The sequence below is a fragment of the Myroides sp. TSA_177.3 genome, from assembly GCF_052691955.1.
This window is the reverse complement of record NZ_JBQZGD010000007.1, coordinates 1-168,838: the sequence shown is the minus strand read 5'-3', so window position 1 is coordinate 168,838 and position 168,838 is coordinate 1. Positions and strand designations below refer to the sequence as shown.

At 35.2% G+C, this 168,838-nt stretch carries 160 protein-coding genes and 1 pseudogene; 53 read left to right on the top strand and 108 right to left on the bottom strand.

The features are described 5' to 3' along the window. From ACUTSE_RS09290 to ACUTSE_RS09280, 3 genes and pseudogenes are all read right to left on the bottom strand, one after another. Window positions 1-687: pseudogene (locus ACUTSE_RS09290) on the bottom strand (hypothetical protein); the annotation flags it as partial. Window positions 688-2,099: 1,412 nt separating this feature from the next. Beyond that, window positions 2,100-4,061, bottom strand: coding sequence for an OmpA family protein (locus tag ACUTSE_RS09285; RefSeq protein WP_445640024.1), 1,962 nt, complete (start codon window positions 4,059-4,061; stop codon window positions 2,100-2,102). 777 nt (window positions 4,062-4,838) lie between these two features. Continuing rightward, window positions 4,839-6,020, bottom strand: coding sequence for a helix-turn-helix domain-containing protein (locus ACUTSE_RS09280; RefSeq protein ID WP_445640023.1), 1,182 nt, complete (start codon window positions 6,018-6,020; stop codon window positions 4,839-4,841). A 289-nt stretch (window positions 6,021-6,309) separates the two neighbouring features. Between ACUTSE_RS09280 and ACUTSE_RS09275 the strand changes: the two genes are divergently transcribed. Next, entirely contained in the window at window positions 6,310-7,116 is an 807-nt protein-coding gene (locus tag ACUTSE_RS09275; RefSeq protein WP_445640022.1) for a helix-turn-helix domain-containing protein, read from the top strand. Between the two features lie 359 nt (window positions 7,117-7,475). Continuing rightward, the gene (locus tag ACUTSE_RS09270; protein WP_445640021.1) at window positions 7,476-7,709 is read left to right on the top strand and encodes a hypothetical protein; all 234 of its coding nucleotides are present in this window, start codon (window positions 7,476-7,478) and stop codon (window positions 7,707-7,709) included. 241 nt (window positions 7,710-7,950) lie between these two features. On the opposite strand, the gene ACUTSE_RS09265 is transcribed toward ACUTSE_RS09270, so the two are convergent. Next, window positions 7,951-8,919, bottom strand: coding sequence for a helix-turn-helix transcriptional regulator (locus ACUTSE_RS09265; protein ID WP_445640020.1), 969 nt, complete (start codon window positions 8,917-8,919; stop codon window positions 7,951-7,953). Between the two features lie 98 nt (window positions 8,920-9,017). Here ACUTSE_RS09265 and ACUTSE_RS09260 point away from each other — a divergent pair, with 98 nt between their 5' ends. Together ACUTSE_RS09260 and ACUTSE_RS09255 are read left to right on the top strand one after the other, a co-directional pair. Further along, window positions 9,018-10,199, top strand: coding sequence for an MFS transporter (locus tag ACUTSE_RS09260; protein ID WP_445640019.1), 1,182 nt, complete (start codon window positions 9,018-9,020; stop codon window positions 10,197-10,199). Window positions 10,200-10,322: 123 nt separating this feature from the next. Continuing rightward, the gene (locus ACUTSE_RS09255) at window positions 10,323-10,823 is read left to right on the top strand and encodes a GNAT family N-acetyltransferase (protein WP_445640018.1); all 501 of its coding nucleotides are present in this window, start codon (window positions 10,323-10,325) and stop codon (window positions 10,821-10,823) included. 58 nt (window positions 10,824-10,881) lie between these two features. Here the strand turns inward: ACUTSE_RS09255 and ACUTSE_RS09250 are convergent, their stop codons facing one another. Next, window positions 10,882-11,790 carry an NAD(P)/FAD-dependent oxidoreductase gene (locus tag ACUTSE_RS09250; protein WP_445640017.1) on the bottom strand — a complete coding sequence of 303 codons (909 nt, stop codon included), beginning with the start codon at window positions 11,788-11,790 and terminating at the stop codon, window positions 10,882-10,884. Between the two features lie 86 nt (window positions 11,791-11,876). Between ACUTSE_RS09250 and ACUTSE_RS09245 the strand changes: the two genes are divergently transcribed. Beyond that, entirely contained in the window at window positions 11,877-12,257 is a 381-nt protein-coding gene (locus tag ACUTSE_RS09245) for a Fur family transcriptional regulator (RefSeq protein WP_445640016.1), read from the top strand. A gap of 29 nt (window positions 12,258-12,286) precedes the next feature. Here the strand turns inward: ACUTSE_RS09245 and ACUTSE_RS09240 are convergent, their stop codons facing one another. Beyond that, window positions 12,287-12,637, bottom strand: coding sequence for a winged helix-turn-helix transcriptional regulator (locus ACUTSE_RS09240; RefSeq protein ID WP_445640015.1), 351 nt, complete (start codon window positions 12,635-12,637; stop codon window positions 12,287-12,289). A gap of 85 nt (window positions 12,638-12,722) precedes the next feature. Here ACUTSE_RS09240 and ACUTSE_RS09235 point away from each other — a divergent pair, with 85 nt between their 5' ends. Further along, window positions 12,723-13,235 carry a dihydrofolate reductase family protein gene (locus ACUTSE_RS09235; protein WP_445640014.1) on the top strand — a complete coding sequence of 171 codons (513 nt, stop codon included), beginning with the start codon at window positions 12,723-12,725 and terminating at the stop codon, window positions 13,233-13,235. A 139-nt stretch (window positions 13,236-13,374) separates the two neighbouring features. Here ACUTSE_RS09235 and ACUTSE_RS09230 read toward each other — a convergent pair whose 3' ends face one another. The 3 genes from ACUTSE_RS09230 to ACUTSE_RS09220 are packed head-to-tail and all read right to left on the bottom strand — an operon-like array spanning window position 13,375 to window position 17,370. After that, window positions 13,375-14,970, bottom strand: coding sequence for an MFS transporter (locus ACUTSE_RS09230; protein ID WP_445640013.1), 1,596 nt, complete (start codon window positions 14,968-14,970; stop codon window positions 13,375-13,377). After that, complete coding sequence (locus ACUTSE_RS09225; protein WP_445640012.1) at window positions 14,960-16,033, bottom strand: HlyD family secretion protein; 1,074 nt, start codon at window positions 16,031-16,033, stop codon at window positions 14,960-14,962. The genes ACUTSE_RS09230 and ACUTSE_RS09225 overlap by 11 nt, the downstream gene beginning before the upstream one ends. Beyond that, window positions 16,033-17,370, bottom strand: coding sequence for a TolC family protein (locus tag ACUTSE_RS09220; protein ID WP_445640011.1), 1,338 nt, complete (start codon window positions 17,368-17,370; stop codon window positions 16,033-16,035). The genes ACUTSE_RS09225 and ACUTSE_RS09220 overlap by 1 nt, the downstream gene beginning before the upstream one ends. A 129-nt stretch (window positions 17,371-17,499) precedes the next feature. On the opposite strand from ACUTSE_RS09220, the gene ACUTSE_RS09215 reads away from it, so the two are divergent. After that, window positions 17,500-18,288, top strand: coding sequence for a helix-turn-helix domain-containing protein (locus tag ACUTSE_RS09215; protein WP_445640010.1), 789 nt, complete (start codon window positions 17,500-17,502; stop codon window positions 18,286-18,288). Window positions 18,289-18,483: 195 nt separating this feature from the next. Continuing rightward, a complete protein-coding gene (locus tag ACUTSE_RS09210) occupies window positions 18,484-18,816 on the top strand; it encodes a hypothetical protein (protein WP_445640009.1) in 333 nt (110 codons plus the stop codon). A 154-nt stretch (window positions 18,817-18,970) separates the two neighbouring features. Here the strand turns inward: ACUTSE_RS09210 and ACUTSE_RS09205 are convergent, their stop codons facing one another. After that, window positions 18,971-19,222 carry a hypothetical protein gene (locus ACUTSE_RS09205; RefSeq protein WP_445640008.1) on the bottom strand — a complete coding sequence of 84 codons (252 nt, stop codon included), beginning with the start codon at window positions 19,220-19,222 and terminating at the stop codon, window positions 18,971-18,973. Window positions 19,223-19,839: 617 nt separating this feature from the next. Here ACUTSE_RS09205 and ACUTSE_RS09200 point away from each other — a divergent pair. Both ACUTSE_RS09200 and ACUTSE_RS09195 read left to right on the top strand, forming a co-directional pair. Then, complete coding sequence (locus ACUTSE_RS09200) at window positions 19,840-20,373, top strand: DUF4334 domain-containing protein (protein WP_445640007.1); 534 nt, start codon at window positions 19,840-19,842, stop codon at window positions 20,371-20,373. 36 nt (window positions 20,374-20,409) lie between these two features. Continuing rightward, window positions 20,410-21,516, top strand: a complete 1,107-nt coding sequence (locus ACUTSE_RS09195; RefSeq protein ID WP_445640006.1) for an NAD(P)-dependent alcohol dehydrogenase — start codon at window positions 20,410-20,412, stop codon at window positions 21,514-21,516. A 144-nt stretch (window positions 21,517-21,660) separates the two neighbouring features. Here the strand turns inward: ACUTSE_RS09195 and ACUTSE_RS09190 are convergent, their stop codons facing one another. Beyond that, complete coding sequence (locus tag ACUTSE_RS09190; protein ID WP_445640005.1) at window positions 21,661-22,707, bottom strand: alpha/beta hydrolase family protein; 1,047 nt, start codon at window positions 22,705-22,707, stop codon at window positions 21,661-21,663. Window positions 22,708-23,009: 302 nt separating this feature from the next. Here ACUTSE_RS09190 and ACUTSE_RS09185 point away from each other — a divergent pair, with 302 nt between their 5' ends. Beyond that, a complete protein-coding gene (locus ACUTSE_RS09185; protein WP_445640004.1) occupies window positions 23,010-24,290 on the top strand; it encodes a chloride channel protein in 1,281 nt (426 codons plus the stop codon). A 7-nt stretch (window positions 24,291-24,297) separates the two neighbouring features. Here ACUTSE_RS09185 and ACUTSE_RS09180 read toward each other — a convergent pair whose 3' ends face one another. Then, window positions 24,298-24,864 (bottom strand): HPP family protein, encoded by a 567-nt coding sequence (locus tag ACUTSE_RS09180; protein ID WP_445640003.1) that lies wholly within the window; start codon window positions 24,862-24,864, stop codon window positions 24,298-24,300. Between the two features lie 762 nt (window positions 24,865-25,626). Between ACUTSE_RS09180 and ACUTSE_RS09175 the strand changes: the two genes are divergently transcribed. Further along, a complete protein-coding gene (locus ACUTSE_RS09175) occupies window positions 25,627-27,567 on the top strand; it encodes an oleate hydratase (protein ID WP_445640002.1) in 1,941 nt (646 codons plus the stop codon). A 138-nt stretch (window positions 27,568-27,705) separates the two neighbouring features. Next, the gene (locus tag ACUTSE_RS09170; RefSeq protein ID WP_445640001.1) at window positions 27,706-28,653 is read left to right on the top strand and encodes a Dyp-type peroxidase; all 948 of its coding nucleotides are present in this window, start codon (window positions 27,706-27,708) and stop codon (window positions 28,651-28,653) included. Window positions 28,654-28,752: 99 nt separating this feature from the next. On the opposite strand, the gene ACUTSE_RS09165 is transcribed toward ACUTSE_RS09170, so the two are convergent. Continuing rightward, window positions 28,753-29,352 carry a rhomboid family intramembrane serine protease gene (locus tag ACUTSE_RS09165; protein WP_445640000.1) on the bottom strand — a complete coding sequence of 200 codons (600 nt, stop codon included), beginning with the start codon at window positions 29,350-29,352 and terminating at the stop codon, window positions 28,753-28,755. A 376-nt stretch (window positions 29,353-29,728) separates the two neighbouring features. Between ACUTSE_RS09165 and ACUTSE_RS09160 the strand changes: the two genes are divergently transcribed. Genes ACUTSE_RS09160 through ACUTSE_RS09145 form a run of 4 tightly spaced genes read left to right on the top strand, consistent with a single transcriptional unit; the run spans window position 29,729 to window position 34,396 of the window. Next, window positions 29,729-30,361: a TetR/AcrR family transcriptional regulator gene (locus tag ACUTSE_RS09160; RefSeq protein WP_445639999.1), complete on the top strand. Its 633-nt coding sequence runs from the start codon at window positions 29,729-29,731 to the stop codon at window positions 30,359-30,361. Next, on the top strand, window positions 30,348-31,664 hold the full coding sequence (locus tag ACUTSE_RS09155) for a TolC family protein (RefSeq protein WP_445639998.1): 1,317 nt from the start codon (window positions 30,348-30,350) through the stop codon (window positions 31,662-31,664). The genes ACUTSE_RS09160 and ACUTSE_RS09155 overlap by 14 nt, the downstream gene beginning before the upstream one ends. Next, window positions 31,665-32,810 carry an HlyD family secretion protein gene (locus ACUTSE_RS09150; protein WP_445639997.1) on the top strand — a complete coding sequence of 382 codons (1,146 nt, stop codon included), beginning with the start codon at window positions 31,665-31,667 and terminating at the stop codon, window positions 32,808-32,810. Window positions 32,811-32,821: 11 nt separating this feature from the next. Next, window positions 32,822-34,396, top strand: a complete 1,575-nt coding sequence (locus ACUTSE_RS09145) for a DHA2 family efflux MFS transporter permease subunit (protein ID WP_445639996.1) — start codon at window positions 32,822-32,824, stop codon at window positions 34,394-34,396. Window positions 34,397-34,477: 81 nt separating this feature from the next. On the opposite strand, the gene ACUTSE_RS09140 is transcribed toward ACUTSE_RS09145, so the two are convergent. Continuing rightward, complete coding sequence (locus ACUTSE_RS09140; RefSeq protein WP_445639995.1) at window positions 34,478-35,011, bottom strand: hypothetical protein; 534 nt, start codon at window positions 35,009-35,011, stop codon at window positions 34,478-34,480. A gap of 318 nt (window positions 35,012-35,329) precedes the next feature. Between ACUTSE_RS09140 and ACUTSE_RS09135 the strand changes: the two genes are divergently transcribed. The 7 genes from ACUTSE_RS09135 (at window position 35,330) to ACUTSE_RS09105 (ending at window position 41,497) form a co-directional block, all read left to right on the top strand. Beyond that, window positions 35,330-35,629 (top strand): hypothetical protein, encoded by a 300-nt coding sequence (locus ACUTSE_RS09135; protein WP_445639994.1) that lies wholly within the window; start codon window positions 35,330-35,332, stop codon window positions 35,627-35,629. Between the two features lie 885 nt (window positions 35,630-36,514). After that, window positions 36,515-37,393 carry a pirin family protein gene (locus ACUTSE_RS09130; protein ID WP_445639993.1) on the top strand — a complete coding sequence of 293 codons (879 nt, stop codon included), beginning with the start codon at window positions 36,515-36,517 and terminating at the stop codon, window positions 37,391-37,393. A gap of 43 nt (window positions 37,394-37,436) precedes the next feature. Next, window positions 37,437-37,967, top strand: a complete 531-nt coding sequence (locus ACUTSE_RS09125) for a YceI family protein (protein ID WP_115090360.1) — start codon at window positions 37,437-37,439, stop codon at window positions 37,965-37,967. 27 nt (window positions 37,968-37,994) lie between these two features. Continuing rightward, entirely contained in the window at window positions 37,995-38,684 is a 690-nt protein-coding gene (locus tag ACUTSE_RS09120) for a hydrolase (protein ID WP_115090359.1), read from the top strand. A 57-nt stretch (window positions 38,685-38,741) separates the two neighbouring features. After that, on the top strand, window positions 38,742-40,514 hold the full coding sequence (locus ACUTSE_RS09115; RefSeq protein ID WP_445639992.1) for an amidohydrolase: 1,773 nt from the start codon (window positions 38,742-38,744) through the stop codon (window positions 40,512-40,514). A gap of 78 nt (window positions 40,515-40,592) precedes the next feature. After that, the gene (locus ACUTSE_RS09110; protein ID WP_445639991.1) at window positions 40,593-40,913 is read left to right on the top strand and encodes a hypothetical protein; all 321 of its coding nucleotides are present in this window, start codon (window positions 40,593-40,595) and stop codon (window positions 40,911-40,913) included. Window positions 40,914-40,918: 5 nt separating this feature from the next. After that, window positions 40,919-41,497 (top strand): Crp/Fnr family transcriptional regulator, encoded by a 579-nt coding sequence (locus ACUTSE_RS09105; RefSeq protein WP_445639990.1) that lies wholly within the window; start codon window positions 40,919-40,921, stop codon window positions 41,495-41,497. 138 nt (window positions 41,498-41,635) lie between these two features. On the opposite strand, the gene ACUTSE_RS09100 is transcribed toward ACUTSE_RS09105, so the two are convergent. The 25 genes from ACUTSE_RS09100 to ACUTSE_RS08980 all read right to left on the bottom strand — a co-directional run bounded on the left by ACUTSE_RS09100 (window position 41,636) and on the right by ACUTSE_RS08980 (window position 61,647). Continuing rightward, the gene (locus tag ACUTSE_RS09100; RefSeq protein ID WP_445639989.1) at window positions 41,636-42,067 is read right to left on the bottom strand and encodes a VOC family protein; all 432 of its coding nucleotides are present in this window, start codon (window positions 42,065-42,067) and stop codon (window positions 41,636-41,638) included. 60 nt (window positions 42,068-42,127) lie between these two features. Then, on the bottom strand, window positions 42,128-42,574 hold the full coding sequence (locus ACUTSE_RS09095) for an SRPBCC family protein (protein ID WP_445639988.1): 447 nt from the start codon (window positions 42,572-42,574) through the stop codon (window positions 42,128-42,130). A gap of 16 nt (window positions 42,575-42,590) precedes the next feature. Continuing rightward, on the bottom strand, window positions 42,591-43,046 hold the full coding sequence (locus ACUTSE_RS09090; RefSeq protein WP_445639987.1) for a DUF1801 domain-containing protein: 456 nt from the start codon (window positions 43,044-43,046) through the stop codon (window positions 42,591-42,593). A 60-nt stretch (window positions 43,047-43,106) separates the two neighbouring features. Continuing rightward, window positions 43,107-43,466 carry a DUF2200 domain-containing protein gene (locus ACUTSE_RS09085; protein WP_445639986.1) on the bottom strand — a complete coding sequence of 120 codons (360 nt, stop codon included), beginning with the start codon at window positions 43,464-43,466 and terminating at the stop codon, window positions 43,107-43,109. Between the two features lie 306 nt (window positions 43,467-43,772). Then, window positions 43,773-44,264, bottom strand: a complete 492-nt coding sequence (locus ACUTSE_RS09080; protein ID WP_445639985.1) for a hypothetical protein — start codon at window positions 44,262-44,264, stop codon at window positions 43,773-43,775. Window positions 44,265-44,508: 244 nt separating this feature from the next. Further along, window positions 44,509-45,396: a helix-turn-helix domain-containing protein gene (locus ACUTSE_RS09075; protein ID WP_445639984.1), complete on the bottom strand. Its 888-nt coding sequence runs from the start codon at window positions 45,394-45,396 to the stop codon at window positions 44,509-44,511. A 72-nt stretch (window positions 45,397-45,468) separates the two neighbouring features. Then, window positions 45,469-46,386 carry an urea transporter gene (locus tag ACUTSE_RS09070; protein WP_445639983.1) on the bottom strand — a complete coding sequence of 306 codons (918 nt, stop codon included), beginning with the start codon at window positions 46,384-46,386 and terminating at the stop codon, window positions 45,469-45,471. A 40-nt stretch (window positions 46,387-46,426) separates the two neighbouring features. Then, window positions 46,427-47,218: an urease accessory protein UreD gene (locus ACUTSE_RS09065; protein WP_445639982.1), complete on the bottom strand. Its 792-nt coding sequence runs from the start codon at window positions 47,216-47,218 to the stop codon at window positions 46,427-46,429. Between the two features lies 1 nt (window position 47,219). Then, a complete protein-coding gene (gene ureG, locus ACUTSE_RS09060) occupies window positions 47,220-47,858 on the bottom strand; it encodes an urease accessory protein UreG (protein ID WP_002992420.1) in 639 nt (212 codons plus the stop codon). 27 nt (window positions 47,859-47,885) lie between these two features. Further along, complete coding sequence (locus tag ACUTSE_RS09055) at window positions 47,886-48,578, bottom strand: urease accessory protein UreF (RefSeq protein ID WP_115090347.1); 693 nt, start codon at window positions 48,576-48,578, stop codon at window positions 47,886-47,888. Between the two features lie 3 nt (window positions 48,579-48,581). Further along, window positions 48,582-49,079, bottom strand: coding sequence for an urease accessory protein UreE (locus tag ACUTSE_RS09050; protein WP_445639981.1), 498 nt, complete (start codon window positions 49,077-49,079; stop codon window positions 48,582-48,584). Between the two features lie 90 nt (window positions 49,080-49,169). Beyond that, on the bottom strand, window positions 49,170-50,891 hold the full coding sequence (gene ureC, locus ACUTSE_RS09045; RefSeq protein WP_002992414.1) for an urease subunit alpha: 1,722 nt from the start codon (window positions 50,889-50,891) through the stop codon (window positions 49,170-49,172). Next, entirely contained in the window at window positions 50,888-51,262 is a 375-nt protein-coding gene (locus tag ACUTSE_RS09040; RefSeq protein WP_002992412.1) for an urease subunit beta, read from the bottom strand. The genes ureC and ACUTSE_RS09040 overlap by 4 nt, the downstream gene beginning before the upstream one ends. A 16-nt stretch (window positions 51,263-51,278) precedes the next feature. Further along, entirely contained in the window at window positions 51,279-51,581 is a 303-nt protein-coding gene (gene ureA, locus ACUTSE_RS09035) for an urease subunit gamma (RefSeq protein WP_002992410.1), read from the bottom strand. 135 nt (window positions 51,582-51,716) lie between these two features. Beyond that, window positions 51,717-52,103, bottom strand: a complete 387-nt coding sequence (locus tag ACUTSE_RS09030; RefSeq protein WP_445639980.1) for a hypothetical protein — start codon at window positions 52,101-52,103, stop codon at window positions 51,717-51,719. A 273-nt stretch (window positions 52,104-52,376) separates the two neighbouring features. Then, complete coding sequence (locus ACUTSE_RS09025; protein ID WP_445639979.1) at window positions 52,377-53,447, bottom strand: SMI1/KNR4 family protein; 1,071 nt, start codon at window positions 53,445-53,447, stop codon at window positions 52,377-52,379. Between the two features lie 97 nt (window positions 53,448-53,544). Then, a complete protein-coding gene (locus tag ACUTSE_RS09020) occupies window positions 53,545-54,132 on the bottom strand; it encodes a hypothetical protein (RefSeq protein WP_445639978.1) in 588 nt (195 codons plus the stop codon). 243 nt (window positions 54,133-54,375) lie between these two features. After that, entirely contained in the window at window positions 54,376-56,799 is a 2,424-nt protein-coding gene (locus ACUTSE_RS09015; RefSeq protein ID WP_445639977.1) for a TonB-dependent siderophore receptor, read from the bottom strand. Between the two features lie 34 nt (window positions 56,800-56,833). Beyond that, window positions 56,834-57,340, bottom strand: coding sequence for a GNAT family N-acetyltransferase (locus ACUTSE_RS09010; RefSeq protein WP_445639976.1), 507 nt, complete (start codon window positions 57,338-57,340; stop codon window positions 56,834-56,836). A gap of 1 nt (window position 57,341) precedes the next feature. Then, complete coding sequence (locus ACUTSE_RS09005) at window positions 57,342-58,103, bottom strand: ABC transporter ATP-binding protein (RefSeq protein WP_445639975.1); 762 nt, start codon at window positions 58,101-58,103, stop codon at window positions 57,342-57,344. Further along, the gene (locus ACUTSE_RS09000; protein ID WP_445639974.1) at window positions 58,100-59,098 is read right to left on the bottom strand and encodes a FecCD family ABC transporter permease; all 999 of its coding nucleotides are present in this window, start codon (window positions 59,096-59,098) and stop codon (window positions 58,100-58,102) included. Before ACUTSE_RS09000 ends, ACUTSE_RS09005 begins: the two co-directional genes overlap by 4 nt. A 15-nt stretch (window positions 59,099-59,113) precedes the next feature. Then, entirely contained in the window at window positions 59,114-60,112 is a 999-nt protein-coding gene (locus ACUTSE_RS08995; RefSeq protein WP_445639973.1) for an ABC transporter substrate-binding protein, read from the bottom strand. Window positions 60,113-60,116: 4 nt separating this feature from the next. Next, on the bottom strand, window positions 60,117-60,575 hold the full coding sequence (locus ACUTSE_RS08990; RefSeq protein WP_445639972.1) for an urease accessory protein UreE: 459 nt from the start codon (window positions 60,573-60,575) through the stop codon (window positions 60,117-60,119). Window positions 60,576-60,582: 7 nt separating this feature from the next. After that, window positions 60,583-61,290 (bottom strand): hydrogenase nickel incorporation protein HypB, encoded by a 708-nt coding sequence (gene hypB / locus ACUTSE_RS08985; RefSeq protein ID WP_445639971.1) that lies wholly within the window; start codon window positions 61,288-61,290, stop codon window positions 60,583-60,585. 12 nt (window positions 61,291-61,302) lie between these two features. Next, on the bottom strand, window positions 61,303-61,647 hold the full coding sequence (locus ACUTSE_RS08980; RefSeq protein ID WP_445639970.1) for a hydrogenase maturation nickel metallochaperone HypA/HybF: 345 nt from the start codon (window positions 61,645-61,647) through the stop codon (window positions 61,303-61,305). A 645-nt stretch (window positions 61,648-62,292) separates the two neighbouring features. On the opposite strand from ACUTSE_RS08980, the gene ACUTSE_RS08975 reads away from it, so the two are divergent. Beyond that, a complete protein-coding gene (locus ACUTSE_RS08975) occupies window positions 62,293-62,535 on the top strand; it encodes a hypothetical protein (RefSeq protein WP_445639969.1) in 243 nt (80 codons plus the stop codon). Window positions 62,536-62,739: 204 nt separating this feature from the next. After that, a complete protein-coding gene (locus ACUTSE_RS08970) occupies window positions 62,740-63,288 on the top strand; it encodes a GNAT family N-acetyltransferase (RefSeq protein ID WP_445639968.1) in 549 nt (182 codons plus the stop codon). Between the two features lie 81 nt (window positions 63,289-63,369). Here ACUTSE_RS08970 and ACUTSE_RS08965 read toward each other — a convergent pair whose 3' ends face one another. Beyond that, the gene (locus ACUTSE_RS08965; RefSeq protein WP_445639967.1) at window positions 63,370-64,353 is read right to left on the bottom strand and encodes a quinone oxidoreductase family protein; all 984 of its coding nucleotides are present in this window, start codon (window positions 64,351-64,353) and stop codon (window positions 63,370-63,372) included. Between the two features lie 70 nt (window positions 64,354-64,423). Then, the gene (locus ACUTSE_RS08960) at window positions 64,424-64,996 is read right to left on the bottom strand and encodes a Crp/Fnr family transcriptional regulator (protein WP_353099780.1); all 573 of its coding nucleotides are present in this window, start codon (window positions 64,994-64,996) and stop codon (window positions 64,424-64,426) included. 314 nt (window positions 64,997-65,310) lie between these two features. Between ACUTSE_RS08960 and ACUTSE_RS08955 the strand changes: the two genes are divergently transcribed. Together ACUTSE_RS08955 and ACUTSE_RS08950 are read left to right on the top strand one after the other, a co-directional pair. Then, the gene (locus ACUTSE_RS08955; protein ID WP_445639966.1) at window positions 65,311-65,547 is read left to right on the top strand and encodes a hypothetical protein; all 237 of its coding nucleotides are present in this window, start codon (window positions 65,311-65,313) and stop codon (window positions 65,545-65,547) included. 508 nt (window positions 65,548-66,055) lie between these two features. Continuing rightward, window positions 66,056-66,373 carry a hypothetical protein gene (locus tag ACUTSE_RS08950; protein WP_445639965.1) on the top strand — a complete coding sequence of 106 codons (318 nt, stop codon included), beginning with the start codon at window positions 66,056-66,058 and terminating at the stop codon, window positions 66,371-66,373. Between the two features lie 60 nt (window positions 66,374-66,433). Here the strand turns inward: ACUTSE_RS08950 and ACUTSE_RS08945 are convergent, their stop codons facing one another. The 6 genes from ACUTSE_RS08945 to ACUTSE_RS08920 all read right to left on the bottom strand — a co-directional run bounded on the left by ACUTSE_RS08945 (window position 66,434) and on the right by ACUTSE_RS08920 (window position 75,141). Next, window positions 66,434-67,084 (bottom strand): NAD(P)-dependent oxidoreductase, encoded by a 651-nt coding sequence (locus ACUTSE_RS08945; RefSeq protein WP_445639964.1) that lies wholly within the window; start codon window positions 67,082-67,084, stop codon window positions 66,434-66,436. Window positions 67,085-67,169: 85 nt separating this feature from the next. Beyond that, window positions 67,170-68,030, bottom strand: coding sequence for a helix-turn-helix domain-containing protein (locus tag ACUTSE_RS08940; RefSeq protein ID WP_445639963.1), 861 nt, complete (start codon window positions 68,028-68,030; stop codon window positions 67,170-67,172). Between the two features lie 96 nt (window positions 68,031-68,126). Next, the gene (locus ACUTSE_RS08935; RefSeq protein ID WP_445639962.1) at window positions 68,127-68,606 is read right to left on the bottom strand and encodes a lipocalin family protein; all 480 of its coding nucleotides are present in this window, start codon (window positions 68,604-68,606) and stop codon (window positions 68,127-68,129) included. A 194-nt stretch (window positions 68,607-68,800) separates the two neighbouring features. Then, window positions 68,801-69,271, bottom strand: coding sequence for a lipocalin family protein (locus tag ACUTSE_RS08930; RefSeq protein WP_445639961.1), 471 nt, complete (start codon window positions 69,269-69,271; stop codon window positions 68,801-68,803). A gap of 161 nt (window positions 69,272-69,432) precedes the next feature. After that, window positions 69,433-69,912, bottom strand: coding sequence for a lipocalin family protein (locus tag ACUTSE_RS08925; protein WP_445639960.1), 480 nt, complete (start codon window positions 69,910-69,912; stop codon window positions 69,433-69,435). Window positions 69,913-70,008: 96 nt separating this feature from the next. Continuing rightward, window positions 70,009-75,141, bottom strand: coding sequence for an MBG domain-containing protein (locus ACUTSE_RS08920; protein WP_445639959.1), 5,133 nt, complete (start codon window positions 75,139-75,141; stop codon window positions 70,009-70,011). A gap of 394 nt (window positions 75,142-75,535) precedes the next feature. Here ACUTSE_RS08920 and ACUTSE_RS08915 point away from each other — a divergent pair, with 394 nt between their 5' ends. After that, window positions 75,536-76,258, top strand: a complete 723-nt coding sequence (locus ACUTSE_RS08915) for an FAD-binding oxidoreductase (RefSeq protein ID WP_445639958.1) — start codon at window positions 75,536-75,538, stop codon at window positions 76,256-76,258. Between the two features lie 43 nt (window positions 76,259-76,301). Here the strand turns inward: ACUTSE_RS08915 and ACUTSE_RS08910 are convergent, their stop codons facing one another. Both ACUTSE_RS08910 and ACUTSE_RS08905 read right to left on the bottom strand, forming a co-directional pair. Then, entirely contained in the window at window positions 76,302-76,730 is a 429-nt protein-coding gene (locus ACUTSE_RS08910) for an acetyltransferase (protein ID WP_445639957.1), read from the bottom strand. A gap of 60 nt (window positions 76,731-76,790) precedes the next feature. Further along, entirely contained in the window at window positions 76,791-77,369 is a 579-nt protein-coding gene (locus ACUTSE_RS08905) for a Crp/Fnr family transcriptional regulator (RefSeq protein ID WP_445639956.1), read from the bottom strand. A 144-nt stretch (window positions 77,370-77,513) separates the two neighbouring features. Here ACUTSE_RS08905 and ACUTSE_RS08900 point away from each other — a divergent pair, with 144 nt between their 5' ends. Then, a complete protein-coding gene (locus tag ACUTSE_RS08900) occupies window positions 77,514-78,263 on the top strand; it encodes a class I SAM-dependent DNA methyltransferase (protein ID WP_445639955.1) in 750 nt (249 codons plus the stop codon). 38 nt (window positions 78,264-78,301) lie between these two features. On the opposite strand, the gene ACUTSE_RS08895 is transcribed toward ACUTSE_RS08900, so the two are convergent. Both ACUTSE_RS08895 and ACUTSE_RS08890 read right to left on the bottom strand, forming a co-directional pair. Further along, the gene (locus tag ACUTSE_RS08895) at window positions 78,302-80,194 is read right to left on the bottom strand and encodes an endonuclease MutS2 (protein WP_445639954.1); all 1,893 of its coding nucleotides are present in this window, start codon (window positions 80,192-80,194) and stop codon (window positions 78,302-78,304) included. Between the two features lie 109 nt (window positions 80,195-80,303). Continuing rightward, window positions 80,304-80,846, bottom strand: a complete 543-nt coding sequence (locus ACUTSE_RS08890; RefSeq protein WP_445639953.1) for a GNAT family N-acetyltransferase — start codon at window positions 80,844-80,846, stop codon at window positions 80,304-80,306. Window positions 80,847-80,995: 149 nt separating this feature from the next. On the opposite strand from ACUTSE_RS08890, the gene ACUTSE_RS08885 reads away from it, so the two are divergent. Beyond that, window positions 80,996-81,817, top strand: a complete 822-nt coding sequence (locus ACUTSE_RS08885) for a helix-turn-helix domain-containing protein (RefSeq protein ID WP_445639952.1) — start codon at window positions 80,996-80,998, stop codon at window positions 81,815-81,817. A gap of 78 nt (window positions 81,818-81,895) precedes the next feature. On the opposite strand, the gene ACUTSE_RS08880 is transcribed toward ACUTSE_RS08885, so the two are convergent. Continuing rightward, window positions 81,896-83,119: an NADH:flavin oxidoreductase gene (locus ACUTSE_RS08880; RefSeq protein ID WP_445639951.1), complete on the bottom strand. Its 1,224-nt coding sequence runs from the start codon at window positions 83,117-83,119 to the stop codon at window positions 81,896-81,898. 365 nt (window positions 83,120-83,484) lie between these two features. Between ACUTSE_RS08880 and ACUTSE_RS08875 the strand changes: the two genes are divergently transcribed. Then, window positions 83,485-84,684 (top strand): MFS transporter, encoded by a 1,200-nt coding sequence (locus tag ACUTSE_RS08875; RefSeq protein WP_445639950.1) that lies wholly within the window; start codon window positions 83,485-83,487, stop codon window positions 84,682-84,684. Between the two features lie 44 nt (window positions 84,685-84,728). Here the strand turns inward: ACUTSE_RS08875 and ACUTSE_RS08870 are convergent, their stop codons facing one another. The 3 genes from ACUTSE_RS08870 to ACUTSE_RS08860 form a co-directional block, all read right to left on the bottom strand. Next, window positions 84,729-85,277 carry a chromate transporter gene (locus ACUTSE_RS08870; RefSeq protein WP_445639949.1) on the bottom strand — a complete coding sequence of 183 codons (549 nt, stop codon included), beginning with the start codon at window positions 85,275-85,277 and terminating at the stop codon, window positions 84,729-84,731. After that, complete coding sequence (locus tag ACUTSE_RS08865) at window positions 85,274-85,816, bottom strand: chromate transporter (RefSeq protein WP_445639948.1); 543 nt, start codon at window positions 85,814-85,816, stop codon at window positions 85,274-85,276. The genes ACUTSE_RS08870 and ACUTSE_RS08865 overlap by 4 nt, the downstream gene beginning before the upstream one ends. A gap of 142 nt (window positions 85,817-85,958) precedes the next feature. Then, a complete protein-coding gene (locus ACUTSE_RS08860; RefSeq protein ID WP_445639947.1) occupies window positions 85,959-86,606 on the bottom strand; it encodes a LuxR C-terminal-related transcriptional regulator in 648 nt (215 codons plus the stop codon). Between the two features lie 458 nt (window positions 86,607-87,064). On the opposite strand from ACUTSE_RS08860, the gene ACUTSE_RS08855 reads away from it, so the two are divergent. Genes ACUTSE_RS08855 through ACUTSE_RS08835 form a run of 5 tightly spaced genes read left to right on the top strand, consistent with a single transcriptional unit; the run spans window position 87,065 to window position 89,883 of the window. Further along, the gene (locus ACUTSE_RS08855; RefSeq protein ID WP_445639946.1) at window positions 87,065-87,691 is read left to right on the top strand and encodes a DUF2589 domain-containing protein; all 627 of its coding nucleotides are present in this window, start codon (window positions 87,065-87,067) and stop codon (window positions 87,689-87,691) included. Between the two features lie 38 nt (window positions 87,692-87,729). After that, window positions 87,730-88,371: a DUF2589 domain-containing protein gene (locus tag ACUTSE_RS08850; protein ID WP_445639945.1), complete on the top strand. Its 642-nt coding sequence runs from the start codon at window positions 87,730-87,732 to the stop codon at window positions 88,369-88,371. A 2-nt stretch (window positions 88,372-88,373) separates the two neighbouring features. Next, the gene (locus ACUTSE_RS08845; RefSeq protein WP_445639944.1) at window positions 88,374-88,571 is read left to right on the top strand and encodes a hypothetical protein; all 198 of its coding nucleotides are present in this window, start codon (window positions 88,374-88,376) and stop codon (window positions 88,569-88,571) included. Between the two features lie 3 nt (window positions 88,572-88,574). Beyond that, entirely contained in the window at window positions 88,575-89,093 is a 519-nt protein-coding gene (locus tag ACUTSE_RS08840) for a DUF2589 domain-containing protein (RefSeq protein ID WP_445639943.1), read from the top strand. Window positions 89,094-89,112: 19 nt separating this feature from the next. After that, window positions 89,113-89,883: a M15 family metallopeptidase gene (locus ACUTSE_RS08835; RefSeq protein WP_445639942.1), complete on the top strand. Its 771-nt coding sequence runs from the start codon at window positions 89,113-89,115 to the stop codon at window positions 89,881-89,883. Between the two features lie 64 nt (window positions 89,884-89,947). Here ACUTSE_RS08835 and ACUTSE_RS08830 read toward each other — a convergent pair whose 3' ends face one another. The 3 genes from ACUTSE_RS08830 to ACUTSE_RS08820 form a co-directional block, all read right to left on the bottom strand. Continuing rightward, window positions 89,948-90,520, bottom strand: coding sequence for an NAD(P)H-dependent oxidoreductase (locus ACUTSE_RS08830; protein ID WP_445639941.1), 573 nt, complete (start codon window positions 90,518-90,520; stop codon window positions 89,948-89,950). Window positions 90,521-90,615: 95 nt separating this feature from the next. Continuing rightward, the gene (locus tag ACUTSE_RS08825) at window positions 90,616-91,182 is read right to left on the bottom strand and encodes a Crp/Fnr family transcriptional regulator (protein WP_445639940.1); all 567 of its coding nucleotides are present in this window, start codon (window positions 91,180-91,182) and stop codon (window positions 90,616-90,618) included. Window positions 91,183-91,293: 111 nt separating this feature from the next. Then, the gene (locus ACUTSE_RS08820; RefSeq protein WP_445639939.1) at window positions 91,294-92,754 is read right to left on the bottom strand and encodes a S41 family peptidase; all 1,461 of its coding nucleotides are present in this window, start codon (window positions 92,752-92,754) and stop codon (window positions 91,294-91,296) included. 300 nt (window positions 92,755-93,054) lie between these two features. Between ACUTSE_RS08820 and ACUTSE_RS08815 the strand changes: the two genes are divergently transcribed. Beyond that, window positions 93,055-93,462, top strand: a complete 408-nt coding sequence (locus tag ACUTSE_RS08815) for a hypothetical protein (protein WP_445639938.1) — start codon at window positions 93,055-93,057, stop codon at window positions 93,460-93,462. A gap of 139 nt (window positions 93,463-93,601) precedes the next feature. Further along, entirely contained in the window at window positions 93,602-94,588 is a 987-nt protein-coding gene (locus ACUTSE_RS08810) for a diaminopimelate dehydrogenase (protein WP_445639937.1), read from the top strand. 70 nt (window positions 94,589-94,658) lie between these two features. Here ACUTSE_RS08810 and ACUTSE_RS08805 read toward each other — a convergent pair whose 3' ends face one another. From ACUTSE_RS08805 to ACUTSE_RS08750, 12 genes are all read right to left on the bottom strand, one after another. Continuing rightward, on the bottom strand, window positions 94,659-95,441 hold the full coding sequence (locus tag ACUTSE_RS08805; protein WP_002992354.1) for an enoyl-CoA hydratase/isomerase family protein: 783 nt from the start codon (window positions 95,439-95,441) through the stop codon (window positions 94,659-94,661). 2 nt (window positions 95,442-95,443) lie between these two features. Beyond that, the gene (gene mmsB / locus ACUTSE_RS08800; protein WP_445639936.1) at window positions 95,444-96,325 is read right to left on the bottom strand and encodes a 3-hydroxyisobutyrate dehydrogenase; all 882 of its coding nucleotides are present in this window, start codon (window positions 96,323-96,325) and stop codon (window positions 95,444-95,446) included. An 11-nt stretch (window positions 96,326-96,336) separates the two neighbouring features. Continuing rightward, window positions 96,337-97,443 (bottom strand): enoyl-CoA hydratase/isomerase family protein, encoded by a 1,107-nt coding sequence (locus ACUTSE_RS08795; RefSeq protein ID WP_445639935.1) that lies wholly within the window; start codon window positions 97,441-97,443, stop codon window positions 96,337-96,339. 6 nt (window positions 97,444-97,449) lie between these two features. Then, complete coding sequence (locus ACUTSE_RS08790; protein WP_445639934.1) at window positions 97,450-98,610, bottom strand: acyl-CoA dehydrogenase family protein; 1,161 nt, start codon at window positions 98,608-98,610, stop codon at window positions 97,450-97,452. Window positions 98,611-98,625: 15 nt separating this feature from the next. Further along, window positions 98,626-100,122 (bottom strand): CoA-acylating methylmalonate-semialdehyde dehydrogenase, encoded by a 1,497-nt coding sequence (locus tag ACUTSE_RS08785; RefSeq protein WP_002992350.1) that lies wholly within the window; start codon window positions 100,120-100,122, stop codon window positions 98,626-98,628. An 85-nt stretch (window positions 100,123-100,207) separates the two neighbouring features. Next, window positions 100,208-101,659, bottom strand: a complete 1,452-nt coding sequence (locus ACUTSE_RS08780) for a bifunctional 2-methylcitrate dehydratase/aconitate hydratase (protein WP_002992348.1) — start codon at window positions 101,657-101,659, stop codon at window positions 100,208-100,210. Between the two features lie 28 nt (window positions 101,660-101,687). Next, the gene (gene prpC / locus ACUTSE_RS08775; protein WP_002992346.1) at window positions 101,688-102,839 is read right to left on the bottom strand and encodes a bifunctional 2-methylcitrate synthase/citrate synthase; all 1,152 of its coding nucleotides are present in this window, start codon (window positions 102,837-102,839) and stop codon (window positions 101,688-101,690) included. Between the two features lie 2 nt (window positions 102,840-102,841). Beyond that, a complete protein-coding gene (gene prpB / locus ACUTSE_RS08770; protein ID WP_002992344.1) occupies window positions 102,842-103,735 on the bottom strand; it encodes a methylisocitrate lyase in 894 nt (297 codons plus the stop codon). 696 nt (window positions 103,736-104,431) lie between these two features. Continuing rightward, entirely contained in the window at window positions 104,432-105,265 is an 834-nt protein-coding gene (locus ACUTSE_RS08765; protein ID WP_445639933.1) for a CvfB family protein, read from the bottom strand. 15 nt (window positions 105,266-105,280) lie between these two features. Then, window positions 105,281-106,147, bottom strand: coding sequence for a hypothetical protein (locus ACUTSE_RS08760; protein ID WP_445639932.1), 867 nt, complete (start codon window positions 106,145-106,147; stop codon window positions 105,281-105,283). After that, window positions 106,084-107,169, bottom strand: a complete 1,086-nt coding sequence (dnaX, locus tag ACUTSE_RS08755) for a DNA polymerase III subunit gamma/tau (RefSeq protein WP_002992341.1) — start codon at window positions 107,167-107,169, stop codon at window positions 106,084-106,086. Before dnaX ends, ACUTSE_RS08760 begins: the two co-directional genes overlap by 64 nt. A 47-nt stretch (window positions 107,170-107,216) precedes the next feature. Next, window positions 107,217-107,912: a DUF4294 domain-containing protein gene (locus ACUTSE_RS08750; RefSeq protein WP_002992340.1), complete on the bottom strand. Its 696-nt coding sequence runs from the start codon at window positions 107,910-107,912 to the stop codon at window positions 107,217-107,219. A gap of 79 nt (window positions 107,913-107,991) precedes the next feature. Between ACUTSE_RS08750 and ACUTSE_RS08745 the strand changes: the two genes are divergently transcribed. Continuing rightward, entirely contained in the window at window positions 107,992-109,083 is a 1,092-nt protein-coding gene (locus ACUTSE_RS08745) for a M42 family metallopeptidase (protein WP_445639931.1), read from the top strand. Window positions 109,084-109,284: 201 nt separating this feature from the next. Then, complete coding sequence (punC, locus tag ACUTSE_RS08740) at window positions 109,285-110,472, top strand: purine nucleoside transporter PunC (protein ID WP_445639930.1); 1,188 nt, start codon at window positions 109,285-109,287, stop codon at window positions 110,470-110,472. Window positions 110,473-110,651: 179 nt separating this feature from the next. Here the strand turns inward: punC and ACUTSE_RS08735 are convergent, their stop codons facing one another. Continuing rightward, window positions 110,652-111,140, bottom strand: a complete 489-nt coding sequence (locus tag ACUTSE_RS08735) for a hypothetical protein (RefSeq protein ID WP_445639929.1) — start codon at window positions 111,138-111,140, stop codon at window positions 110,652-110,654. Window positions 111,141-111,437: 297 nt separating this feature from the next. Between ACUTSE_RS08735 and ACUTSE_RS08730 the strand changes: the two genes are divergently transcribed. Next, complete coding sequence (locus tag ACUTSE_RS08730) at window positions 111,438-111,974, top strand: hypothetical protein (RefSeq protein WP_445639928.1); 537 nt, start codon at window positions 111,438-111,440, stop codon at window positions 111,972-111,974. Between the two features lie 614 nt (window positions 111,975-112,588). Here ACUTSE_RS08730 and ACUTSE_RS08725 read toward each other — a convergent pair. The 5 genes from ACUTSE_RS08725 to ACUTSE_RS08705 all read right to left on the bottom strand — a co-directional run bounded on the left by ACUTSE_RS08725 (window position 112,589) and on the right by ACUTSE_RS08705 (window position 120,346). Beyond that, the gene (locus tag ACUTSE_RS08725) at window positions 112,589-113,854 is read right to left on the bottom strand and encodes an aminotransferase class I/II-fold pyridoxal phosphate-dependent enzyme (RefSeq protein ID WP_002992334.1); all 1,266 of its coding nucleotides are present in this window, start codon (window positions 113,852-113,854) and stop codon (window positions 112,589-112,591) included. A 233-nt stretch (window positions 113,855-114,087) separates the two neighbouring features. After that, the gene (locus ACUTSE_RS08720) at window positions 114,088-116,493 is read right to left on the bottom strand and encodes an alpha-ketoacid dehydrogenase subunit alpha/beta (protein ID WP_445639927.1); all 2,406 of its coding nucleotides are present in this window, start codon (window positions 116,491-116,493) and stop codon (window positions 114,088-114,090) included. Window positions 116,494-116,730: 237 nt separating this feature from the next. Then, window positions 116,731-117,366 (bottom strand): nitroreductase family protein, encoded by a 636-nt coding sequence (locus tag ACUTSE_RS08715; protein WP_445639926.1) that lies wholly within the window; start codon window positions 117,364-117,366, stop codon window positions 116,731-116,733. 13 nt (window positions 117,367-117,379) lie between these two features. After that, entirely contained in the window at window positions 117,380-118,333 is a 954-nt protein-coding gene (locus tag ACUTSE_RS08710) for a phosphoribosylaminoimidazolesuccinocarboxamide synthase (RefSeq protein WP_445639925.1), read from the bottom strand. 27 nt (window positions 118,334-118,360) lie between these two features. Further along, on the bottom strand, window positions 118,361-120,346 hold the full coding sequence (locus tag ACUTSE_RS08705; RefSeq protein ID WP_002992328.1) for an alpha-ketoacid dehydrogenase subunit alpha/beta: 1,986 nt from the start codon (window positions 120,344-120,346) through the stop codon (window positions 118,361-118,363). Window positions 120,347-120,602: 256 nt separating this feature from the next. On the opposite strand from ACUTSE_RS08705, the gene ACUTSE_RS08700 reads away from it, so the two are divergent. Continuing rightward, on the top strand, window positions 120,603-120,707 hold the full coding sequence (locus ACUTSE_RS08700) for a 30S ribosomal protein THX (RefSeq protein ID WP_081474128.1): 105 nt from the start codon (window positions 120,603-120,605) through the stop codon (window positions 120,705-120,707). Between the two features lie 51 nt (window positions 120,708-120,758). Here ACUTSE_RS08700 and ACUTSE_RS08695 read toward each other — a convergent pair whose 3' ends face one another. The 10 genes from ACUTSE_RS08695 to ACUTSE_RS08650 all read right to left on the bottom strand — a co-directional run bounded on the left by ACUTSE_RS08695 (window position 120,759) and on the right by ACUTSE_RS08650 (window position 132,058). Beyond that, complete coding sequence (locus tag ACUTSE_RS08695; protein WP_445639924.1) at window positions 120,759-121,244, bottom strand: LapA family protein; 486 nt, start codon at window positions 121,242-121,244, stop codon at window positions 120,759-120,761. Window positions 121,245-121,470: 226 nt separating this feature from the next. Continuing rightward, the gene (locus ACUTSE_RS08690; RefSeq protein ID WP_445639923.1) at window positions 121,471-122,931 is read right to left on the bottom strand and encodes a hypothetical protein; all 1,461 of its coding nucleotides are present in this window, start codon (window positions 122,929-122,931) and stop codon (window positions 121,471-121,473) included. A 384-nt stretch (window positions 122,932-123,315) separates the two neighbouring features. Beyond that, on the bottom strand, window positions 123,316-124,386 hold the full coding sequence (locus ACUTSE_RS08685; protein WP_445639922.1) for a hypothetical protein: 1,071 nt from the start codon (window positions 124,384-124,386) through the stop codon (window positions 123,316-123,318). Between the two features lie 249 nt (window positions 124,387-124,635). Continuing rightward, a complete protein-coding gene (locus ACUTSE_RS08680; RefSeq protein WP_445639921.1) occupies window positions 124,636-125,439 on the bottom strand; it encodes a hypothetical protein in 804 nt (267 codons plus the stop codon). Window positions 125,440-125,791: 352 nt separating this feature from the next. Beyond that, window positions 125,792-127,222, bottom strand: a complete 1,431-nt coding sequence (locus ACUTSE_RS08675; protein WP_445639920.1) for a DUF3887 domain-containing protein — start codon at window positions 127,220-127,222, stop codon at window positions 125,792-125,794. 198 nt (window positions 127,223-127,420) lie between these two features. Beyond that, window positions 127,421-128,287 carry a helix-turn-helix domain-containing protein gene (locus tag ACUTSE_RS08670; RefSeq protein ID WP_445639919.1) on the bottom strand — a complete coding sequence of 289 codons (867 nt, stop codon included), beginning with the start codon at window positions 128,285-128,287 and terminating at the stop codon, window positions 127,421-127,423. A gap of 123 nt (window positions 128,288-128,410) precedes the next feature. Then, a complete protein-coding gene (locus tag ACUTSE_RS08665; protein WP_445639918.1) occupies window positions 128,411-128,788 on the bottom strand; it encodes a hypothetical protein in 378 nt (125 codons plus the stop codon). A 4-nt stretch (window positions 128,789-128,792) separates the two neighbouring features. Further along, window positions 128,793-129,395 (bottom strand): SCO family protein, encoded by a 603-nt coding sequence (locus ACUTSE_RS08660; RefSeq protein ID WP_445639917.1) that lies wholly within the window; start codon window positions 129,393-129,395, stop codon window positions 128,793-128,795. Window positions 129,396-129,593: 198 nt separating this feature from the next. Further along, the gene (locus ACUTSE_RS08655) at window positions 129,594-130,934 is read right to left on the bottom strand and encodes a peptide-N-glycosidase F-related protein (RefSeq protein ID WP_445639916.1); all 1,341 of its coding nucleotides are present in this window, start codon (window positions 130,932-130,934) and stop codon (window positions 129,594-129,596) included. A 350-nt stretch (window positions 130,935-131,284) separates the two neighbouring features. Next, the gene (locus ACUTSE_RS08650; protein WP_445639915.1) at window positions 131,285-132,058 is read right to left on the bottom strand and encodes an N-acetyltransferase; all 774 of its coding nucleotides are present in this window, start codon (window positions 132,056-132,058) and stop codon (window positions 131,285-131,287) included. 305 nt (window positions 132,059-132,363) lie between these two features. Between ACUTSE_RS08650 and ACUTSE_RS08645 the strand changes: the two genes are divergently transcribed. The 5 genes from ACUTSE_RS08645 (at window position 132,364) to ACUTSE_RS08625 (ending at window position 139,404) form a co-directional block, all read left to right on the top strand. Further along, window positions 132,364-132,804: a MarR family winged helix-turn-helix transcriptional regulator gene (locus tag ACUTSE_RS08645; protein WP_172462224.1), complete on the top strand. Its 441-nt coding sequence runs from the start codon at window positions 132,364-132,366 to the stop codon at window positions 132,802-132,804. Between the two features lie 49 nt (window positions 132,805-132,853). Then, window positions 132,854-135,259, top strand: coding sequence for a 3-hydroxyacyl-CoA dehydrogenase/enoyl-CoA hydratase family protein (locus tag ACUTSE_RS08640; protein WP_445639914.1), 2,406 nt, complete (start codon window positions 132,854-132,856; stop codon window positions 135,257-135,259). 22 nt (window positions 135,260-135,281) lie between these two features. After that, window positions 135,282-136,463, top strand: coding sequence for an acetyl-CoA C-acyltransferase (locus ACUTSE_RS08635; protein WP_002992301.1), 1,182 nt, complete (start codon window positions 135,282-135,284; stop codon window positions 136,461-136,463). Between the two features lie 28 nt (window positions 136,464-136,491). After that, a complete protein-coding gene (locus ACUTSE_RS08630; protein ID WP_002992299.1) occupies window positions 136,492-138,285 on the top strand; it encodes an acyl-CoA dehydrogenase family protein in 1,794 nt (597 codons plus the stop codon). Between the two features lie 249 nt (window positions 138,286-138,534). Next, complete coding sequence (locus ACUTSE_RS08625; protein ID WP_445639913.1) at window positions 138,535-139,404, top strand: helix-turn-helix domain-containing protein; 870 nt, start codon at window positions 138,535-138,537, stop codon at window positions 139,402-139,404. Between the two features lie 249 nt (window positions 139,405-139,653). Here ACUTSE_RS08625 and ACUTSE_RS08620 read toward each other — a convergent pair whose 3' ends face one another. From ACUTSE_RS08620 to bcp, 8 genes are all read right to left on the bottom strand, one after another. Further along, window positions 139,654-140,685, bottom strand: a complete 1,032-nt coding sequence (locus ACUTSE_RS08620) for an o-succinylbenzoate synthase (protein ID WP_445639912.1) — start codon at window positions 140,683-140,685, stop codon at window positions 139,654-139,656. Window positions 140,686-140,690: 5 nt separating this feature from the next. Further along, window positions 140,691-141,377, bottom strand: coding sequence for a metal-dependent hydrolase (locus tag ACUTSE_RS08615; RefSeq protein ID WP_445639911.1), 687 nt, complete (start codon window positions 141,375-141,377; stop codon window positions 140,691-140,693). Window positions 141,378-141,387: 10 nt separating this feature from the next. Then, on the bottom strand, window positions 141,388-142,299 hold the full coding sequence (gene menA, locus ACUTSE_RS08610) for a 1,4-dihydroxy-2-naphthoate octaprenyltransferase (protein ID WP_445639910.1): 912 nt from the start codon (window positions 142,297-142,299) through the stop codon (window positions 141,388-141,390). Between the two features lie 943 nt (window positions 142,300-143,242). Further along, complete coding sequence (locus ACUTSE_RS08605) at window positions 143,243-143,704, bottom strand: copper resistance protein NlpE (RefSeq protein ID WP_259188529.1); 462 nt, start codon at window positions 143,702-143,704, stop codon at window positions 143,243-143,245. Between the two features lie 258 nt (window positions 143,705-143,962). Continuing rightward, on the bottom strand, window positions 143,963-144,472 hold the full coding sequence (locus ACUTSE_RS08600; protein ID WP_445639909.1) for a GDYXXLXY domain-containing protein: 510 nt from the start codon (window positions 144,470-144,472) through the stop codon (window positions 143,963-143,965). Continuing rightward, window positions 144,462-145,565, bottom strand: a complete 1,104-nt coding sequence (locus tag ACUTSE_RS08595; protein WP_445639908.1) for a DUF4401 domain-containing protein — start codon at window positions 145,563-145,565, stop codon at window positions 144,462-144,464. Before ACUTSE_RS08595 ends, ACUTSE_RS08600 begins: the two co-directional genes overlap by 11 nt. After that, a complete protein-coding gene (locus tag ACUTSE_RS08590) occupies window positions 145,555-146,544 on the bottom strand; it encodes a DUF2157 domain-containing protein (protein ID WP_445639907.1) in 990 nt (329 codons plus the stop codon). Before ACUTSE_RS08590 ends, ACUTSE_RS08595 begins: the two co-directional genes overlap by 11 nt. A gap of 45 nt (window positions 146,545-146,589) precedes the next feature. Further along, the gene (bcp, locus tag ACUTSE_RS08585) at window positions 146,590-147,045 is read right to left on the bottom strand and encodes a thioredoxin-dependent thiol peroxidase (protein WP_002992284.1); all 456 of its coding nucleotides are present in this window, start codon (window positions 147,043-147,045) and stop codon (window positions 146,590-146,592) included. A 287-nt stretch (window positions 147,046-147,332) separates the two neighbouring features. On the opposite strand from bcp, the gene ACUTSE_RS08580 reads away from it, so the two are divergent. Then, entirely contained in the window at window positions 147,333-149,447 is a 2,115-nt protein-coding gene (locus ACUTSE_RS08580) for a TonB-dependent receptor domain-containing protein (RefSeq protein WP_445639906.1), read from the top strand. 353 nt (window positions 149,448-149,800) lie between these two features. On the opposite strand, the gene ACUTSE_RS08575 is transcribed toward ACUTSE_RS08580, so the two are convergent. The 8 genes from ACUTSE_RS08575 to ACUTSE_RS08540 all read right to left on the bottom strand — a co-directional run bounded on the left by ACUTSE_RS08575 (window position 149,801) and on the right by ACUTSE_RS08540 (window position 156,736). Further along, a complete protein-coding gene (locus ACUTSE_RS08575; RefSeq protein WP_445639905.1) occupies window positions 149,801-150,460 on the bottom strand; it encodes a hypothetical protein in 660 nt (219 codons plus the stop codon). 11 nt (window positions 150,461-150,471) lie between these two features. Beyond that, a complete protein-coding gene (gene mazG, locus ACUTSE_RS08570; protein ID WP_445639904.1) occupies window positions 150,472-151,254 on the bottom strand; it encodes a nucleoside triphosphate pyrophosphohydrolase in 783 nt (260 codons plus the stop codon). A 74-nt stretch (window positions 151,255-151,328) separates the two neighbouring features. After that, window positions 151,329-151,742 carry a DUF5606 family protein gene (locus ACUTSE_RS08565; RefSeq protein WP_002992276.1) on the bottom strand — a complete coding sequence of 138 codons (414 nt, stop codon included), beginning with the start codon at window positions 151,740-151,742 and terminating at the stop codon, window positions 151,329-151,331. 57 nt (window positions 151,743-151,799) lie between these two features. Continuing rightward, window positions 151,800-152,387, bottom strand: a complete 588-nt coding sequence (def, locus tag ACUTSE_RS08560; protein ID WP_002992275.1) for a peptide deformylase — start codon at window positions 152,385-152,387, stop codon at window positions 151,800-151,802. A gap of 348 nt (window positions 152,388-152,735) precedes the next feature. Further along, window positions 152,736-153,317 (bottom strand): non-canonical purine NTP diphosphatase, encoded by a 582-nt coding sequence (locus tag ACUTSE_RS08555; protein ID WP_002992273.1) that lies wholly within the window; start codon window positions 153,315-153,317, stop codon window positions 152,736-152,738. Between the two features lie 740 nt (window positions 153,318-154,057). Then, complete coding sequence (locus tag ACUTSE_RS08550) at window positions 154,058-155,044, bottom strand: fumarylacetoacetate hydrolase family protein (RefSeq protein ID WP_445639903.1); 987 nt, start codon at window positions 155,042-155,044, stop codon at window positions 154,058-154,060. A 141-nt stretch (window positions 155,045-155,185) separates the two neighbouring features. Further along, complete coding sequence (locus tag ACUTSE_RS08545; RefSeq protein ID WP_445639902.1) at window positions 155,186-155,707, bottom strand: HAD family hydrolase; 522 nt, start codon at window positions 155,705-155,707, stop codon at window positions 155,186-155,188. Between the two features lie 6 nt (window positions 155,708-155,713). Next, window positions 155,714-156,736 carry a threonine aldolase family protein gene (locus ACUTSE_RS08540; RefSeq protein ID WP_445639901.1) on the bottom strand — a complete coding sequence of 341 codons (1,023 nt, stop codon included), beginning with the start codon at window positions 156,734-156,736 and terminating at the stop codon, window positions 155,714-155,716. Window positions 156,737-156,874: 138 nt separating this feature from the next. Between ACUTSE_RS08540 and ACUTSE_RS08535 the strand changes: the two genes are divergently transcribed. Next, window positions 156,875-157,093, top strand: coding sequence for a putative signal transducing protein (locus ACUTSE_RS08535; RefSeq protein ID WP_002992263.1), 219 nt, complete (start codon window positions 156,875-156,877; stop codon window positions 157,091-157,093). Between the two features lie 375 nt (window positions 157,094-157,468). On the opposite strand, the gene ACUTSE_RS08530 is transcribed toward ACUTSE_RS08535, so the two are convergent. From ACUTSE_RS08530 to ACUTSE_RS08515, 4 genes are all read right to left on the bottom strand, one after another. After that, window positions 157,469-158,032, bottom strand: a complete 564-nt coding sequence (locus ACUTSE_RS08530) for a Crp/Fnr family transcriptional regulator (RefSeq protein ID WP_002992259.1) — start codon at window positions 158,030-158,032, stop codon at window positions 157,469-157,471. Between the two features lie 5 nt (window positions 158,033-158,037). Next, entirely contained in the window at window positions 158,038-158,685 is a 648-nt protein-coding gene (gene ribB, locus ACUTSE_RS08525) for a 3,4-dihydroxy-2-butanone-4-phosphate synthase (protein ID WP_445639900.1), read from the bottom strand. Between the two features lies 1 nt (window position 158,686). After that, the gene (locus ACUTSE_RS08520) at window positions 158,687-158,908 is read right to left on the bottom strand and encodes a DUF2798 domain-containing protein (RefSeq protein WP_115090261.1); all 222 of its coding nucleotides are present in this window, start codon (window positions 158,906-158,908) and stop codon (window positions 158,687-158,689) included. A 1,553-nt stretch (window positions 158,909-160,461) separates the two neighbouring features. Next, window positions 160,462-162,249, bottom strand: a complete 1,788-nt coding sequence (locus ACUTSE_RS08515) for an ABC transporter ATP-binding protein (protein ID WP_445639899.1) — start codon at window positions 162,247-162,249, stop codon at window positions 160,462-160,464. Between the two features lie 115 nt (window positions 162,250-162,364). Between ACUTSE_RS08515 and ACUTSE_RS08510 the strand changes: the two genes are divergently transcribed. Continuing rightward, window positions 162,365-162,829 carry a GNAT family N-acetyltransferase gene (locus tag ACUTSE_RS08510; protein ID WP_445639898.1) on the top strand — a complete coding sequence of 155 codons (465 nt, stop codon included), beginning with the start codon at window positions 162,365-162,367 and terminating at the stop codon, window positions 162,827-162,829. Window positions 162,830-162,901: 72 nt separating this feature from the next. After that, entirely contained in the window at window positions 162,902-163,987 is a 1,086-nt protein-coding gene (locus tag ACUTSE_RS08505) for an alpha/beta hydrolase (RefSeq protein ID WP_445639897.1), read from the top strand. Between the two features lie 205 nt (window positions 163,988-164,192). On the opposite strand, the gene ytxJ is transcribed toward ACUTSE_RS08505, so the two are convergent. Beyond that, window positions 164,193-164,531, bottom strand: coding sequence for a bacillithiol system redox-active protein YtxJ (gene ytxJ, locus ACUTSE_RS08500; RefSeq protein WP_445639896.1), 339 nt, complete (start codon window positions 164,529-164,531; stop codon window positions 164,193-164,195). Window positions 164,532-164,689: 158 nt separating this feature from the next. Here ytxJ and clpB point away from each other — a divergent pair, with 158 nt between their 5' ends. Next, on the top strand, window positions 164,690-167,275 hold the full coding sequence (gene clpB, locus ACUTSE_RS08495; protein WP_445639895.1) for an ATP-dependent chaperone ClpB: 2,586 nt from the start codon (window positions 164,690-164,692) through the stop codon (window positions 167,273-167,275). 182 nt (window positions 167,276-167,457) lie between these two features. Here the strand turns inward: clpB and ACUTSE_RS08490 are convergent. Further along, window positions 167,458-168,838: RHS repeat-associated core domain-containing protein (locus ACUTSE_RS08490; RefSeq protein WP_445639894.1), on the bottom strand; the 1,381-nt coding region annotated here is incomplete at its 5' end.

The following is a 168,838-nucleotide window of genomic DNA, read 5'->3' as shown; positions in this document are numbered from 1 at the left end:
TCCGTCTTTATATACCAATTCTGTTCCGTTGTACGTCACATTGCCTTCAACGTCTTTGGCAACTTTTTCGATAATCTCTTTTACTTTCTCTGGATTGTTGTTTACAATCGTTTCGAAGTTGTTCGCTACCGAAGCAGGAATATCGATAATAGTTTCTGTCCCATTTTCGGATTTATAGGTATAGGTTCCATCGGTATTGGCAAGTAAAGTCGTTACCGTTTCATTGGCTTTTACTATAGTGGATAAAAGCAATTCGATTCTTGAACCTGAGCGATCGAGGTATTCAAATCGTGTACCATCATAAAATACATTTCCTCCTGTTTTATTTATAAGATTTTGAACCGTCTCATTTTTGACAATTTCTTCAAAATTCTTAATTACTAAATCACTAATATCCACATCGGATACGATTCGTACCCATTTTGTGGCGTTCCAATAATAAAAACCAGGAAGAATATCTCCTTGTTTTTTACTGGCATACACTACTAGACTCTCTACATTTCCATTGGAAATTGTTTGGGTATCACCTGTACTTTCTAATGTTATACTTGGAATAAGTAAACCTTTATCTTTAGAAATAATCGTAAGCTCTGCAGATTTGTTTGGTGTTTTTGTACCAATACCTACTTGAGCTTTTAGGGACAACACAAATAAAAAAGCTGCCACACAAAGTAATTGTCTTTTCATAATTCGTTGATTTATACAAACGAATGTCATCACAATTACCTCAAAAAGAGTTTACATTTGTTATTCTTTAGCGCAAGTTAACAAAATTAAAACACTTTGTTAATGCCTTCATTTAGCACGCTAACAATTCAATACCCTCTCGATTAGCCCCCTATTTATAAGGGATGAGAAAAGGAACAATTCTATTTTTGCATTTATCGTTTCCTTCAATTTTTTTGTCTTAGTTATTTTGTTCTGGAATAAGAGAAACGAACAGAATAATATCAAATGGGGTAGTTTATGTTGGGAGAAGTAAATGAAAATAGAACGATAAGAAACGATAGAAATAAAAAAAGAGAGAACTTTATGGGTTCTCTCTCTTTCCTCAAGCAGTTAAACTGTATTTTACATCTTACAGCAGGATGGTGAAAAAAAATATTTCAATAGCTAACCTAAACATTCTTTTTTTAAATGAAGGGACTTGGCTGAACGAAGTCCCTTTCATAAACAACATCTGACTTTAGATAAGTCAAGATTCAAATCAATGTAATGTATGTAATACTAAAAATGACTATTATGGGTTGTAAATTAAAGAGGGAAACTAATGAATGTTCCCTCTTTTTTGGCTACCTGTAAATTTTAGATCCTACAGCAGGATCGTAGGAAAAAAATAGTTGTTTTGAAATTTATTATTTTAATAAAACAAAGGATTTACACGCTGTTTTATAGTAAGTTTCTTACAAAATGTATTCAAAAAATGGTTTTGCTTTCCAGTCATTACCTGGTGTGCGAATTTTTAATTCAACTTCCTTTGCTATCAAAAAAAGAATTTGTCAAACCGAATAGCTCTTCTTTTTTTTAAAACGACACAATACCTTACTAGTTTATCCAGAAGCTCTTTATTTAAAAGAGACAACACCAGCTAAATAAAGCCCTTTTAGCCTCCAAAAACTTCAAGGTATTGTTGTCGTTACAGTAATCCCCATACAAATTTGACGTAATTTGTCTTTTTCTATTACTCCCTCGATAAAAATCGAAGCCAGTAAAATTATATCCCCGATGTCCTAGATGAAATTTATTTAAGTTAAACAATACCTCTTTGGCTTATCGAAAGTTCTTACTAAAAGGAACAACACGATCTGCAAAAAAATCCTTTTCCTTTCAACACCTCAAGGTATTGTTTTCACCATTTCAACTATGACCTTATTTTTCAATTTTTTAACCGTTAGATTACTAGTTTAATTAGATAAAGCAAAACAGAACAATACTTTGATTGTTGTTTAGAAAGCCCTTTTTTATCAGGGCGCAACACAAAATTTAAGCCCATTTATTTCAACTTACTTCAAAGTATTGCTGTTTTACTTTCATTCAACATTCATTTTATTTATGTAATCTAGTAGTTTACTGTAAATCAATAGAATTTTGAGCTCTATTTATCTATTTAGAATGATAAATTCACTGCGTCTATTTACTTGGTGTTCTTTTGCTGAACAAGGGACTCCATTGCTACATGAATTGAGCAATTGAGTTTCACCATATCCTTTTCCGGTGATGCGTTTAGCCTCTATTCCTTGGTTAATTATCCAACGGACAGTTGCTTTTGCTCTACGGTCCGACAAACTTAAATTATACGCATCTTTTCCTCTACTATCTGTGTGAGCGCGTACCTCTACTTTTAGGGTTGGATGCGCTTTCATCACTTCCACTATTTTCATTAATTCAATTTGTGCATCAGGGCGAATGGCTGACTGATCGAAATCAAAATAAATAGGGTTTAGTTTTAAACTTTTAACTAAATCATCCGTTGGATTCATTGTTTCTTGGATAGGTACTAATCCAATATTATGTTTAGAACGTTCTTGATGTTTGGCCTCTAACACAAGTACTTCCTCTGAGGTATTATACTGTGCTGCTTCTGCTTTAATGCGATACTTTTTATGACAGAGCAAATCCGCTATTTTATACTCCCCTTTTTCATTTGAAACTTGGGTAGCAATCACGTGATATTCATTATCGTAAATGGTGATTTTAACTTGATTTAGTACATTTTTAGTTTCTGAATTAAAAACAATTCCTTCTAAAGTAGTCTGACATATTTTTTCGATGAAAGAATAGATATCGTCTCCCCCACTACCTCCAGCTCGATTCGAGCTTATGAAACCTTTATTTACCTGAGGATCAAGATAAAAACTAAAATCATCAAATGGACTATTAAACGGAGTTCCCATATTGCTGACAGGTCCTACCTGGCCATCATCCATAAGTTTAGCAACGAATATATCAAGCCCTCCTAATCCCGGATGACCATCAGAAGCAAAAAATAAATACTGATCATTTGAAATGAAGGGAAATGATTCTCTCCCTGCGGTATTAATTTTATCGCCCAAATTTTCAATTACTCCATATTCACCCTTTGAAGAAATGGATACTCTGAAAATATCTGATTGTCCAAGTGTGCCCTGGCGATCGGAAGAAAAATAAAGCCATTTATCATCAGGAGTTAAACTAGGATGAGCTGTATTAAAATTATCTGAGTTAAAAGGCAATTCGATTACTTCTCCCCATACGCCATCCTTGTTTTTGGTTGCTTTATATAATTTCAACAAGGAAGATTGATTCGTATTATTTTTTTGTTTTCCTTTTTTATTGGAATTGTTACGCGTAAAATACATCGTATTGCCATCCTTTGTAAAAACAGCCGTCGCATCATTTACTTTGGAATTGATTTCTTTTGCAAATAGTTTTGGCGTCGAGAAAGCACCATCAGCTTTTATTTCTGCAGCATACAAACTAGTGAAGTGTTCATCTGTCCATTCGTGAACAGGCTTCGTTGTCTGTTCAGTTCGGGCTGATGTAAAAATCAGTTGTTGATTCAATACCGTTGCTCCATAGTCAGAATAAATGGAATTCAAAGCCAAAGGCTTCATTTCATATCGCTCTTCTTTATGCTCAATCTCAGATAAGAAATTCTTATGTAAATTAAAGAGCTTAGCTCTTGAATCAGCTGCTTCCAAACGGGTGAACGCTTCCATCATTTTGCTCGATTTTTCATAGTTCCCGACTGATTTTAAAGTTTGTGCATAGCGATAGAAATATTCTGATGGAATATCTTCTTTCCCTTTATCTTCATACTCCCCTTCAAAAAGTTCTTGGTACCATGTATTAGCTTCAGCTAATTTCCCATTAAAATAATAGGAATTAGCTAGTTTTTGTAACAAGTCCGCATTGCTATATCCTTTTGTAGTAAGGCGTTCATAGCTTTTAATGGCCTCACTATAAGCTTGGATATTATATTCTTTATCCGCTTTTTTTTCCGTTATTCGTTGGGCATGCATATTGACCCCAGCCAAAAAAAATAGGCTTAATACACTTATTCTTAGTAGTTGTTTTTTCATAATCTGTCCATTTATACCAACGAATTTCAAAGTATTTGCTTTAAATTGAGTCTATTTTTGTTATTCCTACGAACAACTTAACAAAACTAAAATAGCCGCTGTTGTTTTGTTTTTATCGGCTAACAATTAAATACTGCCTAGCATCCTTTTGGAATACTTCTTTAAAATATGCATTCATTTTAATTCAATTGTAGATTCTCTTTTCTTTCATGTTCTCCTTGTGGACTTAAAATTTCATCGTTAAGCCTTTTTCTTTACGAAATAAAAGAAAGGATAGAATGTGTTTTTGACTTGTCTTTTTCACTCTTCCTTTTTCCAACAATTAAAAAAATGAACCTACTTATTTTACCGTTTAATACTAGTTGTTTTACTATCTGTCTTATGCTTAAATCAAAACTCATCATAAAGTCAAAAGGATAGGTATTATTTTGTTATAATCGAGTACGTTTAAGCTAAGAAGACAAAAAAATAAAAGTATCCTAACAAAAATGAACTTGTAAAGTACTGAAAAATAGTGTGTTTTGTGTTTTTTATTTTTTCTCTAATTGATGAAATATTTTAAAAATATTATGTTGTGCAATTATAAAAATGAAACAAAAACCTATTTTTACTTGTGCTATTTTGATTTAAGAGGGTTGGAATTACTACTAGAAGTTCTCTCTTCGCTTTTTTGCATCTAAGAAAAGTGCTAGAGCTAAATTATACTATTAAAAAAGCCACTAACAGTTAAACTGTAGTGGCTTTTACTAATAGTAGTAAAGTTGTATGTAAAACAAACTAGATTAGCTTGATGTATTCGAAGGGAGTCATCCCTGTAACTTGTTTAAAACTCTTAAAGAAAGAAGCTTTGGAGTTAAAGGCACTTTGATAAAATAATTCATTTGCTGTAAATTGCTTTTTATCTTCATGACTGTTGATCGTTTCCAATATTACATTAATTCTAAGTGAATTGATATACTCTCTAAAACTCATTTGGTGAATATAGGTAAAGTACTGAGCTAAATAATAACGTGAAATTTTGGTTTTATGTGCTAATTCACTAATCTTGAAATCTGCATTTAAATACGCTTTTTCCTTTAAGATTACTTGTCTTACCTTAATATCAATTTGAGCTAATGTTTCATCGCTTAATTTGACTTTCTCATATTTTCCATCATATGGATCTTTATTCTCCTCTTCTGGCTTATTTGCTTCTTCAGCTTTTACTAAATGGAGTGCAAGTTCAACTTCATTGTAATCCAATCCCCTATTGTTTGCTTCATATTGGAAAAAAAACGAAGTTGAAATGCGATAGCGAAGTAAAAGAACTGTAAAATAAAAGCAGATTAAACTAAGTAGTATAGCGATGAAAAATACAATAGGATCATTATTATACACGAGTGAAATAACAGTGATACTAGAAAAAATAATCAGAAAACTAATTAAATATGATAGAAATTTAATCAGTTTAAAATTATCCAAAGGAGTTTGATTCAAGAGATTGTTTTCCTCCTTGAGGATAAAAAAGCTTTTGATTGCATAAAATAAGAGGTAGACAATAATGAATACGTACAAAAAATAATGTAGCATATTTTGATCAATTGCGATATTTCCCTCTGATAGAAAAAAGATGCAGAAAAAGACCGTAAAAAATGAAATAGCGAGATAATAGTAATCTTTAAAATAATTTCTAAACAGTGGTTGTTTTTCCTTATATCGATAATAAGAGAGTAATAAAAATACATGTGGCCCATAGAAAATGAAGATAGAGATCCATAGCGGATGAACTTCAAAATTCTTAACCATTAAAAATTGTCCCAGTACGAATAAGATCTGAATAAAAATCAAATAACTTAATATACTTAAAAGTCGAAAAGCATCATAATCAATAAGCGAATGTTTCGCTTTTGTATAACGTCTATATTCTTGAATTCCAGCTAGTAGAATAAGAATACCAAGAAAAGTGATTAGAATATACATATCTATAATTTGTAAAGAATTAAACATAAATTAAGCAAAGACAAGATGTTTAACACTAAAATTATATTAATACAATATCAAATTTAATAAATTTTCGGACTTATTCAATAATAAAATCGCAAAATTCGACTTTTTATGAATATTGGTACCTTAAAAGGATATCCATATTTATTTAAAGCCTTATCTTTAAATAAAAAAAATGTTAAATACCAAAGCTAACACCTCCTTAAAGAAGAAACTTTTCTTATGTCTCATTATACTTTTAATCGGGATTAAGCTAAGTATAAACATGAAGTACTCGTATGCGGATGTTTATTTTTACCTTATCGTGCAACTTATTCTAATACTCATTAATATTAGTAGTTATAGATTTTATCTCCTTTTAATTGCTTTAGAGGTTAGTACGATTCTGTTATTCAAACAGCATTTTATTACTAGCAATGCCTATTATCTCATTTCTTTTGGTCTTACCTTACTAGGGATCCTCTACTTCCTAAAACCCAGTAATATCAATCAATATCGCTATCAGCCGATTCATTTATATTTGCACCATACTTCTATTGCTACGTTATTTTTAGTGCTTATCAACGTATTAATAAATGTACAGTATGGGTTGAGTGAAGTAAATCCTTTTCTGGAATTTACCTCTATTTTAATTCAGATTTACATACTCGTCTATTCTGTATTGACTCTGATTAATTATCTAAAACACAATTTATTCCAGACATTGATGATTGATTTCATTAAAGAAAAAGAATATTCAGAGATAACAAAACAAATCCTTCACTTTTTTGAAACGAGTACACAAGTGTACCTAAACCCAAGCTTTAATATTGATACTTTAAGTCAGGAAATTGGTGTTCCCGTGCATGAAATATCAAAGAAAATAAACAATGAATTGAATACCAACTACTATAATTTAGTCGCTTTTTATAGAATTCAACAAGCGACAAAGCGAATGAAAGAAAAGCCGAATCACAAAATTGAAGTGATTGCTGAGGATTGTGGTTTTAACTCAAGAGGTACGTTTACCAAGTATTTTAAACAATTTTTAAAATGTACCCCAACGGAGTATCGCAATAAAATGGAGCGTTAAGCTTTGTGTTGATTTGTTCTTGTAGTTCATTTGCACAAATTATCATGTACATGGACCTCATTACAAGAGATGAGGAAATAGGTATTGCTTTAGGCTATTAAAAAAAAAGCAATCAAAATACATTTGATTTTGCATAATTTAAAGCCCTACCTGGTTTGTAATCTCAAGTTAGGGATTTCTTATTTTGTACTATAGAGCCAAGTAGGGTAAAAAATGAATGAATTAAATGTCGTGTAGTTAGACTATTTATTTTGGTAATTATCAGTGATTTAGTTTTATCTGCATTAACATTCTTTATATTTAAGATAATCAATTTTAAAATATTTAATTTAAAGAAATTAATGTTAATGGGAGTATTTTTGCTTTCAGTTGGAGCGTTCGCTCAATCGTCGGATACAGAATCAATGTTTACAGAATTTGAAAAGCTAGGGTATGTAAAAGTTGATGGTACTACAGCTTATAATAGTTTATTTGACTGTTGGATAGGGATGATATTTGATTGTGATGAAAATGGTAATCCTGTTAGAGATCCTGAACATAACACAGGAATAGTTGTAACAGCTTATTTACAATCTGGAATTAGAATTAAATAAGATGAATATTGCAGTACAGGTACAATTCAGAGAATATATGATTGTTCTTTGGCTAATCCTAAAAAATAGATACAGGATTAGTAATTTAAAAATACAATATTTAACAGTAGTAAGCTTTAGTTTGCTACTGTTTTTTTATTTAAACGGAAGATGTTTTATTCTTATTCAAGTATTAGTAATAGTTACTTAGGTATGGTTGCTGTGCTTTCGTTTCCTATTGATTACGTCAATTTTGTACCTATCATTTTGTATGTATCTTCGTATATTGTTTTGGTTTTTCTCCCATATAGGCTTGAAATACTTTAGAAAAATGGCTGAGATTAGTAAATCCCAACTGATACCCAACTTCGGATACTGTTCGTTGATGTTCTCTTAATAAAAAGGCAGCTTCTTGTATTCTCGCTTCTTGATAAAAATTAAAGATGGTACTTCCAAAAATCTGTTTAAACAAGCGCTGAAGTTTGGACATACTCATCCGGGCTTCATTGGCGAGTTCGTTTAACCGAGGAGGAATCGCTAAATCTGATAAAATTAGGTCTTTAATTGCATAAAGGGTTTGGATATCCTGAGGATGTAAAGCATAGTATGTTTTGTCTTTGCGTTGTTCTAATTGCTCTAATAACCGACAGATAACTTCTTCTACTTTTATGCGTAAGTAATACGTTCCAAAAGTATCTTCTATTTTCTTGCCAAATACTGTTGTGACAATTTGTAAAATATCCCTTGGAATTATTTCTTCAAAAAGTAAAGGAGTATTATGAGTCACAAGATTTTGAATCAGTGGCAATTCTTCAATACCTCCTAATTCTTTTTTGAGGTAGTCAACATCTACCTCAATATTAATTGAACTATTACTATCAATATACAAGCTAGAGGTTGTTGTAATTCTACTTGTAGCAATTAAAACACGTGTTGGTGCATGGACAGAAGTGGGTAAATACGCTTGATGACCTACATCCAAAAATTTAAACAAAATCTTCTTTTTTGAGGAAAGTGGCTCAGGATTAACAAGTTTGATAGGCTTTTTTAAACTAAAATCGGTTATTAATACCCGAATGTAGGAGTTCAAATCATAGCCTATACAATAGCCCTGTCCATATTTTTTGGGTATATCAATACGCCCCTCGTTGACCTCTATGTGTAATTTCTTAGCTAAAGCTGTAAAAATCTTTAGTGTCGTAAATCGATTTCCTTTTTCAGTAATGAACATGTATAGCTATTTTATAGCAAAATACGACTATTTTAAAATAATATGGTCAAATAATTTTGTTCCTGTTTACAATACATCATTTTTAAATACAAGTAACTATGAAACAAAATTCACCACAATACCTCATTATTTTACTTATTGTCGCCATGAATTCAATAGGTCTTTCTATTATACTTCCGCTATTGCCTTTTATTGTAGAGACGTATCTACAATCGGATTACGTTGTATGGGCAATAAGCGGTCTTTTTTCCATTTATGCATTATGTAGTTTTATAACTGCACCTATATTGGGGAGTTTAAGTGATGTGTATGGGCGAAAAAAGATCTTACTCCTCAGTTTATTTGGATCTGCTCTAGGTTATCTATTATTCGGTATAGGAGGCTCTTTATTCATTTTATTTCTAGGGCGGATTATTGATGGAATAACAGCTGGTAATACGAGTGTACTCTTTGCTTATATTAGCGATAATACCCAACAAAAAGATAGAATAAAGTGGTTTGGGTATATCAGTGCTGCAATGGGTATTGGCAAAATTGGAGGGCCTGTATTAGGTGGAATACTAGGAGGTATTTCTATCGCATTGCCATTTTATATTACAGCTTTTCTTATGCTGATTTCTGGTTTAATTGTCTATTTCTTTTTACCAGAATCCAAACAAAAGAAACAAAGTATGAAGGAAGTTAATCACATTAATTTTAATGTGTTTAAACTATTATCGGCCATGTTTCAGTTAAAACCCATTCGATTCTATTTGCTTATAGGCATTTTGTTTTACCTTATTTTAACTGTATTTCAATTTAACTATACCTTAGTTTTAAAAGATACCTTTCAACTGACTCCTACTTCTATTGGTGTTCTCTTTACTTTAATTGGTGTTTTTGAAATACTTTCAAGAGCTGTATTTTTACCTTATCTACTTCATCGATATTCAAGTAAATTAATTCAAATCTTTGGATTGTCATTGATAACGATGGGGTTACTGTCCATTGTAGGTAGTTTATACTTTCCTATGGTCCTTTTTGTTCCTATTGCTTTAAGTCTTATTATAATCGGCGAAGGATTATTTGAACCTACATATATTAATTTACTTTCTACTGCTGTAAGTGAAGATGAACAGGGAAAAATACAAGGAGCTAACCAAAGTTTACAAGCACTTAATACGATAGTTGTTCCGCTTTTTGCAGGCGCTGTGTATTATCACAACCCTACCCTACACTATGTGTTGTTAAGTGTACTGGCTATGGGGAGCATCTTTTACGTAAAAAAAATGATTCGGTAGCTAGTTCTCTTTTTTTAAAATGGATAGTTTGGTCTAGTATTAATGGTTTTTGAATAAAAAACAGAAGAATGAAATGAGATTTATTCCTATTTATCTACCTTCGTAAAAAGAGGAAAATAATTTATGATACGACAAGTAGCAGTAAGTGATGTAAATCAAATAGTTGAAGTACTCCATCAAGTGAAAAAAGATATGTTTTCCAAAGGGATTGATCAATGGGATGAGCATTATCCGAATGAAAAGACGATACAGGAAGATTTAAATAAAAAACAAGCCTATATCTACAGTGAAAATGGAGAAGTTTTGGCTTATATGGTCTTAAATCAAGAATATGATATAGAGTATAATGATTTAAAGTGGAATACTTTTATGCCTTTTATTGTAATCCATCGTCTTTTTGTAAAACCTACAGCTCAAGGGAAAGGGATATCTAGCCAGATGATTCAATATGCAGAACAATATGCAACAGAAAATAACTTTGCTTCCATTCGCTTTGATGCTTATGCTTTAAATAATACAGCTAATGCTGTGTATCTTAAAAAAGGATACGCATTTGTTGGTACCGTGCAGTTTAGAAAAGGGGTTTTTAACTGTTATGAAAAAGGATTAAAACCAAGTAGTTAGGCATATATCCCTGTTTATAAATCGGCATAAAAACCATCCCGAGAGATGGTTTTTAATTTTAAAATAACGCATCAGTAAGTTCTTTTACAACCATCGCTCCGGCCATTGAGCCACTAGCAACAGCCGCAGAGATCGATCTGAACAAAGTTGTATTATCTCCACAAGCATAGACACCTTCTATTGTTGTTTTTTGAAAAGCATCTACTTTGATGTGTCCCGATTCAGTTTGTTCACAACCTAAATCAAACGGAATACTACAATGTTGCTCAAAGGGCACTGCTGCGTAAACTGCTTCAACATTTAGTTTTGAATGATCTTGAAAGACTATGGATTGCACATAACCATTAGCATGTTCTACTTCAATCACTTTCTCCTCTATAATTGCAATATTATTTTGTTCCAATTTAATCCGTTGTTCGTGCGTAAAGGCAGTTCCTCCATGAGTGGCGATTGTAATATTTGGAGTTAAGTTCTTCACCAAAGAAGCCAAATGCAAGGCTTTATCGGAATGCGCTAAAATAGCTGTTCGTTTGTTTTGAAACTCATAACCATGGCAATACGGACAATGAATAACAGAAATTCCCCAACACGTTGATAACCCTGTTATGGCAGGCAACTTATCTTTAATCCCTGTAGCAAAAATCAGCTTCTTACTGCTAAAAACGTCCTGCGTCGCAGTTGTAATTTCAAATCCTTCTGGTGTCTGTCGACCTGAAAGTGCTAATCCCTGGTAAAAAGACACCGTTTTGTACGCCAATACTTGTTCTCTTGCTGTAGTTGAAATTGCCGCAGGTGCTTGTCCATCTTGGGTAATGAAATTATGCGAATAAGGTGTTTGTCTATTACAAGGCAAACCGCTATCAATGAGCAAAACAGATTTTAATAAACGCCCTAAAGCCATTGCAGCTGAAAGTCCAGCATAACTTCCTCCCACAATAATCACATCGTATTTCTCTTTGTATGTCATGATTTTTATTTTTATTAATGCAATTGAGTTGCAATAATAATGATTAAATTTGTAACTGCAACAATGTTGCATTAATATTTTAAATGATGAAACAAACTAGAAATACACTAGCTAAGACTGAGATACTAAAGCTTATTGAAACGTCAGAGGTCGCTTTATCTCCTGCGGAAATCCTCGCTATTCTACATGGGGTATGCGATAGAGTTACGATTTATAGAGTATTGGATCGCTTAACGGAAGAAGGAATTATTCATAAAATAGCTACGATAGAAGGAGTTATCAAATATGCTATTTGTCAAAATTGTACCTTAGAAAAGCACAACCACAATCACCTTCATTTTACTTGCGAGCGTTGTCAGACAACAACTTGTATTACAACAGTTGAGCCTTCTTTTACCCTACCTGAAAAGTATAAAATCAAAAGTGTAAATTTTACTATTTCTGGGATCTGTCCGGAGTGTAATTAAGATTGTCTAAAAAAGAATATAGAGATTTTTTATTTATTCTTAATTTTTGCTCTGTGTTTCAAACCAAATTCAATAAGAGAAGTTAGTACAGGATAGCTTTCTTGCGCATGTGGGGTCAGTTGGTAAGAGACTGTAATCGGTTTGGTTTTGTTGACTGTTCTTGTGATGAACAGGTTATCTTCCAATGCTTGTAACTCATTAGATAAGACTTTAGGCGAGATTCCCTGCGCCTTTTCTTGTAAGTCTTTAAACCTCATTTCTCCCTTTGTATGAAGATGATGAAGAATACAAAATTTCCATTTTCCACTTAATAATTCCAAGGCGTCTCGTAAAGCCAAAATAGTTTCTGTGGGTACTTGATCGTTTTTTATTGCTGTCATACTGTTAGTTACTATCCTCAAAGTAAGTCATAGCAAAGATAAAGGAAGTGCATCTTACTTTTGTATGGAACCTAATAATTATACAATGAAAGTAACCTTAATCGCCAATATTTCAATCAATGGCAGAATTTTAGTATCCGATAATCCTGCGCATCAATTGCCAGAAGAAGCCTTCGCTTTTTACCTGAAACTCGCCCATCAAGTGGGAAATTTAGTCATAGGTAGGCAAACTTTTCAAAATTTCCAAGAATTCCCACAAGCAGTTAAAGATCTTTTCAAGGGCATTGAAATCTTAGTGCTATCCAATACCACCCAAGTGGAAGAAGGGTATACTTATGTGAATTCGCCAGAACAAGCGATAGCTTATATGGCTGAAAAAGGAATAAACGAAATTGCAATTGGTGGCGGGATAGGAACATTCAATGCATTTATAGCAAAAGATTTGGTAACCGACCTCTATTTAAATGTAAGTCCAATACTCGCAGGAGAAGGTGATTTTTTAGGTTGGAACAACCCATTCAATACTACATTTGAAATAGTAACCCACAAAGTAAAACAAGGCTTACTTCAGTTGCATCTAGCTAAGCCTAGAAATTAAAATGGCAATCGTTAAAGCGCTGTGTTTTCAACAACTAAAAAAACAAGTATTGAAAATAAGGGTCCTGATTTTCAATACTTGTAGTAGTTAGGTCTTGCTATTTATTGCGCATTGATATCTCTCAATCTGTTTTATTCAATTAGAACGGAGATACCGTTCTAGATTTTAAATACACCCAGGTTTTGCTTAAATAGGGCGTGAAAATGACTAAAAGGATAATCATGACTAACATCCAGCACATAAGTTCATAATAATCCATCGCATACCTCAATTCAATCTGTTTGTTTACGTCGGTAAGCAAGAGTTTTGTACTGGCTTGTTCTGCTGGTGTATGTAAGAATCCCCTAGCCTCTAATTTATGCATCCCTTGCGTTAATTTTTGTTGAAGCCATGGATTGGCATAATTTAAATAATCGGAAAAACGACTTTGATGAAGATTGCTACTATAGAGATTATAGTAATTCATTACGGCAATACTCGTTGTGTAACCCAAATAACGAATGGCTAAACAAATCGCGGCGGCTGAAGCTCCTAATTCAACAGGAACTGACGCAATACAATAGATAATCGTAGGTACCATCAATAGTCCCACTCCAAATCCTTGGCAAAACAATAAGACGTAGTAAGCATCCGTATTCGCTGTAGGAACAAACAGGAAGTACATCCCCAGGTGGTAAACAAATAGAAACGAAAAACCCAAACTCCAAATCAAGCGCATGGGCCATCGTTTTAACAGCCAAATACAAGCAACTACTACACCTGTTACTAATCCAATCAGGTTATAGACATTGAGATAAGATAAGTGTCGAGGATCTAAGTGAAGCGAAGTTATGAAGTGCGTATTGCTTATACCTGAAGCAAAACGACAGAGGTATAAGATAAAGAGCAAAAATAGTCCGATTTTAAAATTTCTATAGTTCCATACATTCCAATTAATATAAGGTCTTTTTAGGAATTTCTGGCGAATAACAAAAATCGCTAGTGCAAGTAGGATGCCCAATCCTGCCCAATGAATCGTTTCATCTTCAAACCAGTAATACTGTTGGCCATAAATCGCAATATATCCGAAGAGTACAATCGCAACAGCATAGAGTACAAAGCTTTCCCAGTCTAAACAATACAAAGGCAACTTGCGATTCAGCCGTACGTGATTCATCGTAAGCATAATCAGAAGTAATCCTGGAATAAAAGAAAAGGCAGCGGCTTGGTATAAGAAAGAATAATCGTACTGATCAATTAAATCTGAGGTAATAAGCTGATTAAACGGGGTGGCGCAGATTAAAATACCGTAAAAACAAGAGAAAGATATCTCTCTTGCTTTCGAACTTTCGAGGCGTATATAGAGCGTTGAAATGCATAGATTTACGGTGCTAGCAAATAACATGCCTTGTAAAAATCGAATGGGAAATACGATACACCACGCTTGTACATGATACAATACAACGCAGCCTAAGAGTTGTAAAACATTAAAGATGATAAAGTATTCTTTCGTTGCGAGATACGTAAAAAAACGTCGTTCTAGGCTATAAAAAGAGACAAAACCGGCATACAATAAAGAAACTGAAAATTGGATATCTCGAGGATCACACCCAAAATAACCTACTGCTGCAGTAGCATTAGCAGCAGGTAGAAAAAAGAGCACAATACTCGGCATCAAAAGTACAAAAAGAATGACGCGTACGGCCCATTCTGGGATCCAATCAACGAATAATGCGGTTGGTTCGCTATTTTGCATGGACTTGATTTTTTGAAATCAGCACTTGGACATTCATCCCTGCTTTCAGGAGTTCTTCTGAATCACGAGGGGCTGTAATCTCGATACGCACAGGGATTCGTTGTACAATCTTAACGAAGTTCCCTGTAGCATTATCGGGTGGTAATAATGAGAAGCTAGACCCTGTAGCCGGTGCAATAGAAATGACCTTTCCTGTAAATGGTGTATCAGGATAAGCATCTACTGCTAGGACTGCTTCATCACCTACCTGGATGTTTCTAATCTGTGTTTCCTTAAAGTTGGCTACAATCCATTTCGGTGTTTCATCATTGACCATATAGGTTAAAACTTGACCTGGCGTAATCATCTGCCCTAAATCTATACTTCGCTTGCCCATTCTACCGCGATAGGGAGCGGTAATAACAGTATAGCCGACAGTCAAGTCTTTGTAATTTTGAAGTTGTTCTAATCTAGCGATTTCTTTTTCTAACACTTTCTTTTGTGCTTCGATGTCAGCAATACTCGATTTGGCTGCTTGTGCATGTTCTACGCTACTTTGCCAATCACTGCGATCAAGATCAAGTTGGGCGCGTTTCTCTTCTAGTTGTTGGGCAGTAGCTGCATCCACTTGATAGAGTTGGTGATATCGATTGTAATCTAATTCCTGTTGGTTGTATTTAGATGCGCGTCCTTGGATTTGACTCTGAGCAGCAGCAGCAGTTAACGATAAAGTATATTGACGGGCTTCTAATTCTTTCAATTGTGCATATTGTTTCGCAATATCAGCAGTCGTTTCTGCCTGCGCATAAATATACTCTCTATTATCAACGATGAGCAAGGTATCTCCTTGAGCAACGAGCTCATTCTCCTCAAAGCGAACTTCCGTTAGGTACCCTCCTACTCTTGCAATAACAGGATTAATATACTCTTGTACTTGCGCATCATTGGTTTGTTCGTATTTCCAATACGTCCAAAGGGTGTTCAGCCCCCAAATGCAACCAAAAAATAAAACAATTAATGCGATGTAACGGGTTACACGCGTAATAAAGCGATCTGTAATTCTAATACGTGTCTTTGTATCCATTATAATAATCCTTTGACTTGTTGGAGGGTGTAATACTTGTAAAGGCTATCTAGCTTAGCCGCTTCTAATTCAAATTGCGTTTGTAAATGCTGTAAATTCGCATCTAATAAATCCGTAAGTAAGGCTAACTTATTAAAATAGGTTTGCTTGATGATACGGGCATTTTCAGCTGCTTGGGCACTGTTCTTGGTACAGACTTCTATTTGTACTAAAGATTCCGTATAGCGCAAGTAAGCTTCTTGTACCTCTTGTTTTATCTGATCTTGAACATAGTGTTGTTGGATTTCTTCTTTTTCATGTTCTAATGCACGACTGCGTACTTTATGGCTATTGTGATACAGGGAGGAAATAGGAATGGATACCTGTACGCCAATGGTTCCTAAACTATACCAACTGGGATTGTAAGGATATAAAAAGATTTGCGGATTGGCCATGGTGAAGTTTCCTATTAACCCTATACTGGGTTTGTTTTGTGCTTTTACTTTCTTTTGTTCAATCGCACTAAGGGCCAAATCGGTGGTTGAAAGTAATTGTTTATGTGCATAAACAGAGGCAATCTCTAGCGCCTCTTCATAGGGTTCTAAAGGCATCGCAGCAGTTGAATATGCTTCTGGCTTGATAAAATCGGAATCCTTACGGCCCAGTAATAGAACTAACTTTTGATTTTCGATTAGAATATCATTTTCTATCTGTACCAATGTCATTTCTCGTTTCGATACTTCCATTGTAGCACGCAATACATCGCTTTTGAGAATAACACCATGCGCGTAGAGCTTTTCTACTTCGGCTAATTGCTCTTGTTGATCGGCAATATCATGTTGAATCACAGTTCTAAAGCGCAATACTTTGGCCAGTGTCAAATAACACTTTGCTGCTTCTAGGCGAACTTCTGACTGTGATAATTCGGCTATAATCGCTGTTTTTTGTTCTTCGGTTTTGCGTGCTGCAATTTCTAAATTCTGGCGATTTCCGCTATAGAGGTTGAGATACATCGAAACTCCTGTATGATAAAGCGTATGAATCACATCATGCTGTTCGGGCTTGTTGAATATTCCATCCGAATACACAGGAATATTACTGGCCTGTTCTACTTTCGCTATTCCGTTGAACACAGGGTATCTACCCATTTCAGCATCTTTCGTATTTTCTCTACTAATTTGCTGCGCTTTGGTATGGAGTAAGGCTTGCTTGCTTTGGACATCTGTTTGCTGCCAAACGTCCGTTAAAGTCAGGTGGATGGTATCCTTTTGAACCATCAACACAGGAGTGGTTTGACTATAGCCTATCAGGGCACTACTAGCAAACACAGGGAGTAGAAAGTGACTTCCGAGATTCATATACAATTTTTAACGGCGCAAAATTAAAGGGAGTACACTATATCTTGTACTTCGAAAATAGTCAACTTTTTATTGAAACCAGACAAAAATCATGCTTACTTTTGTACTTCGAAATAAGTAAAAGATCCCATGAGAATCATCGATTCCTTAGACTTTATAGATACCGTTCAAGACGGCGTATTTGTAACACATGAAAAATCAGATAAACGCTATCCCCTACACCAACATGAGAAAGGGCAATTAACCTATGTAGAAGGGGGAATTACGTATGTTACGGTAGACAATATAACCTATGTGGTTCCGGCTAAATATTTCTTTTGGATCCCCAAGGGGGTACCTCATATTCTCAAACTCAGTCACTCAGCTACTGTATTGCGTTCCCTGTATTTTTATACCCAAGATGATGCTAAGCATTCTTTTTACGCTGAACTTGGTATCTATGCGGCTTCTGATTTGGTTGTGGAAATGATTGCCTATACGGAATGCTGGCACAATCAGATGGTGAACCCTCAAACCCCAAATTTTGAGTTCCTACAAGCCTTAAAAAATATACTGCCTTCTTCCATCAATAAGAATATGCAGTTACAGTTGCCTTTCAGTGATCATCCCCGTATCATTAAAATAACGGATTACTTGGATATCCATTTTGGTCAGCAATTAACTTTAGCAGCCATTAGTGATAAGTTCAATCTCAGTGAACGTTCGGTTTCACGCCTATTTCAGGCAGAACTTCAAATTTCGTTCTTACAATACTTGAAAACAGTACGCATCGTAAAAGCCATCGAATTATTGGTCAAAACGGAGCATTCAATCAGTGAAATAGCCAATACAGTTGGCTATGTAACACTGGGGGCATTCAGCAATGCCTTTTATGAGTATACGGGAATACGCCCTCTTGAAATGAGACAAAAAAGATAAAGGGGGCTTCCCCTTCTTATTAAAAACTTTCCTTTTTTTTGATGATGAGTATCTTATTCACAAGTCGTCTATTTGGTAGTGGTTGGTTATTTTTAAATATACAGTATTTCTTTATATTTTGTTAAAATTTATTTATTTTTTAGTTAATGTATTATTGTTTTATAACTTAACAATTCGAACCAATAGAATAATATTATGAAAAATTTATTTTTAGTAGTAGCATTTATGTTTTCAATGCTAACCTTTGCTCAGAATAAACCAGAAGTAGAAGTTTTAAATGCACCTCCTCAACTATGTCTTTTGATTGCTTACAATGTTGGTTATCAAAAACCTTCTGATTGTTTTTATCAAGAACCAGGTGAGTATATATTAGTCGCGTGCCGACCTTTTTATACTGGTGGGAATATAAATGATAATTGGTCATCTTATATATCTGACTATTGGTGTGAATATGGTAAATTCCCAGAGGGTGTAACTGTTAGATCTTTTTACCCAAGTGGTCCATTGGACTTAGAATATAAACCTTAAATTAAAAAAAAAGTTGCTTTTTTAAGCAACTTTTTTTTAGATATAGATATTATTTATTATTAAGAATTAATATAGCCAATAGAATAACAAGAATAATACCTAAAACTGTTGCACAACCTACTTTCCAAGCACTATACGGTTGTTCTCCAATCACTTAATCTGTTACACCATTGACATAAAAGGTATATTGTTTGTTTTTATAGCGAAAAGAACTCACATACAAAGGTAACAGAATGTGTTTAAATGTCACTTGAGATACATCTGTATTGGAGTGGTGAATGCGCTGTTGATCCCCTCCGATGTGTCTTCTCACTCGGATTCTCTCTTCTTCATATACCCAAGAACACACCTGATCATAGGCTTCTTTGATCTCTATTTGATATTTTTCAGTAATAAACCCACACAAATAATCGGGTTTTATTCGCTGTATCGCCTTAGGGTCCCACCTAGTTGATAAGGATTGTAGTAAATTCTTTTTGAGTGTTTTATTTCCAGAATTCTTTACAGTACCACAATAATCACAAACAAGTGCTTATGCACTCGGTTTATAAGTCATCGGAGCACCGCAAGAAATACATGCGGTTGATTCAGTGATATTTAATGTTATATCTTCAGGTGTCAAGGTGTTGGTGTTGAGGAATAAATTTCAGTAATTTTGTCTGTAGATAACATAGAGAAAGTTTTAGTTAAATATTTGTGATTCAGAACCTTAAATATACTACTAATCCTATCTCTTTTTTTATATCCTTTTTTGCTTTTTCTTATATCGAACTCACTTTAATTAACAGTAAATTTTAACGCTTATAAAAGTGTATAAATGTCAAGTAATACAGAGGGAAATTTCGCGCAAAGCGAATTATAAATTAAATATTGATAAAGTTTATATAATTGGCATTGTTTTAGGTTGTTTTCTTTATTATTCATTGTAACTTATAGGTTATTAACAAATTAAACAAGTAGTGTTATAACATATAAAGAGCTTGTTTGTAGCTCAATGAACTACATAATTTAAAAAATAAAGAGATGAAAATTAGACTAGAAAATGTATTAAAAGAGAGAAAAACTACAATAGAAGAAGCCTTTAAATTATTTGATGAATTAGAACCTGCAACGCTGGATTTTATGATTGGACGTTGGAAGGGAATTTCGATTAATTCTGGACATCGATTGGATGGAAAATTAGAACATAGTGGTTGGTACGGAAAAGTGTTTTTTAACTTGGAAGAAGTACATCCACTGCTGTATTTTACTGAAGATAAAACAGCCATTTATTCCGTTGAACCTACAAGTCTGTTTGGACGTACGGAGCATGCAGGAAATGAAGAAGCCACACGCGTTTTTGAACAAACAAAAGAGGCCAAAGCACGGCTTAGAAATACAGAATATAGAGGAAGATCTTGTGCAACGATGGTCTATGATGAATTACCGATATTGGATGTCTTTGTTAAGATTGACGACACTAAAGTTTTAGGGGTTATGGACTTAAAAGGAGATCCAGAGCCTTTTTTCTTTGTCCTAGAACGAGATAATCAATCAACGATACATTTAGATGTTTAATAGCCACAGAAAAAGCAACCTTTAAAATTGATCAAGATGAAAATAAAAGCAGCCGTTCTTCAAGAACCTAAAAGTAAATATACCATAAAAGATGTACAATTGGATGAGCCAAGACCAGATGAAATTCTAGTTAAAATAGTAGCTACAGGAATTTGCCACACTGATATTGCCGTCACAAATCAACAAATCCCTTTTCCAATCCCAGGAATTTTAGGCCATGAGGGAGCTGGAATTGTGGAAAAAGTAGGAGCAAATATTCAGAAAGTAGCTGTTGGAGATCACGTGGTCTTAGCACCAGGTGCGTGTGGTACATGTGAACAATGTATTGCAGGGCATCCCTCCTATTGTTTGAATTTCCACAAATTAAATTTAAGTGGGAAAAGAGCAGATGGAAGTTGTGCGTATCACGATGGCAACCAGGAATTAGGTGGATTCTTTTTTAATCAATCGTCGTTTGCAACGTATACATTGACCAATGAGAGCAGCGTGGTGAAAGTAACCAAAGAAATAGATTTAGCGCTTTTAGGTCCATTGGGATGTGGAATTCAAACAGGTGCTGGAACCGTATTTAATGTAGCTAAACCTCAAGCAGGAGATACTATAGCTATTTCAGGTGTTGGCCCCGTAGGATTAGCCGCTATTATGGCAGCGAAAGTAGCAGGATGTGCTAAAATTATTGCCATTGACATCCACGAGGAACGATTGACTTTCGCTAAAGAATTAGGTGCTACTCATACCATTAATAGTAAGAATATTGCTGAGGTAAGCCAATACATTCGAGAAAATTTAGCTCCTAATGGATTAAATCATGCCATAGATACTACAGCCATTAATTCTGTTATCAATGAACTGGTTAAAGCCATGCGAAGCAATGCTACTGTTTATACCTTAGGGGTAATGAAAGCCGGAGGTAAATTAGAAATTGATTATTCTCCTTTTTCATTTGGTGTAGCTGTTAGATCGGTTATTGAAGGAGATAGTATTCCTGATTTATTTATCCCACGATTGATTCAATTGCATTTAGATGGTGTATTTCCATTTGATAAGATGATTACTTTTTATGAAATGGATGAAATTAATCAAGCAGTTGAAGATTCAGGAAAAGGAATTGTAATAAAACCAATTATTCGAATGCCTCATTAAGCGTAAGAGATGGACGTTATGAGGTTATAATTACCTAAAAAGGCATTAGTTATAAAAACTAATGCCTTTTTGAATTCTTTTATCTGGATTAAAGGGTTCTGGAAGACCTTGATAATCAATGTTAATACTATATTGGCGTATCTTCTATTCTTTATGATCAATCTGTTGCGTCTGTTCCAATATAAAATTAGATATATCAGAAAGCACAGTTGCTGTATACGCTTTGCGTCCCATGCCAACAAATAATCCTTTTTTCCAGGTCGGCCACTGTGAAGTTAATTGGTAATTAAAATAAGCAGCCTTTAGTAAACCATGTGTGCTTTGAGGGTATATTTTAATTTCTGAATGATAATTCTTTCTTCCTTTTATTATTTCACGGTATTTTTGAGCATTATCTTCTGCTGGAACATTGAGATCATCTTCTCCCCATAAGGCCAATAAAGGGCCTTTCATTGTGAGAAGATCTTGTGTCGCATCTGATTCTAAATTTCGTGCAATAAATAAAAATCGATCTTTTTCTATGCCTGATTGCTCAATATCATTCGCATTGAAATCAGTAAATAAGGCGATATCATTTCTTCTTATTGAATCGAGTTTTTTAGCAATAAGGTCTTGGGAAAATCCTTCTTTTTCGAGGCGAATTTTAGTTAAATAATCGCCCTGATCCAACCAGTTTACGGCACCTCCAATGATAATTGAAAAAGCGGGATCCGTTAGGGTACTCGCCTTTGGGATAACCCATCCTGCTTGTGAAAAGCCTAAATAGCCCATTTTATCCACAGCAAAACCAACCTGAGTAGATAAAAAATTAAAAGCGTCTTTAGCCTCTATCGCTCGATCTTCAATAGATTGATGGAGCCAATTCCCTTTACTCGCTCCTACTCCTTTTTTATCCCATGAAAATACGGCAATTCCTTGCTCCACTAGGTAATTAATCAAAGGAAGATATCCCTTAGCTGATGTTCGATCTTGAGGACCATCTCCATGAATCAGTAACGCTACAGGTGTTTGCTTACTGATACCACGCTCAGGTATAAATAAAGTAGCGGAAAGTTCTTCTTCTTTTGATACAAATACATAATCATGATGTTGCATGTTGTCAATTTCAAAATCATTGCTGCCAACAATAAAGAAGTAACCGATAATTACAACTAAAATTAGAATAAATAAAGTGCCAATTTTCCAACGCATAATAAAATACTTTAAACCTATTGCTGCTAGGTGTATTAAAAGTAGAGATTATTTTTTGAAAATAAATTCTAATGAATAAAAAACAGCGCATAGTTGTGCATATTGACAACAAATAATTTTAGGACTATGGATTTTAATAGCTGATTGATTAAGCTAAAAAAACAATACGGATTTAACACCCATTTTTTACTGTTTTTTATACTTTTGCAACGACCTCTTATAAAAGAGGTTTATATCCACTTTTGCCCGTTCTATAGTAAGAATAGGTAGGTAAAACTAAACTATAATTATATTAGGTTTAAATGAAAAGAAAGCAAATTACCAATCAGCATGTGTTTAAATTAATTCTGGCTTCTGCTCTTGTAAGTATATGCAGTTTACTACTGGTTTTTATTACCCAACAACTAACAGAAAAGGCAGAGCACCTTATTTTTGAAACGGTATCTGAGACGCAAAAATTACTTTTTATTATTCTTCCTACCCTTGGAATAACGGCGATTTATTTCTTGCGAAAGTTAGTATTTAAAGGACGCAAGAATAAGGGAATTACGGAGATATACAAAACACTAGATCAACGCAAAGATCACCTTCCTGCTTTTAAAATACCTTCCCATTTAATCAATGGTTTTTTAACGGTATCTACGGGAGGATCTACCGGTATAGAAGTTTCTTCTGTGGTGGCTACTGCAACTGTTGGAAATATGGTTCATACGAAGCATTTCTCTGCGAATAAGTACAAAAAAGAATTGATTTGTGCTGGAGTTACAGCGGGGGTCGCTTTACTATTCGGCAGCCCTTTGGCAGGGTTACTTTTTGCTTTGGAAGTGATTGCAAGAAAGACAAGTAAAACGTTATTCATTAGTTGTGGTACATCAGCCTTGTTGTCTTTAGCCTTCATCTTATTCTTTAACTACGAACCTCTATTACCTTTTAAAATAACAACTTGGAATGAATATGCTATTCCTTTATTTTTGGTATTGAGCTTGTTGTGTGGACTGTTATCGGTTTATTTTACGTTGTTGGTTACCCGAATGAAAAAGCTGTTTGGAAATATTAATAACAATTTCTTACGCGTCAATTTAGGGGCTATTTCTGTCGGGCTTTTTATTCTTTTATTTCCGGTATTATACGGGGATAGTTATCACGGGTTAAAAGAGATTCTCAATCCAACGCATGTTATCACATTATATAGCTTAGCCTTTTTAATGCTACTGAAACCTTTAGCTGCTGCGTTAACTTTGGGTGCAGGTGGAGATGGTGGTGTATTTGCCCCTAGTATTGTAGCTGGAGCTTTCTTAGGTGTCTTATTTGCTCATATTTGCAATGCTCAATTCGGACTAGCACTCATCCCGCTTAATTTTGCTTTAGTAGGTGCCGCAGCGACCTTATCCGCTTCTATTTATGCGCCCTTAACAGCTTTAATTTTGGTCTGTAACTTAGTGCCGAATGGTTACCAACTGTTCATTCCCTTGTTATTAGGAAGTTTTACAGCTAAATATTTTGCAAAACGCATCTTGCCGTATAATGTTTATACGTATGATTTTTACCTAGCCAAAAAAGAAGCTGACTTAGCCGCGAAATAGGTCTTTATTAGCGCCTTTTTCTTCGTCTTACTTTATGTAGTAAAATAAACGATCGAACAGGATATTGTCGTTTGTGCGGAATATTGTTGAAAATAAGCGCTGCAATAAACAAAATCGTAACACCTGTAATCACGGGTGAAACCACATATTCATACCCGAGGTTGGTAATACTACTTCCGCCTGTAACAGCAATCAAAGCTGTTGCACCTCCAGGAGGATGGAGCGCTTTGGCCATTTGCATACCAATAATGGATAAGGAAACAGCTAAAGGAGCCGCTACCCAAATATAATGACCTAGTAGTTTATAGATGGTCACCCCAATCAGGGCTGAGATAATATGGCCTAAGAATAAGTTTTTGGGTTGTGCTAAAGGACTTCCAATTGCCCCATAGATCAAGACACAACTCGCCCCAAAAGAACCAATGAGGAGTGTTAAATCATACTGTGAAAACGCTTCATAATGAAGATAACAAATGGTTCCTAAACCAATAAATGAGCCTATAAAAGCCCAAAAGTGCTCTTTAAAATCAACTAGTGTTTCTTTGTACAGCAAATAACGAGTTCTGCGGTACATTTTGTTTTTTTTTATGGACATTTTACTCTACCTCTGTTGGATTGCAAATATATTACATCTGATAGAGATAAGATTCTAGTTTTAACTTTATTTGAATGAAAAATTGTACAACCTACGCTGTGTTAGTGGCTGTACAAATTTCTCTAATTCATATATTTGCTGTATAACGATGCTGTTGCACTTTCTTTATCAGCTCAGATTATTTAGTTTTTGGATATTAGGATAACAAATAGCACTATAAGGATAATTGCAAGGACAGTAGCACATCCAATTTTCCAAGCACTATAAGGTTGTTCGCCTGTAATTTTACCTGTTACTCCATTGACATAGTACGTATATTGCTTGTTTCTATAAGAAAACGAACTGACGTATAAGGGCAAAAGAATATGCTTAAAAGTAATTTGCGATAAATCCGTGTTGACTTGATGGATGCGTTGCTGATCTCCTCCAATGTGTCTGCAGTTTATTGAGGGATTAATTCCTTTAACGGTTGGAGAATTGTTACTTCGTATTTTTTTGCTCGTTCTTCTTTTTATTTCTGTGAGTATCTGGTCTAAGGGATGCAATTTTTAGCCTATAGTACTGTAATCTTCATTCAATTAGTAAGAATAATGAGCATAAAATATATTATACATAAATAAAACAAAAATCTATTTCTATTTATTAAATTATTCAACTATTATTATTTATTTCTACTTTAAAATGGTTATACTAAATAATATTTCTTTAATTTTAAGTAAATATTACTAATAAAACCAAAAAATGAAAGTAGACACGCAAAAGTTTGATAAGATACTAGAGACTTCCTCTAAGTATGGGCACGTAAATCAGGCCCCTAATGGCAACACAGAACCTCCTATTAATACAGCTCAACGTTCGATGCCCTTTGCAGATGAACCTGGTAATTATCAACGCAATAAGGGTATTCCTTCGAAAGATTTTTCTCAAAGCAAAGTCTATATTGTAGGTAGTGGAATAGCAGGTATGGCAGCAGCTTATTATTTTATACGCGATGGTCGTATTCCTGCAGCTAATATTACCTTTTTAGAGCAATTATCGATTGATGGTGGTTCTTTAGATGGTGCAGGTAATGCACAAGAAGGTTATATTGTTCGCGGAGGAAGAGAAATGGATATGACCTATGAAAACCTTTGGGATATCTTTCAGGACATACCTGCGTTAGAGCTTCCTAAACCTTATAGTGTATTAGATGAATATCGCTTGATTAATGACAATGATCCGAATTATTCTAAATCTAGATTCATTCATCAATTAGGAGAAATTAAAGATTTCAGCCAATTCGGACTATCTAAGAAAGATCAAATGGCTTTAATCAAATTGCTATTAAAAAGAAAAGAAGAATTAGATGATATTACGATAGAACAATATTTTCATTCCTCTTTTCTGGAGAGTAATTTCTGGACGTTTTGGAGAACCATGTTTGCTTTTGAAAACTGGCATAGTCTGCTAGAATTTAAACTATATATGCATCGTTTTTTGCATGATATTGATGGGCTAAAAGATTTATCCGCTCTTGTCTTTCCACGATACAATCAATATGATACGTTTGTTGTACCGCTTCGAAATCACCTTGCTGAATTAGGCGTGCAAATCCGATTGGATACATTGGTGCATGATGTAGATTTACACAGTACTACAGCAGGTAAACTAGTAAAGGGATTGCTTGTGAATCAAGGAGGACTTGAAACGCGTATCGAGATGAATGAACAAGATTTTGTTGTGATTACAACAGGTTCTATGACAGAAGATACATCTTATGGAAATAATACAACAGTGCCAATACCTAAAGTCGATAATACAACAAGTGGTAAGAGTCCGGGATGGAGCTTGTGGAAAAATTTAGCTGCAAAATCACCTGTTTTTGGGCGTCCTGAAAAATTCTGTTCCAATATTGAAAAATCGTCTTGGGAATCTGCAACCTTAACTTGTAAACCTTCTCCCCTAATTGATAAGTTGAAGGAATATGCAGTAAATGATCCGTATTCTGGAAAAACAGTTACTGGTGGTATTATTACAATAACGGATTCCAACTGGCTGATGAGTTTTACATGTAATCGCCAACCCCACTTCCCTACGCAACCCGATGATATTTTAGTGCTTTGGGTGTATGCTTTGTTTATGGATAAAGATGGAAATTACGTTAAAAAAACAATGCCTGCCTGTACAGGAAATGAGATTTTAGCTGAACTATGTTATCATTTGGGAATTATAGATTCACTCAATCAAGTGATTGAAAATACAATAGTTCGTACTGCTTATATGCCTTATATCACCTCTATGTTTATGCCTCGTGCTCAAGGGGATAGACCGCAAGTTGTGCCTGAGGGTTGTCAAAATCTAGCATTAATTGGGCAATTTGTTGAAACGCATAATGATGTAGTATTTACCATGGAAAGTTCGGTCCGTACGGGTAGACAAGCCGTATATCGACTACTTAATTTAAATAAGCAAGTACCAGATATTTTTCCTTTACAGTATGATATTCGCCATTTACTCAAAGCAGCTCATGCGTTAAATGATGACCAACCTATTGTCGGTGAAGCTCTATTGCGCAAATTCTTACAAGGAACCTATTATGAACATATTTTGCCCACAGTTGAAAAGAGAAAAGACGATCAAGAATCTTTCTTTGCGGAGCAATATGAAAAAGCAAAAGATTGGTTTAAAAAACTGATTGGATAACTTGATGTAAAACTTTAACTATAAGAGGGATAAACGCCGAAATACTTGAGACCTAAGCGTTTTTTTTGCGGTGTTTTGTCCTTTGCTCTATACTAGAGCGAATTTAATATACCTTTAATTTTTTCTAATACTTCAACTATGAAAAAGGCGGATTTTACACCCCAAAATGTTACAGATAACCCCAATATTAACACCATATTTACAGTTTGGAAATTGAAACAAGAAGTACCTAATAAGCAAGCTTTTGCAAGGGTTTGTGCTTTAGTTGAAAATTTTAATAATTCCTTTCGTACCCGTCTACCAGAAACACAAACGACTTGTGTGATGGGGATTGGATATGAAGCATGGATTCAATTAAATTTGCCTCAACCACTACCCAAAGAGTTACAATCTTTTGAAGCGATACGAGGAAATAAGCATACGGCTGTGTCAACACCAGGAGATTTGCATTTCCATTTGAGAGGAGCTTCTATGGGAGCGTGTTTTGATATGTCTATGGCCTTAGCTGAAGTTCTAAGTCCTGTAGCAGATTGTTTAGATGAAGTACAGGGGTTTAGATACTGGGACGGCCGTTCGATTATTGGATTTGTTGATGGAACTGAAAACCCTCAAGGACAAGATCGAGCGTTTTATGCAATGGTAGGTGAAGAGGATAACCAATACAAAGGAGGAAGTTATCTTTTTGTTCAAAAATACTTGCATCAATTAACAGCTTGGAACAATACCAGTATTGAGGAGCAAGAAAAAGTTATTGGCCGCTATAAAATGTCTGATATTGAAATGCCAGATGATATTAAACCGACGAACTCCCACTCTGCGCTGACTAATATAGAAGATGAAGACGGAAATGAGCTAAAAATTATCCGCGATAATATGGCATTTGGTCATGCTGGAAAAAGCGAAATGGGTACTTATTTTATTTCCTATGCGAGTAAATTTAGTACAACTAAAAAAATGCTAGAAAACATGTTCTTAGGTGAACCTCTAGGTAATTATGATCGAATTCTAGATTTTAGTACCGCTGTATCAGGTAGTTTATACTTTGTTCCTACCTTGGATATGCTGGGAGATTATGAAGCAGACTAAATAGAATTAAATGGAGATATAGTAAAAAGCTTGACTATACTAGTCGTCAGGCTTTTTTGTTTTAAATCAAAATATTCTTGTGAATAGTATTGGAACAAATTAAACTCTTCTTCTTTTCTTTTTATTCAATTGATAGGCATAGAAAAATCCCACCAATGAGCCAATCAAATGTCCTTGCCATGAAACATCAGCTCCAACCAAATGAGGGAAAATGGCATAAATTAATCCTCCGTATAAAACAGCAACAAGAATAGAGACTAAGATTAATGTTATTTGACGCAAAAAGATTCCACTAAAACAAAGAAAAGTAGCAAGCATATAAATTAAACCACTAGCTCCAATATGACAGCTGCTTACTTGATGTTGCAAATAATTAAAATCAGGTAAAAGCCACAACAGCACACCAGAAAGAATCCATCCAGAAATCAGTACGCTATATGCTTGTTTTTTATAAAACAGAAAGAGTAAGACACTTAGCACAAATAAAGGAATCGTATTGCTACTAAGGTGATTAAGGCTTCCATGAAATAAAGGGCTTAAAAAAATTCCTTTAATTCCTTCTATACGCCAAGGTATTACACCATAACAACGTTGAAAAAAACCAATCTGTTGCAAGATGAATATAATCCATAGTACAAGAATTAGGACTATTGCAGGATAAAAATCTTCTTTCTTTAGTTTTAATGTTCCCTTTCTCAAAATAACAAGACAATTGATAAGTTGTAAATGTACAATTTACTTTCTTCTTAATGTTCTATTTTGAATGTAACTATTTTTTTTTCTAGCCTATTAAATAACCTAAATCGTCTAATTAAAAGTTAGGTTTTTTAGCAGAATTAGACTGTCTAATGTTGTTTATAAAAGGAAGGAAGGAAACGGTTTATAAATTTCTTCCCCTTTTTTTGATTTATACCTAAAACTTCTAATCTACAGTAAATCAAAAACTTGTAATTACATTAAATCTACCTAATATCTTTGATTAGTGAATTAAAACCATTTAAATTAAAAAAAAATGAATAAAATGTAAAAACCAATTAAACGTTTGTTTAATTTTGTACCCAATAAAAAAGTAATCATGGCATTAAATGACAAACAAAAAGAGATTTTATTAGTTGCAGAAGAGTTGTTTTCTCAAAAGGGAATTGATGGAACTAGCATACGTGATATTTCTAAAGCAGCTGGAATTAATGTTGCTATGATTAATTATTATTTTGGTTCAAAAAGTGCCATGGTAAGTGCTCTTTTTGAAATACGCTTAACCCGTACAAGAGAAAAACTAATCGATTTAACGGATAATACGCTTCTAAATTCCTTTGAGAAGCTATTAGCTTTTGTGGAGCATCTAATGGCTGTACAATTGAATAATGCCGATTTTCATCTTATTTTAATGAATCAATTGGCCAAGAAACAAAATGTACCTGAAATTTCGGAAGGTATAGTTTTATTAAAGCGCGATATCATGCAACATATCAATCGCTTTATCGAAGAGGGATATGAAAGTGGTTTATTTCAAGCCAAACCAGATCCCATCACATTTGTCATTTTCTCTATGGGGGTAACAACCTATTTGATTCATCACGAACACATGCTTTATGAATATTGGAATCTGACCAATCACGACGAATTTAGTTTACATATCAAACAACAGATATATCCCTATTTAATTCAATCCTTTAAATCAATACTAATCTACAATGAACAGAAGTAATTACGTCTTACTTGCTTCATTATTTATTGCCCAAGTTTTCGCTCAAACCCCTACTCCAATCACCTTAGAGGAGGCTATTGCATTGAGTTTAAAAAACGGCAAGGAAATAAAAAAAGTAAAAGCAAGTACAGAAGCCTCTAGACTTCAGATTCACAGTGCGCAAAATATGCGTTATCCTGAATTAGAAGTATCTGGAACCTACAACCGTCTTTTTAATGGTACAGACATCAACCTAAAAGTACCTTTACCTGCTTCTTCTGAAGACAAGCAAATGCCTGACGTACAACCTAAGCATTTGATGATCGGCCAAGCAAAAGCCAATATTCCCGTGTTTAGTGGTTTTAAAATTACCAACGCGGTTACACAAAGCAAACAATATTATTCTCTTGCTCAATTAAATGAAGCATCCACAACAGAAAATGTTGTTTACCAAACGATTAATTTATACTTCGCGCTGTACAAAACACAACAGTCGATTGCTTTATTAACAGAGAATTTAAAACGCGCCCACCAACGTACCCTTGATTTTGAACAATTCTTAGCTGAAGGAATCATCGCTAAAAATGATTATCTGAGAACGCAATTACAAGAGGCTAATGTGGAGCTTTCGCTAGAAGAAACCAAGAATACGCAAAAAAATATTACTACCCGATTGAAAGTCTTACTTGACCTTGAGGAAGGAGAAACTATTTTGGCCGAAAAAGTACAACCTGTAGCTATTTTTCCGACCAAAGCAGATGATTTTTCTTCTCGTAAGGATGTGCAAAGTGCACAAAAGATGGAAGAGATTGCGCAAACGGGAATCAAAATTGCAAGAGGAAACTTCTTCCCTTCTATTGGTTTAACTGCGGGATATTCAGCGATCCAATTAGATCAAGTAGTAGATATTACCAATGCAACAAGCGTGGGTCTTGGGTTGAAATATGATTTGACGCAGTTGTTCAAAAACAGAACAGAAGTCAATAAAGCAAAAGCTAAAAAAATCGAGGTAGACTATCAAGCGCAACTCGTTGAAGATTTAGCCAAAGTAGAAATTGATGAGGCGTATAATGCGTATGAATTAGCCTTGAAAAGGAATGCTGTATTAGCAAAAGCATTGGTGCAAGCCAATGAAAACTACCGTATTGTCAAAGATAAGTATGACAATGGATTGACGGACACAGATCATCTATTAGAAGCGGATGTACAACAGTTACAAGCGCAAATTGATACGATGCTAGGTGAAGCAGATGAAACCTTGACGCTTTATCAATATGCGTACAAGACAGGTAAATTAATTGACAACTTACAAGTAAAAAACTAAATGGAAACAAATAATACAGCTACTAAAAAACCACTAAACAAGAAATTTATCGTTGCTTTAGGCGCAATCGTTCTATTCGGAGGTGGATATGGAATCTATAAATATATACATTCATTGGCACATGAGAGTACTGATGATGCTCAGATTGAAACTAAAATAACGCCTATCGTATCAAAAATTCCAGGGTATATTAAAACAATCTACATTCAGGATAATCAGATTGTTAAAAAAGGAGATACGTTGATTCGTTTGGATGATACAGAATACGCAATTCAAGTAGAACAAGCAAAAGCAAACTATCAAGCTGCTTTGAGTCAGTTGCAAGTGGCTGAAGCAGGAGAACATACAAGTCAATCAACTGTACTTTCTTCTCAGGCGGGAGCTTCTACTGCTCAAGCCAATGTAGCTACGGCCCAAGCTAATATTGACGCTGCTAAAACGCAATTGTGGAGAGCGTCAAATGACTATGATCGTTACAATCGTTTATACCAAAGTCAGTCTATTACCAAACAGCAATACGAACAGGCTTTAGCAGCAAAAGAAACAGCAGAAAAACAAGTTGTTGTTTTACAAGAACAACTAAAAGCAGTTGAAAAACAAGCTCAGGCAGTTGCTCAACAAGTGAATATTAGTAAATCTCAAGCAGTTGCGTCAACGTCTCAAATTGATGCGGCGAAAGCAGTTGTTGATCAAGCAAAAGCAAATTTAGATCATGCAGCTTTGTATTTGTCTTATACAGTGATTACAGCAAAAGAAGATGGACAAGTTTCAAAAATCAACTTGCAAGTAGGGCAATTGATTCAACCTGGACAAGGGCTGTTTAACACCGTGCAAAAAGGCAATATTTGGGTAGTAGCTAACTTTAAAGAAACACAAATGGAATACATGCGTGAAGGACAAGCTGTGAATATTAAAGTAGATGCTTTTCCCAAACATAAATTTGAAGGCGTAATTAATTCGATGTCTCCTGCTACTGGAGCTAAATTTGCTCTATTACCACCAGATAATGCTTCAGGTAACTTCGTGAAAACCGTACAACGTATTCCAGTAAAAATCACGTTTACTAATCCAGAAGACGAGATGTTGGTATACGTTAAACCAGGGATGAATGTTGATATTGATGTGAATATTAAAAGCGGACGATAAACGAGACAACTATGAGTGAAGAAAGCCTAGTAGAGCATGGCTATCGTCGAATTATCATTACCATTACAGCTATTCTTTGTGCACTATTGGAAATTGTGGATACAACAATTGTCAATGTTGCGATGAATGATATGAAAGGAAGTATCGGTGTTTCTTTAACCGATATTGCTTGGGTAGTTACAGCGTATGCTATCGCCAATGTAATTGTAGTGCCAATGACTAGCTGGCTCTCACAACAGTTTGGAAGACGCAATTATTTTGCTGCTTCTATTATTATCTTTACCGTCGCTTCTTTTTTATGTGGAAATTCTACTACATTATGGGAGATTATACTTTTTCGTTTTATTCAAGGATTAGGTGGAGGAGCTTTATTGGTTACTTCCCAAACCATTATTACAGAAAGTTATCCCGTTGAAAAACGCGGAGTGGCGCAAGCCATTTACGGTATGGGCGTAATTGTAGGTCCTACACTAGGACCACCTTTAGGGGGGTATATCATTGATAATTATTCGTGGCCTTTTATTTTTTATATTAATGTACCACTGGGAATTTTAGCAACGGTATTAGCGCTGCTTTATGTGAAGAGCCCAAAATATGCAGAAAAAAGTAAATTGAATGAAGTCGATTTCTTGGGAATTATATTACTCGCCATTGCGGTTGGATCTTTACAATATGTACTAGAACACGGACAACAAGATGACTGGTTTGAAAACTCCACCATCCTGACGTTGTCGATTACTTCTGTACTGGGATTCTTTTTCTTTATCTGGAGGGAATTAACTTGTGAAAAGCCGATTGTCAATTTAAGAGTATTGAAGGATTCTAATCTAGCTATTGGTACCGTATTATCATTTATTTTAGGTTTTGGACTTTATGGTTCCACCTTTGTTATTCCGATTTATACGCAATCAATTCTAGGATGGACGGCTACAGATGCCGGAATGTTATTAGTACCTAGTTCATTGATGACGGCCTTTATGATGCCTTTTATTGCGAGAATGTTACAACGAGGTGTTCCTCCTAAATATTTAGTAGCCACTGGATTTTTAGTCTTTTTTATCTACAGTTTCTGTGCACATAATATTTTAACTCCAGATACAGGTAGTGAGCATTTCTTTTGGCCTTTAGTTATACGCGGAGTAGGTTTAGGTTTATTATTTGTACCCATTACAACGCTTTCTCTGTCTAATTTGAGAAACAAACAGATTGGTGAAGGTGCTGCGTTTACAGGAATGATGCGTCAATTAGGAGGGTCTTTTGGAATTGCCTTAATTACTACTTTTATTTCTCGTTGGACAGTGAACCATCGATTGGCCTTAGTGAGCCATTTGGATACCGCTTCACTAGAAGTACAAAATCGCGTGCTAGCTTTACAACAAAGTTTTATAGCCAAAGGTTTTACAGCTGATGAAGCTTTGCAAAAAGCCTATACCCTACTCGATTTAGGAGTAACGAAACAAGCAACTGTACTGACGTATATGGATGTCTTTATGTTCTTGGGGGTTTTATTCTTAATCTGTATCCCTTTTATTCTAATTCTAATTAAAAAAGGAGCCGGGAAAATTATTGCTGGTGCGGGGCACTAGGAGATTATGGGTGTGAGTTATGAGATGGTGAGAGAATCTTAAACAAAAAGCGGGTATTCTTTTAGAATACCCGCTTTTTAATTATTTTTTCTGCGCTTTAAGTCTTTGTTTTTCATTTTTATATAGCGCTTTTCTTTTGTTTTTTTCTCTTTTTAGCGCATTTTTATCTCTACTATAGGTTTGTTCTATTCGCTTGATGTCCTGTTCATATTCCTTTTCTAAACGGTCAATTTTAGTTTCAATCTCATCATGTAAAGCATCATATTCATAATAATCTCCTTTGTATTTCTGCTGATTATAATTGGACCATTTAAGGTATTGTTCTTCATATAAGATGGCGCGTATGTCGTCTTCAATCTCTTGGGAAAGTGCTCGTTTCTTTATCCCTTTCTCATACCCTGACAAACTTCGATCTTTTCCAATAGCAGCATATTCTCTACCTATTTTTTTCTTACGTGCAATTAATTGTTCTTTTTGTTTGGCGCTTAGTCTATATTCCTCTCCTCTATCTAACAAGTCTGAAATATCGTTGTTATTCTGGTTGGGTTCGTTTACATGTTGGGCTTGAATTGTAGTAACAAGTAAACAAGCAACTAATACAATATATTTTTTCATAGCATTATAAGTTTCTTATTATGGCTTGCAAAGTAAACGTTATTTAAGTTATACTAAAATAAATAGAAATAATTAGTAAAAATTAACAGTTATTTGAACTAAGATGATTACTTCGCATAATACAATGAAAGTACTGATTTATGTTTACTATAGGTTATTTGGAATATAAAAATAGAACAAAAAAGATGATACATTTCAGTGTCCTCATTAACAAGAGATAGAGCAAAATTGTAATTTCAATTAAGAGCTAGTTAATAGAATTAATAGAATTAAAGTTTAAAATTAACTTTAATCTATCAACCTTAAAACACAAACAAGATGAAGAAAAGTTTAGTATTATTTGCATTTCTATTTCTGTTAACTGGAGGTGCAATGTTAGCTCATACCACTGAGCAATTAACAACAGAAGCTGTAGAAAAAAGTTATGACCCTACGAAACCTTATGGTTATACAATCTTTATTAAAGAGCTCAGTACAGGTAATTTGGTTTATGAAGAAACATTTTGTGCAATAGAAGCGGATCTCCCTGCTATTTATCAAAGAATTCTTGAACCATTTGGAGAAGATATGTTAGATTTTTATCAGATTTCAATGCGTGATAACGGTCGTTGCAATTAGTTTCAATTTTATTACTTTTAAATCAGCTAGGTTAAATCCGTTTAACCTAGCTTTTTTTATAATATAATAAATGGGGATGTGTTTTACTTATTCGCTTGTTTAATTTTAAGGATAAAACTGCTCGTAGTTAGTAGTGAAAACAGTAACACCAATAAAGGAGTATAGTAAAGATCATAACTGTTTTTAAACTTTGCTTATTTTATTTTAGGATCTTCATAAAGTTGAGCATAAATGTGCTTCAAAAGGAATTCTTTATTCTATCTGCTAGATGTAGTATTATGTCAAAACGTGATATATTAATATATAGGAGAGCTATTTCGTAAAAACAGCCCTCTATTACACTGTTATTTTGTGCTTTTGATACAAATATTAGGTTTTTTGAAAAAAATTAAGTATCTTTAACTTGATTTTTAATGGTATTTAAGAGGTAGAAGGTGAATTTAAACTCAATTTAAGGAGATTATTCAATTAAATTCTCTAGTATTAGCTGTTTATTTTTAACCTATATGCTATCGTCAAAAATAATACCCCCTCTTTCTTTTCAACAGGACCAAACCACATGAGGGAAATGACAACATCTAGCGATTGTCAATACAAATCAAAACAAAGGATTATATGGTGAAGGCATTGCTATTCGACATGTAATGGTGTAGTATACATTTACTTTTTAATTAAGAATTAGTTTTAGTCGTTTTTCTATTTTAAGACGAACAGTAAAATTGTACTCTTTAATTAAGCAAGAAATACAAAAACACACTATGCCTATTTAATTCGATCAATATTTTGATTTAAAGCAAGTTTACTACCGTTTTGTTCTTTCTTTAACTAGTTCAATGTAATCCGATTTTCTTACATCTACCTTTGAGGTATCAAAATAGAATAATAATGGAACGAAGAAATTTTTTGAAAAAAGGTTTATTAGGGACAGGAATGTTCGCCGCTACGGCAGCTCTAGGAAATATACTGAAAAATGAAATTGATGAACTCGAACCTTTAGAAGTTTTAGGTTTTAATCATATACCTAATACCACGTCTAAAATTAAAGACAATTCTGTTTTTCATCCCGCGAGTTCAAGAGGATTGGTTAATCACGGATGGCTAGTTAGTCATCATACCTTTAGTTTCGCAAACTATCACAATCCTGAACGCATGCACTTTGGGGTACTTCGAGTATTAAATGATGATCAAGTAGCAGCAGGTAAAGGATTTGGTATACATCCTCATGACAATATGGAAATTATTAGTATCCCTTTACAAGGCGATTTAAAACATGAGGATAGTATGGGAAACACTTCTATTATAAAGGAAGGAGATATTCAAGTAATGAGTGCTGGAACGGGTATTATGCATAGTGAATACAATAAAAATCAAGATCGTGAGGTCCAATTTTTACAGATTTGGGTCTATCCAAACAAGCGCAATGTATCCCCTAGATATGATTCAATAACCTTAGATAAGAAAAAACGAAAAAATAGGTTTCAACAAATACTTTCGCCAAATCCCGAGGATGAAGGGGTATGGATTCACCAAGAGGCTTGGTTTCATCTAGGCCTATTTGACGATCAAATGCAGGTGAATTATACCATAAGAAAACCGGGAAATGGAGTTTACATCTTCCTTATAAAAGGAAGTGCAACAATAGAAGACCAAAAAATAGAGGCACGAGATGGATTGGGAATTTGGGATATTACAAATCTTACTATCCAAGCAACGTCACCAGAAACAGAAATTTTAGTTATGGATGTTCCCATGACACTCGCTTAACAACACAATAAAATATAACACAACATTAAAAATCAAATCAATTATGACAAAATCAATTTGGGCAATTGATCCAACACATTCAGAAATTGGATTTAAAGTAAAACACATGATGTTTACTAATGTATCTGGAAAATTTACCAATATACAGGCCGTGATAGAAAATGAAAATGACAATTTTGAAACATCTAAAATTTCATTTACAGCAGAAGTTAACTCTATTGATACCAATAATGAAGATAGAGATAAACATTTAAGAAGTGCTGATTTTTTTGATGTTGAAAACTATCCAAAACTTTCTTTTACATCAACAAAGGTTGAGAAAAATAAAGAGGGCAACTATACGATATATGGGGATTTAACCATTAAAGATAACACGCAAAGTATTGCACTAGACACTGCATATAGCGGATTGATGAAAGATCCTTGGGGGAATACTAAAGCAGGTATTTCACTTACTGGAAAAATTAATCGAAAAGAGTTTGGGTTGACCTGGAACTCAGCGCTAGAAACAGGAGGAGTATTAGTAGGTGAAGATATCCAATTGATATCGGAGATACAAATAATGAGAAAATAATAACTAACTAATTAAAATTTTAAAAAGATGAAAAAAGTATTTTTAACATTCGTTTTAGGTTTAGTAACAGTGACAGCATTTGGGCAAAAACCAAGTCCAGAATTATTGAGTCCAACCAATCACTCTTTAGTATTGATTGACCATGAAGGACAAATGGCTTTTGCGACGCATAGTATTTCTATGAATGAATTAAGACAAAACACAGCTATTGTAGCGGGAGCATCAAAAATATTCAATGTACCAACGGTAATTACTACGGTAGCAGAGAAATCATTTAGTGGACCTGTTTTCCCAGAAGTAATGGAATTTTATCCACAAGCTACTTCAAACTACGTTGATCGAACTAGTATGAATACCTGGGAAGATGTAAATGCGTATAAAGCAATTACGGGAAAAGGGAAAAAGAAAGTAGTTATGGCAGGGTTATGGACCAGTGTATGTATTGTTGGACCAGCATTATCTGCATTAAATGATGGATATGATGTTTATGTGATTAGTGACGCATCTGGAGATATTACACAAGAAGCACATGATCAAGCGATGACTAGAATGATTCAAGCCGGAGCAAAACCAATGACTTCAATTCAATATTTATTGGAGTTACAACGAGATTGGGCACGTCAAGAAACATATCAAGCAGTGAACGATTTGATTGTGAAGTATGGAGGATCTTATGGTATAGGTATCCAATATTCTAGAGAAATGTTGACACATTAATCTTACAGCGGATACGTTAACTCGTATCCGCTTTTTTTTAAATTTAAAATTAGAGTTATGAAAAAAATATATACTGTTTTAGTATTTAGTATGATTACGGTTTTTTCATTGTATGCGCAAAAAGCAGATATTATTATTTCAAATGGAAAGATTACGACTCTCAATGATACAAAACAAGAAGTAGAAGCAATTGCAATAGCAGGTAACAAAATATTAGATATTGGTTCAAATAAAGATATTTTAAAGCTTAAAGGAAAAAACACAAAACTAATTGATGCCAAAGGAAAACGAGTAATACCGGGGCTATTTGATAGTCATTTACACGTTATTCGCGGCGGTAGATTCTATAATTTAGAATTACGTTGGGATGGTGTTACTTCGGTAAAAACGGCTTTAGGAATGCTGAAAGAACAAGCCGCTCGTACGCCAAAGGGACAATGGATTCGAGTAGTTGGTGGTTGGAATGAATATCAATTTGAAGAAAAAAGATTACCAACACTAGAGGAAATCAACGAAGCTACGGGTGATGTTCCAACTTTTATCTTATATCTATATGGAAAGGCCTGGTTAAATAAAGCTGGAATTCAAGCTTTAAACATTACGGGGGATACACCAAATCCAGCAGAAGGTCTTATTCAAAAAGATGAACAGGGAAATCCTACAGGATTACTTGTTGCAGAACCGAATGCTTTTATCTTATACTCTACCCTAGCTAAACTTCCGAATATGACTCGTGAAGAAGAGGTGAATTCAACCCTGCAATATATGACAGAGTTAAATCGCTTAGGGGTTACTGCAGTAATGGATGCTGGGGGTGGTTTTCAAAACTTCCCAGATGATTATACTATTACAGATGAATTAAATAAACAGGGAAAAATTACGGTTAGACTACCTTATTTCTTATTTGCTCAAAATAAGGGATCAGAATTAAAAGATTATACTCAATGGTTGGGTATGGTTAATATTGATGAACACGCACCTAATGGCCATAATGATATTGATTATTATGTGGGAGGTGCTGGTGAAAATTTAGTGGGTGATGCTGGAGATTTTGAAAATTTTCTATTTCCGCGCCCTATACTTCCAAATGCGATGGAAGATAATTTAAAATCAGTAATTAGCCTTTTGGTTCAAAATAGATGGCCTTTCCGTTTACATGCTACTTATAATGAAAGTATTGAGCGATTTTTAACGGTAATCGAAGAGGTAAACAAAGAGACTCCACTAGATGGACTTGTTTGGTTTTTTGACCATGCGGAGACTGTAAGTGAAGAAAGTCTGCAAAGAATTAAAGCATTGGGTGGTGGTATTGCGATTCAACACCGCATGGCCTACCAAGGAGAAAGCTTTATAAAACGCTATGGTAAAACTCCAGCACTAGCCTCTCCTCCTATTAAGCGAATACTAGAATTAGATATTCCTGTTGGACTTGGAACTGATGGAACGCGTGTAGCATCATATAACCCATGGATTGCTTTATATTGGATAACAACAGGTAAAACAGTTGGAGGTAATCAAGTTATGGCTAAGAGTAATGCGATTAATCGTATAGATGCCCTGCGATTAGTAACACACAAAGGATATGAGTTAATCAAAGAAGAAAAGAAAGGGAAAATTGAAAAAGGATATTATGCGGATGTCGTGATATTAGATCAAGATTACCTGACTATACCAGAGCATGCTATTAAAAATGTTACAAGTGAACTAACTATAGTAGATGGAAAAATCGTGTATGGAAATAAAGAATTTAAAACTTTTGCTCCTGCACTACTCCCTGTAATTCCTACTTGGAGCCCTGTAAAATACTTTGGTGGATATCAGCATAAATAGTGACAAAAGCATATCATTTACGTAGATTTTAATGTAAATGAGCTTCCCTTTATAGGTTCAATAAAAAATATAAATCAGATGAAAACACTCAACTTTCTAGTGATCGGAAAAAACACAGCAATTTTGATGACGTTAAAACGAATCATTGAAGCAAATAAAGGATGGTACGCCACTGTAACAGAAGATGAAAACATATTACAACCTTTTTTAAATGAAAACAAAGTGAATATCATTTTATTAAGTGCTGGTTTAGATGAACTCATTGAAATTGGTATAAAAGCCTATGCCCTCTCTATTGATCCGAATATCAAAGTTATTCAGCATTTTGGTGGTGGAAGTGGGCTTTTGAAAAACGAAGTATATAGTGTATTTCCTGATTTGAATCATTCAAAAAACTAAAATAGATGTATGCCAATATAATTAATAATGTAGGTAGATCCATGAAATTTACTGCTGAAGAGGAATTTTTTTTCACTAATCTTCTAAAGAAGGAGTCTTATCCAGCTAAAACAAAGCTTTTACGAGAAGGCGAAATATGTCAATTTGAAGGGTATGTACAAAAAGGTTGTATTCGCATTTATTATGTTAATGAAGATGGTTTTGAAGTTACCATTTCCTTTGCGATAGAAGATTGGTGGGTAAGCGACATTGCTTCATTTCACGAACAAATCCCTTCGGATTTGTTTATTGAAACGTTAGAAGACACAGAGCTCTATTTACTTACGCCACAAACAAAAGAAGAACTATTACAGGCAATTCCAAAATTTGAACGAGTATTTAGAATGCTCGTTCAAAGAAATCTAACTAGTGTACAAAATCGTTTAATTAATACGATTTCAAAAAAAGCAGCTGATCGATACCTCGAATTTATCTCGTTGTATCCAACTATTCCTCAACGAGTGGCACAATATTATATTGCCTCTTATCTGGGGGTAACGGCTGAATTTGTCAGTACAATTAGAAAGCGATTGCTCACAGAATAAATAAAGGGACCGTCTCAAAAGACAGTCCCTTTTTGTTTTGAACACAATTTATAAATATAATATCAACATTACTTTCTCCCTAATTCCAGTTTATTAAAATTAAGGAGTACTAAAGAAAGCCGTGTTTGTAAGATTCTTTTATAAAGGAACAGTATCAAAATTAACCATCCAATTAACGCCAAATTTATCCGTTGCCATACCAAAATAAGCTCCCCAAAACATGTGATCCATCGGCATAATAATTTGCCCTCCTGCAGAAATAGCAGCAAACAATTGATCTGCTTCTTCTATACTTTCTGTATTAATCGAAATAGAAAAATTATTCCCTTGTAAAAATGTAGGTGCACAGTCTCCTCCAGTGTCACTACCCATCAACACCGTATTACCAATAGGTAAACTAACGTGCATTATTTTATTTTTATCTGCTTCAGAAACTGTAAATCCTTCTTGCGGAGGCATTTCACCTAGTTTTCCGATGTAGGTGAATTCTCCACCGAAAACAGATTTATAAAAGTTAAATGCTTCTTCGCAATTGCCGTCAAAATTTAAATAAGTGTGTATTGTTGCCATAATTTGATTGGATTTAATGGTTTATAAGATAGGATTATAACGTGAGGATAGAAACTTCGTTTAATTATCAGGAATTGTAGGTTCAACTAGTTTCTTTAATTTATCTAAGCTTTCCTGCCAGCCTAAATAACACATTTCAACAGGAATAGCATCTGGAATGCCTTCTTGTGTGGCTATAATTTCCGTACCACATAGAACTTCTTTTAAAAGAATGGTGGTTATCATTTCTCCTGCTAGCTGTGGATCATTAAAGCGATCGGTATACTTGATTACTTCCTTGTCTATAATCTCAACATATTGTCCGCCAAAAGCATGGCTCGTTCCTGTTGAAAAATTGGTAAAAGACATTTCGTACGTCCCTCCTACCTTAAACTCCATGTGGTGAAGTTTGGCTGTAAATCCATAGGGAGGCAACCATGAAACAAGTGCATCAGCATCAGCAAATGCCTTGAAGACTTTAGCTGGGCTTGCCGTAAACACACGATGTAAAGTTACTTTGTTCGACATAAACAGTAGATTAAGATTACTTTTTCAGTTTACTTTCATACAAATCAACCCACTGCTGTACACTCATCTTTTGCATCAATTCTCCAATGAGTTGGTAGGGAATTTCTTCCATTTTCTTAAATCGGATACAACTTTTTCCCATATCCAATTTTTGTTTGCTGTGCTTGGGATATTCTGTGACAAACCAATCCAATAAAGTTGGATCAGAATAAATACCCATATGATAAAAATTAATCGAATTCTTCTGAGAAGCAAGGCCTGCAAAAGGCAAAGCTTCGATAGGCTTACAGTGATATCCTGCTGGATAAAGGCTGTGTGGAACAACATAGCCTAATCCTCCATAACTAATTGCAGCTTCAAAACCTGAAGGCAAATGATCAACGATAGTCTGATGTAACTTCTTAAAAGCCTCTGCTCGTTCTGCTGGTATATGTAATAAAATTTCGTCTACTGTACTTCCTACTGCTTTCATGCGAATGGGTAATTTCTACTTTGAATTAATTTAAAAACTAAGTTGTTATTTTGGGACTAGTTATCTCAATATTTTTTCCATTTTCTTTCCTTTAGCTAGTTCGTCAACTAATTTATCGAGATACCTAACCTTTTTGGTTAATGGATTTTGAATTTCTTCAATTTTATAGCCACAAATAACGCCTTTAATCTCTTCCGCTTTTGGATTTAATTGAGCTCTTTCGAAAAAGACTTCAAAAGATACTTTTTCATCCACCAATTTATCTAGCTTTTCTGGGTCAAACCCCGTAAGCCATTCAATGACTTGATGCAGCTCTTCGATGGTTCTTCCTTTACTTTCTACTTTCGCAATATAATGTGGATAAACAGAAGCAAATGTCAGCGTAGCCATACGAAGATTATGTTGTTCTGTTTCTTTCATTTTATTTTTTATTAGATACCCTGCAAAGTTAAAATAGCAATTGACGGATCAGCTTTTTTTTACGCTTTATCGTTCTACTAAGGTAGTTAAAATAAGAATATGAAGTATTTAAAGGGTTTATTTATACAAATTTGACATTTATTTAACATAAAATACTCTATTTGAGAAATAAGTATAATTTGTTTGTCCCCTTTTTTGGTGTTAAATAAACCTTTATTATGATACTTTTTGCTATTATTTAACCCCATTAATCACGCTAACTTTTAAGTTTAAAAAAGTTAAGAAACTAAAACAATGATATTTAGCTTATTTTTTGAGGTAAACAATCTTCATAAAACGAGTTTTTTCTGGTGCGTGATCATACCAAGTAGATGCTCGTTGAAGAACTAATGTTGACTTATCAACACCTATAATCTCATATTCAGTAAGATCTATATAATCATCTCCGTGAAATTCAGTTACGAGTTGATAGTTCTCTAAAGTATAACTATGTGAAGTTGTGCCTTCTTGACAACTATCATGATGATCATATTGATAACTGAAATGTTCAATTAAAGTCTGCTCTTTAATCTCAAGACGCGTTAATGGACAATTATGAATGTTAAAAGCATCTATTTCTTTTACTAATTTCTTGTGTTCATCCAAATACACAATTTTTGATTCCTCCCAGATTCCCTTAATCGCAGTAGAGTAATCAATGCCAGGACAAACAATAACAGAGTCGGAATCATCATCATCATCACTAGAACAACTTGCTGTTAACAGTGCAACCCCAAGGAATAAAAAAACATACTTCATAATATATCATTTAAATTAACTGTAATATTAAGCAAATTTTAAGTAAAAATGAATTTATTTTTTGTTGATTTCTAAAATAATTCAAATAAAATTGTTTGTTTAATTTAAAAAACAGTTGACAAACGGATAGTTTTTTAAATAAAAGATATATCGGTATAAAAACAATGTCAAATACAAACGAAATAAAAATAGCATGATGAGCGAGACCAATACAGCTAGTAGTTATTTTATATGCGAAATCAGACTATAATATAAATTTATGACGGCGATAGTCGCTTGGTGAATATCCCGTCACCTTTTTAAATAAACGCGTAAAATAAGAAGGAGAATTGTATTTTAATTCAAAGGCTATGCCTGCAATATCTCTACTTTTATCCTGTAATAAAATTTGACTATGTAAGATACTAATCTCATTAATCCATTGCTTAGGTGGCTTATTTGTAGCTTCTTTGACACATTTGTTTAAATAATTTTCTGAAATATGAAGTAAGTTAGCGTAGAATAAAACATTCTTGTGATCGATATGAAATTTTTGAACCATTTCTCTAAAGCGAAAGGCAATATCCAACTGTCGACTCATCGGTGTTTTCTTTTCCATATCTACGCGAATTACCTTCATTAAAACCGTTTCCAACAACGTAATACAAATCTCCTCATCGCGTTGTTCACTGGTGCTTTCTTCCTCCAATAAATCAAGCGTTCTCCCTACCCAATTGGCATTGACTTCATTTAATTTGACATAGGGATTCATGGTGAAAAACTTCAAGTCGTTCGCGCCTAATGAAATATCCGTAATCACATCATTCTCATATACCACGAAATACCCTTGAATATCATCTGAAATAGATAAGGTTGCCGTAATATTGCCATTTTTGACATTTATAATCTCATTTTTGGATAAGGTATACGCCCCACTATCTAAATATTGTGTCATCTCTCCTTTCGTCAATAAGATTAAAAAATTAAACGTCGTACGATAAGGAATGACGGGCATTAAAATACCTCGCAAATAGTCTTCCAAACGATAGACTTGTATTTTACTATCGTTTTTTAAATAACTATCACTCAAATGAGGCAAAAACAACTTTTTATATTGGTAGTTGTTTAATATTTCAATAGAAGGTTTCGACATGCTGAATCCAAAAAATAAAACAAAGTTTATAAAATAAATATAACATTATGCGCAATAAAGAACTAATTTTTATTATTTCGAATGAAATAGTTCGTTCCATATTCTATTTACTCCTAGTTCTTCTAGTTTTAAGACAATCCATTTGTCTAATCGCTTGATGGGATACATCACCCACATGGCAAATACAAAAGGAAAGGTCAAGGTAGTCCATCCGTATTGAATCATAAAGATATCAAAATACGTGGAGATAATGACACTAATCAGCACATACATTCCTGCCCGTACTTTATCTTCTCCCATCGCTATTCCACAGAGCACAGCATTAAAACTGAAAACCCCTTCGTTAATCAAAGCATTGGAAGCGTGATTACTGTGTGAAATATAAACGCTGACAATAACGGCTACGAAACCATATAAGGCTTGTATAGGGCGACTGATAAAGACGCCTAAGAAAAAAACGACTCCTGCTACAAAGCTCCCTTGAAAGAGCACTTGCCCGAAAGCGTGCCCTTGGATTAAAAAATCATCGAGTTCTTGAATATCAACAAAGTGCTCTGGAACAGAGCGAATTGCTAAATCGGGAATACTCAAAATAAACAAAGAAATCCACGTAAAGATAATAAAAGGAAAGGTATAGGCTGGCAATTCGCGTTTCATGGCCCAATGCATGAGTACAGTTGAAGCAATCGATGAAGCGATCATCAAAAGATACACCCATAAGCTGGGCTGAAAGTAGAACATCAACGCTATAGCAATCAAACAAGGATTAAAGCCATACAGTCCATCTTCAATTTCTTGCTCATCGTACTTTAATAGTTTAGCCGTTAAGATGGCAACAACATTACTCAAGGAAGCGGCTAAAGCCATATCCGTTGAATCATAGTAGATTGCGGCTAAGAATAAAATCCCCGTTAGCGCATTCGCTTGTAGCATAATCTGTCCAAACCCTTTAAAAAAGGCATTAAAACAATGGATTAGTAGTGCTTTCATTTGTTTTTCTTTTTAGTAATTGTCGGGGTTTATTTTTTATTTACAATAGCATGAGGTCATCCCAGAGCTTCTGTTGAATGGCTTGAAAAATGGCAAAGAGTTTTTCTGCTCCTTGTCCTAAAATACGAACCATAAAACCGTCTCCTTCTACGGCACTAATCCCAAAGGCGATAGCCTCCATTTCTCCATATTGCTCATAAAAAAAGTCAATATATACTTGTACGTTTATTTTAGCCGTGTTAGAATAAATCAATGTTCCTTGATGCGTATACCCTTCTAAAATACCTAATCCTTGCAAGGGCATTAACCCTGGTTGCAACAAGACATTATCCTTTAATTGGAGCTTTCCTTCATAGTAGATTTCGGTGAGATTTTGAAAATGATCATATTCAAATTCCTCTCCCGAAAGTTTTCTACCACAAGTAATGATATCAGACAGTAAAAAATGACAATCTGCCTTTAGTTCTACCCTATTTCGACTAATAAACGTAGAAGCGCGTTGAGGCACTACTGGATGTGGAACATAAGCAAATACACTTCCTTTTTCCATTTGAATCGTCGTCGTTTGTGTCGACTTGTTTTTCATGTGAAAAAGACGTTGGTATGCTTGTGTCTGCAATTGTAGTTTTGTATTTGGTGCGAGATTAATGCTGATCTGATGCTCATCATTATCTAATAATCCAGGGGATGAACTCATAATCATCAAATACGCTGCCTTGTCCTTTTTATATTGCCCTACAGGTACAATGCGGAAGGGCTGCGTAACGTAAGCATCTTTTAAATAAGATAAGCCTTCACGCTGTTCAATCTGAATTGCTAAAGAAGAAACCATATTATCGCACTAAATTCGGTTCATCAATGTCTTCGAGTAAGGCATATTTTTTGATCCATCCAACAATTTCTTCTAATCCTTCTCCCGTCTTTAAATTTGAAAAAAGAAAAGGAGCTCCTTTTCGCATGCGTCTTGCATCGCTTTCCATCACACTTAAATCTGCACCAACATAGGGAGCTAAATCGATTTTATTGATGAGTAATAAATCAGAACGCGTAATAGCTGGCCCCCCTTTTCTCGGTATCTTTTCTCCTTCTGCAACATCAATTACAAAGATGGTAATGTCTGCTAAGTCAGGGCTATACGTTGAAGAAAGGTTATCTCCTCCACTTTCAATGAGGATTAATTCCAAATCGGGAAAGCGATTCGCTAATTCTTCTACTGCTTCTAGGTTCATACTGGCATCTTCGCGAATAGCAGTATGGGGGCAGCCTCCTGTTTCTACTCCTATGATTCTGTCTCGATCCAATAAGCTGTTTTTAGCCATGAATTCAGCATCCTCTTTGGTATAAATATCATTTGTAATAACAGCCAAGTCGTATTCATTTAATAAACGGCGACTTAAGCGTTCTAATAAAGCTGTTTTTCCTGATCCAACAGGTCCTCCAACTCCAATTTTTACGTATTTTCTAGTTTCCATGATTATTTTATCTTTTTAATTCGTGATTTAGGATAGGTATAGTCTGGAGTACAATCGCTCGTGTTGCATCGATCGAATGTCAAAACCAATGGTACATAATCCTATTAAATTGCGGTCCATTTGCAGGGATTCTTCACTTAACTGAAGCAAGTCATCGTGTAAATAATACAGAATATCTTGCCCATCCAATTGTCCTAAAGGCACTAATTTAACGGCATTGGTTACCATACCAATAGCTGCATTATAATAATAGGCATGCATGGCTTCAACTAAAGGGATTTGCATGATTGCAGCAAATAAACCATACAGAATACAATAGTGATTGTATACTGCTTTATTCTGTATATAAGTTCCCCATGCTTGTACTAGGGGATGTTCTTGATGGTATCGACTAAATATTTTATATAACCGCAAACCTAATTTTTGACTGGCTACTCTTGTTTCCATTGGTGCCTTTAGCGCATTGCATTCCTGATCGAGAAGGATCAATTCTTCCAGATTAGCTTGTTGCGTTGCATCATAGGCTAATTTCATCAAGGCAGCATCATTGTATTTTAAATTATACCACAAATAATGGCGTACATATTGATCTGCTGTGGTTTTATCACAGACACCTCCGTTTTGAACATAGGTTTCTAATCCATTGGAATGGGTATATCCTCCTATGGGCAAAGTTGGATCTGCTAAATGCAATAGTCGACCTAAAAATGATTCTTGCATGAGTTAAATCTTTAGTACTAAACCACCCTGAGGTAGTTTAAATGATATTTTTTTATGTTGTTCGTAATCTACATTGGCATTCAACGGATTACTCAGTTTTTTTTGTTCCACTTTGGGCTGATATCCTTTGCTGGTTAACCAATCTTGCATAGGACGCTCGTAAGGCATATACAAATCGGTTCCTTTTACAAAAAGAGGAACGTGTTTATTGCCAATTTCATACGCCAACCAACTTAGTTGAATCCAGTGATTTGTAGCAACAACAAGTGCCTCACAGGGTAAAATAGAAACCATAATAACCTTAGATTCATTTTCATATAAAATATCTCCTTCGTTTAACCGTTGATTTTTGCCTAAAAATCGAATGGCAATCGCTTGTCCATCAGCTGTAGTAAGTCGTTGGATGCGTTTGCTGGTTTGGTACCAAGCGATAAACAAATAATCAATCTGCTTTTCTACTTCTTGAGGAAGGCAATTGCGTATGGCTTGTGTTATAATCATTGTTAAACGAAAAAGTGAGAATACAAGGCCACTTGGTGATCCTTGTATTCTCGAGTTGAATTGGGCTATCTTTGTTGTTTCTCTACTGAATTAAAATAAGAAGTAACGCTGTCCTAAAGCAACTTCATCTATGGGCTGACAGGTAATTTTTTTCCCGTCAATGCTTACTTCATAATTCTCTGGATTGACAATAATCTCAGGTGTAGCGTGATTGTGAATCATATCTGCTTTGGAGATATTTCTACAATTGACTACAGGAAGTAAAGTGCGTTCAATTCCGTATTCTTCTTGAATTCCTTTAGTTAAAGAAACTTGAGAAACAAAGTTGAAACACGTTTGCGTTACGGCCTTACCTAAACCACCGTACATGGTACGTAATATAATCGGTTGTGGGGTTGGAATTGAGGCATTTGCATCTCCCATTTTCGAGGCAGCAATCATTCCTCCTTTGATAATCATTTCCGGTTTTGCTCCAAATAAAGCAGGTTTCCAAATGACTAAATCCGCTATTTTTCCTGGCTCAATTGATCCGATATACTGAGAAACTCCATGTGCAATTGCGGGGTTGATGGTGTACTTCGCTACGTAGCGTTTGGCGCGGAAATTATCATTATCATTTCCTTCATCTTCTGCTAATGCACCAAGTTGTTTCTTCATCTTATCTGCTGTTTGCCAAGTTCTAGTGACAACTTCTCCTACGCGTCCCATGGCTTGCGAATCTGAACTCATAATACTAAATACGCCTTGATCTTGTAAGATATCTTCAGCAGCTATGGTCTCTGGGCGAATACGCGAATCAGCAAAAGCAACATCTTCCGGAATATCTTTACTCAAGTGGTGACAAACCATTAACATATCGAGGTGTTCATCGATCGTATTCTTAGTAAAAGGACGTGTTGGATTCGTTGATGCGGGTAATACATTGGGATACATCGCAGATTTAATAATATCTGGTGCATGTCCACCACCTGCTCCTTCGGTATGGAAGGTGTGAATTACTCGGCCATTAATCGCTTGCATGGTATCTTCCAAGAAACCTCCTTCATTCAAGGTATCTGTATGGATAGCCACTTGGACATCGTATTGATCTGCAACAGTCAAAGCTCTATCGATTGTAGCTGGTGTAGCTCCCCAATCTTCGTGTATTTTAACCCCTAAAGCTCCTGCTTCAATTTGTTCAATAATTGGGGCTTCCGTACCAACATTTCCTTTTCCGAAGAAACCAAAGTTCATCGGCAAGTGATCAACAGCTTGCATCATGCGTTTTAAGCTCCATTTTCCGGGTGTTACGGTTGTTGCATTTGTTCCGTCTGCAGGACCTGTTCCGCCACCAATCATAGTCGTAATACCGCTGTATAAAGCCGTTTCTATTTGAGTTGGACTAATATAATGGATGTGAGTATCGATTCCCCCAGCAGTTACAATATAACCGGCACCACCGTGTACTTCTGTTGAAGCTCCAATAATCATATTAGGTGTTACATCATCCATCGTATCAGGATTTCCTGCACGTCCTACACCGACAATTTTGCCATCTTTAATTCCAATATCGCCTTTGACAATTCCCCAATGATCTAGGACAATGGCACCTGTGATAACCATATCAAGTACACCTTCATGGCTCAAGTGATTGGACGATTGCATCATTCCATCGCGTACTGTTTTTCCACCACCAAATTTGCTTTCATCACCATAACTTGCAAAATCTTTTTCTACTTCGATGATGATAGCTGTATCTCCTAAACGCACACGATCACCAACTGTGGGACCAAAAATTGCGTTATAGTTTGCTCTACTAACTTTTAAACTCATACACTTTTGTTTTTAAAGTATTGTTTTTCCACTTTTTTCATCGCTGCTATTTTAGCTTCTTCCGAATGAGTTTCTCCGTTAACCAAATCATTGTGCCCGTATATTTTACGTGCTCCGGCATAAACAACTAGTTCAACTTCCTTTTCCTCTCCGGGCTCAAAACGAACAGCTGTACTTGCAATAATATTGAGGCGTTTTCCAAAAGCCGCAGCTCGATCAAACTCCATCATTTTATTAACTTCAAAAAAGTGATAATGTGAGCCAACCTGAATTGGTCGATCTCCTTTATTTACTACAGTAATTGTAGTTATAGCTCTACCTTCATTACAGATAATAGCTTCTTCTTTACTAAAATATTCTCCTGGAACCATGGTATTACTGTCTGAATTAACGTATAGGATTATGCACCGTTACCAACTTTGTTCCATCAGGAAACGTCGCTTCAATTTGAACGTCGTGAATCATTTCAGGAATTCCCTCCATAACATCCTCACGCGTTAATAAGGTTGCACCATATTGCATGAGTTCAGCCACAGTTCTTCCATCACGTGCCGCTTCTAAGAGCTCACTGCTGATATAGGCAATCGATTCAGGGTAGTTTAATTTTACCCCTCTCGCCTTGCGTTTTTTAGCTAGTTCCCCAGCTAGATGCAAAAGCAATTTTTCCGTCTCTCTCGGTAATAAATGCATAACTATTTTTTAATTAAAAATTGAACAATAGATGAGTAGCTACCCTATTTTTAAACTAGGTAGGTACAATAAAAAATAACTTACTTTTGTAATAAAGGTGGTATCACTTTTAGGAAGCGATCTCATCTGAATCGTTTAGGCTAAACGATGAGGAATTTTAATCGATTGATATAACAAGTACTTCGCTCGATGCTGTTGCAAAACGATAGCAACTTGTTGTGCTCCTACCAAAGGTTTAGCCCAAGCTAACTCAAAAACAGAAGTCATAAAAAAATAAAACACATCGCTTAAGTCGACGGTTTGAATAGGAAGATCTTGGCTCTCAACAGAAGTAATAAGTTCTAGATTTACTTCAATCTGACAAAAGTCAACACTACTTTCTTTTTTAGGGGTTGAATTGGATATAAAAGTTTGATCCAAGACGACAGCATGAGACTCTACTTTTGCATGTTGATGGGCAAATCCCAAGCCAAAACGCAAAAGAAAAAAACACAAAACGAATAGTCGAAATAATGCTTTCATAATAGTCTTACACCTTGTTTTTAATTACGCAACAAAGATAAGTTCAATCGGGGTTTATAAATAGCACAAATCTTGACTAAGCTAGGATAAAATAGGCAATTCTTGAGTCTTTTACAGCTAATTCATCGCTTAGTCATTCTAATCCTCGTCGTTCTATTCGCATAAAGTAGCTAGAACTTTTAAAAAAGAGCTATCGTTTAGTATTTGCTATCCCATTTGTTTGAAATTGCAGGCTAGCTGTTACCCTTTTTTAAGCATTTTTTGATTGTTAAATTAAAAAGCGCCATTTTCAAGCATAAACTTATATTTTTCAGCCTGTTCTTGGTGGATAGAAGAAATGGCACGATAAATTAATTCTTCTAAACTTTGGGCAACTACCATACGGCTCCAGGCTTCATTTTGCAGTTCAATAATTTGTCCATACTCCCCTGTTTGACTTGGATCGGTGTCAAACAATAAATAATCGCCATTTCGTCCTTCTGCGAAGGGAATCCATCCTTTATTCGCATAACTGTTACACTTCAGTTTAGCATCAAACTGATCTTTTGTTTCTTCATCTATCTCTTCCTCCTCGTCAAAAAGTTCCTGTATCATCTCCCACTCATGAGGAATACGGTCAAAAGGTAATAAATCATAATCCCAACCATTTACGTGTATACTAAAAGCAGAAGTTACAGCATCCCATTTTACATTTCCCGCTTTATAGAAATTAATTAAATGAAGCGGCAACTTTATTTCTTCAAGTTCTGCTTCCACTTGATCCAATTGCTCTTGTGTAAGGCCATGAGTCAGGTTGTAATAGCGATTATCCGAATCAATAACTTGTTCAATTGCTGTTTTCCAATCCTGCCAAACGACGTGTAAATAGGCAAAATCATCCTCCAAAGGCAAGATCTCAACAGACTTGACTACGGGTTCTTCATATGCACTTAAAGAAAGGGAATGCAGGGTTGTATCGCGAATGGAATACCAAACGGATACATTCTGAAATACAAATGCACCCGAGGAATCACTGTCCCATAGTTTCACGCGTTCTTTTTTATGCGTATCATAATAAACACGAGGATCTGATTCACCATGCATAGTAAATACACCACTAAAACGAGAACGGACTGCACTTGTGTACTCCTCCACTTGATAGGTAACCTCTAAGGTTTCAATGACGATGCTGTCTTTTGAAAACCCTCGTAATCCCAAATCATGCCAAATATAAACCTCATTGTATTCACTCGGAAAAACAACTGGAGGTCCAAATAGCTCAACTAGAGTTTCTTTGTTTATAGGAAAGCTATACTCTTTCCCATTGATTTGAAGGCCTTTAGAAGTACACTCAAAATGTATCATATCAATGCAATTTAAGGGCGAAGATACTCTTTTTTATTGCTGCTTTTTTGAGAAAATTCCGTTGAATTAAAAGAAGTAAATAGTAAATGAAAGAAGCTTACGTTAGCGCTTCCGTGATATAAAACTTAGCACAAAGTGAATCTATAATGGCTTCGAATAGCGTTTTTAAAGCAATTAGTTCATGTTCTTCTAATCGTGTAGACTCTACATAAATAGCCACTTCATACTGACTACCAAGTAAAGGATCTCCCCAGATTCCGTCTTGAGTATCTATAAACAAACCTTCTACATTGAGATCCAATAAGCTTCGTCTTATAGCTGGAGATAAGAAAACACAAGTATTGGGATTTGTTGCATGTACATGATAATGACGATCAAATTCAGCATCTAGCGTTCGATATAAATTCCCTGTAAATATATTAATTAGACGATTTAAAAAACTTGCTTTTTCTATTCGAATTTTTAAGGATTGAGGGTAATTAAATTTACAGTAAACACGAGTAATAAAAGACTCATAACTTCTAGTGCCCACTGTACTAGTAAAATAGTAATTATCAAAAACAATAGAAAAACCTTTATACGTATAAATTGCTTTTGGAGAATACCAATATTGTCGTTCTACAAACTCGGCTTGAATAGTATCACTAAATGCTTTCCAATATACATTGTCCTTTTCTGTAAACATAAGTTTTAATTTGAGTCAATAAATATAAATTTAATATAAAATATTTGATTTTTTTAGTAGAAAAGCAGCCAAATCTTTTTCTAGCTAACGAATTCTTAGTTACTAAATAAGTCTTTTTATTTTTGCTCCATGGTTTCACTTATCCTGGCATCCAATAGCATTAAAAAACCCTCAAGGAATTTTACTTCCTTTGAGGGTTAAAAGTAACTCAAGTAAAATAATTAATTTGTTTCTATAGTGGGGTTAAAAATTATAGCTTAAGGCTACCATCACATTGCGAGGAGCACCAGCAAATACACGAGTATAATCAAAACCACCTAAGAAATAATACTTGTCGAATATATTATTCATATTTACGGCTATTTTAAACTTATCTAGGTGATAATATACCGCTGCATTAGCTGTAGTATAAGCTGGAAGATACCCCCATGTTGCATTTCCAGCGGCATCTTTACCTACACTTTCACTCAATCGTCTTTGATCAACATAATAAGCTCCTACACCAAATCCTAAGCCTTTCAAAGCGGTATCAGAGAACACATATTTCAACCAAACACTAGCGGAGTTTTTCGGTGCTCCAGGTAATAGTTCTTCTTTTTCTGAAGGGATAGCCGATTCCTTAATTTGTGTATCATTGAAGGTATAATTGGCCATGATTTGGAATTCCTTGGTAATTTGTCCACGTACATCTACCTCTACCCCTTGAGAAATAACTTTCCCCGATTGTCTGTAAACAGGTAATCCCGCTTCAGTGAGTTGTCCTGTTCCAAGAAGCATATCTTTTCGTTCAATGCGGAAGAGCGATAAATCCATTTGCAATTGATTCGCAAAGAAACCTGTTTTTAAACCTGTTTCTATTTGAAAACTACGTTCTGATTTGAACGCGCTGTCTGCACCATAATCTTTATAATTCGACACAAAATTAGCTGCAATTGGCACATAACCTTGCGAGTAGCTTGCAAAGTAATTGATTTTATCGTTGATGAGATACGTCAATCCTACACGAGGTAACCATACATTTTGCGTAGCTTTAAATGTTTCTTTCGGATCTGTTGTTTCTGATTGATAGCTTTCGTGTCTTAACCCAAGCACCATTTTTAATTTTTCACCAACAGAAATTTGATCTTGAATGTAAATTCCTGTACTCTTATAAGGGCTCATAAAAGGATATTGCGTATTCGAACGCCAAACGTAGTTGTTGATATCAGCTCCTTGGTATACGGGATTATTCATATCAAAGGTCAATGCTACCGTTTCTCCATTTTCTTTTTTACTACGCGATTCTCGTTGGTAGCTATTCTTATCCCCTTTGTATTGGGCGTAATCTATTCCTACTACAACATGATGATCCAAATACTTGCCATAGGTATCCCATTTTAAATAAGACACAAAGTTATCGGTATACTCCTTCCCGTGGCGATCAAAAAAGCGCAAATTGACAATTGTATTTTCTGGATTAGCATACGTATTAAGTGTGCGATGTTCATTTAAATCCTCTTCATAGATGGACTTCATATAGTTGACATGTAGATTTAAATTATCTACAATACGCTGGGTCAAACGCCCACTAATCGTTGTCGTTTTTGTTTTAAAATAATCTGAAGGCTGACTTAACGTAAAAGTACGCGGTAAACCATATAAATCTCCCCCTTTAGTACTCATTCCACGATCCAAATACCCGTTGAATTGGTCAAATACTAAATCGACATCTAAGGTAGTTCCTTCAACTGGTTTGAACGTAAACGAAGGCGCTACAGCAAAGTTCTTGCGGTTGTTGATATCTCTAAATGTCTTTGAGGTTTCATACCCCGCATTCAAGCGATATAAGATTTTCTTTTCTTTGTCTAATGGTCCCCCTACATCAATAGTTGTACGAAGTGTTTCAAAACTTCCTGCAGAAAAAGAAAGAATCCCCTTGTGTTCTTCTCGCGTTTTTTTAGTTACCATATTGATGGTTCCCCCAGGTGCAATATCTCCAAATAAAGAAGCTCCAGGTCCTTTTAGAACCTCAATGCTCTCAAAATTAATTGTCATGGGTGAACGATAATAGCTCTCTCCAAAACCATAAGCCGAACGCATTCCGTTAATCAATCGAATCCCATTGTCATACCCACTTTTAAAGCCGCGGATGACAAATTCATCGTAAACAGATGCTTGTGTAACCCCAGCTAAATCTGGAATAACATCAGCAACTTGAAATACTTGTTTATCTTCCATCAACTCACTAGACACAATAGAAATCGATTGAGGTAAATCTTTAATTCGACCATTGTATTTCCCACCTAAAACCGTAGAATTCGTCAAATAAGAATTATCTCGTCTTGAGGTTACAACAATTTCATCCAATTGATTTGTATCCTCCTCCAATTGTACTACAAAACCCGCTTTATAATTTGCCTCTGTTAAGGTTACTTGCTTGGATTTATATCCCGGAGCGTGAATCTGAATGACCAATGGAAAAGCCAATGTAGTTGCACTCTCAAATGCCCCTTCTCTATTGCTTTGTTCAATATTATGCTGATCTAAAACCACTGTTGCTGCAGCAATAGGGTTGTTTTTCTCACCTAAAATACGCCCCGCAATACGCTGTGAGCTTTGTGCCATAAGCACAGCAGGAAATAAAAGCAATAACGCCCCTATTCCTAGTTGTTGTATCTGTTTTTTCATTGTTTTAAATTATATAGTAGCTAACCGTAAACTGTCAACCGTTAATCATCCTATCCATATGCCAAGTCGTAAATCCCCCGTCTAGGGAAGTTGTACGATGTTGAAAGCCCTGTTTTTTCCAATACTCAAAAGCACCTGTCAAAAAAGGATGTGTATGCAAGTACAAGCATTCAATTTCTTTTTCTTTGGCTACTTGAAATAAAGCTTGAAATAGTTGAGTTGCAAGTCCCGTTCTTCGATAAGAAGGTTCAACAAAAAGACGGGCGACTTCTACCGTTCGTTGATGCTTATAATCTAGGTAGTCAAAACGGTAATCATAAGGCATCATGCCAATGACACCAATTAATTCCCCTTTTTCATTATTTGCTTGTAAAAACTCCCCATAAGGATGATCCAAATAGATTGATTTAAAATGAAGTAAATCGTTGGGAACTTTTGTATGGTCCAGCATGGGAAATAAATCCTTTCGAAAAGCTTTAACATAGGCAAGAACGCCTTCCATTGTCTTTTCATCTACCTTGGTTATCTTTATTTCAAACATATTAAACTTCAATTAAGGGCATAAACATCAGTTTACCTTGATTATCAAGAGGATGCAAAGGCAATTGATAGGTTTCTTCTAATAATTGATGTACTTCCTTTTTTTCGAGTGATTGAATATCAATCAATTGATTGTTTTGCATCAAATAAAAACGATCCCCAAACATAAAAGCTAAATTGGGATCGTGCATCACACAAAGAATAGTTGTTCCTTCATTAGCCAATTGTTTGATGCATTTCAAAACCGCCACCTGATAGTGTAAATCGAGGTGATTCGTTGGTTCATCGAGCATTAATACGGCTGGTTTTTGAACCAAAACACGACAGAGTAAAACCAATTGTCGTTCTCCGCCTGAAAGCGCAGTATAAGGCTTATCAATCAGATGAGTTAACTGAAAGCGCGCTACAATTTCTTCCACTTCTTGATGATCTTCTGCAGATGGTTTAAAAGAAGAAAAAGAGGCACGTCCGGTTAAGATAACTTCTCTTACTGTAAAAGGAAAAGTCGTTTGATGGAACTGATTTAAAAACCCCAATCGAATGGGATGTTTACTTCCTTTTCGCTCAATGCCATCAAAGAAAACCTGACCTTCATATTTCCTTTCTAATCCCGCCAAGATGTTGAACATGGTGGACTTCCCACTGCCATTTCGGCCTAAAATGACAGATAATTTTCCTTTTTCAAAAGAAGCATTAATTTGATTCAAGACCAATTGCTTCTCATAAGCAAAGGATACATGCTGTAATTGAATAAACTGTTTCATGCATTCCACTGCGTTAGACTTTTTTTCATGAGGTAAATAAAAATTGGCGCGCCGATTAACATGGTAAACACACCAACTGGAATTTCAAAAGGCATTACAGCACGAGAAAAATCATCAATAACTAATAAAAATGAACCACCGATGCTGATATTCGCCCAAACACCAATGGTGTTGTTTGGCCCAAAGATCATTCTACTGATATGAGGAACAATTAAGCCAAATAAGCTAATAACTCCTACGGCCGCAACAGCTGAAGTTGTAATCATGGTGGCGACTCCAATCAATAACAGTTTTAAATATTTTGGATTTACACCCACCGCTAATGCTTCATGATCCCCTAGTGCCAAAAGATTCAACTTCCAACGCAAGAGTAAAATAAGCAACAAACCGATTAAAATAGGCGCAAAAGCAGTTTGCACTTTCGCCCAAGAAGCGGTATGTAGATTTCCCATCGTCCATTGTACAATCGCTTGTAATTTATACGGATCACTTAAATATTGTAACAAGGTTAGTAATGCCGTAAAAATACCCGAGACAATGATTCCAGATAAAACCATACTCACAATGGATGTTCGTTGACCAGCGTATGAAACCATATAAGTTAAAAGAACCGCCAAGACCCCAAATACAAAAGCAGATAAATTGACCGAAATAAAGGGAAATAACATGGCTAATGCGGCACCAAATGCAGCGCCAGAAGAAATACCTAGGGTAAAAGGATCTACAATCGGATTTCTAAATATAGCTTGTAATACTCCCCCCGATACTGCCAAAGCTGCCCCTACTAAAAAAGTTAAGATAATTCGAGGTAGGCGCACTTTCCACAAAATAGTTGCAATGGGATCCGTTGTATCTCCTGTATGATGTAAAGCTTGACCCATATAATGCACTAATTCTACAGGCGAAAGATTCGTTGTTGTTCCCAACAACAGTGAACCAATCAGCAATAGAATGGGCACAATTCCCAATAGAATAAGACTAAAATGAACTTTCATATAACAAGTAGAACTTTATTTTTTAATAGCATACAAAATGTGCATAGCTTCCATTAAATCGGCTTGCAAAGCTTCTTCTGTATAAGTAGGATAACTCCACTGTCTCACTTGTTTTGCAAATAATAAAAATTTTACCGTGTGTGGGTCAAATAAAAAAGACGGTTGCATTACTTTCACTTGTTTGTTAACAACCGCAGGTAAATTGGCTAATTCACTAAGGTCATACACGTCACTTTCATTTGAATTCCACAATAAAATGATATCTGGATTCCATTTGTATAGCATTTCTGCTCCAATATTAGGTGCTTGCATTTCAAGCGGACAAGCATTGACAGCTCCTGAAAGTGTAATGGCCATATCCATTAATGTTCCCTTTCCCGAAGTAGAAAGAACACGTCCTTTAGACCAAGCATAATAGACTTTCTTTTGGTTGTCAATCTTAGTCGCCTCCATCTCCTTAATTTCCTTTTGGATATAGGTTGTAATGTTTTTTGCGCGTTCTTCTTTACCAACTAAAGTTCCTATTCCCTCTAGTTCTCTGATAATCCCTTCTTTGTTTTCACTAGCAATTGTATATACAGCAATGCCTAGATTTTCTAGTTGAGCAACAACTTCTTTGTCTTGATCAAAAGTAAGTACAAGATCTGGCTGTAAGCCAACTAAGGCTTCCACATTAGAAGAACCGCCCCCAAAAGTGGGAGTAGCAATCTCTTTTTTAGCCATACGACTATCTAAGGTTGAAAAAAAGGCAAAAGCATCTTCGTTTAAATACGTCTGCTGTGGTATACCTACTAGTTTATCTTGGGCATCCAGCATGAAAACATCATCAACTAATGCTTCATATAAAGCCACAACACGAGTAGCTGCTTTTGGTAATTTAACCTCTTTACCTCTACTGTCAATGGCGTACACTGTGGTGTCTGTATCAACAGTTGAAGGGGCTTTAGGTTCTTGTTTACAAGCTTGTACTAAACTTAAAACAACTAATAAAGGGAAGAAAAATAATTTTCTCATGGATTTATACTTGTGTCTGTTGTTGAGTCAAAAGCATTGTAGCATGCAATGGCTGTTTGACTAAGGTGATATAAGTTGGAAACTTTGCTATTACTTGTTCATATAACTGGCCATCATAAGGCACTAATAATTGATTCGTTTCCTTTTCAATAAAAATAGGCAGGTGTCTATTGCCGATATAATAAGTGAAATCTGCAATTGGTGCACCATTTGTAACTGAAAATTGAATGGTCAAGGTGGGTTTGATTACTACTTGAGCAAGTAATCCCCCATTGTAATATAAAGCATCTCCTTGCTTCCAGATATGCCCTTGTTTTCTTTCGATATGAAGTTCAATACCCTGTTTTGTCTTTCGCTTAAACAAGTGCTTTTGTGTTTCAAACCATTCGATTTCAAACCAATCAACTCCGTCAATAAGCGTTTCTTGGAATTGAACTTCATTAATATAAATAGGCTCTTGCATCAAGAAATTATTCCGCTATTTGCGCTTTTTTAGCTTCTACACGAGCTTGTAGCCATTCACACCAAGCATCTATTCCCTCTCCATTCAATGTACTGATAGTTAGGATCTCAATATTAGGGTTTACCTCTCTTGCATCTTGTGTTACATTTTCAACCGTAAAAGGAACGTAGGGTAATAAATCGGCTTTAGAAACCAACATCAATTCGCTCGTTAAGAACATACGAGGGTACTTTTTAGGTTTGTCATCTCCTTCTGTGGTAGCTAATAAAGTAACGCGATAATCTTCACCCAAGTCAAAAGCCGAAGGACATAATAGATTACCAACATTTTCAATAAACAATAGATCAAGGTTTTCTAATTCGATATGATCTAAAGCTTGAAGAATCATTTGTGCTTCAATATGACACATCCCTCCAGTAACAATCTGAAGTGCGTTCAACCCCACTTCTTTCATGCGAACCGCATCGCGATCTGTTTCAGGATCTCCAACCAAAACGGCAATATTTAGATCTTTACCTAAGCGTTTTCCCGTTTCTTGCATTAATGTAGTTTTACCAGAACCTGGGGAAGAACAGACATTGATTACACATACATTTTTTAGACGTTGTCTAATTGCATTGGCCACAAAATCATTAGCCTTTAATAGATGTAATGTCGTATTATCACATTGTAATGAACCGACGCGATTTCCCAAACTTTTTGGATTTGATGCCATAAAAATAATTTATTAGGATTGTTTGACGATAACTTTTGAAATATACAATTCATTGCCTTGTACAATGTTAGTGGAGGGAGTACCACAAGAACAGACAAAACGATGATATTCTACTTTAAAATCTTTATTACAGGTCTGGCAATGGGCTATGATATCTTGCACAACAACTTCCAGCTCCATGTGTTTATAGTTATGATGCTCTGTAATAAAAGCATCAAACGTATTTTGTATCAAAACAGGCTGTACATTAGATAGTAATCCTGCTACAATTTCTATTTTTTGGATATCTTCTACTCTAGCCTCATAATGCTCTTCCAATGTAGAAAAGATATCTTTCACGATTGACAATTCATGCATCGCTTTCCTCTTTAATTCACTATATACATTCAACTAAAACAAATAAAGGCACCTAGACTTAAGGTCCTTTTGATTCGACTACTAGCTTCAAGTCTTACACTAAAGTCAAATTCTATTTTCTGTCTTACTTCCTGGCGAAATAGTATCTTCTGCCTTTTGAACGGAGTTAAGACTTTAACTTTTCTTTACTAAATACTTGATATAGGATAGAAGTTAGAAAAGTTGTTGTTTATCTAGTTAAACACCTATATATAGGCGATAATGATTAGATTAACGAGGCAAATGTAGTAACTGTTTCGATGTCAAAATAGCACAAATCTTGACTATACTACCATTAAATAGGGATTTTACACTGCTAGAAGATGGATTGCTTTTTAGAAGTATGGTTTTCCCTCGATTTCTCTAAGCCTACAAATAAAATAAAAAGCATTGTGGCTGAATTTAGTCTTCCTATTTTAAAAAATACAGAATTGTTAAAGATATTAACATGAGGGATAGCTTTTATTTTAAAACAACTAAATCAAATATAATATTTTAAAATATTGAAATATAAATATTAATTTAACATAATTAATTTAAAATTATACTATTATGAAAAAAGGTTTATTCTTAGCTGCAGCTCTATTCTTATTAGGAGCAAGCACAATGGTAGCAAGTACAGTTGCACCAGCTACAACAATTGAAAAATCAGTTGAGGAGCATAATGATGATGTGGAAAGATCGGTATATCGTATCCGAATTTATGACAATCATACGGGAGAATTAATTCAAACCGAAGTAGGATGTTTTACGGGTGAAGAAGTAGTTCAATTTGCCGAAGATCTTATTGCTGGTTATGGCGGTTATGACGAAGCATATGCTTTGGTAGCACTTTTAGGAGATTGCTAAAAACAACAAAAAATTAAATACGAAAAAAGGGCTAGTTCAAAAGGATGAACTAGCTCTTTTTGTTTCTGTTTATTACTCCTGGTTCTCTTGTTTTTAGTTAAGATCTAAAAACAAGAGATTTATTTGATTACATAAGTATAAATTATCTGCTTATTTTGCATAAACAAGGGTGTAAAGTTATTATTTTTATAGAAATCTAAACGCATGAAGCATCTCGTAATACAAACCGATCGATTGTTGTTAAATCAACCGCAAGAAATGGATATTCCTCTTTTACTTGAGATTATGAAGAATCCAATCTACAATAAAAATACAACCAATATTCCCTTCCCGTATACAGAAGGAAGCGCTCATTTTTGGATAGAATTAGCTGAACAAGGCTTGGAACAAAAAACAGCTTATATTTTTGCGATTCGATTAAAAGATCAGCCGCATATTATTGGAGGTATTGGTTTAGGTCTTAATAAAGTGAACAACAATGCAGAGCTTGGCTATTGGTTAGATGAATCCCATTGGAATAAAGGCTATGTAACAGAAGCGGCTCAGGCACTGTTGTCCTTTGGATTTAATGAGCTTAACCTGAAACGAATTTTTGCTTCTTACTTTAGTTTTAATGAAGCTTCTGGTAGAATTATGGAGAAAATAGGGATGAAAAAAGAAGGACTTTTAAAAGCGTATACCTATAAAAACGGTGAATATATTGACCATGTGCTTTACGCAAGTATTAATCCAAATAATGAACATATTAATTAAGAGAAGAATTAGTTCTAGCATTACAATGATAAAAAGAAAAAGATTACGTATGCCTAGCATACGTAATCTTTTTCTTTTTTATTATTCCATATCTGTTGTAAGAACCAACCGTTGTCCACTTGGTAAAGGTAAATTCCAAACCTTTTCTATCTTTTGCCAAGGATGAGAAACAGTATGAAGGGTAAGCCCTCCCTTAGCGGCTAATTCAAAAGCCTCTGGTGCTAATACGCTGAAAAAATACTGCATTTCCTCAGCTGTCCAACTACCTATACCAGAACCTAATAAGCTAATGTCGGTTCCTCTTAAAATAGAAGAAGATAGTTCTATTTGGTCCCCTGCCATGGCACCAACATTAATAAATCTCGTTTTATGTTGGTAGGTTCCTTTTCCTTTTAATGCAGCTAGGATAGCAGAAGCACTTGGTCCCCATAAATAATCAAGAACGATGTCTATAGGTGATTCTTTATGTATCTGTTGTAGAGTAGCAATTAATTCTTCTTGATTTTGATGCAAAGGAACAAGAATATCGGCGCCTAACGTTTTTAATTCTTCTAGACTTGTAGCATTACGTCCTGTTACAATGATTTTACGTGCCCCATAGTATCGAGCAAGTTGTATGGCTAGTTGTCCTGTTACCCCAGTTGCTCCATTGATTAAAACCACTTCGCCTTGCTGTAACTTCGCACGCACAACTAAGGCCATAGCAGATCCCAACAAAGCATTAGGCAAGGCAGCAGCTAAAGCTAGATCTATTCCCTCAGGTAAAGGAACGAGTTGATTTTTCGGAACAACCGCATATTCACTAAGCATTCCTTCTGTGCCAAATCCATACGCCAATTGGCCATTCTCCAACTCCCCTACACCATCTGTTCCAATCACAAAGGGAGAAAAAGGTTTAGTGGCAACAGAATAATGTGCCCCACTGGCAATTGCACGGTCTAAATTTTTAATTGAAACTGCTTTAACACGCATCAAAACCGATGTGGTAGAATCAACCTTTGCAGTCTTAAAATCAGAAACATAAATAGGATCTTGTCCTTTCTCTTTTACAATAACAGCTTTCATTTTATACCTTTTAAGTTGAATCAAAAGTAAAAATAAAAGCCTCAACTAGACGATAACAAATGTTATCAAATTATCGTTTGAGTTGTTTGCTTTTAATTCGACTCAAATGCACTTTAGAAATGCCAATATAAGAAGCAATATAGTGCTGTGGAATTCGTTGAATCAATTCAGGTCGAGTCTCAAATAGCTTGAGATAGCGTTCTTCTGGAGTTGATTGTATAAAAGAAAGACTGTGGTTTACATAGTCAAATGTACGTTGAAAAATCACATCAATAAATAAATCCCTGTATTCAGGATGGGTCAAAGAATCTTCTAAAAGAGGTTGAATATCCTCTTTATCTGCGACCAAAACTACCGTGGGCTCAATCGTTTCTAAAGTAAATTTACTCGCTTGCCCTTTCCAAAAACTTTCAATGGAAGAAACCATGCTGTTTTCTAAAAAAAACTGAAAAGTAACCTCCTGACCTTCATGATTTAACCAAACGCGCATACAACCCTTTTTAATCCAAAAAACTTTAGTTGCAACTTGTCCTTCCTCTAGTAAAATAGTTTTGGCAGGATAACTTTCCTCTCTAAAATATGGTCCATAGGCTGCGATAAAAGTTTGACTTAAAGTGGATGTACGATCAAATTTTTCAAACATAAATAAAATTTTAATGAAACATAGTGAAGATTACTATCTAAACTAAAGTACACTATTTTATTCAAAGAGAAAGTAAAGCGCTACATCTATGACCTATAGCGTACTTAAATTTTATTGTTTTGGCTTATTTTTTTATTTGTTAATATATTTAACAAATTGTGAATTTAATATTCGTAATATTAAAAAATTAAATTAATTATTCCATTTTAAATTAAAATAACAATAATTTAGTAATCCAATTCAAATAATAGAATTTTATGAAAAAAAAATTTTTATTGCTTGCTACTCTAATGGTATTAGGGACTGGTACAATCATGGCTAAAACGTTAACAACAAACGAAAGCTCAGTTTTAACGATTCAAACTGGAGAGGTTAAGAATCAATATACGATTACATTCTACGACATTGTTACTGATGAATTAGTTTATCATGAAGTAGTTTGTGTTACTGCACAAGAAGGATTAGATATGGCAGATGCAATTGCTGAAGACCTTGGAGGTTACGACAAAGTTTATGGGTTTCTTAGATTGGATGGCGAGTGCGAACTATAATTCCAGACTAATTAATTTTTAAAAAACGCTATCTCAAATAATTTGAGATAGCGTTTTTTTTCGTGTGGATTGAACAAAGGAAAGACTATGATTAACATAGTCAAACGTACGTTGAAAAAGTAGCTGTTTTTTTTAAAAAAAATGAAATGTTATTTCTTGCCTATTTTTATGCCACAAAACACGCATGTATTCTTTTTATTCTAAAAAAAATAAAGATTGTAGTAAAGGCCAAAAGAGTTTCTTGCTTTTTTTAACATTTGAGTTTTGAATTTTTAGAATGAAATTATTTAAATTTTAATAAATATTAAATTTTTGCATCTATTTGGAACCAAAAATAAAAAATATAAGATAAAAAAATAGCTCAATTAGCCTGTGCATAGTGACTCTGATTTTTTATTTAACTAAAGTATACTTTTATTACACACTCTGTTATAAATGAGTTAGTTAAGTTCTGTTTTTTGTTTTTAGTTACTAATTTTATCTTAATCAACTTTAAAACTAACACATTATGAAGCAAAAATTATTTTTATTTTTCGTTCTATTTATAATAGGCGGAAGTATCGGAATTTCAAGAGAAGTAGTACATCATATTACTGCTGCTACTCCTGCTATTGAAAAAATTAACTCAGATCCTAATAAGCGTATTTATGCTATTTTAGTTCGAGACTCCTGGAATAATAAACTACTCATTTATGAAGAAGAGGTTTGTGGTATGAATAATGCTTTTGATAGGGCTGAAGTTCTATTAGAACAATTTAATGTAATTTATCAACCAGGTCGAATAGATATTGTTTTAGCTCCTAGAGACCAAGATTGTGAACCTTAAATTATTATATAAATAAACAGTGCGCAAACATTTGCGCACTGTTTATTTATTTTCGTAACATTAATATCCAATAGTAAAGCGTTCTTGATGATGCTGTGGAGTTTCCAATTCATCTAGCATTGCTTTTGCATAGTCTTCAACTGAAATATGACTTGCTCCATTTTGATCCACTAACAAGTCATCTTTACCTAAGCGATATACGCCTGTGCGTTGTCCTGGTTCTAGATGAGCTGCTGGAGAGAAGAAAACCCAATCTATATTTTTTTCTTGTATCAGCGTATTTAAATAAAACTCGCCTAGTGATTGAACACCTCCCATAATGGCCTCTGGTATAGCACCAGAATCTACAACACGTAAGCCAGGCTGAACAAATAAAGTTCCTGCCCCCCCTACAATAAGCAAACGATTTACACCTGCTTGTTTTACGCCTTCTAAAATAATAGGATATACCCTTAAAGTTTCTTCATATATATTGGGATTGGACCAACCTGGATTGTAAGCACTGATTACAGCGTTTTTTCCTTTACTCCATGCGGCTACTTGTGCTGCAGTCTCGATTACCCCTGCTACAACAGTTAGATTTGGGTGTTGAATGGTTATCTTTGCTGGATTTCTAACTACAGCTGTTACTTGGATATCGCGTTGTAAAGCCTCTTTTAAAAGGGCCGTACCAACAAATCCACTTGCTCCTAGTAATACAATATTTTTCATCTTTTATTTTTTTAAATTTTACTAAAACAAAGGTAGCAGCGTGCACAGCAAAAGAAATAATACATGAACGCCAAAAGAGGGTAAATTAGCGCTGATTCTTTTTCCGTTGATTATCTCGAAATGCTTGGGGAGTTAAATTGGTGTGTTTGCGGAAATATTTAATAAAATTGGTCGGTTCATCAAAGCCTAGTGTAAAACTCAATTCTTTACTAGATAAAACACTATAGCTCAATAAGCGTTTGGCTTCCAAAATTACACGAGCATCCAAACAAACTTTTGGGGTTAAACCGGTCGAATGTTTCACCTCTTGCGTTAGTTTTTTCTCTGATATCCCTAATAGTTCTGCATAATAGTTGATATTTCTATTTTCTTTGAAATAGGTTTCAATAGCCTTATAAAAATCTTGCGTGATTGTATTGGTTGTAAGTGAAGGAGAAGGTTTCACTTGTCTTTCTGCCTCGAGTAATACAATTCTCAAATAGTTTTGTGCAATTGCTAATTGAAAGGAATCGGTTTTATTCGCTAATTCTTTTTCAAGTAACACAAAAAGGTGTTCAATAATACAAGCTGAAACAGACACAATCTTATTTGCTGTAACAAGACTTAGTATTTCGGCCGTATGTAAAAAATTAGCATCTTCTTCTGTACGCGTAAAAAAAGAAGCTGTAAATAGAACTAATTGACCAGTATAGGCAGTTGTAACATCAAATTCACAAATTTGACCTGCTGCAATAATAAGCAATTGATTTGCTTCTATGGTTATAGGTTCAAAATCAATATAGCAAGTAAGGCTACCTGTTTTAACCCATATCATTTGATAGAACTGAGCCTTATGCGGTTGTCCTACTATGTGTGGAACTTGACGAATAAAAGCAAGATCCTTTACCTCTATCTCTACAGGTAAAGGATTGAATGCGTAGGTCTTGATTTCTTCTATTGGATTCATCGATACAAAGTACAATTTGTAACGGAAATAATTCTCATTTTAGGCGTTAAAAAATAAAAAAAGGATAACCTTTTAAGTTATCCCTTTTTTTATTTTTTATTTTCTCAAATACACTACGTGTACTTTTTCGATATCTTCATATGATGATGCTTTTCTAAATTCTCCAACTACAGGTATATCGTCATCATTAATAAATTCTCCTAATAGAACTAATTTAGTTGCTGTTAACTCAATAATCTCTGTGCTTTCTTTTGTTTCATTACTATAAAGCATATTTCCTTTGATATAGTATGTTACTTTTTCTTCTTCTTTCTCACAATCTGTTCCATCCATAAAGAAAGATCTAGAAATCAAATCCTTACCTTTAAATTCTAATTCATCTAAGCCACAACCTTCATCTTCAGATTCATATTCATCAATTACCTTATCGTTTTTGTCTAAAAATAATACTCTAGATTCTTTCCAAACACCTTGAATATCAGTATCAAAGTTCGATGAACTATTATCATCACTTGTACATCCTACTGACGTTAATCCTAAAACTGCAACAACAGCTAATAAAAATAATTTTTTCATAATTTTTGTTAGTAAATTGATGCGCGAAAATACTATATTTTTTCTTTAAACAAAGAATTATTTGAAAAATAAATAATACATCCTTTTAATTTGCTAATCATCTTATAGAAAATGCAATTTATATGCTAGAAATTAGAGGCAAATAAAAAAGAGTAGCCGTTAGACTACTCTTTGCTCTAAATATTTAGATCGTTTTATTTTTTGCTATATTCTGTTCTAATATAAACAGTTCCATCTTCAAATTCCTCCTCAATATCGCTAGATTCAAGGACTAATTTTGTTTTTGTAAGTTCTATGATTTCAATTTTATTTTCTATACGTTCATCTTCATCAAAGTAAACAGAAGTAATCGTTTTCCCTGAAATTGTATACGTATCCTCATCCATATCTACTTTACATTCTTTGGTATCGAAGGTTTTGAATGGAAACTTGAATAAAAGGGTATTGCTTTTAAACTCAATTTCATCTACACCACATCCATCATTAGTAGAAGCTGTCTCTTCATCTACTACTTTTTTATCTTTATCTAGATAAGTAGTTTTTACTTCTTTCCATTCGCCTAAAATATCATTTTGATAGTTAGGAGATGAATTGTCATCACTTGAACATGCTACTGTTCCTAAACCCAATGCTGCTACAGCAACAAATAAGAAAATCTTTTTCATAAAAATATTTTTTTTAAATTTTGTGCAAAATTATGAAAATATTTTAATAATCAAATTTATTTGCTATTTAGTATTAGTTAATTTCAGAAAAAGTAAGAAAGTGTAATTTTATATAACAATAAAAAACAGGAGATATCTCCTGTTTTTTATTTCTTCTACTCTTAAAGGGGAACTTTTTTACTGTGTTTTACTTGGATGTATTTTACTTCATCTGGAAAATCACCATCTATATCTGAAGATTCAATGGTTAATGTAGAAGCACTTACCTCAATAATTGTATTTTTGAATTCTTCAATTTCTTCTTCTCCTTGAATTTTTACAGTTATAATTCTACCTGATAAAGTAAATTCAATTTCTTCAGTCTCTACTTGGCAATCCGCTCCTTCTCCTAATCTAAAAGGTAATTTACTGATTAATGTATTTCCTTTAAATTCAACTTCATCAAATCCACATCCTTCATTATCTGTGGCTATTTCTTCTGCAATTACTTTTCTATCTTTATCTAAAAAGAGTGTTTTTACTTCCACCCATTCGCCTTGAATTTCATTGTGATATTGCTTTGATGAACTATCATCGCTAGAACAACCCACGGCCCCTAGACCTAACACAGCTAGGGCTGCAAATAGTAGTGTTTTTTTCATTTCTGATTAATTTGATATTAATTTATATTATTTTCATCGCTATTTTCAAAAAAGCAGGGTTCTCAAAAAGAACCCTACTTTTTGAAAGTAAGTTTTTTATTCTCTCACGATAAATTGAACATTTTGCTGTCCATTATCTGTTTTTAACACTAAGAAATAAGAACCTGAAGCTACTGTCGCTGGAAGATCAATACTTGAATTTCCACGTTGTAACTCTCCTCTTTGAATCATTTGTCCTTTTAAATCATAGATCACATAACTTGACGTTTCTTGGATGGTTTCATCAAATTGAACATGTAAACGTTGATTTCGCTTCACTGGATTCGGATAAACAGCTAATTCAGTACTAGTTGGCGCTTCAATGTAAATAGGGCAACTTGTTATTTTCTTGCCATTTTGTAAAGTCAATTCCACATGATAGGTCGCACCAACTTCTAAAACATCACCATAATTAGTACCAGCTGAATACGATTGTCCTGTTCCAATACCTTCTCCATTTTTAAACCACTGATATGCTGTGAATATATAGCCTGTGTTCGTCTGTTTATTGTTATTTACTAACAAGACATTGTTGTATTTCTGATAGACAATCTTATCTGTAGGAATGCGCTTGTCAATAATTACCTTATAGGTTTCACTTGTTCCGTAGGCCGATTGTACTTTAATCATTTGCTCATATTGTCCATACTCAGGAACTTCAACTACAATGTGTTTTCCAGGTGTTACTATTGTACCTTCTAGCGTTTCAACTTCAATTAATACACTTTTTTGTTGTGATTCACATCCGATTGTTACCAATACTTCTTTTTCAACTCTGCCATAAGAAACTCCATCAACGATTAAGTTTAGAATATCTGTATTTTTACTTACTACTTCGATCGTACGGGCAACTGCTGCTGCTGCATTGTAGTTTTCATTTCCTGCTTGTCTTGCTGTAACTGTAACAAATCCAGGACGTAAGAATGTAATTAATCCTGATTCAGTAACGGTTGCAATATCTCTATCTTCAGCATAATCGATACTAAATGAAACAGGTAAAGAGGAACTAGCAGTAGCTACAAGTTGTAACGTTGGAGTATCTTCTAATAATACTTCTACTGGTGGTTCAAAATCAATAACTTGATCAGCTTTAACGATTGTTAATACCGCTTGTAAAGTAAGTAAATCATAATTTGGTCCAAAATCAATACGTGCAGTTACGTTATAGACTCCAACTTGTACTTGGTTGTTATTTGTATAAGTAATAACCGCATCTTCAGGTACATTCCCTTGTACTTCTAGTGATTTTACAGTTCCATCATAGACAACAGTACGTGATGGTAAAGACAAACCTGTAATTGTTCCGCTGACAATTTCAAAATCTGCAGATACAAATGTTTCGATGTTATAGTTATTTCTTGGCGCTAACGTTCCTTGTTCAATTGGATAAAGTCCGATAGCTTCACCTGCCTGACGGGCTAAACGACCTGACATGACTTGCGACTGTTGTTCTCCACGTTGTAATCCTTCTACTGTATAAGTTAAAAGTGGATCTGCTTGTCCAAATGTTTTTTGTTGATTCTCATTTGCGCGAACGGTTATTGGTGCAGGTTTAATTTCAAATTTACTATCATTTAGAATCATAAAAGTATAATTACCTAAAGCTGAGCTTAAACTACCTTGTTCGTAAGCATATAGCCCAACGTTTTCACCCGCTACTCTTTCAATAACTCCATTCAATGTCGTCTCCTGTGTATCGTTAAATTTAAAGCCTGTAGCTATAAATGTTAATACAGGATCAACTGCACCATATGTTTTGAATAGGCCTGCTGTTGGGTTAATAGTTAAGATTGCAGGATTAATGCGGAATTGATTTTCTTCATAAACCAAAACATAATTTGGATTTATTACGTGTAAACCGCCTTGATTAATCGTATAGGTTCCCACATTCTCCCCTGTTTCGCGTGCTAATTGACCTGCAACAATTTGATCATCATTAAACCTTGCTCCTGCAACAGTATAAGTTAACACAGGATCTGCATCACCGTATAATTTCGTTAAAGCATCTGCCGATACGGTTAAAGTTGCTTTTGTAATTTCAAAAGTAGCTTCAACAAAGGTAATAGTATAGTTTGGTCCTCCTTGTAAATTACCCTGTGTGATTGGATAAATTCCAAGATTCTCTCCTGGATTTCTACTCAAACCGTTTAGAAGAACACTTTGATTATCTTCATATTTAAATCCTTCCACGGTATAGGTTAGAGTTGGATCCGTTTCTCCATATTCTTTTTGTTGATCACTGTCTGCAGTAACCGTTAACATGGCCTTGTTTACTGTTAAGGTAAAGATTACATCTTCAGCAGGTAAATATTGCGAATCACCTTCTTGACTCACTGTAACTCGAGTTGTTCCTGCTCCTTTAATTACCAATTCTCCATTTTCAACGATAGCTATACTTTCACTTTCAATCGTATAGGATAGAGGCAATCCACTATCAGATTCTCCATGAGTAAAGGCTTCATCACCATAGTTTTTAACTATGTCTGTTGCTGTAATAACTTGCGTATCTGTTGCCTCTTCTGTTGTAAATGTCACAGGACCATACCAAATACCGCAAGGTAGTGCTTGTACATATACATCATAAGTTGTATGTGCACGTAAACTACTGAATACATACGGGTGTTCTATATCCGATACACTCGTGCCTTCTCCTCTTTCAAAACCAGTTAATCCATATTCTATAGTAAACAACTCAGCTGTTGAAGCAATATGTAAGGTAGATCCCTCTGCTGCTGTTGGATCTACTACTGCGCTCGTAATAATTTGAGGTTCTATTACTGTAACCACCACTTCTTCTCGTGAAGATTTACATCCAGTTTCAAAAATCCAATTATAATAGCCCATATAATAAGAAGATAGGAATCCATTACCTGTAATAGAAGCTACTTCTGAGCTATAAGGATAGGACGCGCCACTAGTATTTCTTAGAAGTCCATCAGATGGTAAATTGGTCGATATCGCATAGGTTCCAGGTGTTAATTTAATATCAATAGGAACCACTTGTTTTATAGTTCTTCCTCCACCAACTGTAGTATAATTAATTGTACCCACTGTAGCAGAACCTGTCGTCCCTCTTTGTTTAAATGTCATGCTACCTGTTTGCCCTGCAGTAGTAGGATAAATATCAATACTTTTTAACGTTGTTGTTTCTAAAACAGTAAAATATACATCCCATTCACTCCCCCAATTGCCCGAAGATGTACTTACTGCTGCTGCATTTAATGGACCTGTTGGAATTGTTGCTGATTCAGGGGTCGCTACTTGATACCAAAAGGAAGAAGTTGCTGATACTGTAGTTGTATACGTGTTTCCTGTGTGAAGTGGAGTCGTTGATGTTTCTGAATTATACCAATTCACGATTCCTTGTGTGTCTACTGTTAAAGTAACCTCACGAGAACCACAGAAAGATAAATCTGTGGCACTTGTTGTCAATTCATAATCAGGATGCTCACATAACGTAGTAAAAGATATTCGACTCCAAATACTTTCATCTGTTGCAGCACAAAGCGATTGAACATAGATAAGATATTCTGTTTCAATACTTAAACCCGTTAGGGTTTCTGATAAATTAGTAGTAGTTAGGGTGCGAACTAGTCCTGTAGCGTCACCTGGACGTCCACTGGTTCTTAATTCAATTTTATAACCTAAAGCAGGTGGAGTTCCCAGTATAGGCGCATCCCAAACGACTTGTACTGAATTTTTAGTAATCCTTTTTGCCTTTATATTCAAAGGCGGAAAACAAGTAGGTGGTGATATAATTTGAACCGCATAATCTTCAGTTTCACCATACTGAGACGTTAATCTACAAGGATCTAAATCAGCACCTTCTTTATTGTGATGATATTGTACTCTTAATCGGTATATACCCGGTTGAACAGTTGCAGGAACTGTAAAACTAGGAAAATTGGCAGTAGTACTAGGCGTAATAGTATTGGTAATTACACTAACTTTTTCATTTGCTTCGAAAACAAGATTATTATTGTAGTCAATCCAAATCGCAGCCCCATGATTTCCAGTTCCAGTTCCACTGGTCAAAGAAGCAATATAAGCCTCTCCTATTTCTAGTATTGCTGGTTCAACTGTTCCTGAATAATCTTTATATCCAGCTGTTCCTTCAGAGGCATTTGAATTGTTATTTAAATTTGATAATTTAAAGTTTCTAATTTCATCTGTGTTATTTTGTGCACCTGTAGGTATACAATATCCTGTTCTAAATTGAAAAGGACCTGCCCAGGCACTTACTCCATCTACAGCACCACAATCACGGCGTACATAATAGTCGTAATCCATATCTGCAGTTAAACCAGACAGTGTTCCTCCATTGGCAAAACCAGTGACTAATGTTCCAGCTGTAGCAACGTTAAAACCTCTTTGCCCCCATTTAATATCAAACGTATTTCCTGCGCTTGTCCAAGTTAAATCTACACTTGTTGCAGTCAAATTTTGAATACCTAAGTTCTCAGGTTTAAAACAAGTTGGTGTAATTTCACCGGATAAAGCAAAAATATGCAAAAATCCACTAGTTGAACTGGTTTTAGTAAGCGCAACTTGTTGGATAATCTTATTTTGATTATCTGAACTAATATCAATAGCTACTTGAAATAGTTTTGGGTTAGTCGTATTGTTATCTGGGTTTTGAGTTCCAGTACGAGGTACTCTTCCAATTCCTCGAATCGTAATTGCTGGTGTACCTTGGTCGTACCAATCTGGAACAGACTGAGAAGTAAATGTTTGCGTTGTTGCATCTGTAAAAGTAATGGTCCCTGTAAACGTTGACGGAGAACTTCCAGAAGTAGTTAATAAAAATAGTTTAATTAACTTATTTGTTGTTTGAACCGCTAAGGTACCTGTTCCATTATTTGCATTAATCTTTAAACTGTTATTTTGATTATATGGCGCTAGTTGAAAGGTCAATCCTGGTGTGCCTGTTGCAATAGAAGTAATTAACCCATTCGGAGGAAGTCCTACTGTTGCATTGGGATAATTAGTACTCATAAAAGCATTATTTGCACCAGAGCTTGTTGCATCAACGGCCGAGGTGGTATAGGTAGATGCAGGGCTATCCTCTGCAATAACATCTTCATTAAAACCGGAAGTTATAACTAAGGGAGTATAGTTTTGTCCTTTAGTTAGCTGTGCCGATAAAAAGAGGAAGATCAAAAAGAATTTTAAAAGTAGTTTTTTAGTCATAATCCTTCATTTGGTTAAGTTGGTTAGCTGGTTGTACGAGGGTAATACCCCCTATTTCTCTATAGTTAAGTGTTAATTTTTACATAAATAATTTTAGATTATTTGGCAAATAGTACTTGTTTTTACTTTTTGTAAATCCTGATATTTTTACATATAGGCACTAATATAGCAATTATAATAAAATTACATTATTTTTTTATGCAAATATTTAAAATAAACATCAATAAAAAACATAGTGAAATTCAAGAAAATCTATTTTATGTTAATTAAATCACAACACATAATCCCTTGCTGTCCTTCTACCATTCTTTAAAAACTGCGTTTTGTCCACTATCTACTGCTTTTATTCTCTTACTTCGCATTCTTTTTTGTTTTAAATTTGAAAGAAAAAGGAATGATATCAAATAGTGTTAGAAGAATATTGGACTTTCTAGGTATAGCCCCAGTTAAAGTTCCTGAAGCAGAAATAGTCGATATCGATAGTTTATCTCCTTCCATCAAGCGAATTCGCCTCAAAGGACAATTTGAAAAGCTTCAATTTACAAGTGGATCTTATGTGAGTTTTAAACTCAATTATACTCAAACTAGAAAATATACTGTATCTTCTTTGGATAAAGCAAAGGGATGTTTGGAATTTATTGTCTATTTACACAAACAGAAAGGCAGTGGGCAAGCATTTATGAGTCAATTGGCTATTGGAAATAAAATTAGTATGAACAGCTTGCGTTCAAATAGTAATTATCTCGATTTGCCTAGTACTAAATTTGTGTTTTTTGGAGATGAAACCTCTTTAGGATTGGGATTATCCTTATATCAGAAATGGAAACAAATGAATAGTGAATTTATCTTTCTATTTGAACTAGATGAGGAAAATAAAGATATACCAGAGAAATTGGGTTTTGAACATGCTGTAGTGTATCCTAAAAATAAAGTTTTCAGAAATGAGCGAACTATTGGACAGTTAGCACCAATTGAATCTACTCAATGGAAAGATGCTATTTTCTTATTAACAGGAAATGCGAAATCAATACAGATTTTCAGAAAAGTAATTAAAGATAAAACGACGAGTAAAGTATATACAAGAGGATACTGGATTGAAGGGATTGAAGGATTATAAGGTAACAGCGAACCAGATCTAGTTCGCTGTTACCTTAGTAGGATTATAAATCCAAGCTCATTTTAAGAATCGGATAAGGTTTTCCTTGCCCATCTAATGCAGTTCTACTTTTAGTCTTAAACCCCATATACTGATAAAAACCAACAGCTTGCTCGTTTTGTTCATTGACTTCAACTTGCGTTATTCCTTCATTTTGGATTGCATAGTCAAGTAGCTTTTTGCCAATTCCCTGCCCGCGAATCGCAGCATCAATAAATAGCATTTCTAGATTATTTTCAGCTAAACCCATAAACCCAACCAATTGTCCTTGGTATTCATACCCCCAAAGGGAAACAAAAGAAAAATAAGTGGGTAGGTTTTCTTTATAATAAGCAAAGTCTTCTTCTTTTAAAAAATCATGCGTAGCTAAAACAGCACTTTCCCAAATCTCTAGTAAACGTGGGTAGTCTGTTGGAGTAAGTTGTCGTATCATATTTAATTTGTTTAGAAGTACAAAATTCGATTCTTTGGAAATAAAAACACTGAACCTGGGTTAAAAAATTCGCTTGCGTATTCTGCTTAATGCTTGTGGAGTAATCCCCAAAAATGAAGCAATATCTTTAAGTGGGATAAAGTTAATTAAGGCCCCATAAGAAGTTACTAACTCTAAATAGTACTGCTCTGGTGAATATTTAATCATATATACTTGGCGTTCTAATAGTCGATTGAGCAAGATTGCAGTTAAACTATCAAAGACAGCTTTCAACGATGGAATAGTTTGATACAACTGTTCTACTTGTGTTCGATCAATGTAGTAAACCTCACAATCCATCACGGTCTGTACATGAAAAGTGGCGCTTTGATTGAGTGTAAAAGAAATATTAGACATCGAAAATGTACCAGGCTTACAAAACCAAAAGGTTTGCTCTACTCCTTTCTGATCCAATACCCAACAACGCAGAATACCTTCATAAATGAAGTAACTATACTTTTCTACTTCTCCTTCTTGAACTAAAAAAGCATTCTTTTTGATCTTCTTTTTTTCAAAAAAAGTATCAAATAAATCGTATTCCTTAGATGTGAAGGTCTCTAATGGAAGAGCATATTCTTGTAATAGTTTTTCTAAAAGCATAATAGCAGGACTATGTATTGTAAAATTACTTACTTCTGAGTGATAAAACTAAAAAAAACACATCATTCAAGAAGAAAGAAATATATTTCTTGAATGAGTTAGAATAATACGCTAAATTGTCGATCAATGATATAAATAAGCTACATGAATCAATCAAACTCTATACATACTGATACTTTATACCAAGATGCTAGTCTCGTACAGTTTTATGATTATGATAATCCTTGGTCTGAGGGTTTTACACCCCTATTAGATCAAGTCAAAAAAACAGATGTTGTACTTGATTTAGGTTGTGGAACTGGAACATTAACATCAGAACTAGCAAAAAAATGTCAAAAAGTCTATGGTATTGATCTTGCCGCAGAAATGCTAGAGATAGCTCAAACCAAATCTTCAACCGTTAGTTGGATGAAAGAAAATATTTGCACCTTCTCCTTAGACCAACAATTTAATGTTATTTTATTATCTGGTCATAGCTTTCAAACATTACAATCAGATGCTGACCGATTAGCACTTTTTCTAAAGATTAAGCAACATTTAAAACCTACGGGGTTCTTTATTTTTGATAGTAGAAATCCAACAGTAGAAGAATGGAAAACTTGGACCCCTCAAGCCTCTATCCGCTATTTTAAACATCCCGCTTATGGCGTAATCAAGGCTTGGAACGACTGGGAAAGACAAGGTCATTTACTTTGTTACTATACCTATTACCAAACCATTGATGCTACTCAACTCTGGCAAGCATCTTCTCTTATTGATTTTCCATCACAAGATTCCATTGTAGCTCTTTTAGAAAAAGCGGAATTAACTGTTGCAAACATCTTTGGAGATTGGGAGTTTAATCCCTTTACTCCTACTAGTGAAGAAATGATTTTCAAAGGAACACATCTATAAAAATAAAAGAGGATGACGTTAACCGCATCCTCTCTTCTTTATATTGCTTCTATATCATCTACGTGAACTGTAAGTTTAATTCCACCTAAAGCAACAAGGGCTTTCTTCCCTCTTATTTCGAGGATTTCTCCTACTTTTGCATTGGATTTTATTACTACTGAAATACCGATGCCCAATTGTTTGATGGGTGCAGGAATTTCTACTTTCTCACTTATTTTTTCACTTGCTTTTATTATTTCTTTAGGCTCCAGTATGCTTTCTACAACATCTGAACTTAGTTGTTCAGATTTTTGCTTTAATGCCGCTACTTTCTCTGCTATTACGCGTTGTAATTCTTCTTCAATTACAAGATAGTTTGCGTCAATCTTTTGCGATGCATTGGAAAGTATTTCTTCTGCTAATCCGATTCTGCGTGCAACATCTAAAGCATATGAACTTCCTGGGTGTCCTTGAGACAGCTGATACAAAGGTTTCATTTCCTTAAAATCATATAACATGGCACCATTTTCTAATCCTTGGGTGCGTTGGGCAAACCCTTTTAAGTTATAAAAGTGAGTCGTGATTAACCCAAAGCACCCTTGCTCATTGAGTTGTTCTAAAACACTTTCAGCAATAGCACCTCCTAATTCAGGTTCTGTACCTCCACCAAATTCATCAATGAGAATCAGCGTTTGGGCATGGGCATGTGTTAAGAAGAACTGCATGGTAGTCAAATGAGAGGTATAGGTACTCAAATTGTTCTCCATACTTTGTCCATCGCCAATATCCAAAAACAAATGTTCAAATAGCCCTGCGGTTGAAGTAGCATCAACTGGGATTAATAACCCGCATTGCAACATATATTGTAAAAGTGCAACAGTCTTTAGAGTTACTGATTTCCCTCCTGAATTTGCTCCAGAAACCACTAAAATGCGATGGTCTTCTGCCAAACTAATAGTTAATGGATGAAGCACTTGACCAGCTTCTCGTAAACGCAGCGCTAATATCGGATGATACGCTTGTTTCCACTCAACTACGGGTTGATTGACCATAATAGGCTTAATCCCCCCTATCTTTTGAGCAAGCAAAGCTTTTGCACGAATAAAATCCAACGTACCAATGAAGGTATACAATTGGTATAGTCGCATTTCACTTTGTCTAACAGCACGAGTCAATTCAACCAGTAGACGTACAATCTCTCTTCTTTCTTCTTGTTCTAAAACAAAGAGTCGGGTATTTTCGCTAACTAATTCTTCCGGCTCAATAAAAACAGTTTTTCCAGAACGAGATTCATCGTGTATTACTCCTTTAAATCTGCGTTTAAACGAAGCTGTTATTGGAATGACCATACGTCCATCTCTCATACTGGATGGTGTTTCCTGATCAATTAATCCTGCTGCTTGTGCTTTGCGCCATAGGGAATCAAACTTCTTCTGAATCGTCTGTTTGACCTGTATTTTTTCTTTTCGAATAGAAGCCAATTCCTTAGATGCGCTATCGCGAACTTGTCCTTGTTGATCAACTACTTGACTAATTGCGTCAACTAGCTCATCTAAAGGTTCATAGTTTTTAGCTAAAAGCGCCATTTTTTGATAGATCTCTCGATCATCTTCTCGCTGGATAACTACGTCATATAGCTGTTTTCCACTAATCAAGGTGTGCTGAATGCTCAATACATCTTCTATAGTTAACCAGCTTGTAGTATCAGCTATGACTTGTTGAACTGTAGAGCGCGTATCACTATAATCCGTTAGTGGAAAACGACGCTCTCTTTCTATTAACATCCTCATTTCTTCTACTTGTTCTAGTTGATGAACAAGTAATTCGAAATTAGTATGAATAGTTAATTCATCTACTTTTTCAATGCCTAAAGAACCTAAACAGAAGTCCTTGAGCATTTCGCGAATGGATGTAAATCCGCATTTTTCTTCATAATTAGATGGAAATATCATCTCTTTTTTTTTATTTTATTCAACCATTTCTCCAAAGCGAGGGTAAATAAAAATCTTTTGTATAGAGGAAAACTCATAGCAATACGATGGCTATAAGTTTTCCTTTTTTTTATTGTCTCGCTTGCCAATCACTTCTATTCAAACGGCTAATGTGTTCTACACGGTAGTCATTCATAAATTGATTGTATTGATTTTCAACAATATGTGAATGTTGAAAGCCACATTTCTCTTGTGCTTTTTTGGATTTTTCATTTCCTTCAAAAAAGCCACACCAAAGCGTCTCTAATTCAAGGTTCTCAAAACTATGTTGGATAATTATTTCAAGTGCTTCTGGTATTAATCCTTGTCCCCAAAATGGAACGCCAAGCCAATACGCTACTTCTCCTTCTTGTTCACTAATAGGGAAATTACTATCCTTGCCAATCAATAATCCAATACACCCAATAGCGCGATTGTTTTCTTTTAATGCTACAGCGTATATTTCTGGTTTAGAAAATACTTCTTCAATAATACTTCTACTTTCTTCTACACTAGTATGTGCAGGCCATCCTGCTACTGGTCCAATGTTTTCATCTTTAGCATAACGAAATAAATCTTCTGCATCTGTTACTTCCCAAGGTCTGAGAATTAAACGTTCTGTTGTAAATTTCATCTTTTTACTTCTATTAATTTCTAGGGCAAAAGTAGTGGGTATAAGCGGATTACGATATACCAAAATTTAAGCACTTTCGGTACTTTTGAAAACAAATAAAAGACTATAATGAGATAAAAGCGTATATTTACGTCATAATCAAAACTAACATGCAAACTTCTCTCTTTCAAACTTCGTCCATTGGGATGCGCTTCGGGACAACAACCTGGGAAAATCAATTGGGGTATCCTTTGAAGCTTTCTTATTTAGTTGTATTACTCGGATTAGAAGGAGAAGCTACCATCACCCTTAATTTTAAGGACTATACGCTCTCTAAAGATACGCTAACGGTACTGTCTAGTGATACAATAGCCATTATGCAGCAAAAATCAGCAGATTTTAAAGTTTATGGTTATCTGATTGATCGAAGTTTAGCTAGTGAAATAGCTTATCAGCTTCCCAATCAATTGTTTGGTTTTATTCATGATTATCCAGTACATCAATTAAGTAAACGAGAGAAACAACAAGTAGTATACTGGAACAAACAACTGCTGTATATGCTTGAGAACAATGCATCTCATGTACAGCAAATGGTTTGCAATCACTTTGAAAATCTATTTTTGCGTCTTGCTGAATATATGGATGAACAAGGAACTTTCAAACAGCAAAAATTCAGTAGACAAGAAGAACTGTGCTGGAAGTTTTGGGATCTTATTGGACAGCATGCTAAAACACATCGAGAAGTGGCTTTTTATGCAGAAAAATTACATATTACTCCCTTCTATCTTGCTCAAATTTCAAAAAAACACTTAAACGATCAACCCAAAGACCTAATCAACCGCCAAGTTGTACTAGAACTTAAAACACTCCTTCGAACAACAGATAAGAGTATTGGAGAAATTGCCGAAGAGCTTCATTTTGTAGATCCTTCTTATATGGGGCGATTTTTTAAAAGAGAAACAGGATTTTCTTTGAGCGCATATCGAAAGTAAAATGACACTCATAGGTATAAAAAGTGAATCGAGCCACATAGAACTACATGACTCGATTCGTTGAATAAGATAAGAAAATTAAACAATTGCCACGTGTGACGTGACTGCATAATCTTTTGTAAATACACAGTTCGTTGTAGCATAAACAGAGAACATACATTTGTTGCAATGGATACACAACCCTGCTTTGTTTGGATTCTCTTTGATCTTTTGAATCATATCAGGTTCGCGTAATAATGCTCTTCCTATAGCAACTACTGGGAACCCTTCTTCTACGGCTGTTGCGATATGTTCAAAGGTATTTATCCCTCCTAGCAAAATTAATTTAGCCTTTTGTACAACCTCTTGAAACTGACGAGCAGATTCAAGCATATATAAATTTTGATACGGATACTCTCCTAAAATTCGCCTTCCAAACCATTTAACCCCTAACTTCATAATCCCTTTTTGAGTCGCAGCCATGCCATCGATATCCGTTGCTCCTCGAAATAAATACATCTGATTGGAAACCGACGACCCCATCGTTAATTCAAAAGCATCTACCGCTCCTGTTTCATCTAAGATTCGCGCTGTCTCCGTAGATTCATCTAACCAAATTGAACCTTTGATACCATCATCCATTGAGAGCTTAACAATAATAGCTAACTGATCACCTATACGTGCTTTGACAGCTAACAAAATTTCCTTGGCAAAACGGGTTCTATTTTCAATAGATCCTCCATATTGATCCGTTCTTTTATTAATCCACGGACTAAAGAAAGAGGATACCAAATACAGATGTCCAAAATGAAGCTCAATCGCATCAAAACCTGCTTCTACAGCAACTGCCGCTGCATCAGCAAATTGTTGCTTAATTTCTTCTATCTCTTTTAGTGTAATCGCTCGGCAAGTTTGTAAACTTGTTAAGTTAAAAAAACGAGAAGGTGCAATTGGGCGGACGCCTGTGATTTTTTTTGTTGCAACAGGCCCCGCATGCCCTAGCTGTGCAGAGGCTTTACCTCCAGCTTGATGCATCGCTTCAGTGAATTTTTTCAGCCCGACAATATTCTCTTTCACCATTAAAATTTCACCTGGTGCAGCAAATCCTGCTTTAGAAATCGCGCAGTAAGCTAAAGTTGTCATAGCAATTCCTCCTTCAATAAATCCGCGATGAAAATCAATTAAAGCTTGTGTTACTTTTCCTTCAGGACTACGTCCTTCACTTGTAGCAGCTTTTATTATAGGATTGCGTAAAGTAAGAGGTCCTATTTGCACAGGTTGAAAGATCGTTGCGACAGTTGCTAGATTATTTGGGGTCTTCATATGCATCTATTTAGGTTATTATTTCTTTAAATTACCTATTTTAATTAAAAAATCAAATAATTTTAACTTTTTAATTAAAAAAATTCACAAAATAACATAAATAAATACAAAAAGAGAATAAAAAAAGTAAATCACCCTAATTACGCGAAGTAGAAAACATAGACTCTGTATTCATTGAACAATCAGGAGGAACTAAATTTATTTCTTCTTTTTTTGTTCTTCCGTTGTATAGGTTTTTGATTTAAGATACCTTTGTTGAACTATGCAGCAATAATTAAAATAACTTTTAGAAGAGCCTAGCTCTTGATTTCTTATTTATGTTATCCTATTTCTTTTTAGGGTACGGTTATTTTATATTATCATTTATGACTTTTAAAAACAAAACTAAAATTGTAATTTTTATTACAATTACCTTAGTATTAGATACTGCAGGGTTCGGAATTATATTTCCTATTTTACCGGATTTATTAAAAGAATTACTGCATCAAGATTTAAGCCACGCAGCTAAATTTGCGGGTATCCTTGCCTTAGCGTATGCTTTTATGCAATTTGTTTTTGCCCCTATTATCGGCTATATCAGTGACCAATATGGAAGACGTCCTGTTCTTCTTTTTTCTTTGCTAGGTTTTTCTCTGGATTGCTTTTTTATGGCCTTTGCCTCTACCTATGAATTATTAGTAGTAGGTCGAATTATTGCTGGAATTACTGGAGCTACTTTTGCAGTAGCCTCTGCCGCTATTGTTGATATTTCAACAGAAGATGAACGAACTAAATATTTCGGTTATTTACATGCCGCCTTTGCACTAGGTTTTATTTTAGGACCTCTTATAGGCGGAATATTAGGGGAATACAACCTGCGATTGCCTTTTGTGTTTACAGGATGTTTAACGCTTGTAAATATGTGCTATGGCTATCTCTACTTCCCGGAAACAAATCGAGTTAAATCGAAAGCTAAATTTGCGTTTACAACAACATTCGAACAATGGAAACACATTCAATCCATTCAAAACGTAGGTTTGCTCTTAGTTGTCTTTTTCTTCTTGGCGTTAGCGTCTCACAGCATGGAAAGTACTTGGTCTTTTTATACCGTAGGAAAATACGATTGGAGCAAACAGCAAATAGGATTATCCCTCACTGTTATTGGAATTTTAACTCTTTTGATTCAAACCTACTTGATTCAGTTTGTTTCGAAGTATTTAACGGATCAACAGCTCATTACTTGGGGCATTGTATTCAGTATTGGTGGTTTACTACTCATTAGTCTGAGTTCTACTGCTCTAATTTTATGGACGGGTATGATACTTTATTTAATTGGAAGTATTCAACAAACCGGATTTCAATCCCTATTATCAAAACTGGTTCAAGAAAATAAGCAAGGAATTCTACAAGGAATACTCAGCAGTATCAATGGCTTAACAACGCTTATTGGTCCTCTTCTATTTACCTATTTATTCTATACCTTTTCAAAACCTGAACATACTTTTGTATTTCATGGCATCTCTTTTTTTGTAGCTGCTATTTTCTGCCTATTGGCGCTTATATTGTTTAAAAAACAAATGAGATAAAACAAAAACCTCTTTGGTGCATTAATGTACCAAAGAGGTTTTATTTAATAAAAGAGAATTCCCAACAAAGCAGCCCCAAATAAAATTAAAATGGGATGCACCTTAAAGCGGATAGAACAAACCAAAGCTGCAATAAATAAAACGGGACTCAAATAGTCTGGAAAACTTTCCTTATTAGTTAAAGATAAGGCGGCTAGAGCAATTAAGGATATACCTAAGGGTTTTATCCCGGAGATAGCATATGCAAAGAATTTGTTCGACCTAAATTTGAAATAGAAATAAGAAATCAAACCAATCATAAGAAATGCCGGTAAACAAAGTGCAATGGTCGTTAAAGCCGATCCCAATACGGCAATATAAACAGGGTAGCCTTCATTGATTAAGGCTGCATAGCCTACGTAGGTTGCTGTATTAATTCCAATAGGTCCTGGTGTCATTTGTGAAACAGCAACTAAATTCGTAAACTCACTTTTGGAAATCCATTGATGATGGTCAACTACTTCTTCTTGAATAAGAGAAAGCATCGCATAGCCTCCACCAAAACCAAAGGTTCCAATTTTAATAAAGACCCAAAACAATTGATAAAAAATCATAACTTAGAAATGCTTTTATTACGCAAACTGTGATAGGCAATCCCTCCAATGCATCCAGCTAAAATAATCCACACGGGAGATACATTGGCTCCCCACATCAAGCCCAAAGCAATCAGCGGTAGCAGTAAGGTTTTTATTGACATTTTATTGATTTGTATAGCGGTATAACAAGGAGCTGCAATTAAAGCTACAACAACGGGTCTCAGTCCTTTAAATGCCTTAATTACATAAATATTATCCTGAAATCGATTGAAAAAAACAGCTAATAGCAGCACAATAACGAAAGGTGCTATAATGGTGCCCAATGCAGCTAAAATACCTCCTTTTATTCCTCCAATTTTGAAACCCACCAAGGCCGCAATATTCGTTGCAAAAACACCAGGTAATGATTCGGTTATCGCTAAAAGCTCATAAAATTCATCATAAGTCAACCAAGAACGACTGATGATTTCTTTTTCAATTAAGGGAATTACAGCATATCCTCCACCAATAGTAAAAATGCCAATTTTGGTGAAGAGAAAAAAGAGTTTAACTAACATGTTTTTTGTTGATTTTGAATGTTTTTCGTAGAACTAGCAAGATACGTATTTTGCTTTTTTTTAACGAATAAATGAGCGATTAATTCACCTAAAAATGGCCTTTTTAACATCGTTTATCTAGTTTTCATTTTAACTTCTGAACTCATATTTGATAAAGTAAATCAATCGAAATAATTCTCCGTTGAACAGCCCAAAGAACCAAACCAACAATAGTTTTCGTTCCTGTTTTTACAAATAAGGTATTCTTGTAATTTTCTACTGTTTTGGGAGCTATAAATAAGCGCTCTCCAATCTCTTTAGCTGAACATTGTTGAGCAAGCAGATAAATAATATCCAATTCTCGCTTTGAAATGTTGTGTTTTTTTATGGCTAGTTCTCCTGAACTGTCATAAATAGACTCTTTTAAAGATGGAAATTGCTCTTTGCTGATGTAATGTCCTTTGTCAAGCACTTCTTTCACAATAGTTACAAATTCCATTAACCGAATATATTTAGGAATATAACAAGCAATCCCTAATTTGAGCATATAACCAATGAGGGATTGATTATAATAAGAAGTTAATACTAGGATTGGAATATCGACCTCTTCCGATTGAATAAGAGTTACCAATTGTTCAGCTAAGGTATCCCCCATTTGAAAGTCCATAATAATTAAATCTGTATTCTTACAAACAGCAGAAAAAGAAGAATAAAAGCTCGCAAAATCTTCAAAGGAATAGCTTACCTCAAACTCATCCGAAGCATTTAAAAAATCCTTAATCAATTCGAGAAGTAAGGTATCTTTTTCCATGAGGGTGATTTTATATTTCATGCTGTAAGAATAAAATGAGGTTGATACTAGACATCCCCTAGTTCCCTGTTTAGGGAATTCCAAATAAAAGGCAATCAACTATAGGGTGTTTGGACAACTTTGTCAGTGTAAAGTAGTATGGGAGACTCTAGTGTGTATCAGCAAGAAATAAATAGATCTTTTTAGCACTTTAATAAAGTGCACAGGTGTGAAAATACTAGTATAAAACAACCTCAATACAAATGCTTGAAGCAGTATTAATGTTCCAATAGTAATCTACTTACATATGTTTTATACCAAACAAATAGTAAGCCATAACGGCGGAAATAAGTAAGATAGAACAAGGAAGCGATGGTTTTAAGACAAATAAGGTGTTTTCTCTTTACATCTAAGGGATTACACCCTAGAAAAAAAAGTTTGAGGCCTGTACTTTTATTAAAATTTTAAAAATAATAATTATGAATTCAGATCTAGTATCAATTGCGCAGCAATTCACGGGATTACCCATGGATGCATTAATCGGAGGACCATTAAATGCCGCTGCAGACGCCAATGCCAAAATGGCTATTTCACAAACCAAGTTTATCTTAGATACTTGCTTTGTGCGTAAAGGGGAAGGAACTGAGGTTTCGTATCAACCCATTTTAATCAAAATGGAATTGGAACGCGCCTTTGTTCAAGAAGATGAAAGTGTTGAAAAAGTCACGACTACTTTTCATTTACCGTTATTAACGATTATGCCTATTAACTCTTTAGGAGTTGATTCGGTTGATGTTGATTTCGAAATGGAGGTAAAATCAAGTTTTAGTGAAGAAAGCTCTCAAGCAAAAAAAGAAAAATTAGCTGCTGAAGCTGAATTAGAAGCAAAAATTGGTTTTGGTGTATTTTCGGCAACTATCAAAGGTAAAGTGAGCTATGATAGTAGTTCTTCTAGTAAAGCAAGTCAGCATTATTCAAAAAGCAATTCAGCGAAGTACAACCTAAAAGTACATGCAGGTCAACTTCCTTTACCAACTGGAGTAACCACGATTATTGACGTTTTCGCTAAATCTATTGATCCTGTTGCTACATCCAAAAAGGAGTAACAATTAAAAGCAAAAGCTTAGATTTTAACTAACAACAAATGGATTCCAACAAAGTTGGAATCCATTTAAAAACAGGTAAAAAGATGAATCAAAAGAATAAAGTACTTCCCTACATTAGAGATCAAGATTCTGAACTTAACATTGAATCCATTATCTCAGCTCCATTAATTGCGCTATCAAAAGCTAATACCATGGTTTTGAATGGACAAACTACCGCTATACTCGATCAATATTTTACTAAAACAAAAAGAAAGACAAGAGGAGATACAATCAAAGCCAAATACCTCTATCAGCCGAAAATGATTAATATGGTATTGACTAAATTCATGAAAGTAGAAGGTGAAACAAAACCTTATGATGTTGTTTTTCAGGTTCCTTTAATTTCCATTGCGCCTTTGAATTCCATCGCTATTCAAAAAATGAATATTGCCTTCAACCTAGATATTACTTCAACAACCAGTTATATCAATCAATCCAATGCCATCATAGAGCGAAAAGCACAATTAAATGGTAAAATATCTAATACAAATCAAGAGAATAATACAGTACCTAACTATTCAAAATCCAATCAGCGCATGCTCAAAATTAATATTCAAGCGGGTCCACTTCCTCTTCCTTTGGGCGTTTTAAATATTTTAGAATTATACAGTAAAAATATTCAACCTTTTAATATCAAATAAAAATGAAAACAAAAACCGTAACCCTTCCATGTCCAGCATGTAATACCCCAGTATTTATTGAAGTTTCACAACTAATACTAGGAACTAGATTTACTTGTTCCAATTGTCAAGCAGCGATAGGCTTAGCACAGAATAGCAAAAGTATCGTAGAAGAAGCTGTTCAATCGTATACCTCATTAACATCAACCCCTAAAAAATAAAATATGGCCCCTATTAGTTTTAAAAAATTCATTCAAATCCTTCACAGAGCTATTCTACTTTCAAGTGAACAAATAGTCGAAAAAAATTTAACGTTATTAGACAAATATTTCGAAGAACATGAATCAAAGATATTAGATGAAGGTGGAAATGAAATAATCAAAAAAACGTTAGTTCCCAAAACAGTCACGCTTATTTATCCGCACAAAGTACAGACGGGAAGTAGTGCAAATCCAGACAATTTCACTTCTATTCAAGAACCCGTAGAAGTACCTTTAATTTCCATGGTTCCGATGCAAATGTGCGGAATTAAGAAAGCTACTTTCACCACAGAATTTGAAATGGAAGTTATACAAGATGAATTGCAGATCTACTTTGGAAAACCAGATACTCCGTTACTTAAAAAAAGTGCTAAAACCAATCTTGGGAAACTAGAAATAACATTAACCCCTCAAGAAACTACAGAAGGCTTGCGTATTATTACCGAAGGATATGAAAATTTTCTAAAACGACAAATTACCTAATCAACAACCAAGTATAGCAATGAATATAGAGCTTATTAAACCCCAGACACAAACGCCGTTGATTATTCAATGGAAAGAGTTTCAACATCAGTTAGGAAAGTATAAGGGCCCTTTTGATGATTGGTATGACGCTTCTTTTATCCAAGTTATACAAGAATACCAAAAAGAAAAGAACCTCTTAGTAGATGGTTATATTGGCACCAATACATGGTATGCTGCTTATCAAGAAGGGATGAGTTTTACCCTTGATCAAAAGAAGAGTTTTCCGCTTCCACCCAATTTTGGTTCCATAAGAACTACGCAACAATTAATGGGCCTATTTGGAGAAATTCAGTTTACACCAAATCCAATAGCACAAAACCCAGAGCAGATTGTAATCAACAATAATTTTGCGATTGAAAATATTATCGCAGTTGATATTCCACAATTAAAAAAGATTCCACAAGGAGCAACATCTACAATTTATTTTCATCGAAAAGGCGCAGAACAACTCCGTGGATTCTTTGATGCAATTGAGCAAAACGGTTTATTACCCCTACTTTTAAGTTATGGTGGAAGCTATGTCCCTCGATTGATTCGTGGATCTAAAACGACATTATCCAATCACGCCTATGGCACTGCATTTGATCTCAACATGCAATGGAATTCACTAAATACGGATCCAGCGCCCTTAGGAGCCCTTGGTTCTGTGCGTGAACTCGTTCCTTTAGCTTATCAATATGGATTTTATTGGGGTGGTCACTTTAAGCGAAAAGATGGAATGCATTTTGAACTTGCCAAAATACTTTAACCCTACGCTATTTCAAGATTGTATTGGTCTTGAAATAGCGCAGGGTTTGGGCTAATCACTTAGCTTATCGCGCGGCAAGTTGTTCTACTTTCTTCAGCCATTTTGCTCGTTGATCTGCTGTTGAGTTTCGAACAATTCCAATGTAAGTTACTTTAACCTTAGACACACCACAGAACTGAAGGGTTGATTTTTTTAATTGATTCACACTTGGTCTGCCGTACATTAAACGATAATACCAACCGGGTTGATCAAGTGTAGTGATGATATGAGCTGTTTTTCCTTTTAATAATTTATCCCACAACATGCTATTCTCGCGATATTGATAAGTAATTCCAGGTAAAAAAGTGCGGTCAATAAAACCTTTTACTAAAGCAGGCAATCCACCCCACCAAACTGGATGAATCCACACCAGATGATCTGCCCATTGAATTGTTTGAATGGCATCCAACAAATCTGGTTCTAGCTCCATTCGCTTTTGGTAACCGAAACGCAAATTAGCATCAAAAGCAAGATCAGCAATCGTGATTATTTTGATCTCTACTCCTTTTGTTTTTGCACCTTTTTCATACGCTTCAACCAATCCCTTAGTAAAAGAAGCGGAATTAGGATGTCCATTTATAATTACTATTTTTTTCATTGTAGTCCTTTGTTTTACTGCTTTATTATTCAATCCTGCAGACATTAGTTTAACAAAGGTACTAGGCCACTTAGCTTAAAATCCTAGACAAATGTCTAAAAAGTAATCTCTTTTCGAATTCTACTTAAATGGCGTTGTGTAATGCCTAAATAGGAAGCTAAATATTGTAAGGGAATGGATTGAATAAAATTAGGATGATTCAATACTAAATTTTTATAGCGTTGTTGGGCGGTTTCACGTTGCAATTGCATCACGCGTTGTTCGAGTTCCAAATACTGCTGTTCTGCTATTACTTTTAAGAAGACAGTCCATTGGGGCAATTGATCCGCTAAGAGTGCGAGGTCTTTTTGCTGAATAACCCAAAGTACGGCTGGTTCAATAGCTTGAATATTTTCTACACTTTTTCCTTGGGTGATAAAAGCAGAATAGGCTCCTATTAAATCATTGGGAAAGCGAAAACAATAGGTCAATTCATTTCCAGTATCCGTCGTATAAAAAGAACGGAAAAGCCCAGATTCAACAAAAGCAATTTCCTCACAGTAATCCCCTTCTCGGATTAAAAAGCTGTGTTTAGTTAAATGACGTGGTTGAAATAAAGCAACAATAGTAGCTATTTCTGCTGCAGTAAATAAATTAAATCGATCAAAAAATGTAGGAAGCATAAAAACTCTTTCTATTGTAAAAATACACTTAATTTATCTATTTCTAAATGACAGTGAATACAAATGGGCAAAGAATCCCTTTGCCCATTTGTATTTCTTTTTTTATATCATTTACTTTTTACTCAATTCTAAAGCTAAATTTAGTTCCGGATCCTCAACGGTTTGTAATCCTTTTTGAAACTGATCCGCTGAAATAGTAAAATGAGGTAACACTCCCCTACATGCGGAATCTTTATTTGCAACGGTGTTGAAAAAGATTTCAGATCGCGGCAAAACAACAATTGAGGCCGTGTGTGGTAATTTATAGTTTAAGAACCAAGCGGCTGTTGTAAAATTACTGCAACTTTGTGTTTCTTGACCAGCAATTGGGCCTCTTTCATTCAGTTCAAACATATAAGCAAAATAGGCTGCTGCAGAAAGTGTATTGTTGTTTTGTAAAAGAATCACATTTCCTGTAAAAGCATTTTTATCTTGCGGGTAATTTTCTACATATGATTCATCCAAACGATTATTGCCATAATAAAACCCATCACTTTCATTTTTATCAAAACGTTGTTGCATGAAATTGTCGTAGGCTATAATATCCGTGTTATTTAATAACTTACTATTTTCATCAATCAGGTTTTCTCTGACATTAATGGTCGGCACTTTCGTTGCGTATTTGTAGATATTTTTAAAGTGCTTTTCTTTGCTGATAAAAGAATAAAATAAAGGAATGTTAGACAACGCACCACCGGCATTATCTCGAATATCAATAATCACCTGTTTGATGTTCTTCGTCTTAATATCTGTAAAAATAGTATTTAAAATATAATACGCATATTCTTCAGATAGGTTAAATGACTTAATAGAAAGGAGATACGTATCTTTATCTACTTGAGATCCATAAATGCCTGTATCATACGCTAGTAGGTTCAAAGGTAAAATAGCCTTTCTTCCATTGTAATTATAGCGCTCATAATCAACGGACTTTACTTCTACTGTTTTTAAATTTCCGTTAGCTTCTTCTTTATACACTAACGTAAAAGAGGTTGCTTTTGGAAATCGAAAAGATAGATATTGACTAAATTCTTTCTGAGTACTCGCTTGAATATCACCATCTACTCTATTGGGAATTTGATTGAGGATATCCCCTACTTTTATTTGATTGACGCTAATCAGTTCTGCACCTTCAGGTATTTCCTTCGTATATTGATTAATAAACACTCTATTGTCATATACGGTTGTTTTAAAAGGAAAGAAGGACATATTTTTAAGCACCTGATCAAATAAAGTTGGATCTGGAACAAGACTTGCATGTGCATCTCGTATTAAGCTTAAAGGTTCAGATAAATAAAAATTTTCTATCGTTGGCTCTTTTTCAATCTTCTTTCGCAAGACAGTCGCTTTTTGATCAAACTCCTTTTCTGTAATAAAGCGAAAGGGATTAGGATGTTGTTCTTTAATCACTTTTACCATAAAGTCGAAATCAGTAAGAAGCCCCTCTTTGGTCAATTTATCGTAATCTTGTTGCGCAAATGCACAGAAGTGACAGAAAAAGCCTAGAATAAGTGCTGTTTTTATTTTTTTCATCTGTTTGAATTAAATTTTACCCTACAAAAATAAGAATCCAAAATGATTTAATCATATTTTGACTTAAATAAATGATTATAACTTAACTAAATTTAAAATATCGTAATAAAATAACAATTAAATTATTGGATATGTATTTTTAATATAATTCCAAACACAATATGTAATTACACCAGAAGTAAAAAAGACAATTAAATAGCATTTTATTTAAAAAACGTAATAAACTTTCGTTAAACACTTTATTTTATAGGAATAAATTTGAAGTTTATAATTTATTTTACATCTAATAAAACCTTATCAATGAAATTAAATGTAAAATTTATGCTAGCACTTAGTCTGTTGCTAGCCACAATGAGTTGTACAACAGAAGAAAGTATTGTTGCCAAAAATGACCAAGTACGTATCCAATACCTCAAACCAACGTATGATGGAACAAATACCAATTTTGTTTTCAATGTACAATCACTAGAAAGTAGTATAAACTATATTTTTGTTGAAGCTATAACCAGTGAAAACAAAAAACTAACGTCTGATAAAATACTACTACACAAAGGAGAATCTAAAGAAATTGTCATTCAAAATTCAGGTTTACACCTTACAGAAGGCTATATTAAAAGTTATCAAGTTCGCGTTATTCCTTTTTATTTTCCCGAAAATCCTAAATTCCCTCCGTTTCAACCTCTACCACGTCCTGATGTTCGTTATTAAATAAACAAGGATAAAACAGTATACTTATTTTAATTTCTTTTTCAAATTAAAATAAGCGTATTTCTAAATCTATCTAAAGTTTTGTCTATTTTTGGCCCCTTTGAACCCCATGCAGGGGTATGGTTAAAAATAACAGGATATGACACACGAAACAACCCCTATTCGCATAGGTATTGTAGGATATGGAAATTTAGGAAGAGGCGTTGAACACGCAATTGCTCAAAATAAAGATTTAGAACTAGTTGCTATTTTTACAAGACGTTCACCTGAATCGTTGCCAACAACATCGAAAGTAGTTGCTTTAGATCAAGTATTGGAGTATAAAACTAAAATTGACGTGATGATTTTATGCGGTGGATCTTCTACCGATTTACCAGAACAAGTCATCCAATTGGCAACTCATTTTAATACGGTAGATAGTTTTGATAATCATGGTGAAATACCCGCTTATTTTGCTAAAGTAGAACAATGTACAAAGGCCAATCAAACCTTGAGTCTAATCTCAACTGGTTGGGATCCAGGTTTATTTTCTATGTTGCGTTTATTAGGAGAGAGCATTCTACCGCAAGGAGAAACCTATACCTTTTGGGGTAAAGGATTAAGTCAAGGACACTCTGACGCTATTCGCCGTTTAGCAGGTGTTAAAAATGGTGTTCAATATACACTTCCAATTGAAAAAGCATTAGAAGAAGTACGCGCAGGTCAAAATCCAACATTTACTGCAGCTGAGAAACACCAAAGGGTATGTTATGTCGTAGCTGAAGAAGGTGCAGATCAACAGCAAATTGCACAGGAGATTCAAACGATGCCCAATTACTTCGAACCTTACCATACAACGGTTCACTTTATTTCGGAAGAAGAATTAAAACTGAATCACAGTGCGATGCCTCATGGCGGATTTGTTTTGCGATCAGGCGAAACAGGAGATGGAAATCAACAGCATATGGAATTTGGTTTAAAACTAGAGAGTAATCCAGAATTTACGGCTTCTGTTTTAGTAGCTTTTTCACGTGCGATTGCCAAAATGGCAAAAGAAGGACATATTGGAGCGAAAACTGTATTCGACATTCCATTAGGCTATTTATCGCCTAAATCACCCGGACAATTACGCGCTGCACTTTTATAAGGGAAGCGACTTAAAAATACAAAGGGCGTACGATGAATCGTACGCCCTTATTTTATTTTTTATACTAGGATTAATTTCCTTTGAAATTAGGTTTTCTCTTTTCTACAAAAGCCCCTATCCCCTCTTTTTGATCCGCGGTATGAAACAATTCGCCAAATAAGGCTCCTTCTTGCTTTAATCCATCTGCTAAAGATAAATCAAAACCAGTGTGCATTGATTCTTTTGCTTTCGCTACTGCAATTGGCCCTCTAGAAGCAATCGTTTGAGCCATAGCAGATGCTTGATTCAACAACTCCTCCGGAGCAATTACGCGATTAACAAAGCCCATCGCCTCACAAGCTGCCGCAGAATAGAAATCGCCCGTAAAGACCATTTCTTTTGCTTTATAAAGTCCAATAGCACGAGGTAAACGCTGTGTTCCACCAAAGCAAGGCAATAAACCTAATGTAGATTCAGGTAAACCAAATTTAGCCTTTTCACTCGCTAAAATGATATCACAAGATAAGGCTAATTCGCAACCTCCACCTAAAGCAAAACCATTGACTGCTGCAATAACTGCAAAAGGCAAAGCTTCAATCGCATTAAAAGCAGCTTGTGCCGTATACGAAAATTCCGTTGCCTCTGCTGCTGTCATACTTTGCATCGCTTTGATATCAGCTCCTGCAACAAAAGCTTTTTCTCCAGAACCCGTAATAATCAAAACGCGAAGATCGCTTTTGCTTTTTGCTTGTTCTGCAAATGATTTTAATTCTGCTAATACCGTATTATTCAATGCATTTAACGCATCTGGACGATTGATTGTCAAGGTGCCTACATATCCATCTTGTTGGTATTGTAACGTCTCAAAATTCATAACTATTGCTGGTTTAAAAATTTAATAATACTAGAAAAATCGAACTTGCCATTTCCTGCTTCGCTCCACATTCTATACAAGTTAAGTGCTGCACTTCCTAATGGAGTTGAGCTCTTTGTATCTAAACTAGCCTCTGCAGCTAATCCTAAATCTTTCGTCATTAAATCCACAGCAAAACCACCAGCATATCCTTTTGATGCTGGCGTATTCTCAGCCACACCTGGATAAGGATTATAAACTTCCAAAGACCAGTTTCTACCTGAGCTTTTTTGCATAATCTCGCTCAATACTTTAGGATCTAATCCATGACGTACTCCCAAGTTAATTGCTTCTGAAGTACCAATCATGTGAATAGCCAGCAACATATTATTGCAAATCTTAGCTACTTGTCCTGCTCCTGATTCACCAGCATAAAAAATGTTTTGCCCCATTCCTTCTAAGATAGGTTTTGCTCTATCGAAATCACCTGCAGCTCCTCCAACAATAAAAGTTAAAGTACCTGCTTGTGCTCCTGCAGTTCCTCCAGATACTGGAGCATCAATCATTGCATGTCCTTGTGAAACTGCTAAAGCAGCAACAGAACGAGCCGTAACTGCATCAATTGTACTACTGTCAATTAATACAGCGTGCGGTTGCAATTGAGCCATAAATTCCACCGTATACAAATCTGCAACGTGTTTACCAGAAGGTAACATAGAAACAACTACTTCTGCTCCTTTTGCTACTTCTAAAGCTGATTTTGCAACTTTTCCTCCTTGAGCAACCAATTGATTTAAAGCTACTTCACTTAAATCAAATCCCGTTACTTCGTGTCCTTTTTTTACTAGGTTGGCAGCCATTGGACCACCCATATTTCCTAAGCCTATAAAAGCTATTTTTGCCATACTTTTTCGTTTTAGTTTGTACCTAAATCCTTTAAAACGCAATTCTCTTTCGTCCAAAGAGGCTTGAAGTAACTCTCCACCCAATCAGACGTAACATCTTCTAAAGTAGCAGGTTGCCATTTAGGAGATTGATCTTTATCTACCAGTAAAGCACGTACACCTTCTGCAAAATCAGGATGAATACAACATTGACAAGCCAAGTTTAATTCCGTTTGGAATACTTGAGCTAAGCTGTAGTCTTTTCCGTCTTGTAGCTGTTTGAAAATAATATGCGCAGAACTTGGTGAGCCTTTTTCAAAACTCTGTACCCCCGTTTCAATCCAACTATCTTTGTCTTTGTAATTCATCAAAATAGTGCGGAATTCTTCCAGCGTATTGACTGACTCAAATTGTTGAATAAACGATTGATGCGCTTCAGCTTGTGAAGCACCAATTGTATACGGTTGTGCCAATGTGGTTAACATCTCGTCTACTTGTGCTTCTACATGTTCCGACCAAGTAGCTTGAATTAAAGCATCAACCACCGCTTGTTTGGCGGTTGATTCCATATAATAATCAGCTAGGCCTAAGAATCGACAATCAGCAGCATCTAAACGAGCACCTGTTAATCCTAAGTATACTCCATACGCAGAAGGCATGCGATTTAAAAACCACGTCGCTCCTACATCTGGAAATAATCCAATGGTAATTTCAGGCATCGCTAATTTGCTTCGCTCCGTTACAATACGGTGTGAAGCGCCTACCATGACACCAATACCGCCACCCATAACGATACCATGTCCCCATACAATAATAGGTTTTGGATAGGTGTGAATGGCGTAATTTAAAGCATATTCTTTCGCAAAGAAATCAAAGCAACCTTGCGGTACTTGCGTTGCATCTACTTCACGTTGTGCAAGAATATTGTCATACAATTGTCTGACATCTCCTCCAGCACAAAGCGCTTTTTCTCCCGCTCCTTGAATAAAGATACAAGCAACCTCACTTGAATTTTTCCACGATTCTAACGCAACTGTTAGTGCTTCAATCATTTCTAAATTCAGTGAGTTCAACGTCGCTTCTGAATTCAACGTGATAAAACCTACTTTATTCTTTATTTCTGTTAGTATTAAACTCATGATAGATTAACGTATTTCAGCAGTTGCTCCTTCTTCTAATATCTTTCTTGATATCACCAATTTCATAATTTCATTGGTTCCTTCCACGATTTGGTGTACTCGAGCATCACGCATTAAACGTTCTACAGGGAAATCTTGCGTACATCCATAACCACCTAATAGCTGTAAGGCATCATTACATACCGTAAAACTATTATCTGTAGCTAAGCGTTTTGCCATGGCACAATAAGTTGTTGCGTTTACATCTTTAGAATCTAGCTTAAAAGCAGCTAAATAAACCATTTGACGCGCTGCAACTAGCTCTGTTACCATATCTGCGATTTTAAACTGTAACGCTTGGAATTGAGCTAATGCTTTGCCAAACTGCATGCGTTCGTGCATATAGCGCTGAGCTAAATTCAGGGATCCTTGAGCTGCTCCAACAGAACAGATAGCTACGTTGATACGTCCTCCATCTAAACCTTTTAAAGCAATCTTGAAACCATCTCCTTCATTTCCTAATAGGTTTTCAGCAGGAATTTCTACTTGATCTAAAAAGATAAAACGGGTCGGTTGTGTATTCCAACCTAGTTTCTTTTCTTTTTCGCCAAAGCTAATTCCTTTTGCATCCGCAGGGACAACAAAGGCACTAATTCCTCTTGCTCCTGCTTCTCCAGTACGAGCCATTACAACAAGGTAATCACTCTCTCCAGCTCCTGAAATAAAGGCTTTTGTTCCATTCAAGATATAGGTGTCTCCTTGTTTTACTGCTGTTGTTTTCAAACTAGCAGCATCCGAACCTGAATCAGGCTCAGTTAAACAATAAGACCCAAATTTCATTCCTGACGCCAATTCTGGACAAATCGCTTGTCTTACTTGCTCTTTTCCATATTGGTCAATCATCCACGTTACCATATTGTGAATGGTAATATAAGCGGTTGTAGACGGACAAGCCGCTGCTAATTCTTCAAAAATAATAGCAGCATCTAATCTTGAAAACCCTAATCCTCCTACATCTTCTCGGGTATAAACCCCACAAAATCCTTGTTCTCCCGCTTTTTGAATGGCTTCACGTGGAAATATTTTATTCGCATCCCAATCTGAGGCATAGGGTGCTAATTCTTTTTCTGCAAAACTCCTTGCCGCATCTTGAAAAGCTAATTGATTTTCATCTAAATTAAATTGCATAATACTCTTTCCTCCTTATTTAAGATTAATCGTCATATTCACATTTCCTCCAGGTACATCTTCCTCAAACCAACGTGCTGTGATTGTTTTGGTCTCTGTATAGAAGCGAACTCCTTGTTTTCCATACGAGTGTAAATCTCCGAAGAATGACTTACGCCATCCTGTGAAAGAGAAGAACGGTAATGGCACTGGAATTGGAAGGTTCACTCCAATTTGTCCTACTTGAATCTCGTGTTGGAATTTACGAGCTGCTGCTCCTGAATTAGTGAAAATTGACGTACCATTTCCATAAGGGTTGTCATTGATGATTTGAATCGCTTCATCTAAAGTATCAGCCGTTACTAATAATAAGGCAGGTCCAAAGATTTCTTCTTTATAGATATCCATATCCGTTGTTACTTTATTAAACAACGTCGGCCCTACGAAGTAACCTTTTTCATAACCTGGTACAACACAGTCACTTCCGTCTAATAAAACTTCTGCTCCTTGGTCATAACCACTCTTAATCAAACGCAATACTTTTTCTTTTGCTTGCTTGTTGATTAGCGGTCCATATGCTGCTGCATCGTCCGACCAAACACCCGGTTTGATTGTACTTAATGCATTTTTAATATCATTTACCCAATTTTGCGCTTCTCCTACTAATACAGCTACACTAATAGCCATACAACGCTGACCTGCAGCGCCACAAGAAGCTCCAACTAAGTTATTGATTACTTGTTGTTTATTTGCATCTGGCATAACAACCATGTGGTTTTTTGCTCCACCAAATGCTTGTACGCGTTTTAAATTATGCGTTCCTGTACGGTAAACATGTTCCGCTACTGGCACCGATCCTACAAATGAAATAGCGCGAATATCCTCATGATTTAAAATGTGATTCACTTGGTCTTTTGATCCGTGAACAATATTTAAAACTCCTTTAGGGAATCCTGCTTGTTGGAATAACTCAGCTAATTTCATAGCCGTCATAGGCGCTTGCTCAGACGGTTTTAAAATAAAGGTATTACCACAGGCAATTGCCATTGGGAACATCCATAAAGGAATCATCGCTGGGAAGTTAAATGGTGTGATTCCGGCACAAACTCCTAACGGTTGAATATAGCTATATGTATCTACTGCACGAGCCACATTTTCAACAGTTTCACCCATCATTAAGGTAGGGATTGAACAAGCGTGTTCTACTACTTCAATTCCTCTCCATACATCTCCCATCGCATCAGCAAACGTCTTTCCGTTCTCTGTTGCTAAAATCTCTGCGATTTCTTTTTGATGCTCTTTTAGTAAATGTTGGTATTTTAAAAATAATCTAGCGCGCTCTGGTGTAGCAACTTCTTTCCAAGTTTTAAATGCCTCACCGGCTAAAGCAATCGCCTGATCAATTTCTTTTAATTCCGTTAACGGCACTTCTGCGATAATTTCTTGTGTTGCTGGGTTTTCAACTGGTAAATAGGCTGTAGCAGTACTTGCGGTAAATGCACCGTTTATGTATAAGTTTATTTTTTGTGTCATAGTTGTTATAATTTATTGGGGTTGGTTGGTGGTTACTTAAGGAACAAGAGTTGATTTTTCAATCAACTCTTGTGTAAGTATAAACTTAGATAACTAGTAAGTCAACAAACTCGTTTACATTTAGATTAATCAAAGTATCATAATCTAAAGAGTTTTCCATTACTACTCTCTGTTGTTTTTCTGGGTAAACGCGAGCTAAGTTAATTTTGTATTTTTTAATTAACTCCGGAATTCCTTCTTCTCTTCTGCGTTTGTGTCCGATTGGGTATTCAACAACTACTTCATCAATTGATGATCCATCGTTAAATGTAATCGTCAATGCGTTAGCAATTGAACGTTTTTCTGGATCGAAATAATCTTTTGTAAATTGAACGTCTTCTACACATTCCATTTTATCGCGTAATACGTCGATTCTTGCATCAGAAGCAATATTATCTTCATAATCTGCAGCTGTTAATCTTCCGTGGATTAATGGAACAGCAATCATGTATTGAATACAGTGGTCACGGTCAGCTGGGTTGTCTAATGGACCTTTTTTGTCGATAATACGGATAGCCGCTTCGTGTGTACGAATCGTGATTTTCTTGATATCTTCTGTAGATTTTCCTAATTCTTTTAATTTCCCGTGTAAAGTCATTGCTGCTTCAACTGCTGTTTGCGAGTGGAACTCAGCTGGGAAAGAAATTTTGAATAATACATTCTCCATTACGTATGAAGAGTAATCTCTTTGGAATTTAAACGCATTTCCTTTGAAAGAAACGTCATAGAATCCCCATGTTTTAGCTGTTAATACAGATGGGTATCCCATTTCTCCTGTTTTAGCCATTAAAGCTAAACGCACTGCACGAGATGTTGCATCTCCAGCAGCCCAAGATTTACGGCTTCCTGTATTTGGTGCATGACGGTACGTTCTCAACGCTTGTCCATCAACGAAAGCTAAAGAAATAGCATTGATCAACTCATCACGTGTTAAGCCAATTAACTTTCCTACAACTGCTGTAGATGCTAATTTTACTAATAATACGTGGTCTAATCCAACGCGGTTAAACGAGTTCTCTAAAGCCATTACTCCTTGCACTTCGTGTGCCATGATCATTGCTTCTAAAACTTGTTTCATTTTTAAAGGTGCTTTTCCTTCTGCGATGTTTGTTCTTGACAACCAATCTGCAGTAGCTAAAATACCTCCTAAGTTATCTGAAGGGTGTCCCCACTCTGCTGCTAACCAAGTATCATTAAAGTCCAACCAACGCACGATTGTTCCAATGTTGAAAGCAGCTTGAATTGGATCTAATTGAAATTGTGTTCCTGGAACTTTTGCTCCATTTGGAACGATTGTTCCTTTTACAACAGGTCCTAATAATTTAGTACATGCTGGGTATGTTAGCGCTTCCAAACCACATCCAATCGTGTCTAATAGACAGTAATGTGCTGTTTTCCAAGCTAAATCATTCTTAATCTCATAGTTTAATACGTAATCCGCAATGTCCACTAATACTTGATCTGGTTGTGGTCGTTCGTTTGAAATGTGTAATGACATTTTAAATTCTTATTTTTTAGTTATTAAATTATTTTCTGTTTTTGATCGATACAAAAGATTTGTTCTCTGGTCCAACATAATTAGCACTTGGACGGATAATTTTTCCATCCTGACGTTGTTCCATGATATGTGCACTCCATCCTGTAATACGAGAAACTACAAAAAGAGGAGTAAACATTAAAGTAGGTACCCCCATTTGGTGGTAAGATACTGCCGAGAACCAATCTAAGTTCGGGAACATCTTTTTCTCATCCCACATCACAGTTTCTAAACGCTCTGCGATATCGTATAAAAGCATATCACCCGCTTCTTTAGACAATTCTTCTGCTACTTTTTTAATCACTTCATTTCTTGGATCTGAAATCGTGTAAACTGGGTGTCCGAAACCAATGATTACTTCTTTGTTTTCTACGCGTTTTCTGATATCTGCTTCTGCTTCATCAGGTGAATTATAACGGCTTTGAATTTCAAAAGCAACCTCATTAGCTCCTCCGTGTTTTGGTCCACGTAAAGCGCCAATAGCTCCAGTTACACAAGAATAGAAATCTGAATTTGTTCCTGCAATTACGCGACTTGTAAAAGTAGAAGCATTGAATTCATGCTCCGCATACAAGATTAAAGATACTTGCATGGCTTTTACCCAAGATTCAGAAGGTTTCTCTCCGTGTAACAAATGTAAAAAGTGACCACCAATTGTGTCGTCATCTGTTTCTACTTCGATTTCTTTTCCGTTGTGGGTATAGTGATACCAATACAATAATCCAGAACTAAAAGAAGCTAATAATTTATCAGCAATATCTCTAGCTCCAGCAGTATTATGGTCGTCTTTCTCTGGTTGAATCGTTCCGATAGCAGATACCATCGAACGCATTACATCCATAGGATGTGCTGCTGCTGGTATATTTTTTAAAATGCTACGCACTGATTTTGGTAAACCACGCAGCGATTTCAATTTCGCTTTGTAGTTTCTCAACTGCGCTTCATTCGGCAAATGACCATAAATTAATAGGTAAGCCACTTCTTCGAATTCTGCATTTGCTGCTAAATCTAATATATTATATCCTCTGTAGTATAAATCATTTCCGCTTTTTCCAACGCTACATAATGCTGTATTACCAGCTGCAACCCCAGATAGCGCAACACTTTTCTTTGGTTTGAAGCTTGTTTCGTTATTTGACATGCTTATTGTTTTTTAAATAGGGTGTTTAATTTTTGTTCATAATCGTGGTAGTTGATACTGCTGTATAACTCTTCACGTGTTTGCATCGTATCTAATACATTAGCTTGTGTACCTTCTTGGCGAATGTGGTTGTATACGTTCAGAGCCGCTTTATTTGCTGCGCGGAAAGCAGAAAGTGGATAAAGAACAAGTCCTACTCCAGCTGCTTTTAACTCTTCTACTGTATACATTTTAATCATTCCAAATTCAGTAATATTCGCTAATACTGGAATACCTGTTGCATCAACAAATTTTTGGTAAAAACTCAAATCTGGCACTGCTTCAGCAAAGATGAAGTCTGCACCAGCTTCTTTATAAGCAATAGCGCGTTCTAATGTACTTTCTAATCCTTCATTAGCGAAGGCATCAGTACGTGCGCCAATAACGAAATGCTCGTCTGTACGGGCGTCAACAGCAGATTTAATACGATCTACCATTTCTTGCATGCTCACCACTTCTTTTCCTGGACGGTGACCACAGCGTTTTGCTCCTACTTGATCTTCTATGTGTAAAGCTGCTGCTCCTGCTTTAATTAATGATTTTACAGTTCTTGCTACGTTAAATGCTGATGGACCAAATCCAGTGTCAACATCTACCATCAACGGTAAATCACATATATTAGTAATACGTTGTACATCGATTAAAACGTCTTCTAAGGTTGTAATCCCTAAATCGGGTACACCTAATGATCCTGCTGCAACACCACCACCTGATAAATAAATAGCATTAAATCCTGCTTGTTGTGCTAATAAAGCGTGATTGGCATTAATTGCACCTACAATTTGGAGGGGACTTTCCTTTTGCATTGCCTCCCTAAAAAGTAATCCGGGAGATTTGAAATTGTTTGTTTTGTTCATTCTTATGGTTGTTAATAATCTACATTTTGAGTGTAAAAAGTAATTCATCACAATGCACACATCTTCTAAAGGGCCGAATAGCCACAGCCTTTCTAGCCTCAGCGGCAAACGAACTACTTATATTTGATAAATATATGAATATTTTTATTGAAAATTTTTTTATATCTAAATTTCCGTAAAATAAAATCAGCCAAATAAAAGTTAAATACTGTCGATTAGACAAAACAGGGATTAAATTAACCCTTTATTAAGAAGAAATGACAATCTACAAGGGCTAAAACTGCGGATTTTCAATAAAAAAAAATATTTCGGAAACATATCCTAACCTAAAGAGAACTGTTTTTACATTATATCAACAGATACTCCTTATAAAGAAGTAAGAGGAAAGCAATAAACATCAGTCTTCGTTTCTTCTTTTACCGAACTCCAATATACTGATTTTTATTTTATTATAAACCGCTCGCTTAAAATTTTAATGTTAAATCATTCAAGTTCTGCGAAATTAACTTGAGCTAATTTGCAATCATACGAAGTTAGATGATCTGTTTTTATCGCCTTGCAATGACCAAAAGAAGACTTTATTCAAGGCTTTAAAGGAGCCTTATATTGAGAAATAAGACTTAAAGCTAATCTTTAACACAAATAAAAAAAGCACTTAAAAATCAAGTGCTTCTATTTTTTATACGTTTACCGAAACTATTCCTTTACCAAGTAAATTCCCTTTTCTGTCAACGTGATTTTTTTATCTTTATACAATCCACCAATGGCTTTCTTAAACATTTTTTTACTCATGTTAAGTACCGTGCGAATATCTTCTGGGTGACTGCTATCTGACAATCCTAAGAATCCATTATTCTCTACTAATGCAGCTAAAACTTGTTCTGCTCCATCAGAAATAGCCTCTACTCCTACGCGTGTTCTCGATACATCAATTTTTCCATCAGGGCGAATATTCTTAATATAACCCACAATACGGTCTCCCGTGCGCAAATCTTCAAAGACTTCGTTTTTATACATCAGTCCTTTGTGCTTCTCATTGATGATAACGTTAATCCCTAAATCTGTAATATGAGAAACCACTAATTCTACTTCATCTCCAATAGCAACGGTAATCGTATCGTTATCTAAGAATTGGTTTAAACGACTTGACCCAACAAGGCGATTTGATTTTTCATCCAATTGCATGTATACCAAGTAGTAATTTCCCTCTTTCATCGGGCGTGCTTGTTCTGCGAAAGGAACGAATAAATCTTTTTCCAATCCCATATCTAAAAAGGCTCCAAACTGATTGGTAAAACTCACCTTCAACAAAGCAAATTCATTGATATAAATATAAGGTTCTAATGTAGTTGCTACTGGTCTTTCTTCTTGATCCAAATAGACAAAAACAACGATTTCATCCTCAACTTCTATATTTTTAGGTACGTATTTATTTGGCAATAGAATATCCGTTTCTCCATCAGTTAAATACAAACCAATGCTCGTCTTTCTAGCTATTTTTAGCGTATTGTCATTTCCAATTTTAATCATAACGATTAGATTTTACTAGTATTTAAATTCTAGATCAAAGATTTCTTTCATATACTGCATCGCAGGGTTTAGTTCAATAAAACGAACTAATTTATCATCTTTATCTAGTACTCTTTTTTGAATTTTAACTTCCTCATTTACTGTGATTTCGATTTCCAAATCATAGTTACTTAGCTTTTTGCGCAAATAATTAACCAAGTCAAACTTATTTTCGTCAAAGCTTAATTTCGATCCTTCATTAGGCATTACTAAGGAAACCGATGTTCCACGTAATACCGGAGGTACCATTCCCATCAACGATGACATCAACATAAATCCTGATCGAGCTAATTTATCTGCATATTTATTCCATTCCTCCATAAATTGTTCTGCAGTAAAAGGCTCTTTGGGTAAATCATCTGGATTGACTACCTTTTTCTCTAAAGAGGATTCCATCTCCTTACGAGCACGAATACTAGATAGCGAAAGGGCCGAAACCTTTTTTTCAACTGGGGCAGCTGGTACAATAGGATCAACAGCAAATAACGCTGGTGATTCTGCGGGATTATCATCTACAGGTGCTGTAGCTATAGGTTCTGCTTGAGGGGAAATTGTAGCATTAACTTCCTGACTCTGTGCTTTATATTCTTGCACATCTTCATCCGCCACAACTGGCACTACTTGCGGACTTACTGGTTCTGTTATTGGTATTTCAACAGCAGCAAGTTCAACAGGCTGTACAAGTTGTTCAGGTAATTGTCTTACAACAGCTGCCACAGGAGCTGTTGGTAATTCAATCGGCGCTAAGGGCTCAATAGCAGTTAGTGCCTGAGCAGGGATTATGAAAGATTTATCTTTTTTTTTTCGCCTTCGTAAGATAAAGACGCTAATTTCATTAAACACAACTCAACAAGTAAACGTTGATTTTGACTTGCTTTATACTTCAGATCCGCTTCGTTTGCCAAATCGATTGCCTCAAGTAATAAGGCAACACTAGCCTTATTTGCTTGTTCCGTAAACAATTGTCTACCGTGCTCTCCTACTTCTAAAAGAGCGGCTGTTTCTGGTGTTTTACAAACCATCAAGTTTCTAAAATGAGAAGCTAAACCAGCAATAAAGTGTTGTGCATCAAATCCTTTTGCCAAAATAGAATCAAAAGAAGTCAATAAGGCAGGAATATTATTTGCCAAAATTAAATCCGTTACGCGAATATAGTACTCAAAATCAAGTACATTTAGATTTTCAGCAACGGCTTGTCTAGTTAAGTTTTTCCCACAATACGAAACTACGCGGTCAAAAATAGACAACGCATCACGCATTGCTCCATCTGCCTTTTGTGCAATAATACGCAAAGCATCACTTTCATAGGCAATTCCTTGACTATTGGCTACTAAAGCTAAATGATCTGCAGCATCAGCAATGGTAATTCTTTTGAAATCAAATATTTGACAACGCGATAAAATCGTTGGTATAATTTTGTGTTTCTCTGTAGTTGCTAAAATAAAGATAGCATGACGAGGCGGTTCTTCTAACGTTTTTAAAAACGCATTAAATGCTGCTGTCGACAACATGTGAACCTCGTCTATAATATATACTTTGTATTTTCCTGTTTGAGGAGGTATGCGTACTTGATCAATTAGATTTCGAATATCATCAACCGAGTTATTTGATGCAGCATCCAATTCAAATACATTGAATGTGAAATCCTCTGTAGGATCATCATAGCCTACTTGATTAATCTTACGAGCCAAAATACGCGCACAAGTAGTTTTTCCAACTCCTCTCGGACCTGTAAACAACAATGCCTGCGCTAGATGATTACTCTCTATAGCATTTACTAAAGTATTGGTAATGGCTTGCTGTCCTACAACTTCTTGAAAAGTCTGTGGTCTATATTTTCTTGCTGATACGATAAATTGTTCCATAAAATCACTATTAGTGCAAAGGTAGCTTAATTTTTATAAAGCCAAAACTATTCCCTTAATTCAAGTGGAAAAAACTCTTCTTCTGAAATTTTTATTTCCCACATTTTTCTCAACGCATTAAAATTAATTTTTTCTTTACCTGCGCTGCGTTCTAATTGATACGTATAGAATAAGAATTGCAATTGCGTCTCCAGATAAAAATCTTGTAAATCACTGTCAGGATGATATTCTGACTTCAAATCCAAGCTAAAGGTCTTCGCTGTAGTATTGGACCAAAAAGCCGTCCAACCGCTTCTAAATTCCTTAATTAAGGTAAACGTAGTCTCCCCTGTCTCGCGGTGAATTAATTTCAATAAAACCTTTCCATCCTTACGCGATAATTTTTTCAATTTATCTTTAAACTGGCTCTCAAGATACTTCTGAGAGCGTTTTATGTATTGTCTTTTCTGCTTGTTGGTCTCTAATTTTTCTAAATTCTCATTTAGTATCATTAGATTTTCAGCGGTTGCACGGGCATAAGGATACACTCTGCGAATGCGATTACGCAAGATGTTCATGTCCTGGCGATACTGATCTTCTTTTGTATTTGAACCAATATAAATCTCTGGAATACTATACTTTAGCGTATCATCTTCTATTTCAACCATCGGCACTAAACTAGGCACTGGTTTTAACTCCTCTTCCTGCGCTTGAGCAGAGGCCATACTGAAGAAGACGAAAAAATAAAAATACAGTTTTTTCATATGTTAAAAATATAACCAAATGTAAAGAATTAGATTGAGTATTTCCAAGCGAATCAGTACATTCGTGTAAAAAATAATCATGGATAAAAATACAATATTAAATCAGGACTCCCTGCATTTCTTAGAGGCCTATTTAAATAATGCTTCTCCGACAGGTCATGAACATGTTGGACAGAAACTTTGGATGAACTATTTAGAACCTTATGTAGATACTTTTATCACGGATACATATGGCAATGCGGTCGGTGTAATTAACCCAGATGCAGCGTATAAAGTGGTTATTGAAGGGCATGCGGATGAGATTTCATGGTATGTGAAGCACATTACAGAAGATGGATTCATCCACGTTGTACGCAATGGAGGAAGTGATCATATGATTGCTCCATCAAAACGCGTGAATATCCATACAGCTAAGGGAATCGTAGAAGGTGTATTTGGTTGGCCTGCGATTCACATTAGAAACAGAGCCGGAAAAGAAGAATCACCAAAAATTGAAACTAATTTTATCGATGTTGGATGTGATAGCAAACAAGAAGTTTTAAACTTAGGCATTCATATTGGTTGTGTAATTACCTACCCAGATACCTTTACAGTATTAAACGGCAAACGCTGGGTTTGTAGAGCTTTAGACAATCGAATTGGCGGTTTTATGATTGCTGAAGTCGCGCGTTTATTAAAAGAAAACAAGAAAGAATTACCTTTTGGACTATATATTGTCAATGCAGTTCAAGAAGAAGTTGGTTTACGTGGTGCAGAAATGATTACACAAACCATCAAACCCAATGTAGCAATCGTAACTGACGTTTGTCACGATTCAAACACGCCGATGGTAGACAAGAATATCGAAGGTGATAATACGATTGGGAAAGGTCCTGTTATTGCGTATGCACCTGCGGTACAAAATAATTTACGCGTATTAATTGAACAAACAGCTGAAAAAAATCAGATTCCGTTTCAACGCAATGCACTATCTCGCGTAACGGGAACAGATACCGATGCATTCGCTTATAGCAATGGCGGTGTGGCTTCTGCTCTAATTTCATTGCCTTTGCGCTATATGCATACCACGGTAGAAATGATTCATCGTCAGGATGTAGAACATACGATTCAGTTAATTTACCATACACTTTTACAAATAGAAAACGGAGAGACTTTTTCTTATTTTAAATAGATGAGGGGTGTTTATTGTGAAGTTTGTGAGGTTTGCTCTTCGTGAGGTTTGCTCACCGCCTCACCAACTTCACAAAAAACTCCTTTCTCCTTTCCCATAAAGGTTGGCTCACCGCCTGACCAACTTCACAAAGAACTCCTTTCTCCTTTCCCATTCCCATAAAAAAAACTACTTTTGCAGATTCTTTAATTTTTAAATTATATGCCACAGAATAATAAGAATAGTTTTTTCTTTTTAGTGTATTTAGCAGGTTTGAGTATTATTGGTTTCTTAGCTACAGATATGTACCTTCCTGCCTTTGAACAAATGCGTGTCGATTTAGACACAACCAAAAGTAGTATCAGTGCAACTTTAAGTCTATTTTTAGCAGGTTATGCGATAGCTCAATTACTTTGGGGTCCTATTTCTGATAAAATAGGAAAGCCTAAAACCATCAACATCGGATTACTTATTTTTACGCTATCCTCTTTAGCAATCTTTTTTACGGACAGTGTTACGGCCTTTTTAATTTTGCGCTTGGTACAAGCCATCGGTGTTTGTGCAGCAGCAGTTAGTTGGCAAGCTCTCGTAATAGAACGTTACCCAAAAGAACAAACTAATCGCGTTTTTGCTACAATTATGCCTTTGGTTGCTTTATCTCCAGCATTAGCTCCCTTATTAGGAGTTTATTTATTGGAGCACTTTGGATGGCGATCAATCTTTATTACCTTGGCTGGTATAGCCGTATTGCTAATTCTCTACACTTTTACAGTGAAAAATATCAAGTCTCATGCAACTGATCTTGAGTCAAGTGAGCCAGCTGAAGAAAAGCAAAAATCCTATTGGAGCATGTTACAATCTAAACCGTATGTAGGTAATGTCATGATTTACGCTTTTTGTTCCGCCGCTTTTTTTGCTTGGTTAACTGGTTCTCCTTTCTTTTTAAAAGAAATGGGATACAGTGAGGGAGAAATCGGTTTTAGTTTTGTACCACAGACCATTGCCTTTCTTATTGGTGGTTTTGGTTATCGAACACTTTCAGCAAAAATAGATGGAACAAAATTAATCGCCTATTTTGTTAGCTTATTTGCATTAGCTATTGCCGTTACAGCCTTTTTAGCGATTTTTACTACACCTACGCTAACAAGTTTGTTAATTCCATTTTGTTTTATGGCTTTAGCGAATGGAGCTTGTTACCCTATTGTCGTAGCAGAAGCACTTAAATTGTTTCCACATCAATCTGGTAAAGCGGCGGCCTTACAAAACACCATTCAATTAGGCATGTGTTTTGTTGCCAGTGCAATTGTGTCTTTGTTTTCTAAAGATGCGCTATTATCCACGGCTCTAGTTATGGTCGGAACAATTCCATTTGCCTTTTGGGCTTATACCTGGACAAAGAAAGGAAAATAAAATAATAAAAACAGTTTATAGCAAAAAGGGCGTTTCTGATTGGAAACGTCCTTTGCATTTTGTATGATTTCTTCTTTTTTAATCTAGTCAGAGCAAAAAGAGCTAGTCCTTGAAGTCAGAAAGAGAGAACGAAACATGAATATATAAGATACCTATCGTTCCTTCACTTTCTTTAAAAATTATTCAATCAAAAATCGAATATCTTTATTATACTTTTTATCTACAACCAGAATCGTATAGGGATATATCGCTTGGGCTAATTCTTTTTCTTCTTCTTGCAGACAGTAAGTGAGCTCAATAAAATCTTCTTTTTCTTTCAAGCTAATAATCGAAAAAGCCGTTTCCAACGTACTAGGAATACCGACTAAAGCCAAAACAAACGATTTAGAGAAGTCAATGTTTTGTTGATCTACGAGCGTTTGATTGGGATCAAATAAGTTAGCAAACTGCGCTTGATTAGTGATTTTTACGTGACGTACTCCTTGCTTCGGTTGTTGCTTTTTCAATACATATCCCCCATTCTTTTCATACGGCACTGTTGTTACCTTATACAGTTTGATTTCATCATTCTGAATCTTTTCCGCTACTTTGTCCTCTTTCTTTTCTTGTTTACATTGAACTAATGTAAAACTTACTCCCATCAACAATATATATAGTATTCTTCTCATTTTTTTCTTTCTAACTATAACGCTTGAAACAAGTCAAAACGTATACTTTAATTTCTTTTTCTTTATTTTTAATTAAAATTCACTTAATTATGTTAACAAATGTAACTAAAATTAATTTTAAAACAACTTTACAAGACATTTTTTATTCAAATACCGTTTACATCTATTTAAATTTATTAATAAAAGTAAAAATGAAGAATAATTAGTGATAATTCATTCCTTTTAGTAGTTTTGTTTAGAAAAAAGAGCAATTTTTAAAATTTAAGGGAAATAAATCGCCCAAACATCTGAAAAAATATGTGTAGATATGCTATGACAGCCTACAAACCGCATTATGCGTGTTTTGATTGTCAAAAAACGTTCAAACGCCGGCTGTGGGTTGATATTAGAAAAGGAACTAATGTAGATACCCCAGCAAAATGCCCGCAATGTGGAAATATCATGGCGAATATGGGAAAAGATTTTGAAGCACCTAAAAAAGGAGACAACAAAGCTTGGCAACACATCAAAGATTTATTTGTTGTGGGTATTACTTGGCATTCTTGTGGCTGTAGTGGCCCTGGGTATATTCCGAAAGATAAAACTGCACTGCTCCTCTACTTTGAAGAGATCATCCAAAATTACCAAAAGGAGTTACTTTTTTGGCGATCCCGCGTAGAGCCAGAAACAAAACAAGATAAAATAAAGGACGAACAACGCAACTGGCAGAAGCTCTATACCGTAAAACCCAATCGAAAGAAAGAAATAGTAACCAATCAGGAAGGAATCGATTACTGGATTGGAAAAATTAAAGATATTGAACTGATGATATTGAAGATTAAAGAAGGAAAGTAAGTTTTTGTGAAGTTGGTGAGTTGGTGAAATCGAAACGAAGTGAAAATCGGAACGTAGTGTAGATTCATCGAACACCAAAACCAATATAAAATTTGTGAGATAGATGGTGAGATGTAAAACTCCGTAGTGGCAAATGGCAATTTGCCAAGTAACTAGATAAAAAACAGAGTTCCTTCTTTAATCGGCAAGCCTCACAAAGCAAAAAGAGAATAAACCTCGTATTCTCATTCAGACTATCACCCACAATATGTCTCCCTGACGTAGGAAGGGTCGCATCTCGCGCTCGCGCAATGCTAGAGTAACGGATGCGATGCTTCCTGCGTCGGCATGACATGGCGATAGGATACGTTTTTTCCAGTAAAGAAGATTTTATTATGTCGAATCTCATTGTCTCATCGCCTGACCTCTCACCTCTCACCTCTCACCTCTTAACCCATAACCTCTTAACCCATAACCTCTTAACCCATAACCTCTTAACCCATAACCCTAAACTCTGTAAATTCTTCTTTAATCGAAAATTGTTCAAAAAAACAACCTACGACTTCACAAAGCACAATTTCATACCAATAACTCAAAAAAAAAACTCGAAACGTAAGTTTCGAGTTTTTTTTACATTATGCATTTGATACATCCACTGTTGTTTCAGCAGCAATGCGTTTATACGTTCCATTTTCTAGCTTTTCGCGAATTGCTTCGTAAGCTGATAATGTTTCTTGGATATCTTCCATTGTATGTGTTGCTGTAGGAATCATTCTCAATAAGATAATTCCTTTTGGAATTACTGGATAAACAACAATTGACAAGAAAATATTGTAATTTTCACGTAAATCGTTCACCATCACCATAGCTTCAGGAATACTTCCTTCTAGGTAAACCGGTGTAACACAAGTGTTTGTATCTCCGATATTGAATCCTCTGTCTTTTAATCCATTTTGTAAAGCATCCACATTTTCCCATAACTTCGCTTTAAGTTCTGGTTGTGTACGCAATAAATCCAAACGTTTCAATGCTCCTTTTGTAAAAATCATTGGCAATGATTTTGCGAACATTTGAGAACGAAGGTTGTATTTTAAATAATCGATAATATCTTTATCTGCAGCAACGAATGCTCCGATACTAGCCATTGATTTAGCAAAAGTAGAGAAATAAACATCAATTCCATCTTGACATCCTTGCTCTTCTCCAGCTCCAGCTCCAGTTGCACCTAAAGTACCAAAACCATGAGCATCGTCAACTAGCAATCTAAAGTTATATTTTTCTTTTAAAGCAACGATTTCTTTCAACTTTCCTTGTTGCCCACGCATTCCAAATACACCTTCTGTGATTACTAAAATACCTCCACCTGTTGTTTCAGCCATTTTAGTAGCACGCTCTAAGTTTTTCTCAAAACTCTCGATGTCATTGTGTTTATACGTAAAGCGTTTTCCCATATGTAAACGCACACCATCAATAATACATGCGTGTGAATCAACATCATAAACAATTACGTCATTCTTCGTTACTAAAGCATCAATGATAGACACCATTCCTTGGTAACCGAAGTTTAGTAAATAAGCAGCTTCTTTTTGTACAAAAGCAGCCAACTCATCTTGAAGTTGTTCGTGTACTGTAGTATGCCCTGACATCATACGAGCTCCCATTGGGTATGCCGCACCATATTCAGCAGCTGCTTCCGCATCTACCTTTCTTACTTCTGGATGATTTGACAACCCTAAATAATCATTGATACTCCAATTGATTACTTCTTTTCCATGAAACATCATACGATTTGATAAAGGTCCTTCTAGTTTAGGAAAAACATAATATCCCTCTGCTTGAGATGCCCACTTCCCTAAAGGTCCTTTATTCTTCTGTATTCTGTCAAATAAATCATTTACCATAATATAACTATGTTTAAAAAAACAATTGCAAAATTACTCATATTTTGTATGCTTTCATAATAAATTCAGGAGAATTTATTCAATTCTTGATTATTTTCTACTCGTTTTTTCTCTAAAACTACAAGAATTTTATAATATACAAAGTAAAAAAATAGTTTATAAACACACAATTTATAAATTAAAATTATCAAATAAGCAAAAACCTCTCAATTTGAGAGGTTTTTGCTTTATTTTTAATACAGTTTAGGAAACTTTGTTGGGTTTACTTCATGCATTAATTCATATACCTTTTCGAATACATCTTCTACTGATGGCTTACTGAAATAATCTCCATCAGTTCCATAAGCTGGTCTGTGTTCTTTAGAAGCGAGTGTTTGTGGCTCACTATCCAAATAACGGTATCCTTTTTGAACTTCTAAAATTTGCTGTAGTAAGTAAGCAGATGCTCCACCTGGTACATCTTCATCTACTACTAACAAGCGATTTGTTTTAGCTAAACTCTTCACTACATCGTGCTGAATATCAAATGGCAATAAAGACTGTGCATCAATAATTTCAACATCAATACCAATTTCTAACAATTCTTTTGCCGCTTGCTCTACAATACGCAACGTAGATCCATAAGACACGATAGTCAAATCACTACCTGTTTTGATTGTTTCCACTACTCCAATAGGCGTTTTAAATTGCCCAATATTGTTTGGCATTTTCTCTTTTAAACGGTAACCATTTAAACACTCAATCAACAATGCAGGCTCATCACTTTCTAATAAAGTATTATAAAAACCAGCTGCTTTTGTCATATCTCTTGGAACCAATACATGCATTCCGCGGATTGCATTGATAATCATTCCCATTGGAGATCCTGAATGCCAGATTCCCTCTAAACGGTGTCCACGTGTTCTTACGATTAAGGGTGCTTTTTGACGACCTACTGTTCTATATTGTAACGTAGCTAAATCATCACTCATGATTTGGATTGCAAACAATAAATAGTCTAAGTATTGGATTTCAGCAATCGGACGCAAACCGCGCATTGCCATACCAATTCCTTGTCCCAAGATTGTTGCTTCACGAATTCCACTATCTGTAACACGTTCTTCTCCGTGTTTCTCTTGTAATCCTTCTAATCCTTGATTTACGTCTCCGATATTACCCGAATCTTCTCCAAAAACCGTTACGTTTTTATTGTTTGCTAAGATATAATCGAAGTTATCTCTTAAGATAACACGTGCATCAACCTCTTCTGCATTGTCGTCATACGTTGGCGCAACAGCTTGAATATTTTGTGCTTTTTGATCTGAAACAGAAAATAAATGAGAGCTGTATTTTGGTTGTACGCTTGCGTAATATTTCTCAATAAATTGAATCAAGATTGTTTTGCTGCTTTCTTGGATAATCAAACGCAATACTTTACGTGCTGCAGTTAATACATCACGGCGAATTGGTTCTTTTAATCCTTGTAAATCAGCAATATGTTTTTCAATAAATACTTTATTTGGACTTGAAGCAGCTACTTGTTGTAAAACAGCAACTAATTCATCTCTTTCAGCGATGATTGGATCTAAGTAGTTTCTCCACGCTTCTTTTTTACCATCTAATACTTGTTTTTTCAAGTCTTTATCTAGTACGTCTAACTCTTCTGCAGTTGCAATATTGGCTTCAATCATCCAATTTCTCATCTGCAAGATACAGTCTTGCTCTGCTTCCCAAGCTAAACGCTCTTTGCTTTTGTAACGTTCATGGGATCCTGAAGTTGAATGCCCTTGTGGCTGTGTCAATTCTTGTACGTGAATCAATACAGGAACGTGCTCTTCTCTAGCAATTTGCGCAGCTTTTGCATACGTTTCTACTAAAGTAGGATAATCCCATCCTTTTACTCGTAAAATTTCATATCCATTTCCTTGTTCATCACGTTGGAAACCTTTTAAAATTTCAGAGATATTTTCTTTGGTTGTTTGATATTTTGCATGTACTGAGATACCATATTGATCATCCCAAACACTCATTACCATCGGTACTTGTAATACTCCAGCCGCGTTAATTGTTTCAAAGAACAATCCTTCCGAAGTAGAAGCATTTCCAATTGTTCCCCAAGCTACCTCATTTCCACTGATTGAAAATTGTTGGTCTTTATCTGCATCTGGAATGGCTCTGTAGTATTTTGAAGCTTGTGCTAATCCTAGTAAACGCGGCATTTGACCTGCTGTAGGAGAAATATCACCACTTGAATTTTTTTGTGCTGTTAGCTTCTTCCAATTTCCGTTTTCATCCAAACTATGTGTAGCAAAGTGCCCACCCATTTGACGTCCACCAGACATAGGATCATTTTCAATATTGGCATCACCGAATAAACCAGCAAAAAACTGTTGGATATTTAACTGACCAATTGCCATCATGAAGGTTTGATCACGATAGTATCCCGATCTAAAATCTCCATTCTGAAAAGCTTTAGCCATGGCTAATTGCGGTACTTCTTTTCCATCTCCAAATATCCCAAACTTCGCCTTACCTGTTAAAACTTCACGACGACCTAGTAAACTACATTCTCTACTGATCTTTGCAATTGTATAATCTTGAATAACCTCTTTCTTAAAATCTTCAAAAGAAAGTGCTGTGTTTTTTTTATTTTGACTCATCGCGTAATCTAATATTTTACAGGATACGAATATAAAATAATCCAAACAAAAAAGCTAATTTAAACCTAAGGATTATTGTGAATTAGCGCACCAATACTTTAAACTTTACGAACTAAAAGCGCAAAAAATATGAGAATTTAAAAATCATATCTTAAAAAAAAGCTTTTGATTACTAAATCCTCAACACAATACCATAAAAAAAGCCCTTGTCTGTTGTGACAAGGGCTTTTTTTTATGTTATTCTATTATTGTAAGCATTGATTCTAAAGCAAATCGAACCTTCTTCATTGGCATTAACCAATCATTCTCAGGATCTCTTTCTCCTAAGGCTAAAATCGTAACGCTTTTCAAGCCTTTTTTATCTAACCCTAAGAAGGCATCCATTTGATCATTATAGAAGCCCTCCATTGGAGAAGCGTCAATTTTCAATTCAGCAGCTGCAGCAATGGCCATTCCGAAAGCGATATACGCTTGTCGAGCGGCATGTTGGAACTGTTGTTCTTTCGTTTGCCCTTTAAAATTATTTTTAATGCTGTTTTTGAAATCATCCATCTCCCCTTTCGGTAGCGCTCTGATTGCTTCCATATTATCAAAAACAGAGTCAATTCTTTCATCTGTATAGCTATCCCATGCAGCAAAAATCAAAAGATGTGAACATTCTTTGATTTGCATTTGATTCATTGCAATAGGAAATAATTGCTCCTTTACTTCTTGGTTTTTAACCAAAATCATTTCAAAAGGTTGTAACCCTGAAGAAGTTGGCGCTAAACGAGCAGCCTCGATAATTTGCATTACCTTTTCATCTTCTAGCTTTACCGCGCTATTATAACGCTTCGTAGCATAACGCCACTTTAAATTATCTAATAACTTCATGTGAATTCACTTTTTAAATTGTAGCTAAAAAAGCCAATACATTTGTTTCAATACGTTGATTAATATCTTGAACATCTGCCTTTACAAAAGGTTCACCTAAGATATGTTCGTACAACTCAATATAACGTTCAGAGATTGTTTGAATATATTCGTCTGACATTTCCGGAACTTGTTGTCCTTCTTTTCCTTGAAAGCCATGGCTAATTAACCATTGGCGCACGAATTCTTTTGATAATTGCTTCTGAGGTACTTCTTTCGCTTGACGCTCTTCGTACCCTTCTGCATAAAAATAACGAGAAGAATCAGGCGTATGAATTTCATCAATCAATACAATTTTTCCTTCTTTCGTTTTACCAAATTCGTATTTTGTATCTACTAAGATCAATCCTCTTTCCGCAGCAATTTCACTCCCTCTTTGATATAGAGCCCTTGTATACGCTTCTAAAACAAGGTAATCTTCTTCTGATACAATACCACGTGCGAGAATATCTTCTCTTGAAATATCTTCATCGTGCAAACCTAAATCTTCCTTCGTTGAAGGAGTGATAATAGGTTGAGGCAAACGATCGTTTTCTTTCAATCCTTCTGGTAAGGCAACACCACACAATACTCGTTTCCCTGCTGCATATTCTCTAGCGGCATGTCCGGCTAAATAGCCTCGGATAACCATCTCCACTTTAAAAGGTTCACAAATATGTCCCACTGCAACATTAGGATCCGGACTTGCAATCAGCCAGTTTGGCACAATATCTTCCGTCATTTGCATGAATCGCGTTGCAATTTGATTCAAAATTTGTCCTTTGTAAGGAATCCCTTTCGGCATGATCACGTCAAAAGCAGATAAACGATCCGTTGCTACCATAACTAAAACTTGATCAGCGATGGTGTAAACTTCTCTTACTTTTCCGTGATATACACTTTTTTGGTTTGGAAATTTAAAATTAGTCTGTGTGATTGTGTTACTCATATATTTCTGTTGTGTAGTTCTTTCTATTTAGTACGCTAATAAATCTAAAAGCGCTTCCTCAAATCTACCTTTTGGTAAATATTGATCTTCTAAAGCTTTCACAAATGGGATTGCCGTTTCAATACTCGCTACTCGTTTTACAGGAGCATCTAAATATTCAAAACAGTTTTCCATAATCATTGCTGATAGGTCACTTGCAATACCTCCAAACATGGAATCTTCTTGCAAAATTATAACTTTATTTGTTTTCTTTACTGATTTGAAGATAGTTTCTTCATCTAATGGTTGTAAAGTACGCAAGTCAATTAAATCTGCTTGAATTTCTGGGTGTTTCTCTAGTGTTTCCAATGCCCAATGTACTCCAGCTCCAAATGATATAATCGTTACATCTGATCCTTCTTTAAGCAAAGCAGCTTGACCAAATGGGATTGTATAATAATTGCTTGGTACATCTTGATAGATACTTCTGTACAATTGCTTGTGTTCGAAGAAAACAACTGGGTTTGGATCATTAATAGCGGTATTCATTAATCCTTTTGCATCTACTGGAAATGCTGGATAAACTACTTTTAATCCTGGTGTTTTAGTAAACCACGCTTCATTGGTTTGCGAGTGGAATGGTCCAGCTTGTGTACCACCACCACATGGCATACGTACCACAACATCTGCTTTTTCATTCCAACGGTAGTGTACTTTTGCTAAGTAGTTTACAATCGGGTTAAAACCAGTAGATACGAAGTCTGCAAACTGCATCTCCATAATGGCTTTTCCTCCATTGATTGAATACCCCATAGCTGCAGAAACGATTGCACTCTCACAAATTGGCGTATTTCGGATGCGACCTTTACCAAACTGCTCTACAAATCCATCTGTCACTTTAAAAGCACCTCCGTATTCAGCAATATCTTGTCCCATGATGATTAATTCTGGGTGTTTTTCAAAAGATTGTTTCAACCCTTCTGATATCGCATCAATTAAACGGATATTTTTCATTTCACCACTTGGCTCTACGTGCTCATACGTAAATGGCGCATACATATCGTTTAATTCCGTTTCTAAACTCGCTTGAATTGGCTCCTCTTCTTGGGTGCGTTTCCAATCTGTATCGATTTCTTTTTTGAAAGCAGCTCTGATTTCTTCATCTAAAGCCTCCGTTAAAACTCCAATTTCTTTTAAATAAGCACGGTAGTTTTCAACTGGATCTTTCTTCTCCCACATATCCATTAACTCTTGTGGAACGTATTTTGTACCACTCGCCTCTTCATGTCCTCTTCTTCTGAAAGTCAAGAACTCCACTAAAACTGGACGTGGGTTTTCACGCATCGATTTTGCTAATGCATCGATTTTAGTATAAACTTCTAAGATATCATTTCCATCGATAATGTGGCTCTCCATTCCATACCCAATTCCACGATCAGCTAAATGCTCACAACGGTATTGTTCGTTTGTTGGAGTTGATAAACCATATCCGTTATTCTCGATAACGAACAACACAGGTAAATCCCATACAGAAGCTACGTTTAAAGCTTCGTGAAAATCCCCTTCCGAAGTTGCGCCTTCTCCTGTAAATACAGCAGTGATTTTCTTTTCTTCACGCAATTTATGCGCAAGGGCAATTCCATCAGCTACACCTAATTGTGGACCTAAATGCGAAATCATCCCTACGATATTAAACTCTTGTGTACCGAAGTGGAACGAGCGATCTCTTCCTTTTGTAAAACCTTCTCCTTTTCCTTGCCATTGTGAAAATAAACGGTACAACGGAATATCTCTAGAGGTAAAAACACTTAAATTACGGTGCATTGGCAACACATACTCATCGTTCTCTAAAGCAGCTACAATACCCACCGATATTGCTTCTTGCCCAATTCCAGAAAACCATTTCGACACTTTTCCTTGACGGATTAAAATAAGCATCTTTTCTTCAATCATTCTTGGTTTCAACAGCCTTTTATACAGCTCAACTAGCGTTTGATCTGATAGGTCTTTTCGGTTATAATCTATATGTTTCATAATTGGTTTTAAAGGGCACTAAAATAACGCTTAAATAGGAACTCTACAAACTAATTTGCACAACATTTTAGGTCAAAAAGAACACGGGTTTTCAATTGCTGTTCTTTTGTCTTTTTCACCTCCTTTCTTCTTTTCTTTCAATTGCTTTTTTACCACTTAAAAAGACTGATTCTTATCCTTTTAACTTCTATAAACTTATTTATTGCGTTAAAATTCGTATCTTGGGGAAACGAATGTTAAACTTTAATTTTTTATTATGGGAAAAGGAGATTTAAAAACAAGAAGAGGTAAGATAGTAAATAAATCATATGGTCGCAGAAGACCTAGAAAGGCAAACAAACCCTCTACACCTAAAGCATAAGTAATACATATAATCAAGCGGATGTTTCAAAAAAACATCCGCTTGATTTTTTTAGTCCTTTACTTTTATTTCATTTCTCTCGATGTTATACTCAATGCGTTTTTTACAACTATTTTGTATTAGTATCTCATCCGTCCCTATATTTTGATATACATTGAATACCAATGTTATATCCTTGAATAAATGTGTATATTCGGATACAGAAATAAAATCCTCTATCAATACCTTTGCTTTCTGTTTAATAAAAATAGAATCGCGCATACACCAATTATTGTCTGTATTGTAGCTTCGCAACTCGATATAAAAACTATGATCTAAACTAAACAAGTCTGGGTCTTCCACCAATTCTTCATATTCATACAATAGTTGACAATCACATTCTTCTTCTATTTTTTTTATAAAAATTTTCTCCTTTTCGAGAATTTCAACTTTTTTTCGGAATGCATTATGTGTTAAAGCAGTATACATCCAAGTATAACCGAAGAAGAGCAATGCTGCTATAACTCCAACAAAAAAAGTGATTTTAAATATTTTCATTTTTGCTTTTATTCATTTATTGCTTTTGTATCTAGATTCCATACGGGGTGATTAGGAGCGACTCCTAATGCTATGAGGTGATTATTTAAAAATATAAATAGTGATTTCTTACTCCTTTCTTAGATTGATTCAATTACCTATTAAAAATCGTATTATTTTCCGCTCTACGTCCATCTTTTCCTCCTAATCTATATCTTCATTAAAAGAATTAAATAACATATTAAAACTAATTAATTGTTATTAATGGATAAACTTTCTCTCCTTTTACAAGATAAACTTCATTGAGCCCTCGCTTTGATTTCAATTTTAACGTGAATAATTCATTTTTAAAATCAGGTGACCTATTATACTGCAATAAATCAATATTTACATTTTTATCATTCATATATCTAAACAAGTCAATTGAATCTAAATTTTTCTTATCAATTCTTTTTATTAGATACGAATTATAATCCTTATTTTTAAAAATAAAAATGAACCTTGAGACTGTTTTCGTTTGCTTATTAATAAGTGCCATACTATGCTTATAAGGAACAGTTTCTATACTATACTTGCTAGAAAAATAAGCATTACTAATTTTATGTTTTTCATTCGTGAGCAATAGATAACTAGAAGAAAAATTATCGCATTTCTCGTTATTTTCTTGTCCTGTAAAATGTTTTTCTGAATAGCTATTTTTAAATACATTATCTGATTTGTATGATTGAACAACTATATTTAGTTTTTCTACTTCATCTGTAGATACAGCACTATTCGTTTCTAATGTATAAAAGTCTTTCTTTATTACATCTGGATCTAGATTACTCGCAAAGCGAACTGTTTTACTTCTATCTTCATTTAATTCTAAAAAACTCTTCCAATAATTTTCATTTAACCATGTATTTGCAACTTGAGCATCGATTGTATTTTTATAAATGGGTATATTTTGTTTTAAACTTATACCATTTAGTAGTATATCAAAAATTCTATTATCTTGATCATAACAGTATTCTACTTTGTTTTTAATTGGTACTTTCAAAAGTTTACCTCTTAATGAATTCCAATTAAATTCTTTAGATAAAAACTCCACTTTTGCTAACAACTTTTTATCTTTTGTATAACTATATTTTGCTAAAGAAATAAGACTATCGTTAGCTTGCATTAGCTTCTCAACAACAAGATATCTTTCATCTTCATTGTATCTGTATTGATATTCTTCCATTTCTATAAAATTCCAATTTATAGTGCTATACATTTCTTCCCCATATCTAACTTCTCTTTCTACAAACCTACTTTTCTTATCAAAAAAAAACTCATGTTTTACATAATTTGCCGAATCTATTAAATTATTATACAAATGATAAGTGATTTTTTTCACTCCTTTCGGAGCTTTAAAACTATTGTAGTTACGATAATTAAAGATTTGAAGGTTTTTTTCTAACTCAAACTGATCCATATCTGAATAATTAAAAACCGAATAAAAAGGAATTTCTTCTCTCTCATAAAAACTTACTTTTTTTGAAGGAGGTAATACAAAATATTTAGGAAAGATTTCCCTCATTCCATATAGATTATCTGCACGTCTATATAGCCATTGGGTATAAGGAAAATCAATATTGCTATATTGATATGGTGGAATCTGCCCCCAAGAAGCACAATATGTACTAAATAAAATTAGTATAGTCAAATAATAATAGTACTGCTTCATTCTAACAAGTTTTCAAATTACCACATCATCAAACTTAACCATAACACCCTAAAAAACCTAATTAAAATCAAATCTATGGAAATTTTTACAAAAAAAAATATCAATAAAACAATTAACCCTATTTTAAAGCAAACAGAATTAACAATTTCAACCATTTACTTAACATAACGCATGCAATAGTTGAAAATAGAATAGACAACCCATTTTATTGGTGTTATTTGAAAGAATGAAAAAGTCTGTTAGGTATTCCTTGAACTAGTATAGAATAAATTTAGTACAGCATATCAGGAAGATGATAAAATGTACTTGTACTATAAAATTGTATTATTTTTAATCCAATGCAAATCTCCATAACCTATATATCGGAATCCTATATCAAATTTATTATTGATAAATATATGTACTTTGTTTATTATATCGATCTAATCTTCTAAAAGAAGCATAATGACTCATTTTACTCACTCTTTTAGTTATTGAATCAAATAACAAGGAAATTCCCCCACCCTCTAATTTGCTAGTTACTGTGTGCTTTGTAATCCAAATATCATGATTGTCTGATCTAGATATTAATCGAAAATCATAAGCTCTTGACTCTGAACGATTTCTTAGCAACAAGTCTAATTCCTCCTCTGTTAATTGAATTGAAAATTTTACGTTTATTTTTTTTTGATCTTCATCTAACAAAGCATATTTCTTTATGAACGAATTAAACTCTTTAGCTTGAATCTTTGCTACTCTCGTTTGTTTGTATAAACGTTCATTGATAGTAACTAATGATAAGGGAGGGATATATTTAGAAATATGAATAAATGGTTGCTCTTCATAAATAAACTTATCATCATCAAAAACCGTGACCTCATAATTTATTTTATTTTTTAATGATGATATTTTTAAATCATTAACAATAAATTTTTTTGGTACTATTGTATCCGAATAATAATATCTTAAGGTATCCCCTACAACTCTAAGTAGTTCAAGTAAGTTTTCAGTGTACTGATCAAAAACAAAGGTAGCGACAGTTGTTCGGTCACTTAGGTTCTTCTTCTTAATCTCAATTTTATCATTTTGAAAATCATACTCATAAATAGCTCCGCTCATGGAATTTGGAACAACAATTCCATTTTCATCAAGACGATGACTTATTTGCCTTTGTAAATATTTACTATTTGGATCATAGATATAAAAAGTTCTAAAACATGGATAAGAATCAAATGGTTTATTCTCAACAATAATCTTTACTCCTTCAGGTGCCTTGAAATTCTCTATAAACCAATAATTATCATAAGCCAACTTTTGAATTCCTAAGGCTAAATGTTGTTTCACTGAATAATCATAGGTATACATGGGTTCATAAATTGATAATTCTCGTTGTCCATAAGCATTTGGTGCCATCTGAATAGCAAGAAACAAGATGAAAATGCTAAATATATATTGAGATTGTTTAATTGAATTCATAATCTAATTACGTAGTAAATAATGGACATCTTCTGACATTTACTATTTTTTTCTTTATCACTTCTAACAAATTACATCATACTCCTAGAAAAAAAATATCTTGGCGTCTATAATTTATCTTAGCTACTGTGTTATCCTAAATATTTTCTTTTAGAATAGAAAAAAATACTTTCATACAAATCCACAAAAATGATATAAAATGAAAAGAAAGCCAAGGTCTTTATCTTCGCTTTCTCTTTCTATTGCATCTTACTTCCCACAATTTTCATTGTAATCAGGTAAAATTTCTAAAGCCATACGTTGAATTTTAGCTCCGTTTAACTCAAACTCATTTTTTAATAATGAACCTAATTTAGATTTTTTCTTTTCTTCTTTCTCTGGGTTATAACTTGCATATTCGTTATTTACCATTTTTGTACGCACATAAGAACAATCTTCCGTTAGTTTTTTAAAGTCACTGCTATTTAATTCTTCTATTTTCCCCCCGTTTTTTACTACTAAAATAGTTGGCGATTCAATAATATATTTAATGTCTTGCTCTCTTTCTTTCACTTCATTCTTTCCAATAGCCACTGAAGAAGGTAAACCATACAAGCGATATACTTTAATTGCTCCTGAGATTAGTACTTCAACCATATATTCCGAAGTAGATAAGTTCTTAATTAATTTTATCTTACCTGAAATCCCTCCTCCATCAGTAGTTGAGGATTCTCTAATATTTTTGTAAGTAATCAATTCGAATTCGCGTAGTACTTCTCCATCATAAGCGGCATAACCTTTTAAATCGTCTGTTTTTAGCGTTTTAAACTTTTGTCTTTTCTTCTCTTTATTAATCTCATCAAAAGCAATAAACTTCACTTTTAATTGGTTCTCCCAAGGTGTTTCCGCTGTTCCAATAAGTTTGACAACCCCTTCAATTTTCTTTCCATCCTTATCGATAATCCATCCCATTTTTTCATTTGAACGCAATTCGTATTCATCGCTTCCTTCTTGTGCAACAATAGGAAAAGACAGTAATGTTAGTATGGTCAATACCAGTAATTTTTTAAACATGATTTTTTTACTTGAGTTAAAATATATTAATTAAATACTAATTAAAAGTTAACACAAATATATAATTATTTATGAATCAATGAGGAGAAAGATTTTCAGGATGTAGGAAGTCGTGCAATTGCTTTTTTGCCTTTTTGTTTTTCTATGCCATTTTTCCATTAAAAACGGTCAACCCTATTTAGGGACGTTACCCTCTCATCCCCTCACCCTCTATCTCATGGGTTTATATTTGTTTTCGTATTCGATGAATCTACACTGCGTTCCGATTTCACCTTCTCACCTTCTCACCTTCTCACCTTCTCACAGACCTATACAAATACCATCCTTCCTACTTTCCAAAAAAAAAGGACGACTACTTGTCATCCTTTTTGTTATCTATTACTAGTTTGGACCAAATTTGAAAGCTCAAATTCTCCACCAACTGAATCATATCATCCATTGAACTATTAGCGAATACGATTACGCCTTCTTTCCGTTCAGGGCTAAAGCTTATAAAATTGGAATAAGCGACATCAATACCTCGATGAAAATACAGGGATTCTGATGGGCTAAAAAAGTTCAAACGCCATCCCAAGCTAATCCAATCATCTGGAGTGATCATAGAAGTCGGTTTTTGCATCAGCGCTAATTCGGGATGTTTTGGGTCAAAATACGCTTGAATATACGTAGCCATATCCTCTATCGTTGAGTATCCTTGCGTAGACGGCAAGAAAATATCCATATAACTAGCTTTATTATCTAAACCTAAATCGATCTTACCAATAGCACCCACTACTTTTGCTCGTTTGGGTTTAATCAAATGCGTAGAAGTTAAGTGGTATTGATCAACAATATACGTTTGAAAAAGAGATGTATACGGTTTATTGTATACACGGGCTAAGGCATCTCCTAATACACTACTTCCAAAGATAGAGAAACGCCCTCTTACTTTCAGTGTATCTAATTCGATATCATGCGCTAAATAGTTAGCAATAGACGCATTTCCAATCACGGGTTCTTTTCCTTTTTTATTCTTTTTATTGGAAATCAAATCTTCTCCAACTAACGTTATTTTTGGAAAAAACGGCAGTAAAGCTGTTCCATTCGCTAAAGAAGAAAAAGACAAGGATAGGGTATCTTTAAACGGTTCTGGATAGTAAGCATTAATATCCTCCCATAATTTCACTTTCCCTTGAACATCAGCTTGTGCTAAGATGTTGTTGGTAAAAATAGAAGTAAAAGTTCCCAATCCGAATAATCCATTTTTGTTGTCAATATCGCGAATTAATTTAGCTTTCTTTTTCAACCCATAGAAATGTACCTGATCATCTTTAATAATCGCTAAGGCTATTTCTCCTTGGTCAGGTAAATGATTGGCATTATCAAGAATAATATCTTCTAGCGATTTTTCTGCTAATCCTTGCTTTAAATCCTCCTGGTTGACATAATCTAAAATGCGAAACCCGACAATATTCGCTTCTTCATCAAAAGCGAAATTGACAATAGCTGTTTCTTTTTCAAATTGTGTCTTAAATAAAGGCGTTTGGTCATCATTTACCCCGTAGTATTCGATGGTAACAATCGATCCTAAGTTTTGTTTCATCTCATCAAAAAAGGCCTCTACGGTATTAAAAGGCACTCTACTTTGAAGAGACTCAGAAAAACGGTGGTAAAATTTATCGTAATTGCTGGTATTGTAGTCTTCCATGAAGATTTCCATGACCTGCTCTACTCGATTCTGTGCTTGTACATTCAACAAACCTCCTAATAAACAAAAAAGCAATAGCAAACGCTTAATTATCATATCTTTTTACTTTATAAAAACTAAAGGTAGTCATTTCGAAATGAAACCCTGATACTTTTAACAAAATGAAAGCTATTTTCACGATAATTACGAAATAGCTCTTCGATTTTTATTTGTATGCTTCATTTTATCGCAAGGAGTTCTTCCTGCCCTATCTTCTCCACATTTACCTATTCTCATTTATTCCTTGCGCTCATCTTACGCAATCCACTGATTTTTTCTATACTGTTCCGGAGTCTGATTGGTTGCTTTCTTAAATATAGTTACAAAATAAGAGGCGTGTTCAAATCCTAGCTCATTGGCAATTTCACTGATTGAATGCGTGGTATAACTCAATAATCGCTTGGCCTCCAGTATAATGTGTTGCTTAATTAAATTCCCCGAAGTTTGTCCTAGAATATTACGGCATATTTTATTCAGATAATTCGTACTAATATGCAACATATCAGCATATTCAGAAGGCATTTTATGGGTTTTAAAATGTTGTTCGATTAAGGTTTGATACTTCTGTATCTTTTCATGTACTGCATTGTGTACTTTCACCGTATGTATAGGAATATACATGCGGTCTAACTCAATCAATAGGATATTCAAATAAGAGCGCAATACTTTTTGAGAGGCTTTTTTGTTCATTTTAAATTCATCCAACATCTGCCACAACAAGAATCTCATGCTTTTTACATGATCCTGAGGAACGTGAAAAACAGTTTGGTTTCCTTCATTAAAATAAGGAAATTGATGTAATACATTGGTGTTGTATCGCAAGGAAAAGAACTCTGTAGTGAAGCCTATAATGGTTCCTGTTGTTCCTTCTTGCAAAGTCATGGTGTTGATACAATTGGGTTTAATAATCAATACTTGAGCCGCTCCAAGGCGAATCTTATCTTGGTCTACAACGAGTTCACCCCCTCCTTGTTCAATGCACAAAAGTAAATAAAAGGCATTGGTATGAGGCGTAGATAATACAGGGTATTGTTGAAGCAACCCTTCCAGGCTGTCCATCCAAAGATCATGTTTAGTATTGAATAAACCAATTGTGCAAACGGGTACTTTAGTCGCTTGCATAATTTTATGTTTTCTTGTTTAACTTCTTCTCCCTGTTTTTGTTCGACTTAAAACACAGCAAATCTTGATTTTATCGCATTCACCACGTAATAATCTACAAAAAACAGATTCATTCACAGGTATTTACACCCGTTCAGGAGGTTGAAAAACAGCATATATAAAATGGGTTACTACTAAAGTGTCAATATAATTGGGATAGGGTATATTCTCTAAGGGAATAGTATGAGCTATATAAGGTTCATAGGCCATGGATTGGCTAAATAAAGGCTGTACTTCCTTCGTTTTGAACATTGGAAGTTCGGCTTTTTTCTCTGAATCTTCGGATAGTTCACTTTGAAGATAGCAACTTCCATAACACATGGGAATTGCATCAAAGCGATTGATACAAATATTTTCAGCAATATAACTTTGATTGATATAAAATGAGGTTAGTATCCAAAAACTGGAGGTGTTTTGGTAGATAAAGGAAAGCAATAAGAGAAGTAAAATCTGCTTTTTCATTACTTTATTTCTTCAACAACAATTTAATATCTTGAATTAATCGATCCACATCAGCGGAATTGGTTCCATCATACACGCCGCGAATATGCTGTTGACCATCAATCAACAAAAATCCACCACTATGCGCATAGCCTCCAGGAGCATTTGTCTCTTGATAAGCTTGCATGAAATAACCTTGGGCTAATTGATGTATAACCTGTTCTTCTCCATATAGGAAGTGCCATTTTAAAGGATCTACCCCTAAAGATTCACTGTATGCTTTTAAAACGGGAATTGTATCGTGTTTGGGATCAATGGTATGGGACACAAATAAAACGTCTTCTTCTGTTTGATAGGCATCATATACCCTTTTCATCTCTACATTCATCTTGGGGCAAATGGTTGGGCATTGTAGGAAAATAAAATCAGCTACATATACTTTTCCAGCCAAGGTTTGATTAGAGACAAGGAGACTATCCTGATTCAGCAATGAAAATTGTGGGATTTCATAATATTTTTCGACTTTCCCTCCCTCTTCGGTATGATTACCTAAATAAGGCAATTCATTCACCTCTTTGCCACAAGCAATGAAGAAAGGAATAAGCAAGTAAAAAAATAGTCGATTCATACTACAAAAGTACGAAAAAATATGGAGGTAAACGGATAAAAAAACAGGATTGAAGAGGTGATTTCTGTATAGCGAATCGGTCCAAAATGGTTGAGCAGATAAATAGGATACAAAAGTAGCCTATATAAACCCAAAAAGCACTGTTTACTTCTTAAACAGTGCTTTCCGTATTATATTAAGGACAAGAAATATTCTCTCCTATTTTTTTACAATTTTTTCTGTGGTTTTAATCCCATTAGCAAATGCAATGGAAAAGATATAACTACCTGCACTCAACGTTTGGCAATTAATCGTTGGTGTGTTTTTTGTTTCTAATACTTTGCTTCCACTCATATCATATACTACAACAGTTTGTACCTCTTGTTCTGACTGAATATGAACAGCATCTGTGGTCGGATTTGGATAAATCTGATAGCTCACTTTTTCAAACTTTTCTGTGGCTAACACTCCATTGATTCCCTTTGCAAAAAAGAAAAGAGACAAGGGGAAATCCCCCTGACCATCTACAAAACGGGCATCAGGAACCGTAACTTTAAATTCATGTGTTCCCTTTTGCAGGTCTGCTATTTTTAAAATTCTATTGGGAATCACATCACCAGGACACCAGTTATTCCAACTCGTCCAATCTGCTTCCGTTTTAGGTCGCGAACCATAAATACCATTACCTTGCGTATTATACTTACGATAAGGTTCGCATGATTTTCCACCAGGTTTATACATTTCTATCAAATCTCCATCTAAATACACTTGATGTGTACGACGAACATACTCCTCTCCTCCTTGATTTGCACCGTGATTAGATGTAATCAAATGAAAATACGATTCACTAATTGCATCGTCTAACGTAAATTGATAAATTTTTGTTGTTGTACCTGCAACATCTGTTGCGTTGTAATTATTAAAAGAATCTCTACTAGCCAAAGGTAGTAAAAAGAAGGTATCATATGGATTTCCGGTATCTTCTGATTTTATTTTCAACGTTCCTTCGAACACATCACTTCTACCTGCGCAACCTGAAACTTCATTATTCGCTGCATAAGGCACGCCAAATACATTAAATTCAATCCAAAAATCATAAGCAGCAAAGGATTGATCTTTAAACATAGGAACCAAATGGTTTAAATCAAACACATAAGGAACCTCTGTTGGTTGACGATTTTTATCCATAAAAGGAGTGATAAAACGACCAATCTCTATGGTCTTTTTATTTTGATCTGTCATCGGTTGACCTTGAGGAACCAAAGAAAGAAAAACACCGCCAATACGATCATAATTATCACAAAGTGCACCAATGGTTACTTCTACTTCCAAGGTAGACAAAACGGCCTGACGCTCCGCTGTTGTCATCTTTTTAGCATAAAGAGCATTGTTTAATCGCACAACGCCTGGAGGAACGGCTTCTTCTGAATTCGCTGCATAACCATCGTAAAAAACAATTTTATCAAAGATTGTCGTTGTACGGGTATTCTCTTGGGCAAAACTAAAGTGACCGAATAAGCAAGCGGCCACCAAGCTCAGCAAGGGTAATTTTTTTTTCATTGATTTATAAATTAATAGATTTGTTTCGGCTTCATCCTTGTTATTTCTGGTTTCATCTCCAACTACCCTTTACAAACGCACCTCTTATCTTTCCGTTCTTCTTCCTCCATCATCCTACTATTTTAAGCTAAATACGAATAAAAGAATAAACAAGCAAAAACGTTTATATCAAAACAAAATCAAACCTTAAATAATTAACTTAAAATTATATTAAAACAAAAGAATAACCAAACATTTCGTACAGTTTATTTTTGTCCTTCTCTTCTAGTACGTTTAATACGTTTAATACAACAAAAAGCCCACAAAAGCGATAAACTTCTTGTGGGCTTTTTCATTCTCTTATTTAGTTATTATAAATCTAAGTTATATTTCATCCATACATTGGGCTCTATATAAGTACCTCTATTATTTTCTAAATCAATTTCAATAGGATTTAAGGCAAAATCAATAACATAGTGTCCAGACGTTTGAAAGGAGCGATTGGTCCATTGCTCCCATTCTTGTACATTGCCTTCTACATACATCGCTTTAGCGCATACCTTAATCACTGTTGCTCCATTTTTTTCGTGTGTTCGGATCCAAGGGTCAAATGCCTGTCCTTTTTCATTTTTCCACGTCACATAGTCTTCCATCTTTTGAAGTGGATAACGATGCTTTACAGTCGGGCGAATTGGCAAAATAAAATCATCCATCTGCTGTTCCTTCGCCAAGGCTTTCATAAAACGCACCAAATATTGACTAATGCCCTTTCCTTGATAGGCTGGATTCACTCCTATTTGTAATGCACATAAGGTGTTGGGTTTTTTACCTGCTTGTTGATCTAAAAAAGCGCGTTCTAATGCCCAATCCCATCCTTCATCAGGCAATTGAGCTAATTCTTCTTTAGTTAAACTCAACGGAACGCAGTTACCATTTCCTACAACTTCCTGTCCGTCCATCAGGAAAAACTGGTACATGGGGAACTCCACATACAACTCTTCCCAATAGTCGAGATTGACCTGATCCTGCAAAATAAACTCCGGCCATACACTGTAAGCATAAACTTTTTCTAATAGTACATCATATTGTGGTAAATAGGTTTTTGATGTTCGTATAAAAGAAAAGTGGCTTGTATCTTTGTTCATGATTTTAAAATTGCGTATTACTAATCCGATTTAAATTTAGCAGGTCAAAGATAGTCTTTCTTCCCAAATTCATTGTGCTTTTCCTTCTTTTCTCCCCGCAATGAAAAGCTTACTCTATTTTATTTTTCTTAACCAAAGCTTAAAGTTTTATCCTTTTCTATATTAAAATAATTCACTAATTTAGAAGAACTTAAATACTTTAGGCATTCTTTTATAAAAGTAAAATAGCAACTTTTAAAAAAAATCCACCTAATAGTATGCGTGCATATTATTTTTTTCTTATATTTGAGTTTAACCAACTTGAAATGAAGGACAAAACAATAGACTATACTTTAAGAGCAACTTGGCAAGCAGTAGCGAGGATGTACAACGAAGAAGCTGCCAAATATGACGCAACCATGTCTTTAGCTTTTGCTCTGTTGAGTATTGATAAGAATGGTACACCTTCTACTCTATTAGGCCCTAATATGGGAATGGAAGCGACGAGTTTGACTCGTACCTTAAAGAAAATGGAGGAAAAAGGATTAATCACAAGAGAAAAAAACCCTCATGATGGTCGAGGGGTTATCATAAAACTTACTCCTTTAGGTCTTGAGAAACGAGAACTTTCCAAAGAAAAGGTCAAGCGATTCAACGAGGCGATACGCAAACACCTTACAGAGGAGCAGATTGCCAATTTCATTGCAGTTACCGAAACGGTAAATCAACTGATTGCAGATAAAGCCATATTTGATACCAAAAAGTAACCCAATCAAACAATAGAATAAGTATTAACCATAGGAATTATATAAACATATGAAAAGAAGAATTAAAAAAGTGGCTGTAATTGGTTCAGGAGTTATGGGATCAGCTATTGCATGTCATTTTGCCAATATTGGTGTTGAGGTATTGTTAATGGATATTGTTCCCAATGCTTTAACTCCAGAGGAAGAGAAAAAGGGCTTAACTTTAAATGATCGCGCCGTTCGAAATAAAATTGCGCAAACTCATTTAACCAATGCACTAAAATCAAAACCTGCTCCTATTTATACGCCTCGCTTTGCCGATCGTATTACGGTAGGAAATCTTGAGGATGATTTATCGAAAATCAAAACAGTAGATTGGATTATCGAAGTTGTTATTGAACGATTAGATATAAAGAAATCTGTTTTTGAAAATATAGAAAAATATAGAAAACCAGGCACTTTAATTACTTCAAATACATCTGGAATTCCTATGAAATTGCTTGTTGAAGGACGTTCAGAGGATTTTCAACAGCATTTTTGTGGTACACACTTCTTTAACCCACCGCGTTATTTACCTTTATTTGAGATTATTCCTGGACCACACACGTCTGCTGAAGTTATTTCATTTTTCCAAAACTACGCTCGTGTATACTTAGGTAAAACTCCTGTTTTATGTAAAGATACACCTGGTTTCATTGGAAATAGAATTGGGGTATATTCTATGGCCATGGTGATGCAACTTACCCAAGAGATTGGATTAACGATTGAAGAAGCAGATACCTTAACAGGGGCTTTCCTTGGTCGTCCAAAAACAGGAACCTTTAAATTGGGTGATTTAGTTGGTCTAGATACAGCAATTAACGTTACGCTAGGACTAAAACAAAACTGTCCAGATGACGCGATGATTCAAGAAGTAAAAGACAATCAAGCGTTGAATTTCTTACTTGAAAATAAATTCTTAGGAGACAAAACGAAAAAAGGATTTTACTATAAAGAAGTAGATAAAGAAGGTAAAACAAATCGTTTTGCCCTAGATTTAAATACATTAAGCTACAGACCTTTAGAGCGTGCTAAGATTGAAGCTATTGAAACGGCTAACCAAGCGGGAGGCACAAAAGCAAAATGGTCTGTATTATTAGCTGATCCAGGAAAAGCAGGAACCTTAATCCGCAAGCACTTTGCTTCTTTATTTGCGTATGTTTCACAACGCGTTCCTGAAATTACAGATACCTTATTCTCTATTGATGATGCCATGCGTACAGGATATGCTTGGAAATATGGTCCATTTGAAACTTGGGATGTCCTTGGTTTACAAAAGGGAATTGACTTAGTAGAAAAAGAAGGCTATCAAGTTGCTCAATGGGTCAAAGACTTAGCAGCTACGGGTGCTACAAGTTTCTATAAAATTGAAAATGGCAAAAAACTATTTTACAATCAACAAACCCAAACATATGATGCAATTCCTGGGCAGGATGCATTTATCATCCTAAATAACATTCGAAATACGAATAAAGTATGGGGGAATAGCGAAGCTACCCTACTCGACCTAGGTGATGGTATTGTAAACTTAGAGTTCCACTCTAAAATGAATACGATTGGCGGTGGTGTTTTAGCAGGATTAAATAAAGCTGTTGAGATTGCAGAACAAGATTTTGACGGTTTAGTTGTTGGAAATCAAGGGTCGAATTTCTCTGTTGGAGCGAATTTAATGATGATTTTCATGATGGCTGCTGAACAAGATTGGGATGAATTGAACATCGCAATTAAAATGTTCCAAGATACCATGATGAAAATGCGCTATTCTGCTATTCCAGTAGTTGCTGCACCACACGGGATGACTTTTGGTGGTGGATGTGAGTTGAGCTTACATGCAGACAAAGTTGTTGCTGCTGCAGAAACCTATATTGGTTTAGTTGAATTTGGTGTAGGATTAATCCCTGGTGGTGGTGGTTCTAAAGAGATGACTGTTAGAGCGTCTGATTTATACCGCAAAAACGATGTGGAATTAAATACCTTACAAGAGCATTTCTTGACCATTGGAATGGCCAAAGTAGCTACATCTGCTGAAGAAGCTTATGACTATAACATTCTACAACGCGGTAAGGATATCGTCGTAGTAAACAAAGATTTACAAATTGCACAAGCCAAACGCGAAGCATTGGTTATGGCTCAAGCCGGCTATACACAACCAGTTAAACGAAAAGACATCAAAGTATTAGGTCGTCAGGCATTAGGGATGTTCTATGTAGGAACAGACAGTATGATGGCAGGAAAGTATATTTCAGAACACGATCACAAAATTGCCAATAAACTTGCTTATGTGATGGCTGGTGGAGATTTATCTGAGGCAACTTTAGTCTCTGAACAGTACTTACTTGACTTAGAAAGAGAGGCTTTCCTATCGCTATGTGGAGAACGCAAAACATTAGAGCGTATTCAACATATGCTGAAAACAGGTAAACCTTTGAGAAACTAATTAACCAACTAATTACAGAAACATGAAAACTGCATATATAGTAAAAGGATATAGAACAGCTGTAGGTAAAGCTCCTCGCGGTGTTTTTCGCTTTAAAAGACCCGATGAGTTAGCAGCAGAAACCATAGAATATTTAATGAACGCTCTTCCTGAATTTGACAAAACGCGTATTGACGATGTCATGGTAGGAAATGCAATGCCAGAAGCTGAACAAGGGCTTAATATGGGGCGTTTAATCTCCTTAATGGGATTAAAAGTAGATGATGTACCTGGGGTTACCGTAAACCGATACTGTGCTTCTGGTATTGAAACCATCGGAATGGCCGTGGCAAAGATTCAAGCAGGAATGGCGGATTGTATCATCGCTGGTGGAGCGGAAAGCATGAGTTATATTCCTATGGGTGGATATAAACCAACGCCAGATTATGGAGTGGCAAAAGCGGGACATGAAGATTACTACTGGGGAATGGGACTTACTGCTGAAGCAGTAGCCAATGACTATAAAGTATCTCGAGCTGATCAAGATGAATTCGCTTACCAATCGCACATGAAAGCGTTAAAAGCTATTGCGGATGGAAAGTTTGCGGATCAAATTGTACCAATCACCGTAGACGAAGTATTTGTCAACGAAAAAGGAAAAAGAGAAAGCAAATCCTACACGGTTACACAAGATGAAGGTCCTCGTATGGGAACTTCTGTTGAGGCTTTGTCTAAATTGAGACCTGTATTTGCCGCTGATGGATCTGTTACGGCAGGAAACTCTTCTCAAATGAGTGACGGTGCTGCTTTTGTTATGGTCATGTCTGAAGAAATGGTCAAAGAGCTTAACATTGAACCGATTGCTCGCATGGTCAATTATGCAGCTGCAGGTGTTGAGCCTCGAATTATGGGAATTGGTCCGATTAAAGCTATTCCTAAAGCACTTAAACAAGCTGGATTACAATTAAAAGACATTGATTTAATTGAATTGAATGAAGCTTTTGCTTCTCAATCGCTAGCTGTTATTAGAGAATTGGGAATTAATCCTGATATCGTTAACGTCAATGGTGGAGCAATCGCCTTAGGACATCCACTAGGATGTACAGGAGCAAAATTATCTGTTCAACTTTTTGATGAAATGAAACGCAGAGGCTCTAAATACGGTATGGTTACCATGTGTGTGGGAACTGGTCAAGGAGCAGCTGGAATTTACGAATTGCTATAATCTACTATTAACCATAAAAAAATTAACCATGAATACAGCTATAACAAGAGGAGGTCAATACTTAATAAAAGAAACAAAAAGTGAGAATATCTTTACTCCTGAAGATTTCTCAGAAGAGCAACTAATGATGCGTGATTCGGTAAAGGAATTTATCGATAAAGAGGTATGGCCACACAAAAATCGCTTTGAAAATAAAGACTATGCGTTCACAAAAGAATGCATGCAAAAAGCAGGGGAACTTGGTCTTTTAGGGGTTGCTGTTCCTGAAGCTTACGGAGGATTGGAAATGGGATTTGTTTCAACCATGCTTGTTTGTGATTATATATCAGGAGCAACAGGTTCTTTCTCTACTGCTTTTGGAGCACATACGGGAATTGGAACAATGCCGATTACACTCTATGGAAATGAAGAACAAAAGAAAAAATACGTTCCTAAATTAGCCAGTGGTGAATGGTTTGGGGCTTACTGTTTAACAGAACCTGATGCTGGTTCTGATGCAAACTCAGGAAAAACGAAAGCTGTTTTATCAGATGATGGTAAGTATTACAACATCACAGGACAAAAAATGTGGATTTCCAATGCTGGATTCTGTAATGTATTCATCGTATTCGCTCGTATTGAAGACGACAAAAATATTACGGGATTTATTGTAGAAAATGATCCTTCTAATGGAATTTCTCTTGGAGAAGAAGAACACAAATTGGGAATTAGAGCCTCTTCTACTCGTCAGGTATTCTTTACAAACACGAAAGTACCTGTTGAGAATATGCTTTCTGAGCGTGGAAATGGGTTTAAAATTGCAATGAATGCCTTGAACGTGGGGCGTATCAAACTAGCTGCTGCTTGTTTAGATTCTCAACGTCGCTTAATTACGGAAGCAATTAAATACGCGAATGAGCGCATCCAGTTCAAAGTGCCTATTTCTTCTTTTGGTGCTATCCGCACGAAAATTGCAGAAATGGTAACAAATGCATATGTAGGGGAATCCGCTTCTTATCGTGCTGCTGGTAGTATTGAAAAACGCATCAATCAACGAATTGAAGAAGGAAATTCACACCAAGAAGCAGAACTAAAAGGAGTTGAAGAATTTGCTATTGAGTGTTCAATCCTAAAAGTAGCGGTTTCTGAGGATGTACAATCTTGTACAGATGAAGGAATCCAAATCTTTGGTGGAATGGGATTCTCTGAAGATACTCCAATGGAAAGTGCGTGGAGAGATGCTCGTATTTCTCGTATTTATGAAGGAACGAACGAAATCAACCGCATGTTAGCTGTAGGAATGTTAATCAAAAAAGCAATGAAAGGACATGTAGATTTACTAACTCCTGCTATGCAAGTTGCGGATGAATTGATGAGTATTCCAAGTTTCGATACCCCTGATTATTCAGAACTGTTCACCGAAGAAAAAGAAATGATTGAAAAGCTGAAAAAAGCCTTTTTAATGGTTGCTGGTAGTGCGGTTCAAAAATTTGGTCCAGACTTAGAAAAACACCAAGCATTAATGATGGCTGCTGCAGATATGATGATTGAAATCTACATGGCAGAAAGCGCAATTCTAAGAACTGAAAAATTAGCAAAAAGCAAAGGAGAGCAAAACATCAAAGAAGAAATCGCGATGGCTCAATTATATCTATACCATGCTGTTGATATTGTGGCTCAAAAAGGAAAAGAAGGAATTGCTTCTTTTGCAGAAGGAGATGAACAACGCATCATGTTAATGGGATTAAGAAGATTTACTAAATATGTAAATCTACCGAATGTAAATGCATTACGCGAATCTATTGCTAAAAAAGCAATAGAAGCTAACGAATATGTTTTCTAACGAAAACAAACGATTGGTTTAGTTTGTTAAAAAAAAGACCGCTTCTTTCGTTCAATCGAAAGGGCGGTCTTTTTGATTTCATATAAAATACCTATAAAAAACACTTTACCTATATACTAATCAAATATTTAATCCGCATCATTACCCCTCATTTCGTATGATTTTTATAAATAAATACTAAAATAACTAATAAAATCATTTATTAAAAACAATAAATCTATCTTTATCGTATGATTTAAAATAGATAAAATGTATAATGGGAATTTAAATAAACAAGTATTATCTGATAGTAGAGGAGAGCGAAGAGAATTCATCGCCATGAAATTACAACACGCCTTACGGCTCGAAAATAGTTATACCATTCCCATGCAGAAGAATGACTTTTTTCAAATTATTCTCATCACTGCAGGAACTGGAGTTCAATATATCGATTTACAAGCCTATGAAGTCAAAGCGGGTGATATTGTTTTTATAAATACCTGGCAACAATATCGATGGAGTTTTAATGCATCCACACAAGGCTATTTGTTGAGTTTTACCCCTAGTTTCATTACCCAATTCGTTTCTGACCACCTATTTGTCCACGATCTCCCTTTTTTTAAACGCTTTACTAGCCACCATCTCGTTGAACTAGGAGATGAACTAAAAGACATTCTGTTGATTGCCATGGAGCGTATCCTCAAAGAATATGAAACTGAGGACGGCGAATACATTAATTTAATTCGAACCTACCTTTTAGAAGTATTACTCTTATGTAAAAAAGAGATTGATCAAACTTCTTTGACTAGTCTGACTTCCATAAAATCGAATGATTTAATCAAATCATTTGAATCCTTGATTGATAAGCACTTTTATGAATATCGCTTTCCAAAAGAATACGCCAAGGTACTGCTGGTTACCCCCAACTACTTGAATGCCATGTGCCAAAAAGTAAAGCAAAAATCCGCAGGAGACATGATTCGCGATCGCATCTTAATTGAATGCAAACGACTACTTCTACATACAAACTTATCCGCTAGCGAAATTGCCTATCAATTGAATTTTAAAGATAATTCCTACTTCTCTAGGTTTTTTAAGAAACACATTGGGATTGCACCAGATGAATTTAGGAGAAGATAAGTTATGGGAGGGTGAGACGATGAGAGGGTGTGGTGAGATTTGTCGATTATAGATAATTGTAGTAAAAAAGCGTTATGTGAGCGCTGGATGCGACCCTTCGTTGCCTCAGGGTGATAACCCTCACGAACTTCACAAAAAAGGTTCAATCTTTATACAAGATTGAACCTTTTTTTGAATATATCTAGAAATAGGTGTAACCCGAACGAACCATCACCCCTAACTCCTAACTCCTAACCCATAACTTCTAACCTAACTCACAACCCATCCCCCATCTCCATTATACCACAACTGTCCGTTTCTCACTTCCAAAGGAGAATCAAAATTATTAGTGTATAAAGCACCAGTTCCCAATCCTTGTGGCATTGGGTTATTCAATGTAAAGGTCCATTGTGCAATCGCATTAAGTCCGATATTACTTTCTAATGCAGAAGTAATCCACCATTGAATTTGCAATTGCTCTGCGATTTCAATCCACTCTTGACTTCCTTTAAAGCCTCCAACTAAGCTGGGTTTTAAAATAATATACTGCGGGCGAATCGCTGTTAGTAAAGCGACTTTATCTGCGTAGGCTGTTACGCCAATTAATTCTTCATCTAGCGCAATAGGCAAAGCCGTTGTTTGACAAAGGGTTGCCATTTCTTGAATTTGATGCTGTTTGATGGGTTGTTCAATACTGTGAATATGCAGCTGTGCTAATTGTTTTAGTTTCGCTGGTGCATCCGCTACAGAGAACCCTCCATTGGCATCCACTCTCAATTCAATCTGATCGACGCTATAATGTTGTCGAATGTAGTGTAAGAGATTTATTTCTGCATCAAAGTCAATCGCGCCGATTTTTAACTTCACACAAGTAAAACCCTGTGCTAACTTTTCATCGATTTGCTCTTTCATAAAGGCTTCTTTCCCCATCCAAATCAAACCATTGATTGGAATAGCTTGCTGTCCTTCCACAAAAGCAGAAGGAAACAGAACAAAAGGATCAGCGCTTGCTAAAGATAAAAAGGCTTGTTCTACTCCAAATTGAATAGAGGGCCAATCGCGCAAAGCTTCCCATAAAACTTCCTTTCCTAAATGGATATGTTCCACCACCCATTGCAACTTGGCTTCATAGTCGGGACGGTCATCAAAACTAAGAGAGCGCAGTATCCCGCACTCTCCTATTCCGATTTTATCGTTTTCCTCTATTTTAAGCAACCAAGTTTCCTTTTCTGTCATAACACCCCTAGATGTACCAGAAGGTCTCTTAAATTGAAGAATATGCTTGCTGTATGTTGCTTTCATGTTTTTTATAAGGTTAAGCTTTCTCCAATAGACAAAAGCATTAAGTCTTTTCCTTTTTCAAAGAATTTGCGTTTTGCCTCTTCATGGTCAATTTCGATATAACCAAAGGTGTCAAAGTGATACCCTAGTACTTTATCACATTGAACAAAATCCGCTGCAATTACAGCCTCATCAACTCCCATAGTGAAATTACTTCCAATAGGTAGAATTGCTAAATCTAATGCAGTAAACATCGGAATTAATTTCATATCCATGGTTAGTGAAGTATCACCTGCGATATAGATATTCTTGTTTTTGCTTTCAATGACAAATCCACCTGGCTGTCCTCCATAGCTCCCATCAGGAAATGAACTAGAGTGAATCGCTGGTGTGTATTTTACTTTACCAAAATCAAACTGCCAACTTCCACCGTGATTCATGGGATGCGCATTAAACCCTTTTGCTTCATAGTGCCCTGCAATCTCTGCATTAGAAACAATAATCACATCAGGATTATTGTTTGCAATTAATTCAACATCTGCAATGTGATCACCATGCGCATGCGTTAATAGAATATAATCTGCTTTTATTTCATCGACGTTAATTTCCTTTGCTGCTGGTAACGGATTTCCCGTAATAAAAGGATCAACAATCACATTAATATCTTCAATCTGGATTCCTAAACAGGCATGTCCATAATAGGTTATTTTCATAATTTTTATTTTATAAGATTAAAGCTAAGGAAAAAAGTACAGAAACCAAAAAAGTACTTAACGCTACAATTTTCATTTGGCTGTCTAGTTCTCTTGGGTTGGTATTATTTTTAACAAAGACCAAGTGTTTTACAAAAGGAAAATAAGCGAGTACAAAGGCAAAATTAATTAAAGGTTTTGCGCTATAAATAGCATATACAACAAATGCGACTAAGGCAAATGCAATAATGAAGTAATGATAATACTTGGCATTTTGACGCCCTAATTTAACCGCTAGTGTATTTTTGCCTACGACTTTATCCGCATCTAAATCGCGCATATTATTAATATTCAATACAGCGATGCTCAAATTACCTACAGCAACAGCGGGTAAAATAATCCAAGGATTTATAGTTTGTCCATACAAGTAAAAACTTCCCATTACACTGACTAAACCAAAGAAGATAAAAACAAACAAATCCCCAAGACCACGATACCCATAAGCCGATTGTCCAACGGTATATTTAATAGCTGCTGCTACACAACTAATTCCCAAAACAAAAAAGAACAAAGACGTAAAAAAATGATCACGTCCAAAGGAGAGGTAAATTAAAATCAACGCTGAAATTAAAGATAAACCAGCCGTAAAAATAATTCCTCTTTTCAATTCTTCTTTGGTCAATAAACCACTTTGTAAAGCCCGTTGAGGTCCTACTCTATTTTCGTTATCTGTTCCTTTTACACCATCGCCATAATCGTTAGCGAAGTTGGATAATATTTGGAACAATAAAGTTGTGACGATAGCAAAGAAAAAGATCAGGTAGAAATTTGCATGGTTGGCATAATAAGGAAATGCACAAGCGGTTCCAACAATAATTCCTGATATCGATAAAGGTAACGTGCGCAAGCGTGCTGCAGAAACCCATGTTTTTGTTTTAGACATACGTATAAACTTTCAACGGACAAATACCTTCATTTATCCACTCGCGCAAAATTAAGGATAAAACCAAGTAAATACAACTTCACATTCCGTTTTACTTTCTCCTTTATTTCTCTTTTTCACCCCTCGTTTCTTTCCCAAAAAAAAGACGGTAAAACTCCTTTATTTCTATTCATAAATTCAGTACAACAGTAAGACTCCATAGCAACTCAAAAAGAGAAAAAGTACTTCACTAAAAGAACGATTCTTTTCAAAACACATTTTAAAACAACTTAAAGTTATAGTTTAAATAAAGACATCTAATTCATTTTAAACAAAACAAAATACAGATAAGAGGCTAAAATACACTTTTCGAAAACGACTTAAAGTGCTTCAGATTCAACATGAATTAAAACTTCACCAAAACACATACAATACTTTAAAAACAAATAAGTTAACTTTTGTTTTTACAACCCATAACAAAAAGTTATATACTAAGTAAATCTTAAAAAAGCCGAATACACTTCAAGAAAGCCTATCCAATCCAGCCCAAGTCAAATAAAGTTACGTAAAATTTAAATAGCTTTTTAAGGTAGCGCTATCTGAACTTACTGCTATTATTTATCGCTCATTTTGCATCGCTTTCATTTCTAAAAACAGGTCTCTTATAACGCTACTACTACTCTTTTTTAAAATAATTTGGTTTGACTTTTCACTCCAAATCCCTTTTGTTTTTTTCTCTATTTCCCACTTTACTTAAAGACTTTCCTCTGCTCTTTTTTTACTCCTTAGCAACTAAAAAGAAGTATATTCTTCTTCGCTATACAACTTCTTTTGGGGCAGTATTTCTTCCTTTTCCGTCCTTGTTTTTAAAGCTTATTTCTACTTGCATACGGTTAAAATAAGCTCAAAAAAAAGGATGAGAATTCGATTCTCATCCTTTTATATTTAGATTTTTTAGTCTGTCTTATTGTTTTTTCAAACGATAATTTTCAGCTAAACTTCCTGTAATTTCATTCCCTTCTTGATCCAAAAGCAATAAACTTCCTTCGTGAACAGCTGCTTGTTTTGTACTTCCATCTTTCAATGTAAGGGTGATTTTATTCCCTGTTGCATCCCATTCATACTTCCCTTCTTCTTCAAAATGTCCGTCTTTTCTATCTTGATAATGGTCTACTAATTTGAACGTTCCATCCTCTTTAAGTTCAATCGTTTCATCGATTCCTGGACAATCTGCACATGGAATAGTTCCGGTATATGTTCCTGCCCAATCTAATGAAGTTTTTGAATTATCTGCCATTACTTCTGTTGGAGTTACTTCTTCAACTGCAGTTGGTTCTGTTGTTTCTTTTACTTCTTTTTTACAACTTGTAAGCGTTAAAACGCTCATTGCTACTACTGTTAATACAGCTAAATTTCTTCTTTTCATTGTGAGATTTTTTATTATTCTGTACATCAAATTTACAACTTATTTTCAATAATTGGTCTTCTTTTATCTCAATAAGACGCAACTATTTCCTGCTATTGTAAAACTACTGTTGATGCTCTATTATGTTATAATATCATACAAGCCGATGACTTAACTTGGCGTCTTTTTGCCTAGTTTGACTTTTACATCCCACTGCTAAAATAGCAATAGCAATCCCGAAGAGTCTCATTATTTTTTTCATTTGTCTTACTTTATCATCTATTCAATTCGCTCTAAATTCTCCGTATACAATCCAACTAAAACACTATTTCCGTTTTGATCTACACGAAGTCCTCCATATTTAGCTTGTTCATATACCGTATCTTTTCCTTCTTGGAAAAAATAACTCTCTGCTCCAACAGCTAGACTAAATCCGTCCCAATTGAAGTATTTTACCGCTACTATTGCGTCTTCCTTCTCTAGTTTAGGCAAAGCAGTACTTATGGCTTTAAAAGTACCTCTATTTTGCTCATCGAGGGTTAGGATCACATACCCGCGTTTGTGTATCTCCTCCTTATTGAGGGTTGTTTCGCGCAATTCATCATTGATTGCGTAATTCAACTGCATATAATCCCCTTGGATTAACGAACGTGGATCAACTGGAGCCAAGCGCAATAATACCAATTTTCCTTCTTGAATCGTTTCTTCTTTTTGCAGGATAGCACGTAGAAAAAACCCAGCGAATACCACTAAGGTCACTGCAATGACAATATTTCTTTTATTTTTCACGGTTCCATCGATTATAAATTACAAATAGCCCTAAAAAGAACAGACCACAGCCCATTAAGATTAGAGATTTAATAAGCAAGCTGACATTTAAATAGTAGTAATATGCACCTAGCGATAAAAGCAACGTGCAAATCGCCAGTACAATTCCTTTATAAAAACGGAACTGAAAAGACCACACCAACAAGAAAAAACTAATGACTAAGGGCATACCAAAACCATGCATAAAAAAGGCCATACCCAAGATGATAACACTTGATATTCCGGTAATAAGCATGGGTTGAGGTAGCGTTACTCGTTGTCCAATTTGCTTGATGGTCCAATAAGTTAAAGCCAGTAATACAATTCCTGCAAAGCCCAAATAAATACGGTGTCCCACCACATGATAATCGAAGAATCTAGAGCGGTTAATCCAATTCGAAGGATCGATCAAGGAGATATTATCTTGAATAATCTCAAAGAAAAAAATTAGAAATAAAGCATTTAGAATCGCATTATAGCGCTGTGACCAGAAGGAATATTTCGTTTTCAGTTCTACTTCTTTATCAAACATAAAGTAAAGACCAACTAAAAGCAGCCAAAATAAGAGTAATGCGCCATAGCCTAAGTGTAGTAGACCGAGGTAATAGACAATCCCATAATACAAACTAATTATGGATAAGAATTGGATAATCTTGCTTTTGAATAGCATAAATCCACCAAAACTCAGTACGATCACACAAAGAAGATTATTACTCTCTCTCCAGCCAAAATCAATACCAGCTGCAATTACGCAAACAAATGCACTGATATAGGTAGCGACAAACACACCATCTCTCAAAGCGGGTTCTGTCTTTTTATTGCCAATAAAACTCAACGCATACAGCACTACTGCAAAGAGCAGGAAACTAACGTACCCCAGTGAATCACCAATTGTAAGAAATAAAAAACCAAAGAAAAATCCCATGGCTAATAAACTACCTAAAATAGCGACTACTTTTAAAAATACATACTTAATAGAGTTTTCTTCCTCTATGCGACTGGCCAATTGCTCGTCAACCCTAACACCTTGTTCTTCTACTTGAAGAAGCAAGTCTTTCCACGAACTACTTTTCATCCTTCCACGCTTTTGATTTATTCGACACTACTTTAATAATGAAGAAGATCGCTCCTATCGCATACAACATATAAACGAGTAGCCCTTCAGCTGCATCCTTAAATATCTTCATCCAAATCATTAAGCCACAGCAAACTGCTGCAATTAAAGCGTAAGAAAACAAGAAAATCTGTTTTTGTATCCATCCCATTACTAGCCCGCCACCAATCAGTATTAAGGCAAGTAATAAGGCAATTACATCTCCATCTAGTTCATTTTCTCTGTAATTTGCTTCATTACTAAAAAGCCACAGACTAAAACCTGTAGTTGCTAGTGCATAGATAGCGATGCATTGTACCTGTTTGTACCAATTGCCAATTTGAAACTGAGGATGTAGCCCTTTAATTTGCGGAAGAAGTAAAAGAGCAAAATTCGTCAGGATTAAATAAATAACTCCAAAGAAAACAGAATCAATTTGCAATACTTGCACTAAGGCTAATATCAACGTTGTATTAGCTAAAATACTAAAGAACAGCCATTGATACGTAGACTGACTAACAAGCGTTAGTGGTGTAACCACAATCAGCCACATTAAAAACAGGTCATAAGCGTTAGCTCCTGTTTGATACGTTTGTCCAAAAACAGCCAGTAACACCCCTAGTAATACGGAAGTAGCGACTAGGCTAATTTTATTGATTGCCTCTTTGACACGTGTCGTTATTGCTCCATAGGCACTGATTAAGATGCCCAATCCAACAAGAGCGAACTTGACACTGGCTGTCATTTGATCCCAATTAAAGGCAAAGAAGAACAGCATACCACTGACCAAAAAACCAATACCACAAATGAGTAGAGCATAATATCCAAACTCCTTCCATTGTTGAGCAGAAGCTAAACCATAGGTTTGATACAGCGTTTTAAAGTGTTGTTCTTCTATTGATGAATGCTCTTGGAGCAAGAACAATTCATGCTTTGTTACTTTCTTTTCTTTTTCTTTCATATGCAATTTATTATCCCCCAAAAGTGCGTATAAACGCGTTTTGTTCTAGGATGCTAAGATTTGAGCCGCGTGATCTTTTGTTTTTACTTTGTCAATAATTTGACTAAGCACACCCTCTTCATTGATTACAAAAGTCATACGGTGAATTCCATCATAGGTTCTACCCATAAACTTTTTAGGTCCCCAAACACCAAAAGCATGAAGTACTTCTTTACTTTCGTCTGCCAACAAAGGAAAAGGCAAACTGTTTTTAGTTATAAACTTCTGTTGTCTTTCTGCCGAATCAGCACTTACGCCTAGTAATTCATACCCCTGTTCTTTTAGTACTTGGTAGTTATCTCTTAAATTACATACCTCTGCTGTACAACCTGGTGTACTTGCCTTAGGGTAAAAAAAGACAACTAATTTCTTTCCTTTGTAATCACTTAATTGATGTTTTACTCCAGCTTGATCTATACCAACAAAATTTGGCGCTTGATCACCAACTTTTAAATGTGTCATTTTATTTTAATTTTTTGTGAATAGTAAAATTACTTTTTTTTTACTTAGGTCAATCATTTTAGATCATCTCTTCTACTTTATCTTATTTTCAATGGGTATTTTTTCTTCTAGTGGACTACTATTTCTTTTATAAAATCACTTACCCATATGATAATCATCTCCTTATAAAAAAACCAACTATTTACTTAAAATCATTCTAAATAACTCTATATTTGCGAACTATATATTTTATTTTTAATAAGTCTAAATAACAACATTAAAGACTTTTAATTTATCTTAGTTTAGTTATGAATCGCATCTATATCGTTATGCTGTCTTGCTGTAGTTTGTCTATGTTCGCACAAACCGAAGCGCAGTTGGACAGTTTATATCAAACCCTACCCACCGATCTTGGTGAAGTTTTTATCCGCGTGAACAAGCCTGTTTTTCAACAGAAAGCAGATAAAATGGTATTTAATGTAGAAAACAGTACCCTATCTGAAGGTAGTACTATTTTAGAAGTACTTGGTCGAGCACCCGGTGTCATTGTTTCACAAGAAGGGGAATTATCCCTTCGAGGAAAAAAAGGAGTGAGTGTGATGATCAATGGCAAATTGAGCTCTTTATCTTCCAAAGAATTAGCCAATTTACTGCGTTCTACCAACTCAAGTGCCGTAAAGAATATTGAAATTATTGCCAATCCTTCGGCCAAATACGACGCAACGGGTAATGCGGGTATCATCAATATTGTATTGAAGAAAAGTGTGCTTGAGGGATTGAATGGCAGTGTTTATACCAGTGTTGGACGAGGAAGGAAAAACCGCATGAACACAGGGATGAACATCAACTACAACCACAAAGGCTGGAGTGTATTTGCCGATTACAGCTATACCTTTAGAGGAGAAGAAGAACGCAAAACTTTTGATCAGGATTTTTTTGATGCTTCTTCCCTACTTACTCGACAAACCGTTCAACACTACAAAACGAGTGAGCCCCTGACATCCAATAATTTTAAATGGGGAACCGACTATCAATTCAACGCTAAAACTTCTATAGGAATCTTATTTGATGCTAAAATTGGTCGTTATGAAAACAAATCCAAAGGAATTAGCGATGTTTATGCCCCTGTTTCAACCTTGTATTCCTCCATTGCAACGGATAATTACAACGACGAACATTGGTATGACTATACCTATAGCGTACATGGAACGCATCAATTTACAGAAGAAGGAACGCGTTTAGATTTTGATATTGAATACGAACAATCTAAATTTAGGTCACTCCAAACGCAGCTCCAAGAAACACTGGTAGCTACTGCGGATGCTTATCCCAACCGAAGAGGAAAAATCCCTTCCACATTGCGTGTTTTCAATGGAAAATTAGACTTTACAATTCCTCTTTGGGACAATCATACGTTAGAAACGGGTTGGAAATCAACGGTAAAAACCAACGACAATCCATCTGTCTATGAAATAGAGGAAAACAACCAATGGGCGATTGATCCGATTACAACCAATCACTATGATTACAAGGAGCAAATTCACGCCCTATATGCCAATTATAAAGCCACTTGGGATCATTGGCAAATTCAGGTCGGACTGCGCAATGAATATACCGATCGTACCATCAACCAAAAAACGACAGCAGAGCACCATCAAATGGATTACAATAAATTATTCCCTAGTGCTTCCATCAAATATGAAACAGATCAGGCGCATAGCTACTATGCTTCTTATAGTAAACGCATCAATCGACCAAGTCATTTTGATTTAAATCCTTTCCGTTTTTACAACGATCCTTTCAATTACTGGCAAGGAAACGTAAACGTCAGACCCGAAATTACGCATGCCACAGAGGTTGGATATAGTTGGAGTAAGTATTTGATCGCTTCGATTTATTTTAGTCAGACCAATGATGTTATGACGCAAGTATATTCCTATGAACAGAATCAAACTATTATGGTTAAAACGCTAGAAAATCTGAGCAAGTCTTACCATTATGGAGCTACTATAACTGCCACGGCTAATCCCACAGATTTTTGGACATTAAGCAGTATGTTTAACTTGTTTAACAACCAATACAAAGGAACTTACCAAGAAACAACGATTGACAGTAAGCAAGTTGCTTTTACACTCAATGCTCAAAATAGCTTTACTTTTTCAAAAGGAATAAAAGCCGAAATCAATGCGCAGTATTTTTCTAAGTCGAACATTGGTTTATATAAAAGAGATGCTTACTTCGATCTAACAATTGGAGCATCTAAGAGCGTCTTCAAAGATAAGGGAAGTATTAAGTTAGCCTTGACTGACGTATTAAAAACCAATAACTTCACAATTATTGGTGATAACTTTGATTCGAAGGTGAAACAGAAATACGACTTAGATAGTAGAATTGCAACTTTGTCGTTTAACTATAAGTTTTAAATAACAACCAACCAACTAGTTCAACCCATATAAAATTGAAAAAGCCAACTCAATGAGTTGGCTTTTTTTACCATAAAATCTAGACGTGGCTACTTGTCTTATTTGATTTCCAACAGTGTTGTTGTTTATTTTTAAGATCCCTTTCTACCCTTCTTGTTTGAAGGCGTCTTCTTGAAGTGGGGAACTTGCGTTTTATTTTGAGTTGCAAAGTAGTTCAAATAATCTGAATGACAAAGTCTTAAAATAGTTTTACTAAAATATCTAAATAAAATAATATAAATCAGATTATAAATCCAACTTTAACACTATATCCATAAACTTTACTCGAAAAAACATAATAATCAGTAAGAACGCTATAAAGACAATAGCAAGAATTGTTCTATTAATTGAATAAATGCACCATATTCTGTTTGGTTCTTCTTGACTAAACGCTCCCAAACCAATGCAGACACTTCTATTTTAGTGCTATTGCTATCTGTATACACGCGATTGCCTGTCAAATTTTTTGTCAAAGTTGCCGATTGATTACGTCCTTTAAACGTCATATCTCCAGAAAAATCGGTTTGAATATCCCAAGACTTTTGCTCGCCTTCATTTTTTACCTGGAGGATTCCAAAAATATCTTCTTTGGCGGTTAGTTTTTTCCCACGATTATCTTCAATCGTCAACTTTCCGAAAATATCAATACCATAGGTAGCTTCATACCCACTAATCTGCATATAATCTAGGATCAAATCTTGAAAAAACATAGACTTAACATCCAATTCATTGTAATTAGACCCCATCTTCTTTTGTAAATAGGCTTTATTAAATTTCAGGGTATTATGATTTGAATCTGTAAAGGTCAAATCATCAAAGACATTTTTCTTTAGTTTAGCATTATACTGATCTGCTTTATAGACTAAATCATTAAAAACATCTTGTTGAATGCGCTGTCCATAGGCAACGAAAGAACAAAGGATGAAGGCAATACTCATCCCCAAACTATACCAGTGATTTATTTTCTTCTTCATGGTTTATGTTTTTAGTTTTGTGTCAACTTTTTTGCTTTTTCCCAATATACATCCATTTCCTCTAAGTTCATCTCAGGCAAGGCTTTATGTTCTTCCTGAATTAATTGCTCCATCGTTTGAAAACGCGTCAAAAACTTGTGATTTGTCTGACTCAATGCATGTTCAGGATCTATACCTACAAAGCGTGCATAGTTTACTAAGGAAAATAAAATATCTCCAAATTCCTTTTCCATTAAAGCCTGATTACCCGCTACTTCTTCTGCTTTAAACTCTTGTATTTCTTCCTCTACTTTTGCCCATACATCCGTTTTATCACTCCAATCGAAACCAATACCACTTGCTTTCTCTTGCATACGCAACGCTTTAATAATCGCTGGTAAACTTGTTGGAACGCCTTCTAATACTGATTTTCTTCCGGCTTTCAATTTGAGTTGCTCCCAATTTTGAAGTACTTCTTGTTCGTTTTCTACTTTTGTATCTCCGTATATATGAGGATGTCTATAGATGAGTTTATCACAAATGCCATCCGCAATTGTTTTCACATCAAATAACCCTTGTTCGCTTCCTATTTTAGCATAAAACACAATGTGCATCAGCAAATCTCCCAACTCTCCTTGCATTTCTGTGGGGTCTCCAACCGAGATACTATCCGCTAATTCATAGACTTCTTCAATGGTCAAAGAACGCAGCGATTCAAAGGTTTGTTTCTTATCCCATGGGCATTCAACCCTTAACTCATCCATAATGGTTAACAAACGTCCTATAGCTTCTAATTTTTCTTGTTGTGTATGCATAGCGAATTGTATTATTTTCCTTGTAAAAATAAAAAAGCTCGTTGTATAACGAGCTTTTTATCTATTCTTTTTTCTTATTTGCTTTCTTCAACTGCTTCTTGAAAAGCCTCTTGAATTAATCCTCTTTTTTGTACGATATTATACCAGTTCAATACTTTTTTAATATCAGAATTGTAAACGCGCTCTGAATCATAGTTTGGCAATACTTCTTGGAAGTAAGCTACTAATTCTGGATCAGAAGCTTTGTGAGAAATAGCCTCTCCATTGTTTTCTTTTGTTGCAATATTTTTAAATACGTCAAAAAGTTTAATTTCTCCTTCGTGCGTATATATTGAGATTTCAGATAATAAACTAACGTTGTTTTTTAATCCTACTGTGCTTCTTTTCCCGTCAACTAATGATTCTGCAATAAATCCTGTGCGTGTTTGAACAATTAACTCAAATAATCCTGGCTTACCAGAAATAGCTAATACTTTTTCTAAACTCATTTTCTAAAATTTTTCTTTTGTAACAAATATCTTAATTACTTCTTAATTTCCAATTTTTTATCTACCTTTTTTAGCAGCAAATTTCATTTTATAGTCTGTAAACACTTTACCTTCCATAATATTCTTTAATCGCTTCGCTATTAATTTCTTTTTAAGGCTTGATAATTTATCTGTAAATAGAATTCCTTCAATGTGATCATACTCATGTTGAATTACACGTGCAGCTAATCCATTGATTGTTTCTGTATATTTCGTGAAATTCTCATCACAGTATTCAATTGTAATCTGTTCTTTACGTACAACAAGTTCGTGTACATCTGGAATACTTAAACATCCTTCATTAAACGCCCACTCTTCTCCTTCTTCCTTAATTATTTTAGCGTTGATAAAGGTTCTCTTATACTTAGTTAAAAATTCTTTCTCTTCTGGTGTATTATCTTCAATTTCTGCAAATGGAGCACAATCAACTACAAATAGACGAATAGGTAATCCCACTTGAGGAGCTGCTAATCCTACTCCACTAGCCGAATACATCGTATCGTACATATTAGCAATTAATTCATCTAGATTTGGATAATCTTTTGTTATGTCTTCTCCTACTTTACGTAAAACAGGATCTCCATAACCAACAATTGATAGTATCATAGTTGTTCTTTTGTAACTTTATTGATTAAAACGATTGCAAAATTAGTCAAATTTATAGTATTCTAGCAGACTACAAAACTTTTTTCGATTTAACTTTTTGCCTTATTGGTTTATCATTTGGTCTTTTGAAGTGAAATAGTTCAATACAAAACGAAGGAGTTTTTAATTAATTTACTGATTACTAATTTTTTAAAAGGTTACATTATTGTATTCACTCCTACATTTAGTCTCTCCCTCTCTCTTGTTGTATTCTTTTTCTAAAAAATAAATTCTAGACCTATTTCTTTCTATTCACCGTAAATGATAGAAAAAAACTTTCCTCGATAGAAAGCTTTTGCGACCTAGGCCTTATATTTCTTTGTCTTTTAAGAATGCAACGAGTTGACTAACCGCTTTTCCTCTGTGACTTACTGCATTTTTTTCTTCTAGGGTTAATTCTGCAAATGACTTAGTCATGCCTGTAGCTTGAAACAAAGGATCATAACCAAACCCGCCTTCTCCTTGTGCTTCTTTTAGAATTTCACCTTCAATAATACCTGTAAACAAATGCTCTTCTCCATTGTAATGCAAGGCAATTACCGTTTTGAAATTTGCTTTTCTATCAGTCTTCGATTCTAACTCGCTCAATAGTTTCGCATTATTCGCTTGATCATTTTTGTCCTCTCCAGCGTATCGTGCTGAATATACACCTGGTGCACCTGCTAAAGCATCCACTTCTAATCCCGAATCATCAGCAAAACAGTTGAATCCATAGTGTCTTTTGATGTAATTTGCCTTTAATAAAGCATTCCCTTCTATGGTATCTGCTGTTTCTGGTATATCTACCATGCAGCCAATATCTTCTAAACTCAATATTTCTATTGAATCTGGTACTTGATTTTTAATTTCTTTGATTTTGTTCTTATTGTTTGAAGCAAATATGAGTTTCATTGCACTTAGTTTAAGTTGAGTAGTCAAAATTACGAAATGAAAAGGAGAGTTTGTTCTTGAATTAACACAAAAAAAAAGAACAAACTCATTACGAGTTTGTTCTCCTCATTCACCTTATCAATTACTAACCTAGTAAAAGAAAATTTTTCGTCTTATTTGTGTAAGAGACTCTGATAAAATTTTAACTCAACCATTTTATATCAAAAAATAGAATCTCACACGTATAAATAAGCGCTTGTTGTTTCCCTTCACAAGTTTTAACCTGATACAATAGTACTTCTAAATCAGTTTACAGCAGTAAAAAGCATACTCAAACGGATGAAATTAGAACTCAACCGTTGATAGTGTTTACTCAATTGGTTGGGGGGGGGGGGGGGTTGGGGTTATGGGTGAAGGGTTATGGGTCTGGGGTTATGGGAATAAAAAAAGGAGTTGTATACAACTCCTTCCTTTTTTATTATTCTCAATGGTATGTTTGACAGTGAACAGTTGCCCAGACTAATCTAGTTACTTGGCAAATTGCCATTTGCCACTACAGGGTTTTACATCAAATCGCCTCATCCTCTCACCTTCTCACCCTCTATCTCACCGAGTTGCTATTTTGTTTTGGTGTTTGATGAATATATCTCACCTAGTTTATATTGATTTTGGTGTTCGATGAATCTACACTTCGTTTCGATTTTCACTTCGTTTCGATTTCACCATCTCACCATCTCACCTTCTCACCCTCTCACCTTCTATTATTTTTTATATTCTCTCACCACTTGATTGATGCGACCAAAGATTGTTTTTCCTTCTTTATCCATCATCTCAATTTCGATACGATCTCCAAATTGCATAAATGGTGTAGTAGGTTTTCCGTCTTTAATTGTTTCTAAACAACGAACTTCTGCTAAACAGCTTGATCCTGTTGGACTTCCTTGATTGGCTACAGTTCCTGATCCAATCACTGTTCCAGCCATTAGTGAACGTGTTTTTGCAGCGTGTGCTACTAATTGTCCAAAATTGAAGGTCATATCTACTCCTGCATTTGGCGATCCTACTAATGTTCCGTTTAACGTTGAGTGTAAAGGCAAATGTAATTTTCCTTCTTTCCAATCGTCTCCTAATTCGTCTACTGTTACCATAACTGGTGCGAAAGTAGTCCAAGGTTTAGATTGATAGAATCCGAATTGCTTCCCTAATTCTGCTGGAATTAAGTTTCTCAACGAAACATCATTCAATATCGTAACTAATTTGATATGTTTCAATGCTGTTGCTACATCTACTCCTGGAGGAACATCGTCCGTAATAACGGCTACTTCTGATTCAAAGTCAATTCCCCACTCTTCTTTTTCGATTAGAATATCATCAGTTGCTCCAATAAAAGCATCTGAAGCTCCCATATACATCAATGGATCTGTCCAGAATGATTCTGGCAATTCTGCATTTCTCGCTTTACGTACTAATTCAACGTGTGTTACATAAGCACTACCATCTGCCCAGTGGTACGCTCTTGGAATCGGCGCCATTACTTTAGCAGTTGTAAAATCGATAATATTAGATAGTTTTCCTGCGTTTAAGTTGTCATACACCTCTTTTAAAAGTGCCTCTTTAGTTGCCCATTGATCTAATGCTGCTTGCATTGTAGTTGCAATTTCACTAACTACAACTGCTTTTGTCAAATCTTTTGAAACAACGACTAATTGACCATCTCTTGTGCCATTGTTGATACTAGCTAATTTCATGAATTTATATTTTTAGTTTTTATTGTTGGTTTACTTTTTTTCTATTCTTCGCTAAGCTTCAAAAAAGAAAAGCCGAAGGTATAAAAAAATAAGAGAATACTATAATTTCGTTTAGTTCCTCTTTCTTCTATTTTTTATGCTTTAGAGAGCTTGATTTACAACTCGTTTAATGGTTTGGGCTACTCCATCTTGATCATTGGTCGGAATTTTATGCTGCGCCAAAGCTAATATTACAGGATGTGCATTGCCTACTGCATAGGTATTGGCCTGTAATTCCAACATCCCTTTATCATTTAAGTTATCTCCAAAAAGATGTAAGTCTTTTCCTTGAATAGCGTAGTGTTCTTGTAAATACGCAATTGCGTTTTCTTTTCCTAACTTCAATACGATCTCTACATAAGCAGCTTCAATGCCTTTGATTTTTAAAATGCGTTGGGCTTGCCAATCGTAAATTACAGCACCATTATTAAGGACCACGGGGAAATTCCAAGATACTTGTTGAATCACTTTAGCAGCACTTGTCAGTCCTCTTGCTGTGGCAAACCCTACTTTATGTAAACTACCTGCACTTATATCTTGTAGTATTTGTTCACTTTCATAGCTTAAATATCCACTGCTATTCAGCAAGGTTCCATCTAAATCTGTTATAAATATTTGTTCCATTCTGTCTTATTCGTTTAACATAGCAATGAATACCTCCAACATCAATTCGTCTGTGGTCCAAGAGGTTATTAATCGAATAGCCGCATATTCTGCATTAATGGATTTCCATACATAAAAATCAAATTTCTCCTGTAAGTGATAAATCAGCGCAATAGGTAAAATAGGAAAAATTTGATTGCTCGAAGGTTCAACTAAAAAAGAATAGCCTTGGGCTTGAAAAGCTTCTGCTAATTTCATCGCCATATCATTGGCGTCTTTCGCTAATTTAAAATACAAATCATCTTGAAAAAGAGCTAAAAACTGAATGCCTAGTACTCTTCCTTTAGCAAAAAGTGCGCCTCTTTGCTTGAGGCTATAATCAAAATCAAGCGCTAATTTTGGTTGTGGAAATACAATAGCTTCCCCAAATAAAGCACCATTTTTGGTTGCTCCAATATAAAAAACATCAACCAATTCAGCTATTCGTTCTAAGGTTAGATCATTCGTAGATGCAGTTAAAGCATGTCCCAAACGGGCACCATCCATAAAAAGAAGTAGTCCTTCTGCTCTACAGCAATCCGATAACGCTTTCAATTCACGCTCACTATAAATCGTTCCAACTTCTGTCGTGTTCGAAATGTACACTACTTTTGGTTTTACTACATGTGGACGCAATTGGAAAGAAGCTAACGTCTGTTTAATTTGCGTAGCAGTAATCTTCCCATCTTTACTTTCGATGGGAATTACCTTGTGGCCTGTTGCTTCAATAGCTCCTGTTTCATTGGCGTAAATATGGCCTGAATGTGCGCTAATTACGGCTTCATGTGGACGCAATAGAAATGAAATAACCAATAAATTGGCTTGTGTTCCTCCAGATACAAAGTAAATTTCAGCCTCCGGTTTATTGAGTTTGCTACGCAGTAAATCTTTCGCTTCTAGCGTATACTCATCACTGCCGTATCCGTTTTGTTGTATGAAATTGGTTTCTACTAATTTATCTAATATTGCAGGGTGTGCCCCTTCTGCATAATCTATTTTGAGGTTGTACATGTCGTCATCTTTAGGTTAAGTAAAAATAGGGCTTTCTTGTTCAACGTACGATGATTAAAGGGAAAACTTTGATAAAAAAAGGAATTGTACTTCTTTTTTACGTTTAAAAAGTGTAATTTTAAATAAAAATCGAAAGATATGAATCACAAGAAATTATACGCAGGTAGCGAAGTTATGGTTTTAGCAGTGCGAAACTTATTAGAAGAACACAACATTGCTTACATTATTCGCGATGATATTGAAGCTGGACGCAGTGCTGGTTATGGTACTTTAGGAAAAGCTGTTCACGTATTTGTTGAGGAGCAAGATTTATCTCGAGCAGAGGCTTTATTGAAAGAAAGCAATATTGAAGAATAACCTTGCTATTTATATGGTTACAAGTATAAAGGTATTGATATAGAAATCTCAATTTGTTCTCTACATAAAAATTATGTTAGAAAGAAAAAGGGGCAAAACCATAGTTTTGCCCCTTCTTTATTTAACCCAATTAACATGTAGGATTATGATCAAAATATTGCTTTTTTTGATCGCTTTTTTGTTTTTTCGATTCTTTGCTTTTTTGTTAGACTCTTCTTCTATTTTGTTTTTTTGCTTTTTCGATTCTTTGTCTTTTCGTTAGATTATTCTTTACAGAACTAATTCATTCCTTTACTTCAAATGAAAAAATGTGTTTTGATTGAATCATTCAACAAAAAAGCGAAAAAACAACCTACGTAAAAACAAATACCCCCTCTATTTTGCTTTAATGCGGCTCAACGTTTCTTGAGAAACTCCTAAATAAGAAGCGACGATTTTATTTGGTAATCGCTGTACAATCTGTGGACTTTGACATAATAAATCCTGGTATCGCGTTGCAGCATCCATCGTGACCATAGCAAATAGTCTACTTGTATTATTGATATAGGCAAATTCTAAATACTTGCGATAGAACTTCTCCCATTGTGGAATCGTATCCAACAGTTCATAAAAATGATGGTGTGTAATCACATAGACTTCACTTTCTTCTAATGCTTGCATGTATTCTTCAGCACTATCTCCTTGAATAAAACTGACTAAGGTAGTAGCGAACTGATTCTCAAAGGCGAAAAAACGCGTAGTATCTTGTCCTGCTTCATTGATATAAAAAATGCGCAAGCATCCTTTACAGACAAAATACAGTTTTTGCGTTTGCCCAACTCCTGCATTTAACTGGGCTCCTTTTTTTAATTTTTCGTATTTGAAATAAGAAAGAATCTGATCTAGTTCTGCCTCCGTCACTTCAATTCGATCTTGGATATAGGCTATTAATTGTTTCATTGCAATTATTTTTCACTAACAAAAGTACGATAATACACTACATCAGCAATCGTTAAGACCGTCATTTTATGTTCTAAAGCAAACGCAATCGCCTCAGGAAGACGCGCCATTGTTCCGTCGTCATTCATCAACTCACACAACACTGCTTCAGGGGGTAAACCCGCTAACTTCATCAAATCTACACTTCCTTCTGTATGTCCATTGCGTTCTAATACACCTCCATTTTTTGCACGTAACGGAAAGATATGTCCTGGTTTGGATAAATCCGCTGGCGCTGCATTTTTATTGCTTGCCGCGCGCACTGTTGTTAAACGATCTGCTGCTGATAATCCAGTGGTTACTCCTTTTGCTGCTTCAATCGTAATGGTAAAAGGTGTTTGAAATTGACTCGTATTTTCTGTCACCATAAATGGTAATTCTAATGTATCTGCTTTGTCATTAGTTAGACATAAACAAATGACCCCACTACAGTATCGGATTAATAAAGCCATATCTTGCTCCGACATCAAATGGGCTGAAAAAATCACATCCGCCTCATTCTCTCTATCGTTATCATCCAAAAGCAGCACTCCTTTTCCAACTTTTAAAAAGCTCAACGCTCGTTCTACTCTCTCTTGGCTTGTTTTTCCAAATTCTTGAAGTTTATCTTCCATTTTATTTTTTAATTAATTGTTCTGCGTATTTTCTAGCTCTTGGGATAATGATAAAAGCCGATCCGTAAGCCACGGGAAGCATCACACTCCACGCTTTTAAAAACAGAAAAAACCATCCTTCCTGAAATCCATAATTTCGAATTAAACCTACAAATGCCATAATTAACGTCATCGGAATTACAACAAACAAGGTATTCACATACTTGTAATACTTCGTATTCATATTTTTTATTTTTTGATAGGACAAAGTTCTTGTTCTAAAGGACCAAAAGCATTGATATAGGTCAATAAATGGTTATTTGTGAGGTTTGTTGCAAGAGGTTTTTTTGTTTTTTTTGTTGGGGGGTTATGGGTTAAGGGTGAGAATGGTGAGAGGTCAGGCGATGAGATTCGACATAATAAAATCTTCTTACTAGAAAATAAATTAACTTAAAAGCAAAAAACATGGTTACAAAAGACAATTTACCTCCAACGTAAGTCAAATAAAGAGCGTCAAATGTTTGAAAAGGCTGTAAAAATAAAAGGTGTTTGAGCGTAGCGAGTTCTTTTATTTTCAGACTTAAAAACTAATTTGACCTTTATTTGGGTTAGTTGAAGGGTTTTTTGTTTCTTTTTTACCCTTTAAAAAAGAAAGGATTACTCTTTGTGAGGTTTGCTCTTTGTGAAATCGTGAAGTTGTAAAATTTATCGATTAATGGAAAATTTACAGGGTTAGAGATTATGGGTTAAGGGTGAGAATGGTGAGAGGTCAGGCGATGAGATTCGACATAATAAAATTTTCTTTACAAGAGAAAACGTATCCTATCGAAATGTCATGCTGACGCAGGAAGCATCGCATTTGTTACTCTAGCATTACGTGAGCGCGAGATACGACCCTTCCTTCGTCAGGACATACTGTGGGTGATAGTCTGAATGAGAATACGAGGTTTGTTTTTTGCAAGAGTTTTTTTGCAAATCGCCTTTAATCGATAAATCCTACAACTTCACAAAAGACAAAAACGCGACCTAGCAAACAATAGAAAACTAATTTGACCTTTATTTGGGTTAGTTGAAGGGTTTTTTGTTTCTTTTTTACCCTTTAAAAAAGAAAGGGGGGCTCATCGCCTCACCCTCTCATCGCCTCTTATTCAACTCTTATTCAACTCTTATTCAACTCTTATTCAACTCTCCTTGGAGATTCCTTCGACTTTCCTTCGACATTCCTTCGACAAAAGGGCCTATTTCCCTAGTATACTCCAAGGAATCTCCAAAGAATGTCGAACAAAGGCACTATGAGATTAAAGGTTAACAGTTATGAGTTATGGATGAGGCGGTGTGATGTTAGGTGATGAGATTCGACATAATAAAATCTTCTTTACAAGAGAAAACGTATCCTATCGAAATGTCCTGCTGACGCAGGAAGCATCGCATTTGTTACTCACATTTGCTGGAGAGTTGTGGGGGTTGCTTTTTGTGAGGTTCGTACTTTGTGAGGTTTGCTCTTCGCCTCACCCTCTCATCATCTCATCGTCTTTTTTTTATAATTTATCTTGTTACTTGGCAAATTGCCATTTGCCACTACGGGATTTTACATCTCATCGTCTCATCGTTTCATCGTCTCATCGTCTTTTTTTCATAATTTATCTTGTTACTTGGCAAATTGCCATTTGCCACTACGGGATTTTACATCTCACCCTCTCACCGCCTCACCCTCTCATCGCCTACCCCATACCCTCTTTCCAAAAAAAAAGACTATTCATCAAGGAATAGTCTTTTGAAAATAAGGATATTATGCTCTTATAGTTCATCGGCGTGTAATGTTTGTGAGATTTTTTCAAGATTCAAACTATTAGCCATGGCGGAGAAGATTTCATGATAGGTTTGTTTGTTGTCATACAACACTTCATGAATTCCACTTTCTACGACTTGACCTTTTTCCATTACGACAATATGATGTGCATCAATAATTTGCGAGATACTATGGGAAACAATAATAACGGTTCTATTTTCTTTAATGGCATCTAAGCTTCGTTTAATTTGTTCTGTTGCAATGGCATCTAAACTGGCTGTTGGTTCATCCAAGAAGATGATTGCAGGGTCTTTTAGGAACAAACGCGCAATAGCAATACGCTGTTGTTGTCCTCCAGATAGCAATCGAGCATCTGCATCATACCCTTGGGGTAAGTCCATGATTTGCTCATGAATATAGGCTTTTTTTGCAGCTTCCTTAACTTCTTCAAGGGAGGCTGTTTCATCACCATAACGGATATTTTCTTCTATGCTTCCTTGGAAAATATGGTTCTTTTGTAATACTAAACCAATATGCTTGCGCAGTTCTTTCGTATCATATTCCCTCAAATCAACGCCATCCAATAGAATTTGCCCTTGATTGGGTTCATAAAACTTATCTAACAAATTGATCACAGTACTTTTTCCTGCTCCACTCAACCCAACTAACGCGGTTGTTTTATTGGGTTCAATTAGCATCGAAACGTCCTTTAGTGCTTTTGTTCCGTTGGGATAATTGAAGGATACATTTTTCAATTCAATACGGCCTTCTATTTTTTGAGGAATATAAGTACCCGAAGATTCTTCTTCTTGGGCTTCTAGTATTTCAAAAAAGCTTTCCGAATAGATCATCGCATCATTGACATCGTCATAAATTCGGTGCAATTGGCGAATAGGCGCTGTAACGTTATTAAATAGCAAGACGTGAAACATAATAGCACCCACGCTCATTTGTCCTTTTAATACAAAATAAGTAGTCAACAAAATAATCACAACCAATCCAAATTGCTCAATAAAGCTTTTTACTGAATCAAACACAAAGCTAGTTTTACGCGTATACAGCTGGTTTTCTGTCATATCGTATTGAATTTCTTCGTGTTTTTTTGATTCTAAAGGCTCACGCACAAAAGATTTAATCACGGTAATGGAATTGATTAACGAGATAATACCATTATTTTTATTTTCTCGATAACTTCTCATCTTACGTCTAAAGCCTTTGAGTTTCTTGGCTTGCAGTTGACTTACATAGAAATAAAGCGGAATCATCGCTGTACTGACTAATCCGATATACACATTAGCCGAATAAATAAAAAACAAGGCTACAATCGCATTGGCAAATAGCGGCAAAATATCAATGAAGAAATTCTGTACCAAACGCGTAATACTACTAATACCTTGGTCAATACGGGTTTGTAATTTTCCACTGTCATTCTCTTCCGAAGTATAAAATGCCATTTTGAAGGTCAAAATGCGCTCAACTACCAATTGAGAAATATCTCTTGACGTATAAATACGCAGTTTTTCACCAAAATAGCGCTGTCCAAACTGTATGCAACTAAAGGCAATTTCTTTGACAATTAAAATGACACTGCTCCACAGTAACACTTGAAAACCCCAATCTAGCGTTTCTTCCTTATTCACTACGAGGTTGAGTGCATCGACCAAATAACGCAGGACTAAGGCATTCGTTTGAACCGCAATAGATCCCACCGCAGTTAATACTAATGTTCCTATTACTAATCCTTTATAAGGTACTATAAAAGGTTTTATTTTCTTTAATATGGTATATAAATTCATGCAACAAAGGTATTATTCTCTAGCTAGTTAATTCTTGACTTGTGTCAATAAATCAACTAAAAATCGTCCATGGTATTCTAATTTTTGCAGTACATTTAAAAATAAAATATACATCATGATTATTCGTCCTGCAGTTTTAGAAGATATGCCAGCACTTCAATTGCTTTATCAAAAACAATTTGCTGATTTACAACGTCATCAACCTTATTCTTTTAAAGCAGACCTCCCTGCTCTTTCCTTTCTACAAGAAACGATTGAAGAGGAAGATGGTGAATTTCTACTTGCCTTTGATCAAGATCAACTCGTTGGGATGACGGCTTTATTTATTGAACAAACCCTGCCGTACGAATGCTTTGTTTCACATCGCTATCTCAATTTTGCCGATCTTTATGTTGAGGAAGCCTATCGAAACCAAGGTCTTGGCAAACAACTCATTCAAGCTGTAAAAGATTGGGCAAAACAAAAACAAGTAGATTATATCGAACTGCTTGTACTGAAACAAAATTCAAAAGCGTTACAATTGTATTTGGAACAGGAATTTGAAATTGTACACACCACAATGCGTTATCGATTGGACTAAATTTTAAACTTTAATTTATTTAGAATAAATATAAACAATTATCTTTGCCTTTTAAAATAATTCAAAAAAAGAATGAAACTATCGTTCCCGCATTTGGTAGGGCTTCTTGTGATATTCTTGTCAACGTCCAATCTAGTTGCACAAACACCTATTGTTATTGGCCAAGAATATACCCTCGAATCTCAAATTTTACAAGAGCATCGAAAAATTCAAATCTATCTTCCTACAACTTATAATGATAGTACCTTAACTCCGCAACACTATCCTGTTGTTTATCTGTTGGATAGCGAAAGTAATTTCAATTATCTTACGGCTTATATTGAGAAACTATCCAAATATCCTTATCCTTCAATCCCGGAGATGATTGTTGTAGGAATTGTCAATACGAATCGCACTAGAGATTTAACTCCAACGGTGCGAAAAGAAAACGTCATGACTGCGGAACAAAAAGCAAAGATCAAAGGAGAATCAGGAGGGAATGACTTATTCTTTCAGTTTTTGGAAAAGGAAGTTAAACCATTTGTACAGCAGGAATTTAGGACGAGTGCCTATGCTATTCTACTCGGGCATTCTTTTGGTGGTATCACCGCTTTAAACAATTTATTGAACTATACGAGTATGTTTCAAGCCTATATTGTGCATGATCCTAGTATTTGGTGGGATGATACCTATATCCTTCAATCTTATCAAGCGAATGCGACGAAAGATTTTCAACATCGAAAGCTATTTTTAACCCAGGTTGGTGATAGTGAAAACAAAGGTCATCTAGAAGATCACTATAGTGCTATTCAGGCGTTTAATACCTATTTAAGTCAGCATCAACCAAAACATCTAGCCTATCGCTTTCAACAATATGAGGGCGAAAATCACGGGACTATTCCAATGAAAGGAAACTTAGACGGATTGCGTTATATTTTTGAGGATTATCCCTTAAATTTCAAAGCCATTCAACATGATCCTGCTTTAGTTCGCACTACTTTTAAACGTTTAAGTGAATCCTTACATTTCGAATTTCAACCCAACGAAGCTTATTTAAGGTATATTATTTCTTACTATGCCAAACAAAAGAATACGGATCTTGTTGATTATTTTATTGCCTATTGCTTGGAACTATATCCAACAAGTAGCATTCGTCAAGATATGCAATCCAACATTTAGAGGTAAATGATTCCCTCAAAGATTAGGAATCTTCACCCAATATTTGTTGTATGCTCCAACTATTATGATGTAATTTATCTTTTATATACAAGATACAGTAAGTCCCCACTACTGCTTATTTACATTTATGTTGTTTCTAATCTATAAGCAAAGTATCATAAAAGCAAAAAGTCTACATTCCTGTAGACTTTTTTTGTTCTTTATTTTATAATCTCAACAATAATTTCTCTGTTTCAACTCCGTCAATTCCTTCGTGAGAGGTATGAAAAACCACCTTTCCATCTGCAATAATCAACAATTGAGGCGATTCATGTTGTACTTGAAATCGATCAGCAATATCTAAAGAAACCAAGCGGTCCTTTTTTACATCTACCATATAACAAGCAACTTCTGTGGGATTTGTAAATGAGCGTTCAAAATTTCTCAACGCCATTTTACTAATGTAACAAGTCGTACTATTTTTAAAAATAATACAAGGTTTTGTTGATGTATTGGCAATTACCTCTGATAAAGCAGTAGTTTCTGTTAGTTCAATCCAGTTCATAAGACATTTTTTCAGTTAAATAGAATTATCCTTCCCTAATAAATGACGTTTTGTCACAATTATATACAAATATAGAAAATATTTTGGACAGAAAGTCGTAAATTTAAGATTGGAATACATCTTGTAAAAAGTATGATACAACACAAAAAAATTAGAATATGAACTTGAACAATTTTACAATAAAATCACAAGAAGCCTTGCAACGTGCACAGGTTATTGTGCAGGGATTAGGCCAACAACAAATAGAGAACGAACATTTATTCAAAGCTATTTTAGAAGTAGATGAAAATGTTACGCCCTTTATTTTAAAGAAATTAAATATCAACGTGAGTGCGTTTGAATCTGCATTAGATGCAACGATTCAACGTTTTTCTAAAGTAGAAGGTGGACAAATCGGTTTATCTCGAGATGCAGCTACTGCTTTAACTGAAGCACAAGCGATTGCGACAAAGATGAAAGATGAGTACGTATCCATCGAACATTTGTTGTTAGCGATATTCAAATCAAAAAGCACAGTAGCACAAATGCTCAAAGATCAAGGTGCTACAGAAAAGCAATTGGAAGCGGCTATTCAAGAAATACGCAATGGAGCACGTGTAACTTCTGCTTCTGCGGAGGAGACCTATAATTCACTGAACAAATATGCCAATAACTTAACGAAGTTGGCTTATGAGGGTAAATTAGACCCTGTTATTGGACGTGATGAGGAGATTAGACGTGTTTTGCAAATTCTGAGCCGTCGTACGAAAAACAACCCGATGCTAATTGGTGAACCTGGAGTGGGTAAAACAGCAATTGCGGAAGGTTTAGCGCATCGTATCGTTCAACAAGACGTACCAGAGAATTTGAAAGATAAACAGATTTTCTCTTTGGATATGGGAGCCCTAATTGCGGGTGCGAAATACAAAGGAGAGTTTGAAGAGCGATTAAAATCAGTCGTTAAAGAGGTGACCACTTCTGAGGGACAGATTATCTTGTTTATTGATGAGATTCACACCTTAGTTGGTGCTGGTGGTGGTGAAGGTGCAATGGATGCTGCGAATATCTTAAAACCTGCCCTAGCGCGTGGAGAACTGCGTTCGATTGGTGCAACGACATTGGATGAGTATCAAAAATACTTTGAAAAGGATAAAGCCTTAGAGCGTCGTTTCCAAAAGGTTATCGTTGATGAACCTGATACCGAGAGTGCGATCTCTATTTTACGTGGTATCAAAGAAAAATATGAGGCACACCACAAAGTACGCATCAAAGACGAAGCGATTATTGCGGCAGTTAATTTATCTGAACGCTATATTACCAACCGTTTCTTACCCGATAAAGCCATTGACTTAATGGATGAGGCTGCAGCTAAGTTGCGTATGGAAATTAACTCTAAGCCAGAAGAATTGGACGTTTTAGACCGTAAAATCATGCAATTGGAAATTGAGATTGAAGCGATTAAACGCGAAAATGACGAGGATAAATTAAAATTGCTCGGCTTAGAAGTAGCCAATTTAAAAGAAGAGCGCAATGAGATTTTTGCGAAATGGCAATCTGAAAAAGAGGTTGTTGACCGCGTACAAACGTGTAAACAAGAGATTGAAACCTTTAAGTTAGAAGCGGAGAAAGCGGAACGTGAAGGCGATTATGGAAAAGTTGCGGAATTGCGTTATGGCAAAATAAAACAGGCACAGGAAGAGCTTGAAAAAGCACAGGCACAACTTGAAGAAAATCAAAAAGGACATTCCTTAATCAAAGAGGAAGTAACGAGTGATGATATTGCCGAAGTAGTAGCCAAATGGACCGGAGTGCCAGTAACTAAAATGCTGCAAAGTGAAAGAGAAAAACTCTTACACTTGGAAGATGAGCTACACAAACGCGTAGTTGGACAAGAAGAAGCTATTGAAGCAATTAGTGATGCCGTACGTAGAAGTCGAGCTGGTTTACAAGATCCTAAAAAACCAATTGGTTCGTTCTTGTTCTTGGGAACTACTGGGGTTGGTAAAACCGAATTAGCTAAAGCTCTAGCAACCTATCTCTTCGATGATGAAAATGCAATGACGCGTATTGATATGAGTGAATACTCTGAGCGCCATAGTGTGAGTCGATTGGTTGGTGCGCCTCCAGGATATGTTGGATATGATGAAGGTGGACAATTAACGGAAGCCGTAAGAAGAAAACCGTATTCTGTTGTACTCTTAGATGAGATTGAAAAAGCGCATCCTGACACGTTTAACATTCTTCTTCAAGTATTGGATGAGGGACGTTTAACGGACAACAAAGGACGCTTGGCTGACTTTAAGAATACGATTATCATTATGACATCCAACATGGGTAGTCACATTATTCAAGAGAAATTTGAGCAAATCAATGACCTTGAACAAGCATCTGAAGAGGCAAAAGAAGAAGTACTGAATGTGTTGAAACAATCGGTACGTCCGGAATTCTTGAACCGTATTGATGAAGTAGTCATGTTTACTCCTTTAACGCAAGACAACATCCTTCAAATTGTTAATATCCAACTCCAAGGAGTGATGAAAATGTTAAGTGAGCAAAACATCCACCTAGAAGCTACAAAAGAAGCGAAAGAATTCTTAGCTCGCAAAGGGTTTGACCCACAATTTGGTGCAAGACCTGTAAAACGAGTAGTTCAACGCGAAGTACTGAACAAGCTTTCAAAAGAAATTTTGGCTGGTAATGTCAAAGCAGAGAGTATGATTTTACTCGATTCATTTAACGATGAATTAGTTTTTAGAAATAAATAATATTTTTAGGGGGCGAATTTCATTCGCCCCCTAAACTATATTCAAAAAAAGAAAAATATATACTTCAGTACTAAACCTAATCCCTAACACTTATTTTTAAGCATGTTTACGTGTAATAAAAATTATTATCCATTGAAAGTAAAACTGGAATAGACCTTAATCACCACTACTTTTTCTTATTTTCAAGCCCGCCTCTTTTTTCGGCAACACGCAACATAAACATTTTTATATTTCTTTTGTAATTCCTCGACTACTATATCTAATGGCACTGGTTCATCTGTGCCACTTAATGCTACAGCATATGGAAAACCTTCTTTATTTTTATTCATATCTTTACGAATCGTATCTAGAGCTACCTCTTTGTTAGATAAATATCCCATTCCTGTTTCAGGATCCTGCGCAGGCAAATATGGAGGAGTTATTAGTTGATTAGGGATTCTTCTATTTGCCCTATAACTATCTCTTATTACACCTAAATTTCGTTCTCCTCTCAGAATTTGTGGTATGCTTATCCATAGTAATTTTCCTCTCTTAGCATAAAAACCAACCCTAGATGAAGATCTAAAGGTGTCTTTTTGTAAAGGACCTCCATGTGCAAATAAAACAACAGTATCAAGCTTTTTTTGATTCTCCAACTTTGGACTTACAATATGTAACTCAAATTCTCGTCCCTGCCACTTTATTTCGCTAGTTTTGCTTTCAACATTTAAAAATCCTTCTGTGAAAGAATCGCTTAAAATATTTTGCTTACTCGAAACATTGTACGCTCCTGTCTTCGGTTTAGAGTAAACCCCCGTTGCTGAACCCGCAATTCCCAATCCAAGCGAAGCCCAACCTAAATTGGCCGATAGCTCTGGATCACTATTGCCAACAGCAATACTAGCAATTCCCGTTGCCTCTGCAGCTAAACTAAGGGTCAGGGATATACTCGCCATCGCGACTCCCATTGCAGCAGCAGAAGCACCAAAGGTTGCAACAGCACTAACAATTCCAATAATCCCTAAAGCAATTCCTCCGCCTGCACCTAATCGGCCCAATCCCTGCGCAATTACCCCTCCAGAGAACAACCCCGCTGTTCCCATAGCACTGTGCCCCGAAGGATCAATGAGGTTAATCGGATCGCCTGCACAATACGCATAAGCATTGATTCCACCCTCTCCAAATGGGCTCATGCTATCGGGACAAGTAAAACGCATCAAGACGGGGCTATACGAACGATATCCATTGCCCAAGTGGTAATGCCCACTGATCGGATCTTTGCGCTCCCCATTATAAGCAGGTAGATATTCTTCTGCTTCTCCCTGTCCATATGCTCCATATTGGTGTAGTTCTCCTTGAGAATCACTGTTTTTCACCGACCACAACAAGCTTTCATTCTGCCCATTTGCCGTTAAGATAACGTCCTGGTCATCGTTGACCGCCAAGCACGTCGCTCCACTTTTAATCCAACGCACTTTCTTATCCTCTTCCACCAGTACTTGATTGACCAGTTCCCCTGCGCGGTAATACAACTGGTAATTCTGATCTCCCGCTACGGTTTGATTGACCAATTGATTATTCGCG

What these genes read in the sequence shown, in the direction of transcription:
- ACUTSE_RS09285 (WP_445640024.1), bottom strand. Translation starts at nt 4,061, where the DNA reads ATGAAAAAACAACTACTAAGAATAAGTGTATTAAGCCTATTTTTTTTG.
- ACUTSE_RS09280 (WP_445640023.1), bottom strand. Translation starts at nt 6,020, where the DNA reads ATGTATATTCTAATCACTTTTCTTGGTATTCTTATTCTACTAGCTGGA.
- ACUTSE_RS09275 (WP_445640022.1), top strand. Translation starts at nt 6,310, where the DNA reads ATGAAGTACTCGTATGCGGATGTTTATTTTTACCTTATCGTGCAACTT.
- ACUTSE_RS09265 (WP_445640020.1), bottom strand. Translation starts at nt 8,919, where the DNA reads ATGTTCATTACTGAAAAAGGAAATCGATTTACGACACTAAAGATTTTT.
- ACUTSE_RS09260 (WP_445640019.1), top strand. Translation starts at nt 9,018, where the DNA reads ATGAAACAAAATTCACCACAATACCTCATTATTTTACTTATTGTCGCC.
- ACUTSE_RS09255 (WP_445640018.1), top strand. Translation starts at nt 10,323, where the DNA reads ATGATACGACAAGTAGCAGTAAGTGATGTAAATCAAATAGTTGAAGTA.
- ACUTSE_RS09250 (WP_445640017.1), bottom strand. Translation starts at nt 11,790, where the DNA reads ATGACATACAAAGAGAAATACGATGTGATTATTGTGGGAGGAAGTTAT.
- ACUTSE_RS09245 (WP_445640016.1), top strand. Translation starts at nt 11,877, where the DNA reads ATGAAACAAACTAGAAATACACTAGCTAAGACTGAGATACTAAAGCTT.
- ACUTSE_RS09240 (WP_445640015.1), bottom strand. Translation starts at nt 12,637, where the DNA reads ATGACAGCAATAAAAAACGATCAAGTACCCACAGAAACTATTTTGGCT.
- ACUTSE_RS09235 (WP_445640014.1), top strand. Translation starts at nt 12,723, where the DNA reads ATGAAAGTAACCTTAATCGCCAATATTTCAATCAATGGCAGAATTTTA.
- ACUTSE_RS09230 (WP_445640013.1), bottom strand. Translation starts at nt 14,970, where the DNA reads ATGCAAAATAGCGAACCAACCGCATTATTCGTTGATTGGATCCCAGAA.
- ACUTSE_RS09225 (WP_445640012.1), bottom strand. Translation starts at nt 16,033, where the DNA reads ATGGATACAAAGACACGTATTAGAATTACAGATCGCTTTATTACGCGT.
- ACUTSE_RS09220 (WP_445640011.1), bottom strand. Translation starts at nt 17,370, where the DNA reads ATGAATCTCGGAAGTCACTTTCTACTCCCTGTGTTTGCTAGTAGTGCC.
- ACUTSE_RS09215 (WP_445640010.1), top strand. Translation starts at nt 17,500, where the DNA reads ATGAGAATCATCGATTCCTTAGACTTTATAGATACCGTTCAAGACGGC.
- ACUTSE_RS09210 (WP_445640009.1), top strand. Translation starts at nt 18,484, where the DNA reads ATGAAAAATTTATTTTTAGTAGTAGCATTTATGTTTTCAATGCTAACC.
- ACUTSE_RS09200 (WP_445640007.1), top strand. Translation starts at nt 19,840, where the DNA reads ATGAAAATTAGACTAGAAAATGTATTAAAAGAGAGAAAAACTACAATA.
- ACUTSE_RS09195 (WP_445640006.1), top strand. Translation starts at nt 20,410, where the DNA reads ATGAAAATAAAAGCAGCCGTTCTTCAAGAACCTAAAAGTAAATATACC.
- ACUTSE_RS09190 (WP_445640005.1), bottom strand. Translation starts at nt 22,707, where the DNA reads ATGCGTTGGAAAATTGGCACTTTATTTATTCTAATTTTAGTTGTAATT.
- ACUTSE_RS09185 (WP_445640004.1), top strand. Translation starts at nt 23,010, where the DNA reads ATGAAAAGAAAGCAAATTACCAATCAGCATGTGTTTAAATTAATTCTG.
- ACUTSE_RS09180 (WP_445640003.1), bottom strand. Translation starts at nt 24,864, where the DNA reads ATGTACCGCAGAACTCGTTATTTGCTGTACAAAGAAACACTAGTTGAT.
- ACUTSE_RS09175 (WP_445640002.1), top strand. Translation starts at nt 25,627, where the DNA reads ATGAAAGTAGACACGCAAAAGTTTGATAAGATACTAGAGACTTCCTCT.
- ACUTSE_RS09170 (WP_445640001.1), top strand. Translation starts at nt 27,706, where the DNA reads ATGAAAAAGGCGGATTTTACACCCCAAAATGTTACAGATAACCCCAAT.
- ACUTSE_RS09160 (WP_445639999.1), top strand. Translation starts at nt 29,729, where the DNA reads ATGGCATTAAATGACAAACAAAAAGAGATTTTATTAGTTGCAGAAGAG.
- ACUTSE_RS09155 (WP_445639998.1), top strand. Translation starts at nt 30,348, where the DNA reads ATGAACAGAAGTAATTACGTCTTACTTGCTTCATTATTTATTGCCCAA.
- ACUTSE_RS09150 (WP_445639997.1), top strand. Translation starts at nt 31,665, where the DNA reads ATGGAAACAAATAATACAGCTACTAAAAAACCACTAAACAAGAAATTT.
- ACUTSE_RS09145 (WP_445639996.1), top strand. Translation starts at nt 32,822, where the DNA reads ATGAGTGAAGAAAGCCTAGTAGAGCATGGCTATCGTCGAATTATCATT.
- ACUTSE_RS09140 (WP_445639995.1), bottom strand. Translation starts at nt 35,011, where the DNA reads ATGAAAAAATATATTGTATTAGTTGCTTGTTTACTTGTTACTACAATT.
- ACUTSE_RS09135 (WP_445639994.1), top strand. Translation starts at nt 35,330, where the DNA reads ATGAAGAAAAGTTTAGTATTATTTGCATTTCTATTTCTGTTAACTGGA.
- ACUTSE_RS09130 (WP_445639993.1), top strand. Translation starts at nt 36,515, where the DNA reads ATGGAACGAAGAAATTTTTTGAAAAAAGGTTTATTAGGGACAGGAATG.
- ACUTSE_RS09125 (WP_115090360.1), top strand. Translation starts at nt 37,437, where the DNA reads ATGACAAAATCAATTTGGGCAATTGATCCAACACATTCAGAAATTGGA.
- ACUTSE_RS09120 (WP_115090359.1), top strand. Translation starts at nt 37,995, where the DNA reads ATGAAAAAAGTATTTTTAACATTCGTTTTAGGTTTAGTAACAGTGACA.
- ACUTSE_RS09115 (WP_445639992.1), top strand. Translation starts at nt 38,742, where the DNA reads ATGAAAAAAATATATACTGTTTTAGTATTTAGTATGATTACGGTTTTT.
- ACUTSE_RS09110 (WP_445639991.1), top strand. Translation starts at nt 40,593, where the DNA reads ATGAAAACACTCAACTTTCTAGTGATCGGAAAAAACACAGCAATTTTG.
- ACUTSE_RS09105 (WP_445639990.1), top strand. Translation starts at nt 40,919, where the DNA reads ATGTATGCCAATATAATTAATAATGTAGGTAGATCCATGAAATTTACT.
- ACUTSE_RS09100 (WP_445639989.1), bottom strand. Translation starts at nt 42,067, where the DNA reads ATGGCAACAATACACACTTATTTAAATTTTGACGGCAATTGCGAAGAA.
- ACUTSE_RS09095 (WP_445639988.1), bottom strand. Translation starts at nt 42,574, where the DNA reads ATGTCGAACAAAGTAACTTTACATCGTGTGTTTACGGCAAGCCCAGCT.
- ACUTSE_RS09090 (WP_445639987.1), bottom strand. Translation starts at nt 43,046, where the DNA reads ATGAAAGCAGTAGGAAGTACAGTAGACGAAATTTTATTACATATACCA.
- ACUTSE_RS09085 (WP_445639986.1), bottom strand. Translation starts at nt 43,466, where the DNA reads ATGAAAGAAACAGAACAACATAATCTTCGTATGGCTACGCTGACATTT.
- ACUTSE_RS09080 (WP_445639985.1), bottom strand. Translation starts at nt 44,264, where the DNA reads ATGAAGTATGTTTTTTTATTCCTTGGGGTTGCACTGTTAACAGCAAGT.
- ACUTSE_RS09075 (WP_445639984.1), bottom strand. Translation starts at nt 45,396, where the DNA reads ATGTCGAAACCTTCTATTGAAATATTAAACAACTACCAATATAAAAAG.
- ACUTSE_RS09070 (WP_445639983.1), bottom strand. Translation starts at nt 46,386, where the DNA reads ATGAAAGCACTACTAATCCATTGTTTTAATGCCTTTTTTAAAGGGTTT.
- ACUTSE_RS09065 (WP_445639982.1), bottom strand. Translation starts at nt 47,218, where the DNA reads ATGGTTTCTTCTTTAGCAATTCAGATTGAACAGCGTGAAGGCTTATCT.
- ureG (WP_002992420.1), bottom strand. Translation starts at nt 47,858, where the DNA reads ATGGAAACTAGAAAATACGTAAAAATTGGAGTTGGAGGACCTGTTGGA.
- ACUTSE_RS09055 (WP_115090347.1), bottom strand. Translation starts at nt 48,578, where the DNA reads ATGCAAGAATCATTTTTAGGTCGACTATTGCATTTAGCAGATCCAACT.
- ACUTSE_RS09050 (WP_445639981.1), bottom strand. Translation starts at nt 49,079, where the DNA reads ATGATTATAACACAAGCCATACGCAATTGCCTTCCTCAAGAAGTAGAA.
- ureC (WP_002992414.1), bottom strand. Translation starts at nt 50,891, where the DNA reads ATGAGTTTAAAAGTTAGTAGAGCAAACTATAACGCAATTTTTGGTCCC.
- ACUTSE_RS09040 (WP_002992412.1), bottom strand. Translation starts at nt 51,262, where the DNA reads ATGGTTCCAGGAGAATATTTTAGTAAAGAAGAAGCTATTATCTGTAAT.
- ureA (WP_002992410.1), bottom strand. Translation starts at nt 51,581, where the DNA reads ATGCATTTATTACCGAGAGAGACGGAAAAATTGCTTTTGCATCTAGCT.
- ACUTSE_RS09030 (WP_445639980.1), bottom strand. Translation starts at nt 52,103, where the DNA reads ATGAAAGCATTATTTCGACTATTCGTTTTGTGTTTTTTTCTTTTGCGT.
- ACUTSE_RS09025 (WP_445639979.1), bottom strand. Translation starts at nt 53,447, where the DNA reads ATGATACATTTTGAGTGTACTTCTAAAGGCCTTCAAATCAATGGGAAA.
- ACUTSE_RS09020 (WP_445639978.1), bottom strand. Translation starts at nt 54,132, where the DNA reads ATGTTTACAGAAAAGGACAATGTATATTGGAAAGCATTTAGTGATACT.
- ACUTSE_RS09015 (WP_445639977.1), bottom strand. Translation starts at nt 56,799, where the DNA reads ATGAAAAAACAGATACAACAACTAGGAATAGGGGCGTTATTGCTTTTA.
- ACUTSE_RS09010 (WP_445639976.1), bottom strand. Translation starts at nt 57,340, where the DNA reads ATGTTTGAAATAAAGATAACCAAGGTAGATGAAAAGACAATGGAAGGC.
- ACUTSE_RS09005 (WP_445639975.1), bottom strand. Translation starts at nt 58,103, where the DNA reads ATGAAACAGTTTATTCAATTACAGCATGTATCCTTTGCTTATGAGAAG.
- ACUTSE_RS09000 (WP_445639974.1), bottom strand. Translation starts at nt 59,098, where the DNA reads ATGAAAGTTCATTTTAGTCTTATTCTATTGGGAATTGTGCCCATTCTA.
- ACUTSE_RS08995 (WP_445639973.1), bottom strand. Translation starts at nt 60,112, where the DNA reads ATGAGAAAATTATTTTTCTTCCCTTTATTAGTTGTTTTAAGTTTAGTA.
- ACUTSE_RS08990 (WP_445639972.1), bottom strand. Translation starts at nt 60,575, where the DNA reads ATGCAAGAGCCTATTTATATTAATGAAGTTCAATTCCAAGAAACGCTT.
- hypB (WP_445639971.1), bottom strand. Translation starts at nt 61,290, where the DNA reads ATGGCATCAAATCCAAAAAGTTTGGGAAATCGCGTCGGTTCATTACAA.
- ACUTSE_RS08980 (WP_445639970.1), bottom strand. Translation starts at nt 61,647, where the DNA reads ATGCATGAATTGTCAATCGTGAAAGATATCTTTTCTACATTGGAAGAG.
- ACUTSE_RS08975 (WP_445639969.1), top strand. Translation starts at nt 62,293, where the DNA reads ATGGTAGCAAGTACAGTTGCACCAGCTACAACAATTGAAAAATCAGTT.
- ACUTSE_RS08970 (WP_445639968.1), top strand. Translation starts at nt 62,740, where the DNA reads ATGAAGCATCTCGTAATACAAACCGATCGATTGTTGTTAAATCAACCG.
- ACUTSE_RS08965 (WP_445639967.1), bottom strand. Translation starts at nt 64,353, where the DNA reads ATGAAAGCTGTTATTGTAAAAGAGAAAGGACAAGATCCTATTTATGTT.
- ACUTSE_RS08960 (WP_353099780.1), bottom strand. Translation starts at nt 64,996, where the DNA reads ATGTTTGAAAAATTTGATCGTACATCCACTTTAAGTCAAACTTTTATC.
- ACUTSE_RS08955 (WP_445639966.1), top strand. Translation starts at nt 65,311, where the DNA reads ATGGCTAAAACGTTAACAACAAACGAAAGCTCAGTTTTAACGATTCAA.
- ACUTSE_RS08950 (WP_445639965.1), top strand. Translation starts at nt 66,056, where the DNA reads ATGAAGCAAAAATTATTTTTATTTTTCGTTCTATTTATAATAGGCGGA.
- ACUTSE_RS08945 (WP_445639964.1), bottom strand. Translation starts at nt 67,084, where the DNA reads ATGAAAAATATTGTATTACTAGGAGCAAGTGGATTTGTTGGTACGGCC.
- ACUTSE_RS08940 (WP_445639963.1), bottom strand. Translation starts at nt 68,030, where the DNA reads ATGAATCCAATAGAAGAAATCAAGACCTACGCATTCAATCCTTTACCT.
- ACUTSE_RS08935 (WP_445639962.1), bottom strand. Translation starts at nt 68,606, where the DNA reads ATGAAAAAATTATTTTTATTAGCTGTTGTTGCAGTTTTAGGATTAACG.
- ACUTSE_RS08930 (WP_445639961.1), bottom strand. Translation starts at nt 69,271, where the DNA reads ATGAAAAAGATTTTCTTATTTGTTGCTGTAGCAGCATTGGGTTTAGGA.
- ACUTSE_RS08925 (WP_445639960.1), bottom strand. Translation starts at nt 69,912, where the DNA reads ATGAAAAAAACACTACTATTTGCAGCCCTAGCTGTGTTAGGTCTAGGG.
- ACUTSE_RS08920 (WP_445639959.1), bottom strand. Translation starts at nt 75,141, where the DNA reads ATGACTAAAAAACTACTTTTAAAATTCTTTTTGATCTTCCTCTTTTTA.
- ACUTSE_RS08915 (WP_445639958.1), top strand. Translation starts at nt 75,536, where the DNA reads ATGATATCAAATAGTGTTAGAAGAATATTGGACTTTCTAGGTATAGCC.
- ACUTSE_RS08910 (WP_445639957.1), bottom strand. Translation starts at nt 76,730, where the DNA reads ATGATACGACAACTTACTCCAACAGACTACCCACGTTTACTAGAGATT.
- ACUTSE_RS08905 (WP_445639956.1), bottom strand. Translation starts at nt 77,369, where the DNA reads ATGCTTTTAGAAAAACTATTACAAGAATATGCTCTTCCATTAGAGACC.
- ACUTSE_RS08900 (WP_445639955.1), top strand. Translation starts at nt 77,514, where the DNA reads ATGAATCAATCAAACTCTATACATACTGATACTTTATACCAAGATGCT.
- ACUTSE_RS08895 (WP_445639954.1), bottom strand. Translation starts at nt 80,194, where the DNA reads ATGATATTTCCATCTAATTATGAAGAAAAATGCGGATTTACATCCATT.
- ACUTSE_RS08890 (WP_445639953.1), bottom strand. Translation starts at nt 80,846, where the DNA reads ATGAAATTTACAACAGAACGTTTAATTCTCAGACCTTGGGAAGTAACA.
- ACUTSE_RS08885 (WP_445639952.1), top strand. Translation starts at nt 80,996, where the DNA reads ATGCAAACTTCTCTCTTTCAAACTTCGTCCATTGGGATGCGCTTCGGG.
- ACUTSE_RS08880 (WP_445639951.1), bottom strand. Translation starts at nt 83,119, where the DNA reads ATGAAGACCCCAAATAATCTAGCAACTGTCGCAACGATCTTTCAACCT.
- ACUTSE_RS08875 (WP_445639950.1), top strand. Translation starts at nt 83,485, where the DNA reads ATGACTTTTAAAAACAAAACTAAAATTGTAATTTTTATTACAATTACC.
- ACUTSE_RS08870 (WP_445639949.1), bottom strand. Translation starts at nt 85,277, where the DNA reads ATGATTTTTTATCAATTGTTTTGGGTCTTTATTAAAATTGGAACCTTT.
- ACUTSE_RS08865 (WP_445639948.1), bottom strand. Translation starts at nt 85,816, where the DNA reads ATGTTAGTTAAACTCTTTTTTCTCTTCACCAAAATTGGCATTTTTACT.
- ACUTSE_RS08860 (WP_445639947.1), bottom strand. Translation starts at nt 86,606, where the DNA reads ATGGAAAAAGATACCTTACTTCTCGAATTGATTAAGGATTTTTTAAAT.
- ACUTSE_RS08855 (WP_445639946.1), top strand. Translation starts at nt 87,065, where the DNA reads ATGAATTCAGATCTAGTATCAATTGCGCAGCAATTCACGGGATTACCC.
- ACUTSE_RS08850 (WP_445639945.1), top strand. Translation starts at nt 87,730, where the DNA reads ATGGATTCCAACAAAGTTGGAATCCATTTAAAAACAGGTAAAAAGATG.
- ACUTSE_RS08845 (WP_445639944.1), top strand. Translation starts at nt 88,374, where the DNA reads ATGAAAACAAAAACCGTAACCCTTCCATGTCCAGCATGTAATACCCCA.
- ACUTSE_RS08840 (WP_445639943.1), top strand. Translation starts at nt 88,575, where the DNA reads ATGGCCCCTATTAGTTTTAAAAAATTCATTCAAATCCTTCACAGAGCT.
- ACUTSE_RS08835 (WP_445639942.1), top strand. Translation starts at nt 89,113, where the DNA reads ATGAATATAGAGCTTATTAAACCCCAGACACAAACGCCGTTGATTATT.
- ACUTSE_RS08830 (WP_445639941.1), bottom strand. Translation starts at nt 90,520, where the DNA reads ATGAAAAAAATAGTAATTATAAATGGACATCCTAATTCCGCTTCTTTT.
- ACUTSE_RS08825 (WP_445639940.1), bottom strand. Translation starts at nt 91,182, where the DNA reads ATGCTTCCTACATTTTTTGATCGATTTAATTTATTTACTGCAGCAGAA.
- ACUTSE_RS08820 (WP_445639939.1), bottom strand. Translation starts at nt 92,754, where the DNA reads ATGAAAAAAATAAAAACAGCACTTATTCTAGGCTTTTTCTGTCACTTC.
- ACUTSE_RS08815 (WP_445639938.1), top strand. Translation starts at nt 93,055, where the DNA reads ATGAAATTAAATGTAAAATTTATGCTAGCACTTAGTCTGTTGCTAGCC.
- ACUTSE_RS08810 (WP_445639937.1), top strand. Translation starts at nt 93,602, where the DNA reads ATGACACACGAAACAACCCCTATTCGCATAGGTATTGTAGGATATGGA.
- ACUTSE_RS08805 (WP_002992354.1), bottom strand. Translation starts at nt 95,441, where the DNA reads ATGAATTTTGAGACGTTACAATACCAACAAGATGGATATGTAGGCACC.
- mmsB (WP_445639936.1), bottom strand. Translation starts at nt 96,325, where the DNA reads ATGGCAAAAATAGCTTTTATAGGCTTAGGAAATATGGGTGGTCCAATG.
- ACUTSE_RS08795 (WP_445639935.1), bottom strand. Translation starts at nt 97,443, where the DNA reads ATGAGTTTAATACTAACAGAAATAAAGAATAAAGTAGGTTTTATCACG.
- ACUTSE_RS08790 (WP_445639934.1), bottom strand. Translation starts at nt 98,610, where the DNA reads ATGCAATTTAATTTAGATGAAAATCAATTAGCTTTTCAAGATGCGGCA.
- ACUTSE_RS08785 (WP_002992350.1), bottom strand. Translation starts at nt 100,122, where the DNA reads ATGACACAAAAAATAAACTTATACATAAACGGTGCATTTACCGCAAGT.
- ACUTSE_RS08780 (WP_002992348.1), bottom strand. Translation starts at nt 101,659, where the DNA reads ATGTCATTACACATTTCAAACGAACGACCACAACCAGATCAAGTATTA.
- prpC (WP_002992346.1), bottom strand. Translation starts at nt 102,839, where the DNA reads ATGTCAAATAACGAAACAAGCTTCAAACCAAAGAAAAGTGTTGCGCTA.
- prpB (WP_002992344.1), bottom strand. Translation starts at nt 103,735, where the DNA reads ATGAACAAAACAAACAATTTCAAATCTCCCGGATTACTTTTTAGGGAG.
- ACUTSE_RS08765 (WP_445639933.1), bottom strand. Translation starts at nt 105,265, where the DNA reads ATGATTAAAATTGGAAATGACAATACGCTAAAAATAGCTAGAAAGACG.
- dnaX (WP_002992341.1), bottom strand. Translation starts at nt 107,169, where the DNA reads ATGGAACAATTTATCGTATCAGCAAGAAAATATAGACCACAGACTTTT.
- ACUTSE_RS08750 (WP_002992340.1), bottom strand. Translation starts at nt 107,912, where the DNA reads ATGAAAAAACTGTATTTTTATTTTTTCGTCTTCTTCAGTATGGCCTCT.
- ACUTSE_RS08745 (WP_445639931.1), top strand. Translation starts at nt 107,992, where the DNA reads ATGGATAAAAATACAATATTAAATCAGGACTCCCTGCATTTCTTAGAG.
- punC (WP_445639930.1), top strand. Translation starts at nt 109,285, where the DNA reads ATGCCACAGAATAATAAGAATAGTTTTTTCTTTTTAGTGTATTTAGCA.
- ACUTSE_RS08735 (WP_445639929.1), bottom strand. Translation starts at nt 111,140, where the DNA reads ATGAGAAGAATACTATATATATTGTTGATGGGAGTAAGTTTTACATTA.
- ACUTSE_RS08730 (WP_445639928.1), top strand. Translation starts at nt 111,438, where the DNA reads ATGTGTAGATATGCTATGACAGCCTACAAACCGCATTATGCGTGTTTT.
- ACUTSE_RS08725 (WP_002992334.1), bottom strand. Translation starts at nt 113,854, where the DNA reads ATGGTAAATGATTTATTTGACAGAATACAGAAGAATAAAGGACCTTTA.
- ACUTSE_RS08720 (WP_445639927.1), bottom strand. Translation starts at nt 116,493, where the DNA reads ATGAGTCAAAATAAAAAAAACACAGCACTTTCTTTTGAAGATTTTAAG.
- ACUTSE_RS08715 (WP_445639926.1), bottom strand. Translation starts at nt 117,366, where the DNA reads ATGAAGTTATTAGATAATTTAAAGTGGCGTTATGCTACGAAGCGTTAT.
- ACUTSE_RS08710 (WP_445639925.1), bottom strand. Translation starts at nt 118,333, where the DNA reads ATGAGTAACACAATCACACAGACTAATTTTAAATTTCCAAACCAAAAA.
- ACUTSE_RS08705 (WP_002992328.1), bottom strand. Translation starts at nt 120,346, where the DNA reads ATGAAACATATAGATTATAACCGAAAAGACCTATCAGATCAAACGCTA.
- ACUTSE_RS08700 (WP_081474128.1), top strand. Translation starts at nt 120,603, where the DNA reads ATGGGAAAAGGAGATTTAAAAACAAGAAGAGGTAAGATAGTAAATAAA.
- ACUTSE_RS08695 (WP_445639924.1), bottom strand. Translation starts at nt 121,244, where the DNA reads ATGAAAATATTTAAAATCACTTTTTTTGTTGGAGTTATAGCAGCATTG.
- ACUTSE_RS08690 (WP_445639923.1), bottom strand. Translation starts at nt 122,931, where the DNA reads ATGAAGCAGTACTATTATTATTTGACTATACTAATTTTATTTAGTACA.
- ACUTSE_RS08685 (WP_445639922.1), bottom strand. Translation starts at nt 124,386, where the DNA reads ATGAATTCAATTAAACAATCTCAATATATATTTAGCATTTTCATCTTG.
- ACUTSE_RS08680 (WP_445639921.1), bottom strand. Translation starts at nt 125,439, where the DNA reads ATGTTTAAAAAATTACTGGTATTGACCATACTAACATTACTGTCTTTT.
- ACUTSE_RS08675 (WP_445639920.1), bottom strand. Translation starts at nt 127,222, where the DNA reads ATGATAATTAAGCGTTTGCTATTGCTTTTTTGTTTATTAGGAGGTTTG.
- ACUTSE_RS08670 (WP_445639919.1), bottom strand. Translation starts at nt 128,287, where the DNA reads ATGCAAGCGACTAAAGTACCCGTTTGCACAATTGGTTTATTCAATACT.
- ACUTSE_RS08665 (WP_445639918.1), bottom strand. Translation starts at nt 128,788, where the DNA reads ATGAAAAAGCAGATTTTACTTCTCTTATTGCTTTCCTTTATCTACCAA.
- ACUTSE_RS08660 (WP_445639917.1), bottom strand. Translation starts at nt 129,395, where the DNA reads ATGAATCGACTATTTTTTTACTTGCTTATTCCTTTCTTCATTGCTTGT.
- ACUTSE_RS08655 (WP_445639916.1), bottom strand. Translation starts at nt 130,934, where the DNA reads ATGAAAAAAAAATTACCCTTGCTGAGCTTGGTGGCCGCTTGCTTATTC.
- ACUTSE_RS08650 (WP_445639915.1), bottom strand. Translation starts at nt 132,058, where the DNA reads ATGAACAAAGATACAAGCCACTTTTCTTTTATACGAACATCAAAAACC.
- ACUTSE_RS08645 (WP_172462224.1), top strand. Translation starts at nt 132,364, where the DNA reads ATGAAGGACAAAACAATAGACTATACTTTAAGAGCAACTTGGCAAGCA.
- ACUTSE_RS08640 (WP_445639914.1), top strand. Translation starts at nt 132,854, where the DNA reads ATGAAAAGAAGAATTAAAAAAGTGGCTGTAATTGGTTCAGGAGTTATG.
- ACUTSE_RS08635 (WP_002992301.1), top strand. Translation starts at nt 135,282, where the DNA reads ATGAAAACTGCATATATAGTAAAAGGATATAGAACAGCTGTAGGTAAA.
- ACUTSE_RS08630 (WP_002992299.1), top strand. Translation starts at nt 136,492, where the DNA reads ATGAATACAGCTATAACAAGAGGAGGTCAATACTTAATAAAAGAAACA.
- ACUTSE_RS08625 (WP_445639913.1), top strand. Translation starts at nt 138,535, where the DNA reads ATGTATAATGGGAATTTAAATAAACAAGTATTATCTGATAGTAGAGGA.
- ACUTSE_RS08620 (WP_445639912.1), bottom strand. Translation starts at nt 140,685, where the DNA reads ATGAAAGCAACATACAGCAAGCATATTCTTCAATTTAAGAGACCTTCT.
- ACUTSE_RS08615 (WP_445639911.1), bottom strand. Translation starts at nt 141,377, where the DNA reads ATGAAAATAACCTATTATGGACATGCCTGTTTAGGAATCCAGATTGAA.
- menA (WP_445639910.1), bottom strand. Translation starts at nt 142,299, where the DNA reads ATGTCTAAAACAAAAACATGGGTTTCTGCAGCACGCTTGCGCACGTTA.
- ACUTSE_RS08605 (WP_259188529.1), bottom strand. Translation starts at nt 143,704, where the DNA reads ATGAAAAGAAGAAATTTAGCTGTATTAACAGTAGTAGCAATGAGCGTT.
- ACUTSE_RS08595 (WP_445639908.1), bottom strand. Translation starts at nt 145,565, where the DNA reads ATGAAAAGTAGTTCGTGGAAAGACTTGCTTCTTCAAGTAGAAGAACAA.
- ACUTSE_RS08590 (WP_445639907.1), bottom strand. Translation starts at nt 146,544, where the DNA reads ATGAAAGAAAAAGAAAAGAAAGTAACAAAGCATGAATTGTTCTTGCTC.
- bcp (WP_002992284.1), bottom strand. Translation starts at nt 147,045, where the DNA reads ATGACACATTTAAAAGTTGGTGATCAAGCGCCAAATTTTGTTGGTATA.
- ACUTSE_RS08580 (WP_445639906.1), top strand. Translation starts at nt 147,333, where the DNA reads ATGAATCGCATCTATATCGTTATGCTGTCTTGCTGTAGTTTGTCTATG.
- ACUTSE_RS08575 (WP_445639905.1), bottom strand. Translation starts at nt 150,460, where the DNA reads ATGAAGAAGAAAATAAATCACTGGTATAGTTTGGGGATGAGTATTGCC.
- mazG (WP_445639904.1), bottom strand. Translation starts at nt 151,254, where the DNA reads ATGCATACACAACAAGAAAAATTAGAAGCTATAGGACGTTTGTTAACC.
- ACUTSE_RS08565 (WP_002992276.1), bottom strand. Translation starts at nt 151,742, where the DNA reads ATGAGTTTAGAAAAAGTATTAGCTATTTCTGGTAAGCCAGGATTATTT.
- def (WP_002992275.1), bottom strand. Translation starts at nt 152,387, where the DNA reads ATGATACTATCAATTGTTGGTTATGGAGATCCTGTTTTACGTAAAGTA.
- ACUTSE_RS08555 (WP_002992273.1), bottom strand. Translation starts at nt 153,317, where the DNA reads ATGAAACTCATATTTGCTTCAAACAATAAGAACAAAATCAAAGAAATT.
- ACUTSE_RS08550 (WP_445639903.1), bottom strand. Translation starts at nt 155,044, where the DNA reads ATGAAATTAGCTAGTATCAACAATGGCACAAGAGATGGTCAATTAGTC.
- ACUTSE_RS08545 (WP_445639902.1), bottom strand. Translation starts at nt 155,707, where the DNA reads ATGGAACAAATATTTATAACAGATTTAGATGGAACCTTGCTGAATAGC.
- ACUTSE_RS08540 (WP_445639901.1), bottom strand. Translation starts at nt 156,736, where the DNA reads ATGTACAACCTCAAAATAGATTATGCAGAAGGGGCACACCCTGCAATA.
- ACUTSE_RS08535 (WP_002992263.1), top strand. Translation starts at nt 156,875, where the DNA reads ATGAATCACAAGAAATTATACGCAGGTAGCGAAGTTATGGTTTTAGCA.
- ACUTSE_RS08530 (WP_002992259.1), bottom strand. Translation starts at nt 158,032, where the DNA reads ATGAAACAATTAATAGCCTATATCCAAGATCGAATTGAAGTGACGGAG.
- ribB (WP_445639900.1), bottom strand. Translation starts at nt 158,685, where the DNA reads ATGGAAGATAAACTTCAAGAATTTGGAAAAACAAGCCAAGAGAGAGTA.
- ACUTSE_RS08520 (WP_115090261.1), bottom strand. Translation starts at nt 158,908, where the DNA reads ATGAATACGAAGTATTACAAGTATGTGAATACCTTGTTTGTTGTAATT.
- ACUTSE_RS08515 (WP_445639899.1), bottom strand. Translation starts at nt 162,249, where the DNA reads ATGAATTTATATACCATATTAAAGAAAATAAAACCTTTTATAGTACCT.
- ACUTSE_RS08510 (WP_445639898.1), top strand. Translation starts at nt 162,365, where the DNA reads ATGATTATTCGTCCTGCAGTTTTAGAAGATATGCCAGCACTTCAATTG.
- ACUTSE_RS08505 (WP_445639897.1), top strand. Translation starts at nt 162,902, where the DNA reads ATGAAACTATCGTTCCCGCATTTGGTAGGGCTTCTTGTGATATTCTTG.
- ytxJ (WP_445639896.1), bottom strand. Translation starts at nt 164,531, where the DNA reads ATGAACTGGATTGAACTAACAGAAACTACTGCTTTATCAGAGGTAATT.
- clpB (WP_445639895.1), top strand. Translation starts at nt 164,690, where the DNA reads ATGAACTTGAACAATTTTACAATAAAATCACAAGAAGCCTTGCAACGT.